At 72.2% G+C, this 230,686-nt stretch carries 187 protein-coding genes, 6 pseudogenes and 1 riboswitch (2 of these 194 running past the window's edge); of the genes and pseudogenes, 80 read left to right on the top strand and 113 right to left on the bottom strand.

Annotation, left to right across the window (positions count from 1 at the left end; genetic code table 11):
* Positions 1–551, bottom strand: partial view of a phosphate ABC transporter permease subunit PstC gene (gene pstC, locus RV983_RS09600; RefSeq protein ID WP_475985371.1) — the 5' portion only. It extends 475 nt beyond the left edge of the window; the window shows 551 of its 1,026 coding nt (coding positions 1–551); its start codon is at positions 549–551; its stop codon lies beyond the left edge, outside the window.
* 354 nt (positions 552–905) lie between these two features.
* On the opposite strand from pstC, the gene RV983_RS09605 reads away from it, so the two are divergent.
* The 8 genes and pseudogenes from RV983_RS09605 (at position 906) to RV983_RS09640 (ending at position 11,700) form a co-directional block, all read left to right on the top strand.
* On the top strand, positions 906–2,171 hold the full coding sequence (locus RV983_RS09605; RefSeq protein ID WP_475985372.1) for a cytochrome P450: 1,266 nt from the start codon (positions 906–908) through the stop codon (positions 2,169–2,171).
* Positions 2,168–3,409: an aminotransferase class I/II-fold pyridoxal phosphate-dependent enzyme gene (locus RV983_RS09610; RefSeq protein WP_475985373.1), complete on the top strand. Its 1,242-nt coding sequence runs from the start codon at positions 2,168–2,170 to the stop codon at positions 3,407–3,409. Before RV983_RS09605 ends, RV983_RS09610 begins: the two co-directional genes overlap by 4 nt.
* Complete coding sequence (locus RV983_RS09615; protein ID WP_475985374.1) at positions 3,406–4,593, top strand: GNAT family N-acetyltransferase; 1,188 nt, start codon at positions 3,406–3,408, stop codon at positions 4,591–4,593. Before RV983_RS09610 ends, RV983_RS09615 begins: the two co-directional genes overlap by 4 nt.
* Positions 4,590–4,931 (top strand): annotated as a pseudogene (locus RV983_RS09620) (NAD-dependent epimerase/dehydratase family protein); the annotation flags it as partial. The gene RV983_RS09615 and the pseudogene RV983_RS09620, both read left to right, overlap by 4 nt.
* Positions 4,816–5,499, top strand: a complete 684-nt coding sequence (locus tag RV983_RS09625) for an NAD-dependent epimerase/dehydratase family protein (protein WP_475990269.1) — start codon at positions 4,816–4,818, stop codon at positions 5,497–5,499. The pseudogene RV983_RS09620 and the gene RV983_RS09625, both read left to right, overlap by 116 nt.
* A 41-nt stretch (positions 5,500–5,540) precedes the next feature.
* The gene (locus RV983_RS09630; RefSeq protein ID WP_475990270.1) at positions 5,541–6,776 is read left to right on the top strand and encodes a condensation domain-containing protein; all 1,236 of its coding nucleotides are present in this window, start codon (positions 5,541–5,543) and stop codon (positions 6,774–6,776) included.
* 46 nt (positions 6,777–6,822) lie between these two features.
* Positions 6,823–7,899: a glutamate--cysteine ligase 2 gene (locus RV983_RS09635; protein WP_475985375.1), complete on the top strand. Its 1,077-nt coding sequence runs from the start codon at positions 6,823–6,825 to the stop codon at positions 7,897–7,899.
* A gap of 114 nt (positions 7,900–8,013) precedes the next feature.
* Positions 8,014–11,700, top strand: a complete 3,687-nt coding sequence (locus tag RV983_RS09640) for a CHAT domain-containing protein (protein WP_475985376.1) — start codon at positions 8,014–8,016, stop codon at positions 11,698–11,700.
* Between the two features lie 374 nt (positions 11,701–12,074).
* On the opposite strand, the gene RV983_RS09645 is transcribed toward RV983_RS09640, so the two are convergent.
* Together RV983_RS09645 and RV983_RS09650 are read right to left on the bottom strand one after the other, a co-directional pair.
* Positions 12,075–12,965: a hypothetical protein gene (locus RV983_RS09645; protein ID WP_475985377.1), complete on the bottom strand. Its 891-nt coding sequence runs from the start codon at positions 12,963–12,965 to the stop codon at positions 12,075–12,077.
* A gap of 11 nt (positions 12,966–12,976) precedes the next feature.
* Positions 12,977–13,333 carry a hypothetical protein gene (locus tag RV983_RS09650; RefSeq protein ID WP_475985378.1) on the bottom strand — a complete coding sequence of 119 codons (357 nt, stop codon included), beginning with the start codon at positions 13,331–13,333 and terminating at the stop codon, positions 12,977–12,979.
* A gap of 33 nt (positions 13,334–13,366) precedes the next feature.
* Between RV983_RS09650 and RV983_RS09655 the strand changes: the two genes are divergently transcribed.
* Complete coding sequence (locus RV983_RS09655; RefSeq protein WP_475985379.1) at positions 13,367–14,227, top strand: phosphotransferase enzyme family protein; 861 nt, start codon at positions 13,367–13,369, stop codon at positions 14,225–14,227.
* Between the two features lie 206 nt (positions 14,228–14,433).
* Here RV983_RS09655 and RV983_RS09660 read toward each other — a convergent pair whose 3' ends face one another.
* The 4 genes from RV983_RS09660 to RV983_RS09675 form a co-directional block, all read right to left on the bottom strand.
* Positions 14,434–15,141, bottom strand: coding sequence for an exonuclease domain-containing protein (locus RV983_RS09660; RefSeq protein ID WP_475990271.1), 708 nt, complete (start codon positions 15,139–15,141; stop codon positions 14,434–14,436).
* A 108-nt stretch (positions 15,142–15,249) separates the two neighbouring features.
* Positions 15,250–16,497: an SAV2148 family HEPN domain-containing protein gene (locus tag RV983_RS09665; RefSeq protein ID WP_475985380.1), complete on the bottom strand. Its 1,248-nt coding sequence runs from the start codon at positions 16,495–16,497 to the stop codon at positions 15,250–15,252.
* Positions 16,498–16,620: 123 nt separating this feature from the next.
* A complete protein-coding gene (locus RV983_RS09670; RefSeq protein WP_475985381.1) occupies positions 16,621–17,919 on the bottom strand; it encodes a copper amine oxidase in 1,299 nt (432 codons plus the stop codon).
* 19 nt (positions 17,920–17,938) lie between these two features.
* Positions 17,939–18,700 (bottom strand): Tat pathway signal sequence domain protein, encoded by a 762-nt coding sequence (locus tag RV983_RS09675; protein ID WP_475985382.1) that lies wholly within the window; start codon positions 18,698–18,700, stop codon positions 17,939–17,941.
* A gap of 351 nt (positions 18,701–19,051) precedes the next feature.
* Between RV983_RS09675 and glgX the strand changes: the two genes are divergently transcribed.
* From glgX to RV983_RS09690, 3 genes are read left to right on the top strand one after another with little or no spacing between them, the layout of a single operon-like run.
* Positions 19,052–21,172, top strand: coding sequence for a glycogen debranching protein GlgX (gene glgX, locus RV983_RS09680; RefSeq protein WP_475985383.1), 2,121 nt, complete (start codon positions 19,052–19,054; stop codon positions 21,170–21,172).
* Positions 21,173–21,223: 51 nt separating this feature from the next.
* Positions 21,224–23,662 carry a malto-oligosyltrehalose synthase gene (treY, locus tag RV983_RS09685; protein ID WP_475985384.1) on the top strand — a complete coding sequence of 813 codons (2,439 nt, stop codon included), beginning with the start codon at positions 21,224–21,226 and terminating at the stop codon, positions 23,660–23,662.
* A 57-nt stretch (positions 23,663–23,719) separates the two neighbouring features.
* Complete coding sequence (locus tag RV983_RS09690; RefSeq protein ID WP_475985385.1) at positions 23,720–24,280, top strand: hypothetical protein; 561 nt, start codon at positions 23,720–23,722, stop codon at positions 24,278–24,280.
* Positions 24,281–24,316: 36 nt separating this feature from the next.
* On the opposite strand, the gene RV983_RS09695 is transcribed toward RV983_RS09690, so the two are convergent.
* Entirely contained in the window at positions 24,317–24,895 is a 579-nt protein-coding gene (locus RV983_RS09695) for an FHA domain-containing protein (protein WP_475985386.1), read from the bottom strand.
* Positions 24,896–25,169: 274 nt separating this feature from the next.
* Here RV983_RS09695 and RV983_RS09700 point away from each other — a divergent pair, with 274 nt between their 5' ends.
* Both RV983_RS09700 and treZ read left to right on the top strand, forming a co-directional pair.
* Positions 25,170–26,078 carry a GNAT family N-acetyltransferase gene (locus RV983_RS09700; protein ID WP_475985387.1) on the top strand — a complete coding sequence of 303 codons (909 nt, stop codon included), beginning with the start codon at positions 25,170–25,172 and terminating at the stop codon, positions 26,076–26,078.
* A gap of 29 nt (positions 26,079–26,107) precedes the next feature.
* Complete coding sequence (gene treZ / locus RV983_RS09705; RefSeq protein WP_475985388.1) at positions 26,108–27,886, top strand: malto-oligosyltrehalose trehalohydrolase; 1,779 nt, start codon at positions 26,108–26,110, stop codon at positions 27,884–27,886.
* A 23-nt stretch (positions 27,887–27,909) separates the two neighbouring features.
* Here treZ and RV983_RS09710 read toward each other — a convergent pair whose 3' ends face one another.
* Together RV983_RS09710 and zapE are read right to left on the bottom strand one after the other, a co-directional pair.
* A complete protein-coding gene (locus RV983_RS09710) occupies positions 27,910–28,773 on the bottom strand; it encodes a PPK2 family polyphosphate kinase (RefSeq protein ID WP_475985389.1) in 864 nt (287 codons plus the stop codon).
* A gap of 386 nt (positions 28,774–29,159) precedes the next feature.
* Entirely contained in the window at positions 29,160–30,191 is a 1,032-nt protein-coding gene (gene zapE / locus RV983_RS09715; RefSeq protein WP_475985390.1) for a cell division protein ZapE, read from the bottom strand.
* Between the two features lie 146 nt (positions 30,192–30,337).
* Here zapE and RV983_RS09720 point away from each other — a divergent pair, with 146 nt between their 5' ends.
* The 6 genes from RV983_RS09720 to RV983_RS09745 all read left to right on the top strand — a co-directional run bounded on the left by RV983_RS09720 (position 30,338) and on the right by RV983_RS09745 (position 34,416).
* Entirely contained in the window at positions 30,338–31,120 is a 783-nt protein-coding gene (locus RV983_RS09720; protein WP_475985391.1) for a pyrimidine reductase family protein, read from the top strand.
* 169 nt (positions 31,121–31,289) lie between these two features.
* The gene (locus RV983_RS09725) at positions 31,290–31,763 is read left to right on the top strand and encodes an indole-3-glycerol phosphate synthase (RefSeq protein ID WP_475985392.1); all 474 of its coding nucleotides are present in this window, start codon (positions 31,290–31,292) and stop codon (positions 31,761–31,763) included.
* A gap of 104 nt (positions 31,764–31,867) precedes the next feature.
* Complete coding sequence (murC, locus tag RV983_RS09730; protein WP_475985393.1) at positions 31,868–33,259, top strand: UDP-N-acetylmuramate--L-alanine ligase; 1,392 nt, start codon at positions 31,868–31,870, stop codon at positions 33,257–33,259.
* A gap of 28 nt (positions 33,260–33,287) precedes the next feature.
* On the top strand, positions 33,288–33,695 hold the full coding sequence (gene msrB, locus RV983_RS09735) for a peptide-methionine (R)-S-oxide reductase MsrB (RefSeq protein ID WP_475985394.1): 408 nt from the start codon (positions 33,288–33,290) through the stop codon (positions 33,693–33,695).
* 92 nt (positions 33,696–33,787) lie between these two features.
* The gene (locus RV983_RS09740; RefSeq protein ID WP_475985395.1) at positions 33,788–34,153 is read left to right on the top strand and encodes a LysE family translocator; all 366 of its coding nucleotides are present in this window, start codon (positions 33,788–33,790) and stop codon (positions 34,151–34,153) included.
* Positions 34,154–34,257: 104 nt separating this feature from the next.
* Positions 34,258–34,416 (top strand): hypothetical protein, encoded by a 159-nt coding sequence (locus tag RV983_RS09745; protein ID WP_475985396.1) that lies wholly within the window; start codon positions 34,258–34,260, stop codon positions 34,414–34,416.
* A gap of 15 nt (positions 34,417–34,431) precedes the next feature.
* On the opposite strand, the gene RV983_RS09750 is transcribed toward RV983_RS09745, so the two are convergent.
* The 3 genes from RV983_RS09750 to RV983_RS09760 are packed head-to-tail and all read right to left on the bottom strand — an operon-like array spanning position 34,432 to position 36,609.
* Complete coding sequence (locus RV983_RS09750) at positions 34,432–35,103, bottom strand: ABC transporter (protein WP_475985397.1); 672 nt, start codon at positions 35,101–35,103, stop codon at positions 34,432–34,434.
* Positions 35,100–35,930: an ABC transporter ATP-binding protein gene (locus tag RV983_RS09755; RefSeq protein WP_475985398.1), complete on the bottom strand. Its 831-nt coding sequence runs from the start codon at positions 35,928–35,930 to the stop codon at positions 35,100–35,102. Before RV983_RS09755 ends, RV983_RS09750 begins: the two co-directional genes overlap by 4 nt.
* Before the next feature lies 1 nt (position 35,931).
* Complete coding sequence (locus RV983_RS09760; protein WP_475985399.1) at positions 35,932–36,609, bottom strand: AIM24 family protein; 678 nt, start codon at positions 36,607–36,609, stop codon at positions 35,932–35,934.
* Between the two features lie 68 nt (positions 36,610–36,677).
* Between RV983_RS09760 and RV983_RS09765 the strand changes: the two genes are divergently transcribed.
* The 5 genes from RV983_RS09765 (at position 36,678) to RV983_RS09785 (ending at position 41,772) form a co-directional block, all read left to right on the top strand.
* Positions 36,678–37,355 carry a peptidyl-tRNA hydrolase gene (locus RV983_RS09765; protein ID WP_475985400.1) on the top strand — a complete coding sequence of 226 codons (678 nt, stop codon included), beginning with the start codon at positions 36,678–36,680 and terminating at the stop codon, positions 37,353–37,355.
* A 121-nt stretch (positions 37,356–37,476) separates the two neighbouring features.
* Positions 37,477–38,859, top strand: coding sequence for an MbnB/TglH/ChrH family RiPP precursor modification enzyme (locus RV983_RS09770; RefSeq protein ID WP_475985401.1), 1,383 nt, complete (start codon positions 37,477–37,479; stop codon positions 38,857–38,859).
* 160 nt (positions 38,860–39,019) lie between these two features.
* The gene (locus RV983_RS09775; protein WP_475985402.1) at positions 39,020–39,757 is read left to right on the top strand and encodes a DUF4142 domain-containing protein; all 738 of its coding nucleotides are present in this window, start codon (positions 39,020–39,022) and stop codon (positions 39,755–39,757) included.
* A 13-nt stretch (positions 39,758–39,770) separates the two neighbouring features.
* Complete coding sequence (locus tag RV983_RS09780; protein ID WP_475985403.1) at positions 39,771–40,955, top strand: DUF1996 domain-containing protein; 1,185 nt, start codon at positions 39,771–39,773, stop codon at positions 40,953–40,955.
* Between the two features lie 70 nt (positions 40,956–41,025).
* On the top strand, positions 41,026–41,772 hold the full coding sequence (locus RV983_RS09785) for a TIGR04222 domain-containing membrane protein (RefSeq protein ID WP_475985404.1): 747 nt from the start codon (positions 41,026–41,028) through the stop codon (positions 41,770–41,772).
* 56 nt (positions 41,773–41,828) lie between these two features.
* Here the strand turns inward: RV983_RS09785 and hemQ are convergent, their stop codons facing one another.
* Complete coding sequence (gene hemQ / locus RV983_RS09790; protein ID WP_475985405.1) at positions 41,829–42,560, bottom strand: hydrogen peroxide-dependent heme synthase; 732 nt, start codon at positions 42,558–42,560, stop codon at positions 41,829–41,831.
* A gap of 4 nt (positions 42,561–42,564) precedes the next feature.
* Positions 42,565–44,034 (bottom strand): protoporphyrinogen oxidase, encoded by a 1,470-nt coding sequence (hemG, locus tag RV983_RS09795; RefSeq protein ID WP_475985406.1) that lies wholly within the window; start codon positions 44,032–44,034, stop codon positions 42,565–42,567.
* Positions 44,035–44,159: 125 nt separating this feature from the next.
* Here hemG and RV983_RS09800 point away from each other — a divergent pair, with 125 nt between their 5' ends.
* On the top strand, positions 44,160–45,113 hold the full coding sequence (locus RV983_RS09800; protein ID WP_475985407.1) for a DUF4349 domain-containing protein: 954 nt from the start codon (positions 44,160–44,162) through the stop codon (positions 45,111–45,113).
* A 96-nt stretch (positions 45,114–45,209) separates the two neighbouring features.
* On the opposite strand, the gene hemE is transcribed toward RV983_RS09800, so the two are convergent.
* Positions 45,210–46,253 (bottom strand): uroporphyrinogen decarboxylase, encoded by a 1,044-nt coding sequence (gene hemE / locus RV983_RS09805; protein WP_475985408.1) that lies wholly within the window; start codon positions 46,251–46,253, stop codon positions 45,210–45,212.
* A gap of 89 nt (positions 46,254–46,342) precedes the next feature.
* Between hemE and RV983_RS09810 the strand changes: the two genes are divergently transcribed.
* From RV983_RS09810 to RV983_RS09830, 5 genes are all read left to right on the top strand, one after another.
* On the top strand, positions 46,343–46,990 hold the full coding sequence (locus RV983_RS09810) for a DUF3000 domain-containing protein (RefSeq protein WP_475985409.1): 648 nt from the start codon (positions 46,343–46,345) through the stop codon (positions 46,988–46,990).
* A 208-nt stretch (positions 46,991–47,198) separates the two neighbouring features.
* The gene (locus RV983_RS09815; RefSeq protein ID WP_475985410.1) at positions 47,199–47,861 is read left to right on the top strand and encodes a LuxR C-terminal-related transcriptional regulator; all 663 of its coding nucleotides are present in this window, start codon (positions 47,199–47,201) and stop codon (positions 47,859–47,861) included.
* Positions 47,862–47,940: 79 nt separating this feature from the next.
* The gene (locus RV983_RS09820) at positions 47,941–49,176 is read left to right on the top strand and encodes an HRDC domain-containing protein (protein ID WP_475985411.1); all 1,236 of its coding nucleotides are present in this window, start codon (positions 47,941–47,943) and stop codon (positions 49,174–49,176) included.
* A 629-nt stretch (positions 49,177–49,805) separates the two neighbouring features.
* Positions 49,806–51,026, top strand: a complete 1,221-nt coding sequence (locus RV983_RS09825) for a thiolase family protein (RefSeq protein ID WP_475985412.1) — start codon at positions 49,806–49,808, stop codon at positions 51,024–51,026.
* Positions 51,023–53,161, top strand: a complete 2,139-nt coding sequence (locus RV983_RS09830; RefSeq protein ID WP_475985413.1) for a 3-hydroxyacyl-CoA dehydrogenase NAD-binding domain-containing protein — start codon at positions 51,023–51,025, stop codon at positions 53,159–53,161. The genes RV983_RS09825 and RV983_RS09830 overlap by 4 nt, the downstream gene beginning before the upstream one ends.
* Positions 53,162–53,238: 77 nt before the next feature.
* Here RV983_RS09830 and RV983_RS09835 read toward each other — a convergent pair whose 3' ends face one another.
* The 3 genes from RV983_RS09835 to RV983_RS09845 form a co-directional block, all read right to left on the bottom strand.
* Positions 53,239–54,180, bottom strand: a complete 942-nt coding sequence (locus RV983_RS09835) for an SPFH domain-containing protein (protein WP_475985414.1) — start codon at positions 54,178–54,180, stop codon at positions 53,239–53,241.
* Positions 54,177–55,448, bottom strand: coding sequence for a peptidoglycan-binding protein (locus RV983_RS09840; RefSeq protein ID WP_475985415.1), 1,272 nt, complete (start codon positions 55,446–55,448; stop codon positions 54,177–54,179). Before RV983_RS09840 ends, RV983_RS09835 begins: the two co-directional genes overlap by 4 nt.
* An 88-nt stretch (positions 55,449–55,536) precedes the next feature.
* Positions 55,537–56,409 (bottom strand): DsbA family protein, encoded by an 873-nt coding sequence (locus tag RV983_RS09845; RefSeq protein ID WP_475985416.1) that lies wholly within the window; start codon positions 56,407–56,409, stop codon positions 55,537–55,539.
* A gap of 100 nt (positions 56,410–56,509) precedes the next feature.
* Here RV983_RS09845 and RV983_RS09850 point away from each other — a divergent pair, with 100 nt between their 5' ends.
* Positions 56,510–56,920: an NTP pyrophosphohydrolase gene (locus RV983_RS09850; RefSeq protein WP_475985417.1), complete on the top strand. Its 411-nt coding sequence runs from the start codon at positions 56,510–56,512 to the stop codon at positions 56,918–56,920.
* 82 nt (positions 56,921–57,002) lie between these two features.
* On the opposite strand, the gene RV983_RS09855 is transcribed toward RV983_RS09850, so the two are convergent.
* The 13 genes from RV983_RS09855 to RV983_RS09915 all read right to left on the bottom strand — a co-directional run bounded on the left by RV983_RS09855 (position 57,003) and on the right by RV983_RS09915 (position 81,314).
* Positions 57,003–58,640, bottom strand: coding sequence for a glycosyltransferase family 39 protein (locus tag RV983_RS09855; RefSeq protein ID WP_475985418.1), 1,638 nt, complete (start codon positions 58,638–58,640; stop codon positions 57,003–57,005).
* A gap of 43 nt (positions 58,641–58,683) precedes the next feature.
* Positions 58,684–60,219, bottom strand: coding sequence for an amino acid permease (locus RV983_RS09860; RefSeq protein WP_475985419.1), 1,536 nt, complete (start codon positions 60,217–60,219; stop codon positions 58,684–58,686).
* Between the two features lie 137 nt (positions 60,220–60,356).
* Entirely contained in the window at positions 60,357–62,306 is a 1,950-nt protein-coding gene (gene dxs / locus RV983_RS09865) for a 1-deoxy-D-xylulose-5-phosphate synthase (RefSeq protein ID WP_475985420.1), read from the bottom strand.
* 137 nt (positions 62,307–62,443) lie between these two features.
* Positions 62,444–63,748 (bottom strand): sugar ABC transporter permease, encoded by a 1,305-nt coding sequence (locus RV983_RS09870; RefSeq protein WP_475985421.1) that lies wholly within the window; start codon positions 63,746–63,748, stop codon positions 62,444–62,446.
* On the bottom strand, positions 63,745–64,533 hold the full coding sequence (locus RV983_RS09875; protein WP_319659029.1) for an ATP-binding cassette domain-containing protein: 789 nt from the start codon (positions 64,531–64,533) through the stop codon (positions 63,745–63,747). Before RV983_RS09875 ends, RV983_RS09870 begins: the two co-directional genes overlap by 4 nt.
* 184 nt (positions 64,534–64,717) lie before the next feature.
* Positions 64,718–65,827: a sugar ABC transporter substrate-binding protein gene (locus RV983_RS09880; protein ID WP_475985422.1), complete on the bottom strand. Its 1,110-nt coding sequence runs from the start codon at positions 65,825–65,827 to the stop codon at positions 64,718–64,720.
* 144 nt (positions 65,828–65,971) lie between these two features.
* Positions 65,972–67,168 carry an ROK family transcriptional regulator gene (locus RV983_RS09885; protein ID WP_475985423.1) on the bottom strand — a complete coding sequence of 399 codons (1,197 nt, stop codon included), beginning with the start codon at positions 67,166–67,168 and terminating at the stop codon, positions 65,972–65,974.
* 213 nt (positions 67,169–67,381) lie between these two features.
* Positions 67,382–68,314 carry a carbohydrate ABC transporter permease gene (locus tag RV983_RS09890; RefSeq protein ID WP_475985424.1) on the bottom strand — a complete coding sequence of 311 codons (933 nt, stop codon included), beginning with the start codon at positions 68,312–68,314 and terminating at the stop codon, positions 67,382–67,384.
* A gap of 15 nt (positions 68,315–68,329) precedes the next feature.
* Positions 68,330–69,262: a carbohydrate ABC transporter permease gene (locus tag RV983_RS09895; RefSeq protein ID WP_475985425.1), complete on the bottom strand. Its 933-nt coding sequence runs from the start codon at positions 69,260–69,262 to the stop codon at positions 68,330–68,332.
* Between the two features lie 102 nt (positions 69,263–69,364).
* Entirely contained in the window at positions 69,365–70,753 is a 1,389-nt protein-coding gene (gene ngcE / locus RV983_RS09900; protein WP_475990272.1) for an N-acetylglucosamine/diacetylchitobiose ABC transporter substrate-binding protein, read from the bottom strand.
* A gap of 265 nt (positions 70,754–71,018) precedes the next feature.
* Positions 71,019–73,733: an aconitate hydratase AcnA gene (gene acnA / locus RV983_RS09905; RefSeq protein ID WP_475985426.1), complete on the bottom strand. Its 2,715-nt coding sequence runs from the start codon at positions 73,731–73,733 to the stop codon at positions 71,019–71,021.
* A 431-nt stretch (positions 73,734–74,164) separates the two neighbouring features.
* On the bottom strand, positions 74,165–79,771 hold the full coding sequence (locus RV983_RS09910) for a GH92 family glycosyl hydrolase (RefSeq protein ID WP_475985427.1): 5,607 nt from the start codon (positions 79,769–79,771) through the stop codon (positions 74,165–74,167).
* 685 nt (positions 79,772–80,456) lie between these two features.
* Positions 80,457–81,314, bottom strand: coding sequence for an isocitrate lyase/PEP mutase family protein (locus RV983_RS09915; RefSeq protein WP_475990273.1), 858 nt, complete (start codon positions 81,312–81,314; stop codon positions 80,457–80,459).
* A 91-nt stretch (positions 81,315–81,405) separates the two neighbouring features.
* Here RV983_RS09915 and RV983_RS09920 point away from each other — a divergent pair, with 91 nt between their 5' ends.
* The 9 genes from RV983_RS09920 to RV983_RS09960 all read left to right on the top strand — a co-directional run bounded on the left by RV983_RS09920 (position 81,406) and on the right by RV983_RS09960 (position 93,472).
* Positions 81,406–82,905, top strand: coding sequence for an AlkA N-terminal domain-containing protein (locus RV983_RS09920; protein WP_475985428.1), 1,500 nt, complete (start codon positions 81,406–81,408; stop codon positions 82,903–82,905).
* A gap of 9 nt (positions 82,906–82,914) precedes the next feature.
* The gene (locus tag RV983_RS09925) at positions 82,915–83,415 is read left to right on the top strand and encodes a methylated-DNA--[protein]-cysteine S-methyltransferase (RefSeq protein ID WP_475985429.1); all 501 of its coding nucleotides are present in this window, start codon (positions 82,915–82,917) and stop codon (positions 83,413–83,415) included.
* Between the two features lie 14 nt (positions 83,416–83,429).
* Complete coding sequence (locus RV983_RS09930; RefSeq protein ID WP_475985430.1) at positions 83,430–84,959, top strand: helix-turn-helix domain-containing protein; 1,530 nt, start codon at positions 83,430–83,432, stop codon at positions 84,957–84,959.
* Between the two features lie 131 nt (positions 84,960–85,090).
* Positions 85,091–86,140 (top strand): hypothetical protein, encoded by a 1,050-nt coding sequence (locus tag RV983_RS09935; RefSeq protein WP_475985431.1) that lies wholly within the window; start codon positions 85,091–85,093, stop codon positions 86,138–86,140.
* An 80-nt stretch (positions 86,141–86,220) separates the two neighbouring features.
* Positions 86,221–88,095 carry an HSP90 family protein gene (locus RV983_RS09940; protein ID WP_475985432.1) on the top strand — a complete coding sequence of 625 codons (1,875 nt, stop codon included), beginning with the start codon at positions 86,221–86,223 and terminating at the stop codon, positions 88,093–88,095.
* Positions 88,095–91,019: a tetratricopeptide repeat protein gene (locus RV983_RS09945; RefSeq protein ID WP_475985433.1), complete on the top strand. Its 2,925-nt coding sequence runs from the start codon at positions 88,095–88,097 to the stop codon at positions 91,017–91,019. The genes RV983_RS09940 and RV983_RS09945 overlap by 1 nt, the downstream gene beginning before the upstream one ends.
* 227 nt (positions 91,020–91,246) lie before the next feature.
* Complete coding sequence (locus RV983_RS09950; RefSeq protein WP_475985434.1) at positions 91,247–91,600, top strand: YciI family protein; 354 nt, start codon at positions 91,247–91,249, stop codon at positions 91,598–91,600.
* Between the two features lie 8 nt (positions 91,601–91,608).
* Complete coding sequence (locus tag RV983_RS09955) at positions 91,609–92,829, top strand: RNA polymerase sigma factor (RefSeq protein ID WP_475985435.1); 1,221 nt, start codon at positions 91,609–91,611, stop codon at positions 92,827–92,829.
* A gap of 4 nt (positions 92,830–92,833) precedes the next feature.
* A complete protein-coding gene (locus RV983_RS09960; RefSeq protein ID WP_475985436.1) occupies positions 92,834–93,472 on the top strand; it encodes a TMEM175 family protein in 639 nt (212 codons plus the stop codon).
* Positions 93,473–93,493: 21 nt separating this feature from the next.
* Here RV983_RS09960 and RV983_RS09965 read toward each other — a convergent pair whose 3' ends face one another.
* Together RV983_RS09965 and RV983_RS09970 are read right to left on the bottom strand one after the other, a co-directional pair.
* On the bottom strand, positions 93,494–93,892 hold the full coding sequence (locus tag RV983_RS09965; protein ID WP_475985437.1) for a RidA family protein: 399 nt from the start codon (positions 93,890–93,892) through the stop codon (positions 93,494–93,496).
* Positions 93,889–94,998 (bottom strand): acyl-CoA dehydrogenase family protein, encoded by a 1,110-nt coding sequence (locus tag RV983_RS09970; RefSeq protein ID WP_475985438.1) that lies wholly within the window; start codon positions 94,996–94,998, stop codon positions 93,889–93,891. Before RV983_RS09970 ends, RV983_RS09965 begins: the two co-directional genes overlap by 4 nt.
* Before the next feature lie 95 nt (positions 94,999–95,093).
* On the opposite strand from RV983_RS09970, the gene RV983_RS09975 reads away from it, so the two are divergent.
* Genes RV983_RS09975 through RV983_RS09985 form a run of 3 tightly spaced genes read left to right on the top strand, consistent with a single transcriptional unit; the run spans position 95,094 to position 98,150 of the window.
* A complete protein-coding gene (locus tag RV983_RS09975) occupies positions 95,094–96,704 on the top strand; it encodes an AMP-binding protein (RefSeq protein WP_475985439.1) in 1,611 nt (536 codons plus the stop codon).
* 4 nt (positions 96,705–96,708) lie between these two features.
* Positions 96,709–97,545: a PaaX family transcriptional regulator gene (locus RV983_RS09980; RefSeq protein ID WP_475985440.1), complete on the top strand. Its 837-nt coding sequence runs from the start codon at positions 96,709–96,711 to the stop codon at positions 97,543–97,545.
* Between the two features lie 23 nt (positions 97,546–97,568).
* A complete protein-coding gene (locus tag RV983_RS09985; RefSeq protein WP_475985441.1) occupies positions 97,569–98,150 on the top strand; it encodes a Uma2 family endonuclease in 582 nt (193 codons plus the stop codon).
* A 6-nt stretch (positions 98,151–98,156) separates the two neighbouring features.
* Here RV983_RS09985 and RV983_RS09990 read toward each other — a convergent pair whose 3' ends face one another.
* The 12 genes from RV983_RS09990 to RV983_RS10045 all read right to left on the bottom strand — a co-directional run bounded on the left by RV983_RS09990 (position 98,157) and on the right by RV983_RS10045 (position 113,802).
* The gene (locus tag RV983_RS09990) at positions 98,157–100,424 is read right to left on the bottom strand and encodes a bifunctional salicylyl-CoA 5-hydroxylase/oxidoreductase (protein WP_475985442.1); all 2,268 of its coding nucleotides are present in this window, start codon (positions 100,422–100,424) and stop codon (positions 98,157–98,159) included.
* A 2-nt stretch (positions 100,425–100,426) separates the two neighbouring features.
* The gene (locus tag RV983_RS09995) at positions 100,427–101,254 is read right to left on the bottom strand and encodes an enoyl-CoA hydratase family protein (RefSeq protein WP_475985443.1); all 828 of its coding nucleotides are present in this window, start codon (positions 101,252–101,254) and stop codon (positions 100,427–100,429) included.
* A gap of 76 nt (positions 101,255–101,330) precedes the next feature.
* Positions 101,331–102,356 (bottom strand): ornithine carbamoyltransferase, encoded by a 1,026-nt coding sequence (gene argF, locus RV983_RS10000; RefSeq protein ID WP_475985444.1) that lies wholly within the window; start codon positions 102,354–102,356, stop codon positions 101,331–101,333.
* Positions 102,357–102,608: 252 nt separating this feature from the next.
* Positions 102,609–103,775: an alanine--tRNA ligase-related protein gene (locus RV983_RS10005; RefSeq protein ID WP_475990274.1), complete on the bottom strand. Its 1,167-nt coding sequence runs from the start codon at positions 103,773–103,775 to the stop codon at positions 102,609–102,611.
* A 344-nt stretch (positions 103,776–104,119) separates the two neighbouring features.
* Complete coding sequence (locus RV983_RS10010) at positions 104,120–105,343, bottom strand: arginine deiminase (protein WP_475985445.1); 1,224 nt, start codon at positions 105,341–105,343, stop codon at positions 104,120–104,122.
* Positions 105,344–105,418: 75 nt separating this feature from the next.
* Positions 105,419–107,965 carry a polynucleotide kinase-phosphatase gene (locus RV983_RS10015; protein ID WP_475985446.1) on the bottom strand — a complete coding sequence of 849 codons (2,547 nt, stop codon included), beginning with the start codon at positions 107,963–107,965 and terminating at the stop codon, positions 105,419–105,421.
* Positions 107,962–109,416, bottom strand: coding sequence for a 3' terminal RNA ribose 2'-O-methyltransferase Hen1 (locus tag RV983_RS10020; protein WP_475985447.1), 1,455 nt, complete (start codon positions 109,414–109,416; stop codon positions 107,962–107,964). Before RV983_RS10020 ends, RV983_RS10015 begins: the two co-directional genes overlap by 4 nt.
* Before the next feature lie 52 nt (positions 109,417–109,468).
* Positions 109,469–110,371 carry a homocysteine S-methyltransferase gene (gene mmuM / locus RV983_RS10025; protein WP_475985448.1) on the bottom strand — a complete coding sequence of 301 codons (903 nt, stop codon included), beginning with the start codon at positions 110,369–110,371 and terminating at the stop codon, positions 109,469–109,471.
* A gap of 50 nt (positions 110,372–110,421) precedes the next feature.
* A complete protein-coding gene (locus tag RV983_RS10030) occupies positions 110,422–111,345 on the bottom strand; it encodes an LLM class F420-dependent oxidoreductase (RefSeq protein WP_475985449.1) in 924 nt (307 codons plus the stop codon).
* Positions 111,346–111,508: 163 nt separating this feature from the next.
* Positions 111,509–111,964, bottom strand: coding sequence for a DUF6099 family protein (locus RV983_RS10035; RefSeq protein ID WP_475985450.1), 456 nt, complete (start codon positions 111,962–111,964; stop codon positions 111,509–111,511).
* A 201-nt stretch (positions 111,965–112,165) separates the two neighbouring features.
* Entirely contained in the window at positions 112,166–112,564 is a 399-nt protein-coding gene (locus RV983_RS10040) for a nucleotide pyrophosphohydrolase (RefSeq protein ID WP_475985451.1), read from the bottom strand.
* A gap of 11 nt (positions 112,565–112,575) precedes the next feature.
* On the bottom strand, positions 112,576–113,802 hold the full coding sequence (locus RV983_RS10045) for an AAA family ATPase (protein WP_475985452.1): 1,227 nt from the start codon (positions 113,800–113,802) through the stop codon (positions 112,576–112,578).
* A gap of 102 nt (positions 113,803–113,904) precedes the next feature.
* On the opposite strand from RV983_RS10045, the gene RV983_RS10050 reads away from it, so the two are divergent.
* Complete coding sequence (locus tag RV983_RS10050; RefSeq protein WP_475985453.1) at positions 113,905–114,444, top strand: DUF1697 domain-containing protein; 540 nt, start codon at positions 113,905–113,907, stop codon at positions 114,442–114,444.
* 15 nt (positions 114,445–114,459) lie between these two features.
* Here RV983_RS10050 and RV983_RS10055 read toward each other — a convergent pair whose 3' ends face one another.
* Positions 114,460–115,455: an extracellular catalytic domain type 1 short-chain-length polyhydroxyalkanoate depolymerase gene (locus tag RV983_RS10055; protein ID WP_475985454.1), complete on the bottom strand. Its 996-nt coding sequence runs from the start codon at positions 115,453–115,455 to the stop codon at positions 114,460–114,462.
* Between the two features lie 89 nt (positions 115,456–115,544).
* The gene (locus tag RV983_RS10060; protein WP_475985455.1) at positions 115,545–115,733 is read right to left on the bottom strand and encodes a hypothetical protein; all 189 of its coding nucleotides are present in this window, start codon (positions 115,731–115,733) and stop codon (positions 115,545–115,547) included.
* A 221-nt stretch (positions 115,734–115,954) separates the two neighbouring features.
* Between RV983_RS10060 and RV983_RS10065 the strand changes: the two genes are divergently transcribed.
* From RV983_RS10065 to RV983_RS10080, 4 genes are all read left to right on the top strand, one after another.
* Positions 115,955–116,530, top strand: coding sequence for a TetR/AcrR family transcriptional regulator (locus RV983_RS10065; RefSeq protein ID WP_475985456.1), 576 nt, complete (start codon positions 115,955–115,957; stop codon positions 116,528–116,530).
* Positions 116,531–116,636: 106 nt separating this feature from the next.
* Positions 116,637–117,431, top strand: coding sequence for an SDR family NAD(P)-dependent oxidoreductase (locus RV983_RS10070; RefSeq protein WP_475985457.1), 795 nt, complete (start codon positions 116,637–116,639; stop codon positions 117,429–117,431).
* Positions 117,432–117,568: 137 nt separating this feature from the next.
* Positions 117,569–117,961: a PPOX class F420-dependent oxidoreductase gene (locus RV983_RS10075; protein ID WP_475985458.1), complete on the top strand. Its 393-nt coding sequence runs from the start codon at positions 117,569–117,571 to the stop codon at positions 117,959–117,961.
* 144 nt (positions 117,962–118,105) lie between these two features.
* Positions 118,106–118,630 carry an SRPBCC family protein gene (locus RV983_RS10080; protein WP_475985459.1) on the top strand — a complete coding sequence of 175 codons (525 nt, stop codon included), beginning with the start codon at positions 118,106–118,108 and terminating at the stop codon, positions 118,628–118,630.
* Here the strand turns inward: RV983_RS10080 and RV983_RS10085 are convergent.
* Positions 118,615–119,280 carry a hypothetical protein gene (locus RV983_RS10085; RefSeq protein WP_475985460.1) on the bottom strand — a complete coding sequence of 222 codons (666 nt, stop codon included), beginning with the start codon at positions 119,278–119,280 and terminating at the stop codon, positions 118,615–118,617. The genes RV983_RS10080 and RV983_RS10085 overlap by 16 nt on opposite strands.
* Before the next feature lie 239 nt (positions 119,281–119,519).
* On the opposite strand from RV983_RS10085, the gene RV983_RS10090 reads away from it, so the two are divergent.
* Together RV983_RS10090 and RV983_RS10095 are read left to right on the top strand one after the other, a co-directional pair.
* On the top strand, positions 119,520–119,996 hold the full coding sequence (locus RV983_RS10090; protein ID WP_475985461.1) for an ATP-binding protein: 477 nt from the start codon (positions 119,520–119,522) through the stop codon (positions 119,994–119,996).
* Positions 119,993–120,433 (top strand): Fur family transcriptional regulator, encoded by a 441-nt coding sequence (locus tag RV983_RS10095; protein WP_475985462.1) that lies wholly within the window; start codon positions 119,993–119,995, stop codon positions 120,431–120,433. Before RV983_RS10090 ends, RV983_RS10095 begins: the two co-directional genes overlap by 4 nt.
* A gap of 78 nt (positions 120,434–120,511) precedes the next feature.
* Here RV983_RS10095 and RV983_RS10100 read toward each other — a convergent pair whose 3' ends face one another.
* The 5 genes from RV983_RS10100 to RV983_RS10120 all read right to left on the bottom strand — a co-directional run bounded on the left by RV983_RS10100 (position 120,512) and on the right by RV983_RS10120 (position 126,773).
* Positions 120,512–122,356, bottom strand: a complete 1,845-nt coding sequence (locus tag RV983_RS10100; RefSeq protein WP_475985463.1) for a phospholipase C — start codon at positions 122,354–122,356, stop codon at positions 120,512–120,514.
* Positions 122,357–122,540: 184 nt separating this feature from the next.
* Positions 122,541–123,797: an iron uptake transporter deferrochelatase/peroxidase subunit gene (gene efeB / locus RV983_RS10105; protein ID WP_475985464.1), complete on the bottom strand. Its 1,257-nt coding sequence runs from the start codon at positions 123,795–123,797 to the stop codon at positions 122,541–122,543.
* Complete coding sequence (locus RV983_RS10110) at positions 123,794–124,993, bottom strand: EfeM/EfeO family lipoprotein (RefSeq protein ID WP_475985465.1); 1,200 nt, start codon at positions 124,991–124,993, stop codon at positions 123,794–123,796. The genes efeB and RV983_RS10110 overlap by 4 nt, the downstream gene beginning before the upstream one ends.
* Before the next feature lie 182 nt (positions 124,994–125,175).
* A complete protein-coding gene (gene wrbA / locus RV983_RS10115) occupies positions 125,176–125,787 on the bottom strand; it encodes an NAD(P)H:quinone oxidoreductase (RefSeq protein WP_475985466.1) in 612 nt (203 codons plus the stop codon).
* 236 nt (positions 125,788–126,023) lie between these two features.
* Positions 126,024–126,773, bottom strand: a complete 750-nt coding sequence (locus RV983_RS10120) for an MFS transporter (protein WP_475990275.1) — start codon at positions 126,771–126,773, stop codon at positions 126,024–126,026.
* Between the two features lie 107 nt (positions 126,774–126,880).
* Here RV983_RS10120 and RV983_RS10125 point away from each other — a divergent pair, with 107 nt between their 5' ends.
* The 3 genes from RV983_RS10125 to RV983_RS10135 are packed head-to-tail and all read left to right on the top strand — an operon-like array spanning position 126,881 to position 128,221.
* Positions 126,881–127,252, top strand: a complete 372-nt coding sequence (locus tag RV983_RS10125) for a nuclear transport factor 2 family protein (protein WP_475985467.1) — start codon at positions 126,881–126,883, stop codon at positions 127,250–127,252.
* Positions 127,253–127,292: 40 nt separating this feature from the next.
* Positions 127,293–127,862, top strand: a complete 570-nt coding sequence (locus RV983_RS10130) for a carboxymuconolactone decarboxylase family protein (RefSeq protein WP_475985468.1) — start codon at positions 127,293–127,295, stop codon at positions 127,860–127,862.
* Positions 127,772–128,221, top strand: coding sequence for a DUF6924 domain-containing protein (locus tag RV983_RS10135; protein WP_475985469.1), 450 nt, complete (start codon positions 127,772–127,774; stop codon positions 128,219–128,221). Before RV983_RS10130 ends, RV983_RS10135 begins: the two co-directional genes overlap by 91 nt.
* A gap of 11 nt (positions 128,222–128,232) precedes the next feature.
* Here RV983_RS10135 and RV983_RS10140 read toward each other — a convergent pair whose 3' ends face one another.
* The 3 genes from RV983_RS10140 to RV983_RS10150 form a co-directional block, all read right to left on the bottom strand.
* Positions 128,233–128,811: a TetR/AcrR family transcriptional regulator gene (locus RV983_RS10140; protein WP_475985470.1), complete on the bottom strand. Its 579-nt coding sequence runs from the start codon at positions 128,809–128,811 to the stop codon at positions 128,233–128,235.
* 59 nt (positions 128,812–128,870) lie between these two features.
* Positions 128,871–130,205 (bottom strand): class I SAM-dependent RNA methyltransferase, encoded by a 1,335-nt coding sequence (locus tag RV983_RS10145; protein ID WP_475985471.1) that lies wholly within the window; start codon positions 130,203–130,205, stop codon positions 128,871–128,873.
* A 77-nt stretch (positions 130,206–130,282) separates the two neighbouring features.
* A complete protein-coding gene (locus tag RV983_RS10150) occupies positions 130,283–132,334 on the bottom strand; it encodes an APC family permease (protein ID WP_475985472.1) in 2,052 nt (683 codons plus the stop codon).
* A gap of 137 nt (positions 132,335–132,471) precedes the next feature.
* Here RV983_RS10150 and RV983_RS10155 point away from each other — a divergent pair, with 137 nt between their 5' ends.
* Positions 132,472–133,140, top strand: a complete 669-nt coding sequence (locus tag RV983_RS10155; protein ID WP_360905811.1) for a potassium channel family protein — start codon at positions 132,472–132,474, stop codon at positions 133,138–133,140.
* Positions 133,137–133,805 carry a potassium channel family protein gene (locus RV983_RS10160; RefSeq protein WP_360905812.1) on the top strand — a complete coding sequence of 223 codons (669 nt, stop codon included), beginning with the start codon at positions 133,137–133,139 and terminating at the stop codon, positions 133,803–133,805. Before RV983_RS10155 ends, RV983_RS10160 begins: the two co-directional genes overlap by 4 nt.
* A gap of 74 nt (positions 133,806–133,879) precedes the next feature.
* Here the strand turns inward: RV983_RS10160 and RV983_RS10165 are convergent, their stop codons facing one another.
* The 13 genes and pseudogenes from RV983_RS10165 to RV983_RS10225 form a co-directional block, all read right to left on the bottom strand.
* Positions 133,880–134,632 carry a DUF3159 domain-containing protein gene (locus RV983_RS10165; RefSeq protein ID WP_475985473.1) on the bottom strand — a complete coding sequence of 251 codons (753 nt, stop codon included), beginning with the start codon at positions 134,630–134,632 and terminating at the stop codon, positions 133,880–133,882.
* A gap of 3 nt (positions 134,633–134,635) precedes the next feature.
* Positions 134,636–135,034, bottom strand: coding sequence for an OB-fold nucleic acid binding domain-containing protein (locus RV983_RS10170; protein ID WP_475985474.1), 399 nt, complete (start codon positions 135,032–135,034; stop codon positions 134,636–134,638).
* A gap of 31 nt (positions 135,035–135,065) precedes the next feature.
* Positions 135,066–135,749, bottom strand: coding sequence for a response regulator (locus RV983_RS10175; RefSeq protein WP_475985475.1), 684 nt, complete (start codon positions 135,747–135,749; stop codon positions 135,066–135,068).
* A gap of 64 nt (positions 135,750–135,813) precedes the next feature.
* Positions 135,814–138,357: a DUF4118 domain-containing protein gene (locus RV983_RS10180; protein ID WP_475985476.1), complete on the bottom strand. Its 2,544-nt coding sequence runs from the start codon at positions 138,355–138,357 to the stop codon at positions 135,814–135,816.
* A 145-nt stretch (positions 138,358–138,502) separates the two neighbouring features.
* Positions 138,503–141,059 (bottom strand): annotated as a pseudogene (locus tag RV983_RS10185) (ATP-binding protein).
* A gap of 289 nt (positions 141,060–141,348) precedes the next feature.
* Complete coding sequence (locus RV983_RS10190) at positions 141,349–141,759, bottom strand: hypothetical protein (protein ID WP_475985477.1); 411 nt, start codon at positions 141,757–141,759, stop codon at positions 141,349–141,351.
* A gap of 614 nt (positions 141,760–142,373) precedes the next feature.
* Positions 142,374–143,003: a potassium-transporting ATPase subunit KdpC gene (gene kdpC / locus RV983_RS10195; protein ID WP_475985478.1), complete on the bottom strand. Its 630-nt coding sequence runs from the start codon at positions 143,001–143,003 to the stop codon at positions 142,374–142,376.
* A gap of 5 nt (positions 143,004–143,008) precedes the next feature.
* Positions 143,009–145,114: a potassium-transporting ATPase subunit KdpB gene (gene kdpB / locus RV983_RS10200; RefSeq protein ID WP_475985479.1), complete on the bottom strand. Its 2,106-nt coding sequence runs from the start codon at positions 145,112–145,114 to the stop codon at positions 143,009–143,011.
* Positions 145,115–145,149: 35 nt separating this feature from the next.
* Positions 145,150–146,811 (bottom strand): potassium-transporting ATPase subunit KdpA, encoded by a 1,662-nt coding sequence (gene kdpA, locus RV983_RS10205; protein ID WP_475985480.1) that lies wholly within the window; start codon positions 146,809–146,811, stop codon positions 145,150–145,152.
* Between the two features lie 9 nt (positions 146,812–146,820).
* On the bottom strand, positions 146,821–146,910 hold the full coding sequence (kdpF, locus tag RV983_RS10210) for a K(+)-transporting ATPase subunit F (protein WP_475985481.1): 90 nt from the start codon (positions 146,908–146,910) through the stop codon (positions 146,821–146,823).
* A 287-nt stretch (positions 146,911–147,197) separates the two neighbouring features.
* Positions 147,198–147,965 (bottom strand): DUF3710 domain-containing protein, encoded by a 768-nt coding sequence (locus RV983_RS10215; protein WP_475985482.1) that lies wholly within the window; start codon positions 147,963–147,965, stop codon positions 147,198–147,200.
* A gap of 1 nt (position 147,966) precedes the next feature.
* The gene (dut, locus tag RV983_RS10220) at positions 147,967–148,491 is read right to left on the bottom strand and encodes a dUTP diphosphatase (RefSeq protein ID WP_475985483.1); all 525 of its coding nucleotides are present in this window, start codon (positions 148,489–148,491) and stop codon (positions 147,967–147,969) included.
* A complete protein-coding gene (locus RV983_RS10225; protein WP_475985484.1) occupies positions 148,488–149,090 on the bottom strand; it encodes a PaaI family thioesterase in 603 nt (200 codons plus the stop codon). The genes dut and RV983_RS10225 overlap by 4 nt, the downstream gene beginning before the upstream one ends.
* A gap of 96 nt (positions 149,091–149,186) precedes the next feature.
* Between RV983_RS10225 and RV983_RS10230 the strand changes: the two genes are divergently transcribed.
* Positions 149,187–150,071, top strand: a complete 885-nt coding sequence (locus RV983_RS10230) for an SDR family oxidoreductase (RefSeq protein WP_475985485.1) — start codon at positions 149,187–149,189, stop codon at positions 150,069–150,071.
* Positions 150,072–150,097: 26 nt separating this feature from the next.
* Positions 150,098–150,550 (top strand): DUF3093 domain-containing protein, encoded by a 453-nt coding sequence (locus tag RV983_RS10235; RefSeq protein ID WP_475985486.1) that lies wholly within the window; start codon positions 150,098–150,100, stop codon positions 150,548–150,550.
* Positions 150,551–150,572: 22 nt separating this feature from the next.
* Here the strand turns inward: RV983_RS10235 and RV983_RS10240 are convergent, their stop codons facing one another.
* The 4 genes from RV983_RS10240 to RV983_RS10255 form a co-directional block, all read right to left on the bottom strand.
* On the bottom strand, positions 150,573–151,346 hold the full coding sequence (locus RV983_RS10240; protein ID WP_475985487.1) for a hypothetical protein: 774 nt from the start codon (positions 151,344–151,346) through the stop codon (positions 150,573–150,575).
* Positions 151,347–151,360: 14 nt separating this feature from the next.
* Positions 151,361–151,660, bottom strand: coding sequence for a DUF4193 domain-containing protein (locus RV983_RS10245; protein ID WP_475985488.1), 300 nt, complete (start codon positions 151,658–151,660; stop codon positions 151,361–151,363).
* A gap of 417 nt (positions 151,661–152,077) precedes the next feature.
* Positions 152,078–153,331 (bottom strand): sensor histidine kinase, encoded by a 1,254-nt coding sequence (locus tag RV983_RS10250; protein WP_475985489.1) that lies wholly within the window; start codon positions 153,329–153,331, stop codon positions 152,078–152,080.
* 6 nt (positions 153,332–153,337) lie between these two features.
* Positions 153,338–153,991, bottom strand: coding sequence for a response regulator transcription factor (locus RV983_RS10255; RefSeq protein ID WP_384287224.1), 654 nt, complete (start codon positions 153,989–153,991; stop codon positions 153,338–153,340).
* 434 nt (positions 153,992–154,425) lie between these two features.
* Here RV983_RS10255 and RV983_RS10260 point away from each other — a divergent pair, with 434 nt between their 5' ends.
* Positions 154,426–154,599 carry a hypothetical protein gene (locus tag RV983_RS10260; RefSeq protein WP_319659104.1) on the top strand — a complete coding sequence of 58 codons (174 nt, stop codon included), beginning with the start codon at positions 154,426–154,428 and terminating at the stop codon, positions 154,597–154,599.
* 77 nt (positions 154,600–154,676) lie between these two features.
* Here the strand turns inward: RV983_RS10260 and RV983_RS10265 are convergent, their stop codons facing one another.
* Complete coding sequence (locus RV983_RS10265; RefSeq protein WP_475985490.1) at positions 154,677–155,477, bottom strand: inositol monophosphatase family protein; 801 nt, start codon at positions 155,475–155,477, stop codon at positions 154,677–154,679.
* Between the two features lie 29 nt (positions 155,478–155,506).
* A complete protein-coding gene (locus tag RV983_RS10270; RefSeq protein ID WP_475985491.1) occupies positions 155,507–156,640 on the bottom strand; it encodes a ferrochelatase in 1,134 nt (377 codons plus the stop codon).
* A 206-nt stretch (positions 156,641–156,846) separates the two neighbouring features.
* On the opposite strand from RV983_RS10270, the gene RV983_RS10275 reads away from it, so the two are divergent.
* From RV983_RS10275 to sepH, 3 genes are all read left to right on the top strand, one after another.
* Complete coding sequence (locus tag RV983_RS10275; protein ID WP_475985492.1) at positions 156,847–158,094, top strand: MFS transporter; 1,248 nt, start codon at positions 156,847–156,849, stop codon at positions 158,092–158,094.
* A complete protein-coding gene (locus RV983_RS10280) occupies positions 158,051–159,373 on the top strand; it encodes a D-arabinono-1,4-lactone oxidase (protein WP_475985493.1) in 1,323 nt (440 codons plus the stop codon). The genes RV983_RS10275 and RV983_RS10280 overlap by 44 nt, the downstream gene beginning before the upstream one ends.
* A 341-nt stretch (positions 159,374–159,714) precedes the next feature.
* Positions 159,715–160,779, top strand: coding sequence for a septation protein SepH (gene sepH, locus RV983_RS10285; RefSeq protein WP_475985494.1), 1,065 nt, complete (start codon positions 159,715–159,717; stop codon positions 160,777–160,779).
* A gap of 155 nt (positions 160,780–160,934) precedes the next feature.
* Here the strand turns inward: sepH and RV983_RS10290 are convergent, their stop codons facing one another.
* A complete protein-coding gene (locus tag RV983_RS10290) occupies positions 160,935–161,777 on the bottom strand; it encodes a sulfurtransferase (protein WP_475985495.1) in 843 nt (280 codons plus the stop codon).
* Positions 161,778–161,905: 128 nt separating this feature from the next.
* On the opposite strand from RV983_RS10290, the gene RV983_RS10295 reads away from it, so the two are divergent.
* Entirely contained in the window at positions 161,906–162,688 is a 783-nt protein-coding gene (locus RV983_RS10295) for a VOC family protein (RefSeq protein ID WP_475985496.1), read from the top strand.
* A gap of 69 nt (positions 162,689–162,757) precedes the next feature.
* Here RV983_RS10295 and RV983_RS10300 read toward each other — a convergent pair whose 3' ends face one another.
* On the bottom strand, positions 162,758–164,245 hold the full coding sequence (locus tag RV983_RS10300) for a hypothetical protein (protein ID WP_475985497.1): 1,488 nt from the start codon (positions 164,243–164,245) through the stop codon (positions 162,758–162,760).
* A gap of 193 nt (positions 164,246–164,438) precedes the next feature.
* On the opposite strand from RV983_RS10300, the gene RV983_RS10305 reads away from it, so the two are divergent.
* The 3 genes from RV983_RS10305 to RV983_RS10315 all read left to right on the top strand — a co-directional run bounded on the left by RV983_RS10305 (position 164,439) and on the right by RV983_RS10315 (position 174,775).
* Positions 164,439–169,601 carry a hypothetical protein gene (locus tag RV983_RS10305; protein ID WP_475985498.1) on the top strand — a complete coding sequence of 1,721 codons (5,163 nt, stop codon included), beginning with the start codon at positions 164,439–164,441 and terminating at the stop codon, positions 169,599–169,601.
* A gap of 59 nt (positions 169,602–169,660) precedes the next feature.
* Complete coding sequence (locus RV983_RS10310) at positions 169,661–169,957, top strand: WXG100 family type VII secretion target (RefSeq protein WP_360905839.1); 297 nt, start codon at positions 169,661–169,663, stop codon at positions 169,955–169,957.
* Positions 169,958–170,305: 348 nt separating this feature from the next.
* Positions 170,306–174,775 (top strand): FtsK/SpoIIIE domain-containing protein, encoded by a 4,470-nt coding sequence (locus RV983_RS10315; protein WP_475985499.1) that lies wholly within the window; start codon positions 170,306–170,308, stop codon positions 174,773–174,775.
* Positions 174,776–174,835: 60 nt separating this feature from the next.
* Here the strand turns inward: RV983_RS10315 and RV983_RS10320 are convergent, their stop codons facing one another.
* The 6 genes from RV983_RS10320 to RV983_RS10345 form a co-directional block, all read right to left on the bottom strand.
* Complete coding sequence (locus RV983_RS10320) at positions 174,836–175,447, bottom strand: hypothetical protein (protein ID WP_475985500.1); 612 nt, start codon at positions 175,445–175,447, stop codon at positions 174,836–174,838.
* Between the two features lie 49 nt (positions 175,448–175,496).
* Positions 175,497–175,772 (bottom strand): hypothetical protein, encoded by a 276-nt coding sequence (locus RV983_RS10325; protein ID WP_475985501.1) that lies wholly within the window; start codon positions 175,770–175,772, stop codon positions 175,497–175,499.
* Positions 175,773–175,931: 159 nt separating this feature from the next.
* On the bottom strand, positions 175,932–176,582 hold the full coding sequence (locus tag RV983_RS10330) for a thymidine kinase (RefSeq protein WP_475985502.1): 651 nt from the start codon (positions 176,580–176,582) through the stop codon (positions 175,932–175,934).
* A 42-nt stretch (positions 176,583–176,624) separates the two neighbouring features.
* The gene (locus RV983_RS10335) at positions 176,625–177,815 is read right to left on the bottom strand and encodes an alkaline phosphatase family protein (protein ID WP_475985503.1); all 1,191 of its coding nucleotides are present in this window, start codon (positions 177,813–177,815) and stop codon (positions 176,625–176,627) included.
* Positions 177,815–178,402 (bottom strand): DUF5998 family protein, encoded by a 588-nt coding sequence (locus tag RV983_RS10340; protein WP_319659120.1) that lies wholly within the window; start codon positions 178,400–178,402, stop codon positions 177,815–177,817. Before RV983_RS10340 ends, RV983_RS10335 begins: the two co-directional genes overlap by 1 nt.
* A gap of 28 nt (positions 178,403–178,430) precedes the next feature.
* Positions 178,431–181,160: a bifunctional acetate--CoA ligase family protein/GNAT family N-acetyltransferase gene (locus RV983_RS10345; protein ID WP_475985504.1), complete on the bottom strand. Its 2,730-nt coding sequence runs from the start codon at positions 181,158–181,160 to the stop codon at positions 178,431–178,433.
* Positions 181,161–181,289: 129 nt separating this feature from the next.
* Here RV983_RS10345 and RV983_RS10350 point away from each other — a divergent pair, with 129 nt between their 5' ends.
* Positions 181,290–181,571, top strand: a complete 282-nt coding sequence (locus tag RV983_RS10350; protein WP_475985505.1) for an HPr family phosphocarrier protein — start codon at positions 181,290–181,292, stop codon at positions 181,569–181,571.
* Between the two features lie 202 nt (positions 181,572–181,773).
* Here the strand turns inward: RV983_RS10350 and RV983_RS10355 are convergent, their stop codons facing one another.
* The gene (locus RV983_RS10355) at positions 181,774–182,466 is read right to left on the bottom strand and encodes a GntR family transcriptional regulator (RefSeq protein ID WP_475985506.1); all 693 of its coding nucleotides are present in this window, start codon (positions 182,464–182,466) and stop codon (positions 181,774–181,776) included.
* Positions 182,467–182,686: 220 nt separating this feature from the next.
* On the bottom strand, positions 182,687–183,496 hold the full coding sequence (locus RV983_RS10360; RefSeq protein WP_475985507.1) for a M23 family metallopeptidase: 810 nt from the start codon (positions 183,494–183,496) through the stop codon (positions 182,687–182,689).
* A 15-nt stretch (positions 183,497–183,511) separates the two neighbouring features.
* Positions 183,512–183,674: riboswitch (cyclic di-AMP (ydaO/yuaA leader) on the bottom strand.
* A 405-nt stretch (positions 183,675–184,079) separates the two neighbouring features.
* Here RV983_RS10360 and RV983_RS10365 point away from each other — a divergent pair.
* Together RV983_RS10365 and RV983_RS10370 are read left to right on the top strand one after the other, a co-directional pair.
* Positions 184,080–184,367, top strand: a pseudogene (locus RV983_RS10365) (class I SAM-dependent methyltransferase); the annotation flags it as partial.
* A gap of 230 nt (positions 184,368–184,597) precedes the next feature.
* Entirely contained in the window at positions 184,598–184,816 is a 219-nt protein-coding gene (locus RV983_RS10370; RefSeq protein ID WP_475985508.1) for a hypothetical protein, read from the top strand.
* Positions 184,817–184,880: 64 nt separating this feature from the next.
* On the opposite strand, the gene RV983_RS10375 is transcribed toward RV983_RS10370, so the two are convergent.
* Together RV983_RS10375 and RV983_RS10380 are read right to left on the bottom strand one after the other, a co-directional pair.
* On the bottom strand, positions 184,881–186,251 hold the full coding sequence (locus tag RV983_RS10375; protein ID WP_475990276.1) for a M16 family metallopeptidase: 1,371 nt from the start codon (positions 186,249–186,251) through the stop codon (positions 184,881–184,883).
* Between the two features lie 17 nt (positions 186,252–186,268).
* Positions 186,269–187,621: a M16 family metallopeptidase gene (locus tag RV983_RS10380; RefSeq protein WP_475985509.1), complete on the bottom strand. Its 1,353-nt coding sequence runs from the start codon at positions 187,619–187,621 to the stop codon at positions 186,269–186,271.
* 205 nt (positions 187,622–187,826) lie between these two features.
* Here RV983_RS10380 and RV983_RS10385 point away from each other — a divergent pair, with 205 nt between their 5' ends.
* Entirely contained in the window at positions 187,827–190,280 is a 2,454-nt protein-coding gene (locus tag RV983_RS10385; RefSeq protein WP_475985510.1) for a DNA gyrase/topoisomerase IV subunit A, read from the top strand.
* A 569-nt stretch (positions 190,281–190,849) separates the two neighbouring features.
* Here the strand turns inward: RV983_RS10385 and RV983_RS10390 are convergent.
* From RV983_RS10390 to RV983_RS10410, 5 genes are all read right to left on the bottom strand, one after another.
* Positions 190,850–192,463 (bottom strand): glycoside hydrolase family 13 protein, encoded by a 1,614-nt coding sequence (locus RV983_RS10390; protein WP_475985511.1) that lies wholly within the window; start codon positions 192,461–192,463, stop codon positions 190,850–190,852.
* Positions 192,464–192,563: 100 nt separating this feature from the next.
* Positions 192,564–193,442, bottom strand: a complete 879-nt coding sequence (locus tag RV983_RS10395; protein ID WP_475985512.1) for a carbohydrate ABC transporter permease — start codon at positions 193,440–193,442, stop codon at positions 192,564–192,566.
* Between the two features lie 15 nt (positions 193,443–193,457).
* Positions 193,458–194,432 (bottom strand): carbohydrate ABC transporter permease, encoded by a 975-nt coding sequence (locus RV983_RS10400; RefSeq protein ID WP_475985513.1) that lies wholly within the window; start codon positions 194,430–194,432, stop codon positions 193,458–193,460.
* A 36-nt stretch (positions 194,433–194,468) separates the two neighbouring features.
* On the bottom strand, positions 194,469–195,884 hold the full coding sequence (locus tag RV983_RS10405; protein ID WP_475985514.1) for an ABC transporter substrate-binding protein: 1,416 nt from the start codon (positions 195,882–195,884) through the stop codon (positions 194,469–194,471).
* Between the two features lie 285 nt (positions 195,885–196,169).
* Complete coding sequence (locus tag RV983_RS10410) at positions 196,170–197,177, bottom strand: LacI family DNA-binding transcriptional regulator (RefSeq protein WP_475985515.1); 1,008 nt, start codon at positions 197,175–197,177, stop codon at positions 196,170–196,172.
* 262 nt (positions 197,178–197,439) lie between these two features.
* Here RV983_RS10410 and RV983_RS10415 point away from each other — a divergent pair, with 262 nt between their 5' ends.
* Positions 197,440–198,339: a sucrase ferredoxin gene (locus RV983_RS10415; protein ID WP_475985516.1), complete on the top strand. Its 900-nt coding sequence runs from the start codon at positions 197,440–197,442 to the stop codon at positions 198,337–198,339.
* Here RV983_RS10415 and RV983_RS10420 read toward each other — a convergent pair.
* Both RV983_RS10420 and RV983_RS10425 read right to left on the bottom strand, forming a co-directional pair.
* Positions 198,306–198,890, bottom strand: a pseudogene (locus RV983_RS10420) (type 2 periplasmic-binding domain-containing protein); the annotation flags it as partial. The gene RV983_RS10415 and the pseudogene RV983_RS10420 overlap by 34 nt on opposite strands.
* Positions 198,886–199,107: pseudogene (locus RV983_RS10425) on the bottom strand (ABC transporter permease); the annotation flags it as partial. The pseudogenes RV983_RS10425 and RV983_RS10420, both read right to left, overlap by 5 nt.
* A gap of 2 nt (positions 199,108–199,109) precedes the next feature.
* Between RV983_RS10425 and RV983_RS10430 the strand changes: the two are divergent.
* Positions 199,110–199,307 (top strand): annotated as a pseudogene (locus RV983_RS10430) (helix-turn-helix domain-containing protein); the annotation flags it as partial.
* 122 nt (positions 199,308–199,429) lie between these two features.
* Here the strand turns inward: RV983_RS10430 and RV983_RS10435 are convergent.
* The 3 genes from RV983_RS10435 to RV983_RS10445 form a co-directional block, all read right to left on the bottom strand.
* A complete protein-coding gene (locus RV983_RS10435; RefSeq protein WP_475985517.1) occupies positions 199,430–201,031 on the bottom strand; it encodes a solute symporter family protein in 1,602 nt (533 codons plus the stop codon).
* On the bottom strand, positions 201,028–201,519 hold the full coding sequence (locus tag RV983_RS10440; protein WP_475990277.1) for a DUF485 domain-containing protein: 492 nt from the start codon (positions 201,517–201,519) through the stop codon (positions 201,028–201,030). The genes RV983_RS10435 and RV983_RS10440 overlap by 4 nt, the downstream gene beginning before the upstream one ends.
* 134 nt (positions 201,520–201,653) lie before the next feature.
* Positions 201,654–203,783 carry a DNA gyrase/topoisomerase IV subunit B gene (locus tag RV983_RS10445; protein WP_475985518.1) on the bottom strand — a complete coding sequence of 710 codons (2,130 nt, stop codon included), beginning with the start codon at positions 203,781–203,783 and terminating at the stop codon, positions 201,654–201,656.
* Between the two features lie 426 nt (positions 203,784–204,209).
* Between RV983_RS10445 and RV983_RS10450 the strand changes: the two genes are divergently transcribed.
* Positions 204,210–204,440 carry a DUF7455 domain-containing protein gene (locus tag RV983_RS10450; protein ID WP_475985519.1) on the top strand — a complete coding sequence of 77 codons (231 nt, stop codon included), beginning with the start codon at positions 204,210–204,212 and terminating at the stop codon, positions 204,438–204,440.
* Between the two features lie 163 nt (positions 204,441–204,603).
* Here the strand turns inward: RV983_RS10450 and RV983_RS10455 are convergent, their stop codons facing one another.
* The 6 genes from RV983_RS10455 to RV983_RS10480 all read right to left on the bottom strand — a co-directional run bounded on the left by RV983_RS10455 (position 204,604) and on the right by RV983_RS10480 (position 213,237).
* On the bottom strand, positions 204,604–205,407 hold the full coding sequence (locus RV983_RS10455) for a serine protease (protein ID WP_475990278.1): 804 nt from the start codon (positions 205,405–205,407) through the stop codon (positions 204,604–204,606).
* A gap of 406 nt (positions 205,408–205,813) precedes the next feature.
* The gene (locus RV983_RS10460) at positions 205,814–207,370 is read right to left on the bottom strand and encodes an RNA polymerase sigma factor (RefSeq protein WP_475985520.1); all 1,557 of its coding nucleotides are present in this window, start codon (positions 207,368–207,370) and stop codon (positions 205,814–205,816) included.
* Positions 207,371–207,680: 310 nt separating this feature from the next.
* Complete coding sequence (locus tag RV983_RS10465; RefSeq protein ID WP_475985521.1) at positions 207,681–208,598, bottom strand: FadR/GntR family transcriptional regulator; 918 nt, start codon at positions 208,596–208,598, stop codon at positions 207,681–207,683.
* Positions 208,599–208,690: 92 nt separating this feature from the next.
* Positions 208,691–210,319: an ATP-binding cassette domain-containing protein gene (locus tag RV983_RS10470; protein WP_475985522.1), complete on the bottom strand. Its 1,629-nt coding sequence runs from the start codon at positions 210,317–210,319 to the stop codon at positions 208,691–208,693.
* A 32-nt stretch (positions 210,320–210,351) separates the two neighbouring features.
* Entirely contained in the window at positions 210,352–211,068 is a 717-nt protein-coding gene (locus tag RV983_RS10475; RefSeq protein ID WP_475985523.1) for an NUDIX hydrolase, read from the bottom strand.
* 186 nt (positions 211,069–211,254) lie between these two features.
* Complete coding sequence (locus RV983_RS10480; protein ID WP_475985524.1) at positions 211,255–213,237, bottom strand: glycogen debranching N-terminal domain-containing protein; 1,983 nt, start codon at positions 213,235–213,237, stop codon at positions 211,255–211,257.
* A 128-nt stretch (positions 213,238–213,365) separates the two neighbouring features.
* Between RV983_RS10480 and RV983_RS10485 the strand changes: the two genes are divergently transcribed.
* Complete coding sequence (locus RV983_RS10485) at positions 213,366–214,676, top strand: alpha/beta fold hydrolase (protein ID WP_475985525.1); 1,311 nt, start codon at positions 213,366–213,368, stop codon at positions 214,674–214,676.
* Here the strand turns inward: RV983_RS10485 and RV983_RS10490 are convergent.
* The gene (locus RV983_RS10490) at positions 214,588–215,829 is read right to left on the bottom strand and encodes a DUF4192 domain-containing protein (RefSeq protein ID WP_475985526.1); all 1,242 of its coding nucleotides are present in this window, start codon (positions 215,827–215,829) and stop codon (positions 214,588–214,590) included. The genes RV983_RS10485 and RV983_RS10490 overlap by 89 nt on opposite strands.
* A 154-nt stretch (positions 215,830–215,983) precedes the next feature.
* Between RV983_RS10490 and RV983_RS10495 the strand changes: the two genes are divergently transcribed.
* The gene (locus RV983_RS10495; RefSeq protein ID WP_475985527.1) at positions 215,984–218,143 is read left to right on the top strand and encodes a RecQ family ATP-dependent DNA helicase; all 2,160 of its coding nucleotides are present in this window, start codon (positions 215,984–215,986) and stop codon (positions 218,141–218,143) included.
* 195 nt (positions 218,144–218,338) lie between these two features.
* Positions 218,339–218,935, top strand: coding sequence for a hypothetical protein (locus RV983_RS10500; RefSeq protein ID WP_475985528.1), 597 nt, complete (start codon positions 218,339–218,341; stop codon positions 218,933–218,935).
* Here RV983_RS10500 and RV983_RS10505 read toward each other — a convergent pair whose 3' ends face one another.
* The 3 genes from RV983_RS10505 to RV983_RS10515 all read right to left on the bottom strand — a co-directional run bounded on the left by RV983_RS10505 (position 218,936) and on the right by RV983_RS10515 (position 221,032).
* Complete coding sequence (locus tag RV983_RS10505) at positions 218,936–219,592, bottom strand: hypothetical protein (RefSeq protein WP_475985529.1); 657 nt, start codon at positions 219,590–219,592, stop codon at positions 218,936–218,938. It abuts the gene before it with no gap.
* A 59-nt stretch (positions 219,593–219,651) separates the two neighbouring features.
* Positions 219,652–220,347, bottom strand: coding sequence for a ribonuclease HII (locus RV983_RS10510; RefSeq protein WP_475985530.1), 696 nt, complete (start codon positions 220,345–220,347; stop codon positions 219,652–219,654).
* 67 nt (positions 220,348–220,414) lie between these two features.
* Entirely contained in the window at positions 220,415–221,032 is a 618-nt protein-coding gene (locus tag RV983_RS10515) for a TetR/AcrR family transcriptional regulator (protein ID WP_475985531.1), read from the bottom strand.
* Between the two features lie 112 nt (positions 221,033–221,144).
* Here RV983_RS10515 and RV983_RS10520 point away from each other — a divergent pair, with 112 nt between their 5' ends.
* A complete protein-coding gene (locus RV983_RS10520; protein ID WP_475985532.1) occupies positions 221,145–222,692 on the top strand; it encodes an MFS transporter in 1,548 nt (515 codons plus the stop codon).
* A gap of 52 nt (positions 222,693–222,744) precedes the next feature.
* Here the strand turns inward: RV983_RS10520 and RV983_RS10525 are convergent, their stop codons facing one another.
* From RV983_RS10525 to RV983_RS10535, 3 genes are all read right to left on the bottom strand, one after another.
* A complete protein-coding gene (locus RV983_RS10525; protein WP_475985533.1) occupies positions 222,745–224,376 on the bottom strand; it encodes a DUF4153 domain-containing protein in 1,632 nt (543 codons plus the stop codon).
* A gap of 191 nt (positions 224,377–224,567) precedes the next feature.
* Positions 224,568–225,470, bottom strand: coding sequence for an ADP-ribosylglycohydrolase family protein (locus RV983_RS10530; RefSeq protein ID WP_475985534.1), 903 nt, complete (start codon positions 225,468–225,470; stop codon positions 224,568–224,570).
* Positions 225,471–225,526: 56 nt separating this feature from the next.
* A complete protein-coding gene (locus tag RV983_RS10535) occupies positions 225,527–226,192 on the bottom strand; it encodes a histidine phosphatase family protein (protein ID WP_475985535.1) in 666 nt (221 codons plus the stop codon).
* A 239-nt stretch (positions 226,193–226,431) separates the two neighbouring features.
* On the opposite strand from RV983_RS10535, the gene RV983_RS10540 reads away from it, so the two are divergent.
* Positions 226,432–227,214 (top strand): VOC family protein, encoded by a 783-nt coding sequence (locus RV983_RS10540; protein ID WP_475985536.1) that lies wholly within the window; start codon positions 226,432–226,434, stop codon positions 227,212–227,214.
* Positions 227,215–227,280: 66 nt separating this feature from the next.
* On the opposite strand, the gene RV983_RS10545 is transcribed toward RV983_RS10540, so the two are convergent.
* Positions 227,281–227,889 carry a YdbC family protein gene (locus RV983_RS10545; protein WP_475985537.1) on the bottom strand — a complete coding sequence of 203 codons (609 nt, stop codon included), beginning with the start codon at positions 227,887–227,889 and terminating at the stop codon, positions 227,281–227,283.
* Between the two features lie 365 nt (positions 227,890–228,254).
* On the opposite strand from RV983_RS10545, the gene RV983_RS10550 reads away from it, so the two are divergent.
* Both RV983_RS10550 and RV983_RS10555 read left to right on the top strand, forming a co-directional pair.
* A complete protein-coding gene (locus RV983_RS10550) occupies positions 228,255–228,503 on the top strand; it encodes a hypothetical protein (protein WP_475985538.1) in 249 nt (82 codons plus the stop codon).
* Positions 228,504–228,550: 47 nt separating this feature from the next.
* On the top strand, positions 228,551–228,694 hold the full coding sequence (locus RV983_RS10555; RefSeq protein ID WP_475985539.1) for a hypothetical protein: 144 nt from the start codon (positions 228,551–228,553) through the stop codon (positions 228,692–228,694).
* A gap of 87 nt (positions 228,695–228,781) precedes the next feature.
* Here the strand turns inward: RV983_RS10555 and RV983_RS10560 are convergent, their stop codons facing one another.
* Positions 228,782–230,686, bottom strand: partial view of a vitamin B12-dependent ribonucleotide reductase gene (locus RV983_RS10560; protein WP_475985540.1) — the 3' portion only. 1,023 nt of this gene lie beyond the right edge of the window; the window shows 1,905 of its 2,928 coding nt (coding positions 1,024–2,928); its start codon lies beyond the right edge, outside the window — the gene reads right to left on this strand; it ends in the stop codon at positions 228,782–228,784.

The raw sequence follows: 230,686 nt of genomic DNA on the forward strand, positions 1-230,686 counted from the left end.
GAGGCGAGCGGCTCGCCCGGCTGCGTGCCGTCCACGTGGAGGAAGGGGATCCAGCCGAACCAGTCCGACAGCCAGCGCGACACCCCGATGACGTGGCCCTGCAGGAAGAACAGGCCCCACAGGCCGTACACCACGGACGGGACGGCGGCCATCAGGTCGACCATCGCGATCAGCGTGCGGCGCAGCCGGCGCGGCGCGACATCGGAGATGAACAGCGCGGTGCCGAGTGCCAGCGGCAGCGAGAAGACCACGGCCACGGCGGCGATCAGCAGGGTTCCGGTGAGGACCGCCGCGATGCCGAAGTTGTGGACGTCGGGCTGCCAGGCGGCCGTCGTCAGGAACGACAGGCCGGTGGCCTTGAGAGCCGACCCGGCCCTCAGGAGCAGGAAGATGCCGACCGCGGCCATGATCGCCAGGACGGTCGTGCCGGCTGCCGTCAGCTGCCAGCGGAAGATGCGGTCGCCTGTCCCGCGGGCCGAGTCCCTCGGGCGCGAGGGCGCGCTCTCCGGCTCCGGTCTGCCCGGCCCCACCCCCGCCGATGCGGTTGACATTGCTGCGCCCCTCCCTCGATTACGCCATCTACGGGCGTAGTTCCCGGCAGATTCAATGGGGGGTGCATGTCCTCAGGGCCGTTCACAAGTGAGGGAAATGTGAACACTGCGTGTGCTACAGACGTGGGCCGCGTGGAAGTCCATAGAAGCGGTTGCAAGTGAACGGGCGACCGTAGCGGACCGGCTTGCGTAAGCGCCAATTACGTTCACGGTTGGGTGAAATGTGCCGACCCGGCTGGATCCGGACGCGTCCGGCGGAGCACTCTGCTGGGCACGTGCCAATCGCCCCGCCTTCGGTCGCACCCTCCCCGGCGCGCCCCGTCCGCCCCCGATGCCGGAGTCCGTATCCCCTCCATGATCCATCTGCCCTCGCCCCCATCCTCCCCCACCCTCGACGCGCGCTCCGCGGCGGGTCTCGTACGGCGGTGGCGCAAGGCGGTGGACCCGGACGAACTCGCCCATGCGTACGACGCGTTGGCCGATGCCGGCCCGCTCGTGCCGACCCCATGGGGCGCGCTGCTGGTCACCGGCCACGAGGACTGCCGGCAGGTGCTCGCCGACCGGAACTGGCTCACCCTCGGCGCCCGCTGGCGCGACGCCCACCGCCCGGGCTGGCGCGACAGCCCGAGCACGGTGGGGCTGTGCGAGACCCCGTTGCAGCAGGACCCGCCCGAACACACCGCGCGCCGCCGCCCGCTGAACTCCGCGCTGGCACCCCGCGCGATGCGCGAGGCCGCGGAGCACCTCGTTGAGCCCCTGGTCGCCGCGTACGTCGACCGGTTCGCCGCGGCCGTGCGGCGCAGCGGCAGCGCCGACGTGGTCGCCGAGGTGTGCCGGCCGCTGCCCACGGCCGTGCTGGCCGGCCTGACCGGGCTGCCGCCCGAGGTCGACCGGGCCTGGCTGGCCGCCGAGAGCGCCGCCATGGTGCGCGTGGAGGAACTGGCCGCGCCCCCCAGCGTGGTGCGGCGCGCGGACGCCGCCGCCGTCGCGCTGCTGGCCTGCTACGACCGCGTCCTGGCCGAACGCCTCCGGCGCCCCGCGGACGACCTGCTGTCGCAATGGGCGGCCGAGGACCCGCACGGGGCCCGCTATCTGCTGCTCACGCTGTTCTCCGCGGGAGTGCCGACCACGGCGGCCCTGCTGGCCGCCGTGGCCCTGGCGCTGACCACCCGGCCGCTGCTTGCCGAAAGGATCCGCCAGGACCCCGGATTCGCCGAGCCGCTCACGGACGAGGTACTGCGCTGGGACCCGCCCGGGCGCGTCGTGACCCGCGTCGCCGCGGCCGGCACCGAACTCGCGGGCCGCGACCTGCCCGCCGGGCAGGTCGTCCACGCCCTCGTCGGCGCCGCCCACCGCGATCCCCTGCACTTCCCCGACCCGCACGCCTTCGACCCCGACCGGCCGCCGCGCCGGCTGCTCGCCTTCGGCGCCGGCCTGCACTACTGCCTCGGGTCCCACCTGGCCCGTACTCAGGCGGTCGCCTTCGCGCGGGATTTCGCGCACGCGCTGCCCGGGGCCCGCGCCGCGGCACCGCCGGAGCGCCATGCCGGACCCAGCATGGCCGACATCGCCCGCCTTCCCATCCACTCGCCCCTCAGTCAAGGGAGACCGAGCCAGTGACCGACATCCAGGACGCCACCGACGTGTTCGACAAGGACCTGTCCTCGTCGACGTTCGTCCGGGCCATGGAGACGACCGGCATCCGGCCCTTCTACCGGCCGATGCACGCCTCGGCCGACGGCGAGGCCCTGGTCGAGGGCCGCCCGGTGGTGATGGCCGGCTGCAACGACTACCTGGGCCTGTCCACGGACCCGCGGGTCACCGGGGCAGCCGCGCAGGCGCTGACCCGCTACGGCGCCTCCTGCTCCGGGGCCCGCACCCTCAACGGCACCCTGCCGCTGCACGGCGAACTCGAGCGCCGCGTCGCCGACTTCCTCGGCACCGAGGCGGCCGCCGTGGTCACCACCGGTTTCCAGGCCAACCTCGCCATCGCCGCCCTTTTCGGCAAGCGCGACATCGTCTTCAGCGACATGGCCAACCACGCCTCGCTCGTCGACGGCATCCGGCTGGGCGCCGCCCGCCGCGCCCTGTACCCGCACTCCGACACCGGACACCTGGACACCCTGCTGGAGCAGGCCGCGTCCGCCGACCCCGCGGCGGGCAAGGTCATCGTCACGGACGGCATGTTCTCCATGGACGGCGACCTGTGCCGGCTGCCCGACCTCACCGCGCTCGCCACCCGGCACCGCGCGCGGCTGATCGTCGACGGTGCCCATGACATCGGGCTGCTCGGCGCCGGCGGCCGCGGTGTCGCCGAGCACTTCGGGCTGCTGGACCGGGTGGACCTGTTCACCGGAACGCTGTCGAAGTGCTTCGGCTCCACGGGCGGCTTCCTCGCCGGACCCGCCCGCGTCATCGACTACCTGCGCTACACCGCCCGTTCCGTGCTGTTCTCCGCCTCCATGCCGCCGTCCGCGCTGGCCGCGGGGCTGGCCGCGTTCGACATCGCCGAGGCCGAACCCTGGCGCCGCATGCGCGTCCTCTCGCTCGCCGACCGGCTCCGCGCGGGGCTCCGCGACCTGGGCTACGACACGGGGAACTCCGTCACGCCCGTCGTGCCCGTCCTGATCGGCGACGCCGCCGACTGCGCCCGGATGTGGCAGGCCCTGCTCGACGAGGGCGTGTTCACCAACGCCGTCGGCGCCCCCGCCGTACCAGAAGGGCGCTGCGTCATCCGGGTGACCGTGCAGGCCACACACTCCGACAGCCACCTCGGGCGGATCCTCGACGCCTTCGAAGCGGCCGGCCGCCGCGTCGGCCTGCTGCCCGCGCTCCCCCGTCAGGCGGCCACCCGGTGAGCGCCGCCACCTCCGCCACCGCCTCGCACGTCGCGCCGGGCGCGCCCGTCAGCGTCTGCCCCGTGGACGGCCGGGCCGACACCACCGCGTTCATCCGCCTGCCGTACACGCTCTACCGCGACGACCCGCACTGGGTCGCGCCCCTGGAGCGGGAGATGCGCGCCTTCCTCGACCCGCGCCGCAACCCCACCTTCGACACCGCCGAGATCCGCTTGCTGCTCGCCCGGCGCGGCCGGACCGTCGTCGGCAGGATCGCGGTGATCTCGGAACCGCGCTACCAGGAGCGGCACGACTTCACCTGCGGCCACTTCGGCCTCTTCGAGTGCGCCGACGACACCGAGGCCGCCGCCGCGCTGTTCGACGCGGCCGCCGCCTGGCTGGGCGAACGCGGGCTGACCCGGATGCTCGGCCCGCTCAGCTTCTCCGTCAACGACGAGTGCGGGGTGCTCGTGGACGGCTTCGACGGACCGCCCAGCGTGGGCATCCCGTACAACCCGCCCCACTACGCGCGGTTGCTGGCCGACTGCGGCTTCGAGAAGGCCAAGGACCTGCTGTCCTGGCTGGTGCCGATGCCGCCCGACGGCGAGCCGCCGGCGGGCATCCGCCGGGTCGCCGAGCGCACGCTGGCCGATCCGGCGGTCCGGGTGCGGCCGCTCGACCCGGGCCGCTGGGACGAGGAGATGGCCCTCATCAAGGACATCTACAACGACGCCTGGGCCGAGAACTACGCGTCCGTGCCACTGACGGACGACGAGTTCCGGCACATGGCGGACCAGCTGAAGTCCGTGCTCAAGCCCGAACTCGTGCGGATCGCCGAGGTGGACGGCGAGCCCGCCGCCTTCACGATGTGGCTGCCCGACGTCAACCAGGCGCTGCGCGGCGCACGCGGCCGGCTCACCACCTGGGGCCTGCCGGTGGGGCTGCTGCGCATCACCCGCGGCATGGGCCGCATCACCCGGGTGCGCGGCGGCACTTCGGGCGTGCGCAAGGAGCACCGCAGCCGCGGGCTGGTGGCGGTGCTGCTCGCGGACGCGCAGCGCGCGGCGCACCGGCTCGGCTACACCGAGACCGACCTGTCCTGGATCCTGGAGGACAACCGCGGCTCCAACCGGCACGCCCAGGCCATGGGCGGCGTCCATTTCCGCACCCACCGGCTGTACGTGCGCGACGGCGGCCCCCGATGAGGTACCTGGTCACCGGCGCGACCGGCTTCGTCGGCGGGCACCTCGTCCGTCATCTCGCCGAACGCGGCGAGCAGATCACCGCCCTGGTGCGCGACGGCCGCCGGGTGCCCGGCGCCCGGCTCGCCCCCGGCGACCTGCGCACCGGCGAGGGGCTCGACGACGCGCTGCGCGACGTCGACCGGGTCATCCACCTCGCGGGGGTCACCAAGGCGGCCGACCCGCGTGCCTACACCGCCGTCAACACCGACGGCACGCGGCGGCTGCGCGACGCCGTCGCCGGGCTCCCCGTACCGCCGCGGCTGGTCTACTGCTCCTCACTGGCGGCCTCCGGACCCGGCCGGGCGGCGCCGGGCCGAGGAGACCCCCGCGCCTGTCTCCCTGTACGGGCGCAGCAAGCTCGGCGGCGAGCTGGCACTCCGCGAGGCGGCCGGCCAGGTGGCCGCCGTCACGGTCCGGCCGCCCATCGTCTACGGCCCGGGCGACCGGGAGTTCCTGCCCCGGCTGGTGGGCGCGGTGCGCACCGGCCTGCTCCCGGCCGTCGGACGCCCCGGGCCGCGGCACTACTGCCTCATCCACGTCGACGACCTGTGCCGCGCGCTGATCGCCGCGGCGGACCCGGCGACGGCCCCGGGCACCCACCACGTCTGCGACGGCACCGAGCACCGCTGGGACGACATCGGCGCCGCCGTCGCCGCCGTCCTGCGCCGCCGCGCCCCCCGCGTCGTCCACATCCCCGCGCCGCTGGCCGCGGCCGCCGCGCGCCTCGCCGGCCGCTCCTCCATGCTCAACCCCGACAAGGTGGCCGAGGCCCGCCATCCCGCCTGGACCTGCGCCCCCAGCGACACGCTGCCCTTCGGCCCCGCCACGCCGCTCGCCGACGGTCTCCGCGCCTCCCTCACGGGCTGACCCGGACCCGGCATGCACACCCCGAGGAAGGTGAGAACGTCATGCGCCGTCGACTGTCGCCGTACGAACGCGTGATCTGGGCGGCGGGCGAACGCCTCCCGGTCAACATCGCCGCAGTGGCCCGGGTGACGGGCCGGACGACCGCCGGGCGGGTGCGGGAGGCCGTGGCCTTCGCGCGGGAGCGGCATCCGCTGCTCGGGGTGCGGGTGGCGGACCCCGGGTGGTGGCAGGCGCGGCTGACGACGGCGGGCGCCGGGGACCCGCCGGTACGCGTGGTGCGATCCACGGAAGCCGATGGGGCCGCCGGGCAGGACGTCTGGTCCCGGGTGGTGGAGGAGGAGATCCAGCGTCCGTTCGACACGGTCACGGGGCCGCTGGCACGCTTCGTGCTGGTGGACGCGGGTGAGGCGTTCGACCTGGTCGCCGTCTTCCACCACCTCGTCGCGGACGCGGTGTCGGCGGGCGTGGTCGTGCGCGACCTTCTCACGCATCTGGCCGCCGCCCCTGTGGCCGGAACCGCGCCCGTCCTGGCACCGCCCGCCGACCACCTCGTCCCCGGACCGCGGGCCAGGCCCGCCGACCTGCTGAGGACCGCCCGCGCGCTGGGCGGGCCCGTGCCAGTGCCGCGCCCGCGCCGCGGGCCGCTCGCGTTCCACCCGTGGGCGCTGGACCGGGAGGAGACCGCGCTGCTGCTCAAGCGGTGCCGGGCCGAGGGGACAACGCTGCAGTCCGCGCTGTGCGCGGCGTTCGCACGGGCGGCGACGCCGGGCCGCCCCGCCCGCATCGCGGTGGCGGCGGACCTGCGCCGGGTGCTGGACCCGCCGCCCGGCGAGGCGGTCGGCCTGTACGCGGCCAGCTTCGTGATCTCCGCGGACGGCGGGGACGACCTGTGGAGCGCGGCCCGGGAGGCACGGACCGACATCCACGCCCGGCTGACCCCGGACGCGCTGTGGCCGCTCGTCCGGGTGTTCCGGCTGACCTCCGCGGTCCCGCACCGCGCGATCGGCGCGCTGCTGCGCCGCGGCGAGGAGCGCGGGCCCCGCTTCGACGTCTCCGTCAGCAACGCCAAATTGCCGATCCCCGAGGAGTACGGGCCGCTACGGCTGTACGCGGTGCACGGCGCGGCGCACACCAGCCTGTCCGGTGCCCCGCTCGTCATCGTCATCGGCTTCGGCGGCCGGCTGTTCTGCAGCGTGACGTCGACCGACGGGGAGGCGTCGGCGGACCTGTGCCGGCGCGCCATGGGGCATCTGCTGGACGGGGGGGACGCGGTCTGAGCCGATCCCCACGGGTACCGCCGCTCTCAGCGGGTATCCGACTGTCGTGGCACGTACCGTCGGGGTCGAGGAAGAACTCCTCCTGGTGGACGCGCGGACCGCAGAGCCGCGGGCCGTCGCCGACGCCGTGCTGGACGGCGGCCAGTGGGCCGGCGAACTCGTGGCGGAGCTCCAGCAACAGCAGCTCGAACTCAACACGTCACCGTGCGTCACACTGGACCAGTTGCGCGGGGAACTGCGCACCTGGCGCCGGCGGGCGGCGCGGCTCGCCGCGGGCCAGGGCGTGGACATCGCGGCGCTCGGCACCTCGCCGCTGCCGGTCTCCCCGAGCCTGACGCCGCAGGGCCGCTACCGCAGGATGGCGCAGAGCTTCGGCCTCACCCTCCAGGAGACGCTGACCTGCGGCTGCCATGTGCACGTGGGTGTCGCCTCCGACGAGGAGGGCGTCGCGGTCGTCGACCGCATCCGGCCCTGGCTGCCCGCGCTGCTGGCGCTCAGCTCGAACTCGCCGATGTGGCAGGGCACCGACACCGGCTACGCCAGCTACCGCTACCAGGTCTTCGGCCGCTGGCCGACGGCCGGGCCGACCCTGGGCTTCGGCTCCGCCGCGGCGTACCACCGGGCGGTCTCACGACTGCTGTCCACCGGCATCCTGCAGGACCAGGGCATGGTCTACTTCGACGTCCGGCTGTCGGCGAAGTTCCCGACGGTGGAGGTGCGGATCTGCGACGTGTGCGTGGACTACCAGGACTCCGTGGTGCTGGCCGCACTGGTGCGCGGCCTGGTCGAGACCGCGGCCCGCGACTGGGCGGACGGCCGCCCGGCCCCCGGCCCCGGCGTCGACGTGCTCCGCCTGGCGTCCTGGCGGGCCAGCCGCTCGGGACTCGACGGCGCCCTGCTGCACCCGCTCACGCACCGCCCGGCCGGCGCGCACGACGTGGTCGAGGCGCTGGTCTCCCACGTCGAGGGCGCGCTGAAGGACTCCGGCGACCTGTACGCCGTCCGCGCCGGCGTCGACCGGCTCACGTCCCGGGGCACCGGCGCCCAGCGGCAACGCGAGGCGTACGCGCGCGGCGGCCCGGTCGCGGTCGTCCGTGAGGCCGTCGCCCGCACCCGGGCGTGACCGCCCGCTCACAGCCCGCACGCGGCACGGTATCGTCCGGGGACGCGTGCGCCGCCCGGGCACAAGCGGTGGACGCGGCACGCGGCACACGACGGGGCGACCGGGGGACGGTGCATGAGCGACGCACGCGCGGCGGTGGACCGGATGCTGACACGCTTCGGGCTGTCCGCCCCGCCCCGGACCGACTCCATCGTCGCCGGTGCCGGCACGACCCCGGGCAGCCTGCTGCGGGCGGCCGCCGCGCTGCTGCGTGCCGCCTGGGGCGGTGAGCGCCGGGCCGCGGCCGCCGCCGCGCTCGCGCTGATCGTCCTGGCGCTGGACACGGCGCCCCGGGATCACCCGCTGCGTGCGCGGCTGGTGCTCCATCTGCAGCTGGCGCAGCGCACTTTGGCCATGTACGGGGACTTTCGGGTGTCCGCCGAGGTGCGCCATCAGCTGGCCGCGCAGACCCAGCACCGCTCTCCCGACGACCTCGTGTCGGTGGCCGCCCGCTACCCGGGCGGGCCCGCGCAGCGGCCGTTCGCGCCGGCGGACGCGATCGAGGCACGGGTGGACGCGCTGCTCGCCACTCTGCCGCCGGACGACCTGAGCCGCCCGGGGCTGCTGGCCGGGCTCGTGCACGCGGCGCTGATCCGGTACGAGTGCGGGGCCACCGGCGAACTGCCGGCCCTGTGGCCGCGAGCCCGCACCGCGTTGGAGGGGGTGTCCCCGGAACACGTCGACGCCCCCGACGCGGGCCGGGTCGCGGTGCTCGCGGGCGTCGCCTGGGTGCGGGCGCATCCCCAGGACCGGGACGCCGTGGACGTCGCCGTGCGGGGCGGCCGGCTGGCACTGGCCGCGACGTGGGGTCAGACGGCCTCGGGCGGTGTGCGCGACCGGCATGAGGTCCGCACCGTGCACTTCGCCCTGGCCGTCGCCCTGATGTGCACCCTGCCGTGGGCGCCGGAACGGGAAATCGTCGACGAGGCCATGGAGCACCTGGAGGCCTACCGCGCCGAAGGCCTGCCGGACGACAACGCCGCGTACGAGATCAACATGGCCTCGCTGCTGGCCGCCCGCGCTGTCGTGGCGTGGGACGCGGCCGACGCCGACGAGGCCGGGCGGATGCTCGGGGAGGTCCTGCGGCGGCTGCCGCCGGGGCACCCGCTGCTGCCGCACATCGCGGACAAGGCGGCCCACGTGGGCCGACTTCACTCCGCGATCAGGCGGTTCCCCCGCACGCTGGGCTCGATGGCGGCGAAGTTCCTGCCGATGATGATGCGTGTCGCGCCCGCGCTGCCGCCGATGCAGGTGCGGACGGTACTGCCACCGCCCGGCGCGCGCACCGACGGGCCGCAGGCCGGGCCGCGGCCCGCGCCGCCGGAACCGCCGGAGCCCCGGCACGAGCCCGGACCGGAGCCCCCGGCGGCCCAGGACCCGCCCATCGCGGTCGCCGTACCGCCCGAACTCGCGCCCCTCGTGCAGGCGCTGACGAAGGGCCCCGGAGCCGGGACGGCCTTCGACCCGGCCTTCGTGGCCGACGCCGAGCGGAAGCTGCGGGCACTCGTGGACGACGCGGCGCCCGGCAGCCCCGAACGCGCCCAGGCCGCGGGCGTGCTGATGGCCGTCATCGCCATGCGCTACACCCAGGACCAGGACGCCGCCGTCATCGACGAGGCCGCCGCCCTCGGGGACCGCCTCCTTGCCGAGTTGCCGTACGGGTCCCGCGGCCACACCGACCTCGTTCTCGCCGCCGCGCCGTGGCAGCACATGCGCGCCCTGATCGCCATGGACGCCGCCGCCCTGCGCGTCTGCTGCGAGGACCTGCGCGCCGCCCTCGACCGGCTGCCCGAGGACAGCCCGCCCCGCCTCGCCGGCGAGATCGAGTACGCCAACGCGCTGACCAACCTCGCCGGTCTGACGCAGAATCCCGTCCAGGCCGCCGAGGCACGCCGGCTGATCGCACGGGCGGCCCGGCGTGTCCGGGAGACCCCGGGCCTGGCGGACCTGCTGGGCGGCATGGTGAGCTCCTACGGCCACTGGGCGGACTTCACCGACGCGACCGTGCGCGGTGACGCCGAGGAGGCGCGGGCGGCGGAGGTCGCGCTCGCGGGCGTGTTCGACGGTGAAGTGCCGGCGGTGCGCTTCGAGTCGGCGCGGATCGCGATGGGCGACGCCCTGGAGCGCCACGCCTGGGGCGACGCCGCCGACGCGGCGGAACGCGCCCTGGAGGCCCTGCCCCTGATGACCTCGCGCGCGCTGGGCCGGGACGACCGCCGGACCCTGCTGGACCGGGCGCTCCTGGGCGGCCGGTACCCGGTCGCCCACCTCGGCACGGACCGGGCCGGCGATCCGGACGCCGCCGGGCACCCGGACCCGCTGACCGGCACCAGCCTCAGCCGCACGGGGTGCGCGGCGGCCATCGCCGCCGGACGCCCCGCGCAGGGCCTCGCCCTGCTGGAAGAGGGCCGCGCGGTCCTGATGAACCAGGATCTGGAGGGCCGCGCCGATCTCGGCGGTCTCGCCGCCGCGCACCCGGCGCTGGCAGCGGAGTTCCGGACGCTCGCGGCGCGTCTGCGGCGGGCCGAGACGCCCGACGAGGCGGGCACGGCGGACACCGGGACCCAGGGGTACCTGGAACGGCACATCGCGGCGGCCGAATGGGAGGCGCTGCTGATGCGGGTGCGCGCCCGCCCGGGCTTCGAGCGCTTCCTGCTGCCGCCGACCGAGGAGGAGATGCGGGCGGTCGCCGCCGAGGGCCCCGTCGTCGTGGTCAATGTCGACCGGTTGCGCTGCGACGCGCTCGTCGTCACCGAGCGGCGCATCATCGTCGTACCGCTACGCGATCTGACAGAAGGTCAGATTGCCCTGCGCGCCCAGAAGTTCCTCGCGGCGGTGAACCTGCGCCTGGAAGCACCCCGCGAGGAGCACGAACGCGCGCGGGAGACCGTCCTGGACACCCTCGAGTGGCTCTGGCACACGACCGCCGAGCCGGTACTGTGCGCGCTCGGCCTCACGCGGCCGCTGCCGCCGGACGCGCCCGCGGCGGACGTGCCCAGGCTGTGGTGGTCGGCCTCCGGTCCGCTCGCGTATCTGCCCCTGCACGCGGCCGGGTTGCAGCGCAGGGACCAGCTCGCGGAGCGCCGTTCGGTCCTCGACCGCGTCGCGTCCTCCTACACCCCCACCCTGCGTGGTCTGCGGCACGCCCGCCGGGCTCCCTCGGGCCGCACCGGGGGCCGGCTGCTCGCGGTCGGCCGGCCGACCGGGCGCGGAGGCTCGGCGGGCGCCTCCGGCTACGAGATCGCCGCGATCTCCGAAGCCCTGGGCGGCGTACGGGCCCTGGAGGGCGAGGCGGCGACGCCCGGACGGGTGCTGAAGGCGCTGCGCACCGCACGCTGGGTGCACTTCGCCTGCCACGGCGTCAGCGACGCGGCCGATCCCTCCGCCAGCCACCTCGCGCTGCACGGCGGGACGCTCAGCGTCGGCGACGTCTCCCGGCAGGAGCTGCGCTACGCCGAACTCGCGGTGCTCTTGGCCTGCCACACCGCGCACTCCGGCCCGCTGCCCGACGAGGCGGTCCATCTGGCCTCCGCCTTCCAGGTCGCGGGATACCCCCAGGTCGTCGGCGCCCTCTGGGAGGCCGACGACACCACCTCCGCCGCCCTGGCCGGGCACCTCTACACGGCGCTGCGGGCGCCCGCCCCGGGTGCCGTCTCCTCCCTCGACGCCGGCCGTGCCCTCAGCCGCATCACCCGCACTCTGCGCACTCGTTACGCGCGCTCCCCCGAGGCCTGGGCGGCCTTCGTCCATATCGGTCGCTGAAGCCCGGGCAAGCCGCTCGCCGTGCTCCGTCACGCGCCGTCCCCCGGGAACCGAACTGATGGGAAAGGGCCTCGGCCTCGCGCGCGGAGGGATCCGGAAGTCCCGCTCCCGGACATGGACCGCGCACTCGCGCCGCCGCGCGGCGTCACCGCCGGCGACGCAGCAGCAGATCCAGCTCCAGCCAGGTCGCCGGCGCCACCGGCCCCAGAGGTACGCGCAGGCCGGCCGCGCGGGCGACGGACCGCATGCGCAGGTCGACGAGAGCGTCGGCCAGATCGGCGAGGACGAACAGGCGCTCGCGCCCGGTTTCACGCGCGGAGGGATCCGGAAGCCCCGCCCGGACATGGACCGCGCACTCGCGCCGCCGCGCGGCGTCACCGCCGGCGACGCAGCAGCAGATCCAGCTCCAGCCACGTCGCCGGCGCCACCGGCCCCAGAGGTACGCGCAGGCCGGCCGCGCGGGCGACGGACCGCATGCGCAGGTCGACGAGAGCGTCGGCCAGATCGGCGAGGACGAACAGGCGCTCGCGCCCGGTCCGCCACGCCGCGGCCATCACGACGGCTCCGGCGATCAGGGCGGGCCACCAGAAAGTGGCCGCCGCGAGCAGGACGTAGAGCTGGCCCCAGGCGGACAGCCGGGCCGCCGCGTCGAAGGAGGCGGCGGCGGCGCGGATCTCCGCGCGGTCCGATGCGGGCGCGGCGAGCCACAGCCGCGGCCACAGCATCACGAAGGGCAGGGCGTAGTACTCCCCGACGCGGTGCTCCAGGGCGTGGATGCGGTCCCCCATGCGTGTCGGCCGGGCGGGCGGCAGCAAGGAGACGCGGTCACGGCGGGCCTCCGCCGCGTGGGCCGCGGCGAGTTCGGCGGGATCGCCGCCGGCCTCGTAGCGCCGGAGGTGCTCCGCGACCCGCTCGTCGGCACGGGCCCGCCGCGCACGCCGCCGGCGGACGAAGCGTTCACCGGTGCCACCCGGCCACGGCCCGAGCCACAGCAGCTGGACGCCGCGCGCGAGCAGCTGCACCACGAGCCCGGGGACGACCGCGAGCAGCAGCAGGGCGACCAGCACCAGGACCACCCCGGCCGCGCCGTGGCCGTCGGTCCAGCCGGCCACGCGCTCCACCTCCCGCAGCAGCCGCGCGACGTCGAACGGCCGCCGTGCGCCCAGCACATGCGCGGCCCAGGCGGTGCCGAGGAAGAGGGTGCCCGGCAGGGCCAGCAGGGCGACCCAGCGTTCGGCGAGCTTGCCGCCGATCGTGTCCAGCACGCCGGACACCGCTAGTACCGCACGTGTCGCAGTTCGGCGCCCCAGACCTCGCAGCGCGGCGCGGAGACGGACGCCGTGGGGTCCGCGCTCCGCGGGCACGTACCGCGCGGGCAGAGGTAGCGGAGGATGCCGCCGCCCCCACCGGCGAGCCCAGGCACGGTGACGTACGACCCGCCGTCGGTGCGCCGGCCGGCCAGACGGACGCCGAGCCGCTGCGCCAGGTCGCCCACGACGCGCAGGTCCCCCCGGCCCTCGCGGACGGCCTGCGCGACCGCCTCGACCTCGGCCGCCTCGTCGGGGTCGGCGAGCGCGGTGCGCCGCAGCTCGGGCAGCGCCTCACAGAACGTCATCACTGCGACCTCGTCCACCGGCCCAGCGTACTGATCTGCGATCATCGCCGTATGGCGTTCACCGAAGAGCTCGCGCGGGCCGTGCTCGCGGCGGACGGGCACCACCAGGCGAAGCTGATCGCGCTCGGTGAGAACGCGGTCTTCGAACTCGCCGGCGGCGCCGCCGTCGCGAAGGTCGGTCGCGGTCCCGAGCTGTTGGAGCGGGCCGCCCGCGAACTGCGCACGGCGACATGGCTCGCCGCGCACGGGGTGCCCGCCGTGCGCGCGGCGGACCCGGAGGCCCGGCTCGTGGACGGCCACCCGGTGACGTACTGGGAGCGCCTGCCGGACACCGTGCGCCCCGCGGAACCCGCCGACCTGGCCGCGCTGCTGCGGCTTGTGCACGCCCTGCCGGAACCGGACTTCGCCCTGCCCCGCCGCGATCTGCTGGACGGGGTGGAGCGCTGGCTGCGGCTCGCGGGCACGGCGGTCGACCCGGCCGACGCCGCGTATCTGCGCGAGCGGCGCGACGGGTTCGCCGCCGCGGCCGCCGCCCTGACACCGCACATCATGCCGGGCCCGATCCACGGCGACGCGCTGCCGCGCAATGTCCACGTCGGCCCGCAAGGACCCGTGCTGGTCGACCTGGAGACCGTCTCCAGCGATCTGCGCGAGCACGATCTCGTCGTCATGGCGCTCAGCCGGGACCGCTACGGGCTCGGCACGGCGGCCTACGACGCCTTCACCGCCGCCTACGGCTGGGACGTCCGCGACTGGGAGGGCTGCGCCGTGCTGCGCGGCGCCCGCGAGACCGCCAGCTGCGCCTGGGTCGCCCAGCACGCGCCCGGCAACCCGGCGGCCCTGGCCGAGTTCCGGCGCCGTGTCGCGTCCCTGCGCGACGGCGACCCGGCGGTGCGCTGGCACGCGTTCTAGGGGCCTTCGTGCGGGTCCCGCGGCTGTGCGGGCTGCCGCTGGGGGCGCCCCAGGCGCGGTGCATCGCACGGCGGAGAGCCGGCCCCGCGGTCGGCGTGGCCGGGCTGCCCGGACGTTTCGGCAATACAGCGTGGGGACTCCCCCGGCCGAAGGCTGGGAGGACTTCCGAAGCACGCCCACGCCGTGCCCCGGCACCGGACGTGCCCTCAGACGGGCTCGCGCAGTGGCCAGCGCGTGTCGATCTCGACCTCGGGAGCGCCGCCCTGGCGGACCAGCCAGCGCTGGTAGCCCTCGGCCCAGTCGGCGTACCAGCCGATCTGGGACCGGTGCAGTTCACGCAGGCCGCCGACGGCCCGCGGGTAGCGCTCGGCGATGGCGCAGGCGACCCGGACGGCGGCCAGCGCGTCCGCGCTCGCCTCGTGCGCGTCGTCGAGGGTGACGCCGTACTCGCGGCAGGCGGCCTCCAGATTCCGCTTGCCCTTGCGGTAGCGGTCGAGGTTGCGGTCCATGACGAGCGGGTCGACGACGGGGCCGACCTCGCCGCCCAGCCGCTCCTCCAGGGAGGGCAGCTGATGCCTGCGCAGCTCCGCCGCCAGCAGACTGAGGTCGAAGGGCGCGTTGTAGACGACGACCGGGACACCGGCCGCCCAGTGGGCGACGAGGGCGCCGGCGATCTCGTCGACCGCCTCGGCCGCCGGCCGGCCGTGTGCGGCCGCGTGCTCGCTGCTGATGCCGTGCACGGCGGCGGCCTCGGCGGGGATGGGGACTGCGGGATCGACGAGCCACCCCAGGTGACGTATCGGCTCCCCGTCCCTCACCTCGGTGACGGCCGCCGTGACGATCCTCGCTCGGAGCGGATCCGTGCCCGTCGTCTCCAGGTCGAAGCCGACCAGCAGTTCCCGGTGCCATCCCATGGCCATTGGCGTACGTCCTTCCCGCGGTTCCCCCGTGTGCTCTGCCATCATCCCGTGCGGCACTGACAGTCCCGCCGCCGGGCGGCCGCGGGCGTCGGGACACCGGCGTCAGGACACCGGCCGGGAGTCCCCCCACACGCCCTCGAACTCCTCGCGGTAGATGCCGAAGAGCCCCTGCTCCGCCTCGGCCGCCTCGCCGTCCTTGGTCTGCACCAGGTCGCGCGGCCCGCCGCGCAGGATGATCACCGGGGACTCCATGCCCCGGGCCTTGCGCAGGTAGGACTGGACGACGGCGACACCGTTCGCGGTGTCGCCGTCCACCACGTAGGCGGTGAAGCGGGGGGTCTCGTCGAAGACCCGGATCTCGAAGGCGCCGGGGTCGCGCAGCCGTGCCCGTACCCGGCGCATGTGCATGATGTTCATCTCGACGGCGCGGCTCAGCTCGCCCCGGCCGAGGCCGAGTTCGCGCTCGCGCCGCCGGACCGCGCTGCTGGCGGGGTTCAGGAACAGCAGCCGCATACGGCAGCCCGACTCCGCGAGCCGCACCAGCCGCTTGCCGGAGTAGTTCTGCACGAGCAGGTTGAGCCCGATACCGACGGCGTCCAGCCGCCGGGCGGCACCGAACAGGTCCTCGGCCGGCAGCTGCCGCTGGAGCCGCACCCGGTCCGGGTAGACCCCGACGACGTCGGCGTAGCGGTCGGCGACCAGTTCCTCGACGGCGTCGACGGGCAGGCGGTCTGCGGACGGATAGCCCGGGCCGGAGCCGAGCACGTCGAGCAGCCGGGCGGCGGCCCGCTCGGCCTGGTCCAGGACGGTCCGGGACAGCGCGCGGTTGCGGGAGACGACATGCCGGGCCACCTCCAACTCGTCCAGGGCGAGTTCGAGGTCCCGGCGGTCGTCGAGATAGGGCTCGAAGCACGGCCAGTGCTGCACGACCAGCTCACGCAGCTGCGGCAGCGTCAGGAAGCTGAGGATGTTGTCGTCCGCGGGATCGAGCAGGAAGCCCTTGCGGCGGCTGACCTCGCGCACGGCGGCGGCGCGCTGGACCCATTCGTGCCCGGCGGGACCCGCGGCGGCGACCACCCACTCCTCGCCGTGCACGGGCTCGTAGATGGGGCGCAGGATGGCGTTCACCACGGCCCGGAGCCGCTGCTCGACCAGATTGAGCCACACATAGGCCCGCCCGGCGCGGCGGGCGCGGGTGCGCACCTCGGCCCACTCGTCGGCGCCCCAGTCCAGTTCCGCTCCGATCTCCAGCGGCAGTGCCAGGGACGCGGTTCCGGTGCCGTTCCCCTCGCCGATGCCGCCCTGGTCCCCCTGATCACCACCACCAGGGAGCACCAGACCTCCCGACATCACGACTGCACCCGCCTTCCCGCCCCCGTACACGATCAAGGAAGGGTACTGCGGGGCGGGAGGCAGTGCAGCCGTAACGACGCTACTTCACCACATGCTTACTCGCTTCACCGGCCAAATCCCTCAGTGCGCACGGCCGTTGTGGCCCGAGAGGTCGTCCGGGGTGAGCGGGCTCATGGCGGTGACGTCCCGGGGCACGAGCTGGAAGCCCTGCCAGTGGATCGGCATGGGCGTCTGGTCCTCGTCACGCGGAATGTGGTGGAAGCCGACATTGACCCAGACCACAGGGTGCGTCAGGGCCTCGCCGTTCGCCCACTTGTCCACCGAGGCGCCCCGGCCGTTGCAGGCCGGGTCGCTGTTGCCGCCGGCCAGTTGCTCACACGCGCGGTACTGGGTGACGTACACGTCCTTGGAGGTGTAGGCGTGCGCGTCGTAGTGGTCGGAGTGCTGCTGGACCACCTCCCAGGAGCGCGGGTGCAGGTCGGCGTTCTTGCCGGCCGTGGAGACCACGCGCCACCAGCGGCGCAGCGCGGACGTGGCGGCCAGCTCCTTGGCGACGGGGGTCCTGGTGGTCTTGAGCACGGCGGAACCGCTCCCCCGGCCGGCCTTCTTGGTGTCGAACTGCTCGACCTTGGAGCGGGTCGAGCCGTCGGGGGCGAAGTCCAGCCGCCAGAAGACCGAGTGGTAGTGGCTGGTGGCGTGGTCGTGGCCGCCCTTGCCGATGGGCCACCCGGTGCCCTCGCCGCTGTAGTCCGAGGGCGACAGGTCGCCGGTGGCGCCGACCTTGGCGGTGACGGTGCCGTCGTCGGAGAAGTTCCACTGGGTGACGTACTCGTACCAGCCGAGCTGCGAGACGGAGAAGACCACCAGGTCACTGCCCTGCTTGGTGTACTTCCTTGCGTTGCCCCGCTCGTCGTTGACATCGCTGCGGTAGGCGTATCCGTGCGGCGCGGTGGTGGTGCACAGCGCCTTGACGGTGCGTTCCTGCTGCGGGACGTAGGCGGAGCCGATGGTGCCGCCGGGGCACTCCTCGGGGCCGATGTCGACGGCCGTGTTCCCGAAGCCGATGTCCGACAGGTCGTTGTACTCGGTCAGGCCGGAGTCGTAGGGCACATTGACCTGGGCGAGCGCCGCGGAGTTCAGCACCCTGATGGGATGCGGTTCCTTGCGCGGCTGGTAGGCGATCCTCTCCAGGACCAGGCCCTTGGTGCCGCTGATGCGCCAGCACATGGTCCAGGTGGTTCCGTTGGGCAGCTTCTTGGTGATGACGGTCGCCGTGCCGCAGCCGGCGGCCGCCTGGGCGGCGCGTGGGGCCGCGGTCGCCCCGGTGGCCGTGCCGGGCGTCGTCCCCGCGACGAGTGCGGGCAGGAGCAGGAGCGCCGAGGCCGTACCGAGGGCCCGGCGCACGTTCGCTGTGTGCATGGTTGCTGGGTCTCCGCTCTTAGTGGATCCGGCCGACGGTGCGGTCGCTGAGGTCGACGACGAACCGGGTCGTGTCGATCCACGGCCCGTCCTTCACCTGTGTGAACAGGCGTACGCACCGGTGCTTGCCGCACTTGCGCAACGCGGCCGGTCCGGACTGCTCCGCGGTGTTGAAGGAGATGCCGCGCAGCCGCAGCTGACCGGGCGAGGTGAGCCTGATCCCCCTGGCGGCCGCCGCGAAGTCGGTCCGCAGTCCCTCGCCGAGCGGGTCCTTGATGAGCAGCGCGGCCGCTTCGGTGGTCTCGTCGGCCGAGGGAGGCGGCTGCATGCCGGATGCGGTGTCGGTGTGCTCCACGGTGCCGGCCGTGAGGTTGACGGTCTTCTTCACGAGCCGGTCGTGCCCGTAGTCGTAGAACAGCACCTCGACGCGGCGGTCCTGGCCGGTCCGGGCGGCGCCGGCGTCCGCATCCGGGTCCGCCGGGTCCGCGAGGTCGGTGTCGAGGTACTCGGGCCCGCGCCCGCCGTCCACGTCCTGCGCACTGCGCAGGCTGTCGCGCTGCAGGGCTATGGACTTCGCCCGGTCGACCTCGGCCTTGGTCAGGGGCCCTCGTCCGGTCTGCTGTCCGCCCTGGGGCGCCTGAATCTCCGTCACGGTGTCATGGCCGCCGTCGGTGCCGCTGCCGCTGCCGTCGTCCTGCCGGCCCGGCCCGCCCGACGGGGCGGCGGAGCCGGCCGTCGTGGCGCGGTCGTCACCCGCGGATGCGGAACGTGGCAGGGTCATGCCCACCATGACCGCGGTGGCGGCGACGGCGATGCCGGCGCCCCATAAGACGCGCCTGACGCCGCGTCCGGCCGCTCCCGATTTCCCCGTGGGGCGGCTTTCCCCCTGATCTGTCACGTAGGTCCCTCCTGTACCGTACTGTCACCTGTTCAGATGACGTCACGACGACCCAGGTTGCCTGCGGCAAGCGGATTCTTGCGGCAGGCAGGGGAATTGGAACACTCGTACCGGGGAAGATCTCGGCAATAGCGTGCCATCGCGGGTGCGGGTGCGTGACGATGCCCTTTCGGCACGTTGTGACCGGGGGTGCGGCCTACCGGCGCCCGGCAGTGAAGTGGAAGAGTCGACGACATGCAGGTCTGGCCGGGTCAGGCATATCCCCTCGGCGCCACGTACGACGGCGCCGGCACCAATTTCGCGGTCTTCTCGGAGGCGGCGGAGCGGATCGAGCTGTGTCTGCTCCACGACGACGGGTCGGAGACCGCCGTCGAGCTGCGTGAAGCCGACGCCTTCGTCCGCCACGCCTATGTGCCGGGCATCATGCCCGGGCAGCGGTACGGCTTCCGGGTCCACGGGCCCCACGAGCCCACCCAGGGTCACCGCTGCAACTCGGCGAAGCTGCTCCTGGACCCGTACGCGAAGGCGATAAGCGGCTCGATCGACTGGGACGAGGCGGTGTACGGCTACCGGTTCGGGCAGCCGGAGTCCCGCAACGACCTGGACTCCGCACCGCACACGATGTCCTCCGTGGTGGTGAACCCCTACTTCGACTGGACCGACGACCGCAGCCCGCGCATCGACTACCACCGCACCGTCATCTACGAGGCCCATGTGCGCGGCCTGACGATGCTGCACCCGGAGCTGCCGGAGGAGATCCGCGGCACCTATGCGGCGCTCGCCCATCCGGCGGTCATCTCGCACCTGGTGGAGCTCGGCGTCACCACCCTGGAACTGATGCCGGTGCACCAGTTCGTCCACGACCACCGTCTGGTGGACGAGGGGCTGCACAATTACTGGGGCTACAACACGCTCGGCTTCTTCGCCCCGCACAATGCGTATTCCTCGATGGGCGACCGCGGGCAGCAGGTGCTGGAGTTCAAGACCGCGGTGCGGGCGCTGCACAAGGCCGGCATCGAGGTGATCCTGGACGTGGTCTACAACCACACCGCCGAGGGCAGCCACCTGGGACCGACGCTGTGCTTCCGGGGCATCGACAACGCCTCGTACTACCGGCTGGCCGACGACCCGCGCTACTACACGGACACCACCGGCACCGGGAACTCGCTGCTGATGCGCAGCCCCCATGTGCTCCAGCTGATCATGGACTCGCTGCGCTACTGGGTCACCGAGATGCACGTCGACGGCTTCCGCTTCGACCTCGCCGCGACGCTCGCCCGGCAGTTCCACGAGGTGGACCGGCTGTCGTCGTTCTTCGACCTGGTGCAGCAGGACCCGGTGGTCAGCCAGGTGAAACTGATCGCCGAGCCGTGGGACGTCGGCGAGGGCGGCTACCAGGTGGGCAATTTCCCCCCGCTGTGGACCGAGTGGAACGGCAAGTTCCGCGACACGGTCCGCGACCTGTGGCGCGGCGAGCCCGCCACGCTCGCCGAGTTCGGCTCCCGGCTGACCGGCTCCTCCGACCTCTACCAGGACGACGGCCGCCGCCCGCTCGCCTCCATCAACTTCGTGACCTGCCACGACGGCTTCACCCTCCACGACCTGGTGTCGTACAACGAGAAGCACAACGAGGCCAACGGCGAGAGCAACCGGGACGGCGAGAGCCACAACCGCTCCTGGAACTGCGGCGCCGAGGGAGACACCGAGGACGAGGAGGTGCTCGCCCTGCGCGAGCGCCAGATGCGCAACTTCATCGCCACCCTGATGCTCTCCCAGGGCGTGCCGATGATCTCCCACGGCGACGAGTTCGGCCGCAGCCAGCAGGGCAACAACAACGCCTACTGCCAGGACAACGAACTCGCCTGGGTGCCCTGGCCCAAGGAGGGCGACGCGCGGACCGAGCAGCTGCACGAGTTCACCCGGCAGATGGTGTGGCTCCGCCGCGACCACCCGGTCTTCCGGCGCCGCCGCTTCTTCCACGGACGGCCGATGGAGGGCACGCACGACGAGCTCTCGGACATCGCGTGGTTCACCCCCGAGGGTGAGGAGATGACCCAGGACGACTGGCAGGAGGCCCAGGCCAACGCCCTGGTGGTCTTCCTCAACGGCAGCGCGATCTCCGAGCCGGGCGACCGCGGGGAGCGCATCGCCGACGACTCCTTCCTGCTGTTGTGCAACGCCTGGCACGAGCCCCTGGACTTCGTGGTGCCGGTCAACCACGGCAAGGAGTGGCAGGTCGTCGTGGACACCCAGCGTCCCGAGGGCGTACCGGCGGGCACCGGGCGCAAGGTGACCCAGGGCGACCGGCTGCGGCTGGCCGACCGCAGCATGGTGGTGCTGCAACGCCCGGCGTAACCGGCGTCCCGGTGTGATGGCCACACCGGTCGGCGGGGTAGGCAGAAGGCTATGACAGAAAGCGCCGCGACCCCGCCGACCGCTGTCGCCCCCGCCGTGCCGACGGCCACCTACCGGCTGCAGCTCCAGCCGGACTTCCCCTTCGCCGCCGCCGAGGCCGTCGTCCCCCATCTGGCCGCGCTCGGCGTCTCCCACCTCCACCTCTCCCCCGTGCTGCAGGCCGTCCCCGGCTCCACCCACGGCTACGACGTCGTGGACCACACCCAGGTGCGCGAGGAACTGGGCGGCGAGAAGGGTCTGCGGTCGCTGGCCCGCACCGCCCGGTCGCACGGCCTCGGCCTGGTGCTGGACGTCGTGCCCAACCACATGGCGGTGCCCGCGCCCGAGTACCTCGCCCGTCCGCTGTGGGAGGTGCTCCGGGAGGGCCCGCAGTCCCCGTACGCGCGCTGGTTCGACATCGACTGGGCCGCCCAGGGTGACCGGCTGCTGCTGCCGGTGCTCGGCGCGCCCCTGGAGGACGTGCTCGACGACCTGCGCGTGGAACGGGACCGGGACGCGGGCGAGCGCGTCCTGCGCTACCACGACCACGCCTTCCCGCTGCGGGCCGGCAGCGAGGAACTGCCGCTGCGCCGCCTGCTGGACGCCCAGTGGTACCGGCTGGCGTGGTGGCGGCAGGCCCGCTCCGAGCTGAACTACCGGCGCTTCTTCACCATCTCCGAGCTCATCGCCGTCCGCGTCGAGGATCCCGAGGTCTTCGCCGCCACCCACGCCACGCTGCTGCGGCTGCTGGACGAGGGCGTGGCCGACGGCCTGCGCGTCGACCACCCCGACGGACTCGCCGACCCGGCCGGCTACCTGCGGCGGCTCGCCGAGGCCTCCGCCGGCCGCTGGACGGTCGTGGAGAAGATCCTCACCGGCGACGAACACCTCCCGGCCGGCTGGGCCTGCGCGGGCACCACCGGCTACGACGCCCTCGACCGCCTGGACGGCCTGTTCACCGACCCGGCCGGGGCCGAGGAGATCACCGGCTTCTACCGCGAGTTCACCGGCGCCGCCGCCGACCGGGGCGGCCTCTGGGAGCCGACCGTGCGGGCCGCCGCGCGCCGGATCGTCGTCCACGACCTGGCCGCCGAGGTGGACCGGCTGACCCGGGCCGCCGTCCGGGCCACCGGCGGGGACGAGCGGGTGCTGCGCGAGGCGCTCCGGGAGACCCTGGTGCGGCTGCCGCGCTACCGCCCGTACGTCGTGCCCGGCGAGCCCGCGACCGAGGAGGACGTCGCGCTGCTGGCGGCCGTGGCCGAGGCCACCGGGCTGCCGGCCGCCGAGACGATCCGCGACCTGGCGCTCGGACGGTTCGGGGCCGAAGGCGAGGACGGCGACGAGGACGGCGGCGGGAGCGCGAGCGGTGACGAGGACACCGCCGACTTCGCCGTGCGCTTCGCGCAGGTCTCCTCCGCGCTGCGCGCCAAATCCGCCGAGGACACCGCCTTCTACCGCTACTACCCGCTGCTGTGCCTCAACGAAGTGGGCCGCGACCCCGCCCGCCCCGCCACCTCGCCCGAGGAGTTCCACGCCTTCTGCGAGCGGCTGCGCTCGGACTGGCCGCTGACCGGTACCGTGCGCTCCACCCACGACACCAAGCGCAGCGCCGACGTCCGCGCGCGCCTCGCCGCCCTCACGGAGCTGCCCGGCCCCTGGGCGCGGTGGCTGACGGAGACCTCGGAGCAGCTGCGCGCGTACCTGACCGGCCGTGGGGTGCCGCTGCCCGAGCGGCACGTGGAGTACCAGGCGTGGCAGTACGCCGCGGTCTTCTGCGACCCGGCCGCGGCGGACCTGGTCGCCGCCACCATGCTCAAGTCCGAGCGGGAGGCGGGTCTGCGCACCGCGTGGACCGACCAGCGTCCGGAGTACGAGCAGGAGCTGACGGACTTCGTACGGGAGCTGGTCGGCGGCCCGTCCGCCTTCGCCACCGGGCGCATCGCGGACGAGCTGGCGGCCCCCGAGCGCGTCAACACCCTCGGCGCGCACCTCACGCACCTGACCATGCCCGGCGTGCCGGACGTCTACCAGGGCGACGAGGAGCGGCAGCTGCTGCTCGTCGACCCCGCCAACCGCGCGCCCTACGACCCGGGCGCGGCCGGCGGCCCGCCGAGCGAGAAGCGCCTCGTGACCGTCGCCGCGCTGCGCCTGCGCCGGGCCCGGCCCCAGTGGTTCACCGGCCCCCAGGCCGGCTACGAGCCGCTCTACGCCCGCGGCGCGGCCGGCGCGCACTGCGTCGCCTTCGTCCGGGGCGGCCGGGCGCTGACCGTGGTCACCCGGCTCTCCCGGCGCCTGGCCGGGGCCGGTGGCTGGCGCGGCACCGAACTGGTGCTGCCCGAGGGGGTATGGACGGAGGTGCTGACGGACCGCCGGTTCGAGGGCGTGCTGCCGCTGGAGTCGCTGCTGGACCGGCTGCCCGTGGCACTGCTGGTGCGCGACATCGACCTCTGAGGCGCGACCCCCGCTGCGGGGGCCGGACTGTCGGACCCCGCGGCTAGCGTTTCACCCATGGACGCATCGAACGCATCGCACGCCTCCGCCGCGTCGGAGGCTCTGCTCGCCCGCATCGGGAACGATCCGGCCGTGGTCGCGTACCTCGCGTGGCCGGGCGACTTCGACCTCGCCCGGCGGTCGCCGGTGGAGGAACTGACCCTGCCCTCGGGCGATCCGCTGCACCCGATAGCGGGGGACGGCGCGGGAGGCACGTACTTCCTGGTGGGGAAGGAGGGCGACCCCGCCCGGCCGGTGCTCTACGCGGACTCCGAGGGCCAGGCGGCGCTGATCGCGGCGAGCCTGGCGGAGGCGGTCGAGCTGGTTGTCGTGTGCCCCCTGTGGCACGACGCCGCCGCCGGTTTCCCGCTGCCCGAACTGGAGGCGCAGATCCGCGCCGACATGCCGGAATTCGACCGCGCCCGGGACGCGGTGGCCGCCGCGCTCGGGCTGACGCCGCCCCCCGCGGACGAGGTGCTGGCCCGGCTGCTGGCGACCGCCGCGCGCACGGTGCCGGACTTCCTGCCGTACGTGGACGACGACGACCACGGGCCCTACGCGCCGTTGATCGGGGGGTAGGACCGCGGAGCGTGCCGTGCCTGCCGTGCCGTGCCGTCAGGCCGTCGTCAGACGGAAGTGCATGGCGCCGAAGGTGACCCGGTCGCCGGGGCGGACCACGGCGGCGCCCATCACCCGGCGCCCGTTGACCCAGGTGCCGTTCATGGAGCCGAGGTCGCGCAGCACCCAGATCCCGTGCTCGTGGCGCAGTTCGGCGTGGATGCGGGAAGTGGAGGAGTGGCTGAGGCGGAAACCGCAGGACAGGTCGCGGCCTATGCGCAACGGGACCGGCCCGGCGGCGGGGAAGAGCAGCGGGGGCAGCTTCTCGGCCTGCCAGGCGTCGCGGATGCGGACCTGCAGGGCGGAGATCCTGGCGACGCCGTGCTCCAGCCACCGGCCCAGCCGTGCCATCCGCCCTTCGGCGGGCGGGAGATCGGCGATGAGGGCGTCCAGCTCGTCGGAACGGCCGGCGGTGAGCGCGAGCTCCACCCGGTGCAGGAAGGTGTCGTGCGAGAGCCGTCCGTCCACGGCACCCCCGCGCAGCACCTCGATGGCGCGCTCGCGCTCGGCCTCGGTGGGCCGTGGTGCGGACGGCGCGGACGGCGGCGCGGAATGGGTCGGGAACTCGTGGCTCACGTGCGTGATTGTCGGGCCGAACGCCCCGGAGTGTCCAGAAGCCGCGCGCCGACGCGCCGTTGACCGGCCCGGCGGCGCCCGCCCCCCGGGCGCGATCACAAAAAGCAGTGGACGCCCCGGAGTCGGCATGAGTACGGTGGGCGCACGCCCTTGACCGAGGAAGGAGGCGGAAGCCATGCACCTGTTCACCGCTCCGCGCTCCCGCCCCGATGTCCGCAGGGCGATCTCCGTCTGACCGGGAGCGCTCCACTTTCCCGTAAGGACTTCTCCCTTCATGTCTGACCTGGTCATCCGCCCGCTTGTCGCGGGCGAGACACATCTCTTCCACTCCCTGGCTTCCGAGGACGGCGGCCTGGTCGGCCGGTCCCTGATGGGCCACACGTACGCCTTGACCGACGAGGGCGGCGAGTACCGCCCCGACTGGACCTGGGTCGCCCTGCGCGGCGGCACGGTCGTCGCCCGCGCGGCCTGGTGGGGCGCCCCCACCGACGACAAGCCCGTGGCACTGGACTGGTTCGACTTCACCGACGCCGACGCCGCCGTGCGGTTGCTGCGGACGGCGCCGCTCAAGGCCGAGTTCGAACTGCTGCTGCCGCCCGGCTGGCGGGAGCGACGGGAGGTCCGCGAGGCCGCCCAGACCCGCATCGACGCGGCGATCGTCTCCGGTATGGAGCTGCTCGTCGAGCGCTACCGCTACACCTGGACACCCGAGTGCGGGATTCCCGAACGCACCGGACGGCTGGAGTACCGGCCGGAGCCGGACGACGCCGTGATCCTGGACGTGCTGAGGCGCATCGGGGCCGGCAGCCTCGACGCGCACACCCGCCGTGCCGTGGAACTGCACGGCGCGGACGCCGCCGCCCGCGAGGAGCTGGACGTACTCAACTGGTTCCAGTCGCCGCGCGAGTGGTGGCGGCTGGCGTACACCCCCGAGGGCGAGCTCGCGGGCATCCAGGTGCCCGCGCGCAATCCGACCGCGTACTGCGTCGGTTTCATAGGCGTCCTGCCCGCGCAGCGCGGCCACGGCTACGCGTACGACCTGCTGGTGGAGTGCACGCACGACCTGGTCGCACACGGTGCGGAGCAGATCGCCGCCGCCACCGACCGGACCAATCTGCCGATGGCTGCGCATTTCGCCAAGGCGGGTTATCCCGTCACCCAGGAGCGCGTCAACCTGGTGTGATCCCCCGGCCGGCGGGCAGCATGGTGCCCATGCGCTTCGACGTGTGGGCACCGGACGCCGGTGAGGTGGAGGTACGGGTCGACGGCCGTGCTCACGACATGGAGCGCGACCCCGGACGCGAGGGCTGGTGGTGCGCCGAGGCGCCCGCCGGCCATGGTTCGCGGTACGCGTTCGCGCTCGACGAGGGCCCGCCGTTGCCCGACCCCCGCTCCCGCCGCCAGCCGGACGGACCGGACGGGCCCAGCGCGGTCGTCGAACACGGCGCCTTCGACTGGGCCCACGACTGGGCGGGCCGCCCGCTGCCGGGCGCGGTCCTGTACGAACTGCACGTCGGCACCTTCACCACCGCCGGCACCTTCGACGCGGCCGTCGAGCACCTCCCGTACCTGGCCGGCTTGGGGATCACGCACATCGAACTGATGCCGGTGTGCCCGTTCCCCGGCACGCACGGCTGGGGCTACGAGGGCGTGTCGCTGTGGGCGGTCCACGAGCCCTACGGCGGCCCGGACGGCCTCAAGCGGTTCGTGGACGCCGCGCACGGCCACGGGCTCGGGGTGGTGCTGGACGTCGTCCACAACCACCTGGGCCCCTCGGGCAATTACCTCCCGCGGTTCGGTCCGTACTTCACCGACCGGCACCACACCCCCTGGGGCGACGCCGTCAACCTGGACGCCCCCGGCTCGGACGAGGTCCGCGACTTCCTCGTCGGCAGCGCCCTGGCCTGGCTGCGCGACTACCGCCTCGACGGGCTGCGGCTCGACGCCGTGCACGCCCTGGTCGACACCCGCGCCGTCCACCTGCTGGAGGAGCTGTCCACGGCCGTCGACGCGCTGTCGGCCTCGCTGGGCCGGCCGCTGTTCCTGGTCGCCGAGTCCGACCGCAACGACCCGCTCACCACCACCCCCCGCGACGCGGGCGGCCTCGGTGTGCACGCCCAGTGGAACGACGACTTCCACCACAGCCTGCACGCGGCCGTCACCGGGGAATCCGCCGGTTACTACGCGGACTTCGCCGTCTCGCCGGCCGGGGCCCTCGCCAAGGTGCTGGAGGGCGTCTTCTTCCACGACGGCACCTACTCCGGCTTCCGCGGCCGCCGCCACGGCCGCCCGGTCGACCGCGCGGCGGTGCCCGGGCACCGCTTCCTGGCGTACACCCAGACCCATGACCAGATCGGCAACCGTGCCACCGGCGACCGGCTCGGCGCCACCGTGCCCCCGGGCCTGCTGGCGGCGGCCGCGGTGCTCGTGTTCACCTCGCCGTTCACCCCGATGGTCTTCATGGGCGAGGAGTGGGGGGCCCGTACACCCTGGCAGTTCTTCACCGACCACGGTGACCCCGAACTCGCCGCCGCCATCACCCGCGGCCGGCGCCGCGAGTTCGCCTCGCACGGCTGGAACGCCGAGGACATCCCGGACCCCCAGGACCCCGCGACCCGGCTGCGCTCCTGCCTGGACTGGTCCGAGCCCGACAGGCCCACGCACGCCCGCCTGCTGTCCTGGTACCGCCGTCTCATCGCCCTGCGGCACGCCGAGCCGTCGCTGACCGACCCGGCCCTGGACGCGGTGCGGGTCGTCACCGGCGAGCACACCCTGTGCCTGGAACGCGGCCCGTTCCGTGTCGCGGTGAACCTCTCCCCCGAGGAGGCCGAGGTCCCCCTGCACGACGCCGTACGGCCCGGGGCTCCCGGTCACGAGGGCTACGAGGTGCTCGCCTCCTGGCACCCCTGCGCCTCCCCCGAGGGCTCCCGCTTCCTGATGCTGCCGGGGCACTCGGCCGCGGTCCTGCGCGCACGGCGGCCCGCGGCCTGAACCGGGCCGCGGCCGGGCCCCGTTCAGTCCCCGAGCAGCCGCTTGCGGGCGTACTCCACGTCGAAGGACGCGGGCGGGCACTCGGGGCCGATGAGTTCCAGGTGCTCCGTCAGCAGCCGGCCCACCGCCCAGTCGCGGTACCACTTGCGGTCCGCGGGCACGACGTACCAGGGGGCCGTCTCGGTGGAACAGCGGTGCAGCACCGCCTCGTACGCCTTCTGGTAGGCGGGCCACAGGGCACGGTCGTCGAGGTCGGCGAGGGTGAACTTCCAGTGCTTGCACGGGCTGTCGAGGCGGGCGAGCAGGCGGGCGCGCTGTTCGGCGTAGCCGATGTGGAGGAAGATCTTGACGACGCTGACGCCGTCGTCGGCCAGGGATGCCTCGAAGGAGTTGATGGTCTCGAAGCGCTCCTCCCAGACCTCCCGTGGGACCACGCCGCGGACACGCGCGGCGAGCACGTCCTCGTAGTGGGAGCGGTCGAAGATGCCGATCTGCCCCGCGTGCGGGAGGGCCCGCTTGATGCGCCAGAGGAAGGGGTGCGACTTCTCCTCGGCCGTCGGCGCCTTGAAGGCGGTGATACGGCACCCGGCCGGGTTGAGCAGGCCCGCGAGGTGGCGGACGGCGCCGCCCTTGCCGGAGGTGTCGGTGCCCTGGAGGACGACGAGGACGGACCGTGGATCGCCCGCGGTGGCCTGCGCGAAGAGACGTTCCTGTAGCGCGGTCAGACGGTCCTGCGCATAGGGCACGGCATCCCGCGCCTCACGCTTGCCGGCCGGACCGCCCGGGGTGGCGCGGGTGTCGTAGGCGCGGAGCCGGACGGTCCCGCCGCCCGGGGGGACCCGGAGCAGCGAGCGCAGTCCCTTCGCTTCGGCCCGTCGGTTCGGCACGGCGCCCTCTCTGGCATCGGATGATTCCTCCGATGGTCCGACGGATCCGCGGCGCCCGCCAACGGACACGGCCCGGGGCCGAAGAACGCTCCGCCGGAATGTCCGGTGGGCAGCGGGGCCGGTCCCGCGGCGGCCGCCGCGGACATCGGAGGCGGTGGCGGTGGCCCTGGCCTCCGGCCGCCGCGTGGACAGCCCGGACCGGACCGGGCCCGGCTCCGAGCGGCTGCGCGCTGGACGCGGGCGTCCGCTCCCTGGTCCGGGAACCTTCCGCCGCACCGCACGCGGGCGCCGGGCCCGATGCCTTCGTGCCGTGCCGTGGCGTGCCCGTCCGTACCGGCCGGACACGCCTTCGGGCACGTTGCCGTACCGGAGTTCGCCCGATCCGGTCAGCCCGCCAGGCGCGCCGCGTCGCGGGCCAGGGCGGTGAGCCGGGAGATCGCCCGGAAGTACTTCTTGCGGTAGCCGCCGGCGAGCATCTCCTCGCTGAAGACGCGGTCGAAGGGCAGGCCGGAGGCCATGACCGGGACCTCGCGGTCGTAGAGGCGGTCGGCCAGGACGACCAGGCGCAGCGCGGTGGCCTGGTCCTGCACGGGTGCGACGCCGCGCAGGAACACCGCCTCCACGCCGTCGCACAGGGCCCCGTAGCGGCTGGGGTGCACGCGGGCGAGGTGCGCCAGCAGGGTGGCGAAGTCGTCGAGGGAGGCGCCGGCGGTACGCCCGGCGGCGGCGGTGACCTCGTCGTCGGAGAACGGGGCCGGCGCCTCGGGCAGACCGCGGTGGCGGTAGTCCTGTCCGTCGATGCGCAGCGAGAGGAACCGGGCGGACAGGCCCTGGATCTCGCGCAGGAAGTCCGCGGCGGCGAAACGGCCCTCGCCGAGCTTGCCGGGCAGGGTGTTGGAGGTGGCGGCGAGCCGCACGCCGGCGTCGGCGAGCTTGCCGAGCAGTGTCGAGACCAGCACGGTGTCACCGGGGTCGTCGAGCTCGAACTCGTCGATGCAGACCAGCCGGTGCCCGCTGAGCGCCTGGACGGCCTGCTGGAAACCGAGGGCGCCGACGAGATTGGTCAGCTCCACGAAGGTCCCGAAGGCCTTCTGCTCGCGCGGCGCGTCGGTGGCGTGCCAGAGCGAGGCGAGCAGGTGGGTCTTGCCGACGCCGTAGCCGCCGTCGAGGTAGACCCCGCTGGGACCGGCGGGCACCGGGGCCGTCGCGCGACGGAACCAGCGCCTGGGTCCGGGGCCGGCGGGCGCGCCCGTCGTCGCGGCGAAGGTCGCGAGCGTGCGCACGGCTTCCGCCTGGCTGGGCCGGTCGGGGTCCGGGATGTAGTTCTCGAACCGTACGGAGTCGAACCTGGGGGGCGGCACCATCTCCGCCACCAGCCGGTCGGCCGGCACCTGCGGCTCGCGGCCGCTCAGCGACACGGGGGGTTCACCACCGGGTATCGGGGTGGTTTCGGGCGCTGCGGCGGAGGACGAGGACACAGCTCTCCAGCGTAGTGCCTCGCGACCGGTCCCCCGGCCCCGTGTGGCCCACCCCACGCCGTCGGGGCACATGGAAGACTGCAGCCATGCGCCGCCTGTTCCCCCCGCCCGAGGACCCTCGCACCGCCGCCGCCCCACCCGGCGCGGCCCTGGACACACCCGAGTCGCTGGCGGACGCGTACGCGTACCCGGCCGGGGCAGACGCGCTTCCGTGGCTGAGGGCGAACATGGTGGCGTCGCTGGACGGCGCGGCGCGGCACGACGGGCGGTCGCAGGCGCTGTCGTCGGAGGCCGACATGCGGGTCTTCGGGGTACTGCGGGCACTGGCCGACGTGGTGGTCGTCGGGGCGGAAACGGTTCGCCAGGAGGGCTACCGACCGGCCCGGGCCCGCGAGGCGTTCGCGGCGCGGCGAGCGGCGGCAGGACAGCCGCCGGCCGCGGTGATCGCCGTGGTGAGCGCCCGGCTGGACCTGGACTTCTCGTTGCCGCTGTTCACTTCGCCGCTGGTGCCGACGCTGGTGCTGACCGGTGCCGGCGCCCCCGCCGACCGGGTGGCGGAGGCGGAGAGGGCCGGTGCGCGGGTGGTCGTCGCGGGCGACGGGGCCGGCGTGGAGCCGGCCCGCGCCAAGCGGGAGCTCGCCGCGCTCGGACTGCGGCGGATGCTCACCGAGGGCGGCCCGCGGCTGCTGGCGCAGTTCGCGGCGGCCGGCGCGATCGACGAACTCTGCCTGACCCTCGCCCCCTTGCTGACCGCCGGGGACGCCATGCGCATCATGAACGGCCCCGGTGTCGCGGAGCCCGTCCGCCTCTCCCCCGTGTCGATTCTCGAGGAGGACGGGTTCCTGTTCACGCGCTACACGCGCGGATGACCGGTCGGCGGCGGGCCGGGCACCGGCAGACGCCGCCCGCCGATCCGCCGCCGTGCACCCTCCGCTTGTTGCCAGGCGGGAAAGACCTCCACCGCGTGCTCCACGGCCGGACGGGGCAGGATGGTTCCCGTCACCGGCCCGTGGGGCCGCGAGAAAGAAGGACGCGTCCGTGTTCACGACCGTACTCATGATCGAGCAGCCGCTCGTCCCCGCCGACGTGGAGCTGGTCACCACCCTCCACGGCGACGAGCCCGTCTCCTTCGTCGTGCTGATGCAACCCCGTGGAGACCAGGACCGGCTGCTGCGGTCCATCGACGATGTCGCCCTCGGTGAACTCGACAAGGCCGTCCACGAGCACGACCGGCCGGAGGGGGAGGACGCCCTCCTGCCCGCCGAACGAGCGCTGAACCACAGCCTCAAGGCGCTGCGGGACCAGGGCAAGGAGGCGGTCGGAGAGGTCGTCGAGCGTCACCCGATCGAGCTGCTGAGGTCCGTCGTCGAGCAGACCCACGCCGACGAGGTGATCGTCCTGACCGCCCCGCACCTGGTCGAGGAGTTCTTCCACCGCGACTGGACCTCGCGCGCCCGCCACAAGGTCGGCGTCCCGGTCCTGAAGCTGTTCGCCCACAACGCCGAGGACTGAGCGGCGGGGGCGGGGGACGGGCGTCCCCCGCCCCCCGCGGATGGAAGAATCGGAGGTGGCCCGACCATCACGGCACCCGCCCGAGCACGCAGGGAGCAGCGCGCATGAGCCCCACTCTTCCCCCCGCCATGGACCGACCGCACTTCATCGGGATCGGCGGCGCCGGGATGTCGGGCATCGCGAAGATCCTGGCCCAGCGCGGCGCGAGCGTCGCGGGCAGCGACGCCAGGGACTCGGAGACCGCGCAGGCGCTGCGGGCACTCGGCGCGACCGTGCACATCGGGCACGCCGAGGAGCACCTGGCGCCGGACGCGACCTGCGTGGTCGTCTCCAGCGCGATCCGTGACGACAACCCCGAGCTGGCAGCCGCACGCGGGCGCGGCGTCCCGGTGGTGCACCGGTCCGACGCGCTCGCCGCGCTCATGACGGGCCTGCGCCCGATCGCGGTCGCCGGCACGCACGGCAAGACCACCACCACGTCCATGCTCGCGGTGAGCCTGTCGGCACTGGGGCTCGACCCCTCGTACGCCATCGGCGGCGACCTGGACGCCCCGGGTTCCAACGCGCACCACGGCACGGGCGAGATCTTCGTGGCCGAGGCGGACGAGAGCGACCGCAGCTTCCAGAAGTACGACCCCGAGGTGGCGATCGTGCTCAATGTGGAGCTGGACCACCACGCGAACTACGCCTCGATGGACGAGATCTACGAGTCCTTCGAGACCTTCGTCGGCAAGATCGTCCCCGGCGGCACCCTGGTCGTCGGCGAGCACGCGGGGGCGCGCGAGCTCGCCGCCCGTGTCGCGGGCCGGGAGGGCCTGACCGTGGTCAAGGTCGGCGAGGACGCCAAGGCGGACCTCAGGATCGCCCGGATCATCCCGCAGGGCATGGCAAGCGAGGTCACCGTGTGCCTGGGCGGCCGCGAGCACACCTTCACCGTCTCCGTCCCCGGCCGCCACTACGCGCACAACGCGGTCGCCGCGCTGGCCGCCGGCATGGCGCTGGACGTCCCGGCGGAGGACCTGGCCAAGGCGCTGGGCACGTACACCGGTGTCAAGCGCCGCCTCCAGCTGAAGGGCACCGCCGGCGGCGTCCAGGTGATCGACTCCTACGCGCACCACCCCACCGAGATGATCGCCGACCTGGAGGCGCTGCGCGAGGCCGCGGGCGACCGGCGCATCCTGGTGGTGTTCCAGCCGCACCTGTTCAGCCGCACCCAGGAGCTCGGCCGCGAGATGGGCGAGGCCCTGGGGCTGGCCGACGCCTCCGTGGTGCTGGACATCTACCCGGCCCGCGAGGACCCGATCCCCGGCATCACCAGCGCCCTGATCATCGACGCGGCGGCCGCCCACGGCGCGGACGTCACCGCGGAGCACGACAAGGACGCCGTCCCCGCCCTGGTCGCAGGAATGGCGGGACCCGGTGACCTTGTTCTCACCATGGGCGCGGGAGACGTGACGGACCTCGGTCCGCGGATCCTGGCCCGACTGGAGAGCTGAGCACAAGGGACACGAGGGAGAGGACACCATGGCGTACGAAGTCGACAAGTCCGAGGAGCAGTGGCGCGAAGAGCTGACGCCGCAGGAGTACGCCGTCCTCCGCAAGGCCGGGACGGAGGCACCGTTCACCGGTGAGTACACCGACACCAAGGCCAAGGGCGTCTACTCCTGCCGCGCCTGCGACGCGGAGCTCTTCACCTCCGACACCAAGTTCGAGTCGCACTGCGGCTGGCCGTCCTTCTACGACCCGAGGGACAGCAAGGCCGTCGAGCTGATCGAGGACCGTTCGATGGGCATGGCCCGCGTCGAGGTGCGCTGCGCCCGCTGTGGCTCCCACCTGGGGCATGTCTTCGAGGGCGAGGGCTACGCGACCCCCACCGACCAGCGCTACTGCATCAACTCGATCTCCCTGCGGCTGGAGCCCGCGGAGGGCTGATCCGAAAAGGCGCCGCCCGGCCCCGGGCGGCGCCGGCCCGTGCATACGGCTGGTGCGGGGGCGCGCGGCTGCCCCTGCCCCACACTCTGCGGATGCCCGGCTTCCTGCTGCCCTTCCCCGCGGCCTGCCTGCTGACCGCAGCCGCCCCGGGGCCGAGCGCCGTGCTGATCATCCGGCACTCGCCGCGCAGCCGGCGCGCGGGTTTCATGACCGTGCTAGGCAACGAGACCGGCGTCTTCGTGTGGGGCGTCTCGGCGGCCTTCGGCCTCACCGCGCTGCTCGCGGCCTCGCGGGCCGCGTACGACGCCGTGCGGACCGTGGGCGCGGCGGTCCTCCTCCGGTTCGGCGTCCAGGCGCTGCGATCGGCTCGCCGCGGCCGCTGGGGCGACGGGGAGGAGCCCGAGCCGCAGGCGGGCGTCGTGACACCCTGGGGGCCTACCGGGCCGGGCTCGGCATGAACCTGGCCGACCCCCAGGGCGGCCGTCTTCGCGATGTCCTTGCTCCCCCGGTCCGTGCCCGCGGGAGCGCCCCGACTACCCACGATGGTGGGGCCGACGGCGCTGTGGGGGCGGTCTTCGATGTCGGGTACTACGGCGCGTACGTCCGGCTCGTGGACCGGCTGAGGTCCGTGTTCAGCCGCGCCGCCGTCCGCCGCCGGCTCGCATTCCTCCTCGGCGGCGTGCTGGTGGCGCTGGGCGTGCGCACGGCCCTGGAGAGCTGAGGTGCTGACGTACCGTCATCCGCGGCGGGCGCTCAGGAGACCCGCGATCGCCGCAGCACCGGCGGCGAGGACCGCGGCGGCCAGGAGTGACAGCACAGGGTAGGGAACGCGGCCGGTGTGCGAGGCCCCGACCAGACCGCGGACCGCGGCGTTCGCGGGCGAACCGCCGGCGACGAGCACCGCGACCGCGGCGCCCGTGGTGACGGGCACCGCCCAGCCGGGACGGAGCAGCACCGGCGGATTGGTGAGCGCGCCCACCGCCGTGCCGAGGAGCGCCGACACCAGGACCGCCAGCACACCCGACACCTCGGCCGGCCCCACCGGGACGGCCTTGAGGTGGTCGGTGGTGTGCGGATCGGCGACCCACAGGACCACGCAGGTGCCCGCGACGCCCGCCGGCGCCGAGCACACCAGCGCGGCCAGCAGCCCCGCCATGTGCGCCCGCACCGGTCCCGTGGCCGCCGCCACGCACGCGCGGGCGGCGGGGGGCTCGCCGGTGACGCAGACCCGGACCAGCCACGCGGAGGCCGGTAGCAGCGCTGCCGCGTTCCAGCCGAGGGAGTCCAGCAGCGGCTGCGGCCCGGCGGTGAGGCCGATCGCCAGGAAGGCGGCGTAGAGCAGGAGCGGCGGCAGCCAGCGGTAGGAGCGCAGCAGCAGGGCGGTCCGGTAGCGCAGCAGCGCGGTCATGTGTCCTCCGGTGGCCGGGCCGCCGGGCGGACCGCCCGGATGTGCCAGGGCGGTTTCGCGTCGAGCAACCGCCGCAGGACGGCGTCGGATGCATGGGCCGGGACGGTCAGCCGGAGCGTGCCGGCCGCGGTCGTCCCGTGGCCGAGGCCCGCGGGCGGTTCCCCGCGCCCGACGGCCTCGACGACCACGAGCGGCCCGGCGTCCCCGTCCCGGGGCACGGGCACGGGCAGCAGCCGGGCGTCCTCGACGCGGTGGGCGCCCGTCGTGTCGCCGGCCAGCCGCCGAAGGTCGTGGTCGACGAACACGGCGGTTCCGCCCGCCGCGACAGTGGCGCGCACGGCGTCGTCCAGCACGGCGCGCGCCGGCTGGTCCAGGCCCGTCCACGCCTCGTCCAGGACGAGCAGTTCCGGCTCGGCCAGCAGCGCCTGGACGACGGCGACCTTCTGGCACGTGCCCTTCGACAGTTCCCGCAGGGGCGTACGGGCGTACTGGGCGATCCCGAAACGCTCCAGCCACCGCGCGGCGCGATCGGCGGCCGTACGGCTGCCGAGGCCGTGCACGCGCCCGAGGTGGAGGAGATAGCCCAGCGCGTCGAAGGGCAGCTCGGGCGCAAAGCGCTCGGGCACGTACGCGGTGCGCGGGCGCCCGGTGACGCGCCCGGCGGTGGGGCGGTCGATGCCGGCCAGCACGCGCAGGAAGGTGGACTTCCCGCTGCCGTTGGCGCCCTCGACGCGCAGCAGCTCCCGCCCGGGCAGATCGAGGTCCACGTCCCGCAGCACCCACGGCCCGCGCGCCCCGTAGCGCCGGCCGACCGCTTCCAGCCGCACGTCAGTGGGCGCTGGGCTGGTGCGGCTGCGACTCGCTGGGACGCACGATGACAAAGCCCTCGCCCTCGAGCATCAGCTGGACCGCCTCGCCCGAACCGCCGCGCAGCATCGAGCCGAAGCTCTGCGAGCGGTGCAGCGAGGTCTTGAGCTGCGCGCTCCAGCCGACGACGGCGTCGGTGTCGACGTAGACCGGCGCATTCGGGGTGACCGGGATGACGATCGGGTTGCCCTCGCACATCACGCCCAGCCGGCCGTGGCCGGTGAACACGCTGTTGAACAGGCCGCCGCCGACCATGCCGGCGCCCTTGACGACCTTTATCTCGTAGGCGAGCGTCGCGTCGAAGACCAGCACGTTGCGGCCGTTGATGGTGAGGCTGTCGCCCGGGTCCATGTCGATGACGAAGCAGTTGGCCGCCTCGTGCGCGAACCAGGCCTCGCCTTGGCCGCGCACCGTCATCAACGGCAGGCCCTCACCGGTGAGGGCGCGCTTGAGGAACTTGCCGACGCCCTGTCCCTTCACCTCGAACTGCAGGTTCCCGCGGAAGGCGATCATCGAGCCCTGTCGCGCGAGGCACTCGCCGTTGACGGCGTACTTGATCGATTTGGAGTTCTGCAGGGTCATGCCGGGCTCGGTGGCCGGCTGCGCCGTGTTCTCGGTCGCAAAGAGGTCGCTGCGCACGGGGCACATCCTGGCCCGAAGGGATCGCCTCCGCCAAGCCCGTCCGGGCCGGGTGGCAGACTGTTGCGGTGAGCACCGATCCTCGTGACAGCCGTCCCCAGTTCGTTCTTCCGCTGGTCGTCCGCATCGAGCGGGACGTGCCGCCCGCCCGCACCGACGCCCTGGAGACCACCGCCCGGGCGGTCCTGGCCCTGCGTTCCGACGAGCGCGCCACGGCGGACGACGGCGAGTGGGCCGAGGCGGTGCACGACTGGGAGGACGCCCGCATCCGCAAGGTGGTGCGGCGGGCCCGCGGCGCCGAGTGGCGCCGCGCCGAGGCGCTGCCGGGGATCACGGTGACGGGCAAGTCGGCCGAGGTACGCGTCTTCCCGCCCGTGCCGCTGGACGGCTGGCCGAAGGATCTGGCCCGGTTGCAGGTCTCCGGAACCGAACTGGAGGACCCCGAGGTGCCCGCGGAGCCCGAGCCGGGCACCCCTGTGCTCTGGCTCAACCCCGACGTGGAGATGTCCGCGGGCAAGGCCATGGCGCAGGCCGGGCACGGCGCGCAGCTCGCCTGGCTCGCGCTGTCCGCGGCCGACCGGGAGCTGTGGCGGGAGGCCGGATTCGCGCTCGCCGTGCGCACCGCCCGGCCGGAGCAGTGGCAGGCGCTCGCCTCCGGCGGTCTGCCCGTCGTGCGGGACGCCGGCTTCACCGAGATCGCCCCGGGGTCGTGCACCGTCGTGGCGGACCACCCGGCACTGCGGTGACGGCGGCCCCGGCGGCGCGCGAAGCTCAAATCGACCTCTGAACCACCGGCGGGCACGGTTCGTGCGACTTCTGCGGGGCGACAACCCGAGCAGGAGAAAGGGGGGCCCGGTGGAGCACTCGATGTTGGGCACGGGAATCGGCTGGCGTCCGGAGATCGCGGACACCGTCGAGGCGCTGGCGGAGGCCGGCCGCGTCGACTGGGTCGAGGCGGTCGCCGAGAACGTGTGTCCCGGCCATGTCCCGGACTCCTTGGTCCGGTTGCGCGAGCGCGGGGTCACCGTCGTCCCGCACGGGGTGTCGCTCGGCATCGGGGGCGCCGAGCGGCCCGACCCGGAACGGCTGGCCGCGCTCGCGCAGCGCGCGGCGGCGCTGGGCGCTCCGCTCGTGACCGAGCACATCGCCTTCGTCCGGGGCGGCGGCGAAACGACCGGCTCCGCCCCGCTGGAGGCCGGGCACCTGCTGCCGGTGCCGCGCACCCGCGACGCGCTGGACGTGCTCTGCGAGAACGTGCGCATCGCCCAGGACGCGCTGCCCGTGCCCCTGGCGCTGGAGAACATCGCCGCGCTGGTCGCCTGGCCCGACGAGGAGATGAGCGAGGGCGCCTTCCTCGCCGAGCTCGTGGAGCGCACCGGCGTACGCCTGTTGATGGACGTGGCCAACCTGCACACGAACCACGTCAACCGCGGGGAGGACCCGATCGCCGCCCTCGACGCGCTGCCGTCCGGGGCCATCGCCTACGTCCATGTCGCGGGCGGCTACGAGAAGGACGGCGTGTGGCACGACAGTCACGCCCATCCCGTGCCCGCGGCCGTACTGGACGTGCTGGCGGCGCTGTACGAGCGAGCCTGCCCGCCCGGCGTGCTGCTGGAACGCGACGACGACTTCCCCGCGGGGGACGAGCTGGCGGCCGAACTGGCCTCCGTCCGGGCAGTGGTGGAGGCCGCGGCACGGCCCCGGGCCGGCGGGCCGCCCGCCCTGCCCGGGGCTGTCGCACCGGCGGCGCGGGCCGCGCGGCAGCGGCTCGCCCTGCGCCAGACGGCTCTGCTGTCCGCGCTGGTGGCCGGCACCCCGGTGCCGGAGGGTTTCGACCGGGTCCGGGTCGGCGTGCAGAGCCGCGCCCTGGCGGCCAAGCGCGCCGGCATCGTGGCGAAGGTCGCGCCCGAACTGCCGGAGATCCTGGGCCCGGTCTACCGGCCCGCGTTCCTGCGCTACGCCGCCGCCCGCCCGCTCGGCGGGGGCTACCGGCGCGACGCCCTCGACTTCGCCGCCCACCTGCTCGACGGGGCGGACGAACCAGCCGGCGCATCCGCAACAGTTTCCGCGGCCGGTGTGCCCGACGCCGCGGCCTTGCGCCGACTTCACATCTGGTGGCGGGAACGCTCTGGTCCTGCGCCCCTGAACGGATGGCAACGACGGCTGCTGCGGCACCCGTTCACGATCACGCGACAGCCCTCACGCGTATTCATACGTATGCGGGGAACGCTCCGTTCAAAGCTGCCATAATCTTTTTCAACAGGCCTCCGACCTGCGATGCAAATACCAGCGGAGGCAGTTCACCGGGAAACGCAACAACGTACCAAGAACAGCGCGGCGATTACCTGGAATCACGAATACGTGATGTTAACTCGCCCGGACCGCGTCAAACGCACTAACGTGCGGTCCCATGCGATCCACCCGTTACGCCACCGGACTGAGCCTCGTGGTCGGGGCTTTCGTGGTCACCCTGGCCGCGCTGGCCTACCCGGTCATGTCAGGGCTGAACAGCCCCGCCGTCACCACGGCCGCCGCCCAGACGGTCTCCACGCAGTACGGCCCGCTCACCCAGCTGGACCGCACCTTCGTCACCAAGGTGCGACTGGCCGGCCTGTGGGAGTTCCCGGCCGGACAAATGGCCCTGCAGAAGGGGACGACCTCCGCCGTCAAGCGTGCGGGGCAACACCTGATCGACGGCCACACGGGCCTGGACTCGTCATGCCGGACGATCGCCCCCCAATTGGGCATCCCCCTGCCCAATCAGCCCACTCAGCAGCAAATGGGCTTTCTGGCCACTTTGTCCGCGGCCAATGGCAAGGATTTCGACCAGAAGTTCGCGAACATCCTGAGGCTCGCCCACGGCCAGGTGTTCTCGGTCGTGGCGCAGGTTCGTGCCACCACCCGCAACTCGCTGGTCCGCGAGCTCGCGGACCAGGCGAACACGACGGTGCTCGACCACATCACCGTCCTGGAGAAGACCGGGCTGGTGAACTTCGACCAGGTCGCCGTCGACACCACCGCGAGCCCGACCAACCCCGCGGCCGCGGTACCGGTCTCCCCGGCCCCCGGAGAACCGACCTTCATCGTCACCCCGTCCCCCACGTACTCCCTCCCTCCCGCGGCGTCCTCACCCCAGCCGTCGCAGTAGAAATGAGCTATCCATGCCCACACGACAACAGATGAATCACCGGCGCAGGTTGAGCACCAAGCAACTCGTGCTGATAGCCGTGCTGGCACTGCTCGGCTCCGGCGGCACCTTCGCCCTGGTCACCGGCACGGCTTCGGCCCACTGGCGGCCCTCCTCCGGCCACTCCAACGGGTGGCAGAAGCCCACCCCGTGGAACAGCACGAAGGCCGACACCGGGAACAACGGAGGGAACCAGAACAACGGCGGCCAGAACGGCGGGACCGCCGCCCCGTCCGCCCCGTCCGCCTCGGCCTCCGCCTCGGCCTCCGCCTCGGCCCCCGCCGGCGGCACGCAGACCAACGGGCCGGTCGCGGCGGACTTCGCGGACATCCGCTCCGTCCAGCCGAACGCCCAGCGGGCGGCCAACCAGCGGGGCGCCTCGCGCGGCGCCTTCACCGCGCGCTGCGGACGCAACGAGAACAAGCACAACAACCCCGACAACTTCATCGTGGCCCCCGGTGTCTCCAACGGCGCGCACCATGTGCACGACTACGTGGGCAACCTGAGCACCGACGGATTCTCGACCAACGAGACGCTGGCCGCGGCCGGCACGACCTGTGCCCGCGGCGACAAGTCGACCTACTTCTGGCCGGTGCTGCGCGCCCGCACCGCGGGCGACGCGCCCGACGCGGACGGCAACACCGGCACGATCCTGCAGGCCCGCTCGGTCAGCCTGACCTTCCGCGGCAACCCGACCGCCAAGGTGGCCGCCATGCCGTCCACCATGAGGGTCATCACCGGGGACGCCAAGTCCTTCACCAACGGCGTCGCCAACGCCAAGGCGTCGTGGAGCTGCACGGGCTTCGAGAACCGCCAGCTCACCGACAAGTACCCGCTGTGCCCGCGGGGCAGCCAGGTCGTCCGCACCCTCGTCTTCCCCAGCTGCTGGGACGGCGCGAACACCGACAGCGCCAACCACCGCACCCATGTCGTCTTCCCCGACGGCGCGGGCCAGTGCCCGGCCGGCACCAAGCCGGTCCCCCAGCTCCAGATGCGCCTGACCTACCAGGTGCCGCAGGGACCGAACTACGCGGTCGACAGCTTCCCCGAGCAGCAGCACAAGCCGGTGACCGACCACGGGGACTTCGCCAACTTCATGCCGGCGAACCTGATGAACCAGGTCGTGAGCTGCATCAACCGCAACCGCGCCTGCGGCTGACGCCCCGGTCCGGCCGCCCGATCCGCGAAATCCCGGGCGGACCCCCCGGGGGTTGGGCTAGAACTCCCCCATGTGGATGCTGTTCCTCTGCGTGGCCTGGGCCGCGGCGATCGCCTCCTGCACACACCTGTGCAAGGCGGCGGTCGCCGCGGCCCAACTTCCTTTGGGGGCGCCCGCCGAGGGCGAGCGCCGGCTCGGGCTGTACGAGATGGCCTACCTCTCCGGCGGCCCGCGCCGGGTGACGGACCTGGCGATGGTCACGATGGGCCGCCAGCGGCGTCTGCACCTGGCGGGGACCGGCTGGGCGACCGTCGTCGACCCCGAGGGGCAGAACGCCATCGAGCGCGCCCTGATCGCCGCGATCGGTCCCGGGGGTCAGCGGCAGATCCCCGCGGCCCGCGCCGCGCACGCCGCCTCCGATGTGCTCGGCGCCCTGGCGGACCGCCTCACCGCGGCGGGTCTGGCGGTCCCGGCGGCCGCCCGTGAGTCCGTCGCCTCGGGCATGCGCGAGGTGCGCGCGGCTCTTGTCGTCATCGTCGTCATGCTGGTCGCCGCGACCGCGGGCAATCCGGGGGGCGCGGCCCCCATCGCGCCCTGGTTCGCGCTTCCGCTGCTGCTGACGGCCGGCTGCCTGGGCATCGCCCGCGTCGAGATCCACCCCTACAGCCGCTGGGCCTCCGCCGCCGGCCAGGACCTCCTGCGGTCCGTCCCCGTCCCGCGCACCCCGGCACCCGACGATCCCCGGCTGCTCACCGCCCTCGCGGTCCGCGGCCCGTCCGCGCTCTCCGACCCCGAGCTCCGCGCCGCCCTGGCCTGACAACGCCGGAGGGGCGGCCGGTCACCGGCCGCCCCTCCGCTCGGACTGCGGCGCCGTCAGGCCAGACCCGCCACGAGCTCCGCCACCGACCGGCGACGGCCGGTGTAGAACGGAACCTCCTCGCGGACGTGCATCCGCGCCTCGGAGGCCCGCAGGTGGCGCATCAGGTCCACGATCCGGTGCAGTTCGTCCGCCTCGAAGGCCAGGATCCACTCGTAGTCGCCCAGCGAGAACGACGCCACCGTGTTCGCCCGCACGTCGGGGTAGCCCCGCGCCATCTTGCCGTGGTCGGCGAGCATGCGGCGGCGGTCCTCGTCGGGCAGCAGGTACCAGTCGTAGGACCGGACGAAGGGGTAGACGGAGACGTAGTCGCGGGCCGTCTCGTCTGCCAGGAAGGCCGGGATGTGGCTCTTGTTGAACTCCGCCGGGCGGTGCAGGGCCATATTGGACCAGACCGGGTCCAGACGGCGGCCGATGCGCGTGCGCCGGAAACGGTTGTAGGCGTCCTGGAGGGCGTCCGCGGTCTCCGCGTGCCACCAGATCATGACGTCGGCGTCGGCGCGCAGACCGGAGAGGTCGTAGGTGCCCCGGACCGTCACGTCCTTGGCGGCGAGCTGTTCGAAGAGCTCCTCGACCTCCTCCGCCCAGCCGGCCCGGTCCTCGGGCAGGACGTCGCGCAGCCGGAACACCGACCAGAGGGTGTAGCGGATGACCTCGTTGAGGTCCTTGGCCTTCTTGCCCGCGTTGGGGGCCTTGGCCGGTGCGTCGGAAGCAGTCGAGTCGGTCATGGGGCTATTGTCCCGCGCCGGGTTCCGCGGACGGCCGCAGGGTGCCCAGGACCTGGTCCGCGGCGCCGCGTGCGCTCGCCACACAGGCGGGCACGCCCACGCCCTCGTACACCGCCCCGCACACCGCGAGGCCCGGCAGCTTGGCTACCTGCTCACGCACGCGGGCGACCCGGGCGAGGTGGCCGACCGGGTACTGCGGGAGGCCGCCGTCCCACCGGGTGACACGGGCCGCGACCGGCGCCGCGGTGAGCCCGACGGCCTCGCCGAGGTCCTCCCGCGAGAGCCGGACGAGGTCGGTGTCGTCCCAGGCGAGATCGGCCTCCTGGCCGTGGCGCCCGACCGAGGTACGCAGCACGTAGACGTCGGAGTCGGCGGCCCCGCTCCAGTGCCACTTCTGGCTGGAGAAGGTGGACGCCTTGATGGTGCGCCCGTCGACCGGCGGCACGAGGAAGCCGCTGCCGGGCAGCGCGTGTGTGATCTCGCGGCGCCGGAAGGCCATCGTCACCAGGGCGACGCTCGCGTACTCCACCGCCGCCAGATCGGCCGCGGCACCCGGCGACTCCGAGCCCAGCAGCTTGGCCGCGGCGGGCGCCGGCACCGCCAGCACGACCGCGTCGGCTTCCAGCATCTCGCGGACGCCTTTGTGGTCCCAGGAGACCTGCCAGCCGCCCGGGGTGCGCCGCAACTGCCGTACGGGGGCGTCGGTGACGATGCGGGCGCCGGCGGCGCGGCACGCCTCGGCGACCGCGACCGGCAGCCGTCCGACGCCGCCGCGGATGCCCGCGAAGACCGGCGCGGCCGCCCTCTTGACGTCCGCGGCGGCGGCCGCGGACGCGGACGCACGGCGCTGGGTCTCGCGGACCGCCTCGATGAGGGACCGTCCGGAACGGGCGCTCTCGTACAGCTGCGGAATGGCGGCGCGCAGCGAGATCTCGTACGCGTTGCCCGCGTACACCCCGCCCAGCAGCGGGTCGACGAGGCGGTCGACGACCTCGTGGCCGAGCCGGGCCGCGACATAGGTGCCGACGGCGACGTCGTCGCCCACCTTCGTGCGGGGCAGCACGTGGTCCAGCGGCAGCCGCGCCAGCCCGGCCGCGGAGAGCACACCGGAGGCGGCGAGCGAGCCGATGTCACCGGGGACGCCCATCACCCCGCCCTTGGGCATGGGGCGCATCCTGCCGCGCGTCCAGAGGCCGGCGGTGGTCGTCGCGGGCGACTCCAGGTCGTCGCCGAGGCCGACGGCGCGGGCCAGGTCCACCGCTTCGGGGCGGCGGGCCAGCAGCGACTCCGCGCCGAGGTCGACGGGGACGCCGGCGATCTCGTCCGCGTACAGCTTGCCGCCGAGCCGCCCGGAGGACTCCAGCACCGTCACGTGTGCCGCACCGCCCTCCAGCAGGAAGTGCGCCGCGGAGAGTCCGGAGACCCCGCCGCCGACGACCACCACATGTCCGGCCCGGGGCTGCGTTTCGCTCATGCCTCCACTGTCTCAGACGCCGGAACGAGCCCTAACCGTGACCTCTTCGGGATCACGGATCCGAAACCCCCGTCCCGTCGGCGGCGTCGAACCTGCGACACCCGCGCCGGACCCAGGGGGACCCCATGAACGCACCAACGACCGCCGTCCGCAGAGCACTTGCCGCCCTGGCACTGGCGGGCGCGCTCGCCCTGACCGGTTGCAGCGCGTCCGACGACGGCAGCCTGCAGAGCAGTGCGGACGACAAGGCCGTGACGGAACCGGCACAGCTCCCGGCGGACGGCAAGGCCGAGCAGGACTCCGGCGCCTCGGGAACCTCGGCCGGCAAGGGCAAGGGGACGCCCGTCCTCGACCGCTCCCTCATCGTCCGCACCGCGACGCTCACCGTCGAGGCCAAGGACGTCCCCGACGCGCTCGCCGAGTCCCGCACCCTCGTCGAGGCCGCGGGCGGCTACATCGGCGACGAGAGCACGTCCCTGGACGACGAGGGACGCGAGCACTCCCGCGTCACCGTGCGGGTGCCACCGGCGGACTACGAGCGGGTGCTCGGGGACCTCGCCGGCCTCGGCAGGCTCCTGGGGCGCAAGGTCAGCGCGGAGGACGTGACGAGCCAGGTCGTCGACGTGGAGAGCCGCATCAAGTCGCAGCGCGCGAGCGTCACGCGGGTGCGTGAACTCATGGACCGGGCGACCAGGCTGAGCGACGTCGTCACGCTGGAGGGCGAACTCAGCACCCGCCAGGCCGATCTGGAGGCACTGGAGGCGCAGCAGGCCTCGCTCAAGGAGCGGACCGGCATGGCGACGGTGACCCTCGTCCTCACCGAGCCGGACCCGGCCGCGGCGCCGAAGAAGGCCGACGGATTCTGGGCCTCCGTGGGCGACGCGCTCGGCTCGGGCTGGCACGCCTTCTACGTGACGCTGCGCGCCCTGCTGATCGCCCTCGCCGCGGTGCTGCCGTTCGCCGTGCTCGCCCTGCTCGGTCTGCTGGTCCACCGGCTCCTGCGCCGCCGCCGCGGCCCCGTGGCGCCCGCACCGGTCACCGCACCCGTGGTCACCGCACCCGAGCAGCCGCGCTCCTGACGCGACGCGCGCACGGTCCGTGCGGTGCCGCACGGACCGTGCGCGGAAGCGGCGAGGAACAGAACGGAACAGAAGGGGACGGCGTGGCCCGAAGCCTCAGCGCGCCGTCTCCTGGTGGACGAACTCCACCAGGCGCGTGAGCGCGTCCGGGTCCATGGACGGCAGGACGCCGTGCCCGAGGTTGAAGATGTGCCCGGGCGCGGCCTGCGCCGAGTACAGCACCTCGCGCGTCTTCTTCTCCACGGCCGCGGTCGGCGCGAAGAGCACCGCCGGGTCCAGGTTTCCCTGGAGCGCCTTGTCGGGGCCGACGCGCCGCGCCGCCTCCTCCAGGGGCACCCGCCAGTCGACGCCGACGACGTCCGCGCCGGCCTCGCCCATCAGCCCGAGCAGCTCGCCGGTGCCGACGCCGAAGTGGATGCGTGGCACGCCGTACCCGGCGACGGCGTCGAAGACCTTCACCGAGGCCGGCATGACGTAGCGCCGGTAGTCCTCGGGGGCCAGTGCGCCGACCCAGGAGTCGAAGAGCTGCACCGCGCTCGCGCCGGCCTCGATCTGCACCTTGAGGAAGGCGGCGGTGATGTCCGCGAGCCGGTCCAGCAGCCGGGCCCACAGCTCGGGCTCGCCGTACATCAGCGCCTTGGTGCGCTCGTGGTTGCGTGAAGGGCCGCCTTCGACCAGGTAGCTGGCCAGCGTGAAGGGCGCGCCGGCGAAGCCGATCAGCGGTGTGGCGCCGAGTTCGCCGGTGAGCATGCCGATCGCCTCGGTGACGTACTTGACGTCGTCGGGCTCCAGGGGGCGCAGCCGGTCGAGGTCGGCGGCGGTGCGGATGGGATCGGCGACGACGGGGCCGACACCGGGCTTGATGTCGAGGTCGAGGCCGATGGCCTTGAGGGGCACCACGATGTCGCTGTAGTAGATGGCCGCGTCGACCTTGTGGCGGCGCACCGGCTGCAGCGTGATCTCGGTGACGAGGTCGGGCCGCGTGCAGGACTCGAGCATCGGAATGCCCTCGCGCAGCTTGAGGTATTCGGGCAGGGAGCGGCCTGCCTGGCGCATGAACCACACGGGGGTGTGCGGCACGTGCCGGCGCCGGCACGCCAGGATGAAGGGGGAAGCAGCGGTCTGCTGGTGCGCACTCACCTCCAAATCTTCGCATGCGCCAAGTGGGCGACCCGCCCAACCGGGTGTCGTCCCTCATTGAAGCCGCCCTTCGGCCTACGCTTCCGGGCATGGCAGCGGCTCATGGGCACCTCTCGGACGGGAACGACGCCCCTCTCCCGTTCCAGCACGCGGTCGACGCGCTGCGGCGCGCTCGCGTTCGGAGCGAGGTCGAGCTCGAACCCGTACCGCCGCCCAAACGCCTGGCCCCGCACGCGTACGCCCTGGAAGCGGCCGTCGTGGTGGAGGGCGAGGAACTGGCGGACGGCCGGCTGGTGCTGCTGTACGACGCGGACGGCCAGGAGGGATGGCAGGGCGCCTTCCGTCTGGTGACCCTGGTCCGGGCGGAGCTGGAACCGGAGATGGCCGGCGATCCGCTGCTGCCCGAGGTGAGTTGGTCGTGGCTGACCGGCGCCCTGGAGACGCACGGCGCGGCCTTCGACGCGGCGGGCGGCACGGTGTCGCGCAGTTCCTCGCACCACTTCGGCGCGCTCGCCGAGCGCGAGGACTCCACCCGCATCGAGATCCGCGCCTCGTGGACGCCGGTGGCGCCCGCCGGTGGCGTGCCGGACGTCGCCGCGCACCTGGCGGGCTGGTGCGACCTGATGTGCACGAGCGCCGGGCTGCCCCCGGTACCGGCCGACCCGCGCCCGCCGCTCGGCGGGGCGCAGTCCGTCGTTCCGCTGCCGAAGCGGCGCGGTCCGCAGCAGACCCGCTGACCCCGGCTGCCCGACCTCACGCTTTACCGCCGTCAACACGGGCCCACACGCGATGAACGCGATCTTCACACCTACGATCGACAACGATCGACAGGGCGTCCGAATTGCCGGAATTGTTACTAAACAAACCGTGATCTTTCTCTAAAGCCGGGCGAAGTTGCTGCCGAAGGAACCTGTGACCCTTCCAGCAACAGTCCCAGGAGGCCCGGTGTCGGTTCTTCTCGAGCACCCCACAAGCCTGGTCGCCTACCGCCCGAACAAGCCGACCGCAATGGTGGTTGTCGCCGACCCCCGCGTTCGCTCCACCGTGACCCGCCATTTGTGGGCGCTCGGGGTGCGCGACGTGATCGAGGCGTCCTCCGTCGCTGAGGCCAGGCCGCGGGTCGGCACCCCCCGAGACATCTGCGTCGCCGACGTTCACCTCCCCGACGGATCCGGGCTGACCCTGCTCGCAGAGACCCGCGCCGCGGGCTGGCCCAACGGCCTGGCTCTGTCGGCCGCCGACGACATCGGCGCGGTGCGCAACGCCCTCGCCGGTGGCGTCAAGGGCTACGTCGTCACCGGAACGCGTACCAACCTCGGCATTCCCGGGCGCCCCGGCGGCTCCCCCATCGGCGCGGCAGGACAGCGCATCCAGCGCCGGCCTCCCGGCGCCCCCGGCCACGGCGGCGGCTACCGGGAGCTGTCGGGCCGCGAGGTCGAAGTGCTCCGGCTGGTCGCGGAGGGCCAGTCGAACAAGGCGATCGGCGTCTCGATGGGCTTGTCCGCGCTCACCGTCAAGAGCCACCTGGCGCGCATCGCCCGCAAACTCGGCACGGGCGACCGCGCGGGCATGGTCGCGGTAGCGCTGCGTACCGGCATCATCCACTGATCGCAGTCACAGCCCCAAGGCGCCCGTCGACGGAACGTTCCGTCGGCGGGCGCCCGCCGTACACGGATACTCTTGACTGGTGACCGACGCCCGAGAGACCGCAACAGAAGCACCACCGGCGCCGGTCCCGCTACTGGACCCGCGCGAGGGAATCCCGCCGGTGACCGCCAGCCCGGAAGCCTTCGCCGACGTCGTGGCGGCCTTCGCCACGGGCTCCGGACCTGTCGCCGTCGACGCCGAGCGCGCATCCGGTTACCGCTACGGACAGCGGGCCTATCTGGTCCAGCTGCGCCGCACCGGAGCAGGGACCGCGCTGATCGACCCCGTCGCCTGCCCCGACCTGTCGTCGCTGAGCGAGGCGCTGGACGGCACGGAATGGGTGCTCCACGCCGCGACGCAGGACCTGCCCTGCCTCGACGAGGCGGGTATGCGGCCCACGCGGCTGTTCGACACCGAGCTCGCGGGACGCCTCGCCGGATTCGCGCGGGTCGGACTCGGCGCGATGGTCGAGAACGTCCTCGGCTACGCCTTGGAGAAGGGGCATTCCGCGGTCGACTGGTCCACCCGGCCGCTGCCCGAGCCGTGGCTGCGCTACGCCGCCCTCGACGTCGAGCTCCTCGTCGACCTCCGCGACGCGCTGGAGGAGGAACTGCGCGACCAGGGCAAGCTGGACTGGGCGATGCAGGAGTTCGACGCCATCGCCGCCGCCCCGCCGCCCCCGCCGCGGGTCGACCCCTGGCGCCGGACCTCCGGCATGCACAAGGTGCGGCGCCGCCGCCAGATGGCCGTCGTCCGCGAACTGTGGAATCTCCGCGACCGGCTCGCCCGCGAGCGCGACGTCTCCCCCGGCCGCGTCCTCACCGACGCGGCGATCGTCACCGCGGCCCTGGAGGCGTCCCCGAACGCGCACGCACTGGCCGCGCTGCCCGGTTTCGGACACCGCATGGGACGGCGTCAGCTCGAGCAGTGGCAGGCCGCGATCGACCAGGCCCGCCTCATCCCCGAACGCGAGCTCCCCCAGCCGGGCCCCGCCTTCACCGGGCCCCCGCCGCCGCGCGCCTGGGCCGACAAGGACCCGGTCGCCGCGGCCCGCCTCACGGCGGCCCGTGCGTCCGTCTCCGAACTCGCGGAGCAGCTCAACCTCCCGCAGGAGAACCTCATCACCCCGGACACGGTCCGGCGCCTGTGCTGGGCGCCCCCGAGGGACCGCACACCCGAGGCCGTCTCCGCGTTCCTCGCGGACGCGGGCGCGCGGCCCTGGCAGGTCGAGCTCACCACGCCGATCCTCACGGGGGCGCTCGCCGCGCACCCCTGACGCCGCGCTGCGCTTCGCTGTACCGGGTTTTTTCCCCGCCCTCCCTCCCGATGACCCGGCGCGGTAAGTCACCGCCTTGCGTTGCGTGCGTACGGGGGTCGGTGCCGCGCCGTGGTAGGTCCTCAGCGCTCGCGGTTTACGCCTACATCGTTCGGCATCGACCCCGCGGTCGCCGCTCGTCGCTTCCGGGCGCACCCCGCCACACCCTCCCGGGCCGGTTGGGGCGACTGACGGCCGGTGGGGTGTCTGTTGGCGGCGACGGCTGCGCCCTTGGGTGGCGCGGCGTCAACGGCTGCCCGAGCACGGTGCCGCTCACACTCCCCACCGGGGATCAGGCGCATGACGAAACCTGAGGGCCGGTGCGCAGATTCAAGGACCTGAGGCACCGAAATGTGCTGTCCGGAATGGCCGGCCCCGAAGGCCCCGGACCCGCCCACCCCACACGCGCGTCGGGGCGCCCGGACTTCCTGGGGCACACGGGCGGGAGGGCCGGGGGGGAACCGGGGAAGACACGAGGTGTGACCCCACACACCCGCACTGGGCACATCGGTTACCGATGAGTAGCATGGAGCCCGGAGCCGCCGTCTTCTGCCCGCGGCAAGCGAACCCGCATCCTGAGGAGAGCCAACGTGCCTCGTACCGCTAGGGACGTCGTCTTCGTCGACGGCGTCCGCACCCCGTTCGGCAAGGCGGGCCCGAAGGGCATCTACCACGAGACCCGTGCCGACGACCTGGTGATCAAGTCCATCCGGGAGCTGCTGCGGCGCAATCCCGCACTCGCCCCGGAGCGGATCGACGAGGTCGCGATCGCCGCGACCACCCAGATCGGCGACCAGGGCCTGACCCTGGGCCGTACGGCCGCGATCCTGGCCGGCCTGCCCAAGTCGGTGCCCGGCTTCTCGATCGACCGCATGTGCGCGGGCGCGATGACCGCGGTGACCAGCGTCGCCGGCGGTGTCGCCTTCGGCGCGTACGACGTGGCGGTCGCAGGCGGCGTGGAGCACATGGGCCGGCACCCGATGGGCGAGGGCGTGGACCCCAACCCGCGCTTCGTGTCGGAGAAGCTGGTCGACGACTCCGCCCTCTTCATGGGGATGACGGCGGAGAACCTGCACGACCGCTTCCCGCACCTGACCAGGCAGCGCGCCGACGAGTACGCGGTCCGCAGCCAGGAGAAGGCCGCGAAGGCGTACGCGAACGGCAGGATCCAGCAGGACCTGGTGCCGGTGTCGGTGCGCCGCACCAGCCCCGCGGCCGGCGAGACCGGCTGGGGCCTGGCCACGACCGACGAGCCGATGCGCCCGGGCACCACGCTGGAGAACCTGGCGGGCCTGAAGACCCCGTTCCGCGCCCACGGCAACGTGACCGCGGGCAACTCGGCCGGCCTCAACGACGGTGCCACCGCCTCCCTGATCGCCGCCGAGGACGTCGCCCAGGAGCTGGGCCTCCCGGTGAAGATGCGCCTGGTCTCGTACGCCTTCGTGGGCGTCGAGCCCGAGGTCATGGGCATCGGTCCGGTCCCGGCGACGGAGAAGGCGCTCGCCAAGGCGGGCCTGTCGATCGCCGACATCGGCCTGTTCGAGGTCAACGAGGCGTTCGCCGTGCAGGTGCTGTCGTTCCTCGACCACTACGGCATCGCCGACGACGACACGCGCGTCAACCAGTACGGCGGCGCCATCGCGTTCGGCCACCCGCTCGCCTCCTCCGGCGTCCGTCTGATGACGCAGCTGGCCCGCCAGTTCGAGGAGCAGCCGCACGTCCGCTACGGCCTGACCACCATGTGCGTCGGTTTCGGCATGGGCGGCACCGTGATCTGGGAGAACCCGCACTTCGACGGAGGCAGCAAGTGACCACCACCGCCGAGCTTCTCAAGGGAGCGGCCGAGCTGTTCCCCGACGAGGTCGTGACGCAGGCGCACGTGCGCCACCTCGACCTCCCCCAGGACGCCGGGCGTTTCGCGCTCATCACCCTGGACAACGGCCTGGACCACACCAAGCCGACCACCTTCGGCCCGCAGTCGCTGGCGAACCTGAGCGCCGCTCTCGACCAGGTCGAGAAGGAGGCCGCGGACGGCGGGATCATCGGCGTCGGTGTCACCGGCAAGCCGTTCATCTTCGCGGTGGGCGCCGACCTCAAGGGCGTCGAGCTCCTGGGGCGCCACGAGGACGCGCTGGCCATCGGCAAGGGCGGCCACGACGTCTTCCGCCGCCTTCAGGGCCTCGCGGTGCCGACGTTCGCGTACTACAACGGCGCGGCCATGGGCGGCGGTGTCGAGATCGGCCTGCACTGCTCGTACCGCACGGTCTCCGCTTCCGTCCCGGCGTTCTCCCTCCCCGAGGTCTTCCTGGGCCTGGTCCCGGGATGGGGCGGCTGCGCGCTGCTGCCGAACCTCATCGGCGCCGAGCGCGCGGTGAGCGTCATCATCGAGAACTCGCTCAACCAGAACAAGCAGCTCAAGGGCGGACAGGTCTACGACCTCGGCATCGCCGACGCGCTGTTCGAGGGCGCGGACTTCCTGGAGCAGTCGCTCGCCTGGACCTCCGCCGTCCTCAAGGGCGAGATCCAGGTCATCCGCCCCGAGGTGGACCGCGGAGCGGCGTGGGACGAGGCCGTCGCCAAGGGCCGTGCCTTCGCCGACTCCAAGGTGCACGGCGCCGCTCCGGCCGCGTACCGCGCGCTGGACATCATCGCCGCCGCCAAGAACGGCGATCTGGCCGCCGGCTTCGACGCCGAGGACGAGGCCCTTGCGGACCTCATCATGGGCGGCGAACTGCGCTCCGGTATCTACGCCTTCAACCTGGTGCAGAAGCGCGCCAAGCGCCCGGCCGGCGCCCCGGACAAGAACCTGGCGCGCCCGGTCACCAAGGTGGGCGTCGTCGGCGCCGGCCTGATGGCCTCTCAGCTGGCGCTGCTCTTCGCGCGCCGCCTGGAGGTGCCGGTGGTCCTCACCGACATCGACCAGGAGCGCGTGGACAAGGGTGTCGGCTACGTCCACGGCGAGATCGACAAGCTGCTGCTCAAGGGCCGCGTCAACCAGGACAAGGCCAACCGTCTCAAGGGCCTGGTCTCCGGTTCGCTCGACAAGGCCGCCGCCTTCGGCGACGCGGACTTCGTCATCGAGGCGGTCTTCGAGGAGATCGGCGTCAAGCAGCAGGTGTTCGCCGAGGTCGAGGCGGTGGTGAAGCCGGAGACCATCCTGGCCACCAACACCTCCTCGCTGTCGGTGAGCGAGATGGCCTCCAAGCTGGAGCACCCGGAGCGGGTCGTCGGCTTCCACTTCTTCAACCCGGTCGCGGTGCTGCCGCTGCTGGAGATCGTGCGCGGCGAGCAGACCGACGACGCGTCGCTGGCCACCGCGTTCGCCGTGGCGAAGAAGCTGAAGAAGACCGCGGTCCTGGCCAAGGACGCCCCGGCGTTCGTCGTCAACCGCATCCTGACCCGCTTCATGGGCGAGATCCAGAACGTCATCGACGAGGGCACCCCGGTCGCGACCGCGGAGAAGGCCATCGAGCCGCTCGGTCTGCCGATGTCCCCGCTGGTGCTGCTCGAACTGGTCGGCCCGGCGATCGGTCTGCACGTCTCGCAGACGCTCCACCGCGCCTTCCCTGACCGCTTCACCGTCTCCTCGAACCTCGCCGCCGTCGTCGAGGCGGGCAAGCGCGGCTTCTACGTCTACTCCGCCGAGAACGGCTTCAAGCCGGAGCTGGACCCCGAGGTCGCCGCGCTCCTGGTGCAGGGCGACACCGTGCTGACGGAGGGCCAGGTGCGCGCCCGCGTCCTGGACGCCGTCGCGCAGGAGATCGGCATCATGCTGGACGAGGGCGTCGTCGCCGAGGCGCAGGACATCGACCTGTGCCTGATCACCGGTGCCGGCTGGCCCTTCCACCTGGGCGGGATCACCCCGTACCTGGACCGTGAGGGCGTCTCCGAGCGGGTGAACGGCAAGCCGTTCCTCGCCCCGGGCGTCGCCGGCGTCCCGGCGTAACACCGCAGTACGACGAAGGGCCGCCCGGGCTTCGTGCCCGGGCGGCCCTTCGTCGTTCCGGCTGTCGGCCGATCTCGCTACTTCGCGAAGGCGACCGTCAGATCCCTGACGAGCGCCCTGCGTTCGTAGTCGTCGAGCTCGACCAGGCCACGCTCGCTGAGGCCGCGCACCGTGTCGTCGACGGCCGTGAGCACGTCGTCCAGGACGGCGCGGCGGTGCCGGGCGTCCAGGGCCGCCAGCCGGGCCCGCTCCATGGCGGGCGCGACGGAGGGCGCGTACACGACGCGCACGGGCTGGGCGGAGAAGACCTCGACGCCCGCCGGACGCAGGTCGCGCGCGAGCACGCGGGTGAGTTCCTCGGCGAGGATGTCGACGTCGCGGAGGGTGGGGCCGGAGCCGCGGAAGTCGTCGGCCGGGAGCCGGGACGCGCAGCGGGTGACGGCGGCCTCGGTCTGCTCGCGCAGGAAGCGCACATGCTCCTCGACGGCGAAGCAGGCGCGGGCGGTGTCACGGACCCGCCACACCAGCAGGACGGTGACGAGCACCGGCGTGCCGGCCGCGTCGGTGGCCTCGACGGGGCTGCCGCGCCAGTGCCGGACCGTGATGTGCACCCGTCGCCGCGGCAGCAGCGGGTTGATCCACAGCAGCCCGGTGCGCCGTACGGTGCCGCGATAGGCGCCGTGCCGGGTGAGCACCCAGACGGAGCCGGGGCGGCCCCGCGCCAGTCCCAGCGCGGCGAAGGCGGCGAGGGCCGCCAGGAGGACGGTGGTCAGGTACCCCAGCGAGTGCGGGTCGCCGCCGTAGCGCAGCGGGACGACCACCGCCGCAAGCGCCGCGGCGATGGCGACGGCCAGCGCCGGAGTGCCCGGCAGGCAGCGTCCCGGGCGCTCCGTGATGTCGGAGTCCGCGCTGGGCGGCGGGAATCCCGCCGGGGAGAGCTGGGGAGTGGGGGACGGCGCGGGGATCAGCGGCCCCGCAGGCTTCGCGGCGGGGAACGGCGTCGTGTCGGTGGTGGTCACGAGAACAGTCGCCTCCAGGTCTCGGGTCCGGGGTGACCGTCGGCCTCGCGGCCGGACCAGCCCTGTGCGTGCTGGAACGCCTCGACGGCGCGCCGGTCGGCCTCGCCCCAGGTGGGGCCGGGACCGGACCGGTAGTACGTCCCGAAGCCCTTGGCCACCAGTTGCCGGCCCAGCAGGAGGACATGGGGACCGGACTGGCCGGGGCGGAAGCTCCCGGGTCCTGGATAGGCGGTGGGAGCGGGGCCTGCCGCCGTGCCGGCGGGGCCCTGCGACGGCACGGCGGCCGCGTCAGGTACCGGAGCCGTGCTGCCGGGGGCCGTGGGGTCCGGTGCTCCCCGCCCGATGTCGGCCCCCCGGCCGTCGACGAGGTAGCGCCATGTCGCCGGTCCGGGGATGCCGTTGGCGGCTCCCCCCTTCCAGCCCTGTGCCCGCTGGAAGGCACGGGTGGCGCGCTGGTCCGCCGCGCCCCAGCGGGGCCCGGGCCCGGAGCGGTAGTACGGGCCGCCGCCGCGCGTCCGCAGCATCCGGCCGAGCCGGGTGACGTTGGCATTCGAGGTCCCGGCGCCGAACGACAAGCTCCCGGGGAAGCCGTCGAACAGGTCGTCACCGGAGTCGCCGTCCTCGCTCAGGTACTTGTAGCGGTAGGGACGGTAGCCGGAGTCCGGCGGCAGCGGGATCTCGGACATCTGGGTGTGCGGCGGGGCCTGCTCGTAGGCGTTGTAGGCGGTGTGCTCCTCGTCCGCCCAGCCGGCGAAGATCCTGACGTGCGAGCCTCCGTGGGGACTCCTGCGGCTCTGGTAGAGCAGGATGTCGCCCGGCTCGAGGTCGTCGACGCCGATGCGGTAGGCGAAGCGGGGCAGACTGCCGGTCCACTCACTGCGGTTCAGGCCCCAGGCCATGGAGACGAAACCGGAGCAGTCCTGCCGGTAGCCGTCGCTCCAGTACTCGTTCATCCGGTACGGGACCTCGGCGTCCACCCAGGTCCGTGCCCGGTCCAGGATCTCACTGGCCGACAGGCGCATGGGTGCCGCGGCGAGTTCGGGGCCGGCCTGGGCACGGTTCCCGGGCGCCGGGGCCGCGACGGTGACGCCGGGGATCGCGGCGACCGCGCCCGCGGCGGCCACCACGGCCACCGCCGCGGGTGCCGCACGCCACCCCGGAGACGTTCCTGACCTGCGCGCCGTCGCCCGGATCAACCGTGTGCGGGCGCAGTCCTCGCACCCGCAGCCGGGCCGCGGCTCGACGTCGACGAACACCGGCGGGGACATGCGCACCACTCCTCTGAATCGGATGCCACATGCCCCCCTTACCCCATTTCATAGGAAAAGCTGCGAAATAGGGCGAGAGTGCGCGCGATCAGCCGACCGGAGTGACGCTCTCGCTGGTGGTAGCGGACGGATCGGTCCCGCCGTCCGCGGTGCCCGCGGTGCTCGTGGCGGTGTCCGACGGGGTGCCGGCAGTGGCGCCGTCCGTGGGGCTCGCCGACGAACTCGGGCTGGGGCTCACGGCCTGACGGACCGCCAGAGCCACGGCCTTCTTCACCATGCCGCGCAGACGGGACGGCGTCAGCCCGTCCACGCCTCCCGTCGGGGCGGTGACGGTCTCACCGTTGACCTGCACGACCGGCGCCATGGTGAACCCGGCCTCGGTGAACTGCTGCTGGGACTTCTTCACCCAGCCGTCGTGGTCGCGTTCCTCGACGCAGGGCACGAACTTGCCCTCGTCGATCTTGCCGACCTTCCTCGAGACCTCCTTGATCAGCTTCTCGCTGTCAAGGGCGTCGTCCTGGACGTCGGCGGGCTGCACGGCCCACAGCGCGTCCACGAACTGCGTGAAATGGCCCTGGTCCTGGGCGCAGGCGGCCGCGTTGGCAGCGACCAGCGAGCCCTCGCCGCCGTTCGCGGCGTCGGAGGGCGTCACCAGGCGGTAGTCGATCTGGACCTGTCCCGCGGCCAGCAGCTGCCTGAACGTGTCCGCGTACTCGGCTGCGAACGCCTTGGACTCCGGGGCACGCAGGTCCTCGTACACCGTCAGCGTCACCGGCAGCACGTTCGGCCGCACCGGCACGTTCAGGCTGTCCTGACCACCGGCACCGGTCGGCGCCTTCGCCGAGTGCTCCTTCTCGGAACGCACATGCGCGCCGATGACGGCCGACCCGCCGAACACCACGGCCAGGACGACCACGGTCCCGGCGTACGACCGCAAGCGCTTGGACTTCGTCTGCTTCACCGGGTCTTTCTACCACCGGTCCCGGTGCCCGGATGAGGGCGGGGGGCCGTCCCGGCGGAAGGAGGGGCCGCCCCCGGGCCGCTGTGCCAGGCTGGTGGGTGTGAACGCCATTGCCGTCCCCTTGGTCGTCGTCGACGCCGCCAACGTCGTGGGCTCGGTGCCCGACGGCTGGTGGCGCGACCGGCGGGGGGCGACCGAGCGGCTGCGGGACGCACTCGCCCCCCTCGCCGCGACAGGACTCCCGGAGCGGCCGGACGTGCCGGAGTGGGCCCGCAGGCCGCCGCTGGAGCTGCTGCTCGTGGTGGAGGGCGCGGCTCGCGACGTGGCCACGGTGCCGGGGGTCCGGGTCGAGGCCGCCCCTGGCGTCGGCGACGACCGGATCGTCGAGCTCGTCACGGACCGCCGGCCGCCGGACCGGCCCTGCCTCGTCGTGACCGCCGACCGCGACCTGCGCGAGCGCGTCACCCCGCACGACGCCGCCGTGGCGGGACCGCGAGCGGTGCGCCCATAGGGCGTGCTTCGGCAGCCCCTCCCCCTGCCACGCGCCCCGCGGCCCAGGACGGCGTCAGCCGGGGCGCCTTCCGGTCACGGCCCTAGCCGCGGCCGCGGGGCGCGTAGAGCACCGCACCGTCCACCGTCCCCACCCGGGCGTAGCCGCCCCGCGCGAGGAGGTCGCGGAACGCGGGGACGGCGGCCGCCCCGTACGGGGCACCGCGCGAGTCGTCGACGACCAGGGCGGGGGGTGCCGAGCCGAATTCCTCGCGCAGCACGTCCCACGCGCCGGGGACGGCGTAGCGGGCGCCGACCCGGGCGCCGCCGCGGCCGCCGCTGAAGTTGGTGAGGAAGCCCGCGGTGAGATAGCGGCCGGCGGGGGCGCGGTCGGCGAGCCAGTACTGCTCCGGGTGCATGCCCCACAGCAGGACGGTGTCCTGCGGGCCGCTGCGGGCCCGGACCGCCGCGGCGACCGCTTGGGCGTGATCCAGTTCGGCGCGCGGCGCGACAAGTCCCCAGGCGGTGAAGACGGCCGCCGCCAGCAGCGTCCAGGCCGCGGCGAGACGACGGGCCGGGCCCCGCGAGGGCAGCCGCCGCACCGCGGCGATGCCGACGAGCACCAGCGGGGGCAGCAGCTGCAGGTAGTAGTGGCCGTAGAACTGGAAGCCCGCGACGACCGCGCAGACCGCGCCGGCCAGCCAGACCCACAGGTCCGCGTCGGCGAAGGGCCGCCGCCGCAGTGCCCACCACAGCGCGGGCACCAGCAGACCGGCGCCGGCGGCCAGCAGGATCGCGGCGTTGCCGAGCCCGCGCCCCGCGCCCAGGAGCCACGCGCCCTGCGGTGACATGTAGGTGCTCGAGCCGGTGAGCGTCCAGAAGACGAAGTGCCGCATGCCGGTCGCCGCCGCGACCACCGCGACGGGCAGCACGCATCCCGCCAGCAGGCGCCCCCAGGCGCCGCCCGCACCGGCGGCGTACGTGCCGGGGGTGCCGCCCGCGGCGGCCCCGCGGCCCTGGCGCGGCAGGACGCCGGAGCCGCCCGCCGCGCGCAGCATCATGCCGTCGCCGCGCCCCGCGGCCCAGGACGGCGTCAGCGTGCGCAGCCTCCGGCCCGAGGACGCGTCGGCCCCCCGCCCGGCCCGCCAGAGCGACCATGCGACCGGCAGCAGCACCACGGCCCCGGTCTGCTTGGTGAGGGCCGCCCCGGCGACCGCGAGCCCCGCGAGGCCCCACCGCCGCCGGTCGGCCAGCAGCACGGCCGCGGCGGTCCACGGCAGCGTGAAGACCTCGAAGCTGGCCGCCTGGGTGTCCTCGGGCGCGAGACCGACGGAGAGCAGCACATAAGCCGCGCCGGCCGCCGCGGCCCACCGGTCGCCCCAGCGGCGACGGGCCAGTGCGGCGAGCAGCCCGGCCGTCACGACGTGAGCGGCGACGGCGGCGCAGCGCAGGGGCCACAGCGAGTCGTCGCCGAAGACCGCGAAGGCGCCCTGGTAGAGCCACGGCAGCAAGGGGGGCTTGCGGTCGACGACGGTGTCGTACAGGACGCCGCCGGCGGCCAGCATCCGGGCCTGCGTGGCGAGGAAGCCCTCGTCGGGGTTCCAGACCGGGCGCAGGAAGGACGGCAGGTGCACCAGGGCGGCCAGGACCGTCAGCAGCGGGAGGAGCGGCAGCCAGAACCTGTCGCCCGGGAAGGCCCGTGCCGGCGCGGTGGGTCGGGCGTTCCGGGGACGGCTGGGCACGCGCCCCAAGCTACCCCAACCCGGCCGGCGCCCCCGGCCCGCCTCAGCTCGCCCCTCGGCGGTCCGGCTGCGGCACGCGCAGCCGGCTGTGCCGGTGTCCGTAGGCGAAGTACACGACGAAGCCCACCGCCATCCAGATCGCGAACCGCAGCCAGGTCTCGGCGGGCAGGTTGAGCATCAGCCAGAAGGTCGCCAGCACCGACACCGCCGGCAGCCACGGCACCAGCGGGGTGCGGAAGGACCGCGGCAGGTCGGGGCGTGTGCGGCGCAGCACGACCACACCGATGGCGACGACGATGAACGCGAAGAGCGTGCCGATGTTCACCAGCTCGGCCAGCTCCGAGATGCTCGTGAACCCGGCGACGACCGCGACGACGGCGCCGAGCAGCAGGATCGAGCGGTACGGCGTGCCGGCTTTGGGGTGCACGCGGGAGAAGAAGCGCGGCAGCAGGCCGTCGCGGCTCATCGCGAAGAACACCCGGCTCTGGCCGAGCAGCAGGATCATGCACACGGTCGTCAGGCCGACCGCGGCGCCGAAGCTGATCAGCCCGGCCCAGAAGGGGTGGCCGACCGCCTTGAACGCGTCGGCGAGCGGGGCGTCCAGGGACAGTTCGGTGTACTTCTGCATGCCCGTGACAACGATGGAGACCGCGACGTACAGGACCGTGCAGATGAGCAGCGACCCGAGGATGCCGCGCGGCACGTCCCGCTGGGGGTTGCGGGTCTCCTCGGCTGCCGTGGCGACGATGTCGAAGCCGATGTAGGCGAAGAAGACCACCGCGGCGGCGGTGAAGATGCCCATGACGCCGAACTGCGCCGGCTGGTACCCGGTCATCAACTGGATGAGGGGCGCCCCGAGACCGGCCTCCGTGCCGGTCACCACCTTGGCGGGCGGGACGAACGGCTTGTAGTTGTCGGCGTTGATGAAGAACGCGCCCACGATGATCACGACGAGCACCACGGCGACCTTGACGGCCACGATCACGGAGGTCACGCGGGCCGACAGCTTCATGCCGGCCACCAGGATGCCGGTCAGCACGAGGACCAGCGCGAAGGCCAGCAGGTCGAAATGGAACGCGGTTTCCGTACTGCCGGACAGGGCGGTCGGCAGCTGCCAGCCCCAGTTGTCCATCAACGAGCGGATGTAGCCGGACCAGCCGACCGCCACCACCGCGCATCCCAGCGCGAGTTCCAGCACGAGGTCCCACCCGATGATCCAGGCGGGCAGTTCACCGAGGGTGGCGAAGGAGAAGGTGTACGCGGATCCGGCGACCGGCACGGTGGAGGCGAACTCCGCGTAGCACAGGGCCGCGAGGGCGCACACGATGCCCGAGACGACGAAGGCGAGCGCCACCGAGGGGCCCGCGTTGTCCCGGGCCACCTTGCCGGTGAGCACGAAGATGCCGGTGCCGATGACGACACCCACGCCGAAGACCGTGAGGTCGAGGGCGGAAAGCGACTTCTTGAGGGTGTGCTCGGGTTCCTTCGTGTCCTTGAGGGACTGTTCGACCGATTTCGTCCGGAAGAAACTGTTCTGCCGCTTTCCGGCCGTCTTGTCATCGTTATCGCCCAGAGCCACCGGCGCACCTCCACGGTTGTTCCTGCATCACAACACCCGGGGATGCTTGTGACCGGAACAGGCGCGCCTACACCCGCGCAGATGGGCCGGGCGATCACCCGTAAGGATGGTCGCCCGGCCCATCGGCCGGCGGTCCGTCAGTCGCCGGCAGGCTGCGGAGTGGGCTCGTCGGCGTAACGGCCCTGCAGCCGGGAGACCAGGCCGGTCACCTGGCGGGCGATGTCCGGGGCGGTCAGGCCGATCTCGGCCATGACCTCCTTGCGGCTGGCGTGGTCCAGGAACTGCTGGGGGATGCCGAAGTCCCGCAGCGGAACGTCCACGTTGGCGTCGCGCAGCGCCTGGGCGACCGCGGAGCCGACGCCGCCGGCACGGCCGTTGTCCTCGACGGTCACGACGACGCGGTGGCGGGCGGCCAGGCCCGGCAGCGCCTCGTCGACCGGCTTGACCCAGCGGGGGTCGACGACGGTGGTGGTGATGCCCTGGGCGTCGAGGAGGTCCGCGATCTCCAGGCACATCGGGGCGAGCGCGCCGACCGAGACCAGCAGCACGTCGTGCGCTGGCGCGTCCGCCTCCCCCGCCGGCTCGTCGGTCCTGGGGGTCGCCTCGCGCAGCACGTCCATGCCGCCGACGCGGCCCACGGCCTTGACCGCCGGTCCGACCGCGCCCTTGGAGTAGCGCACCACGGTCGGGGCGTCGTCGACCTCGACGGCCTCGCGCAGCTGGGCGCGGACCTGGTCGGCGTCGCGCGGGGCGGCGATCCGCAGGCCGGGCACGACCTGGAGGAGCGACAGGTCCCACATGCCGTTGTGCGAGGCGCCGTCGGTGCCGGTGATGCCCGCGCGGTCCAGGACGAAGGTGACCCCGCACTTGTGCAGCGCGACGTCCATCAGCACCTGGTCGAAGGCCCGGTTGAGGAACGTCGCGTAGACCGCGACGACCGGGTGCAGGCCACCGGTGGCCAGGCCCGCGGCCGAGACCGCGGCGTGCTGCTCGGCGATGCCCACGTCGTACACGCGGTCCGGGAAGGCCTTGGCGAACTTCTCCAGGCCGACCGGCTGGAGCATCGCGGCCGTGATGGCGACGATGTCCTTGCGCTCCTTGCCGAGCTTGACCATCTCCTCGCCGAACACGGAGGTCCAGTCGGCGCCCGAGGCGGCGATCGGCAGGCCGGTGTCGGGGTGGATCTTGCCGACGGCGTGGAAGCGGTCGGCCTCGTCCTCCAGGGCCGGGGTGTAACCGCGGCCCTTCTCCGTGAGGCAGTGCACGATGACCGGCCCGCCGAAGCGCTTGGCCCGCTGAAGAGCGGACTCCAGGGCGGCGATGTCGTGGCCGTCGATGGGGCCGACGTACTTCAGGCCCAGGTCCTCGAACATGCCCTGGGGGGCGATGAAGTCCTTGAAGCCCTTCTTGGCGCCGTGCAGCGTCTCGTAGAGGGGCTGGCCGATGACCGGCGTGCGCTCGAGCAGTTCCTTGGTGCGGCTCAGGAAGCGCTCGTAGCCGTCGGTGGTGCGCAGCGTGGCCAGGTGGTTGGCCATGCCGCCGATGGTCGGCGCGTAGGAGCGCTCGTTGTCGTTGACGACGATGACCAGCGGGCGGTCCTTGGCGGCGGCGATGTTGTTCAGCGCCTCCCAGGCCATGCCACCGGTCAGCGCGCCGTCACCGATCACGGCGACCGTGTGGTCGCGCTTGCCGAGAAGCTCGTTCGCCTTGGCGAGGCCGTCGGCCCAGCCGAGCACCGTGGAGGCGTGGCTGTTCTCGATGACGTCGTGCTCGGACTCGGCGCGCGACGGGTAGCCGGACAGGCCGCCCTTGCTCTTGAGCTTGGTGAAGTCCTGACGGCCCGTGAGCAGCTTGTGGACATAGCTCTGGTGACCGGTGTCCCAGAGCACCTTGTCCTTGGGCGAGTCGAAGACCCGGTGCAGGGCGAGGGTCAGTTCGACCACGCCCAGGTTCGGGCCCAGATGCCCACCGGTCTTGGAGACCTCGTCGACCAGGAAGGTACGGATCTCGCCTGCCAGCTCCACCAGCTGCTCTGGAGCGAGCCGGTCGAGGTCGCGCGGTCCCTTGATACGGGTCAGCAGCGCCACCCGTGCCTCCTTGATGTCGCTTGCCGGGTTTCCCGAGTGTATGTGGTCGGGTTCCGGGCCTCGCACACACCTGTGCCCGGCGCTGGGAATGATCTTCCCTGCGCCGGGCACGTCACGCCACTGGTGCGTGGTGCGGACTAGCCGCGGCCGGCCGCCTTCTGGCTCCGGCGGGACACCGAGTCGATGACGACAGCCGCGAGCAGGACCGCCGCGGTGATCATGTACTGCAGTGCGGTGTTCATGTTGAGCAGGTCCAGACCGGTCTGGATGGACTGGATGACCAGCATGCCGAGCAGCGCGGACCAGACGGTGCCGCGGCCGCCGAAGAGGCTGGTGCCACCGATGACCGCGGCCGCGATGGCCAGCATCAGGACGTTGCCGCCACCGGCGCCCAGCGTCGCCGTGAAGGTCTGGGCGGCGAAGAACATGCCGCCGAGCGCCGCGAAACCGCCGGCGATCGCGAAGACCGAGATACGGACCAGGGCGACGTTGATACCCGCACGACGCGCCGCCTCGATGCCGCCGCCGACCGCGAAGACCTTGCGGCCGTAGGAGGTGCGGCGGAGCACGAAGTCGGTGATGACCAGGGCCGCCAGGAAGACCACCAGGGCGTTGGGCACACCGCTCGCCTGGTTCAGCACGTACGCGGCGACGAAGGTCACCACGGCGAGGGCGCCGACGCGCAGCGCGATCTCACTGGAGGGCCGGTACGGGACCTCGGCCGCGCGACGGCGGCGCTGGTCGATCAGCGAACCCGCGAGCATGGCCACAGTACCGAGGCCCGCGAGCAGGTAGGCGCCGGCGACGTCCTGGTCCATGAAGAAGGAACGCTGGCCCAGGATGTGCAGCGGGCCGTTGTCCGGGATGGAGAGGCTGCCGCTGTCGCCGAGCAGCTGCAGCATCAGGCCGTTCCAGCCGAGGAAGCCGGCGAGGGTGACGACGAAGGCGGGAACGCCGATCTTCGCGAAGAACCAGCCGTGCAGCGAACCGATGAGGACGCCGGTCAGGATGGTCAGGACCAGGGCGAGCCAGGGGTTCATCCCGTGCTTGGTCACGAAGATGGCGAACAGCGCCGACGCCAGACCGCTGACCGAGCCCACCGACAGGTCGATCTCGCCGAGCAGCAGCACGAAGACCAGGCCGATGGCCAGCATGCCGGTCGCGGCCAGGAAGAAGCCGATGTTGGCCAGGTTGCCCGCGGTGAGGAACTGGCTGGACTGCGTCTGGAAGATGGTCCAGATGATGATCAGGCCGATGATGACCGGGAGCGAGCCCAGTTCACCGCCGCGCACCTTGCGCTTGAACTCCGTGAGGTAGCCCTTGAAGCCTTCCTCACGGACCAGAAGCCGCGGGTCGACGACGGGCACGGCCGCCGAGGACGGGTCCTCGACCGACGCCACCGTCTCGTTCTCCGGCTTGACGGTCTTCGACGTGTCGCTCACTTCGCAACCTCCGTGCGCCGCGCCTGACGGCGGGTCACGGCGTTGTCCGTGGCACCCGTGATGGCGGAGATGATTTCTTCCTGGGACGTGCTCTTGACGTCGAAGACGCCGTTGTTGCGGCCGAGACGCAGCACGGCGACGCGGTCGGCGACGGCCTTGACGTCGACCATGTTGTGGCTGATCAGGATGACGGCGAGGCCGCGCTGGCGCAGCCGCTCGACCAGGTCGAGGACCTGGGCCGTCTGCTCCACGCCGAGGGCGGCGGTGGGCTCGTCGAGGATCACCAGCTTGGGGTCACCGATCAGCGCGCGGGCGATGGCGACGACCTGCCGCTGACCACCCGACAGGGCCGCGATCGGGATGCGGACGCTGGGGATGCGGATCGACAGGGTGCTGAGCAGCTCCCGCGAACGCTTCTCCATCGTGACCTCGTCGATCACACCGGCGCGCCTGAGCTCGCGGCCGAGGTAGAGGTTGGCGACGACGTCCAGGTTGTCGCAGAGCGCGAGATCCTGGTAGACCGTCGCGATGCCCAGACCCTGGGCGTCGTGCGGCCGGTTGATGCTGACCGGCTTGCCTTCCCACTCGATGACGCCCTCATCGATGGGGTGCACACCGGCGATCGTCTTCACCAGGGTTGACTTCCCTGCGCCGTTGTCGCCGACGAGCGCGACGACCTCTCCGGCGTGAACCTCCAGGTCGACATCGGTGAGTGCTTGGACCGCACCGAATCGCTTGGAGGCTCCGCGCAACGCCAGCACGGGCGTAGCGGACACGTGAACCATCTCCTTCGCCGCCTGACCGGCGGGGATGCCGCGCTTCAACAGCGCGGAGTTTTGTGCGAGTTGCACTGCCTTACATGATGACAACAGAGTGTCTGTCCGGTGCCCGCCCCGTCAGCGGGGTCTGTGGACGGGGCGGGCACCGGACAGGTCTGTGCGGCGGCCTCCGTTGGGAGGGCCTGCCGTTTTACTGGATGCCGGCAGCCTTGCAGGCCTTGGCGAACTCGGCGGTGCAGATGTCGGAGGCGCTCCAGAGGCCGTCCTTGATGACCGTGTCCTTCACGTTCGCCTTGGTCACGGAGACCGAAGGCACGAGCTGCGAGGGGACCTTGTCGCCGGAGCCGCTGGTCAGCGTGGTCGTGGCGAGCGAGGCGATGTCCTTGCCCTCGAGCAGGTTGACCGCGAGCTGGGCGGCGGCGTCGGCCTCCGGCTTGAACGGCTTGTAGACCGTGCTGGACTGCGTGCCCGCGACGATGCGCTGGATGCCCGCGAGCTCGGCGTCCTGACCGGTCAGCGGGATGCCGCTGATGCCGGCGCCCTTGAGGGCGGTGGCGATACCGCCGGCCATGCCGTCGTTCGCGGCGTAGACGCCGGCGATCTTCTTGGCACCGAGCTGCGTGATGGCCGCCGTCACCTTCTGGTTGGCGACGGTGTCCTTCCACAGACCGCTCTGCTCGTAGGCAATCTTGACCTTGCCGTCGAGGATCTTGTGGGCGCCCTGCTTGAACAGCGCGGCGTTCGGGTCGGCGTCGTCACCGTTGATCATGACAACGTTGGCCGACGGCGTGGCCTTGGAGCCCAGCGCGTCGAGCAGCGCCTGGCCCTGCTGCTCGCCGACCTTCTCGTTGTCGAACGAGACGTAGGCGGAGACCGGACCCTGGGCGAGACGGTCGTAGGCGACGACCTTGATGCCCTTGTCCACGGCAGCCTGCACGGAGGACTTGATGGCCGCAGCGTCCTGCGAGCTGATCACGATGACCTTGACGCCCTTGGTGATCATGGTGCTCACCTGCTGCGCCTGCTTGGCGGCGTCGCCCGCGGCGTTCGCGTACTGCACGTCGCAGTCCGCGCAAAGCTCCTTGACCTTCGCCTCGAACAGCGGGTGGTCGAACTTGTCGTACCGCGCCGTGACGCTGTCGGGGAGCAGCAGACCGATGGTCTTGGAGCCGCCGCCGGCGCTGCTGCTGCCGCTCGCGTCGCCCTTCTTGTCGTCGCCGGCCTTGCCGCAGGCGGCCACGGAAAGGGCCATCGAAACAGCCGCGGTGCCGATCACGACGCGCCGCATCATTGCGTTCATGTGGGGTTGCCTCCCTGACTGGGCCGCAACACTGCGGCCGAGGTGGACGTGAGTCAACTCGGCCGCAGACTTGGCGTCAAGAAGTTAATACTTAACGAGATGGCAACGGTGCGTTTCGTTATGTAGATGAACGCAGCGTGATCCTCAGGACACGCCCACAATGAGGGGTGCAGAAGCGTCCAAAAGGGACGAGTCGCCAACCTCGCTGAGGGCCAGCGCCAGCGCCCCGAGCACCTCGGCGCGGCCCCCAAGGGCCCCTGAGACGACGGAGAGGCGACGGGCGGCACTGGGGATCGCGTACCGCGCCACAGACTCCCTTATGGGCCCCAGGACCAGCTCACCGGCCTCGGCCAGGTCGCCGCCCAGCACGACGCGGCTGGGGTTGAGGAGGTTGGCCAGACTCGCGACACCCATGCCCACGTGCCGGCCCACGTCGCAGATGACCCGGCGGCAGCCCGGGTCACCCTCGCGGGCCAGTTGCACCATCCGCGCCAGGGTGAGGTCCGGTCCGTGGCTGCCGCGCAGCAACTCCAGCACGTAGCGGGCGGCGGTGAAGGTCTCCAGGCAGCCGCGGTTGCCGCAGCGGCAGACCGGGCCGGACTCGTCCAGTGTGATGTGACCTATCTCGCCCGCGGTGCCCCCCGGGCCCCGGTAGATCCGGCCGTCCATCACCAGGCCGGCGCCGACACCGCTGGCGACCTTGATGTAGGCCAGGTCCTTGACGCCGCGCCCGCTGCCCCAGACCAGTTCGCCCAGCGCGCCGAGATTGGCGTCGTTGTCCACCTGGACGGGCATGCGCAGCCGCTCGGCCAGTTCCTGGCGGGGGTTGAGGCCGCCCCAGCCCGGCAGGATCGCGGTGGAGCCCAGGGTCCCGGTCTCCACGTCGATCGGGCCGGGGACGCCGAGGCCGACCCCGATCACCTTGTCCGCGCCCACGCCGGTCGACGCGATCAGCCGGGTCACCAACTGTTCCGCCCGGTCGAAGCCCTCGGACGCCGAGGTGTCCACGTCGAAGGGCTCGGACTGCTCCGCCAGCACCTGGTGGGCGAGGTTGCCGACGGCGACGCGCAGATGCGAGTGCCCGAAGTCGACACCGACGACGATGCCCGCATCGCCGGACAGGGTGACCGCGCGGGCCCGCCTGCCGCTTGAGGAGGTGGGCGTGACCTGGACCGTCCCGCTCTCCTTCAGTTCACGGACGATGTTGGAGACCGTTGCCGCGGACAGACCTGTCGACCGGGCGATCTCCGCCTGCGTCAGCGACCCCGCCAGGCGGACGGCCCGGACCACTCGCTCCAGGTTGGCCCGGTGCAGCGACGACTGCGACCCCGGAGTCTCCACGACCATCCCACTCCCGACGACCGGACGGGACCGCACCGATGAGACCCCGTCGTCTACAACATGTGAACTCTAACTTGAGCCTTTGGGCCTACTTCCCGTCAAGGGGGAGAACAACACAGCGATCGGAATGCCCCAAAACTCCGGAAGCGGCCCCGTAATGTGACGGGACCGCTTCCGGTTCGGGCGGGTCGGCTGCGTAGCGTGCCGGTCCGGTTACTTCAGGGTGCCGGCGGTCAGACCGGCCTGGACCTGGCGCTGGAAGCTGAGGTAGACCACCAGCACGGGCAGCATGGCGACCGTCATGCCGGCGAACAGCGCCGGGTAGTCGCCGGAGTAGCCCTGCTGCTGGGCGAGGTTCACCAGGCCCTGGGCGAGCATGGAGCGGTCCGGGTCGCTGCTGCTCTGCTGCTGCATGAGGGTCATCGGCAGGATGTACTGGTTCCACTGGCCGAGGACGTTGAAGATCCCGACGCTGATCAGGCCCGGCTTGGCCATGGGCAGCATGACCTGGAAGAACGCCCGGCTGTGCGAGCAGCCGTCGATCATCGCCGCCTCGTGCACCGCCGTCGGCAGGGTCCGGAAGAACGAGTGCATGAAGAAGACCGTGAACGGCAGCGAGTACGCGATGTAGACCAGGATCAGGCCCTGGTAGGTGTTGAGCATGCCCAGGTTGTTGACCATGAAGAACAACGGCACCAGGGCGAGGTACACGGGGAACATCGCGCCCCCGACGAACAGGTAGTAGACGGCCCGGTTGCCCGGGAACTCGTAGCGCGCCAGCACGTAGGCCGTCATCGCGCCGAGCAGCATCGTCAGCGGCACCGAGAAGATCAGCACGATCACGGTGTTGACGAAGAACTCTCCGATGCCCTTCTCCCAGGCCCGGGAGAAGGCGTCGAAGGACCAGTGCGAGGGCCAGGACCAGGCACTCGCGCCGATCTCCGCGTTGTTCTTGAACGAACCGAGGACGATCCAGCCCAGCGGCAGCAGGATCATCACGCCCCACAGCACGAGGAAGCCGTGCGAGAAGACGTTGAGCGTCGCACCGCCCTCGGCGGAGCGCGAGCTGTCCGGCCTCCTGCCGTCGATCACCGGCAGCGGGTTCATGAGGGGGACGGGCGTGGGCTGCTTGATGGGAGTGGCCATCGGGATGCCTCCCGCTCAGAATTCGACGCGTTCGCGGCGGGTGGCCCGCAGCGCGATAGCGGAAAGGATCAAGGTGAGGAAGAGGATGACGACGCCCATGGCACAGGCGTAGCCGCTCTTTCCGAAGGTGAGGAAGTTGCGCATCAGATAGGTCGACATGACCTCACCGTGGTAGTCCGGGCCGCCGCCGAAATTCGATCCCGGGGTGAGGGTGGAGGCCAGCGCGAAGAAGTCCATCGCGGCGATCGCGAGATAGACCCAGGCGGTCTGCACGCTGTCCCACAGCAGCGGGAGCGTCACCTTGAAGAAGGTCTGCACACGTCCCGCGCCGTCCAGCAGGGCGGCCTCGTAGATGTCCTTCGGAATGGACTGCATCGCCGCGGAGAAGAGCACCAGATAGAAGCCCACACCCGCCCAGATCTGCACGCCCAGCAGGCACCACATCACCAGGTTCGGGCTGTTCAGCCACTCGATCGGATTCTGGGCGTCCTCCAGGTGCAGCTTGAGCAGCACGCCGTTCAGCAGGCCCGATCCGTCACTGCGGTAGATCGCCTGGAAGAGCACGATGAGAATGGCGACCGAGAGTACCTGGGGGAAGAAAAAGACCACCTTGTAGAAGGCGGAGCCGCGGACTCCCTGGACGCCGGTCGTGCCGCCGCGGCCGCCGACATTGAGCATGAAGGCGAAGAACAGCGCCAGCAGGATCGTGATCACCGGCAGGAACACCAGGAGCAGCACATTATGCTGCAGCGCCTGCAGGAACACGTGGTCCCTGAAAAGCGTGCTGTAATTCTTCAGACCGACGAAGTTCATCGTCTGGGACTGACCCGACCAGTCCGTCAGCGAATAGCCGAAGGTCTGGAGGTACGGCCAGATCACGAAGACGATGTACAGGACGAGCGGAAAGAAGAGAAACCCCACGATGAAGGGGTACTTGCGGTATCGCATGGCACTGCTCCTGCCATCGGATAGACCATCGCACCGGGGCCCCGGTCCCCCCTCGTCCATGAGGGGGGACCGGGCCCCCGGTGCGCAAGGGCTGGTGGACGGTTAGCCCTTCTTGGCCTTCTCGGCCGCGGCCTTGACCCGCTTGAGCCAGTCGGCCGGCTTGATGCGCTTGGCCATCAGCTCGGCGCTGGCGTTCTGCACGTCCGTGTCGAAGGCGCTCTGCGTGTTGGGGTAGTTGTAGTTGAAGACATTGGTGCCGGCCGCGGTGAGCACCGTCACGGTGGACTTGGTGCCCGGGCGGAGCTCGACGTCGGAGCCGACGCCGTCCTTGAGTACGGTCAGCGAGTTCGCGGTCTGGGCGAACTTGCTGGAACCCTCCTTGGTGAGCATCAGCCGCAGGAACTCCAGGCCGCCGGCCTGGTTCTTGGCCTTCTTCGGGACGATGAAGGGCTCACCGGCACCGGCCCGGATCGCCTCGAAGGGCAGCTTGTCGCCGTCGAGCGAGGGGATCGGCATAAAGGTCATCTCGAAGTCCGAGGGAGTGGCCTTCAGCTGCTCGTTCTCCAGCCACGAACCGCACGGGATGAAGGCGGCCTTGCCCTCGTTCCAGGCGGTCTGCGACTCGATGTGGGTCATGCCGTTGGTGCCCGGCAGCAGGTAGCCCTTGTCCGGGATCTGGTAGACGGCCTCGACGGCCGCCTTGGCGGCCGGCTCGTCCCAGACGGTCGGGTCGAGGCTGTCGATCCGCTTCACCAGGTCGGGACCGCCCTGCTTGGCGATCAGGTCCATGACCACGATGTTGATGTAGTACGGGTACTTGCCCTGGTGGCAGAAGGGGGCGATCCCGGCCTTCTTGATCTCCGCGCACAGCGACATGAAGTCGGCCCAGGTCTTCGGCGCGGTCCAGCCCTTCTCCTTGAAGAGCTTGCCGGAGTACCACAGGCCCCACACGGTGTAGATGTAGGACAGCTGGTACATCTTGCCGTCGTCAAAGGTGCCGGTCTCGATGGTGCCCGGCTGCAGGACGTCGCGGATCTTCTTGCTCGGGTCGTCGATGTACGCGGCGTCGAGAAGCGGGGTGAGGTCGGTGAGCTGGCCGCTCTTGTAGAGGACGTCCAGCTTGATCTGCGCGGCGCCGGAGTCGTCCACGACGTCCGGCGGGGTGCCGGCGTTGAAGCGGGGCTGGAGCTTGCCGGTGATCTCCTGGGTGCCCAGGTGGCTGACCTTCGCCCCGGAGAACTTCTTCTGGTAGAGCTTCTCGAACTGCTTGGCGTAGTCGTCGCCGTAGCCGCCCTTGAAGATCACGACATCGAGTGCGGCGTCGTTGGCCACGCCGAACGGGTTGTCCTTGGACTTCTCCCCCTTCTCGGGGGCATTGCTGCCGCCACCGCTGGACGCGCACGCGCTCAGCAGTCCCGCGGACGGGGCGGCCAGCAGGCTCACAGCCGCTGCCCGCTTGATCAGATCACGCCGGTTGACGTCGGATCCCATGCTCAAGTCCTCACCTTCTCCAGGACCCAGGCAGTGCGGAGTTGTTTCCATGCACGGGCCACACACCCGCCGTTCCCCCCGCGCGAGCCCGTGTTGGCGGGCCCCCTGGACGGGCACAGGTATAGTCCACTTCCCGCGACGTGGGCAAGGTCATACGCGCGTTTGGCAGACAGCTTTCCCTAGTTGAGACCTCGCGGTAACGCGAGTGGGCCCGCATCCCGTGCCGGGATGCGGGCCCACTGTGGCCTTGCGCGCGCCTTGATCCTTACTTACGGATCAGCGAACGCAGGACGTACTGCATGATGCCGCCGTTGCGGTAGTAGTCCGCCTCGCCGGGGGTGTCGATCCGGACCACGGCGTCGAACTCCACGCCGGTGTCGGTGCTGACCTTCACGGTGCGCGGCGTGGTGCCCTCGTTGAGCTCGGTGACACCGGTGAAGGAGAAGGTCTCCTCACCGGTCAGGCCCAGCGAGGCCGCCGTGGCGCCCTCGGGGAACTGCAACGGCAGAACGCCCATGCCGATCAGGTTCGAGCGGTGGATGCGCTCGTAGGACTCGGCGATGACGGCCTTGACGCCGAGCAGCGCGGTGCCCTTGGCCGCCCAGTCGCGGGAGGAGCCGGAGCCGTACTCCTTGCCCGCCAGGATGACCAGCGGGGTGCCGGCCGCCTGGTAGTTCTGCGACGCGTCGTAGATGAAGGCGACCGGTCCGCCGTCCTGGGTGAAGTCGCGGGTGTAGCCGCCCTCGGTGCCCGGCGCGATCTGGTTGCGCAGGCGGATGTTGGCGAAGGTGCCGCGGATCATGACCTCGTGGTTGCCGCGGCGGGAGCCGTAGGAGTTGAAGTCACGGCGCTCCACACCGTGCCCGGTGAGGTACTTGCCCGCCGGGGTGTCGGCCTTGATCGCGCCGGCCGGGGAGATGTGGTCGGTGGTGACCGAGTCGCCCAGCTTGGCCAGCACACGGGCACCGGCGATGTCGGTGACCGGGTCCGGCTCGTGCTTCATGCCCTCGAAGTACGGGGGCTTGCGGACGTAGGTCGACTGCGGGTCCCACTCGAAGGTGTTGCCGGTCGGGATCGGCAGCGACTGCCACTGGGCGTCGCCGGCGAACACGTCCTGGTAGGAGGCGCTGAACATGTCCTGGCCGATCGCGGAGGCGACGACCTCGTTGACCTCCTGCTCGGACGGCCAGATGTCCTGCAGGTACACCGGCTTGCCCTCGGTGTCCGTGCCGATCGCGTCCTTGGTGATGTCCACCTTCATGGAGCCGGCGATGGCGTACGCGACGACCAGCGGCGGGGACGCGAGGTAGTTCATCTTGACGTCCGGGTTGATCCGGCCCTCGAAGTTGCGGTTGCCGGAGAGCACCGAAGTGACCGCCAGGTCGTGCTCGTTGACGGCCTTGGAGACCTCGTCCGGCAGCGGGCCGGAGTTGCCGATGCAGGTGGTGCAGCCGTAACCGACGAGGTTGAAGCCCATCTTGTCGAGGTACGGGGTGAGGCCTGCGCGGTCGTAGTAGTCCATGACGACCTTGGAGCCCGGGGCCAGCGTGGTCTTGACCCACGGCTTGCGGCTCAGGCCCTTCTCGACCGCCTTCTTGGCCACCAGGGCGGCGGCGACCATGACGTACGGGTTCGAGGTGTTGGTGCAGGACGTGATCGCGGCGACGGTGACGGCGCCGTGGTCGATCTCGTACGTGGACCCGTCAGGGGCCGTGACCAGGGTCGGACGGGACGGCACGCCGTTGACGGCGGCCGGGGCGTCCGAGGCCGGGAAGGACTCCTTGCCCGCCTCGTCCGCGGTGTCCACGTAGTTGCGGACGTCGCTCTTGAACTGCTCGGCGGCGCTCGCCAGGACGATGCGGTCCTGCGGGCGCTTCGGGCCGGCGATGGAGGGTACGACCGTGGAGAGGTCGAGTTCCAGCTTCTCGGAGAAGTCGGGCTCGGCGGCCGGGTCCAGCCACAGACCCTGCTCCTTGGCGTACGCCTCGACGAGGGCGAGCTGCTGCTCCGAACGGCCGGTCAGCTTCAGGTAGTTAATGGTTTCCACATCGATCGGGAAGATCGCCGCCGTGGAGCCGAACTCCGGCGACATGTTGCCGATCGTGGCGCGGTTGGCGAGCGAGGTGGCGGAGACGCCCTCGCCGTAGAACTCGACGAACTTGCCGACGACACCGTGCTTGCGCAGCATCTCGGTGATGGTCAGCACCAGGTCGGTGGCGGTGGTGCCGGTGGGCAGCTCGCCGGTCAGCTTGAAGCCCACGACACGCGGGATCAGCATGGAGACCGGCTGGCCGAGCATCGCGGCCTCGGCCTCGATGCCGCCGACGCCCCAGCCCAGCACGCCGAGGCCGTTGACCATGGTGGTGTGCGAGTCGGTGCCGACCAGGGTGTCCGGGTAGGCCTGGCCGCCCCGGACCATGATCGTGCGGGCCAGGTGCTCGATGTTCACCTGGTGGACGATGCCGGTGCCCGGCGGGACGACCTTGAACTCGTCGAACGCGGTCTGGCCCCAGCGCAGGAACTGGTAGCGCTCCTTGTTCCGGCCGTACTCCAGCTCCACGTTCTGCGCGAACGCGTCCTGGGTGCCGAACTTGTCGGCGATCACGGAGTGGTCGATGACCAGCTCGGCGGGCGCCAGCGGGTTGATGCGGGACGGGTCGCCGCCCAGTTCCTTGACGGCCTCACGCATGGTGGCGAGGTCGACCACGCACGGCACACCCGTGAAGTCCTGCATGATCACACGGGCCGGCGTGAACTGGATCTCCTGGCTCGGCTGCGCCTGGGAGTCCCAGCCGCCGAGCGCGCGGATGTGGGCGGCGGTGATGTTCGCGCCGTCCTCTGTGCGGAGCAGGTTCTCCAGCAGCACCTTCAGGCTGTAAGGGAGGCGCGCGGAGCCCTCGACCTTGTCCAGCCGGAAGATCTCGTACGACTCGTCGCCCACTTGCAGGGTGCTGCGGGCGTCGAAGCTGTTCGCCGACACGACAGTCTCCTTCGTAACTTTGCGCGTACCACCGCATGCTGCCGCTTCGGCCCCTGGCCGATCCGCTAAGGCAAGACTTAGTTAGGATTGCCTTACCTGTGGCGGCAGCGGTGCGCCTCGGCAGATATCTCGATGTCGAGATAACTCTAGTACATCGCCGCTGCGCGGTCATGCGCTGGGCCGACCCGGAACCGTCGCGGACGGGGCCGCCGTGCCGCCTGCCGGGCCCGTCCCCGGTCGCCGCGGCCCCTGGAGGACCGCAGCCCGCCGCGGACGGCGCCCCGGGCCCGCCCCGGCCTCCCGGGCCCGGGAGGGGCCCGCAGGCGCCTGGGGCGCCCGTCAGGCCGCGCCGCGGGGGCACTGCGCAAAAGCGCCGGTGGGCGGGGCCGTGGTGACGGCCCCGCCCACCGGCGGTCTCACTGCTGTTCGGCTCAGCTCGGGTCGGTGACCTCGAAGCGCAGCCGGACATGGGTCGCCGACTCGGCGCCGGCGAGCGTGACGCCGGTCGTCCCCGGCTTGGCCGTCCCCGGAACGCTGATCGTCGCGCCGAAGATCACGCCGTCACCGTTCGCGTGCACGGTGATCGAGGACAGGCCGTCACCGAAGCCGATGCTGACGGCCTCGTTGGGTGCGAACCCGGAGGCGTTGACGGTGATCGCCGTGGCCCGCGGTCCCGAGGCGGTCGACAGCAGCACCTCGGGCCGGTACACCCGCGCCACCGCCTCGTCCGTCACCTTGACGGTGGCCGTCGCCGGCGTCCGCGAGGACGTACCGGCGGCGGTGAGGGAGTAGCGCCCGGGCTCGGCGTCGTCGGACGCCTCGATCGACGCGTGCACCGCACCCGTCTTGGAGGCCGCGACCGTCACCGTGCGCGCCGGGCTGGTGCCCAGCTTGACGGTCACGCGCTCACCGGCGGCGAACCCGCTGCCGTCGACGGTGATCGGGTCACCGGCCAGGACGCCGGAGGACGCGGAGATCGACGGCTGGAGATCCGTCTTCCCCACGGTCACGGTGAAGGTGCTGGTGGCACTGGACCGCGAGTCCCACGCCGTCACGTGCACCGTGTAGGTGCCCGCCTGCACATAGGTGTGCTCCCCGCTGATCGCGCCGGAGGCGTCGACCGCGGCGTCGACGGGAACCGTGCCGTCACCCCACTGGACGCGGGCCTGGTAGCCCGTCCCACCCGGGACACCGCCGGTCACCGAACCGAGGTCCGCCGAGAAGGCGTCGCCCGCGGTGGCCGTCTGGTCCTTGGGGGCCGTGGTCACCACCTCCGTGCCGTCGTGGGCGATGGCGAACACGTGGATCCGGCCCGCGGAACCGGCGTCGCCGGTCTGCTTCGGCAGGGTCACCGAGACGAGCGTCTTGCCCGCCGGGATCTGGTACGGCGTGGTGGCGAACAGGAACGGCTGGCCGCCGTCCCGGCCCGTGCCGAGCAGCCGGTACCCGGCCTTGGCGACGACGATGTTGCCGAAGGCCGGCGTACCGTCGGGCTTGCCGCCCAGTGTCCAGTCGCTCAGCTGGACAGGGACGGCGGCGGTGCTGCCGTCGCTGAACGTCGCCGTGGCGGTGGTGTCCTGGTTTGCCTGCGTGCCGACGCCGATGAAGGAGATGCTCTTCGCGTCGTCCGGCAGACCCAGCTCGATGGTGCTGCCGTTGCCGGTCGCGTTGTCAGGCCGGCCCGCCGGCGTCACGGGCAGCGTGAAGCGCAGCCCGGTGCCGGGTACGCCGTGCTCCTGGCCCTGGGTCACACCGGCCGTCTGGAGGGCCGAGCGCGAGTACGCCCAGGACTTGCTGTCGCAGTTCGCGGCGAGGACGCCCTCGTCGCCGATGCACACGCTGTCGAACGCCGCGGTCAGACCGGTACTCGGCGCGTACGCCACGTCCACCGCGACCGTTCCGGCGCCCTGGACGCTGCCGTCGGTCACCGTCACGCCGACCTGGTAGTAACCGGGCTTGGCGTAGGTGTGCGAGCCGCTGACGCTGTACACGCCCCGCGAGCTCAGGGCCACGGTGCCGGTGGTGACGGGCGAGCCGTCACCCCAGTCGACCGTCGCCTGGTACCCGCTCGCGGTGCCGCCGGTGACGGTGGCCAGCGTCGCCGAGACCGGAAGGCCGGAGGCCGCGCGCACGCCGCTGGTCGCGGCCGTGACCTCGAGGTCGCCGCCGCCGATCTGGACGTCGCCGCCCGCGAGCAGCTCGACCTCGGCGAGGTTGGTCTGCGCCGCGCCGGCGGTCTCCTTCACGACCAGGCGGAACCGGGTGAACTTCCCCGGGTTGCCGATCTTGAACGCCCGGGTCTGGTTGCGCGAGGGGAACACCTCGCGGTGGCGGGAGTCCAAAGTGGTCCAGGTGATCCCGTCGTTGGAGGCCTGGAACTTCCAGTCCGCCGGGTCGCCCTGGCTCGCCCCCGAGGTGAGCGTGTAGTACGACGGCGTCTGCCCGCCGCCGCGGAAGACCCAGTCGATCTGGGGCTCGTCGGTGGCGAAGGTCATCTGCGTGGTCGACGAGTCGTCGAACAGCTTCGACGCGTCCTGGCCGTCACTCGTGGTCGCGGTGCCGAGGCCCGGACCCGTGGTGTCCTGGAACGGCTTGGGCACGTCCGTGCCCTGCGTCAGCGACGGCGGGGCGTCGTTCTTGCCGGTGCCCCAGGACGACGGGCTCGACCCCATCTGGAAGTCGATCGTGCCGCCGTTCGCGAGCACGGAGGAGTCGATGGACACCCCGCGCTGCGACTTCCCGTTGACCTTCACGCTCTGCACGTAGACGTTCTTCGTGCTGTTGCCCGCCGCGTTGACAACGATGTCGCCACTCTCGCGGTGGACCGTCATCCCGGTGAACTGCGGCGAGCCGATGGCCCAGTTGGAGGAGCCGGCCTGGAGCGGGTAGAGGCCCAGCGAGCTGAGGACGTACCACGACGACATCTCGCCGTTGTCCTCGTCGCCCGGGTAGCCCTGGCCGATCTCGTCACCGACGTACACGCGCTGGAGGATCTCGCGCACGATCGCCTGCGTCTTGGACGGCGCACCGGTGTAGTCGTACATGTACGGGATGTGGTGCGACGGCTGGTTGCTCATGCCGAGCTGGCCCAGACGGACCGCCTGCGCCTCCCGCATCTCGTGGATGATGCCGCCGTAGCCGCCCGGGTGGTCGGCGTTCTCCGGGGTGGCGAAGAACTGGTCGAGCTTCTGCTCCAGTTGCTTCGGGCCCCCGTACAGGTTCGCCAGTCCCTGGCCGTCCTGCTGCGCGGTGAACGCGAAGTTCCAGCCGTTGGTCTCGGTGTAGGCGTTGCCCCAGTCCAGCGGGTCGGCGGTGAGGAAGTTGCCCTTGGCGTCACGGCCCTCGAAGAGCCCGGACTTGCTGTCGAAGAGGTTCACGTAGTTGCGGGCGCGCTCCAGGAAGTAGTCCGACTCCTCCTTGATGCGCTTGCGGTCGTCCTTGGGCACGGAGGTGTCCTTGGCCAGGGCCGCACCCATGTTGCCGATGCCGTAGTCGTTGATGAAGCCTTCCAGCGCCCACGACACCGACTCGGGGGTGGAGGTTGTTGTCCAGCCGAGGAACAGGCCGTTCTCGATGCCCTTGCGGCCGACCTCGCCACGTCCCGACGCGACGGTCGCGTCCTTGACCGCGGCGTTGTAGGCGGCCAGCGGGTCGGGCACCTTGACGCCGTTGAGGTAGGCCTCGGCCAGCGCGACGTTCGAGCTGGTGCCGGTCATCAGGTCGGCGTAGCCGGGCGACGACCAGCGGGCTATCCATCCGCCGTCGCGGTACTGCTGGACGAAGCCGTCGGAGATCTTGGCCGCGACGTCCGGGTACAGCAGCGAGTACGCGGGCCACACCGTGCGGTAGGTGTCCCAGAACCCGTTGTTGACGTAGATCTGGCCGTCGACGAGCTTCGCGCCGGTCTGCGTGGCGGTGGAGGTGCCGGTCGGCGCCGACACCGGGCTCGCGTACTGCCAGTGCGGCGCGGCGGCGGTGCCGGTGTTCTCCGACTGCGAGTTCGGGTACAGGTTCAGCCGGTAGAGGTTCGAGTACAGCGTGACCATCTGCGTCTCGGTCGCGCCCTTGACGTCGATCCGGCCGAGCCGGTCGTTCCACGCAGCGGTGGCGGCGTCGTGGATCTCGTCGAAGCTCTTGCCGGTGACCTCGAGGCCGAGGTTCTTGCGCGCCTGGTCGACCGAGATGAACGAGGTCGCGATCCGCAGCGTCACCTGCCGGCTCGCGGAGGTGTCGAAGGTCGCGGACGTCGCGGAGGTCGCCGTCGGCGCCCGGTCGAAGGCACCCGACACGAACATCCGGCTCCGGCCGGCCGACAGCCCGCTGCCGTTGTCCACCCAGCCGGTGAAGGTGCCGTCCGTGCCGATGCTGAACGTGCCGTTGTAGAAGACGAGGCTTCCGGTGTTCCCGCCGGACGGGAAGCCGAACTGCATGATGCCACCGTGGTCGGTGGGCGACATCTGCGCGGTCAGCCCGCTCTGCGTGGTGACCCGGTACAGGTCCGGCCGCGCGGTCTCGTCGCTGTGGCTGAAGGCGAGCGCACGGGAGCCGGGCGCTCCGGTGAGCGAACCGCCGGCCGCCACCGGCATGACCGACATCTGGTTGCGGTCACCCATCCACGGGCTGGGCTCGTGCGAGATCGCCAGTCCCTGCAGCGTCGGCAGGTTCGCCGCGTTGTTGCCCTGCTGGTAGTCGTACTCCCAGGAGTTGGACGTGGCGTTGGTGACCGGTGTGAAGAAGTTGAAGCCGTTCGGCACCGCCGAGATCGGCAGGTTGTTGCCGCGCGAGAACGCACTCGACGCGTTGGTCCCGCGGCGGGTGTCGACGTAGTTCGTCCGGCTGGAGCCGTCGATCGCCGCCGGCGTGCCCGTCACGGCGACGTCGTCGAGCCAGCCCTGGAAGCGGGTCGCGGCGGTCGCCTTGGGGTCGTCGTAGGCGAGCAGGACGCGGTCGATCGTCTTGCCGTTCGCGACCGCGCCGATGTCGGACTGCACCGCGTTCCACTGGTCCGCGTACAGCACCTTCGACTCGCCCTGACCGGCGGCCGTGAGCGCGTAGCCGTGCTGGTCCACGGGGGACAGCCCGCTCAGGTACGTGCCGTCGGTGAAGTGCAGGTCGACGGCGGCGTAGGTGGACGGGTACTGGGTGTCCTTGGCGGTGTACTCGGGGAAGATCTTGTACGACAGCCGAGTCTGCGGCCCGACCGGGATGTTGACGTCGAACAGCTTGTCCGTCGCGTAGGAGCGGCCGTCGGTCCGGGCGCCGCCCGAGTACCGCAGCGAGGCCGCACCGGTGAATCCGGCGCCCGACTTGATGTTGAAGCCGCTGACCGGGCCGGGGCCGGCGACGCCGACCATCGGGGTGGCCGGGGGCAGGGTGTTCGAGGCCTCGGCGATGTTCCAGTCGGCGAGCTGGACGATCGTGTCACCGGAGTTCGCGGTGACGTTCAGCCGGTAGTACCCGTAGGCGGTCGTGTTGGTGAAGCTGTACGTGTTGGTGGCGAACCGCCCGCTGAAGGTCACGCCGGTCCTGGTGTCCAGGTCCGTCCACGAGTTGCCGTCGTTGGACCCCTGCACGGTGAAGTTCTTGGGGTCGCGGGTCGGTGCGTCGTTCGCGGAGGTCAGCGAGTACTTCGCCACCGCCGCGGGCTTGGCCAGCCGGTAGGTCACCCAGCCGGTCTTGTCGAACGCCAGCCACTTGGTCGACGGATTGGCGTCCTTGACGTTCGAGGCGACCTCGCCCGGCGCGTTCTCCTTACTGGCGGTCACCTCGCTGACCTGGTCCAGCAGGCTGTCGGGCAACCCGGTGGAGTTGGCGCCGCTCAGGTTCCCCTGGACCGGCTTGCCGCTGCCGTCGATCTCGACGGTGCTCGCGGCGGGCTGCGGGTCGGCCGACTCGAACGAGGAGCTGAAGTTGCCGGCAGGGGCCGCGGCGCTCGCGACGGGAGCGACGGCGAACACCCCCACGGGCAGCGACAGCGCCGCGGCCGCGCTGACCCATCTTCGCAGGGACAGATGGCGTGCGGAGGAGGAAGGTGACACGGGGAGACCTTTCGTCATTGGAGGCCGTGTGCATCACGTCGGGGCGAGGAACCTGGCCGTCGCGGCCGATCGGCCGCAACGGGTCGCGAGCACCCCTGACGGGCACTCGGCGGGCAGGCCGCAGGCGGTTCCTCAGCGAGGGGAGGTGCCGGGAGAAGTGCCGTCGGGCGGCGGCGGGCGCAGCGCGGATTCGGGCAAGTCTGGGCGTATGCCTTGGACCATGCGAAAGCTCCATACGGGGATGGTGGACTCGTGGAAGGGCACACCCGGCGGTAGATCGCGGTTAGCCTCCGCCTTAACAGACAACGTTGTCAAGAGTGATGGCGTAACCCTCTCGAAATAGCGCGTTCTCATTCCCGCTTCACCCGGCGTCACCAGGCGGACGACGCGGCGCCCACCCGCTGCGCACACGCACCCGTGGTCGCTGATCAGGTACTTCGCGACCACATGCGACACACGGAGAGCTGCCCTCCCGCCAGGAGGCCGCCGTCGGCGCGGAGTTGCCCGCCGTGCCGCCCGAACGCCGGGACCCCGGCCCCCGCGCCCTTCATTCCGTCCCCCCCCGTCCCCCCTTGCCCCCTTCCCTCCCGTGACCGCCCCGCCCCGGCGGCCGCGGGCGAACCCCGCCCCTACGGCCCGGGATTCCCCGCGGCCCGGGACGGCACCGCCGCGGCCGCCCGTCCGCTCACCCCTCCGCGAGCATCAGCGTGTTGAGCTCGCCCCAGGGGATGCCGCCCGCGAGTCCCGCATAGGTGCCGCTCGACAGCAGCTCGCGGGTCGCGCGGCCGACCAGGGCGTAGGCGGCCTCCGCGACGGCGCTGCCCAGGCTCACGCGGGCGGCGCCGGCGGCGGCGAGGTCGGCGACGGCAGGCGCGCCCGGACCGGCGAGGACACCGAGGGGCGCGTCGATGCCCGCGGCGAGCTCGGCGACGAGCGCCGGATCGGTGACCCCGGGGACGAAGATCCCGTCGGCACCGGCGGCCAGATAGGCGGCGGCCCGCTCCAGGGTCTCGGCGAGGTCGCCGGGGCCTCGCAGATATGTGTCGGTGCGCGCGTGCACGAAGAGCGGCACCCCTGCCTCGTCGGCGGCGCCGCGCGCCGCGGCGATGCGGGCGGACTGCCCGGCCGGGTCGCGCAGCGGCTCGCGGCCGCCGTCGTAGGAGTCCTCGATGTTGACGCCGACGGCGCCCGCCGCGAGGACCGCCCGGACCGTGTCGGCGACGCCTTCGGGGGTCGCCGCGTAGCCGTCCTCGATGTCCGCGCTCACGGGGACCGCGACGGCCGCCGCGACCCGGGCGGTGAGGGCCAGCGCGAGGGACGGCTCGACATGGCCGCCGTCGGCCGTGCCGAGCGTCCAGGAGACGCCGGAACTGGTGGTGGCGACGGCGGCGGCGCCCGCGTGCTCGGCGACGCGCGCGCTCGCGGCGTCCCACGCATTCGCCAGCAGGAGGGGGCGGCCGGGGACGTGGAGGGAGCGGAACAGTTCGGCCTTGGCCTTGAGTTCGGGATTCACACAGGGCAGTCCATCAGGAGCGCGGGCCATCGTCCGGCGGATTTTCGACATGGACGTCCGCCCCCCTCGATGTCGGAATCTCGCTAGCCTTCGGCCCCCGGGTCCACGGATGCTGGGTGATGTGCATGAGGACTTCGAACGCTGTGTGCGCGCCGTGCAGTCGAAGGACTCCCGTTTCGACGGGTGGTTCTTCACCGCGGTGCTGACCACCCGCATCTACTGCCGCCCCGGCTGCCCCGTACACCCGCCGAAGCCGGAGAACATGACGTTCTACCCGAGCGCGGCCGCCGCGCAGCAGGCCGGATTCCGGGCCTGCAAGCGGTGCCGCCCGGACGCCAGTCCCGGCTCGCCGCAGTGGAACGAGCGGGCCGACCTGGTCGCCCGCGCGATGCGGCTGATCGCCGACGGGGTCGTGGACCGCGAGGGCGTGCCGGGCCTGGCGGGGCGGCTGGGCTACAGCACCCGACAGGTGGAGCGGCAACTGCTCGCCGAGCTCGGCGCGGGGCCGCTGGCACTCGCCCGGGCCCAGCGGGCGCAGACCGCCCGCCTGCTCATCGAGACCTCGGCGCTGCCGATGGGCGACGTCGCCTTCGCCGCGGGCTTCTCCAGTATCCGCACCTTCAACGACACCGTACGGGAGGTCTTCGCCCTCACGCCGAGCGAGCTGCGCGGGCGGGCGGCCCGGCAGGGCCGGGCCCGGCGGGCCGACGCGGTCCCCGACGTCGCCGGGACGCTGTCCCTGCGGCTGCCCTACCGGACGCCGCTCTGCCCCGGCAATCTCTTCGGGCACCTGGCCGCGACCGCGGTGCCCGGCGTGGAGGAGTGGCGCGACGGCGCGTACCGCCGCACGCTGCGGCTGCCGTACGGGCACGGGATCGTGGCCCTGCGGCCGGAGGCCGGGCACATCGGGTGCCGGCTGTCGCTCACGGACTGGCGCGACCTGTCCCACGCCATCAGCCGCTGCCGGTGGCTGCTGGACCTGGACGCCGACCCGGTCGCGGTCGACGGGCTGCTCCGCGAGGACCCGCTGCTCGCCCCCCACGTCGACAAGAGCCCTGGCCGCCGGGTGCCGCGCACGGTGGACGGCGCCGAGTTCGCGGTGCGTGCGGTGCTGGGGCAGCAGGTGTCCACGGCGGCCGCGCGCACCCTGGCCGGGCGCCTGGTGACGGCGCACGGCGAGCCGGTCGCGGACCCCGGGGGCGGGCTGACCCACCTCTTCCCGTCGCCCTGGGCGCTGACCTCGCTGGACCCGGAACGGCTGGCCATGCCGCGTACACGGCGGGCCACGCTGACGGGCCTCGTGGAGGCGCTCACCGAGGGCGGACTCGACCTGGACGTCGGCAGTGACTGGGACAAGGCGCGCGAGCAGCTGGCCGTTCTGCCGGGCTTTGGCCCCTGGTCGGTCGAAGCGGTCGCGATGCGCGCGCTCGGCGACCCCGACGCCTTCCTCCCCACCGATTTGGGTGTACGGCTCGCCGCGGATTCGCTGGGCCTTCCGACGACCCCCGCCGCCCTCGTCCGGCGCTCCGCCGCCTGGCGCCCCTGGCGGTCCTACGCCGTGCAGCACCTGTGGGCCACCGGCGACCACGCGATCAACTCCCTCCCCGATGAAATGAACTGAGTGCCCGTCATGCCTCTTTGCACACACGTCCTGACCGACAGCCCGGTCGGACCGCTGACCATGGTGGCGACCGACGGCGTCCTGTCCGGTCTCTACATGACCGAGCACCGGCACCAGCCCCCGGTGGAGACCTTCGGCGAGCGCCGCGACCCGGCCGACTCCCCCTTCGCGGCGGTCGCCGAGCAACTGCAGTCCTACTTCGCGGGCGAGTTGACCGGCTTCGACCTGCCGCTGGCGATGCGGGGCACGCCCTTCCAGCAGCGCGTCTGGGACGCCCTGCGGGAGATCCCGTACGGAGCCGTCGTGACGTACGGCCAGCTGGCCGGCACGCTGGGCAGCCCCGGTTCCTCACGCGCCGTGGGGCTCGCCAACGGGCGGAACCCGATCAGCATCGTCGTGCCCTGCCACCGGGTGATCGGCGCCTCGGGGAGCCTGACCGGCTACGGGGGCGGCCTGGGCCGCAAGAGGTACCTGCTCGACCTGGAGCGCGGGTTGCCATCTCATATGTGAGATACCCTCGGCCCATGGGAGACGACTACCTCGCACGTATCGGCAAACTCATCCGTGACGCCCGCCAGCACCGGGGCTGGACACAATCGCAGCTGGCGGAGGCTCTCGGCACCAGCCAGAGCGCGGTGAACCGTATTGAACGCGGAAACCAGAACATCAGCCTTGAGATGATCGCCCGAATCGGTGAAGCGCTCGACAGTGAGATCGTCTCCCTCGGGTACGCGGGCCCGATGCACCTGCGGGTCGTCGGCGGACGACGGCTGTCCGGCGCCATCGACGTCAAGACGAGCAAGAACGCGTGCGTGGCGCTGCTGTGCGCCACGCTGCTGAACTCCGGGCGGACCACCCTGCGCCGCGTCGCGCGGATCGAGGAGGTGTACCGCATCCTGGAGGTGCTGAACAGCATCGGGGTGCGCACCCGCTGGATCAACGACGGCAACGACCTGGAGATCGTGCCGCCGGCCACGCTGGAACTGGACTCCATGGACATGGAGGCCGCGCGGCGCACCCGCAGCGTCATCATGTTCCTCGGCCCGCTGATGCACCGCACCGACCGCTTCCGCATCCCGTACGCGGGCGGCTGCGACCTGGGCACCCGCACGGTGCAGCCGCACATGACGGCCCTGCGCCACTTCGGCCTGGACGTCACCGCCACCAGCGGCATGTACCACGCACGGGTCACCCCCGCGATGTCCCCCGGACGGCCCATCGTGCTGACCGAGCGCGGCGACACCGTGACCGAGAACGCGCTGCTGGCAGCCGCGCGGCACAACGGCGTCACCGTCATCCGCAACGCCAGCTCCAACTACATGGTCCAGGACCTGTGCTTCTACCTGGAGGAGCTGGGGGTGCGGGTCGACGGCATCGGCACCACCACGCTGACCGTGCACGGCGTCACCCACATCGACCGGGACGTGGACTACGCGCCGTCGGAGGACCCGGTGGAGGCGATGAGCCTGCTCGCCGCGGCCGTGGTCACCGAGTCCGAGCTCACGATCCGCCGCGTGCCGGTGGAGTTCCTGGAGATCGAACTCGCCGTCCTGGAGGAGATGGGCCTGGACCACGAGCGCACGGCCGAGTACAAGGCCGACAACGGCCGTACCCGGCTGATCGACCTCACGGTGCGCCCCTCCAAGCTGCGCTCCCCCATCGACAAGATCCACCCGATGCCCTTCCCGGGCCTCAACATCGACAACGTGCCCTTCTTCGCGGCGATCGCCGCGACCGCGCAGGGCTCGACCCTCATCCACGACTGGGTCTACGACAACCGCGCCATCTACCTCACCGAGCTGACCCGCCTCGGCGCCAACGTCAAGCTGCTGGACCCGCACCGCGTCCTCGTCGAGGGCCCCACCCGCTGGCGCAGCGCCGAGATGATGTGCCCGCCCGCGCTGCGGCCCGCCGTGGTCACGCTGCTGGCGATGCTCGCGGCCGAGGGCACGTCGGTCCTGCGGAACGTGTACGTCATCAACCGCGGCTACGAGGAGCTGGCGGAGCGGCTGAACTCGATCGGGGCGCAGATCGAGACGTTCCGCGACATCTGAGCCCCTCCGATCCGGACCCCCTCCGGCCGACCCGGAACCCCTTGGCCCTCGCCGAAGCCGCCGTGATAGTCATGCTGCGGTCACCGGATCATGGCCCGGGGGGAAAGGGCCAGGCCAGGAGGGGGTTCTGCATGACATCGGTCCGTCAGGTCCGTCAGGTCCGTCAGGTCCGTCAACGCACCGGCGGCACGGCGCCGGAGGGGATTCGGGAACGCGCATCGGCGTTCTCACTGAAGCGATGGGCACCGCGCCCATCGGCACGGCTGGACCCGGCATACGGGAACCCGGGCCTCAAGCGGTTGCTCGCGTCCGCCGCCGCGGCCGACTGGCCCGCGATGCGCGAGCAGTTGTCCGCCGTCACGGACGACGGGGAGCGCAGCTGGCTGCTGCGGGCGGCCAGCGACGTCGCCGGGTACGAGCAGTGGATGCCGAAGGTCGTCGAGGCCGAGGGGGATTCGGGACTCGCGCTACTGGTGGCGGGGGCCCGCGCCGTGCAGTGGGCCTGGGACGCCCGCACGGGGGCGCGCGCCTCGCACGTCTCCCGTGAACAGTTCCAGATCTTCCACGAACGCCTGGAGCTCGCGGAGGATCTGCTGTACCGGGCGGCCGAGCGCGAGCCCGAATGGGCCTCCCCCTGGTACTTCCTCCAGATGTGCGGGCGGGGACTGCAGGTCGGCCCGGACATCGAGCGGCTGCGCTTCGAGGCCGCCGAGCGCCGCGTGCCCGGCCATCTCGGAGCGCACCAGCAGCATCTGCAGCAGGTGTGCGCCAAGTGGGGCGGCTCGCACGAGGAGATGCACGCCTTCGCCCGGGAGTCCATGGAGAACGGGCCGGAGGGCGGCCCGCTGGGCATACTCGTGGCCATCGCGCACCTGGAGCACTGGGCGGAGCTCGACAGCGGTTCCGACAGCGCCTACATCATGCAGGACCGCGTGCGCCGGGAGCTCCACGAAGCCGCCGGCCGGTCGATCCGCCACCCCGGCTTCGCCGGCCGGATCGAGGCCCCGGAGTGCTACAACGCCTTCGCCATGGCCTTCGCCCTGGCCGGGGACAAGCCGGCGGCCGCCGCGGCCTTCGCCGCGACCGGCGGCATCGTCACCCGCTCCCCGTGGCAGTACATCAACGGAGCCGACCCGCGGGTGCCCTACCGCGCTCTGCGCTCCGGCGCCGGACGCCACTGATTCCCGCCACCGCACTCCGCCCACCGCGCCGTGCCGGGCGGCAGACGTCGTCCGCGCGCCGATCCAGAAGGCCATCCCAGGTGTCCCAGTCCCAGTCCCACTCCTCGTCCCCGTCCCCGTCCCCGACAGCCCACACCTTCCAGGTCGACCTGCGCGGCCTGGTCGATCTGTTGTCCCACCACCTCTACTCCAGCCCCCGCGTCTATCTGCGCGAACTGCTGCAGAACGCCGTCGACGCGATCACCGCGCGGCAGGCGCTCCAGCCGGGTGCCCCGGCCCGGATCACCGTGCGCACCGGTGACTCGCTGACCGTCACCGACACCGGTGTCGGCCTGAGCGAGGCCGACGTGCACACCTTCCTCGCCACCATCGGGCGCAGCTCCAAGCGCGCCGCGGACGGGGAACTGGAGGCCGCCCGCGGCGACTTCATCGGGCAGTTCGGCATCGGCCTGCTCGCCTGCTTCGTCGTGGCCGACGAGATCACCGTCCTCAGCCGCCACGCCGCGGTCCCCGGCGCCCCGGCCGTCGAGTGGCGCGGCCGCTCCGACGGCAGCTACACCATCCGCACACTGCCCGCAGGCGCGATGCCCGAGCCGGGCACGCGCGTGACGCTGACGCCGCGCGCGGACGGCACCGAGTGGACGCGGCCGGACCGGGTGGCCTCGCTCGCCCGGCACTACGGCAGCCTCCTCCGGCACGAGGTCACCGTGATCGACCCGCGCGGGGAGACCACCCGGGTCAACGACACCCCGCCCTGGGACCGCCGCCACGGATCGCCGCTGGCCCGCCGTGAGGCGCTGGCCGAGCACTGCCGCACCACCTTCGGCTTCACGCCGCTGGACACCATCGACCTCGACCTGCCCGTCGCCGGGCTGCGCGGTGTGGCGTACGTCCTGCCCACCGCCGTCAACCCTTCGGAGCGTGCCGGGCACCGTGTGCACCTGAAGGGCATGCTCCTGTCGGACCAGGCGTCCGAACTCCTCCCGGAGTGGGCCTTCTTCGTCCGCTGCGTCGTGGACGTCACCAGCCTGCGCCCGACGGCGTCCCGCGAGGCGCTGTACGAGGACGAGACGCTGGCAGCCGTCCGCGACGCGCTGGGCGCGCGCATCCGCGACTGGCTGACCGGACTCGCCGCCAGCGACCCGGCGCTGCTCCAGCGCTTCATCGACAGCCACCACCTCGCGGTCAAGGCGCTCGCGCGCTACGACGACGACCTGCTGCGGATGCTGCTGCCCTGGCTGCCCTTCGAGACGACGGACGGCAACGTCACCCTGGAGGAGTTCGCGCGCGCCCATCCGACGGTGCTGGTCACCCGCAGCGTGGACGAGTTCCGGCAGGTCGCGCCCATCGCGGCGGCGGCCGGCCTCGGCGTGATCAACGGCGGGTACACCTACGACCGCGACCTGGTGCACCGGCTGCCGGAGATCCGTCCCGGCACCACCGTCACCGACCTGGACCCCGCGACGGTGACCGCCCACCTCGACCCCGTCGACTCCGCCGCCGAGCTCGCCGCCTCGGCCTTTCTCGCGGTCGCCCGCGAGGTCGTCGGGACGTACGACTGCGACGTGGTGCTGCGGGCCTTCCAGCCCGTCACCGCGCCCGCGCTGCTCCTGGACAACCGCGAGGCGCGCCACGAACGCACCCGCGCCGGTCTCGCCGAGGGCACCGACGGGCTGTGGGCGGACATCCTGGGCTCGCTCAGGGCCGAGGCGCCGCGGGCCCAGCTCGTGCTCAACCACCTCAACCCGCTGGTGCGCCGCGCCGCCACCGTCACCGAACGCGGGCTGGCCGTCACCACCGCCGAGGCGCTGTACGGGCAGGCGCTGCTGCTCACCCGCCGGCCGCTGAAGGCGTCCGAGAGCGCCCTGCTCAACCGGGCCTTCATCGGCCTGCTCGCCCACGCCATGCACGACCAGGACGCCCCCGCGCCCGGCCCGGACGTCAAGGAGCAGTGATGCTGGAAACCCCCGAGGCCGTGTTCGAGGCCCTGCGCGAGAACAACGGGCGGCCCTACGGACTCGCCCGCACCGTGACGGCCGAGGAACTGGTCGAGGCCGCCGAGCAGTTCGACGAGAAGGACGCCCTGGTCACGGCGCTGCTGGAGCTGATGTCGGCGTACGAGTACGCGGCCGACCACCGCAAGTCGCCGGTCGTCTTCGCCCGCGTGCTGAAGCTGTGGGACGAGGTGCCCGGCTCCTTCAGTGAGGGGGAGGCGCGTCAGGTCCTGTGGCGCCACAAGTGGGTGGCGACCTCCCTGCTCCAGGTGCCCGAGGTGCCGTTGGCCGCGGTCACCGGCTGGATCGACCGGATGCGCGACCGGTACCGCGACGCGGAGGAGGGGATGCAGCCCGTCGCCGCCATGCGCCACCGGGTCGCCGCCCACACCGGCGTGGACCGTGAGCACGTCTTCGACCTGTGGGCCTCCCGGCGGCGCGAGCCCCTGAGCGACTGCGAGGCGTGCGAGACCCGGCACCGGGCCCTGCACCACCTCGACACGGGCGACGACGGCCGGGCACTGGGGACGTGGCAGCCGGTGCTCGACGGCGGCCAGAGCTGTCAGGAGGAGCCCTGGGTCAGCCAGGCGCACGCCCTGCTGCCGCTGCTGCGCCTCGGACGCGCCGACGACGCCCGCTCGTACCACCTGTCGGGCTACCGGCAGGCCCGGGGCCGGCTCGGCATGGCGGAGGAGGTCGGACTGCACCTGGAGTTCTGTGCGCTGTCGGGCAACGAGGGCCGTGCCCTGGAGATCCTCGCGGAGAACCGTCCGCTCTTCGAGACCACCGGGGCGCCCCTGTCGCTGCTCGGCTTCCTCACCGGGGTGCAGGTCCTGCTCCGGCGGCTGACCGGGGACGGCCACGCCGCCGTCCCCGTCTCCGGGCCGCTCGGCCGGAACTGGACGGCGCAGACGCTGCTCGCCCACGTCGAACGCGAGGCGGACGAGCTGACCGCGGCCTTCGACGACCGCAACGGCACCACCGCGGTGGGCGACCGTCGGCGGGCCCGGCTCGCCCGGCCGCCGCTGCTCGCCGAGCCGCTGGAACTGGGCCTGCGCACGGCCGCGGTACCATCCGCGACGGCCGGCCCCGCCACCGCGCCGCGGCCGGCGGCACCCGTCGAGGAGATCCCCGAGGACTTCGCGGAACTGGTCGAGCGGGCCCGCGCGCACGCCGCGCAGGCGCGTCCCGGCGACGAGCGGCTCTGGCGGCGGATCGCCGAGCGTGTCGGGGCCGCGGACCACGCGCACGACCCGCGGCTCGGGCCGGAGGAGGTGCTGCGGGCGGAGCTGGCCGAGCAGCGCGCGTTCACGGCCTCGGACCTCCCCGACGGGCCGGACCGCCCGGTGATCCGGGAGGCGCTGACCGAGGCGGTCGAGTTGTTCGGCCGCGCGGGCGCCGAGTGGCGGGCCCTGGCGGCCAGGGCGCGACGCGCTTCTGTCGGGGTCACGCCCGGCGAGGAGAGCGCCGAGGGCTGGGCTGAACTGGACGCCGTCCTGGCGCGGGCGCGCGAACTGCCGCAGGACGGTTCGGAGGACGACCGGCGGTCGTACTGCGTCGTGCTGCAGTGCCGCGCCTTCCTGGCGCACACCGAGGCCACCGCGGCACTGCCGGACGTCCCCGCGGAGGTGGAGTCGCGCTTCCGGGCCGCCGCACAGGAGGCCGTCACGGAGGCGGAACGGCTCGGGGTGCCGCAGCGCGCCATCAACGTCCGCCTGTACGTGGGCGATTTCACGGCGCGCTCCGGGGATTTCGAGGGCGCGGAGCGGGAGTTGCGCGCCGCGTTGGAGGCCATCGAGAACACCGGGGCGCCCTGGCGCGCGCAGCGCCCGCACGGGCTGCTCGGCCAGATCCTGATGCAGCAGCACCGCCCCGACGAGGCCGTGGAGCACCTGCGCACGGCGCTCGCGACGGCGGCCGCGCACGGCGACACCGCGTTCCCGGTGGCGCGCACCCACGCGATGCTCGGTCATGCCCTTTCGCACGCCGGAGATCCGGCAGGGGCCGTACGCCATCTGTCCGAGGGCGCCTCCCGGCTGGACCGGGAGGACGACGCCGCCGGTGCCGTCGAGGTGCGGCTGGAGTTGGCCGAGGTCCTCGCCCGCGCCGACCGGCAGGCGGACGCGGTGGCCGTGCTGGAGTCCCTGGTCACCGGCGACGTCCCGGCCGGTACGGACGAGCGCGTGCTCGCCCAGGCCCGGCTGAGCCTGGCCCGGGGACTGCGGGAGCTGGAGGAACACCGGTCCGCCGCCGAGCAGTTCCTGCTCCTGGCCGATCTGGTCGCCCCGTGGGAGGAGCAGTTCACGCACACCCTCGCCGCCTCCGAGGCCGCGGTCGCGCTGCTGGAGGCGAACCGTCCGGACGCGGCCCGGTCCGCCTACGACCGGGCCGTCGCCTCGCACGGCAAGGCCCCCAACCTGCCCATGGTCGCGGAGATGATGCGGCGGTTCGCCGCGCACACCATGGCGGCCGAGGGCCCCGAAGGCATCGACACCGCGCTCGGCCATCTCCGCGAGGCGGAGGAGCTGCTGGCGGCCGTTGACGGGGACGCCGAGGGCGCCGACGACGTCGCGCTGTGGTACGAGAACGGCGCCACGCACTACCAGCGGGGCCGTGCCCTCGCCGCGGCCGAGCGCTTCCCCGAGGCCCTCACCGAGATGGAGCGGGCCATCACCGCCCACGAGGGGGGCGGGCCGGCCGGCGAGTCGCCGCGGGCCGAGGCAGTCCGGGTCGCGGCGCTCATCGAGGCCAACGGCCTGGAGTCGCCCGCCGCGGCCCGTGCCCGGCTCGGCACCGCCATCGCCCGCTGCAAGGCCGCCGGACTCGACCAGGCGGCGCAGATCCTGTCCAGGCTCCGGGACGAGATGTCCGCCCCGCGGCGCTGACGCCGCACCCCCTGATGCCCCGCCGGTCCCCCGTTCGGCCGACCGGCGGGGCATCGGCACGTCCGCGACCGGGGAGGAGGGGAGCGCGGGCCGCGGAGGTGCCCGCGCGGAAACCGGACGGCGGCGGGTGTCGATCCGGGCCGCGCCCGTTCGTACAGAAGGTGGGACGCCGGTACCGAAGCCGGCGGCCGACTGCGCCGACCTCGCCGACCGAAGGAAAGACCGCCATGAAGCAGTACCTGCTCAGCGTGTACCAGCCGGAGGGCGCCCCTCCCCCGCCGGAGGTCCTGGAAGGGATCATGCGCGACCTCGACACCCTGAACGCGCGCATGAGGGCCGCGGGCGCCTGGGTCTTCTCCGGAGGCCTGAACTCACCCGGCACGGCGACCGTCGTGCAGCTGAAGGAGGGCGAGGTGCTGACCACCGACGGGCCCTTCCTCGAGGGCAAGGAGTACCTCGGCGGCTTCACCATCGTCAACGCGCCCGATCTGGACGCCGCGCTGGCCTGGGGACGCGATCTCGCCCGGGCGACCACGCTGCCCATCGAGGTGCGGCCGTTCGCGGGCGGGGCGGGGGACTGACCAGCGGCATGCCGGCCCCCGCCGCCGACGTCGAACGCGTCTTCCGCGCGGAGTACGGACGCGCGGTGGCCGTCCTGGTCCGCCGCTTCGGCGACATCGACATCGCCGAGGAGGCGGTCCAGGACGCGTTCGCGACGGCCCTGCGGACCTGGCCGTCCGCGGGGGTGCCGCCGAGCCCGGCGGGATGGATCATCACCACCGCGCGCAACCGCGCCATCGACCGGCTGCGCCGCGAGGCGACCCGGGAGGACCGGCACGCCGAGGCCGCTCTGCTGCACGATCGCGACGAACCGGCCGAGGAGGGCCCCGTGCGCGACGACCGGCTCCGCCTGATCTTCACCTGCTGCCACCCCGCCCTGGCCCCCGCCGCGCAGGTCGCCCTGACCCTGCGGCTGCTGGGCGGGCTCACCACCGCCGAGATCGCCCGTGCCTTCCTCGTCCCCGAACCCACCATGGCGCAGCGCCTGGTGCGGGCCAAGGGCAAGATCCGTGACGCGCGCATCCCGTACCGGGTCCCGGCCGAGGCCGACCTCCCCGACCGGCTCCGGCCGGTGCTCGCCGTGCTCTACCTGATCTTCAACGAGGGCTACCGGGCGAGCTCCGGCGACGCCCTGACCCGCGCGGACCTGTGCGCGGAGGCGGTCCGGCTGGGGCGGCTGCTCGCCGGGCTCATGCCCGACGAGCCGGAGGTGCAGGGACTGCTCGCGCTGATGCTGCTCACCGAGGCGCGCCGACCCGCCCGCACCACCGCGGACGGGCGCCTGGTCCCCCTCGACGAGCAGGACCGCGGCCGCTGGGACCGCGAACTGGTCGACGAGGGGCAGGCCCTCGTCCGCCGCTGCCTGCGCCGCGGCCGGCCGGGCCCCTACCAGATCCAGGCCGCGATCAACGCCGTGCACAGTGACGCGCCGACGGCCGCGGCAACCGACTGGGCACAGGTCCTGGCCCTGTACGACCAGCTCATGGCCGTCGCCCCCGGTCCGGTCGTCGCGCTCAACCGGGCCGTCGCCGTCGCCGAGGTCGACGGCCCGGCGGTGGCGCTCGCCCTCGTCGACGACCTGGCGCTCGACGGCTACTCCGTCCTCCACGCCGTCCGCGCGGACCTGCTCCGGCGCCTGGGCCGCGACACCGAGGCCGCGCTCGCGTACGAGGCGGCGATCGCGCGCACCGAGAACGCCGCCGAGCAGGACTTCCTGCGGCGCAGACGCGCGGAGATCCACTTATGGTGAGGCCGTGGACAGCCCTCAGCCCGTACGGGACGACGACCGGGGACCGGCGGAGCGGCTCCTGGCGTTGTCGGACGGGGTCTTCGCCATCGCCATGACCCTGCTGGCGCTGGACGTCACGCTCCCTCACGGGCTCGGCGAGGACGGCTACCACAAGGCGCTGGGCGACCTGGTGCCCAATCTCTGGGCCTATGTGCTGAGTTTCGCCGTCATCGCTGCCATCTGGCGTGGGCAGCGCCGGATCTTCCTCGGCGTACGGGAGATCGACGGCACGGTGCTGCACGTCAGCCTGCTCGGACTGGCACTGGTCGCGCTGATGCCGTTCCCCACCACGCTCCTGGCCGAGTACGCCGGCCGGCCGGAGTCGGTCGCGATCTACTCCGGCGCGGTCGCGGCGGCCACGGCGGCGCAACTGGCCCTGATGGCGGTGGTGCGAAGGAGGCGGTGGCTCGGCGGGCCGCCGCCACCGCGCACGGTGGCCCGCAACGACCTGGTGGACCTGGCATCCACGGTGCTGGTCTTCGGCCTCGCCGTGCCGCTGGCATTCCTCTCGCCGCTCGGGGCGATGTGGTGGTGGGCGGTCCTGGTGCCGGTGAAGGCCGTCCTCGCCCGCCGGGGCAGGCAACTGCGGGCCTCCGCTCCCTGAGCGGGGCCGAAACCCGCCTTTCTAGGACAGCATCGCGAGCCCGTCGAGCTCGACCATGGCCTCCTCGTCCCACAGCCGGGTGATGCCGATGACGGCCATGGCGGGGTAGTCCCGTCCTGCCAGGGTCCGCCACAGCCGGCCCAGTTCGGGGGCGTGCGTGCGGTAGGCGGCGACGTCGGTGGTGTGGACGGTGAGGCGGGCGAGGTCCGCGGGCGTGCCCCCGGCGGCACGCAGGGCGGTGAGGAGATTGGCCAGGGCCCGCTCGAACTGTTCCGGGAGGGTGTCGCCGACGATCTTCCCGGAGGCGTCGAGCGCGGTCTGGCCCGCGAGCAGCACCAGGGTGCGGCCTGTGGCGGTCACGGCGTGGCTGAAGCCGGTGGGCGGGGAGAGTTCGGGCGGGTTGACACGGTGCAGGGTCATGCGAAGAGCTCCTTGGCGATGATCGACCGCTGGACTTCGGTGGCGCCTTCGTAGATACGCGGTGCGCGGACCTCGCGGTAGAGGTGTTCGAGCAGATGGCCGCGCTCCAGCGCCCGGGCGCCGTGGATCTGGACGGCGGTGTCCACGGCGAACTGGGCGGTCTCGGTGGCGAACAGCTTGGCCATGGCGGAGCTGCGCGCCGTGCCGGGCGAGCCCGCGTCGTACGCCTCGGCGGCCGCGTACACCAGCAGACGGGCCGCCTCGGTGCGGGTGGCCATCTCGGCGAGGCCGTGGGAGACGGACTGGAGGTCCTTCAAAGGGGCGCCGAAGGCGGTGCGGGACGCGGCGTGGGCGGTGGCCGCGTCCAGGGCGGCCTGCGCCATGCCCACGGCGAAGGCCCCGACGCTCGGCCGGAAGCGGTTGAGGGTGGTCATCGCGACGCGGAAGCCTCGGTCCACCTCGCCGATCACGTCCCCTTCACCGACCGGGACGGCGTCGAAGGACAACCGGCCGATCGGGTGCGGGGAGAGCATGTCGAGCCGTTCCCCGCCGAGTCCGGGACGGTCGGCGGGAACGGCGAACGCGGTGACCCCGCGGGCGCCCGCCCCGGGCGTCGTCCGGGCGAAGACGGTGTAGAGGTCGGCGTCGGGGGCGTTGGAGATCCAGCACTTCTCGCCGGTGAGCCGCCAGCCGTGGCCGGACGGGCCGGGCTCTGCGGCCAGTTCCAGGGCGGCGGCGTCCGATCCGGCGCCGGGTTCGGTGAGGGCGAACGCGGCGACCGCCTCGCCCGAGACGACGCGCGGGATCCAGCGGCCGGCCAGTTCCGGGGACCCCAGCAGTGCGTGCGCACCGAGGCCCTGCAGCGCGAGCGCAGTCTCGGCCTCGGTGCACTCGCGGGCCAGGGACTCCCGCAGCAGGCACAGGTCGAGTGCGGTGCCGGTGAAGAGGCGGTCGAGCAGGCCGAGTTCGCCGAGCGCGGTGAGCAGCGGCCGGTTGACGCGGCCGGGTTCACCCGCCCCGGCGAGCGGCCGCAGCCGTTCGGCGGCCCATTCGCGCACCTGCGCACACCACTTGAGTTGTTCCGGGTCGAGCGCGAACGATGCCACGGGGCACCTCCCGTATCGCGTACCGTTGACTGCCGTCACAAACACGTTACGCTGAATCCGTCCGCAACCAGGTGCCAACGAGGGGCGAACCCGCCATGGACCTGCTGCCATCCGCACACGTGGACACTTTCTCGCGGGAGCACCTCCCGCCCCGTGACCAGTGGCCCGTCCTCTCCTGCGACCTCCCCGCCCTGGCCTGTCCGGACCGGCTCAACTGCGGCGCCGAACTGCTCGCCGGAGGCTCGCCCGACGCTCCCTGCCTGCGCATGCCGGACGGCGAGGTGTGGTCGTACGACGACCTGCGCGCCGCCGCCGACCGCATCGCGCACGTGCTCGTCGCCGACCTCGGCATGGTGCCCGGCAACCGCGTGCTGCTGCGCGGGCCGACCACGCCGTGGCTGGTGGCGTGCTGGTTCGCGGTGATGAAGGCCGGGGGCGTCGCGGTCACCGTGCTGGCCGCGCACCGCGCCCAGGAACTGGCGACGGTCTGCGGCATCGCCGGCGTGAGGCACGCGCTGTGCGACATCCGGTCGGTGGACGATCTCGCCAAGGCCGAGGTGCCGGGGCTGCGGATCGCGACGTACGGCGGGGAGGCGTCCGACGACCTGCTGCGACTGGCGGCGGCCAAGCCGGACCGCTTCGAGGCCGTGGCCACCTCCGCGGACGACGTCGCGCTCATCGCGTTCACCTCGGGGACCACGGGGCGACCCAAGGGCTGCATGCACTTCCACCGTGACGTGCTCGCCATCGCCGACACCTTCTCCGCGCACGTCCTGCGACCCCGCGCGGACGACGTGTTCGCGGGCAGCCCACCACTCGGCTTCACCTTCGGGCTCGGCGGGCTCGTGGTCTTCCCGCTGCGGGCCGGGGCGTCGACCCTGCTGCTGGAGCAGGCCGGGCCGGAGCAACTGGCGCGGGCCGTCGGCGAACACCGGGTCAGCGTGCTGTTCACGGCGCCCACCGCGTACCGGTCGATGCTGCAACTCCCGGGCGAACACGACCTGTCCTCGCTGCGGCGCTGTGTGTCCGCGGGCGAGAACCTGCCGGCGGCGACCTGGCGCGCCTGGCACGAGGCGACCGGGCTGCGCATCATCAACGGCATCGGCGCCACCGAGATGCTGCACATCTTCATCTCCGCCGCCGACGAGGCGATCCGCCCCGGCACCACCGGAGTCCCCGTACCCGGCTACGAGGCCCGCGTGGTCGACCCGCTGACGATCACCCCGCTGCCGGACGGCGAGCCCGGCCTGCTCGCCGTGCGCGGCCCGACCGGCTGCCGCTACCTGGCGGACGAACGGCAGCGCGACTACGTACGCGACGGCTGGAACCTGACCGGCGACACCTATGTGCGCGAGCCGGACGGCTACTTCCGCTACGTGGCCCGCGCCGACGACATGATCATCTCGGCCGGGTACAACATCGCGGGCCCCGAGGTCGAGGAGGCCCTGCTGCGCCACCCCGACGTCCGCGAGGCGGCCGTCATCGGCGTGCCGGACGAGAGCCGCGGACAGGTCGTGCGGGCCTTCGTCGTCCTGCGCGACGGCCTGCCGCAGGACGGGCGCACGGGAACGGCCGAGGCGCTGCGCGCCTTCGTCAAGGAGGAGATCGCGGGCTACAAGTGCCCGCGAGAGATCCGGTTCGTCCAGGCCCTTCCGCGCACGCCGACGGGGAAGCTGCAACGCTTCCGGCTGCGCCACCTACAGTGATCGCGTGACCGAGCACACTCCCAGTTCGCTGATCGTGACCTACTTCGGCGCCTACGGGCGGACCGGGGAGTGGGACGGCCGCATCCCGGTCGCCGAGCTGATCCGGCTCATGGGTGCGTTGGACGTCGACCCGCAGTCGGTCCGCTCCGCGGTCTCCCGGCTCAAGCGGCGCGGCCTGCTCGCCCCCGACCGTATCGACGGCGCCGCCGGGTACGCCCTGTCCGACGACGCGCGGCAGCTGCTCGCCGACGGCGACCGGCGCATCTACGGCCGCCAGGACGACGATGCGCCCGGCGAGCAGTGGGTGCTCGCGGTCTTCTCGGTCCCCGAGAGCGAGCGCCACAAGCGGCACCTGCTGCGCTCCCGGCTGGCCCGCCTGGGATTCGGCACCGCCGCGCCCGGTGTGTGGATCGCCCCCGGGCGTCTGTACGACGAGGCCGGGCACACCCTGCGCCGCCTCGGCCTGGACACGTATGTGGACCTCTTCGCGGGCACCCACCTGGGTTTCGAGCCGACGGCCGCCGCGGTACGCCGCTGGTGGGACCTGGACGCCGTCGCGGGGCACCACCGCGCCTTCCTCGACGCCCACGAGCCCGTCCTGCGCCGCTGGACCGCCCGCCGCACCACCCCGGCCCAGGACGCCTTCGCCGACTACCTCCGCGCCCTCGACTCCTGGCGCCGGCTGCCCTACGCCGACCCCGGTCTGCCCCCTGCCCTGCTGCCGCCCGACTGGCCGGGCGGCAGAAGCGCCGCGGTCTTCCACGACCTGCACGACCGGCTCCGGGACGCGGGGGCGGCGTTCCTGCCGGTCCGCATGCCCCCGCCGGCCGGCGGGGCATAACCCGGCCGGACCGGAGCGGCACCATGCCGATCGAGGAGGTACGCGGGATGGCACTGCCCGCGACCGAACGCCCGGACTCCGGCGGCGATGCCGTTCTCACCGCCTTCCTCGACCTCACGGTGCCCGAGGGTTACCTCGCCGAGCTCATCGAGCGGGAGATCGTCGTGACCCCGCCGCCCGACGGAGACCACGAGGATGCCGTGGGAGAACTTTTCTGGCAGATCGCCAGAAACCCCTCAGCGGAACTTTACGGTGCGGGCACCAAGGGATTGATCAACCCGCTCGGCCGCTTCATCCCCGGCGCCACCATCGCTCCGCGGCGGTTCTTCCGCGGCCTCGAGGCGTGGGCGGTGCCCGAGGGCGTCGTCATGACCGTCGAGGTCACGTCGACCCGCCCGGACAAGGACCGCGACCCGAAGCGTCGCGGGTACGCGGCCGCCGGTGTCCCGTTCTACCTCCTGGTGGACCGCACCGAGGGCAGCGTCGCCCTCTGCAGCAAGCCGGACGACGGGGACTACCGCCGGGACATCCGCGTCCTGTTCGGGAAGGAACTCGATGTCCCCGAGCTGTTCGCGTTCGCCCTGGACACGTCCGTCTTCGCCTGACCCGTCTCACCCGTCCAGCGTCAGGCGCGGCCTCGGCGCGTCCGTACGTCCGGCGGGCGGCTTGCGGCTGCCCGCCCGGTACGGGAGCGGCCAGGGCGCGCCGGGGCCGGTGTAGCCCTGTTCCGCGGCGGCGTGCAGGGTCCAGTGCGGGTCGTACAGATGGGGGCGGGCCAGCGCGCACAGGTCGGCGCGGCCCGCGAGGAGCAGGGAGTTGACGTCGTCCCAGGAGGAGATGGCGCCGACGGCGACGACGGGGACGCCGAGTTCGTTGCGGATGCGGTCGGCGAACGGGGTCTGGTAGGAGCGGCCGAAGTCCGGCCGTTCGTCGGGGACGACCTGGCCGGTGGAGACGTCGATCGCGTCGGCGCCGTGGTCGGCGAAGGCCCGCGCGATCTCCACGGCGTCCTCGGCGGTGGTGCCGCCCTCCGCCCAGTCGGTGGCGGAGATGCGCACCGTCATGGGCCGGTCGGCCGGCCAGACCTCGCGGACGGCGTCGAAGACCTCCAGCGGGAAGCGGAGCCGCCCGTCCAGGCCGCGGCCGTAGGCGTCGGTGCGGCGGTTGGTGAGCGGGGACAGGAAGCCGGAGAGCAGATAGCCGTGGGCGCAGTGCAGTTCCAGCAGGTCGAAGCCGGCGCGGGCGCCGCGCCGTGCGGACTCGGTGAACTGCTCGCGGACGCGGGCGAGTCCGTCGGCGTCCAGGGTGTGCGGGATCTGGCTGGTGCCGGGTCGGTACGGGAGCGGCGAGGGCGCGGCCAGCGACCAGTTGCCGTACGGGAGGGGCTGGTCGATGCCCTCCCACATCAGTCGTGTGGAGCCCTTGCGGCCGCTGTGGCCGAGCTGGAGACCGACCGCGGCCCCGGGCTGGGTGTGCGCGAAGTCGGTGACGCGGCGCCAGGCCGCCTCCTGCTCGTCGTTCCACAGTCCCGCGCAGCCCGGGGTGATACGGCCCTCCGGGCTGACGCAGACCATCTCGGTCATGACCAGGCCCGCGCCGCCGAGGGCCCGGGCACCCAGGTGGACGAGATGGAAGTCGCCGGGGACTCCGTCGGTGGCCGAGTACATGTCCATCGGGGAGACCACGACGCGATTGCGCAGGGTCAGCCCGCGCAGGGTGAACGGGGTGAACATCGGCGGGGTGTCGGGGTCCGTGCCGAAGTCCCGTTCCACGGCGGCGGCGAAGTCCGCGTCGCGCAGCCGCAGATTGTCGTGGGTGACGCGGCGGCTGCGGGTGAGCAGGTTGAAGGCGAACTGCCGCGGCGGCTGTGCCGCGTACTGCTCCAGGTGCTCGAACCACTCCAGGCTCGCGCGGGCCGCCCGCTGGGTGCTGGCGACGACGGGCTTCCGCTCTGCCTCGTACGCGGCCAGGGCCCGGGGGATGTCCGGCTGCTCGCGCAGCGACGCGGCGAGCGCGAGGGCGTCCTCCATGGCGAGCTTGGTGCCCGAGCCGATGGAGAAGTGCGCGGTGTGCGCGGCATCGCCCAGCAGCACGATGTTCTCGTGCCGCCAGCGCTCGTTGACGACCGTGGTGAAGGCGCCCCAGCGGGAGCGGTTGCCGCGCAGGGAGTGGCCGCCGAGGGCGTCGGCGAAGATCTTCTCGCAGCGGGCGATGGACTCCCTCTCGTCCGCGTGGTCCAGGCCCGCGCTCCGCCAGACGTCCTCGCGCATCTCGACGATGAAGGTGGCGGCGTCCTGCCGGTACGGGTAGCCGTGGGCCTGCATGATGCCGTGCTCGGTCTCCACGATCTCGAAGCGGAAGGCGTCCAGGGCGAGGTCGGAGGCGAGCCAGATGTAACGGCAGCCGTGACCGGTCAGGGTGGCGCGGAAGGTCGCGGCATGAGCGCCCCGGGTGGCGCTGTTGGCGCCGTCGGCGGCGACGACGAGGTCGTGCGTGCCTGCCAGTTCCGCGGCAGCGGGGGCGAGTTCGCGGCTGCGTACCGTCACGCCCAGGGCGCGGCAGCGTTCGTGCAGGATCGTGAGCAGCCGGCGACGGTCCACGGCGGCGAAGCCATGGCCGCCGGAGGTCACGACCCGTCCGCGGTGGTGGACGTCGATGTTGTCCCAGCGGGTGAACTCGCCCTCCAGGGCACGGAAGACGACCGGGTCGGCGTGCTCGATGCCGCCGAGCGTCTCGTCGGACAGCACGACACCGAAGCCGAAGGTGTCCTGCGGCGCACCGCGTTCCCAGACGGTGATGTCCCGCTCGGGGTCGAGGCGCTTGAGCAGCGCGGCCGCGTACAGCCCGCCGGGGCCGCCGCCGATGATGGCGGCTCGCACGGCTAGCAGCCTTTCCAGTTGGGACTGCGCTTCTCGGTGAACGCCGCGTGGAACTCCGCGTAGTCGGCGCTGGTCATCAGCAGCGCCTGGGTGGCGGCGTCCATCTCCACGGCGGCGGCCAGCGGCATGTCGAGCTCGGCGGTGAGCAGCGCCTTGGTCTGCTGGTACGCGAGGGCGGGCCCGGCGGCCAGCCGCTTGGCCAGGGCGGCGGCGCTCGCGTCGGCCTGGCCGTCGTCGACGAGTTCGCTGACCAGGCCGATGCGGTCGGCCTCGGCGGCGCCGAGGGTGTCGCCGAGCATGAGCAGCCGGGTGGCGTGACCGAGGCCCACCATGCGGGGCAGCAGATAGGCGGCGCCCATGTCTGCGCCGGCAAGGCCCACCTTGGTGAAGAGGAAGGCGAAGCGGGCGGAGCGCTCGACCACCCGGAAGTCCGAGGCGAGGGCGATGACGGAACCCGCGCCCGCCGCGACGCCGTGCACCGCCGCGATCACCGGGAAGGGCGCCTCGCGGATGGCCCTGACCACCTGCCCCGTCATCCGGGTGAAGTCCAGCAGCTGGCCCGCGCCCATGGCGAGGGTCGCGCCGATGATCTCGTCCACGTCACCGCCGGAACAGAAGCCGCGCCCGGCGCCGGCGAGCACCATGACGCGGGTGTCACCACCGTGCGGAAGCTCGGTGAGCAGGTCGCGCAGATCGGCGTAGGCGCCGAAGGTGAGCGCGTTGAGCCTGTCGGGACGGTCGAGGGTGACGGTGACGACGCCGTCGGCCCGGTCCACCCGCAGGTGCCGCCATTCCTCGGTGCGGCCTGCGGAGCCTCGGTAGGGGCTCATGGGCACGTCCTCCTTCGCGGGGGAGGCAGACTGCCTTCACCGCGAAGTTATCACTCCTTCGTGACTGCCGTCACGACTACGCCATAGGTGTGCCGTCCGCGAGGGTGGCGACCAGGACCGCCTTGATGGTGTGCATCCGGTTCTCCGCCTGGTCGAAGACGACCGAGTGCGAGGACTCGAAGACCTCGTCGGTGACCTCGAGTGAGGTCAGCCCGTGCCGCTCGTGGATCTCCCGGCTCACCGTCGTGCCGAGGTCGTGGAAGGCCGGCAGGCAGTGCATGAACTTCACGTCCGCCCTGCCCGTCGCGCGCAGGACGTCCGCGGTCACCGCGTAGGGAGCGAGCAGCGCGATGCGCTCGTCCCAGACCTCCTTGGGCTCGCCCATCGAGACCCAGACATCGGTGTGGACGAACTCCGCGCCCGCCACGCCCTCGGCGACGTCCTCGGTGAGCGTGACGCCCGCGCCGGTGACGGCGGCCAGACGGTGCGCCTCGGCGACGACCGAATCCCGCGGCCACAGCCGCTTCGGGGCCACGATGCGCACGTCCATGCCCAGCAGCGCCCCGGTGACCAGCAGGGAGTTGCCCATGTTGGAGCGGGCGTCGCCGAGGTAGGCGTACGCGATGCCGGCCGCGTCGCCTGCCGGGCGGCCGGAGTGCTCGGTCATGGTGAGGACGTCGGCGAGCATCTGGGTCGGGTGCCACTGGTCGGTGAGCCCGTTCCACACCGGGACCCCGGCGTGTGCGGCGAGTTCCTCTACGACCTCCTGGCCGGTGCCGCGGTACTCGATGCCGTCGAACATCCGGCCCAGTACACGGGCGGTGTCCTTGACCGACTCCTTATGGCCGAGCTGGGATCCCGCGGGGTCCAGGTAGGTCGTGGCGGCGCCCTGGTCTGCCGCGGCGACCTCGAAGGCGCAACGGGTGCGGGTCGAGGTCTTCTCGAAGATCAGCGCGATGTTCCGGCCCGCCAGCCGCCGCACCTCGGCGCCCGCCTTCTTGGCCGCCTTCAGCTCGCCCGCCAGCTCCACCAGGCCGCGGAACTCCTCGGGGGCGAAGTCCAGCTCCTTGAGGAAGGGGCGACCGGCAAGGTCGATGGCCATGAGGGGCTCCTAGGTCGTCGTCGGCCGGGCGCCGAACACGCGTACACCAATGACGTGGAAGTGTATACGTTAATTCGCATGTTTATACAGAGCTTCCGGATGAAGAATGGGTGACGCCCTTGTGACGCGGCGTGCCGATGCTCATGTCGGCACGGCATCGGTCGCACCGTACTGCGTGCCGCGTCACACCCCTCCCGCACTCGGCTGGGTCACACCTACGGACCGCCTGGATGCGTCGCCGCGACCCGAGCCTCACTCCGGCCGGAGGCTCAGGACGAGGTCGCGCGGCAGGCCGTGGGTGTCGTGGAGGTAGCGGAAGTCCTCCTCGCCCAGCGGGCCACGGAACCGGGGGCGGGCCAGCAGCTGCCGGCCGCGCTCCAGAAGCCGGCCGAAACGGTGCTCCTCCTCGAGCAGCACCCGGCGCACGGTGTCCGGGTCCATGTCCTGACGGAAGTGGTCCAGGGTGTGCCGGACCAGCTCGTCCGGCAGGTCTCCCAGGCCGCACGACGGATCGTCCCGCCGCAGCACGGTGAGCACCCGCCGGATCAGCCGCCGCAGCACATAGCCACGGCCGGTGTTGCCGGGGAGCGTCCCGTCGCCGATCACCACGACGGCTGAGCGCAGGTGGTCGCAGACCAGCCGCAGCGACGGTTCGTCCAACGGCCACAGGGCCGGCACGTAACGGCGCCAGGGGTCGAAGACGTCGCACTCGAACACCGACGTCCGGCCCTGCAGCAGCGAGGCCAGTCGTTCCAGGCCGAGTCCGGTGTCGACATTGCGCTGTGGGAGCGGCACGAGTGAACCGTCGGCGAGCCGTCGATGGCGCATCATCACGTGGTTCCACACCTCCACCCAGCGGTCGTCCTCGGTCGGCGTGGACCGCGGCGGGGTGTCGCCGGTCCACAGGAAGATCTCCGAGTCGGGGCCGCACGGGCCGCTCGGTCCGTTGGACCACCAGTTGTCCTCGACAGTGAGCTCCACCGGTACCCCGTGCCCCTGCCACAGCTCCAGGGAGGCGGTGTCCGGGCCGGTCCGGTCGTCGCCACCGAAGACCGTGGCGTGGAGCAGGCCCGGATCGATGCCGAACCCCTCGGTGAGCAGTCCGTAGCCCCACTCGAGGCTCGACGGGCCCTCGTAGTCGCCGAGCGACCAGGTGCCGAGCATCTCGAAGACGGTCAGATGGGTGCTGTCGCCGACCTCGTCGAGGTCCGTGGTGCGCAGACAGCGCTGCAGGTTGACCAGCCGCCTGCCGAGCGGGTGCGGACGCCCCTCGAGGTACGGGGTGAGCGGGTGCATACCCGAGGTGGTGAACAGCACCGGGTCCCCGGGCGGCGGCAGCAGGGTCGAGCCGGTGATCCGCCGGTGGCCACGCTCCTCGTAGTACTCGACGAACGTGCGGACGATCTGATCGGTGCTCATGATCCGGTCGGTGTGCATGGGATGACTCCTTCGCGTGCGCAGCGGGGAGGCACCGGACAACAGTCCACACGATCATCGGAACCGGGGCGGGGAAGCCATGGAGCCATCGGCGGGCCGTTTCCGGTCGCCGGTGGAAGCAGGACGTACGTCAGGCGGCGGCAACCGGCGAGCTGGTCGCTCGCGCGGTCGCGGTGGTGCTTCGGCCCATGACGTTCACAGCGCCGAGGGTAGCCCCTCCGGTGTTCGCGGGGCACACGATTTACCGCCCCGCGAACACCGGCGCACCGGCGCACCGGCCGAACCCGTCGGCCGGAGCGCCTGGTCGCTGCGTCGGCACCGAGCCGTCACACGGCGTCGCGCTCGATCGGACAGCTCATGCAGCGCGGACCGCCGCGCCCCCGGCCCAGCTCGCTCCCGGGGATCTCGATCACCTCGATGCCGCGCTTGCGAAGGAAGGTGTTGGTGGTGCTGTTGCGCTCGTACGCCAGGACCACACCAGGCTCCACCGCCAGCACGTTGCACCCGTCGTCCCACTGTTCGCGCTCCGCGGAGTGCACGTCCTGGGTGGCGGTGAGGACCCGGATGTCGTCCAGGCCGAGGGCCGCGGCGATGGCGCGGTGCATGTGCTCCGGCGGATGGTCGGTGACCTTCAGGTCCCGCTCCCCCGCACCGGGCTCGATGGTGTACGACCGCAGCATGCCCAGTCCCGCGTACTTGGTGAAGGTGCCGCCGTCCACCATGGTCATCACGGTGTCCAAGTGCATGAAGGCCCGCCGCTTGGGCATGTCGAGCGCGACGATGGTGGTCGCCGAACCGGCGTTGAACAGGCGCTGCGCCAGCATCTCCACGGCCTGCGGAGTGGTGCGCTCGCTCATCCCGATCAGCGCGGCGCCGTTGCCGATCACCAGCACGTCGCCGCCCTCGATGGTGGAGGGGTAGGCGGCCTGGCCTTCCGACCACACGTTGAAGCCCGTGCCGGCGAAGAGCGGGTGGTGCCGGTAGACCGCCTCGTAGTGGACGGTCTCGTGCCAGCGGGCGGGCCAGCGCATCGCGTTGATGCTCACCCCGTCGTAGACCCAGGCGGAGGTGTCCCGGGTGAAGATGTGGTTCGGCAGCGGATTGAGCAGGAAGTCGTCCAGCTCCATGACGTGGAAGCGCACCGAGGTCGGCTCGGCGAACCGGGCCAGGAACTCCCGCTTGGTCATACCGCCGACCAGCGCCTCGGCCAGTTCGGCCGCGCTCAGCTCCTCGAAGGCGGCGCGCAAGTGGTCGGTGACGACCGGCCCGTACTCCTTCTCGTCGAAGACCCGGTCCAGGACCAGCCGCCGGGCCTCCGGAAGGGCCAGTGACTCGTACAGCAGATCACCGAAGAGGTGGACCGTCACCCCCCGGTCGCGCAGCACGTCGGCGAAGCCGTCGTGCTCGGCGCGCGCCCGGCGCACCCACAGGACGTCGTCGAAGAGCAAAGCGTCCTTGTTCGACGGCGTGAGCCTCTTCAGCTCCAGGCCGGGGCGGTGAAGGATGACGCTGCGCAGCCGCCCGGCCTCGGAGTCCACATGGAATGCCATGGGGCTAGACATTCCCACTTGGCCGGGGTTTACCGCCCGGGAGGGGCGGGCACCCGGGTGCCCGCCCCTCGCCCGTCACAACCGGGGGTCCACCGGCTCCGACTCCAGCGCCAGGACGGCGAAGACCGCCTCGTGGACCCGCCACAGGGGCTCGCCCGCGGCCATGCGGTCCAGCGCCTCCAGTCCGAGGGCGTACTCGCGCAGCGCGAGCGAGCGCTTGTGACCGAGCGTCCGGGAGCGCAGACGGGACAGCTGATCGGGCCGGGTGTACTCGGGACCGTAGATGATCCGCAGGTACTCCCTGCCGCGGCACTTGATGCCGGGCTGCACCAGCCGGTTGCCGTCCTCGGTCCGCAGCAGCGCCCGCAGCGGCTTGACGACCATGCCCTCGCCGCCGGCCTCGGTCATCTCCAGCCACCAGCGGGTGGCCGCCGCCACCGACTCCTCGTCCCCGGTGTCGACCGGCATCCGCCGGGTCTCCCGCAGCAGGCCCGTCGGATCGCCCGCGACCAGCCGGTCGATCAGTGCGAGCTGTTCGTCGTGCGGCAGCGCGGCGAGGCTGCGGCCCTGGACGGCCAGGATCTGGAACGGCGCCAGACGTACCCCGTCCAGCCCCTCGGTCGTCCAGCAGTAGCGCCGGTACGCCTCGGTGAAGGCCTCGGCGTCCTCGGCGCGCTCACGCTGCCGGCCCAGGAGCCCTGCCACGTCGGTGCCGCGCGCCGCCGCGGCCTCCAGGGCGGCCAGTGCCTCCGGGAAGACGGCGCCCGAGGCGGCACCCACGGCGGCGTACTGCTTGCGCAGCAGACCGGACGCCTTCAGCGACCAGGGCAGCAGCTCGGCGTCGAGCAGCATCCAGTCCGTGCCGAGCTCGTCCCACAGCCCGGCGGCGGTGACCGCGGCCCGCAGCCGGTCGAGTACCGCCTCCGTGACGGCCGGGTCGTCGAAGAACGGCCGGCCGGTACGGGTGTGCAGGGTGCCGGTGGTGCCGTCGGTCACCCCGAAGCGGACCCCGGCCGCCTCGGCGTCGCGGCAGACCAGGGCCACCGCGCGGGAGCCCATGTGCTTCTCCTCGCACAGCACCTCGCGCACACCGTCCTCGCGGTAGGCGGCGAACGCCTCGTGCGGGTGCTCCAGATACCCCTCGGCCTGCGAGGTCGCGCACGGCGACATCGTCGGCGGCAGGTAGGCCAGCAGGCGCGGGTCGACGGCGAAGCGGCTCATGATCTCCAGTGCGGCCGCCGCGTTCTCCTCGCGGACGGCGACCCGGCCGTGGTGCGCGGTCTCCACGATCCGGCGGCCGGTGACGTCGGCGAGGGCCAGCGGACGCCCCTCGTGACCGCCGGGGGCCTCGGCGGCCAGTGGCTTGGCCGGCTCGTACCAGACCCGCTCGGCGGGCACGTCGACGATCTCGCGCTCGGGCCAGCGCAACGCGGTCATCCGCCCGCCGAACACCGCACCGGTGTCCAGGCAGATGGTGTTGTTGATCCACGAGGTGTTCGGCACCGGCGTGTGGCCGTAGACGACAGTCGCGCGGCCGCGGTAGTCCTCGGCCCACGGGTAGCGCACGGGCAGGCCGAACTCGTCGGTCTCGCCGGTGGTGTCGCCGTAGAGGGCGTGCGAGCGCACCCGGCCGGAGGTGCGGCCGTGGTACTTCTCGGGCAGGCCCGCGTGGCAGACCACCAGCTTGCCGCCGTCCAGGACGTAGTGGCTGACCAGTCCGTCGATGAACTCCCGGACCTCCTCCCGGAAGGCGGGGTCCTTCGCGTCCTCCTTCTCCAACTGCTCGATCGTCTCGGCGAGTCCGTGGGTGTGCTGGACCTTCTTGCCCTTGAGGTAGCGGCCGAGCTTGTTCTCGTGGTTGCCCGGCACGCACAGGGCGTTCCCGGAGGCGACCATGCTCATGACGCGGCGCAGCACGCCGGGGCTGTCGGGGCCCCGGTCGACCAGGTCGCCGACGAAGACGGCGGTGCGGCCTTCGGGGTGCGCGCCGTCGGTGTAACCGAGCTTGCCGAGCAGCGTCTCCAGCTCGGAGCTGCAGCCGTGGACGTCACCGATGATGTCGAACGGTCCGGTGAGCTCGCGCTTGTCGTTGAAGCGGCGCTCCAGCACGACCTCGGCCGCCTCGACCTCCTCCGCACCTCGCAGAAGGTGCACCTTGCGGAAGCCCTCGCGCTCCAGCTGCCGCAGGGAACGGCGCAGTTCGCGGTGCTGGCGCTGCACGACGTGCCGGGGCAGGTGGGCACGGTCGGGTCGGGCGGCGTTGCGCTCGACGCAGACCCCCTCGGGCACGTCCAGGACGATCGCGATGGGCAGCACGTCGTACTCGCGGGCGAGCCGGACCAGCTGACGGCGGCTCTCCTGCTGGACGCTCGTGGCATCGACGACGGTGAGCCGGCCGGCGGCCAGGCGCTTGCCCGCGATGTAGTGCAGCACGTCGAAGGCGTCGCCGCTGGCGCTCTGGTCGTTCTCGTCGTCGCTGACCAGGCCCCGGCAGAAGTCGGAGGAGATCACCTCGGTGGGCTTGAAGTGCCGCCGGGCGAAGGTGGACTTGCCCGAACCGGTGGTGCCGATCAGGACCACGAGGGACAGGTCGGTCACGGGCAGGGTGCGCTTGCCGGTCATGCCACCGCCTCCTTCGCGGTCGTGGTGAAGACTGCCATCTGGGTGGGCGGGCCGACCTCGGGGTCGTCCGGCCCGACGGGCACGTGGCGGACGTCGTAGCCGTGCCGCTGCGCCACCGCCCCGGCCCAGGAGCGGAACTCCTCGCGGGTCCACTCGAAGCGGTGGTCGGCGTGCCGGACGTGTCCGGCCGGCAGCGTCTCCCAGCGCACGTTGTACTCGACGTTCGGCGTGGTCACGACCACGGTCGCGGGCCGGGCCGTAGCGAAGACCGCGTACTCCAGGGCAGGAAGCCGCGGCAGGTCGAGGTGCTCGACGACCTCGCTGAGCACCGCCGCGTCGTACCCCTTGAGCCGGGTGTCGGTGTACGCGAGCGAGCCCTGCATCAGGCGCACGCGCGCGGCCCGGTGGTCGCCCATGCGGTCCAGGCGCAGCCGCCGCGTCGCCTCGCCGAGCGCCCGCATCGACACATCGACACCGACGATCTCGGTGAAGCGGGCGTCCTTGAGCAGTTCGCCGACCAGCTGTCCCTGCCCGCATCCGAGGTCCAGGACGCGGGCGGCTCCGGCGGAACGCAGCACCGCCACGATCGCCTCGCGCCGCTGCACCGCCAGCGGTACCGGCTTCTCCTCGGTGTCCACCTCCTCGTCCACGGCGTTGTCCAGTGCCTCGGGCTCGCTGTCGTCGGCCTCGGCCAGCCGGGCCAGCTCCAGCCGGTCCATGGCCTGCCGGGTCAGCGACCAGCGCCGGGCGAGATAGCGGCTGGTGATCAGCCGCTGCTCGGGGTGGCCGGCGAGCCAGCCCTCCCCCATCCGCAGCAGCTTGTCGACCTCGTCGGGCGACACCCAGTAGTGCTTGGCGTCGTCCAGCACGGGCAGCAGGACGTACAGATGACGCAGCGCCTCGGCGAGCCGCAGCTCGCCCTCCAGCACCAGCCGCACGTACCGCGAGTCGCCCCAAGCGGGGAACTGCGCGTCCAGCGCGACCGGTTCGGCCTCGACGCTCCAGCCCAGCGGCTCGAACAGCCGCCGCACGAGAGCGGCGCCACCGCGCGCGGGAACGGCCGGGATGCCGATCCGCAGCGGCAGCGAGTTCGCCGCGCGCTCGGGACGCGCGGTGCACACGCCCTTGAGCGCGCTGGCGAAGACCGTCCGCAGGGCGACCGCGAGCAGCGACGACGCCGCGTACGGGCGGTCGTTGACGTACTGCGCGAGCGCGGAGTCGGGTGCGCCGCCACGGCCCTTGCCCTTGCCGCGCCGCACGAGCGCCACGGGATCGACCTCCAGGAGCAGCGCCGCCGTGCAGCGTTGCTCGGACGCCTCGGGGTAGAACACATGGGCGTCGCCGTAGGAGGTCGAGAAGATCTGGGTCTTCTCCGGGTGCTTGTGCAGCAGGAAGCCGAGGTCCGTGGCGGGCGCGTCACTGCTGCCGGTGGTCGATATCGTCAGGAACACCGCCCGAGTATCACCCCGCCACTCTTGCCTCGACCAGCGGTTTTCCGGGACGTCAGCGGGCGAGGGCAGCGGTCAGGCCGGATATCGCGCCGGGACCGACCCGGCAGCACCCGCCGATGAGACGGGCCCCTGCCTTGTCCCAGTCGCGTATCCGCTCCGGGTCGAAGGACGAACCGCCGCTCCAGGCGCGGGCCGTCGCGTCCCATGTCTCACCGCTGTTGGGGTACACCACGACGGGTTTCCCCGCCACGGCCGCCGTCTCCACCGCGCGGTCCGCGTCCGCCGGCGAGCAGCAGTTGACCCCCACCCCGATCACGATGTCGTTGCCGGCGGCGATCCCGAAGGCCTCCTCCAGCGGCTGGCCGGCGCGGGTGGCGTCCCCCTCGACGGTGTAGGTGAGCCACACGGGCACACCGAGCCCGTCCGCCGCGCGCAGCATCGCCTCGGCCTCGTCCGTGTCCGGCACGGTCTCCAGTGCCAGCACATCGGGCCCGGCCTCGGCCAGGGTCTCGATCCGCGGACGGTGGAAACGCTCCAGCTCCGCGATGCCCAGTCCGTAGCGCCCGCGGTATTCACTGCCGTCCGCCCGCATGGCGCCGTACGGGCCGACCGACGCCGCCACCCACACCTCCTCGTCCACGCGGTCCGCCGCGGTCCTGGCGAGTTCGACGCTGCGCCGCAGCAGCCCGGTCGTGGCGTCGCGGCCTGTGCCGCGCCGGCCGAAGCCCTCGTAGGTCGCCTGGTAGCTGGAGGTGATGAGCACCCGCGCGCCCGCCCGTACGTAGGCCGCGTGGGCCGCCTCGATCTGCTCCGGGTCGTCGGCGAGCAGCCGGGCGGACCACAGCTCGTCGGACAGGTCGCAGCCCTGCTCGGCGAGCTGATGGGACAGGCCGCCATCGAGGACCACGGCCCCCTCGGCGAGGGCCTGTGCCAAAGGCCTGGTCGGTACGGACATCGCGAGTGCTCCTCCCTTCGTTGTTGTGCGGTGCGCGGGACGGTGCCCGGTCAGTCCAGCTGCGGCTGCACGCCCGAGGCGATCAGTTCCAGGTGGTCGAGGTCGGACAGGTCGAGAATCTGGAGGTAGAAGCGGCTCGCGCCGAGTTCCGCGTAGCGGTGGATCTTGTCGACGACCTCGGAGGGTGAACCGGCCAGGCCGTTGGCCTTGAGCTCGTCGACCTCGCGGCCGATGACGGCGGCACGCCGGGCGACCTCGGCATCGTCCTTGCCGACGCACACCACCAGCGCGTTGGAGTAGACGATGTCGTCCTTGCAGCGGCCGTGCTCCTCGGCCGCCTTCCGCACCCGGGTGAACTGCCGGGCCGTGTCCTCCAGCGACCCGAAGGGCAGATTGAACTCGTCGGCGTAGCGGGCGGCGAGCTGCGGCGTCCGCTCGGCGCCGTGCCCGCCGATGAGGACGGGCACCTTGGCCTGCGCCGGCTTGGGCAAGGCGGGCGAGTCCTTGAGCGTGTAGTGCTTGCCGTCGAAGTCGAAGGTCTCTCCGACGGGCGTGGACCACAGGCCGGTGATGACGGCCAGCTGCTCCTCCAGCCGCGAGAACTTCGCCTTCGGGAACGGAATGCCGTACGCGGCGTGCTCCTCCGCGTACCACCCGGCCCCGATGCCCAGCTCGACGCGCCCACCGGACATCTGGTCCACCTGCGCGACCTCGATGGCGAGCACGCCCGGCAGCCGGAAGGTCGCCGCCGTCATCAGCGTGCCGAGCCGGATGCGGGAGGTCTCACGGGCGAGGCCGGCCAGAGTGATCCACGCGTCGGTGGGCCCGGGCAGACCGTCCGCGCCGCCCATCTTCAGATAGTGGTCGGAACGGAAGAACGCGTCGAAGCCGAGGTCCTCGGTGGCCTTGGCGACGGTGAGAACGGTGTCATACGTGGCCCCCTGCTGGGGCTCCGTGAATATTCGAAGATCCATGGTTCCATCCTGCACCCCGTGCCACGAAAGTGATCGCCGACCGATGGCTCCGGGAGCGCGCCAGGGTCCCCGATGAGGTGAATGCACACTAACTCCACAATCTCGGAGGGGAATTGACGATGTCCGTTCTGTGCGACCGGACACCCGGGCCCCCCGTCGCGCATCACACGCTGTGCCGCTGCGACGACTCGACCGCGCGCAGCAGGGCGCCGACCCGGTCCTTGGACTCGTCGGCGGCGTCGACCGCCTCGATGCACTGCCAGTACTCGGTCTCGGCCTCGGCCGTGCATGCGACCGACACCAGGGCCATGCAGAGTTCCGCGAGCAACTCGCGCAGTTCGCGCAACGCACCCGCCGGCTCCCGGACCTCGGTGAGTATCGCGGCACGCAGCGGGCCGGCACCCGCGCCGGGCGGCCCCGTCGAACCGCACGCCCGGCCGCTCGCCTCGCACACCCAGAAGCCCAGCGTCCGCAGCTCCGGGGCTCCGTGCAGGGCGAGATGGCTGCCGATCGCCTGCGTCAGCGCCTGGGCCTGCCAGGCCTCGGCCATCAGATCGCGCTCCGCGCCGCCGCCCCGCAGCGCTTCCCGCGTCGCCCGGATCAGCCGTACCGCGTCCATGTCGCACCTCCGCTTGAGACCCTGAGAACCCTTGTGCTCACTCAGCGTGACGGATCACGGATCTCGGCGAAAGGGCCCGGTGCGGAACTGTGGACAACATCGTGCCTGTGGAAAACTCACTCACCCGATCGAGGAACTCCAGCGGACAGCCCCGATCTCTCACTCGCCGCCGACGGCGGACCGGCGCGCGATCTGACGACCTCAGCCGCCGAGGCCTTCCTCGTCCTGCGTGCTCACCGACTGCTCGGCCGCCGCGGGCCGAGCCGGCACTGGCGATCCGGCCGGCAGCGGAAAGCGCGCTTCGTTCCTGTCGATCTTCGCCGAGAGTGCGGCCAGGAGGTCGACGCCCAGCACCTCGCAGAACTGCAGCAGATACGCGAGGACGTCCGCAGCCTCGTCCCGGACCCGGTGCGCGCTCTCCGGGTCCTCCATCACCCGGGCCGCCTCCTCGGGTGTGAGCCACTGGAAGATCTCCAGCAGTTCGGATGCCTCGACGCTCAGCGCCACGGCCAGGTTCTTCGGTGTGTGGTAACCCTCCCAGTGCCGGGCCGCCGCGAAGGCGGCAAGCCGGCGCTGCAGGGCGTGCAGATCCTCGGTCACACCGGCAAGGTCTACCGCATCGCGGCGCCGCTGCGCTCGGAGTCCGGTCCCGGTCCCTGGACGGGGACGCGTTCCCGGCCCTCCGCCGGGACCCCGAGGCGCAGCAGCGTCACGCCCTCGGCGCCCTCCGCCACGGTCTCGTCGTGGACCGTCCCCACCAGCCTGATGTGACCGCGCTCGGCCACCTGCCACGCCAGGTCGAGCAGCTTCCGGGACTGCGCCCGGTCCAGGCCCGCGTCCAGGCCGTCGGCGAGGACGGTCAGCACCTGGACCGCGTCCGGCACCTCGCCGCTGGTGTCGACCTCCAGCACTCCCGGTCCGGTGAGCAGGACCAGGGCCAGGGCAAGGAATCGCAGCTCCCCGTCACCGAGCCGGTCCACCGGCACCAGCCCGGCGGGCCCCCGGTCGATCGCCGCGAGCACGCTGTCCGGACCCTGCTCCGTCCGCTCCCCGCGGACCACCGTCAGCCCTTCCACGGGCGGCCTGCACACCTCCCGCAGGGCGCCCACCAGCGCGGCGTGCCGCGTGCGGCACTCGCCCTGCGTACGGCGCAGCACCGCCGAGAGGTTGTCGCAGCCGCCGCGCAGCATCCCGTCGGACACCGCGGCGGGCGCCCTCATGCCCTGGGGGCGCGGGTCGACGGGGAAGACCCCGCGCAGCCCCAGCACGACCTGCTCGGCCGCCGCCAGGACCAGGCGCTGGCCCTCCGTGGTCCCCGCGACGCGCAGCGGCAGCAGCGAGGTGGCCAGCCGGTCGTCCGGCAGGGGTGCCCGGGTGACGGGAACCAGGCCCGCCGTGTGCCACGCCGCCTGGACCTGGCGCCGGCCTGGATCCCGCAGTGCCGTGGACAGCAGCGTCTCCCCGGCCCCGACCAACCGCTCCCCCACGATGCGCAGTTCGGGCTCGGTCTGTACGGCGACATCGAGTTGTACCGGGCCGACGGGACCCTGCACCGTGCAGCCGATGCGGAAGCCGCGCCGCCCCTCGGCGTCCGGCTGGGCGCCGTCCGGCACGCAGGCCGCGACTCCCCCGCGTACCCCGTCGAAGACCGCTCCCAGCTCCTCCCCGGCGGCAAGCCGCCCGAGCACGCCCAGTGCCTCCAGGACGCTGGACTTGCCCGATCCGCTCGGCCCGGCGAGCAGGGTGAGCGGGCCGAGCGGGAAGCTCGCACCTCGGTGCGACTTGAAGGCGGACAGCCGCAGGTCGGTCACGGAAGGCCGGTGACTGTTCGTGCTCATGCACGCGAACGTATCGGTGCCACGGAGTGCCGAACCGTTACGCCAAGCCACCGGTCCTCCGAAAGTGGGTACCTCCCGCGAGCCCGTCGTTAATGTGGCGTCGTGACCAGATACGTAGCGCTCCTGCGCGGGATCAATGTCGGGCCGACCACCAGGCTCCCCATGCAGGAACTGCGCGTGCTGCTGGAGGAGATCGGCGGCACGGAGGTGCGCACCCATCTCCAGAGCGGCAACGCGCTGTTCGACCACGACCGCACCGATCCGGTGGCACTCGCCGACGGACTGGAGAAGGCGATCCGGGGCGCGTTCGGCCGCGACGTGCCCTGCGTCGTGCGCGAGGCGGCCGGGTTGCACACGGTGATCGAACGCAATCCGTTCGACATGACCGGCGTCAACCCGGCGCGCTTCCTCGTCACCTTCCTGTCCGGCCCGGTCGAACCGGACAGGATCGCGGGCCTCGACCCGGCGGACTTCGCCCCGGACGACTTCCGCCCGGGCGAGCGCGAGATCTACGTGCACTGCCCCGACGGTGTGCAGAAGACCCGCCTCTCGCACGCCTTCTGGGAGAAGCGGCTGGGCCTGACGGCCACGGCCCGCAACTGGAACACCGTCACCAAACTGGCGGCGCTGGCCGGGGAGTGATCGCGGCATCCGTGTTCAGCCCAGCCCCCAGCTCTGTCCGAGCCGCCCGGCTGCGCAGAGGTTGACGTCGAGTACGTAGGCGGCGGCCGTCCCGCACTGGGTCGCGCCGGTGCCGGGGTCGACGGGCTGGCCGTGACCCATGCCGGTGATGCTGTACGTCTCCGCGACCGGGACGCCGGACGGGTCCTTGTACGTGCGGTGCGGGAAGCCGGCGACGGTGTCGCTCGCGTCGGCGGTCTGGTCCGCGCCGTGGACGTCCGTCCACTGCCGCACCAGGTCGTCCATGTTGGCGGGCTTGACGGTGTAGTCGGCCGTTCCCTGGAAGACGGTCAGCGTCGGCCACGGCCCGGTGTACCCGGGGAAGGCGGCGCGCACCCGGTCACCCCACTGCCGGGGCGCCTGCGTCGCACCGACGTACATGCACACATACGGAGAACCAGCGGCCTGCGCACAGCCGTAGGGCAGTCCGGCGACGACGCCTCCGGCTGCGTACACGTCCGGGTACGCGGCCATCATGACCGCGGTCATGCCACCGCCCGCGGACAGCCCGGTCACGTAGACGCGCGCGGGATCGGCGGCCGTGTCGGTGATCTGGCGAGCGGTCATCTGCCGGATGGACGCGGCCTCGCCCTGGCCGCGGGCGATGTCCCCTGGCTGGAACCAGTCGAAGCACTGGCTGATGTTGTTGGCGGTGGTCTGGCCGGGGAGGACGACCGAGAAGCCCCACCGGTCGGCGAGGGCCGTCCACCCGCTCTGCGTCCCGTAGTCGCGGGCGTTCTGCGTACAGCCGTGCAGGGCGACGACGACGGGCCGCCCCTGGGGGAGCCCTGCGGGCACGTACCGGTACATCTTCAAGGCCCCGGGGTTGCTGCCGAAGCCGGTCACCTCCTCGATCGTGCCCGCGGCCCCGGCGGTGGTGGAGGGCAGGAAGGCGGCGGCGAGCACCGCGACCAGGACGAGCAGGACCGCGCGCAAGCGGCCCGTGCGATGTGCGGCTGCGTATGTGGTCATGCTGTCGGACGGTAAGTGCCCCGCTCCTCGCCGGACATGGGACGGGGCACCACAGCGCGCGGCCCCGGCGTGGTGTCCGGGGCCGAGGGTCAGGAACGGCGTTCGCCGTCGCCTCGCCGGGCAGTCGCAACCTCCTGGTAGTGGTCGAAGTCGTACTCCGGCTCCAGCCGGAAGTCCGCCCCCTTGCCGGCGGATGCGGGATCGACGCGCAGCCCCACGGTCGCCAGGAGCGGATGGGATTCGGCGTGCAGGATCTCGGCGGCAGAACCGGTGCTCAACGGCACGTTCGATGTGGATCGTCGTCGTCTCGCAGAAGGTGACATCGACACCGAAGTCCTCGGCCAGGTCGCCTGGACGACTCCTTCTGGACCTCACCGTAGAGCGACACGGACAGCTCCCGGCGGGTGTCAACCTGCCGCAGGTTGATGAGCGGGCCCCGTTCGGAGAGGCCGCACTCATATTTTATCGATCAATCCAGAACCGTGGTACGGTGAAGCACATGGGACGCAACCGGGAGTTCGACACCGACCAGGCCGTCGACCGCGCGATGGACCTGTTCTGGCGCCGCGGCTACGCCGAGACGTCCCTGCAGGACCTGCTCAAGGAGTTGTCGATCGGGAGCGGCAGTCTGTACTCGGCCTTCGGGTCGAAGGAGCAGCTCTACGCCCGAGCCCTGGAGCGCTACTGCTCACTGCAGGCCGGCGGCCTGGCGGAGATCCTTAAGAACGCGACCGAGATCCGGTCCGCGGTACACAAGGTCCTCATGGACATGGTCGAGGCCGACCTGACGGACCCCAGCCGGGGGTGCCTCGTGGTCAGCGCCGCCACCGAGCGCGGCGACGACCCCGATACGGTAGACCGCGTCGCGGCCGCCATGCGAGTGGTCGAGTCGGCCCTCGCGGGCGCCCTGGAGCGGGCTCAGTCACGCGGCGAGCTGTCCCGGGACAAGAATCCCGTGGAACTGGCGCGCTTCCTGACCACCTTCGTCCAGGGCCTCCGCGTCGTCGGCCAGGCACGCCTCGGCCGCACGTTCACGGAGGACGCGGTCGCGACGGCGCTTCGCAGCCTGGACTGACACACCCTCCCACACACCCTCACCACAGCGGCGGCGCTCCAATGGCGCCGGCGCACGCCTCACCGTACCGTCATTGTTTATCGAACAATCCAGAAAAGGACGCATCATGGAACTGCACCTCAAGGACAAGGTCGCCGTCGTCACCGGGGCCAGCAAGGGCATCGGCCTGGCCATCGTCGAGGCGATGGGCCGCGAAGGGGTGCACGTCGTCGCCGGCAGCCGCACCTCCACCCCGGAGCTCGACGCGCTGCGCGACACCTACGACGTCACGGTCGTCCCGGTCGACCTGTCCACCGCCGAGGGAGCCGAGACGCTGGTGCGCCGCACCGTGGAACAGCACGGCCGGATCGACATCCTCGTCAACAACCTGGGTGCCGCGGACGCGCGGACCGGCTTCCTGGACGTGGACGACGCCGGGTGGCAGCGGATCTTCGACCTGAGCTTCTTCAGCGCGGTGCGCGCGAGCCGCGCAGCGCTCCCGCACCTGCTCGCGGCCGAAGGCGCCTCGATCGTCAACATGAGTTCGATCAACGCCCGCCTGCCCTTCCCGATGGTCGTCGACTATTCCGCGGCGAAGGCCGCGCTCACCAGCTTGACCAAGGCCCTGTCGGAGGAGTTCGCACCGCGCGGCGTGCGCGTGAACGCGGTCTCCCCCGGGCCGGTCCGCACCCCGTTCTGGACGGCCCCCGGCGGCTTCGCCGACGCCACGGCCAGCGCCGCGGGCACCACGGCGCAGGAGGCCCTCGACGTGGTCGTGCCGCAGAGCATGGGCATCAGCACGGGCCGGATCACCGAGCCGCACGAGGTCGCCGACCTCGTACTCTTCCTGTCCTCGCCGCTGGCGGCCAACATCACCGGCACCGAAGTCCTCATCGACGGCGGCCAGAACAAGACGATCTGAGCAAGGCCGGACATCCCCCCGGCCGAGGGCACGGCCCGGGGGGCCCGCACACGGGATCAGGGGGGATCCGTCCGGAAACCGGTCGGGCGAACCTCGTAGGCTGCGCGCGCCAGCAACCACCGCATCAAGGGATCACCGTGAAGCTCTCCGCCGAACTGCTCGATCTACTGGACCGCCCCAGCACTTGCTACCTCGCGACGACGATGCCCGACGGCTCGCCGCAGCTGACCCAGACCTGGGTCGACACCGACGGCGAGCACGTGCTCGTCAACAGCGTCCAGACCCATGTGAAGACCCGGAACATCCAGCGGGATCCGCGCGTGGCGGTGACGATCTCGGACCCCGGCAACCCGTCCCGCTACTTCCAGGTCCGCGGGCGCGTGGTCGAGGTGACGACCGACGGCGCCGCGGAGCACATCGAGAAGCTGTCCCACAAGTACCTGGGCGGGCCCTACCCGTGGTTCGGTGGTCGCGACCAGGTACGCGTCCTGTTCGTCATCGCCCCGGAGAGCATCAGCGGCATGGGCTGACCTCACCCTTCCGCACCGCCGATCGTTGCCCGGCGAACCTCATCCCACTCGCGCGAGAGCACTGCTCTTGACTTCGAGCAATGCACCGCGAGAGCATTGCTCACAGTTCGAAGCATTCCTCACCGCTCACGAATGGGATTCGTCATGAAATTGCTCTACCGCGGCCCGAACCGGCAGGCCCTGCACGACCAGTTCGCCAAGCACCGGCGCATCGACGCCGACGCGCCGGTGGTGAGCGTTTCGGAAATGCGGATCGAGGCGCCGCCGGAGCGGGTCTGGCAGATCATCGCCGACCCCTCCGGCTGGTCGTCGGTACTGCCCGGCCGCCGGATCGTGCGGCTCGACAACGGTGTGAGCCAGGACGCCGAGTTCGTCTGGGCCATGGGCCGGACCACGATCCGGTCCCGCTTCGCCGTGGTCGACGAGGGACGTGAACTCACGTGGACCGGCGTCGCCATGGGCGTCAAGGCGGTGGACCGCCAAGTGCTCACTGCAACGCCGGACGGCGGGACCGTCCTGCGCATAGAGGAGTCGATGGCGGCCCCGCTGGTCCGCCTCCTGTTCAGCCCCGGCAAGCTCCGCGCCCAGCACGGGATATGGCTGGCCGCCGTCAAGGCGGCCGCGGAGCACGGAGTCCGCGCCGGAGCGGGTGATCAGCCGCGGGGATAGCCGATCTGCTCGATGTCCTTGGCGAGATCGGCCAGGTCCACGTCCGGATTGAGGGCCGCGATCACCTCCGGGGTCAGCGGGCGGAGCGCATGGACGTGGCGGACGGCCTCCAGGTCCACCGGGAGCTCGTAGTAGTCCTCGGCGAACCCCCGGTACGCCTCCGCCGAGCCGTCGGCCGGCAACGCGAACAAATAGCCCGCACCGTCCGGGTCGTCCGTCCCGTCCTCAGGGAAGTCGATCGCCCCAGCCCGCCAGGCGGCGTCCTGCGGCTGCCGCCACATACAGACGGTCACCACCGGTGTGCCGTCCCCGTCCGAGAACGCCGGCTCCTCGACGTACGGACGGAAGGCTTCGGGCACCTCGTCGAGGACGCCCGGCCAGGGGCCGCCGGCGGCATAGGGACTCATCAGCGACTCGTGGGCGAACCCGCAGGCATAGGCGCCCGCCGGCGAGAAGACGATCGCGTACTCGTTGCCGGCCCCGTCGCGCATCGAGGCCATCTCCTCGGCCCCGGACCACCGGGAATCGTAGGAGTAGTAGCGGTCGGCCCACTCGGGGCTGAGGATCGCATCCAGCATGGCCAACGCACGGCAGCGGTCGCGGAGTACGGGGATGCCGGGCAGGCGCCGGGCGATGTCGTGAACGGTCATGCCCACATCCAAGAGCATGCCGTCGGCACACCCGCACCCGCCCAGGGCAATAACGAGGCCGGCCGCGCACGACGACCGACCCCCCGCGATTCATGACACAGGGTGATCATCTGGTGCGCTCCAGCAACTGGAGGAATACCTTCCGGAGATGTGGTCACTTCACTTGACCGACTCCAGAATAGTAGTACTGTCTGATTTGAGGCTTTCTCGCCCATTCATCCCTCGGGCTGGTGTTGATCATGGACGCCGCACTTCTCCTCTCCGAGACCCCTTGTTCCGGCGGCAACGGACCACCATCCACGCCGTCCGCCGCCGTGGGCTCCTGGGTACTTCCCTGGTCCAGTCAGGCCTGTCACCACGCACGTGAGGCGGTTCGCGGAGCGCTGCGCCAATGGGGCCTGGACGATGTCGCGGACACCGCCGAACTGCTGGTCAGCGAGCTGGTCGGCAACGCTCTGCGGCACGCCCGCGCACCGCTGGCACTGAACTGCGTGCTCCTGGGCGACACCGTCTGCTGCGTCGTCATCGACGGCAGTCCGGACCTGCCCCGGGTCATGGGGGCCGATACCCAGGACGAGAGCGGCCGCGGGCTGGCACTGGTCGAACTGCTCGCCACACGCTGGGGCTCCGACACCAACCGCGAAGGCAAAGCCGTGTGGTTCGAGCTGCACTGCGGTCCCGGTCGGTGCTCGGCGCACCCGCAGGACGTTCCGTGACCGTCGCGGAGCCCATGGCAGCCGCCACCGCCCGGCTGCGCGCGGCCGGGCTGCGGGTGACGGCGCAGCGCATCGCGCTGCTCATGGCGGTGGACGAGTCACCGGGCCACGCCGACGCCGAGACGCTGCGCGACATGGCCCGCCGTGTCACGGGCGGCCTGTCCCTGCAGGCCACGTACAACGTGCTGCGCGCCCTCACGGACGCGGAGCTCGTTCGCTGCACTCTGATCCCCGGCCAACCGAGCCGCTACGAGACCGAACGCAGCGACAACCACCACCACTTCGTCTGCCGGTCCTGCGGCAGCATCCGCGACGTCGAGTGCGCCGTGGGCCAAGCACCGTGTCTGGACCCCGGGCTCCCGGACACCTACAGGGTCGACGAGGCCGCCGTCACCTTCTGGGGCCGGTGCCCCGACTGCGCCACGGCCATGGCCTGACGGCGAACGCGAACGGAGGGCCCGCCCCAGGGCAGGCCCTCCACCGCGGCGGCCGTCAGGCGGTCCGCCGCGTCCGCGTCAGGCGGCGGCGTGCCGGTTGCGCCGGACCCTGAACCAGGTCCCGGTGGCACCCGCGGCCAGCAGCGCGCCGACGGCCAGGCCGACCGGCAGCGCCGGGAACGCCGGGACGTCGGTGGTCGCCGCGGTGGTGCTCATGGCCGGACCCGGCGTGATGCTCGTGGCGACCGGAGCCACGCGCCGTATCGGGCCGTAGGACTTGACCGAGCCGTCCGTGTTCAGCACCAACTGCTTGTTGTTCGGGTGCCGGAAGTCGAACATGCCCGAAAGCGAGCCGGCCGTGGCGTCGAAGGAGTGGTCCCCGACCCGGCCGGTGTGCCAGTTGTCCTCGACGAAGCGGATGATCGAGGACTGGTCCGTCAGCGTGTGGTCCACCTTGTTGACCTTGCTGAACGGGGAGATCACCAGGAGCGGCTGACGGGTGCCCGGACCACAGCGGTCCGCGTAGCCACCCTCGGCCTTGGGGCCGGCCTGGCACGCGGGGCTGTCGGTGGTCTTGCCGTTGGAGCCGACCATGGTGTCCTTCGAGCCGTTGTGCGGCTTGACGAAGGTGTGGTCGTACCAGCCGTCGGAGTCGTCGTACGCGACGACGACAGCGGTGGAGCTCCACTGCGGCGACTGCTGCACGGCGTTGATCTGCTGGACGAGGAAGTGCTGCTCGTCGATCGGGTCGGAGTAGGCGCCGTGCCCGTCCTGGTACTCGGGCGCCTTGACGAAGCTCACGGCGGGCAGCTTGCCCGCCTTGAGGGCCGCGCCGAAGTCGGTCAGGTCGTAGTTGTGGTTGGCCTGGCCGCTGTGCCCGATCTCGTCGACGCTCTTGGGCGGCAGGTGGTGCGGGTTGGACGTCGACTTGTAGTACTCGAACGGCGAGTGGTGCGGACTGTAGTCCACGGCCGCGGCGCCGCCGATGTTGGCGTGCGTGGTGTCGCACTTGGCGTAGTCGCCCTGCTTGCCGTCCCACGCGGTGGAGGGCCGGAAGCCGCCCTGGAACCAGCCCCAGCTGACGTTCTTGGCGTTGAGCACGTCGCCGATGTTGCGGCCCTGCATCGCCGCGAGCGCGTTCGTGCTGGTGTGGTCCTTGTCGGCGCAGTCGTCGTACGCCGGGTCCGGGTCGTTGATGACCGTGCCGACGCCCTTGGCGTTCGGGGAGGCGACGGTGTAGGCGTCCGGCGTGGACGTCTGCTTCGGGTGCTCGGTGCCCGTGGCCGGGTCGACGGAGGTGGCTCCGTGCGTCTGACCCGCGACCAGGTTGAGGGCGCCGGGGGTGGACGGACCGTAGACCGAACTGAAGGAGCGGTCGCCCAGGGAGTAGTGCTGGGCGTAGTTCCACAGCGCGGTGACGGTGTTGCCGTCGTAGTAGTCCATCACCAGACCCGGCTCACCGAAGAGGCCGCCGCTGCAGGTGTCGACATTGGTGTTCTGCACGAACTGGTTTGCCTTGCCGCCGTTGTAGGCGTACTGCTCCGGCCCGTAGTTGTGGTTCTGGTCGCAGGTCAGGGCCTGCGAGGAAGCCAGCCGCTGGGGCGCGTACTCATTGGGGTTCTTCTTCAACAACCCTGCCGTCGCGAGGGTGTCGATGTGCCGGGGGGTGTTCTTGGCCGCCTTGAACTTGGTGCCGTCGGTGTTGGCGGCCTGGGGGTAGGTGCCGAAGTAGTGGTCGAACGAGACGTTCTCGTCGAAGAGGACGACCACGTGCTTGATGGGCGTGGCCGTCGAAGGGGCGGGGTGGTGCCGGGTGGGCGTAGCGGCCCAGGTGGCCGCGCTGCCGCCGAGAACGGTGAGCGCGGCGGCGCCCGCGAGCGCCCCCAGGCTCCGCATCGCCGCTCGTCTCTTCCTGCTGATCATGCTCTGTCACGCTCCGCGAGGATCGTTGCCTTGGCGTACGTTCCCGGATGCTCCGCCCGTGGAACGGCGTGTTGCCGGAGCATTGGTGGCGACGGGATGAACACGAGGTCAGGGAAGCCCGGCCAAAACTTGACCAGTGGTTGACCCGGCACGCGGACGGTGCCCGCGTGGTGTAATGCGGGCATCAGCCGAGCAGGGCGCGCCCGTACCAGTCGTCCGTGTCCCGCACACCGGGCAGTACGAAGAAGTAGCCACCGCCGAAGGGCTTGATGTAGTCGACGAGGGGTTCGCCCGCCAGACGGTGCTGGACCGTCTCGAACTGGCGGGCCATGTCCTGCTGGTAGCTGCAGAAGAGCAGGCCCATGTCGAGGTTGCCGTTGGCGTCCGCGCCCCGGTCGTAGTTGTAGGGGCGCCGCAGGATGCGCTGGTCCGCGGTGCCCGCGGTACGCGGGTTCGCGAGCCGGATGTGGCTGTCCAGGGGTATGACGTCGCCCTTGGGGTCGTCGGCGTAACGGGGCTTGTCCCGCTCGTGGTTGCCGTCCAGCGGCGCTCCGGACTCCCGGGCCCGGCCGAACATCCGCTCCTGCTCCGGGAGCGAGACCCGGTCCCAGAACTCCACGAGCAACCGGATCAGCCGGACCGCCTGGTAGGTTCCGCCGGCCGCCCAGTCCGGCTCGCCTGCCCCCTGGCCCACCCATACCAGGCGGTCCATCTCGCGGGCGTCGGAAGTGTCCGGGTTGGCGGTACCGTCTCTGAACCCCAGGAGGTTGCGCGGGGTGCCGGCAGGGCGCGGCGGGCTGCTGAATCCGTCCAGCCGCCAGCGGACCTGCATGCCGCCGCGGGTGTGCCGGGCGATGTCGCGCAGCGCGTGCAGCACGGTGTCCGTGTCGTCCGCGTGCAGTTGCAGGCTGAGGTCACCGTGGCACCACTCGGGCAGCAGGTCGTCGTCGGGGAAGGCGGGCATCGCCGTCAGCCGCCGGGGCCTGCGGTCGGCGAGGCCGAACCTGCCGTCGAAAAAGGAGCCGCCGACGCCCACGGTCATCGCGAGCGCGCCGCCGGGCACCCGCTCGCCGAGCAGCCCGGAGTCTGCGGGCGGCCCGGTGATGCCGACCGGTCGCGGTGTGCCGCCGGAGGTCAGGGCGCGGGCGCGGTCGGTGAGCGTGCGCAGCAGGTCGGTCAGTTCGGTGCGGGTGCCGGCGGTCACGTCGAGGGCGGTGAACGCGGTGACCCGGCGCGCGGTCGCGAGCACCGATTGCTGGTGCCGGCCGTGGAACGGGGCGACGGGTGAGGGAGCCACCGCGCCGTCACCGGTCGCGTCGGCGAGGGGCGGCGCCGCGCCGCCGGCGGCGAGCCCGGCACCTGCCAGGGCCGCGCCCCGCAGAAAACCTCGCCGTCCGACTCCCCCGGCTCCCCCGGTTTTCTGCGGCTCGGCGGAACTCACACGGTCCTCCGCGGCTCGCACAAGGTGGCCACCGACGCCAGCCGCTCCACCAGTTCGTCCAGGGCGGCGTCGACTTTCTCGCGCTGGGCGCGGGTCAGCCGGGACAACGCGATCCCCTCGCCGTCCGGGGCGAGCCCGTCCAGGGTGTCCTGCGCCTCGTCCAGTTCGCGGTCCAGCTCCGGCAGTTCCCGGTACCGCGTCGCCAGCAGGGGGCGCAGCCGGGACAGGACCTCGCGGGTGCCGTCGAGGTTGGCGCGGGCGGTGGCCAGATTGCTGCCGCTGCCGAAGTCGGTGCGTCTGGTCAGCTCGAACTCCACGGTGTTCTCCAGGATCTCGTGTGCCCGCAGGCCCAGTTGGGCCGGGTCCATGCGGGCCTGCGACCAGTTGTCGCGCAGCGCGGTGACGGCTGCCACCAGGGCACCGGCCGGGGCGCGCAGACTGTCCGCGGACCGCCCGTGCCACAACCCGTACTCGATGCGGTGGAAGCCGGTGAAGGCCGGGTCGTCCACGCCGCCGGCCAGCCCCGCGTCCGTCCCGTTGATCTGCCCGTCCGCGTCGCCGAAGGCGTCGTACGCGGCGCCGAGCCGCTCGTACTCCAGGTGCGCCGGCAGCCAGGCCTTCCGCGCGGCGGCCAGATCACCGCGGCCGACGGCGTCGCGCAGGCTTCCGGTGAGCCGCACCACGCGGTCCAGGCCTCCGGCGACCCATTTCTGATAGGCGATCGACGGCGGGATCAGGTCCTGCCGGCTGACGGGGGCAGCCGCGGGGCCGCCCTGTCCGGAAGTGATGCGGACCGTGGGCCCGGTGACCGCGTCGGCGTCGTCGGGCACGCACTGGAAGGCGTACGCGCCCTTGCCGAGGTCGACGGTCAGCGAACGGGTTGTGCCGGGGCCGATGTCCTCGACCTCGCCGTACACGGCCTTGCTCGCCGCGTCCTCCAGGTAGACCTCGGAGGCCGCGTCGGAGGTGTTGTGCAGGTCGAAGACCTGAAGACCGGGCCGGGCGTCGTCCCAGCCACGGCCGCAGACACCGCGTGACACCTCGACGGTGGTGTGCAGTGGTCCGGCCGCGGTCGCCCGTGTGGAGGGCGAGCCCTGCCACAGGAAGAGAGCAGCGGCGAGGACGGCCAGCACCACCAGGACGCCGGTGGCGCCCCACAGGCGGGGCGAGCGCAGCCCAGGGCCTGACAAGGGCATTCCGGGCCTCCCCCGGTGTCGTACGGTGCGTTGATCACCTCATGCTAGGCAGCGGAATCGGGCCAAAACGCTTCCCAGAGGAATCGATGACCAAGAGTTCCCTCCTGGTTCACCCGGCCCGCCGCGGACATGCGGAAGCCGCCGCCCCTGCGGGGACGGCGGCTTCGGCGGGACCGGAAAGGTCAGAGGGAGCCACCGGGCTTGAGGGCGGCGGCGATACGGGTCACGCGGGCACCCAGGTAGTGGGCGGCGTCCAGACGGGCGGTGTCGGGGAGGTCGGCACCGTTGTTGGAGGGGTGCGAGGGGCCGTAGGGGTTGCCACCGGCCGCGAAGAGCAGCGGGTCCGTGTAGCCGGGGGACGCGATGAGTCCACCCCAGTGGTAGAAGGTGTTGTTGATCGCGAGGATGGTGCTCTCCTGGCCGCCGTGGGCGTTGGCCGCGGAGGTGAAGGAGGCGTAGACCTTGTTCGCCAGCTTGCCCTGGGCCCACAGCGGGCCGGTCTGGTCGATGAACTGCTTGAGCTGCGCGGCCGGAAGGCCGAAGCGGGTCGGCGAGCCGAAGAGCACGGCGTCCGACCACTCGAGGTCGTCGTTCGTGGCCTCGGGGATCTCCTGCGAGGCGCGGTGGTTCTCCGCCCACACGGGGTTGCTGTTGATCGCGGCCTCGGGCGCGAGCTCCGCCACGCGGCGCAGCCGGACCTCCGCCCCTTCCTTCTGCGCGCCTTCGGCGATGGCCTGCGCCAGGCTCCGTACCGAGCCGGTGGCCGAGTAGAAAATGATCGAGACGCGTGTCACGTGCTTCGCTCCTTGCTGTGCCGGATCTTGCGGGCAGGGCACCGCCCTGCACATGGTTGAACGTTAAACGACATCGCCTTCATCCGCCAGTTCCGGCCGCAGAAGTGGCGCGCGTCTCATCACGGCCCTCGCCGCGCTGCCGTACACCGGCCCGGGTGGCCATCCCGGCGAATGGCATGGAGCCCCACCGGAGCGGGCGGTGAACAACGCGATGTATGAGGCGAGATGGCGTTTCGTCAGGCAGCGGCAGCGGCCTCGGCGATCTGCTCCGCGCTCGGCGCGATCCGGGGCGAGGCGACGGTCACCAGCACATTGACCACGGCAAAGGCGGTCGCGACGAGCAGTCCGCGGTGGAAGCCCTCGACCAGCGCCTGCTGCTGGGCCATGCCGTCAGCGAGCGCGGCATTGGCGCGCGAGACGGACAGGGTCGTCGCGAGTGCCAGTCCCAGTGCACCGCCGACCTGGTAGAAGGCGGTGACGACACCTGAGGCCGCACCGGCTTCATGGTGTTCGACATCCACAACGGCCGCGATCTGGGCGGGGACACCGACGGCGATGATCCCGGCGCCGAACAGGACCAGGCCCGGCAGGAGGTGCGATGCGTATCCGCTGTCCGCGCCCGTCCGGGCGAGGAGCAGCAGGCTCAGCGCACTCAGTACGGCGCCGGACAACTGGACGGTGCGCGTGCCGAACCGGTGCACCAACGGGGGCGTGACGACGGCGACGAGGATGGCGGCGGCACCCATCGGCAGGATCTCCATGCCGGTCCTCAGCGCCGAGGCACCGCGGACCTGCTGAAGGTAGATCGCGGTGAGGAAGGCGCGGCGTCCACACCGGGACGCACGACCCCGCCGTCTGACCTGGGGCGGATCCGCCGCCGCGGCAACCGCAAAGCACTCTCCACGGGCACACAACGCCCGCCGCACCTGCCACCTCGCATCGGCGTGGCCGCGAGCTCGCGGCCGCCTGCTCCCGCGCAGCCGCATGACGGCCCTCACATTGATACCGGACCCATGGGTCCGGTACCGTTCCGGTCATCCGGACCTCAGAGTCCGCTTCCCTCCGGACCGCCTCGCAGAAAGACGCACGAGCAATGACCCACGCACGGATCAGCGAAGCCCTCCGGGCCCTGGTGTTCGAGCCCCGGCTCCCCCTGGACGAGGCCCTGGACACGTACTACGCCCCCGACTACACCCACCGCAGCGACGGAACGACCATGGACCGCCCGGAGTTCGCCGCCATGGTCGCCCGCACCCGCGCCGGGATCACCCAGGGGACCGTGACCGTGCTCGACGAGCTGCGCGAGGGCTCCGTCTACGCCGAGCGGCACGTCTTCGAGATCACCCTGGCGGACGGCTCCACCCAGCACCGGGAGATCGCGATCTTCGGCACGCTGGCCGAGGACGGCCGCTTCCGGCACCTCAGCGAGACGGGGTTCAGCGTCGCCCCGGACCCGGCCCCCTGAACCTCCGGCGCCCCGCACACCGAAACGAACGGAGAACCCCATGCCCCGCCTGGCGAACCCCGACCCGCACGCCCTCCCTGCCGACGTACGCGAATTCCTGTCCTTCCTCCCGCCGGACCCCCTGATCAAGATGCTGTCCCACTCGGCCGGCACCGTGCGGCCTTTCATCGAGCTCGCCAAGGCGCAGTTCACCTCACTCGAACTGCCGGCCCGCTCGAGGGAACTGGTGATCCTCACGGTCGCCGAGTACGCCGACTGCGCCTTCGTCACCGCCCAGCACGAGCCGATGGCGGAGGCCGCCGGAGTCGACGAACCGACCCGCCGGCTCATCGCCGCCCGCGAGCTGGAGAGCCCCGGCCTCTCGCCGTACGACCGTGCCCTCGTCCGCCTCACCGCAGAGGTGGTGCGGCAACCGCGGGTGTCCGAAGAGCTCTTCGCCGAGGCGCGGCGGTTCCTCAGCGAGCGGGAGTTCGTCGAGGTACTGCAAGTGGCTGGGTACTACTGGTCGTTCAGCCGGGTGTGCACGGTGCTCGACGTCGAGATCACCAAGGTGTACGGCGACGAACCCGTCCTGGCCGACGCTCCCGGCCCCGACTCCGACGCGCCCTGATCCCGCCGGCACCCGCGAGTCGCCCCCACCGAGGAAGGCTTCATCGCCTGCCTGCACATCGTGGACGACCCCGCCTGCCGCGACCTGGCGCCCGCGCGGATCGCGGCACTCTCACAGCAGCGGGAGCGGCCGGGAGAGCAGCTCGTCATCGTGGCCGACAAGGCGCTGTCGCCTCCTCCGAGATGCCTCTGCTCGCTCTGCGGGTCGGCGGGCGGGGGCTGGCGCGGGGGCGGTTCGACGCGCTGCGCGGCGTCGCGGGTCAGCTGTACTCGATCGAGAACAACATCGCCCTGGCCACCATGGCCTGGGAGGACTTCACCGCGTTCGCGGACGACGACGGCGTCTTCCGCGGCTCCTGAAGCCCAGCGCCTCAGGGGCGCAGTGCCTGGAGCACCAGTTCCCCGTAACGCCGCCAGACCGCCGGATCGCGTTCCGCGACGGTCATGAGCTGCAGCGCCGCGCCGCACAGAATGACCCGCAGGTCCAGCAGCGTCGCGTCCTCGCGAACCGTCCCGGACGCCTTGGCCGCCTGCATCATCTCCGTCAGCACGGTCAGCACGGAACCGGCCGCGGGCGACGTCGCCTCCGCCAGCCGTCCGGCCAGCAGCCGGTCGCGGGCCAGGTTCCCGAAGAGGCGCAGCACATAGGCGTGGAACGCGCGTCCGGGGTCGGTCTCGCCGAGCGCGACCTCCGTGTCCCGTTCGAGCTCCTCCAGGCGCAGTCGCGCGATCGCCTCGACCAGGTCCTCCTTGGCCGGGAAGCTCCGGTACACCGTGGCCTTGCCGACTCCCGCCCGGGCCGCGATCTGCGGCACGGTGGCCTGCGGGCCGAGCTCGGCGAACAGCTCGATCGCGGCGGCGACGACCCGCTCGTGATTGCGGCGCGCGTCCGCCCGCCTCGGCGGTGCGGCCGGCGCCGCTTCCCCCTGCCCGGCCTCGGAAGTCTGCATGGCACCAGTCTGCACGCCCTGCCCCGCGGCCCCGGAACGCCCCCACCGGGAGCCCCGCGTCAGCTGTCCTTGGGGGCGGGCTCCAGGATCGCCACGCACTCCACGTGGTGCGTCATCGGGAAGAGGTCGAACGCCCGCATGCGCCGCGGGACATAGCCCGCTTCGCCGAACCAGCGCAGGTCGCGGGCGAGGGCGGCGGGGTCGCAGGCGACGTAGGCGATGCGGCGGGGGGTCAGGGAGGCGACGTGGGTGACCGTGGCGTGGCCGGCGCCGGTGCGGGGCGGGTCGAGGACCACGAGGTCGGCCTGAGTGATGCCGGTGCGGGGCAGAACCGTTTCGACCTTGCCCTGCTCGATGCGGACCCGGTCGAGGTCGCCGAGATTGTGCCGGGCGTCCTCCACCGCGCGCTTGCCGGACTCGATGCCGAGGACGGCACCGGTCTCACCGACCCGCTCGGCCAGGGCGCCGGCGAAGAGGCCCACGCCGCAGTAGAGGTCGAGGGCGGTCTCCCCCTTGCGGGGCGTGAGTCCCTGCATGACCGCCTCGACCAGGAGCTCGGCGGCCATCGGGTGGACCTGCCAGAAGCCGCCCGAGCCGACGCGCCAGGTGCGGTCGTCCGCCCGCTCGCGTACGAATCCGCGGCCGTGGACGCGGTGCACGCCGCCCTGCTCGTCGACCCGCATGACCGACACCGGCCGGTCGAGCTCCACGATGGGCAGCCGGCCGCCGGGACGCGGCGTGATGATGACCTGCCGGTCGGAGGAGCCGGTGGCGGAGATCGCCTCGACGGTGGCGATGCCGGGCCACTCGCGGGACTCCACGCCCAGCTCGGAGACGCCGGGGGCGGCGATCCGGCAGCGGTCGATCCGCTCGACCTCGTGGGAGCGGTGGCGGCGCAGACCGGCGTGCCCGTCGACGTCGACGGCGTACTGGACGCGGGTGCGCCAGGCCGGGACCTCGCCCTTGGCGACCTTGTCGCCGGGGGCGGGCTCCACGGTGCCGTCCCAGCCGGCCTCCTGGAGCGTGAGGCCGCCGAGCCGCTCCAGCTGCTCGGTGATGACCTGGACCTTCAGCCGCCGCTGCGCGCCGGGCGCCGCGTGCTGCCAGTCGCAGCCTCCGCACTTGCCCGGTCCGGAGAAGGGGCAGGGCGCCTCGACCCGGTCCGGGGAGGCCTCGAGGATCTCCACCGCGTCGGCGCGCAGGAAGCGGGAGTCCGGGCCGCCTTCGGTGACCTGGGCGATCACGCGCTCGCCGGGGAGGGCGTGCCGGACGAACAGCACCTGGCCCTCGTGGCGGGCGACGCAGTGACCGCCGTGCGCGACGGGGCCGACCTCGACCTCGTAGCGCTCGCCGACGAGGGCGTCGGCCTCAGGGGCCTTCGTACGGTGCTGCATCTCGGAACGGGCTCCTGACAACGGGGGCGGGATGAGGACGGCAGCTCACCAGTCTACGGTGCACCGCCGCCCTCCCCTCACGCCCGTCCGCTGGGCTCCCGCCGCCGGCGCGGGCGCCCGACCTCGCCGCGGCGCACGGAACCGGGTGCGTTCCACTCGGCGCCCTTGCGGGCCCGGACCTTGGCACGCTCGGAGGACTCCAGCTGCCAGGGCACCGAGGTGACCATCACACCGGGGGTGAACAGCAGCCGGCCCTTGAGCCGCAGGGCGCTCTGGTTGTGCAGCAGGTGCTCGTACCAGCGGCCGACCACGTACTCCGGGATGAAGATCGAGACGACGTCGCGCGGGCTGCTGCGGCGCAGGCTCTTGACGTAGTCGACGATCGGCCGGGTGATCTCGCGATAGGGCGAGTCCAGCACCTTCAGCGGCACGTCGATGCCGCGCCGCTGCCAGTCCGCCTGGAGCGCCTTGGTGTCGGCCGGGTCGACGTTGATGCTCAGCGCCTCCAGCGAGTCCGAGCGGAACAGCTTGGCGTAGGACAGGGCGCGCAGCGTGGGCTTGTGGACCTTGGAGACCAGCACGATCGAGTGCACCCGGGAGGGCTTGGCCTCCTCCTCGCCGGGCTCCTCCGAGGCCGCGAGCTCGCTGGAGACCCGGTCGTAGTGGCGGCGGATGGCGGTCATCGTCGCGTAGAACAGGCCCATCCCCAGGACCGCGACCCAGGCGCCGTGGGTGAACTTGGTCAGCAGGACGACGACCAGTACGAGGCCGGTGAAGAAGGCGCCGAAGGTGTTGATCGCGCGCGAGCGGATCATGTGGCGGCGCACCGCGGGGTCGGTCTCGTCGGCCAGGTGCCGGTTCCAGTGCCGGACCATGCCGATCTGGCTCAGGGTGAACGAGACGAAGACACCGACGATGTAGAGCTGGATCAGCCGGGTCGAGTCGGCGCCGTAGAGATAGACCAGCACAGCGGCGAACGCGGCCAGCAGGACGATGCCGTTGCTGAAGGCGAGCCGGTCGCCGCGGGTGTGCAGCTGCCGCGGGAGGTAGCGGTCCTGGGCGAGGATCGAGCCCAGCACCGGGAAGCCGTTGTAGGCCGTGTTGGCGGCCAGGAAGAGGACGAGGGCGGTGGCCCCCGCCAGGAAGATGAAGGGGATCGAGCCGTCGCCGAAGACCGCCGAGGCGACCTGGGCGATCACCGGGTCCTGGGTGTAACCCGCGCCGACCGGCTTTCCGTTCACGAGCAGGTCGGTGGCCGGGTTCTCGGCCATCCGCACCTTGGTGTAGAGCGCGAGCGCGATGATGCCGCAGAACATCGTCACCGCGAGCAGGCCCATGGCGGCCAGCGTCGTGGCGGCGTTCTTCGACTTGGGCTTGCGGAAGGCGGGCACGCCGTTGCTGATCGCCTCGACTCCGGTGAGCGCGGCGCACCCGGAGGAGAAGGCCCGCAGCAGCAGGAAGACCAGGGCGAAGCCGGCCAGTCCGGTGTGCTCGGCCTTGATCGTGTAGCCCGCGGTCGGGGCGTGCATCTCACTGCCGGTGGCGATCTTGAAGATGCCCCAGAGCAGCATGCAGAAGACACCGAAGACGAAGGCGTACGTGGGGATCGCGAAGATCGTCCCCGATTCGCGGACGCCGCGCAGGTTCATCAGCATGAGCAGCACGATCATGCCGATCGCACCGATCACCTTGTGCTCGACGAAGAACGGCACCGCCGAGCCCAGGTTCTCCACGCCCGAGGCGACCGACACCGCCACGGTGAGCACGTAGTCGACGAGCAGCGCGCTGGCCACGGTGAGCCCGGCGCGGGGCCCCAGGTTGGTGGTCGCCACCTCGTAGTCGCCGCCGCCGGAGGGGTAGGCGTGCACGTTCTGCCGGTACGAGGCGACGACCGTGAACATCAGCACCACGACCGCGACCGCGATCCAGGGGCTGAAGTGGTAGGCCGACACTCCCGCGATCGACAGGACGAGGAGCACCTCGCCCGGCGCGTAGGCAACGGAGGACAGCGGGTCCGAGGCGAAGACCGGGAGGGCCAGCCGCTTGGGCAGGAGGGTCTCCCCGAGCTTGTCGCTCCGCAGCGCCCGCCCGATCAGGATCCGTTTCGGAAGGTCGGTCAGTTTGGACACCCGAGGATGTTAGAGGATCGTCAAGGTTTTCGACCCACCGCCCACCTATCGAGCGGTTACGTGCGTGTGTAGCTTTGGCCGCGGTCTGAGACCCTGAGAGGGAATCGGCCACATTGTTGACAGCCGGAAGGACGGTCGTGCACGTCGTGATTATGGGTTGCGGGCGAGTGGGTTCCACTCTCGCGCACTCCCTTGAGCAGCAAGGTCATACCGTGGCCGTGGTGGACCAGGATCCGACGGCGTTCCGCCGCCTGGGCTCGGGTTTCAGCGGGCGCCGCGTGACCGGGGTCGGGTTCGACCAGGACACGCTGCGCGAGGCGGGCATCGAGGAAGCCGGCGCCTTCGCCGCCGTCAGCAGCGGCGACAACTCCAACATCATCGCGGCCCGGGTGGCCCGTGAGATGTTCGGCATCGAGAACGTGGCCGCCCGTATCTACGACCCCCGCCGTGCCGAGGTGTACCAGCGCCTGGGCATCCCGACCGTGGCCACGGTGCGCTGGACGGCCGACCAGATGCTGCGCCGTCTGCTGCCGTCGGGTGCCGAGCCGTTGTGGCGCGATCCGAGCGGTGGGGTGCAGCTCGCCGAGGTGCACACCGACACCGCGTGGGTGGGCCACAAGGTCAGCCGGCTTCAGGAGGAGACCGGAGTGCGCGTGGCGTTCCTCACCCGGCTCGGCGAGGCGATGCTGCCGACGTCCGAGACCGTTCTGCAGGAGGGCGACCTCGTGCACGTGATGATGCGCACCAATGAGGTCGAGCAGGTCGAGGCCGCGTTCGCCAAGGGTCCCGAGGAGACGAGCCGATGAGGGTCGCCATCGCAGGGGCGGGCGCCGTGGGCCGCTCGATCGCGGGTGAGTTGCTGGAGAACGGCCACGAGGTCCTCCTGATCGACAAGAACCCCACCTCGATCTCGGTCGAGCGGGTACCGCAGGCGGAGTGGCTGCTGGCCGACGCCTGCGAGATCACCTCGCTGGACGAGGCCGCGTTGCAGCGCTGCAACGTGGTGATCGCCGCCACGGGCGACGACAAGGTCAACCTCGTGGTGTCGTTGCTCGCCAAGACGGAGTACGGCGTGCCGCGCGTGGTCGCCCGGGTGAACAACCCCAAGAACGAGTGGCTGTTCAACGAGGCCTGGGGCGTGGACGTGGCGGTCTCCACACCGCGTCTGATGTCGGCCCTGGTCGAAGAGGCGGTGAGCGTCGGCGACTTGGTCCGGCTCATGCGCTTCAGCCAGGGTGACGCGAACCTGGTCGAGTTGACGCTGCCGGAGGAGGCCGCGCTGGTCGGCACACGCGTCGGCGATGTGCACTGGCCCGAGGACACCGCGCTGGTGACCATCATCCGCGGTCACCGGGTGCTCACCCCGTCCAAGGACGACGCTCTCGAGGCGGGTGACGAGCTGCTGTTCGTCGCGGCCCCGCACCGCGAGGAGCAACTGGAGGACCTGCTCTCGGTCCGCAGCGGCGCCTGACGCCAACGCGCCAAGGGGCGCCCGGAACCGAACGGTTCCGGGCGCCCCTTCGTCTGCTGAGGAGGGAGGCGCGGTCAGCGCTCCGCGGCCTCCTTGGCGGCGCGTTCCTTGGCCTCCTCGGCCTCCATCTCGGCGATCACGTCGATCGGCGGCGGTGCCTTGGCGAGGAAGATCCACGTCAGGTAGACGGCGAGCAGGAACGGCGGGATGCCCAGCGCGACCTTGACCCAGCCGAGCTGGGTGGCGTTGCCCCAGAAGTACAGCGGGAACAGGATCGCCGACTTCGCCAGCAGGATGACGCCCCAGGCCCAGGTGGACTTGGTGTATGCCACGAGCCGGCCCGGGTTCCTGGTCCTCCAGGACAGGTTCTCCTTCAGGATCGGGCCGAGGAGCAGCCCGATCAGGGGGTATCCCACCAGCGCCGAGACCACGTACGCGACCGCGAGCCCCAGGGTGTAGAGCATGCCCGGGAGATAGAAGTTCTTCGCGTCTCCGGAGAGCATGGCGAAGACCGCGCCGAAGGCGACGCCGAAGACACCGCTGAACGCGTGCTTGAGGGTCTGCTTGCGCACCACCCGGGCGAGGGCCAGCACCAGCGAGAGGCCGAGCGCGGCCACCGCCGCCGTCTTGATGTCGCGGTTGATCGTGTAGATCAGCACGAAGACCAGGCCGGGCACCGTGGTGTCCACCATGCCCCAGACGCCGCCGAAGGCCTCCAGGAGCGCGTGGTCAGCGGCTGCCCTGGAGGCCGCCGCGTCGTGCTCCGGGCCCTGTGGCCCGGCATCGGTGCCGGGCTCTGTCCCGGTCCGCTTGTCGATCGACACCACCGGCTACTCCTGTCCGACCGGACGCAACTCGTACTTGGGGTTGAACAGCACCGGACGGCCGCGGTTCATGGAGATCCGCCCCGACGCGATGATCCTGCGGCCCGGCTCGATGCCGACGATGCTCCGCCGGCCGAGCCACACCACGTCGAGCGGTGCCGAGCCGTCGAACAGCTCCGCCTCCAGCGCGGGGACGCCGGCACGGGGACGCAGCGTGACTGCGCGCAGTGTACCCGTCACCGTGACGATGTCACGGTCGTGGCAGTCGCAGATGCGCGTGCACCCGACGTCCGCGGTGTCCCGCCGCAGCTCGTCGGAGTGCAGCTCCTCCTGGGAGGTGGACAGGCGGTCGAGCATCCGGCGAAAACGGCCGGCAGGTCGGTCCGAACGGGTGGTACCACTCATACTCCGAAGGGTACCGGGCCGGGCGGCACGATCACTTCTCGAAGCGGTAGCCCATACCCGGCTCGGTGATGAAGTGCCGGGGATGCGCGGGATCCGCCTCCAGCTTGCGCCGCAGCTGCGCCATGTAGACCCGCAGATAGTTGCTCTCCGTGCCGTACGAGGGCCCCCAGACCTCCTGGAGCAGCTGCTTCTGGCTGACCAGGCGGCCGGTGTTGCGGACCAGGACCTCGAGCAGGTGCCACTCGGTCGGGGTCAGGCGCACGTCGGAGCCGTCGCGGTTGACCTTCTTGGCGGCCAGGTCGACGGTGAAGGACTCGGTCTCCACGCTGGCAGCGCCGTCCTCGGGGCCGCCGGGTGTGGCCCGCCTGACGGCGGCGCGCAGCCGGGCCAGCAGTTCGTCCATGCCGAAGGGCTTGGTGACGTAGTCGTCCGCGCCCGCGTCCAGCGCCTCGACCTTCTCGTCGGACGCCTGGCGGGCGGAGAGCACGATGATCGGCACCCGGGTCCAGCCGCGCAGGCCGCGGATCACCTCGACGCCGTCCATGTCGGGCAGACCGAGGTCGAGCACGATGACGTCGGGATGCCGGGCGGCCGCGAGCGCGAGCGCGGTGGCACCGTCATGGGCGGCGTCGACCTCGTATTTGCGGGCACGCAGGTTGATCACGAGAGCCCGCACGATCTGCGGCTCGTCGTCGACCACGAGCACCCGGTTCATGGGGCCTGCCTTTCGTTCACTGCGAGGGTCTTGGGGGCGGCGGTCACGGGACCGGGCGACGCGCTCATGTCGTCGCCTCGGCGGGGAGGTCCGGCGTCGCGGGGGGGCTGCCGGGCGCGGCCTTGAGGGTGAGCACCATGGTCAGCCCGCCGCCGGGGGTGTCCTCCGGGTGCAGCGTCGCGCCCATGGCGTCGGCGAAGCCGCGGGCGACGGCCAGGCCGAGGCCGACACCGTTGCCGCGGGGTGCGTCGCCGTAGCGCTGGAAGGGCTCGAAGATGCGGTCCTTGGCGGTGTCGGGAACGCCCGGTCCGCGGTCGACCACGCGCAGGTCGACGCTGTCGCCGAGGGCGCTGGCCGCCACCAGGACCCTGGTGCCCTCGGGGCTGTACTTCACGGCGTTCTCGACGATGTTGGCGACGCTGCGCTCCAGCAGTCCCGGGTCGACGGAGACCATGGGCAGGGTCTCGGGGACGTCCAGGGTCACGCTGTCGTCCGGGACGCCGCGCAGCGCCTTGGGCACGACCTCGTCCAGGTCGATCTCACGGATCAGCGGGTTGACGGTGCCGGTCTGCAGCCGGGACATGTCGAGCAGATTGCCGACGAGGTTGTCCAGCCGGTCGGCGCCGTCCTCGATGCCGGCCAGCAGCTCGGCCTCGTCCTCCTCGGACCAGGCGACGTCGTCCGAGCGCAGTGAGCTCACGGCCGCCTTGATGCCCGCGAGGGGCGTGCGCAGGTCGTGGGAGACGGCGGCGAGCAGGGCGGTGCGGATCCGGTTCCCCTCGGCGAGGCCGTGGGCCAGAGCGGCCTCGTCCTCCAGCCGCTGCCGGTCCAGGACCCCGGCGGCCTGGGCCGCGAAGGCGGACAGCACGCGGCGGTCCGAGGCCGGCAGCACGCGGCCGGTGAGGGCGAGCGAGAGGTGGTCGCTGACCGGCACCTCCACGTCGGCGTCCTCGGGGCGCAGGCACTGGCTGCCGCCGACACCGGCGGCGCAGGTCCACGCCTCGTGCTCGCCGGCCCGTTCCAGCAGGGCCACGGACTCCATGCCGAAGGTCTCCCGCACCCGGTCCAGCAGCGCTTCCAGCGAGTGCTCGCCGCGCAGCACGCTGCCCGCCAGGTAGGACAGGATCTCCGCCTCGGACTGGAGTCTGGCCGCCTGGTGCGTGCGGCGGGCCGCCAGGTCCACGACCGAGGCGACGGCCAGGGCGACCACCACGAAGATGACGATGGCGATCAGGTTCTCGGGCTTGGAGATCGTGAAGGTGTGCAGGGGTGGCGCGAAGAAGTAGTTCAGCAGCAGGGAGCCGCCGACGGCGGAGACGAGCGCCGGGTACAGGCCGCCGGTCAGCGCCGCCGCGACCGTCAGTGCCATGAACAGCAGCATGTCCGTGGCCAGGCCGAGGCCGCTGTGCAGATGGGTCAGCACGGCGACGAGCAGGACCGGGCCCAGCACGCCGGTCAGCCAGCCGGCGATCACCCGCGAGCCGCCGAGCCGGGCGCCGCGGGCGATGGGCAGGCCGCGGCCCTTGGCGGCCCGTTCGTGGGTGACGATGTGCACGTCGAGGTCGGGGCCGGACTCCCGGGCCACGGTCGCGCCGACGCCGGGGCCGAGCACGTACTGCCAGGCCGGGCGGCGGCTGGTGCCCAGCACGATCTGGGTGGCGTTCACGCCGCGCGCGAAGTCCAGCAGGGCGCCGGGCACGTCGTCACCGACGACGTGGTGGAAGGAGCCGCCGAGGTCCTCCACCAAGGTGCGCTGGACCGCGATCTCCTTGGGCGAACCGGCGGCCAGACCGTCGCTGCTGTCGATGTGGACGGCGAGGATCTCGCCGCCCGCGCCCTTGGCCGCCATCCGGGCCGCGCGCCGGATCAGGGTGCTGCCCTCGGGGCCGCCGGTGAGGCCGACGACGATGCGCTCGCGGGCCTGCCAGGTGGTGGAGATGTGGTGGTCGGCACGGTACTGCCGCAGATACTCGTCGACCCGGTCGGCGACCCACAGCAGCGCGAGTTCGCGCAGCGCGGTCAGGTTGCCCGGCCGGAAGTAGTTCGACAGGGCCGCGTCGACCTTGTCGGGGGCGTAGATGTTGCCGTGTGCCATGCGGCGGCGCAGGGCCTGGGGCGACATGTCGACCAGCTCGATCTGGTCGGCCCTGCGGACCACCTCGTCGGGGACGGTCTCGCGCTGCCGCACGCCGGTGATCGACTCGACGGCGTCGCCGAGCGACTCCAAGTGCTGGATGTTCACCGTCGATATGACGTTGATCCCGGCCTGCAGCAGTTCCTCGACGTCCTGCCAGCGCTTCTCGTTGCGGCTTCCGGGGACGTTGGTGTGGGCGAGTTCGTCGACGAGGGCCACCTCGGGGCGGCGGGCGAGCACCGCGTCGACGTCCATCTCGGTGAACGTCGTGTCCCGGTACTGGATCTCCTTGCGCCGGACGACCTCCAGGCCGTGCAGCATGACCTCGGTGCGGGGCCGCTTGTGGTGCTCGACGAAGGCCACCGCCAGGTCGGTGCCGCGCTCCAGCCGCCGGTGCGCCTCGGAGAGCATGGCGTAGGTCTTGCCCACTCCAGGGGCGGCCCCCAGGTAAATCCGCAAAATCCCGCGTGCCATGACTCCACGTTCCGCTTGGTTCAGCCGGGCGTCCGGCGCGCCGACGTAGCAAATCCTATGGTCCCAGCAAAGGACAAACAGGACACGATGCCCGGCACCCGGTCATGTTGACGTGGCCTTGACGCCTCGCGGCACCCGGTCGTTCTCAGGCGGCGCCCTGTTCGGGTGCCGGGGCGGCGGGCAGGGACAGCACCATGGTGAGCCCCCCACCCGGGGTGTCCTCGGGCACCAGGGTGCCGCCCATGGCCTCCGCGAGGCCGCGGGAAAGGGCAAGGCCCAGGCCCAGCCCGGTGCTGTTGTCGGTGTCGCCCATGCGCTGGAACGCCTCGAAGAACCGCTCGCGCGCGTCGGGAGGCAGCCCCGGCCCCCGGTCGGCCACCCGCAGCTCCACCCGGCCGGCCAGGGAGCTGGCGGTCACGAGTACGGGTTTGCCGACAGGCGCGTACCGGACCGCGTTCGCGACCAGATTGGCGAGCACCCGCTCCAGCAGCGGCGCGTCCGCCAGGACGTCGGGAGCGCGTTCCAGCTCCGGTGCGAGGACCGGCGCCCGGTCGTCGGGAAGGCTGTCGAGGGCGAGCGGCAGTACCTCGCACAGCGCCGTGGGCACCGGCCGGAGCGTGAGGGCGCCGGCCTGCAGGCGGCTCATGTCGAGCAGGTTGTCCACCAGCCGGCTGAGCCGCGCCATGGACTCGTCGGCCGTGGCGAGCAGTTCCTCGCGGTCCTCGGCGGAGAAGTCGACGTCGCTGCTGCGCAACGAGCTCACCGCCGCCCAGCCGCTGGCCAGGGGGGTGCGCAGGTCGTGGCTGACCGCGGCGAGCAGAGCGGTGCGCATGCGGTCGGCCGCCTTCACCGGCTCGATCTCGGCCGCGGCCTCGGCCAGCCGGGCATGGTCGACGGCGGCGGTCAGATGGGCGGCGAACGCGGTGAGCACCCGGCGTTCCGAGGCGGCGAGGCCCCGGCCGCGCAGCACCAGCCGGGCGTCGGCGCCGATCGCCACGGTGACCGGCGGCGGCCCCCTCCCCCTCCCCCTCCCCGGTCACGGGCCCGTCGGCTCCGGTCAGCTCTGCGCTGTCCATCCCGAAGACCTCGCGGGTGCGCTCCAGCAGCAGCGGCACGGCCTGGTCGCCGCGCAGGACGTCGCCCGCGAGCGAGGACAGCGTCTCCGCCTCTGCCGTCGCGCGGGCGGCCCGGCGCGACAGCCGCAGCGAGCGGTCGACGACGGCCGCCACGGTCACGGCGACCGCGGCGAACACCACAGTGGCCAGCGCGTTGTCGGTGTCGTTGATCGTGAACCGGCCGACGGGCGGGATGAACCAGTAGTTGAGCAGCAGGGACGCGGTGACCGACGCGAGCAGCGCGGAGGCCACCCCGCCGAAGCAGGCGACGCCGACGACGGTGAGCAGGAAGAGCAGGGCCTCGCTGGTGAGGTTGAGGTGCCCGCGGGTGTTGGCGAGCACGGCGGTCAGCAGCGCCGGCAGCACCAGGCCGGCCACCGGCCCCGCGACCTTGCGCGCGAAGGGCAGGTCGCTGCCGAGGGCGGGCAGGAGCCGCCCGCGGCCCGCCCGCTCGTGGGTCACCATGTGGACGTCGATGTCCCCGGAGTGCTCGACGGTGGTCTCGCCGACGCCCTGCCCCGTCACCAGCCGGGCCAGCCGGCCGCGCCGGCTCACCCCGACGACCAGCTGGGTGGCGTTCTCGGCGCGCGCGAAGTCCAGCAGCGCGGTGGGCACGTGGTCGCCGACGACGGTGTGGAGGCTGCCGCCCAGGCTCTCCATGAGCTGCCGCTGCCGGGCGAGGGTGCCGGGCGGGACTCCGGCGAGGCCGTTGCTGCGGACGACGTGCACCGCCAGGACGTCGCACACCGGGCCCGCGCCGGGGGTGCGGCCGCCCGCCGCGCGGTCGGCGATCCGCACCGCCCGGTGGATCAGCGTCTCGCCCTCCGGGCCGCCGGTCAGCGCCACCACGACGCGCTCGCGGGTCTCCCAGACCCGCCCGATGCCGTGTTCGGTCCGGTACCTCTGCAGAGCCTCGTCGACCCGCCCGGCCAGCCACAGCAGGGCCAGTTCGCGCAGCGCGGTGAGATTGCCGACCCGGAAGTGATGGGCGAGCGCGGCGTCGATGCCGCCCGGTTCGCACACGTTGCCGTGCGCCAGGCGCCGCCGCAGCCCTTCGGGCGGGATGTCCACGAGCTCGATCTGGTCGGCCCGGCGGACGATCGCGTCGGGCACGGTGTCGGGCTCCGGGACGCCGGTGATCTCCCGCACCACGTCGTTCAGCGACTCCAGGTGCTGGATGTTGACGGCGGTGACCACGTCGATGCCGGCCGCCAGCAGCTCGGCGACGTCCTGCCAGCGCCTGGCGTTCCGGCTGCCGGGCGCATTGGTGCGGGCGAGTTCGTCAACCAGTGCGACCGCGGGGCGGCGGGCGAGTACCGCGGCCACGTCGAGTTCGGCGGTCGCCCCGCCCTGGTGCGCGCGCCGCGTCGTGGGCACCGCTTCCAGACCGTGCAGCATCTCCAGCGTGCGCGGGCGGCCGTGGCACTCCGCGAGGGCGACGACCACGTCCGTGCCGCGTGCCGCACGCCGGCGGCCCTCGTCGAGCATCCGGTACGTTTTGCCGACCCCCGGAGCGGCGCCGAGGTACACCTTGAGCCGGCCGGGCGCCCGGCCCGGCGGATCGTCCGCGACGACGCTGTGCGCCATCTGCTGCGCCTCCTTGCGCGGAGTGTGCGGTACGAAGCACCGCCTCATTGGTAGCGAAGCGCCTCGCCGTCGCCGTCGCCCAGACCGTTGGCAAAGCCATGACGTCCCGCGGAGCGCCTTTGACGCTGCCTTGATGTGGGCGGCGCGGCCGGAGGCGGCACCCGTCAGCGGAACTCGGCGAGCCGAGGGCGCAGGCCCAGCAGGACCACGGCCGCAGCCCCGTGCGCCGTCGGCGGATGTGTATTCGTCGGCGGACATGTAGGTGGCGATGACGCCGCGCAACGCCGCGTCAGGGGCGGCGAAGTCGTGGTGGGAAGCACCGGGGGCGTTCCCGGCACAGTAGGCGGCGGCCCCGGTGTACCGGCCGGCCCGCACGAGTGAGGGCCAGGGCCCGGGCAGCTGGTTCCTCGTACTCCCCGAAGCCCGCGATGGCGCCGGCGGCGTCGCGCTCACCGGTATCACCCGCGGCCCCAGCGGCGAGGTCACGGAGGCAGCCGGCGGCCTCGACACGGCGCTGCCCGTGGACGCGGGCCGCCTCGGTGCGGGTCCGGGTCCGGGTCAGGGACGCGGTGTGACCGGCCGGCAGCTGGTTGGCGATCTGGGCGTCCATGTCGCTGAGGGCGAAGTACAGCCCGGTCGCACCGGTCACACGGGGTGCGGAAAGGTTCCTGGCCGCGTCCCACGAGGCGTCGGCGGCCACGCCGCCCGACACCAGGACGGCCGCAGGCGCGGCTCAGGCGGTCAGCACGACCGCGCGGAGGCCGCGCAATCGTGCCGGTTCGGTGACCGTACGACGGTTGCGCGGCCTCCGTGGCCGGCGCGCGGGGGCCTCCGGCGGGACGCGGTGGCGCCCTCCCGGGTCCGGTTCCGGCGCCCCCGCAGGCGCCTCCCGGCCTTGCGCAGCCCGATGACGGCGACCGGCATCGGGCTGCGCACCCCTTCGCACACCGCGGAGCGGCCTCCGCAGGCCCCCCTCGCGACCACCACTTTCCCCGCGATCCTGGCCTCCTCCCGCCGCCTTGGCAGGTTCCGTACGCCGCCCGCGACGCCCTTGACGCGTCCCTGACGCACGGCCCCGCGCCTTCCCGCGCCAGGTGCCCGCACGACGCCCGACGGTGTGCCTGTGGACCGGCACCAGGCAGCCCGGCCCCTTCCCACGCCGGCGGCCACCGTGCTGACCGAGCACGGCGTGATCCCCTTCGAGGTTCACAGCCTGGATCTGCAGTCGGTGCACGGCGAACCGGGGTCGCCGGCGTTGGACCCCGACGGCACGACGGCGTACGCCCGCACCCACCGGCGGCGGGCGGGCAGAGATCAGCCGGCCAGCTGCTTGAGGGCGATGTTGAGTTCCAGGACGTTGACGGTCGGCTCGCCGAGGAAGCCCAGTTGCCGGCCGTCGGTGTGCTCCTTGACGAGCCTCGCGACCTCGGCGGTGGGCAGGCCGTTGGCCTTGGCGACGCGCGCGGTCTGGAGGGCCGCGTAGGCCGGGGAGATGTCCGGGTCGAGGCCGGAGCCGGAAGCCTGTACCGCGTCGGCCGGGACCTCGGACTGCGGCACGTGGTTGAACGCCGCGACGTCCTTCTTGCGCTCCTTCACCAGGTCGGTCAGCGCTCTGCTGGTGACCGCCAGGTTGGAGGCGCTGGTGTAGGTCGGGTCGTAGGGGCCCGCGCCGCGGCCCGCGTCGGCGGCCGAGGGGCGCGGCTGGAACCATCGGGGGTCGGGCGCGAAGTCCTTGCCGGTCGTGAAGTTCTGGCCGATGAGGCGGGAGCCGACGACCGTGCCGTCGACCTTCACCTGCGAGCCGTCCGCCTGCCGGTGGAAGGCGGCCTGGCCCACGCCCCACACCGCGACGGGGTAGGCGACGCCGAGCACGACGGTCAGCACGAGAAGGGCGCGCAGCGCACTCCACAGCAGCCGGGCGGAGTTGCGTACGGAAGTGTTCATGGTCGTCAGCCGATCCCCGGGATCAGAGAGATGAGCAGGTCGATGATCTTGATGCCGATGAACGGTGCGATCAGGCCGCCGAGGCCGTAGATCCCGAGGTTGCGGCGGAGCATCCGGTCGGCGCTGGTCGGCCGGTACCGCACACCCCGCAGGGCGAGCGGCACGAGCGCGATGATGATCAGCGCGTTGAAGACGACCGCGGACAGGATCGCGGACTCCGGCGAGGACAACCGCATGATGTTGAGCTTGTCCAGGCCCGGATAGACGATCGCGAACATGGCGGGGATGATCGCGAAGTACTTCGCCACGTCGTTGGCGATGGAGAACGTCGTCAGCGCGCCGCGGGTGATCAGCAACTGCTTGCCGATCTCCACGATCTCGATCAGCTTGGTCGGGTTGGAGTCCAGGTCCACCATGTTCCCGGCCTCCTTGGCGGCCGAGGTACCGGTGTTCATGGCCACGCCGACATCGGCCTGGGCCAGTGCCGGGGCGTCGTTGGTGCCGTCACCGGTCATCGCGACGAGCTTCCCGCCCGCCTGCTCCCGCTTGATCAGCGCCATCTTGTCCTCGGGCGTCGCCTCCGCCAGGAAGTCGTCGACACCCGCCTCCTGCGCGATCGCCTGCGCGGTCAGCGGGTTGTCGCCCGTGATCATCACCGTGCGGATACCCATCCGCCGCAACTCGTCGAACCGCTCCCGCATCCCCTCCTTGACGACGTCCTTCAGGTGGACGACACCGAGGACCCGGGCCACACCGCGGTCCTTGACCGCGACCAGCAGCGGGGTACCGCCCGCGGCGGAGATGGAGTCAACGACCCGCTGGGCGTCCGCCGTGACGTTGCCGCCGTTCTCCGCGACCCACGCGGTGACCGCGGACGCGGCGCCCTTGCGGACCTGCCGGTCCTCCAGATCGACGCCGGACATACGGGTCTGCGCGGTGAAGGGCACGAACTCGGCGCGGCCGAGCTCGCCCTCGCTCCGGGCCCGCAGACCGTACTTCTCCTTCGCCAGGACGACCACGGAGCGGCCCTCGGGCGTCTCGTCGGCCAGCGACGACAGCTGCGCCGCGTCCGCCAGTTCGGCCTCGGCCGCCCCCGCCACGGGGACGAACTCCGCGGCCTGGCGGTTGCCGAGGGTGATGGTGCCGGTCTTGTCCAGCAGCAGGGTGGAGACGTCACCGGCCGCCTCGACGGCACGGCCGGACATGGCCAGCACATTGCGCTGCACCAGGCGGTCCATTCCCGCGATGCCGATCGCCGACAGCAGCGCGCCGATGGTCGTCGGGATGAGGCAGACCAGCAGCGCGACCAGGACGATCATCGACTGCTCGGCACCCGCGTAGATCGCGAACGGCTGCAGGGTGACGACCGCCAGCAGGAAGACGATGGTCAGCGAGGCCAGCAGGATGTTGAGCGCGATCTCGTTGGGCGTCTTCTGCCGGGCCGCACCCTCGACCAGGGCGATCATCCGGTCGATGAAGGTCTCACCCGGCTTGGTGGTGATCCGGACCTCGATGCGGTCCGACAGCACCTTGGTGCCGCCGGTCACGGCCGAGCGGTCGCCGCCGGACTCCCGGATGACCGGAGCCGACTCACCGGTGATCGCCGACTCGTCCACCGAGGCCACGCCCTCGACGACGTCACCGTCACCCGGGATGACGTCGCCGGCCTCGCACACCACCAGGTCGCCGATCCGCAGGGAGGCACCCGGGACGCGCTCCTCCTTGCCGCCGGTCAGCCGGCGGGCGACGGTGTCGGTCTTGGCCTTGCGCAGGGTGTCGGCCTGCGCCTTGCCGCGTCCCTCGGCGACGGCCTCCGCCAGGTTGGCGAAGATCACCGTCAGCCACAGCCAGACGGTGATCGCCCAGCCGAACCACTCGGCCGGGGACAGCGCCGCCAGCACGGTGGTGAACACCGAGCCGATCAGGACGACGAACATCACCGGGGACTTGATCATGACCCGGGGGTCGAGCTTGCGCAGCGCGTCCGGCAGGGACTTCAGCAACTGCGCCGGGTGGAACAGGCCGCCCGAGACGCGGCTGCCCTGGCCCGTGTCGGGGGCGTGCGGTGCCGTTCCGCCCTTGGACGCGCGCGCGGACGATTCGGTGGACATGGATTCCTCTGCGGGCTCGGGTCGGTCCGCGCGGCTCATGACAGTCCCTCCGCCAGCGGGCCGAGCGCCAGCGCCGGGAAGTAGGTCAGACCCGTGATGATCAAAATGGCGCCGATGAGCACGCCGGTGAAGAGCGGCTTCTCGGTGCGCAGGGTGCCGGCGGTGGCCGGGACCGGCTTCTGCCCGGCGAGCGAGCCGGCCAGGGCAAGGACGAAGATCATCGGCACGAACCGGCCGAGGACCATCGCGAGGCCGAGCGTGGTGTTGTACCACTGCGTGTTGGCGTTCAGGCCCGCAAAGGCGGAGCCGTTGTTGTTGCCGGCCGAGGTGTAGGCGTAGAGCACTTCGGAGAAGCCGTGCGGGCCGCTGTTCAGCATGGAGTGCGGCGGGGTCGGCAGCGCCATCGCCAGGGCCGTGAAGCACAGCACGATCGCCGGGGTGACGAGGATGTAGAGCGCGGCGAGCTTGATCTCGCGCGTGCCGATCTTCTTGCCCAGGTACTCCGGCGTACGGCCGACCATCAGGCCCGCGATGAACACCGCGATGAGCGCCATGATGAGGATGCCGTAGAGGCCGGACCCGGTGCCGCCGGGGGCGATCTCGCCGAGCATCATCGACAGGAGGGTGATGCCGCCGCCCAGGCCGGTGAAGGAGGAGTGGGCGGAGTCCACCGCGCCGGTCGAGGTCAGCGTCGTACTCACCGCGAAGAGCGACGAGGCCCCGACGCCGAAGCGCTGCTCCTTGCCCTCCATCGCGGCACCCGCGATGTGGTTCGCCGAGCCGGGGTGGGCGGACTCCGCCCAGCTCATCAGGGCGACGAAACCGATCCAGATGACGCCCATGGCCGCGAGGATCGCGTAGCCCTGCCCCACGCTGCCGACCAGCTTGCCGAAGGTCCGCGTGAGCGAGACCGGGATCACCAGCAGGAGGAAGATCTCGAAGAGGTTGGTGAACGCGTCCGGGTTCTCGAAGGGGTGGGCCGAGTTGACGTTGTAGAAGCCGCCGCCGTTGGTGCCCAGCTCCTTGATGGCCTCCTGGGACGCGACCGGCCCGCCGGTCAGGGTCTGGTGGCCGCCGGCGAGCGTCGGGACCTCGTGCCAGCCGGCGAAGTTCTGCACCACGCCGAAGGCGATCAGGACGATCGCGGCGACGAACGCGATCGGCAGCAGGACACGCAGGGTGCCGCGGACCATGTCGGTCCAGAAGTTGCCGAGCTCGCCGGTGCGGGACCGGGCGAACCCGCGGACCAGCGCCACGGCCACGGCCATGCCGACCGCCGCCGAGACGAAGTTCTGCACCGCCAGCCCCGCGGCCTGGGCGGCGTGGCCCATGGTGTTCTCACCCATGTACGACTGCCAGTTCGTGTTGGTCACGAACGAGGTCGCGGTGTTGAACGCCTGGTCAGGGGTGATCGCGGCGAACCCGAGGGAGAGCGGCAGATGGTTCTGGACCCGTAGGAACAGGTACAGGAACAGCACGCCGACGAAGGAGAAGGCCAGGACCGCCCGCAGATAGGACGGCCAGCGCATCTCCGCATCGGGGTCGGCGCCGAAGCAGCGGTAGATGACGCGCTCGACCCGCAGGTGCCGGTCGGAGCTGTAGACGGCGGCCATGTAGTCGCCGAAGGGGCGGTACACCAGGGCCAGCGCCGCCACGAGGGCGGTGACCTGGAGCACTTGCGCGAGTACGGGGCTCATGTCCGGGTCTCAGAACCTCTCGGGGAAGACGAGGGCGAGGACGAGATAGCCCAGCAGGGCGGCGGCCACGACGAGGCCGACGACGTTCTCGGCACTCACAGCCTGGTCACCGCCTTGGCGATGAGGGCCACCAGCGCGAAAACCGCGACCGTGACGGCCACGAAAGCCAGATCAGCCATCGCGTGCTCCTAGGTCAGGCAGAACGGACAATGACCAGGACAGCAAACATCCGACCCACGGGCCGCCCGAGCACGTTTGACGCCTTCCTGACGGGTCGTGACGCCGGCTTGGCGGCGCCAGGACGACAACCCGTCCGACCTGCGGAAACGCCGATGGGCCGACCCGCTGAAGCGGATCGGCCCATCGGTCGGGGCTGTGCGGTGGCGCTAGTGCACCTCGGTGATCTCCGGGCCACGGCGCATCGGGTCGATGCCGTCGGAGAAGCGTCCGCCGTCCTGGTCCTGGGCGATGCCCTCGGGGACCATCTGCGCGTCGTTCGGCAGCTTCAGCACGATCGGGTCGCGCGGCGCCATCGGGGTGTCGCCGCGCAGGACGACGGTGTCGCGGAAGATCTGCTCCAGCAGGCCCGCGGTCTCCGGCTGCACGGCGCCCTGGCCGGAGATGACGCCGCGCAGGAACCAGCGCGGTCCGTCACAGCCGACGAAGCGCACCACCTGCACGCCGTTGGTGCCGTTGGGCAGCTGGACCGGCACCTGGGCGCGCAGCTCCCAGCCGAGCGGACCCTCGACCTCATCGACGATGCCGCCCTGCTTGGTGATCCCGGACGCGATCTCGTCACGGATCTCGCCCCAGATGCCCTCGGACTTCGGCGCGGCGAAGCCCTGGAGCTGGATGGCGCTGTCCCGCAGCACCACAGTGGCGGCGACGATGGACTCACCGGCCACCTCGACCCGCAGCTCCATGCCCTGGACGCCGGGCACGAACAGACCACCGAGGTCCACCCGGCCCTCGCCGGGTGTGCCGACCTCGCTCACGTCCCACGGACCGTCCGGCCTCGGGGCGGGCGGAAGGTTGTACCGACGGGACTCCATGGAGTCGTCCGACTCCTCGGCGTCTTCGGCCAGCTCGTCAGGGCTCTCGGCCTCGAGCTCGTCGAGGGCGTCTTCGCGCTCCTTGCGACGACGACGGAACACGTCACTGTCCTTCCCGGTCAGCGATGACCGATGCGTATCCATGGCCGGACGGACCGACCGGAGGGCCGTCCACCGCGGCGTGACCCCCCGTGGAGCCGAAGCCCCCCGTCGCCCGCGCCGAACCGGGCAGTTCCGCCACCTCGTGGAAGCGGACCCGCTCGACCTGCTGGACGACCAATTGCGCGATCCGGTCCCCCGGGGCGAACCGTACGCTCTCGCGCGGGTCCAGGTTGACCACGATCACCTTGATCTCCCCACGGTACCCGGCATCAACCGTTCCTGGGGCATTCACAAGTGCCACTCCGCACCTCGCGGCGAGCCCGGAGCGCGGATGCACGAAGGCCGCGTACCCCTCCGGCAGAGCGATCGAAACGCCAGTCGGCAGCACCGCCCGCTCGCCGGGGGCCAGCTCCGCCGCCCGGGTGGTGACGAGGTCCGCGCCGGCGTCGCCCGGGTGTCCGTACGAGGGAATCGGGACGTCCGCGTCGAGCCGCCGGATCAACACGTCCACCGGGGGGCGGGTCACGGGTTCACCTCGAAGGCGCGGGCGGCCTTGACCTGGTCGGGGTCCTCGACGACGGCCTGGATCTCCTGCGCGCGGCCGTGGTCGGTGAAGTGCTCCAGTTCGACCTCGACGAACAGCGCGTCCGCGCGCACCGCGACCGGGCCGTCGGGGCCGCCGATCCGACCGGTGGCGGTGCAGTAGATCTTGCGCCCGGCGACCGCCGTGCAGCGCGCGTCCAGGTGGAGCGTGGAGCCGACCGGGACGGGCCGGACGTACTCGGTCTCCAGGCGGCCGGTGACCGCGATCGTGCGCAGAAGCCAGTTGAGCGAGCCGAGCGTCTCGTCCAGGGCGGTCGCCAGCACACCGCCGTGCGCGAGGCCGGGAGCACCCTGGTGCGCCGGCTGTACGGTGAACTCGGCGGTGACGCCGACGCCCTCGGCGGCCCTGGCCTCCAGGCGCAGTCCGTGGGGCTGGGCCCCACCGCAGCCGAAGCAGTGCTCGTAGTGCGCGCCGAGCGGTTCGCCGGGGGCGGGCGCGTCGGGGTGCCGCACCGGCGGCGACGCGTCCTGCGGCGGTGCCAGGCCCGGGCGGGCCGGGACGTCGGGTGTAGCTCCGTTCACGCGGGAGACCCTACCCTCCTGCGGGATCCTTTCCCGCCGCCCGCCCGTTCTCCCTGCGGCCACGCGGCATGTGTCCCCCATCCCTTGGAGCACCCCATGACCACCAGGTCCGTCGTCGTCACCGGAGCCGGATGCGGGATCGGTCTGGCGATCACCCTCGAACTGGCCCATGCCGGCTACGACGTCATCGGTACGGTGCGCACCGAGGAGAAGGCCGAGGCCCTGCGCGCGGCGGTGACCCGGACCGGCGCGTCGGTGCGCACGGTGCTGCTGGACGTCGCTGACGCCACCTCGTGCGTACGGGCGTTCACGGAGATCGCCACGGTGACCGACGGGGGTCCCTGGGCGGTGGTCAACAACGCCGGCATCGCGCAGCCCGGCGCGATCGAGGACGTCGACGACGAACAGGTGCGCCAGCAACTGGAGATCAACCTGGTGGCACCGGCGCGCATCGCCCGGCTCGTGCTGCCGACCATGCGCGCCCGGCGCGCGGGCCGCATCATCAACATCTCCTCGGTCTCCGGCCGGGTCTCGATGCCACTGCTCGGCTGGTACTGCGCGAGCAAGCAGGGCCTGGAGGCGATCACGGACGCGCTGCGCATGGAGGCCGCGCCGTTCGGGGTGAAGGTGGTGCTGGTCGAGCCCGGGTCCTTCGGGACGGATATCTGGCAGCGGGGTGCCTCCCGGCTGCCACAGGGCACCACATCGCCGTACCGCGACCAGTACGAGGCCGCCGAGGACCTGCTCAAGCGCGAGCTGCCGGGCCCGCGCCCGGTGGCCCGCACGGTCCTCAAGGCGCTGTCGGCGCCCCGGCCGCTCCCGAGGTACCTGGTGGGCAACGACGCCCGCTCCTCGGCCGTCCTGGACGCCGCGCTGCCCACCGCCGCCACCGACTGGGCCAAGCAGGTCGCCACCGGGCTGCGGACCGCGCCGCGCGCCGCGCAGGCCTTGTCGCGCCTGCGGTCCCGCGGCGGGCGCTGACCGGGCGGCATGACAAGCTGGGTGCCATGACCGGCATGACCTATGAGGAGCGGCTGACCGCGCCGCGTTCGTGGTGGCTGCTCGCCTTCGGCGCGGGTGTGTCACTGGCGCTGATCCTGCTGCCCTTCGGCGCGCTGCCGCTGCTGGGCGGCCTCGTCGGGGGCACGGCCGCCGGAGCGGTCGCGGTGAGCTCGTACGGCTCGGCGCGGCTGCGGGTGGTGGCCGGGTCACTGGTCGCCGGCGACGCGCGGATCCCGGTGGGGGCGCTCGGTGAGGCGACCGTGCTGAACCACGAGGAGGCGCTGGCCTGGCGCTCGTACAGGGCCGACCCCCGCGCGTTCATGCTGCTGCGGTCCTACGTGCCGACCGCCCTGAAGGTCGAGGTCACCGACCCCGCGGATCCGACGCCCTATCTGTACCTCTCCACCCGGGCCCCCGAGCGGCTGGCCGCCGCGCTGCGGGACGTGCGGACGGCCTGAGGCCGCACCGGCCTCAGCCGTCCTACTTCCCCGGCAGCTCCCGGGGCCCGCCGGACTCGCCGGGTTCCAGGGCGGACGGCGGCTCCTCGGCGGAGAGCAGCGCCCAGGGCACCTGCCGTTCCCGCAGGTCCTTGCGGATCTGCTCGGCGAGTTTCCTGGTGTCGCGCCGGTTCATCACGGCGCCGACGGCCGCGCCGACCATGAACGGGGTCAGCGTCGGCAGATTGCGCATGGTGCGCTTCATGAGCTGCTGGCGCAGCTCGCGCTTCATCCGGCCGCCGAGCGCCACGTTCAGCGTGGACGGCTTGGAGAAGTCGATGCCGCGCCGCTCGGTCCACTCGGCGATGTACATCACCGCGCGCTGGCGCACCGTGCCCGGGGCGCGCAGACCGTAGATCTCGTGCAGCTCGGCGATGAGCTTGTACTCGATCAGGGCGACCCCGATCGTCTCGGTCGCCAGTTCCGCGGGCATCGCCGGCGGGGTGGGCAGCATCGCGGCGGCGCCGATGCCGGCGCCGACCGTCGCGGTGCCCATCGTGGCGGCACTCACGAGCTTGTCCGCCAGCTCCTCGGGCCCCAGCCCGGGGAACTGCCGGCGGAGCGTCTCCAGGTCCCGTACGGGTATCCGTGGGGCCGTCTCGAGGAAACCCTCGGCGAGGGTCGACATTGCCGCCCTGGCGCGGGCACGCCCACGGGCGGCACGGCTCGGAGGCCCGGTCAGGGCGTCGTCGCCCGCCGGTTCCTCCGATGCGCCCGCGAGCGAGGCCGCGCGGCCTCGCTCGTCGTCGCTGTCCACGATCCCGGTGCCCGTCAGGCCGCGCAGTCGCGGCAGATCGGGTTGCCGTTCTTCTCCGAGGCCAGCTGGCTGCGGTGGTGCACAAGGAAGCAGTTCATGCAGGTGAACTCGTCGGCCTGCCGGGGCAGGACCCGGACCGAGAGCTCCTCGTTGGAAAGGTCGGCGCCGGGCAGTTCGAGGCCCTCGGCCTGGTCGAACTCGTCGACGTCCACCGTGGAGGTGGACTTGTCGTTCCTACGGGCCTTGAGTTCCTCGATGCTGTCTTCGTTGGCGTCATCGTCGGTCTTGCGTGGTGTGTCGTAATCAGTAGCCATGTATCGCTCTCCCCCTTTGGGTGTCTGCGGTGTCTGCGGTGTCTCCAGCGCACGTAACGCACGGGAGGCCGGTCTTGTGCCCGGCCCGAAGCGGAGATTTTGCCTTACATCAAGTGCCGTTACTCAATCGACACCCAACCGCACCTCCGAAGAGGTGATCGGATCCACTGTCGGTCATGACCGTAAAGGGCCGTGTTGTCGCACCTTGCTCACGCCTCCACGTGTACTTCCCGTGATCATGACCTGCGGAAACATGGATTTTTCCGCTCTTTTCCCGGACCGTCGACCACGGAGCGTACCCGCGGCCGGAATCGTATGTGTAATCGCTCACAGCATGCCGCCGCCGGGATCAGACCGCAAAATTCAGCGCAAAGCGAACACGGTCCCGGGGATGTCGCGGAGCAGTTCATGGGTGCCTCAGACAGGAATCGCGACCCGCATGACCAGGCCACCTCCCTCGCGGGGCACCGCGGAGATGGTGCCTCCGTGGGCCCGGACCACCGATCGCGCGATCGACAGACCGAGTCCCACGCCCTTGTCGCTCCCGGTGCGCTCGGTGCGCAGCCGCCGGAACGGCTCGAAGAGGTTGTCGATCTCGTAGGCCGGGACCACCGGGCCGGTGTTGGTGACCGTCAGGACCGCGAGGCCCGGTTCCAGGCCCGTGGTGGCCTCGACCCAGCCGTTTTCGGGGACGTTGTAGCGGACGGCGTTCTGCACGAGGTTGAGCGCGATCCGCTCCAGCAGCACGCCGTTGCCCTGGACCACCGCCTCGTGCAGCTCGCTGCGGAGCGCCACGCCCTTGGCGTCGGCCTCGCTGCGGGTCTGCTCCAGGGCCTGGGAGGCCGCCTCGGCGACGTCCACGGGCTTGCGGTCCACGATCTCGTTGTCGCTACGGGCGAGCAGCAGCAGGCCCTCCACGAGCTGCTCGCTGCGTGTGTTGGTGGCCAGCAGGGTTTTCCCGAGCTGCTGGACCTCCAGGCCGGCCGAGCTGTCGGACAGCTGGACCTCCAGCAGGGTCCGGTTGATCGCCAGCGGGGTCCGCAGCTCATGGGAGGCGTTGGACACGAAACGGCGCTGCGCGTCGAAGGACCGCTCCAGCCGCTCCAGCATCTCGTCGAAGGTGTCCGCGAGCTCCTTGAGCTCGTCGTCCGGACCGTCCAGGTGGATGCGGCGCTTGAGGTCGGAGGAGACCACGGCCTGCGCGGTGCGGGTGATCCTGCCCAGCGGGTACAGCACGCGGCCCGCCAGCAGGTATCCGAAGGCGAAGGCCAGGACGGCGAGACCCACCAGCGCGAACAGCGACCGCCGCAGCAGGGTGTCGAGAGCGGCCTCGCGGCGGTACTGCATGCAGGCGTTGATGGCGACGGTGAACTCGTCGCTCGACCCGGTTCCCGGCAGCTGGCAGCTGGCCGTCGTGGTGCGAACCTGGCCGCTCACCAGCCGGAAGGGCAGCATGTTGCCGTCGTGCAGGGCCTGTGCTGCCAGCAGGTAGATGATCCACAGCAGGACGACGCCGGCGATCAGGAACATGCCGCCGTAGAGCAGCGTGAGCCGTATCCGGATCGTGGGACGGAACAGCGGGCCGCGGCCGGCCGGCGATGTCGGCTCCCAGGTGGGCTTGGGCGGAATGCGCGGTGGGGTCGTCGGCGAGGACGACGGGGAAGTGGCCACGGCGCATCAGATCCGGTAGCCGGAGCCGGGGACCGTGACGATCACGGCGGGCTCTCCGAGCTTGCGGCGCAGCGTCATGACCGTGACCCGGACCACATTGGTAAAGGGGTCGGTGTTCTCGTCCCAGGCCTTCTCCAGCAGCTGCTCCGCGGACACCACGGACCCCTCGCTGCGCAGCAGCACCTCCAGCACCGCGAACTCCTTGGGTGCCAGATGCACCTGCCGCCCCTCGCGGACCACCTCGCGGCGGTTGGGGTCGAGCCGGATGCCCGCGCGCTCCAGTACCGGCGGCAAAGGCGCGGTCGTCCGCCGGCCGAGCGCGCGCACGCGGGCGATCAGCTCGGTGAAGGCGAACGGCTTGGGCAGGTAGTCGTCGGCGCCGAGCTCCAGGCCCTCGACGCGGTCGCTCACGTCGCCGGCGGCGGTGAGCATCAGGACCCGTGTGGGCAGGCCGAGCTCCACGACCTTGCGGCAGACGTCGTCCCCGTGGATCACGGGGAGGTCCCGGTCCAGGACGACGACGTCGTAGTCGTTCACCCCGATCCGCTCCAGAGCGGCCCCGCCGTCATAGACGACGTCCACGGCCATGGCCTCGCGGCGCAGCCCCGTGGCCACCGCATCGGCGAGCAGCTGTTCGTCCTCGACGACCAGTACGCGCAAGGCGCCCTTCCTTCCGTGAACACTTCTCAACGGCCTGTGCGCAGGCCGAATGCGTCTCCATCCTGCACCTGAAGGCCGTAAACCGGCGGTAAGAGCGCGTTCCCGGGCCGCGCGCGACGGCCCCGGCGGCCGGACGGTGCGTCACCTCACGTGAGGCGTGCCACACCGTGCGCCGCGAAGAGCGGCGTCCGTGCCGGTCGCGGCGCCACGGCGAATCCGGCGCGGAATTCCTCGGGTTGCGGAGGTTTCCGCTCCGGCAGGCCTGGGGAGGACGACTGCACACCCCGATCGCGCCCCTTGGGCGTTCGCAGTCGACTTGTGGCGGCAGCCGTCGCGCGATCCGCGGGGACTTCCGAACGACCTGCCCGCACCCGTATCGACCCGTACGTACCCACACCCTGTGTCACCTATCGACGACGAGGGGGCGCCACCTGATGGACGCATTCACCACTGGCATCCTGCAGCGCATACACAGCACTGAGTCGGACCTGCTCGCCGCCCGGGAGGCCGGGGACGAGTTCCTGGCCGAAGTCGAGGAGGCCGAACTGGCCGATCTGCGCCGCCTCGCCGCCGACCACGGCGTACAGGTGCTGCCCAAGATCGCCTGAGGGCACCGGACCCGATCGCCGACGCCCCGGACACCGCAAGGGTGCCGGGGCGTCGGCGTGCCCCGGCACCCGTCCGGTCAGTCGTGCCAGGCGCCGAGCTCCTCCAGGAGCGCCTGCAATAGCTCGAAGACCCCCGCCGGGGCCGCCACCGTCAGCTCCGGGGACGGCTGCTCCCCCGGGCGGCCGCCGGTGAGCGCCCCCGCCTCGCGGACGAAGAGGTCTCCCGCCGCGTAGTCCCAGATGTTCAGCCCGCGCTCGTAGTACGCGTCGAGCCGGCCGCAGCCGACGTCGCACAGGTCGATGGCGGCCGAACCGGCGCGGCGGATGTCCCGCACCCGCGGGATCAGCAGGCGGGCCACCTCGGCCTGTCCGGCACGCACCTTGGTGGCGTACCCGAAGCCCGTGCCGACCAGTGCCTGCTCGAACGGCGGCGCGGGGCGGGGCCGGGCCCTTACGTCGCCCACCCACGCGCCGCGGCCGAGGACGGCGCGGTAGCACTCGCGCCTCATGGGCGCCTCGACGACTCCGACGACGGTCTCGCCGTCGACCTGGGCGGCGATGCTCACCGCCCAGCCGGGCAGGCCGTAGAGGTAGTTCACGGTGCCGTCCAGGGGGTCGATCACCCAGCGGACGCCGGTGGTGCCCGGAACGCTGGCGCCCTCCTCGCCGAGCAGGCCGTCGTCCGGACGCCGTTCACCGATGAAGGAGGCGATCAGCTTCTCCGCGGCGAGGTCCATCTCGGTGACGACGTCGACCGGGCTGCTCTTGGTCGCGGCCACCCCGAGGTCGGCCGGGCGGCCGTCGCGCAGCAGCTCGCCGGCCCTGCGGGCGGCCTCCAGGGCCACGGCCAGGAGTTCGTCCTTCAGGTCGTCGGTCACGGTGCTCCTTGTGCTTCGGGATGTGTCGGTCACTCGGCGCCCGCCGCGGCGGGACGCGGGCTGCGGGCCGGGCAGCAGCCCACCGGGCAGACGTCGTGGCTCGCGCCGAGCCGGCCCAGCGCGCAGCGCTCGGGGGTGAGGCCGCGTCCGGCCGCGGCCCGCTCCTGGACCAGCTCGCGGACGGCGGCGGCGAACCGCGGGTCGGCGCCGACCGTGGCCGAGCGGGCCACGGGCAGTCCGAGCTCGGCGGCCTTGGCGGTGGCCTCGGTGTCGAGGTCGTAGCGGACCTCCATGTGGTCCGAGACGAAACCGATCGGCACCATGACGGCGGCCGGTGCCCCGGAGGCGTGCAGCTCCTCCAGGTGGTCGCAGATGTCGGGCTCCAGCCACGGGATGTGGGGGGCGCCGCTGCGGGACTGGTAGACGAGCTTCCAGGGGCGGTCGGTGCCGGTGGCCTCGCGGACGGCGTCGGCGATCACCTGGGCGACGTCCATGTGCTGGGCGACGTAGGCGCCGCCGGACCCGTCCTTGGTGTGCGCGCCGGCCGGGCCGGAGGTGTCGGCGGCGGCAAGGGGGATGGAGTGCGTGGTGAAGGCCAGGTGCGCACCTGGGCGCGCCTCTTCCGGCAGTTCTTCGAGCGCGGCCAGGACACCGTCGACCATGGGCCGTACGAAGCCCGGATGGTTGAAGTAGTGGCGCAGCTTGTCCACCCGCGGCACCGGAAGGCCCTCGGCCTCCAGCACGGCGAGGGAGTCGGCCAGATTCTCGCGGTACTGCCGGCAGCCGGAGTAGGAGGCGTACGCGCTCGTGGCCAGCACCAGGACGCGGCGGCGGCCGTCTTCGGCGATCTCGCGCAGAGTGTCGGTCAGGTAGGGCGCCCAGTTGCGGTTGCCCCAGTACACCGGCAGGTCGAGGCCGTGCTCGGCGAAGTCCTTGCGCAGCGCCTGGAGCAGCTCGCGGTTCTGGTCGTTGATGGGGCTGACCCCGCCGAACAGGAAGTAGTGCTGCCCCACCTCCTTCAGGCGTTCGCGCGGGATGCCGCGCCCCCGTGTGACGTTCTCCAGGAAGGGGACGACGTCGTCCGTCCCCTCGGGCCCCCCGAAGGACAGCAGGAGCAGTGCGTCATACGGATCGGCAGTGGCGGCCTCGGTGTCATCGGACATGTCTCCGATCCTCCCACCGCCCGATGACGGTCGCGGAACGGCACGGGCTTCGGGACGGGAGGGCCGCGGGGGCGGCGACAGCCGAGGGCGAACACCGGCGGGCGGCGGGAGAATAATCGCTTGCGCTCCGTTTGTAAGCTGTGATGAGCAGCCACATTCCTTACCCGCAACCCCCGTACATCGGCGACACAGCCGAGGAGCGCCCCTTGCCCAGTCCCTATCGCGCGATCTTCTCCGTCCCGGGGACCAGGGGTTTCGCCGCTGCCGGTCTGATCGGCCGGATGCCGCTGTCCATGCTCGGCATCGGGATCGTGACGATGATGTCCCAGGTCACCGGCCGCTACCGGATCGCGGGTGCGCTCGCCGCCGTACTGGCGCTGTCGGGGGCGGCGCTCGGGCCGCAGGTCTCGCGGCTGGTGGACCGGTACGGGCAGCGCAGGGTGCTGCGCCCGGCGGCCGGCACCACGGTGCTGGCCGTCGCCGCACTGCTGGTGTGTGTGCGGACCGGAGCGCCTGACTGGACGCTCTTCGCCTGCGTCACGGGCGCCGGGCTGACGCCGAGCCTGGGCGCCATGGTGCGGGCGCGGTGGGCGGCCATCCACGGGGACTCGCCGGCCCTGCTGCACACCGCCTACTCCTTCGAGTCCGTCGTGGACGAGATCTGCTTCATCGTGGGCCCGATCCTCTCCATCGGGCTGTGCACCGTCTGGTTCCCCGAGGCCGGTCCCCTGCTGGCCGCGGCCTTCCTCGCCACCGGCACCTTCCTGCTCACCGCGCAGCGCTCCACCGAACCGCCGCCGCACCCGCGGGAGCAGCACACGCGGGACTCGGCCCTGGGTTCGCCCGGCCTGCGGGTCCTGGTGCTCACCTTTGTGGCCACCGGGGCGATCTTCGGCGCGGTGGACGTCAGCACCGTCGCGTTCGCCCAGGAGCAGGGCCACAAGGCGGCGGCCAGCCTCGTCCTCGCCGTGTACGCGTCGGGATCTTGCCTCGCGGGAGTCCTTTTCGGCCTGATGAAACCGCGCGGCACGGCCTCCCGTCGCTTTTTGCTGGGCGTGGGGGCCATGGGCGTGAGTATGATCCCGCCACTACTGGTCGGGAACTTGCCGTTCCTGGCCGTGGCGCTGTTCGTCGCAGGCCTGTCCATCGCGCCGACGATGGTCACGACCATGGCGCTCGTCGAGCAGTTGGTACCGCGCGCGAAGCTGACCGAGGGCATGACGTGGACGAGCACGGGGCTCGCGGTCGGTGTGGCGCTCGGGGCCTCGCTCGCCGGGTGGGTGATCGACGCGGCGGGGGCCCGGGTGGCGTTCGTGGTACCCGCCTCCGCCGCGGCACTCGCCGTGGTGGCGGCCTTCCTGGGGTACCGCCGGCTGGAGCCGGCGCCGGAGCTGGAGGGATCGCGTACGCATGGCTACGACGAACAGAACCGCCGGGAAGGCCACATGGCATAACTGGGCGGGCAATGTGCGGGCCGTCCCGGCACGGGAGGTGTCGCCCGCCTCGGTGGAGGAACTGGCCGCCGCCGTGCGGAAGGCGGCCGCGGACGGGCTCCCCGCCAAAGCCGTCGGCACCGGGCACTCCTTCACCTCCACCGCGGCCACCGCAGGCGTCCTGATCCGCCCGGAGCGCATGAGCTCCATACGCTCCCTCGACCGCACGGCAGGGACCGTGACCGTCGAGGCGGGCGTCCAGCTGAAGCACCTGAACGCGTTCCTCGCCGCCGAGGGTCTGTCGCTCACCAATATGGGCGACATCATGGAGCAGACCGCTGCCGGGGCGACCAGCACCGGCACGCACGGCACCGGCCGCGACTCGGCCTCCATCGCCGCCCAGATCACGGCGCTGGAACTGGTGACGGCCGGCGGCTCGGTGCTCACGTGTTCCGCCGGGGAGAACGCCGACGTCTTCGCCGCGGCCCGGATCGGGCTCGGCGCCCTCGGCGTGCTCAGCGCGATCACCTTCGCGGTGGAGCCGCTCTTCCTGCTCGCCGCGCGCGAGGAGCCGATGCGCTTCGACCGGGTGCTCGGGGAGTTCGACCAACTCGTCGAGGAGAACGAGCACTTCGAGTTCTACTGGTTCCCGCACACCGACGGCTGCAACACCAAGCGCAACAACCGCAGCCAGGGTCCCGCCGCGCCGGTGTCCCCGGTGCGCGGCTGGCTCGACGACGAGTTCCTGTCCAACGGCGTCTTCCGGGCCGCCTGCGCGGTGGGACAGGCCGCGCCGTCGCTGATCCCGGGGATCGCTCAGGTCTCCAGCCGCGCCCTGTCGGCGCGCACGTACACCGACATCCCGTACAAGGTCTTCACCCACCCGCGCCGGGTGCGCTTCATGGAGATGGAGTACGCCGTTCCGCGGGCCGCGGCGGTGGAGGTGCTGCGGGAGCTGAAGTCGATGGTCGACTCCTCGGCCCTGCGGATCAGCTTTCCCGTGGAGGTCCGGGTCGCCCCGGCGGACGACATCGCGCTGTCGACGGCGTCGGGCCGGGACAGCGCCTACGTGGCGGTCCACATGTACCGGGGCAGCCGGTACCAGGAGTACTTCACGGCCGTCGAGGAGATCATGACGGCGCATCAGGGCCGGCCGCACTGGGGCAAGGTCCACACCCGGGACGCGGACTGGTTCGCCAAGGCATACCCCCGTTTCGGGGAGTTCACCGCGCTGCGGGACCGGCTCGACCCGGACCGGCTGTTCCGCAACGACTACCTGCGGCGGGTGCTGGGCGAGTAGACCGCCGCTCTCCAGTTGTGGAGATTTCGTAACGACCCTCGGTCAACTCCCTTGCCCCGCACAAAGTTCGACGGCGCGGCGCCCCACCGGCGTGGCCCAAATGGAGTACTGTGACAAATCCTGGCTCCGGGGGGAGACGGCGCACTTCATCCCGGGGTGCTGTCGAGCGACCCGGAGACATGTGACGCCGAGTGAAGCTGTTGGTCACTCAGCGTTGCAAAAAGGTAACCGTGCCATAACGGCGCGTCACGGCACATGCCCGACACGCCGGGAAACTCAGCAAGGTTGTGGCAGGCTGCACCCGGGCAGGTCACACTCGTCCATCGGGAGCAGCGACGCACGTGACGTCGGCAGGCACCACCCGGGAGGTAACCGTGCCCGAACTGCGTGTCGTGGCCGTCAGCAACGACGGCACACGACTGGTGCTGAAGGCTGCCGACAGCACGGAGTACACACTCCCGATCGACGAGCGCCTGCGTGCCGCGATTCGCAACGACCGGGCGCGGCTGGGCCAGATCGAGATCGAGGTCGAGAGCCATCTGCGCCCCCGCGACATCCAGGCGCGGATAAGAGCGGGCGCCACCGCCGAGGAGGTCGCGCAGCTCGGCGGCATTTCCGTCGAGCGGGTGCGGCGCTTCGAGGGCCCCGTGCTCGCGGAGCGGGCCTTCATGGCGGAGCGGGCGCGCAAGACCCCGGTTCGGCGTCAGGGCGAGAGCACCGGACCGCAGCTCGGCGAGGCCGTCGCCGAGCGGCTGCTGCTGCGGGGCGCCGAGAAGGACACCGTCGTCTGGGACTCCTGGCGGCGCGACGACGGCACCTGGGAGGTGCTGCTCGTCTACCGCGTCGCCGGTGAGCCGCACTCGGCCAGCTGGACCTACGACCCGCCGCGGCGGCTGGTCCAGGCGGTCGACGACGAGGCGCGCGCGCTGATCGGCGAGACCACGCAGGAGGCCGCGGAGCCGAGCTACCCCTTCGTGCCACGGATCGCGCGGCTGCCGCGGGACCGGCCACTGGAGCGGCCGGAGCGCGCGAGCGGCGCCGAGGAGCGGGCCGAGGAGGAACGCGACTCCCTGACCAGCCTCCTGGAGGCCGTGCCGAGTTTCCGCGGCGACATGGTCGTCCCCTCCCCGCCCGCGGCGCCGGAGGTTCCCCCCGCGGCCGCGGGCACCGACGGAGTGATCGACGACCCCGAGGCGGAGGAGGCCGTACCGTCGGCGCCCGCCGCGAGCGCGGGATCCGCGTACGCGGACATCCTCATGCCGCGGTCCGTGGGCGCCCACCGGGACCGGCTGGTCGGCACCACCGACCGGCAGGCCGAGGCGGACGGCGTGCGGCCGGGGCGGCGGGCGACGGTGCCGAGCTGGGACGAGATCGTCTTCGGGAGCCGGCGCAAGAAGCAGGACTGACCGGGCCGACCCGCCGTCCGCACGCGAGGGGTGAGGGCGCGTCACACGGCGCGCCCGGGCAAACCGCCCGGGTCTCCCACCCGCCCGCCGCCGGCACCGTCGCGGGGCCACGCGAGGGTGCCGCGCCGAGGACGGGCAGGTGGGAGACCCGGGCCTCAGCCCGGCTGGGGGCCCGTCGCGACGGGGCGCTCGGCGCGCGACCACTCGCTCCAGGAGCCGACGTAGAGGGCGGCGGGGACACCTGCCGCAGCGAGGGCGAGGACCTCGTGGGCACCGGAGACGCCCGAGCCGCAGTAGACGCCGACCTGGGTGCCGGCGGTGGCGCCGACGCCGGAGAAGCGGGCGGCGAGGTCGCCGGGCGGGAGGAAGAGTCCGGTTGCAGGGTCGACGTTCTCGGCCGTGGGGGCGCTGACCGCGCCCGGGATGTGGCCGGCGACGGGATCGATGGGCTCGACCTCACCGCGGTAACGCTCGGAGGCCCTCGCGTCGAGAAGGACACCGCTGCGCGCCAGTGCCGCTGCCGCGTCGGCGTCGAGCAGGGGCAGCCCGCCCGGGACGGCCGTGAAGTCCCCGTCCTCGTCGGCAGGGACGTCCGTCTCCAGGGGGAGGCCGGCCGCCGTCCAGGCCGAGAGGCCGCCGTCCAGGACCCGCACCCGCGCGTGCCCGGCCCAGCGCAGCAGCCACCAGGCGCGGGCGGCGCCCCAGCCCAGCCAGCTGTCGTAGACGACGACATCGCGGTCCGGGCCGACGCCCGCACGCCGCATGGCGGCGGTGAACACCTCCGTGCCGGGCAGCGGATGACGGCCGGCGGCGCCGGGCGCCCCGGCGAGCTCCGTCTCCAGGTCGACGTAGTGCGCGCCGGGGAGGTGACCCGCCTCGTACTCGGGGCGTCCGGGCGGCCCGCCCATCCGGTAGCGCACGTCGAGCAGGACGGGCCCGCGGTCTGACGCGCCCTTCGGCTGCGCGGCCAATTCGGTTACGGTAATGACAGGATGCATGAGCCCATTGTGGTCACCCGGCGCGGGGACCCTGCGGCGCGGCCCCCCTACGCGGCGCGCCCTGTGGTGCGAGCATTGCCCTGGTACCTCCTCAGCAACCCCGAGCGCCGTTCCGCAGGAGAGAATTGATGACCGAGGTAGGGAACCGCCACCCGCACGGGACACCGTGCTGGGTGAGCCTGCTGGCACGCGGCGTCGAGGCCACGCAGGAGTTCTACGGCCATCTGTTCGGCTGGGAGTTCCACCCGGGCCCGTCCTCGCTGGGCACCTCTGTGCGCGCCACGCTGGACGGGAAGAGTGTGGCCGGCATCGGCGAACTCCCCCGGGACCGGCACCTGCCGCACGCGTGGACCACGTACTTCGCTGCCGACGACGCGGACAAGACCGCCGAACTGGTCCGGGGCTGCGGCGGCACCGTCGGCGTGGGTCCGCTCGACGCGGACGACGCGGGGCGGCTGGCGATCGCCCTGGACCCGCTGGGCGCGGTGTTCGGGATCTGGCAGGCCGTGCGCCAACGGGGCATCGAGACCTCCGGCGAACCGGGCTCGCCCGTCTGGAACGAACTGGTCACCCGCGAGTCGTCGATGGTCTCCACGTTCTACTCGCTGGTCTTCGGCTTCGAGACCCAGCACGTCGTCTCGACCGACTTCGACTACCTCACCCTGCAGCTCGACGGCCGCCCGGTGGGCGGCATCCACGGCGTCGGCCGGGGTCTGCCCCGCGATCGCGGCGCGCACTGGATGGCGTACTTCGAGGTGGCGGACACCGACGTGGCCGCCCGCCAGGTCGTTCGGCTCGGCGGCAGTGTCCTGCGCGCGCCGCGCGACTCCGCGTACGGGCGGGTGGCGACGGTCACCGACCCCGAGGGCGCGGTGTTCACCGTGATCCGCACCGAGCCGCTGCCGGCCTGAGCCGGTCCACGGGCCGTCGGGCCTTTCACCGCAGGGGCGTTGTGGGCGGCGCGGACGCCGCCCCGCCTCTCACCCCGTGCCCGCGTGCGCCGGTGCCGTCTGGACCGGGACGAAGACCTCGTGGCCGAGGACCCCGGTGTCGACGGTGCCGTCCTCCTCGGCGTGCCACCGCCAGTGGGCGCCCGGGACGTCCCCGGTGGCCAGCACGATCCAGCCGCCCTCCCGGGAGGAGAGCCGGGCGAGTGCGGGAAGGTCGTCCTCGGCGGGCGGCCGGGCCAGCACGAGGATTCCGGTGACCGGGCCGGTACGGGTGGCGCTGCGAATGAGGCCCGCGCCGACCTCCGGAGCGGGTGCGGCCAGCGGCGACCGGGATCCGCCGCTGACGTCCTGGAGGCCGGGGACCCGCAGCAGCCCGTGCTGCGCGTGCAGGTCGGGCAGTACGGTGCGGGCCGGGTCGACGGCCACCACCGTCAGCGCGTCGTTGTCCCGGCGCGCGGTCTCCAGCAGGCTGCGCACGAGCGCCGCCAGGGTGTCGTGGGCGACCCGCACATCACCGAGGATGCTGAGCGTCCCGTTGAGCTGACCGAGGTCGACCAGGAACTGGGCGTGGCCGCGCCCGGTGACGCCCACTCGGGCCAGGAGCGGGAGGGGCAGGCCGCCGGTCAGGTCGCCGTCCTCGACAGAGGCGGGGATGCCGGTGCGCTCCCGGCGGGTGGTGTCGAGCGCCGTCCACCCCTGCGGGGCGGGCGCACCGGCGGAGACGGCGGCGAGCATCCTGGTGGGGAGGGCGAGCACGCTGTAGACCCGGGTGCTCGTGCCGGCCGGGCCGGTACCGGGCGCGGCCAGCAACTCGCGCAGGGTGTGCCGTACGACCGGGAGCGTGCGGGTGTCGGCGACCAGGGAACGGCCCAGCGCGGCACGGCGCCGGCGGCGCAGCGCGCGCTGCGCCGCACGGGGCAGGCGCGGGCGCAGCACGCGGGCGGCGCCGCGCAGGGCGGTGCCGGCGCGGCGGGCGAGCCGGGCCGGCGCGCGGCGGGCGGTGATCAGGACGGTCAGCAGGGCGAGGCCGGCGCCGCCGACGACGAGAGGGCCGACCGGAACCCGCTTACCGACGGAGACCGATCCGGCGACGGGCGGCCTCGGGGACCCCGCTCCGCCGGCCACCACCGAGGACTCGGGCAGCGGACCCACCTGTACGCCGTCACCGGTCGCGTCCTCGGGCAGGCGCAGCGCGAAACCGGGGACAAGATGCTCGGGCCTGGTGAATCCGGAGCCGCCCGGAAGCGCGCGACCGGTGTTGAGGGCGAGGATCTCGGAGAACCGGTCGCCGTCGCCGAGCGTGCGCTCGGCGACGCTGAGCAGGGTCTCCGCCTGCCCGCCGTTCTGCTCGGGGGACGTGACGACGTAGTACCTGACGTCGTCCGCGGCGCTCGCGGTGACCGCCACGGCGCCGGCCGCACGGACCGGAGCCGCCGACGCCGTCCGCGCCGGGGTCAGCGCGGTCACGGCGACGGCGATCCCGAAGGCCAGTACGAGCGCGGCCGGGCGCCTGACCATGGCCGCGGCGCACGTGGCCGAAACGTTTGCGGAGCGCAATCTCCATCCTCCTGAGCAGTGCCCGCCCGCAACGCTGCTGTCATGAACGGTTCACCCGGGCGCGGGAAAGTTGAGTTGTGAACAGAGCCTAGCCACACCGGAGTTACTACCGGCACGGCCGAGCGGTGAACGATCGGGGAAGGGCAGCAACGCTATGGCGAGACGGCACACCAGCGGATGGGAAGCGCTCGGTTTCGACAGCGACCCCACCCCGGGCGACCCGGAGGCCATCCGCACCCTCGCCCGGACGTACCAGGACCTGGGTGACCAGGCCGACCAGGCCTACCGGTTGCTCGGCACCGACGCGGCGATCCGGCACGGCAAGGGCCAGGCGATGACCGCCCTGCAGGACAAGATCAAGGACATGCCGCGCTTCCTGGACCAGACGCGGACGTCCTTCCACTCGGCGGCCGACGCGTACTCCGTCTACGCCGGCGTGCTCGCCGAGGCGCAGACCCTGCTGGACCGGGCGATCGACCAGGGCGGGCCCGTCGCGACGACCGCCGCCACGGTGGTCCCCGACCTGCCCCAGGACGCCACGCCGGAGCAGACGTCGAGCCATGACACGCAGGTGACGGAGGTCGGCAACGCCAAGTCGCAACTGTCGGCGGCGACGGCACTGGCCCAGCAGGCCCAGCAGATGCGCGCGGACGGGTCCGCCGGCGCGTCCAGGACCCTTGACGAGGCGGCGGATCAGGCCATTCCGGCCCGGAACATCTTCCAGATGATCGGCGACTGGCTCGCGGACCATCCGATCTTCGAGATCATCATCGGCATCTTCGCCGGTCTCGTCGCGATCTTCTTCCCGGTGGTGGGCATCCTGCTCGGTGCCCTGGCCTTCGGCTTGTCGGTGATCCGGATGGTCTCCCAGGGCCATCTGGAAATAGGCGAGTTGATCGTCGGCCTGCTGACCATCGTCCCCGGCGGGGTGCTGCTGGGGCAGTTGGGCAGGCTCGGCAACGTCCTCTCGAAGTTCGCGCCGCTGGGCAAGGCGCTGGCCACGGCGGGCCGCGGGGCGGGCACGATGTCGGGCGCGGTCAAGGGCTGGATGCAGGGGTCGACCTTCACCCGCAAGGTCCTCACCCCGCTGGGCCGGGGCATCAACTACGACGGGCTGAAGGTCAGACCGGCCTTCGTGGTGACCCAGAAGGCGGTCGCCGAGGGAAGCACCGAGTTCGCGCTCGGCGCGACCGCGACCGTCATCTCGGACGTCGCCGCGGGCAAGCAGCTCGACGCCGGGAGGATCCTCGCCGGCGCCGCGGTGGGCGCCGCCGTCGGCGGCGGCTTCGCCGTACTCGGAGGCACGAAGTTCGCCAACAACCTCAAGGACGCCTTCACCACGCAGGGCAAGTTCAAGAGCAACATCGGCGATGCGTTCTCCGCGTCCAGCTTCACTCCGGGCAGCCTGCTGCACGTCAACGGCCGGGAGATGCCGCAGAAGACGGGCTTCCACGGCATCACGGGCAAGACCGAGGGCGACCAGACCACCGGCGCGCTGAAGACCAAGGTCACCACGCCGGACGGTACGACGACCGAGACCAAGACCCAGCCGCCCACGCCCAAACCCGCCCCGGCAGCGGACGGCGGCCCGCAGCCGGGGCCGGAGACCACGACGAAGACCACCACGCCGGACGGCTTCACCTCCAAGACCTCCGGCGACACGAACACGATCCAGAGCCCGCAGGGCGACAAGGTCACGTACAACGGCGCCCAGACCAGCGTGGACACCCCGGTCGCCAAGGGCTCGCACCTCACCACCACGCTGACCGACAACGGGTTCACGACCTCGAACGGCCCGTTCGGAGGGGGCGTCACCCAGGGCGCCGACGGCACGGTCGCCTTCAGCGGCACCGTGGAGGCGGGAACCCATGGCCCGAACCCGCCCGCCTTCACGGTCGGGGCGGGCGGCGACATCCACACCGGAGGGCTCACGGTCCACGACGCGGGAGGCACCACCACGGTGTCCGGGGACGGGGTCTCCGTCCAGCATCAGGGCCATGTCACCTCGGTGTTCCACGGCGCCCCCGGGAACCCCCCGGTGGTCACGCACGACACCGGGGCCGGGGCGGGCGGGACCGTCGAGGTCAATCTCGCCGGGCATCACGTCACGGCTCCCGCGGACGGCCTCGGCGGCGGTGTGGACCTGCCGGGCCACCAGCACGTCGACCCGCCCCAGGCCGGCGGGGTCCCGGTCCGGGACAACGGGGTGACCGGCACCCTGCATCAGGACGGCACCGCGACGGTGAGCTCGATCGGCGGACCGACCACGCACCTGAGCGCCGACGGGTTCACCGTCGTCCCCGACCCCCATTCCCCCGGCACCACCGTGCAGTTCGACAGCAGCGCCGGGCACTACGGACTCGACTCCGCGGTCAACGTGACGACGCAGGGCGGCCCTTCGCTCAGCGCGGACAGCGACGGCATCGTGACCGTGCAGGGCGGCCCGGGCGCCCGCGGCGGCACGGCGTTCTTCGCGCCGGACGGCGTCACACTGACCGGCGACGACGGCACCCAGTTCACCGTCGGCCAAAACGGCGCCTTCGACGTCGGCGGCATCACCCGGAGCGGGAACGGCACGATCACCGCCGGTGGGACCACCGTCCACGCCGACGGCACCGCCGACTTCACCGAGGGCGGGTTCCGCTACCACGTCGGCGCAGACGGTGCGATCACCCCCGTCCCCGGCCAGAACGGCCCTCCGGGACCGGACGGCGTCCCCACCCAGCCCCCGCCGCCGGCGCAGGCGGCCCCTGGCCACCCGGTGACCCACGGCAACCTCACGGTCTCCGTGGACGGTCATGGGACGGCGACGGTCGGCGTGCAGGGAACGAGCACCGTGGACGGCGGCGGACACGTCGTCACCACGACGGCGTCGGTCTCCGGCGGCAGCACGACCCTCGACTCCGGCGGGTTCCACGTGACCACCGGCCCGAACGGCACGACCGCCAACGGGCCCGGTTTCACCGCTTACAGCGGTCCCGGCGGCATCACCGCGGGGGCTCCCGGCGGCCGGCCCGCCGTGTCGGTCACGCTCGGCCACAACGGCGGGGCCACGGTCGCCGTCGGCGGCAGCACGACGACACTCGGCCCGAACGGCGCCACGACGCACGTCAACGGGGGTCTGGCGGCCACCGGCAACGGCACGGTCTCCAGTGCGCCCGTCGGCCAGGGCACCACCGTCGACAGCGGCGCGGGCGGCGCCGGCGCCACCGTGAACGACGGCCAGGGCGGTGCGTTCACCGTCCGCCCCGGCACCGACGGCGCCCACCGACCGACCGCCGACATCACCCACCCGGACGCCCAGGGCAACCCGGTCCAGGCCCAGGTAGGGGCGAGCGGGATCAGCTCACAGGGCGTCACCGTCCAGAGCGGCCCGGACAACAACGGTGTCAGCTTCAGCCAGCAGGGCGACAGCGCGACCACGACCACGACCTCCGGCGCCGACGGCACCGTGCACGTCACCGGCCCCGACGGCAGCGTCGAGGTCGGCGGGCCGTCCGTCACCGTCACCAACACCTCCGGGCAGAGCGTCAGCAACACCCACGGCACGATCACGGCGGCCGGCAACGGCCACACCACCACGCTCACCCCGGACGGCAACGGCCACTTCACCACGCGGACGGTCGACGACAGGTCCGGCATCGGCCACACCGTCGACGGCGGCGGGCAGCTCAGCGTGGAGAACTCGCCCAGCGGGGCGACCATCACGGCGACACACGACGGCGGTACGGTCCAGACCCCGCCGGGCAAGGGCCCGGCGTACGTCGGCAGCCCCCCGCTCGTCGGCGGCGACAACACCCTGGCCAACGGGACGGGCGGCACCACCGTCACCACCCACGGCCTCCACCCGTACGCCGCCCCGGGCAGCACCGTCAGCCACAACGGCGACGGGCACGTGACCGTCGAACACGGCGCGGGTACGGCGAGTTACGGCCCTGGTGGCGTCACGCACCTGGGCCCCAACCCGAACGGACCGGTCGACGCCACGGGCCGGCCCGTCGACACCCTCGGCAACCCGATCGGCAACGGACCGGGCCAGACGCCCGTCTCCACCGTCACCGGCGACGGCCAGGGCGGCATCACCGTGCACACGCCGGGGGGCGGCCCCACCATCCACCACACCGGCGGCTTCGGCGGCCGGTCCACGGTGGACACCGGCAACGTCACGGTCACCAAGTCCGACAGCGGCTTCCCCAACGCGACCACCCCGGCGGAGAAGTCCGGCGTCCTGCCGGGCAAGGACAGCCCCTTCGCCCCGCAGGGCCCGCCCGCGACCTTCACCGTCGGCGCGAACCACCCGGGCGGCCCCAGCGTCCAGGTGCCGGTCTGGGGCGGCGGCTCCAGCGTCACCAGCGGTGGGCTCCACGTCGGCCACACCGGCAGCGGGACCTTCCAGGTCGGCGGCCCGGGCGGCGCGGGCGACTCCGTCACCGTACGGCCGGACAACAGCCTCACCGGCGGCCCCGGCGTCCACGTCACCGACCACCCCGCCGTCACCCCGCCGCCGGGCCAGCAGGGGCCGTCGGTCCCCGCCCACCAGACGGCCACGCTCAGCGACGGCACCACGGTCTCCAACCTGGGCGGCCCCGCCACGTTCACCCCGCCCGGCGGCGCCCCGGGCACCACCGTCGACCATGGCACCGCCACCACCACCGACCCCGGCAGCGGTGTGACCGTCACCCAGAACCCGAACGGCTCAGCCGACTTCCGGTACAGCGGCAACGGCGAGAACACCACGCTGCACGTCGGCCACAGCGGAGTCACCGGGTCGGTGGACAGCAACGGCACCACGCACACCTTCACCGCGGGCGACAGCAGCGCCGTCACCGTCCGGGACGCCGGCGGCAGCAAGGCCGCCGGCATCGACGGCGCCGGCGGCTTCACCGAACAGCACTCGGCCGTGGACGACTACGACTTCAACGTGGGCAGCACCCTCAAGCCCGACGACTACCGGGAAATCGCCTGGGAGGCCGCCCGCGGCGCTCTCAAGGGCGTCATCCAGAACTTCGGCGTCGCCGGCGTCCAGATAGCCCTGGGCGCGGATCCCACGACCGCGCTGGAGAACGCCGCCCTCGGGGTGGGCACCTCGGTCGCCAACGGTGTCACCGGCAAGCAGTTGGAGAACAGCCACATCTTCAACACCAAGGGACCGGAGGTCCTGTACACGGACATCCCGGTGAAGTTCATCAACACGGCCAACGACAACCAGAACCGGGAACTGCTCAATCCCCCGCAGCCGGAGGGCCCGGTGTCCCTCACCCCCGAGGAACTCGCCTACATCCAGGCCGAGCAGAGCGGACCGCCCCCGGGCCAGTGACCACAGCCCGACCGACCCACCGACCGACCGGACCGCACCACAGGAGAGGAACAGCCCTCATGCCCCAGTTCGACGTCAAGACCGAGATCACCGACTCCACGTCGGCGACGGTCACCAACGAGTACGACCAGGCGATCGCCCAGCTCCGCAAGATCAAGACGGATATCGACAACCTTCTCGCCGACGGCTACCGCACCCCCGCGGCCGAGACGAAGTTCCGCCCCTTCTTCGAGTCCTTCCACAAGGGCTACAACGACGTCATCGAGGGCCTGCCCGGCATCTCCCAGTACGTCAAGAGCGTCGGCGAGGGCTTCACCGAGACCGACAACCAGCTCGGCAACAGCCTCCCCCACTAGGGCATGTCCCGAAGGGAGCTCCCCCAGCTACCGCTGGGAGGTGCCCCCACTGCCCGCAGGGCGGGTCCCACGGTTCCCCCGGCCACCGCTGGGGGAACCCCCGGGCGCGGTGCATCGCGAGGCGGAGAGTCGTCCCCGCGGTCGGCGCAGCCGGGCTACTCGGGCGGTTCGACAACGCAGCGTGGGGCCGTGCCCGGGGGCACCTCCCAGCAAAGTTGGGGGAGCGTCGCGGGACAGGCGGGCCTTCGAGACACGCCCTGACACCCCGACGGGCGGACGGGCCGGACCGCAGACGTGTCCGGCCCGCGCCGCTTTGTCTCACTTCGGAAGGAACCGAGGATCAGCCCCATGCGCCTGACCGTCACCGTCGTCGACCCGGATCCCCGGTCGGGCCGGACGGCCGACATCGTGATCGACACCGACCCCGGTGTCCCGGTCGGCGAACTCGCCGGAGAGCTCAGTCAGGCCCTGCGCGGCACCGCTCCCGACGACGACCCGCCCGTCCTGTACGCGGGCGCCGATCAGGTTCCCGCGGAGCAGGCCGTGGCCGCCGCCGGACTGCGCTCGGGCGGCCTGCTCGCCCTCGGGACGCCGCTGGACCTGCCGCGGGCCGGTCAGGAGCCCGAAGGCGCGGTGGAGTTGCGCGCCATCGGCGGCACCGGCGCCGGGTCGGTGTTCCGGCTGCCGCCGGGCAACTTCGACATCGGCTCCGCCGCGACGGCCCGCGTCCGGCTGCCCTCCGGCGGCCTTCCGGCCACCGCCGCCCACCTCGTCGTCGCCGTGAACGGCAGCGTCTCGGTACGTGCCGCGCGCGGCGAGACCCTGCGCCTGGACGACACCGAGCTGACCGGCGGCGACGAGTGGCGGGACTGGCCCGTCGGCGGTGTGCTGACCTGCGGGCCCGTCCTGCTGGAACGGGCCGAGTCCACCGCGCCCGACGCCGCCGTGGTCCCCTCGGCCGACGGGACCGGGCTCGACTACAACCGGCCGCCCCGGCTGCTCCCCCCGGCCCCGAAGAGCAGCTTCCGGCTGCCGCGGCCGCCCGGCAAGCAGGCCCGCAGCAGACTCCAGCTGCCGATGATCTTCGCACCGCTCGTCATGTCCGGTGCCATGACAGCCGTCACCGGCAACTCCCGCATGCTCCTGTTCGGCCTGCTCTCGCCGGTGATGGCGCTGGTCAACCAGCTCACCGCCAAGCGGCGCGGCAAGGAGACGTACGCGGAGCAGCTCGCCACGTACAAGGAGACCAAGGCCGAACTCGACCAGGAGGTCGAGGAAGCGGTCCTGGCCGAACAGGCCGCCCGCCGCGCCGCCTGCCCCGACCCGGCCACCGCCCTGCTCATCGCCGCGGGCCCCCGGCGCCGGCTGTGGGAACGCCGCTGGCGGGACGACGACTTCCTGCTGCTCCGCCTCGGAGTGGCCGACCGGCCCGCCTGGGTCGAGCTGGAGGACCCCGCCGAGGCCGAGCACCGCCGCCGGGTCACCCGCACCACCCACGCCGTGCCCGTCGCGGTGTCGCTCCGCGAGGCGGGTGTCGTGGGCCTGGCCGCCGACGTACGCGCCTCCGACGCGGCGCTCCGGGTCGGAGGCGCCCCCGCCGACGGCGGCGGGGCCGACATCATGGCGTCCCTGGCGCGCTGGCTCGTCGCCCAGGCCGCGATCCTGCACAGCCCCTCCGACCTGCGCGTCTACGTACTGTCCGGCTCGTCCGGCGCGGACCGCTGGTCCTGGGTCCACTGGCTGCCGCACTGCGCCCCGCAGGGCGAGGACACCGTGAGCCTCGTCGGTTCCGGCGCCGAATCGCTGGGCCGCCGCGTCGCCGAGCTCAGCGCCCTGGTCGCCGCGCGCAAGGCCGCGGGCCGGAACGCCCCGCGCGGCGGCGCCGCCGGTGAGCCCGAGGTGCTCGTGGTCCTGGACGGCGCCCGCCGGCTGCGCGCCCTGCCCGGCGTCATCCAGATCCTCCGCGACGGCCCCGAGGTCGGCGTGTACGCGCTCTGCCTGGACGACGAGGAACGGCTGCTGCCCGAGGAGTGCCAGGCCGTCGCCGTCGCCGGGGTCGGCGGTCTGTGGATCCGCCAGGCCGGGATGGAACCGGTGACCGGGGTCCTCATGGACGCACCCGAGCCTGCCTGGTTCACCGGCGTGGCCCGCTCGCTGGCCCCGGTACGGGACGTCGGCGACGATGCCGAGGAGGGTCTGCTGCCCACATCGGCGCGGCTGCTGGACGTCCTCGGCCTGGAACCGCCCACCGCCGAGGCCGTCGGCGCCGCGTGGGCGGTATCCGGGCGCAGCACCAGGGCCGTCCTCGGGGAGGGCGTCGACGGGCCGTTCGCCATCGACCTCAGGGCCGACGGGCCGCACGGCCTGATCGCCGGCACCACCGGCTCCGGCAAGTCCGAGCTGCTGCAGTCCCTCGTGGCCTCGCTGGCCGTCGCCAACCGGCCGGACGAACTCAACTTCGTCCTCGTCGACTACAAGGGCGGCAGCGCCTTCGCCGAGTGCGAGGACCTCCCGCACACCGTCGGCATGGTCACCGACCTCGACACCCACCTCGTCGAACGCGCCCTGACCTCCCTCGGCGCGGAACTGCGCCGCCGCGAGCACATCCTGGCCGACGCCGGCGCCAAGGACATCGACGACTACACGGACAAGCGCGCCCGCCGCCGCGAACTCGGCCCGATGCCGCGGCTCGTCCTGGTCATCGACGAGTTCGCCTCCATGGTCCGCGAACTGCCCGACTTCGTCTCCGGACTGGTCAACATCGCCCAGCGCGGCCGGTCGCTCGGCATCCACCTGATCCTGGCCACCCAGCGTCCCTCCGGCGCCGTCACCGCCGACATCCGCGCCAACACCAACCTCCGGATCGCCCTGCGCACCACCGACCCGGCCGAGAGCCGCGACATCATCGACGCCCCCGACGCCGGCCAGCTCTCCCCCCGCACGCCCGGCCGCGCGTACGCCCGCCTCGGCCACGCCGTCCTGCTGCCGTTCCAGACCGGCAGGATCGGCGGCCGTCGCCCCGACCTCACCGCCGCCGCCGAGGGCGACCATCCGGCCCCCCTGCTCACCGAACTGCACTGGGAGGAACTCGGCGACCCGCCGCCCGCCCGCCGCAAGGACGGCGAGCAGCGCGCCGTACAGACCGTCACCGACCTGGCCGTCCTGGTCCAGGGCATCGCCGCCGCCGCCGAACTGCTCGACATCCCCGAGCCCCGCCGCCCCTGGCTGCCGCCCCTGCCCGACGCGTACGCGCTCCCCGAGAGCAGCGGTCCGGCCTACGACGCCGAAGGCCGTCTCACCCCGGTCGTGTTCGGGCAGGTCGACGTGCCCGCGGAACAGGCCCGCACCGACCTCGTCCTCGACTTCGACGAGATGGGCCACCTCCATCTCATCGGCGCCCCGCGCAGCGGCCGCTCCCAGGCACTGCGCACCCTCGCCGCCGCCGTCGCCCGCGACCACAGCACCGCCGACGTCCACATCTACGGCCTGGACTGCGGCAACGGCGCCCTCCAGGCGATGGCCGGGCTGCCGCACTGCGGCGCCGTCGTCGACCGCGGTCAGGTCGAGCGCGTCGTCCGGCTGCTCAACCGACTGGTCGCCGAACTGAACAGCCGCCGGGCCCAGCTCGGCCGCGGCGGCCTCGCCGACCTCACCGAACTGCGCCGTCGCCGCAGCCCTCTCCTGCGCCCGCCCCATCTGCTCGTCATGGTGGACCGCTTCGAGGCGTTCGAACGTGACTTCGGCGCCTACGACCAGGGCAGCGTCATGGAGAAGATGCTCCTGCTGCTCCGCGAGGGCGCCGCCGTCGGCATCCACCTCGTCCTCACCGGCGACCGGATCCTGACCTCGTCCCGGTTCGTCTCCACCACCGAGGACAAGCTCGTGCTGCGGCTCAACGACCGCAACGACTACTCCGCCGTCGGCGTGCCCTATCGGGAGATCCCCGCCGAACTGCCCGCCGGCCGCGCCATCCGGCTGAAGGACACCTGCAGCGTCCAGATCGCCCTCATCGATCCCGATCCCAGTGGCGCCGCCCAGGCCGCCGCCCTGAACCGGATCGCCAAGCTGACCGCCGAACGGGACCGCGCCGTTCCGGCCCAGCTCCGCCCGTTCCGGGTGGACGTGCTCCCCGACCGGTTCTCCTTCGAGGACGCCCTGGCCCGCGTCCCCGCGGACGCCTCCCCGCTGTGGGCGATGGTCGGTGTCGGCGGCGACGAACTGTCCGCCGTGGGGCCGGACCTGGCCGCCGTCCCGACCTTCGTCATCGCCGGCCCGCCCCGCTCCGGGCGCAGCACGGTCCTGCTCACCATGGCCCGGTCGCTGCTCGCCCGCGGCAACAAGCTGGTCGTCGTCGCCCCCCGGCCGTCCCCGCTCCGCTCCCTGGCCGGCCGGCCGGGTGTCGTCGACGTCCTCACCGATCCGGACGTGGCCCTCGCCGACTTCCGCAAGGCCCTGCACGGCGTCGACAGCCCGACCGGCGCCATCCTGCTGGACGACGCCGACATGCTCGCCCACTCCGAGATCGACTCCGACCTCACCACCTTCGCCCGCGGCGCCGCCGGCGACGGCTGGGGCCTGATCGCGGCCGGCAACAACGAGGCGTTCCTCAGCAGCATGAGCGGCTGGCAGGTCGCGCTTCGCCGCAACCGCTGCGGTGCCATCCTCGCCCCGCGCAACCTCAGTGACGGCGAGCCCGTCGGCGCCCGCCTCCCGCACGGCCTGCTGGGGGCCGACCCCGAACCCGGCAAGGCGTACCTGCACCTCGGGGACGGGAGGTACGTCACCGTCCGCGTGCCCGAACCGGGCAGCGCGCGCTGAGCGCCGCGACGGGCCGGGTCCTCCCCGCGGGGAGGACCCGGCCCGTCGCGGTACGGGCGCTCAGGACGGCGTGATCACGCCGAAACTGAAGGTCGAGGTGATCGCGTCGAACACGTCGTACAGCGGCTCCGCCAGCGGCAGGTTCGGGCTGGAGCAGGTGATCACCAGCACCTGCCCGGTCTCGTCGGGGAACGGCACCACCGTGTGCATGATCAGCAGCCTGGTCCTGATCCCGTTCGCGACCTCGGCTTCCTCGATTCCCTTCACCCGCCCCACCGGCCCGATCCCGGGCAGCTCCACGGTGCCGAACGTCCGGGCCGTGCCCTCGCCCTGACGGCCGCCCGCCGCCGAGAACTCCTTGCTCAGGTCGTGCAGCGAGAAGCTCCGCCCCGGTGGCGGCGTGACCTTGAAGATCATCACGTTGGCCATCAGCAGGCCGTCCTCGTACATCGTGAACGTGCCCGCCGCGTACACCGCCCCGCGCCGCCGCGCGCCCTGCGCGATCCGCCGCACATTGCGGAACGTCTCGTTGATCCGGTCACGCTCCGCCTTGTTCGGCGTCTCCTTCATCAGCGCGGCCCGGATTCCGGCCAGTGACTCGCCGGAGAGGTCGTACTCCACCCAGCCGTCCGGTATCCGAAGGCCGAAAGCCAGGGTTCCGTCAAGGGCCATCGCCGCGCGCTCCTCTGTCGTTCCCGTGTGAACCGTCGGTGGGGTCCGGCTACTTCGCGGTCAGCGAGTCCGCGCTCTGGTTGTCGTAGTCGGTGAACGCCTTGACGATCTGGTCGCAGGCGTCCTTCAACTGGTTCCCCTGGCGCTTGAGCTGGGTCCGGCCGTCGCTCCACGCGCTCTCGAAGTGGCCGCCGGAATGCGCCAGCGGAGCGCCCACGGCCGTCTCGTCGAAGCCGGTGGGCTTGGTGTCGATAAGCTCCATCACCCGGCCCAGCAGCCCGCTCAGATCCTCCAACTCGTCACCCGGAATCTGGATCTCTGCCATGCGGACCTCTCTCTCGGCCGACGGTGGTGAACTGGGTCGCGGTCAAGAACCTAGTCCGCACGGGTGTGTTCGGATCCCGGCGTGATTGAACCCCGCCTGAATCGTTGTCAACTTCTGTGCGCACGGCGGACGATGAACACGAGAGCAGGCGACGGCCCGTCAGTCGGCGGCGACCGGCAGGACGTCCGGCGAGAGAGCGGAGGCGCGGGCCGACGCGGCCGTCACACGGCGGCGGTGGTGGCGGCGGCACAGGACCTCGTAGCCGACCTCGCCCCCCGGGCCGTGCACATCGCCCACCACCACCTGTGCGCCCGCGACGACCATCTCACCGCCCACGGTCCGGGCGTTGTGCGTGGCCCGCGCCCCGCACCAGCACAGCGCCTCCACCTGCAACTGCTCCAGCCGGTCCGCCAGCTCGACGAGGCGCTGGGACCCCGGGAACAGCCTGGTGCGGAAGTCGGTGGTGATACCGAACGCGAAGACGTCCTTGCCCAGGTCGTCCACCACCCGGGCCAGCTGGTCGATCTGGTCCGGCGCCAGGAACTGCGCCTCGTCCACGATCACGTAGTCCACCCGGCCGCCCCTCGACAGGAGATCCACGACGTACCCGTACAGGTCCATCCCCTCGGCGGCCTCCACCGCCTCCGTGACCAGACCCAGCCGCGACGACAGCTTCCCCTCCCCCGCCCGGTCGTCCCGGGTGAAGATCACACCCTGAAGCCCCCGGGCCGAACGGTTGTGCCCGATCTGAAGTGCCAGTGTGCTCTTTCCGCAGTCCATCGTTCCGGAGAAGAACACGAGCTCAGGCATGAGGGGGCGACGGCCTTTCGGGGCGGGCGGGAAGTGCGGGACTCAGGAGCGTACTTCGAGCAGGGGCACCAACTGCTCGACGGGGACCATCGAACCGTGCAGACCCACCATCGAGGACTCCCCCGGCTCGCGGCGGGTGGCGACGACGGCGACATCGTCCCTGGCGACGGCGACGACGTCGCCGATGCGACCGCGCACCCGGTCCTCCACATGCGGGCCGAACCAGCCCGCCGCGACGGCCTCGTCGCGGGTGGCGACCCACATCTGCTCGCCGAGGACCTCGCTCCACACCGCGTACACGTCGGCGGCCGCGCCGGGGACGGCGTAGACGTGCCGGGCCCGGGCCTCCCCGCCGAGCACGGCGACGCCGGCGCCCAGCTCCCAGTCCTCGTCGAAGTCGATCCGCGACTCCGGGTCGAAGGGGATGTCGATCATGCCGTGGTCCGCGGTGATGTAGAGCGCGCTGCGCGGCGGCAGCTGCTCCGCCAGCCGCTGGGCCAGGCGGTCGGCGGTCATGAGCTGGCCGCGCCAGGCGTCGGAGTCGACGCCGTGCCGGTGGCCCATCGAGTCCAGCTCGCTGTAGTACGTGTAGACCAGCGCCCGGTCGCTCGCGGCCAGCCGCTCGGCGGTGAGGTCCATGCGCTCGTCGCCGGTGAGCCGCCCGTGGAAAGTGCCGCCGCTCAAAGCGATCTTCGTCAGCGGGGTCTGCTGGAAGGTGGGCGAGGTGACCTGGCAGGTCTCGATGCCGGCGTCCTGGACGAGCTGGAAGACGGTGGGGTGCGGCTGCCATGCCTGCGGGGACGTCCAGGGCTGCCAGCGCAGCTGGTTCATCAGCCCGCCGGTGTCCGGGTTGAGGACGGTGTACCCGGCCAGCCCGTGCGCGCCGGGCGGCAGACCCGTGCCGACCGAGGCGAGCGAGGTCGCCGTGGTCGAGGGGAAGCCGGCGGTGAGCGGCTGGCCGGTGCCGCCGGTCGAGGTGCCCAGCAGCGAGGTGAGGAAGGGGGCCTCGTCCGGGTGGCGCCGGATCAGCTCCCAGCCCATGCCGTCCACGAGGAAGACGCAGACCCGGTCGGCCGGCGCGAGCGGCAGTGCGGTCGGCGGGGCGGTGGTCACACCGAGGCCCGCGGCCACCGCGGGCAGCACGTCGCTGAGCGAGGCGGTGCCGTAGCGCGGGGCCGGCGCGTCGGCGGGGTCCAGCGGCGCGGACTCGTACGGGGGGACGGGCTGGGCCATCAGGCGGCCGTGCTCGCTGTCGCCTCGGAGAGGGCCTGCGCGAAGGCGAGGGTCTGCCGGACGGTCTCGGGGCCGTCGCCCGCCTCGCTGACCCGCAGGCTCAGGTCGTCGGCGGTGGAGGACCCGGTGTAGCCGTGGTCGGCCTCGCAGTTGGGGTCGCCGCAGGCGGCGGGCTCCAGGTCGATGCGGCTGACCGCGCCCCATCCGATGGTCAGCACGACCTCGCGGGGCAGGGTGCCCACGGTGTAGGACTCGGGATTGGCGACCACCCGGCTGAGCACGACCGAGGAGATCCGCTCCAGCTTCACCGATTCGGTGGAGGTGGTGGCGTACGGCGTCGGGGACGTGTCGTCCGCGCCCTGCTCGTCGGTGTGGCTGACGATGAAGCGCGTACTGGTCAGCACGAGCACGGTGACGTGCCGGCGGACCTCGTTGGCGTCGAAGGTGGTCTCCTGGTGGACCAGGTACGAGTGGACCGGCTCCCCGCCGACGGAGGCCTCCACGGCCTCGGCCACGAGGGTCGGGTAGTAGCCGCTGCGCTCGATCGCCGCGCGCAGCCCCTGAGTGGTCGTACCGGTCTTCGCCATGGGCACCATCCTAGTGCGGCGCATGTGTTCAGAAGGACGACAGTGCGCGTGGTCCGAGGTCCGTTCGAGCGGGGGGGCGCGCGAGGCGTACGGACGCGCCGAGGACCGTGAGCCCCTCGGCGGCCACGACGACCGGTTCGAGGTCGACGGAGACGACCTCGGGCAGGTCGTCGACCAGGAGCGAGACCCGCAGCAGCAGCTCCTCCAGGGCGGCGGTGTCCACCGGCTCGGCGCCGTGCCAGCCGAAGAGCAGCGGGGCGGCCTTGATGGAGCGCACCAGCTGGGCGGCGTCCCGGTCGGTCGCGGGGACGAGGCGGTGCGCGGTGTCGCCGAGCAGTTCCGAGGCGGCACCGGCGAGACCGAAGGACAGCACGGCGCCGGCCCCCGGGTCGACGGTGGCGCGGACGACGGTGTCCACCCCGCGCGGCGCCATGGCCTGTACGACCAGGTGCAGCTCCCCGGGCTTGCCGAGGCGCGCGGTCAGCTCCTCGTAGGCCCGGCGAAGGTCGTCGGGGTCGGCGAGGTCGAGACGGACGGCGCCGAGGTCGGCGCGGTGGCGCAGGTGCGGGGCGGTGGTCTTCAGGGCCACGGGGTAGCCGAGGCGGCGGGCGGCCTCCACCGCGGCGGCGACGTCGGGCGCGGGCAGGGCGGCGCGCACGGCGATGCCGTAGCGGGCCAGGAGCGCGGCCGCGGAGGCCTCGTCCAGGGTGACGCCGGGGGCGCCGTCCGCGGCCCGCTCTCCGGTGTCCTTGAGCAGCCGCGCCACGTCCAGGCGGGCCCGGGCCTCGTCCACGTCGTCGAACTCGGGCACCCTGCCGGGGGTCCCGGCGTCCCGGCGCCACTGGGCGTAGGCGGCCGCCTGGGCGAGGGCCTTCACGGCGCGCTCGGCGGCGGCGTAGGCGGGGATCCCGGGGGCGGCCAGGCGGGTGCCCATGGCCTCCAGCGCGGTGTGCACGATCGCCACGGGTTTGGCGCCGCCGGCCTCGGCGACGGCGCGCTCCAGGGCGGCAGCGAGCTCGGGGTCGTCACCGGTCTCGGGGTGGCCCCGCAGTTCGTCGCCGACGCGCGGAATGGCCGTGACGACGACGGCGTCATGGGCGGGGTCGCGCAGCGCGGCGGTGAGCGCGGCGGCGAAGTCCCCGGGGGTCGCGGAGGTCGTGAGGTCGGCGGGGCGGCCGGGTTCCAGTCCCGCGGTGAGGCACGCGTCGTAGGTGAGCAGGCCGAGCGACTCGGAGTTGCCGAGGACCGCGACGCGGGGTCCGGCCGGCAGCGGCTGGCAGGACAGCAGCAGTCCGGTGTCCAGGAGCTCGGTGACGGTGTCGGTGCGGATGACGCCGGCCTGGCGCAGCAGCGCGGAGACGGTGCTGTCGGGGATGCGGGTGACGGGCACGGTGTGGCCGGGCGGCCTGGCCGCACTGTGGCGCGCGCCCTTGACCACCAGGACCGGCTTGACGGCGGCGGTGCGGCGGGCGAGGCGGTAGAACTTCCGCGGGTTGCCGAGGGTTTCCAGGTAGAGCAGCGCGACGTCGGTGGCCGGGTCGTCGTGCCAGTACTGGAGGATGTCGTTGCCGGAGACGTCCGCGCGGTTTCCCGCGGAGACGAAGGACGACAGCCCGGCGCCGCGCCGGTGCAGCCCGGACAGCATGGCGATGCCGATGGCCCCGGACTGGGTGAACAGCCCGAGCCGCCCGGCCCGCGGTATCTCGGGGGCCAGCGAGGCGTTGAGCCGGATGTCGTCGGCGGAGTTGAGGACGCCGAAGGCATTGGGCCCGATGACGCGCATGCCGTACGAGCGGGCCTGGCGGACCAGGGCACGCTGCCGCCGGCTGCCCTCGGGGCCGGACTCGGCGTAGCCGGACGAGAGGACGAGCAGGCCGAGGACGCCGTGCCGGCCGCAGTCGGCGACGACCTCGGCGACGTTCTCCGCGGGGACGGCGATCACGGCGAGGTCGACCTGCCCGGGGATCTCCGTGACGGAGCGGTGGGCGGGGACGCCCTCGGGTTCCAGAACCGGCTGCCCGGCGTCGAAGGAACGGTTCACCGCGTGCACCTCGCCGGTGAAACCGCCCTCGGTGATGTGCCGCAGCACGCTGCGGCCGACGCCGCCGGGCCGCCGTCCGGTGCCGATGACGGCGATCGACGACGGGCTGAGCAGCCGCCGTACGGACCGGGCCTCGGCGCGCTGCTCACGGGCGCGCATGACGGCGACCGACTGCTCGGTGGGTTCCAGGTCGAACTCGAGCCGGACGACGCCGTCGGTGAAGCTGCGCTGCTGGGTGTACCCGGCGTCCGTGAAAACCTTGATCATCTTACGGTTGGCGGGCAGCACCTCGGCGATGAAGCGCCGGATGTCGCGCTCACGGGCCACGGCCGCGATGTGCTCCATCAGCGCCGAGGCGACACCGCGGCCCTGGTGCGCGTCCTGGACGAGGAAGGCGACCTCGGCCTCGTCGGTCTCCGTGCGGTCGTAGCGGACGGTCGCGATGAACTCGTCGCCGACGAGGGCCGCCAGCCCCACCCGGTCGCGGTAGTCGTGGTGGGTGAAGCGGTGCACGTCCCGGTCGGAGAGCCGCGGGTAGGGCGCGAAGAAGCGGTAGTACTTGGACTCGTCCGAGACCTGTTCGTAGAAGCTGACCAGCCGGCCCGCGTCGTCGGGCCGAATCGGCCGGACATGGGCGATCCCACCGTCACGCAGGACGACGTCCGCCTCCCAGTGGACCGGGTACTCACGCTCTTCCGTGGACGGCGGGGTCGTCATGGGCCCAGCGTACGGGCATCAGGGGGCGCGGGATCGGTGCGACGATGTCAGGGACGGAAGGGCCGGATCGGTGCGCCCGGCGTGGCAGACTGGTCTAGACCACCCTGGAACGACCCGAAGGACAACACCATGGCTGAGCGCCACGTCACCGTCGGCTGGGCCGAGGGCCTCCACGCACGTCCCGCAGCGATCTTCGTCCGCGCCGCGACCGCCGTCGGCGTGCCCGTCACCATCGCCAAGGCCGGCGGTGCCGCCGTCAACGCCGCCTCGATGCTGGCCGTTCTGAGCCTGGGCGCCGCGGGAGGCGAGGAGATCCTCCTGGCCTCCGACGCCGAGGGCGCCGACGCCGCGCTCGACAGCCTGGCGAAGCTCGTGTCCGAGGGCATGGAAGAACTTCCCGAGACCGTCTGACCCGGTCGCCCGACATGCCGGGCCGGGGCCGCGAAATACGACCGGATTTCGCGGCCCGGCTTTTTTCGGTCACCTGCCGAATTCGGCGCGGCTCACGATGGAACCGGGCGTGCGAAATGGGAGTGCGGCCTGTTCTCCCGTTGTATACGGCATCGCTGTTAAAAGTGATGGCTCGGTTTGTGTACGGCATGTTTCCGCTTCCTCACCGAAGGGGCGCACCGCGGCCCGCACGCTCCGGGCGGCGCAGCCGGTGCACCGCCGCGGCGCGCTCCACGTGGCCCGCCATCGCCGTGCGGGCGCGCTCGGCGTCCCCACGGGCGACGGCGTCCACGACGAATCCGTGCTCCTCCCAGGACTCCGCCGCGCGGCCCGGCGAGTCCACCGCGTACACCCAGGCGATCTTGTGCCGCAGCTGCGTCAGCAGCGCCACCAGCGTGGGGCTCCCCGAGGCCTGCGCCAGCGTCTCGTGGAACCACCCGTCCAGCGCCGGCAGATCGGACAACTGCCCCTGCGCCGAACGCTCCTGACCGAGGCGCACCAGGCCGTGCAACACCTTGACGTGTGCCTCCGTACGCCGCTGGGCCGCGCGCGCGGCGCCCAGCGGCTCCAGCAGGCCGCGGATCTCCAGGAGGTCTTCGGCCTCCTGGTGGGTGGGCTCGGCCACGGACGCGCCGGCGTGCCGGCGGGTGAGGACGAAGCCCTCGGACTCCAGGGTGCGCAGCGCCTCACGGACCGGGACCCGCGACACCCCGTAGCGCTTGGCGAGCTGCTCCTCGGTCAGCCGGCTGCCCGGTGCGAAGTGCCCACTGATGATGTCGTCGCGAATCGCCGCGCACACCGCCTGGGCGGAAATGCGGCGGCCCGCGCCGCCCGTCCCGTTCACATCCGGTCCCACATCGCCGGTTTCCTTCCCCTGCGTGCCGACGGCTGCCGCTGAATTCCCGCGCACCGCAGGTGCCGGCATTTCCGTGACGACTCTATTCCAGCACATGGCCGATTCCGGCGGCAGCCCGGAATTCATGGAGTCTTTTCGGACACACTTCCGCGCATACCGAAGGCCCCGGCCTTGGGGGAGCCGGGGCCTTCGGGTGGGGGGAGGGAGGTGGACCGGGAGGTCAGAAGAGGACGCCGTGGGAGCGCAGGTACGCCACCGGGTCGACGTCGGAGCCGTACGCCGGGGTGGTCCGGGCCTCGAAGTGCAGGTGCGGGCCGGTCACGTTGCCCGTGGCGCCCGACAGGCCGATCTGCGTGCCGGCGGCGACCGCCTGGCCGACCGAGACGCCGATCGAGGACAGGTGGCCGTACTGGGTGTACATGCCGTCCGCGTGACGGATCACGACGTTGTTGCCGTACGAACCGCCCCAGCCGGCCTCGACGACCGTACCGGCGCCGACGGCGTGCACCGACGTGCCGATGGCTGCCTGGAAGTCCACGCCCGTGTGGTAACCGGACGACCACAGGCTGCTGGTGGCGTGGTACGGGGTGCCGATGCCGCCGTGGACCGGCAGCCTCCAGGAGGTCAGGGACGTGCGGGCGCGGGAGCGCGAGGCGTGCGCCGCACCGTCGCGGGCGGTGGCCTTCGCCTCGGCGCGGGCCGTGGCGGCGGTCTTGGACTCCTTGACCCCCTTCGCCGCCTTGGCGGCCTCGGCCTTCTTGGCCGCCCGCTCCTTCATCACGTGCGCGACGTGTGCCGCGTGCTGCTTCGTGGCCTTCTTCGCCGCGGAGACCGCCGCCTTGTGCTGGGCGTCCGCCTGCTCGGCAAGGTGGGCCGCCAGGTCGCCGCTGACAGCGGCGCACTTGGCGAACGCGGAACGCTCGGCGTCCGCGGTGTGGGCGGAGGCGGAGGCGGAGGCGGTGAGCGTACCGGCGGTGACGGCGGTGAACGCGGCGGCGCAGGCGACGGTGGTGCGTATGGTGAACGCCATGGGCAGGCGGGGATCCTTTCCTTCCTTCTCGCCTACCGGGTTAGCTGACGGGTTCGGAGCAGGAAGGTCTCCTACGGGCGCCCCGGTGAGGGCGGGCCCGATTCACCCCAGGGGACGACTCATGTGGGTCCCCGGCTCCCCAGGCTCACGCCCGACGGGGACTCGGCGATCGTTGCTCCGGTGCCGCGGGGGGCGGCTGATTCCGCCGGACAACCCGAGGACGCTAACCGCGCCCCCGCGGCCGTTCCAAAAAAATCCGGCCTTTTGTGCGGGATGCCACACCGGGCACCAACCGGCCCCAACCGTGCCCCGCACGGCAAAGCCGCAGTTCCCGGCAGGATCCGGACGCCCCCGCCGCTGATGGACACCGACTCGATCAGCGCCCGCCCGGACCCGTGACCGGCGTCACCTCCCGGGCCCTCCAGAGGGGCACCGGGCGCTCGGCGCCCTGGGCAGGGTCCCCGCGTGACCACGGCACCAAGGGCAACGAAGCCCGCGGCCCGTGCCGCCGAAGATTTTTTGCGCGCCTTTCACGACCGGAGCCCCGGCCTTTAGTCGGCGGGGGTCCACAAGGCTCTCACCCGTGACGGGCGCACCAGCCACGCGGTGCCGGCCGAGCACGTCCCCGGCGCTCGCCGCGTCCTGGACCTGGGCTGCGCGGACGGCGCACTGCTGGAACTGTTCGCCGAGCGGGGGGGCCGAGGTCCTCGCCGGCATCGACCTGTCGGAGGGCGAGCCGGCCCTCGCCCCCCGGCGGCCCCCGCTGGCAGGCGCCGACCTTCCGCAGGGCCGAGCCCAAGAGCTGCCCTTCGCCGACGACTCCTTCGACGCCGTGGTGTCGCACATGGCGCTCATGCTGATGTCCGACCCCGACCAGGTCACCGCCGAGGCGGCGAGGGTGCTCGCCCCGGGCGGGACACTGGCCGTCGCCGTCGGCGGCGGGCCCGTCCCCGGCGAGGGAGTGGACCTCTTCCTGACGCTGGCCATGCCGTACTTCGAGGCGGCTCCGCCCGAGAGGCGCCTGCCCCGGCTCGGTGACCGCAGGACGCGCGGGGGCGAGCGGGGCTGGACGAGCTCCTGGGACCGCTCGGGTTCGCGCCGGTGTCCTGGCAGACCGTGGTCATCGGCATGGACGGCACGCCCTCGGAGGTCTGGTCCACCCTCACCTCGACGTACTACGACATGGAGGTCCTCGACGAGGAGCAGACCGCGGATCTCCGCGCCGGGTTCCTCGGCCGCGCGGCCGACCTGGCAGGGTCCGACGGGCGGCTCCCGTGCGGCATGCGGATCAACATGGCCGCCACGCGGCTGGAGCGCTGAGCCCGGACGCGACGCGGCCCCGGGCGCCGAGGGGCGTCCGGGGCCGCGGTGCGGGCGGGTGGCGTCAGGCGCCCGTGACGACCGTCACGGGTCCGATGCCGAGGTCGCGGACCGGGTCGGCGATCGCGGCGGCGTCACCGACCAGCACGACCACGAGCCGGTCCAGCGGGAACGCGGCGACGGCCGCGGCCGTGGCCTCGACCGTGCCGGTGGCCGCCAGGCGCTCGTACAGCCGCGCCTGGAAGTCGTCGGGCAGCGACTGCTCGACCTGGTCGGCGAAGGTGCCGGCGACGGCCGAGGCCGTCTCGTAGCGCAGTGGCGCGACACCCACGAGGTTCTGGACGGCGACGTCCCGCTCCTCGTCGGTGAGCCCCTCCGCCGCCAGGGTGCGCAGCACCTGCCAGGTGTCGGCCAGCGCCGGCGCGGTGACGTCGGTCGCCACGGAGCCGCTGATGCCGAGCAGGGAGATGCCGGTGCCCTCCGGAGTGGAGAGCAGGACCTGGCCGAAGGCGCGGACGCCGTAGGTGTAGCCCTTCTCCTCCCGCAGCACGCGGTCGAGGCGCGAGGTCAGCGTGCCGCCGAGGCAGTACGTGCCGAGCACCTGGGCCGGCCAGACCGGGTCGTGGCGGTCCGAGCCCGTGCGCCCGATGAGCACCTGGGTCTGGACGGAGCCGGGCCGGTCGACGACGATCACGCGGGCGGTGTCGTCCGCGGTGATCGCGGGCAGCGGGCGGCGCTCGGCGGGCTTGCCGCTCCACTCCCCCAGGGTGCTGCCGAGCAGCGCGTCCAGGTCGATCCCCGTGAGGTCGCCGACCACGACCGCGGTCGCGGTGGACGGCCGTACGTGCGTGTCGTAGAAGGCGCGGACGGCCGGCGCGTCGATCCGGGCGACGGTCTCCTCGGAACCCTGGCGCGGCCGGGAGCACCGCAGTTCGGCGGGGAAGAGCTCCTTGGACAGCGCCATGGCGGCGCGCCGCGCGGGGTTGGCGAGCTCGTGCGGGATCTCGTCGAGGCGGTTGCCCACCAGGCGCTCGATCTCGCTCTCCGGGAACGCCGGGGCGCGTAGCGCGTCGGCGATCAGGCCGAGGGCCTTGTCGAGGCGCGAGGCGGGGACCTCGAGCGAGACCCGGACGCCGGGGTGGTCGGCGTGCGCGTCGAGAGTGGCGCCGCAGCGCTCCATCTCGGCCGCGAACTCCTCGGCGGTGAGCTTGTCGGTGCCCTCGGACAGGGCGCGCGCCATGATCGTGGCAACGCCGTCCAGGCCCTCGGGCTCGGCGTCGAGCGGCGCTGCGAGCAGCACCTCGACGGCGACGACCTTCTGGCCGGGGCGGTGGCTGCGCAGCACGGTCAGCCCGTTGGGCAGCCGGGACCGGTCAGGGGCCGGGAAGTCCCAGGGCTTGGGCTCCCCGGGCTGGGGCTGCGGGTGGAACGTCATGGTGCTGTGGACGTCGGTCACTGGTCCGCGCCCTCCTCGTCCTCGTCGGTGTCCTCGCCGGAAGCCGCCGCGGAGCCCGTGGGCTCGTAGACGAGCACGGCGCGGTTGTCGGGCCGCAGTGTGGCCGCGGCGATGTCACGCACCTCGTCCGCGGTGACCTCCAGGACCCGCTTGACCGCGCTCAGCGCCAGCTGCGGGCTGCCGAACAGCACGCTGTAGCGGCACAGTTCGTCCGCACGGCCGCCGACCGTGGCCAGCCGGTCCAGCCATTCGCGCTCCAGCTGGGCCTGGGCCCGTTCCATCTCCTCGGGCGTCGGGCCCTCTTCGGCGAAGCGGGCCAGCTCCTCGTCGACGGCGGCCTCGATGTCGGGCACCTCGACACCGCTGGACGTCTTCACGTCCAGCCAGCCCAGCGACGGCGCGCCGGACAGCCGCAGCAGACCGAAGCCGGCCGCGACCGCGCTGCGGTCCCGGCGGACCAGCCGGTTGTGCAGCCGGGAGGACTCACCGCCGCCGAGGATCGTCAGCGCCAGGTCGGCGGCGTCGGACTCGCGGGTGCCGTCCTTCGGCAGCCGGTAGGCGGCCATGAGGGCACGGGAGGGAACGTCCTCCTCGACGACCTCGCGGAGTTGTCCGCCGATCACTCCAGGGAGTGAACCGTCACGCGGCGCCGGCTTGCCGTCGTGGGCCTCGATGGTGCCGAAGTACTTCTCGACCCAGGCGAGCGTCCGCTCCGGGTCAATGTCGCCGACCACCGCGAGGACGGCGTTGTTCGGGGCGTAGTACGTACGGAAGAAGGCGCGCGCGTCCTCCAGGGAGGCGGCGTCCAGGTCGGCCATCGAGCCGATGGGCGTGTGGTGGTACGGGTGCCCGTCCGGGTACGCCATGGCGGTCAGCCGCTCGAACGCTGTGCCGTAGGGCACATTGTCGTACCGCTGACGGCGCTCGTTCTTCACCACGTCGCGCTGGTTGTCCAGGCTCTCCTCGTCCAGCGCGGACAGCAGGCTGCCCATGCGGTCGGCCTCGAGCCACAGGGCCAGCTCCAACTGGTGGGCCGGCATGGTCTCGAAGTAGTTGGTCCGCTCGAAGCTCGTGGTGCCGTTGAGCGAGCCGCCGGCGGCCTGGACCAGTTCGAAGTGTCCGTTGCCCTTGACGTTCGCCGATCCCTGGAACATCAAGTGCTCGAAGAGGTGGGCGAGTCCGGTACGGCCCTTCACCTCGTGACGGGAACCGACGTCGTACCAGAGGCAGACCGCGGCGACCGGGGTGAGGTGGTCCTCGGAAAGCACCACACGCAGGCCGTTGGCCAGGCGGTGCTCGGTCGCGGTGAGGCCGCCGGATTCTGCCTCCGGCGTGGCCGTGTGACCCATGGGCAAGCTGTCCTTCCCGTCGCGTACTCGTTGTTTCGTGCCTAGACCTGCCACTCTAGGCAGCGGACAAACAGCCTGCGAAGTTCCCGTCACCGGCGCGCAGGGGCCGGGGGGTGGTCGGGGCTGTCGGTGGGGCGGTCCACAATGGTCCGCGTCAGTCACGTGTCCACACCCGATGAGGTCCAGCCGAAGGAGCAGCGCCCTGATGGCCCGCCGCACCACGAAGACCCCGCCGCCGCCGGACGATTTCGAGGAGCGGATCCTCGACATCGACGTCGTCGACGAGATGCAGGGGTCCTTCCTCGAGTACGCCTACTCGGTCATCTACTCGCGCGCGCTCCCCGACGCCCGCGACGGGCTCAAGCCGGTGCACCGACGGATCGTGTACCAGATGAACGAGATGGGGCTGCGTCCCGAACGCGGCTTCGTGAAGTGCGCCCGCGTCGTCGGCGAGGTCATGGGCAAGCTCCACCCGCACGGCGACGCCTCGATCTACGACGCGCTGGTGCGCATGGCGCAGCCGTTCTCGATGCGGGTGCCGCTGGTCGACGGCCACGGCAACTTCGGATCGCTCGGCAACGACGACCCGCCGGCCGCCATGCGGTACACCGAGTGCCGCACGACCCCGGCCGCGATGCTGATGGTCGAGTCGATCGACGAGGACACCGTCGACTTCGCGCCGAACTACGACGGCCAGGAGCAGGAGCCCGTCGCCCTGCCCGCCGCGTATCCGAACCTGCTGGTCAACGGCGCCTCGGGCATCGCGGTCGGCATGGCGACCAACATGCCTCCGCACAACCTGGGCGAGGTCATCTCCGCCGCCCGCCACCTGATCCGCTACCCGAACGCGGACCTCGAGACGCTGATGCGCCACGTGCCGGGCCCCGACCTGCCGACCGGCGGCCGCATCGTCGGCATGGACGGCATCCGGGACGCGTACGAGAGCGGGCGCGGCACCTTCAAGATCCGCGCGACGGTCACGGTCGAGGACGTCACCGCCCGCCGCAAGGGCCTGATCGTCACCGAGCTGCCGTTCACGGTCGGCCCCGAGAAGGTCATCTCCAAGATCAAGGACCTGGTCGGCGCCAAGCGGCTCCAGGGCGTCGCCGACGTCAAGGACCTCACGGACCGCGCGCACGGGCTGCGGCTGGTCATCGAGATCAAGAACGGCTTCCACCCCGAAGCCGTCCTGGAGCAGCTGTACAAGCTGACGCCGATGGAGGAGTCCTTCGGCATCAACAACGTGGCCCTGGTCGACGGCCAGCCGCTCACGCTGGGTCTGAAGGAACTGCTCGAGGTCTACCTCGACCACCGCTTCGAGGTGGTCCGCAGGCGCAGCGAGTTCCGCCGCGGCAAGCGCCGCGACCGCCTCCACCTGGTCGAGGGCCTTCTGGTCGCGCTCGTCGACATCGACGAGGTCATCTCGATCATCCGCTCCAGCGACAACGCCGCCCAGGCCAAGGAGCGGCTCATCGAGCGCTTCTCGCTGTCGGAGATCCAGACCCAGTACATCCTCGACACCCCTCTGCGCCGGCTGACCCGCTTCGACCGCATGGAACTGGAGTCCGAGCGGGACCGGCTCACCGCGGAGATCGAGGAGCTGACCCGGATCCTGGAGTCCGACGCCGAACTGCGCAAGCTGGTCAGCACCGAGCTGGCGGCGGTGGCCAAGAAGTACGCCACCGAGCGCCGCACGGTCCTGCTGGACGGGGCGGCGGCGCCGATCGCCGCCGTGCCGCTGGAGGTCGCCGACGACCCCTGCCGCGTGCTGCTGTCCTCCACGGGTCTGCTGGCGCGCACGGCGAACGGCGAGGCCCTGGCACCGGGCGACGGCAAGCGCGTCAAGCACGACGTGATCGTCTCCGCGGTGCCGACGACCGCGCGGGCCGACATCGGGGCGGTCACCTCGACCGGGCGGCTGCTGCGGCTGGCGGTGATCGACCTGCCGATCCTCCCGGAGATGACGGGCGCACCGAACCTGGCGGGCGGCGCGCCGCTCGTGGAGTTCCTGTCGCTGGAGCCGGACGAGCAGGTGGTCTGCCTGACCACGCTGGACGAGTCCTCGCCGGGACTGGCGATCGGCACCGAGCAGGGCGTCGTCAAGCGCGTCGTGCCGGACTACCCGGCGAACAAGGACGACTTGGAGGTCATCGCCCTCAAGGAGGGCGACCGGATCGTCGGCGCGGTCGAGCTGCGCACCGGCGAGGAGGACCTGGTCTTCATCACCGACGACGCCCAGCTGCTGCGCTACCCGGCGGGCCAGGTGCGTCCGCAGGGCCGCCCGGCGGGCGGCATGGCCGGCATCAAGCTCACCGAGGGCGCCAAGGTGATCTCCTTCACGGTGGTGGAACCCTCGGCCGACGCCGTGGTCTTCACCCTCGCCGGCGCCCGCGAGGTGCTGGACGGGGCGGAGGAGAGCACGGCCAAACTCACCCCGTTCGACCAGTACCCGCGCAAGGGCCGGGCGACCGGTGGCGTGCGCTGCCAGCGCTTCCTCAAGGGTGAGGACGTGCTGTTGCTGGCCTGGGCCGGGGTCGCCCCCGCCCGCGCCGCCACCTCCACCGGTGCTCCCGCCGACCTTCCGCCGAAGGACCCGCGCCGGGACGGCTCGGGTGTGGCGCTGACCAAGCGGGTCACGGTGGTGGCCGGCCCGGTGTGACGGGCCGCGTGACGACAGCGAGGGGCGCGGCACCGGTGCGGTGCCGCGCCCCTCGGCGTACGCGGTCAGGACGCGTACGTCTCCGGCCCGCCGCGTCGGACGGCGGGCCGCCGGTGTGGCCCGTGGACGTCGGGCGCGGGCGGCGGGTGACTGGTGGGTGGCCGTGCCGCAGGGCAGCGTGACGGCGGCCGTGGCCTCTCCGGGTTCCGCCGGCGGAGGCGAAGCCGTCGCCGCTGGCGCCCCCCCCATGGTGGGGGCCGGACCGCGGTCGACGGTGCGGCGACCGCGGGAAGGCGTCGCCGTCGGCCGTGCAACCGGCCGGGCGCACTGGGGCGCACGAGGTGCCGGTGCCTCCTCCCCTCCCCCGCCGCTGCCCTCGGGCCGGGCCCGGACCTCGACCGCGGCGATCCGCGGGTGACACGCGGGCAGCGGGCGCTGCGGGCGGCCGGGCCCACAGGATCGGGTACGCGGAGCCGTCCGTGCTGCCCTGGACGACGCTGTCCGGTGGCAGCACTCCTGAGGGGGACGGGGGGACGGGGGGACTGGGGATGCGGCGCGGTGGCCGGCGGCTACCCGTCCAGGCGCAGCCACACCGCCGTGTCCTGGGGCAGCCGGCCGTCCTCGGCGAGCGGCCCGCTGGCGAGCAGGATCTGCCGGTGGCCGGGAAGGTCCACCGGGGTCCCCGACAGGTTGACCACGCAGCCGAAATCGCCCTCGCGGCGGAAGGCGAGCACCTCGTCGGCGCTGTCGAGCCAGCTCATCGGCCCTTCCCCGAGGCCGGGTTCGGCACGGCGGAGTTCCAGCGCCGTGCGGTACAGGGTGAGCGCGGAACCCGGGTCGGCCTGCTCGGCCTCGGCGGTGTACCGCGCCCAGCCGGCCGGCTGGGGCAGCCACAGCCGTTCGCCGCCGAAGCCGTACGGCGGCGCGTCCCCGGACCAGGGCAGCGGCACCCGGCAGCCGTCGCGGCCCGGGTCGGTGCCGCCGGAGCGGAAGTACATGGGGTCCTGGAGCCGGTCGGCCGGGATGTCCTCGACCTCGGGCAGGCCCAGTTCCTCACCCTGGTACAGGTACACCGAGCCGGGCAGGGCGAGCGTGAGAAGGGCGGCGGCGCGGGCTCGGCGCGTGCCCAGCGCCAGGTCGGTGGGGATCCCGTGGGCCTTGGTCTTGAAGTCGAAGCCGGTGTCGGCGCGGCCGTAGCGGGTGGCCGTGCGGGTCACATCGTGGTTGGCCAGCACCCAGGTCGCCGGAGCACCGACGGGCGCGTGCACGGCCAGCGTCACGTCGATCGAGGCGCGCAGCCGGCCGGCGTCCCAGGGGCAGGACAGGAAGTCGAAGTTGAAGGCGGTGTGCAGCTCGTCGGGGCGCAGGTAGCGGACGAAGCGCTCGGCGTCCGGCAGCCAGACCTCACCGATCAGGACACCGCCGTAGGAGTCCGCGATGGTGCGCCAGGAACGGTAGATCTCGTGCAGTTCGTCGCGGTCGATGTAGGGGTGAGGGTCGCGCCCCTCCTCGAAGTCGGGCAGCTCCGGGTCCTTGGCGACCATGGCCGCCGAGTCGATCCGCACTCCGGCGACGCCGCGGTCGAACCAGAAGCGCAGCACGTCCTCGTGCTCCAGGCGGACCGCGGGGTGTTCCCAGTTGAGGTCGGGCTGTTCCGGCGCGAACAGGTGCAGGTACCAGTCGCCGTCCGGCAGCCGGGTCCAGGCGGGGCCGCCGAACTGGGACCGCCAGCCGTTCGGCGGCAGTTCGCCGTCGGCACCGCGGCCGGAGCGGAAGTGGAACAGCCGGCGCTCCACGCTGCCCGGCCCCGCGGCGAGCGCGGCCTGGAACCAGACGTGCCGGTCCGAGACGTGGTTGGGGACGATGTCGACGATGGTGCGGATGCCGGCGCCGCGGGCCTCCGCGATGAGCTTCTCCGCCTCGGCCAGGGTCCCGAACGCCGGGTCGATGGCCCGGTAGTCGGCGACGTCGTAGCCTCCGTCTGCCAGGGGCGAGGGGTACCAGGGGCTGAACCAGAGGGCGTCGACGCCCAGCGCCGCCAGGTACGGCAGTCTGGACCGCACCCCGGCGAGGTCGCCGGTGCCGTCCGCGTCGCCGTCGGCGAAGCTGCGTACGTACACCTGGTAGATGGCGGCGCCGCGCCACCACTCGTCGGTGGCCTCGGTCGGCTGGGTGTCTGCCACGTGACTGGTCCTTTCGGGCAGCTGGGACCACGCCGCCGGCCCTTACGGCGGGCGGCGTGGTGCTGGTGGGAAGCGGAGTGGCGGTGGGCGGGTGCGGGCCTCAGCCCTTCAGACCGCCGGCGGTCAGGCCGCTCATGATGTTGCGCTGGAAGACGAGGAAGATCAGCAGGGTGGGGACGGACGCCATGGCGATGGCCGCCAGCAGCCAGTTCTCCGGCACTCCGCTGGCGAGCGAGTAGATGCCGACGTTGAGCGTCTGCTTCGTCGGGTCCGGCAGCGCGAGCATCGGCCAGAGGAAGTCCTTCCAGACCCCGACGATCGCGAAGATGGAGACCACTCCGAGGATCGGGCGGGAGATCGGCAGGACCACCGACCACAGGGTGCGCACCTGGGAGGCGCCGTCGATCGCCGAGGCGTCCAGCAGTTCCTGGGGCACCGAGTCGAAGAACCGCTTCAGCAGGAAGATGTTGAAGGCGTTGGTGACCGACGGCAGCCAGATCACCCAGGGCGAGTTGAGCAGGTTGCGCTGGAAGATCGGCACGTCCAGCACCGTCAGGTACTGCGGCACCACCAGTACGGTCGCCGGGATCATCAGCGTCGCCAGCATCATGCCGAGGATCACGTTGCCCAGCACCGGGCGCAGCTTGGACAGCGAGTAGGCCGCGGCCACGTCGAGGACCAGCTGGAAGGCGAGCGCCCCGAAGGCGTACCAGAGGGTGTTGACCAGCAGATGGGACAGGTCCATCACGGACCAGGCGCTCTTGTAGTTCTCGGGGTGGAGGGCGTGCGGGAGGACGGTCGGCGGGATCTGCGCGAACTCCTGCGTGGACTTCAGGCCGTTGGCGGCCATCCAGTACAGGGGGCCGAGGAAGACGAGCGTGAAGGCCGCGACCACCAGGAACAGGACCGTCCGGTAGATGATCTTGCCGCGTCGGGTCGCCATCTGCGTCGGCGATATCAGCGATCTCGTGCTGCTCATCGGTGGGTCCCCGCCCTACTCGTCCGCGGCACGGCTGAGCCGCACGTAGCCGGCGGAGAAGGCCGCCAGCAGTACGAGCAGGACCAGGCCGAGCGCCGCGGCGCCGCCGAAGTTGTTGAAGTTGAAGGCATATTGGTAGATCAGATAGACGACGGTGGTCGTCGAGCCCTCCGGGCCGGAGCCTCCGGTCAGCAGGAAGGGCTCGGTGAAGACCTGCATCGTGGAGATGATCTGCATCAGCAGCATCAGCGAGAGGATGAGCCGGGTCTGCGGGATCGTCACGTGCCAGATCTTGCGCAGCAGTCCGGCCCCGTCGAGTTCGGCGGCCTCGTACAGCTCACCGGGGATGCCCTGCAGGGCGGCCAGGTAGATCAGGGTGGCGCCGCCCATGTTCATCCAGGTGGAGGCGATGACCACCGACAGCATGGCGGTGTCGGTGGACTGCAGCCATTGCTGCGCCGGCAGGTGCAGGGTCTCCAGGATGCGGTTGAACAGGCCGTACTCGGGGTTGTAGAAGTTCTTGAAGAGCAGCACCGAGGCGACCGGCGGCAGCATCACCGGCAGGTACACCAGCAGCCGCAGATAGCCCTGCGCGTGCTGCAGTTCGTTCAGCAGCAGCGCGACGAAGAACGGCACCGCGAAGCCGAGCAGCAGCGCCAGGCCGGTGTAGAGCAGGGTGTTCTGCCAGGCCTGCCAGAACGCGGGGTCGTGGAAGACGTAGTTCAGGTTGGACCAGCCGGCCCAGGTGGTGTGCCCGTCCTTGGTCTTCTGGAAGGCCAGTACGAACTCCCGGACCATCGGGTACCAGGAGAAGAACGCGAAGCACAGCACGGCGCCGATGAGGAAGCCGTACGCGGTGAGGTTGCGGCGCAGGGAGCGGCCGGCCCGCCCCGGACGGTGGGGATCCGGGGCAGGGCGGCGTGCCGAGCGGCGCGACCGGCTCTTCGCGGGAGTGCTGGCGGGCAGGGTGGGGGCGCTGGGGGCCGACATCGTTACTCCTGAGTGCCGGGGGGCCGGGGGCCGGAGCTACTGGTTGGCGAGGACCTGGTTGACCTGGGTCTCCGCGGTGGACAGCAGCTTGGCGGCGTCCGCGTTCTTGTTGGTGAGAACGCCGGACATCACGTTGTCCAGGACCTTGTAGATCTCCTGGGCCTTCACGGGCTCGGCCTTACCGGGGATCGGGTTGTCCATGAAGGCGCGGAAGTTCTCCACCGGCATGGTGGCGCTGGCCGCCTTGAGCTGGTCGTCCTTGGTCTTGCTGGCGCCGATGAAGAAGGCCGGCTGGGGCAGACCGACGGGCAGACCGTCCGTCTTGCTGCGGGAGTACTCGAACTGGCCCTTGCCCGGGGAGAGGGTCTTGAAGTTGAGCCAGGCGATGGCGGCCTTGATCTTGTCGGGCGAGCTGCCCTTCTTGATCATGTAGTCGTTGCCGCCGAAGAGGGTGGCCTTGCCGCCGGGGATCGGACCCATGCCGAAGTTGGCGTAGTCGGCGCCGAGCTGCTGGACCATGTACGTGATGTCGTCGGGCGCGGCCAGGAACATGCCGAGCTTGTCCGCCGCCATCTGCTTCTGCAGGTCACCCCACTTGAGCAGCTGGGTCTGGCCCATGCTGTTGTCGGTCCAGCGCATGTCGTGCAGGTTCTGCACGATCTGCTTGCCGAGGTCGGCGTTGAACGCCGCCTTGCCGCCGTCCTCGGAGACGACGTCACCGCCCAGGCCGTACATCGCGGCGGTGAAGTGCCAGCCGCCGGTGTTCTGCGCGCTGTAGTCGCCGTATCCGGCGACGCCCTTGCCGAGTCCCGCGATGGCCTTGGCCGAGGTGCGGACCTCTTCCCACGTGGTCGGCGGCTTGTTGGGGTCGAGGCCGGCCTGCGTGAAGAGCTTGCGGTTGATGAGCAGACCCATGGTGTAGTTGCTCGTGGGCACGCCGTAGAGCTTGCCGTCCTTCTTCAGGACGCCCATCACGTTGGGGTCGATGTCCTGGAGCGCGGGGACGGTCTTGTCCGTCACGTACGCGGAGATGTCCGCGGCCCCGTCGTTGTCCAGCACCTGCTGCAGGTCGGTGAAGTACGTGTAGAACACGTCCGGCTGGGACTTCGCCTTCAGAGCCGCGGTGAAGCGGGCCGGCTCCTCGCACTGACCGGGCGTCGACTTACCGTCGATCGTCACGTTCGGGTACTGCTTGTTGAAGGTGGCGACGTCCTCCTTCCACTCCTTGAGCTCCGCCTTCTTGGCGGCCGGCGGCATGCAGTCGATGGTGAGCGTGACCTTGGCCTTCGGGTCCAGCGGGGCGGTCGGGTCGGACGATGATCCGCCGCCGGCGTTGTCGTCGTTGTCCGCGCTGCTGCTGGTGCCGCAGGCGGTGAGGGCGACGAGGGCCAGCGCGGAGACGAGCGTGGCCGCGGAGGCACGACGGGCGGGGCGGAACCAGGAGCTTCTCATCGGTGGTCCCCTTCGGGCATGAGCGTGGAAGCCCCCGACTACGCACAGCGGGGGCGCCGCACACTCAAGCACTCCTGGTAGATGTCCGCAAGATGTCGCGCAGTTTTCGCAAAAGACTGACGAGCTTGCGCAGGTGGGCTGCGAACCGTTTCCACGGCCGCGGACCGGGCCGGCCGGCAGGGCCGGCCGCGCCCGGGCGGGATCCGGCGGGGCCAGGGCGCGCGAAAGCCCGCGGTGCCGGGCACCGCGGGCTCTGCGGGGTACGCCGTCGCGCGGCGTGCGGGCTCAGCCGCGCACCGGTCCCGTCGTACCGCGGACGACCAACTCGGGCTCGTACAGCAGCTCGTCGGAGGCGACCTGCTTACCCGCGATCTTCAAGGCGAGCAGTTCGACCGCGGTGCGTCCCATCGCCTCGATCGGCTGGCGCACGGTGGTCAGCGGCGGATCCGTGCAGGTCATGAACGCCGAGTCGTCGTACCCGACCACCGAGACGTCCCCCGGCACCGACAGCCCCATCCGGCGCGCCGCGCGTACCGCGCCCAGCGCCATCGGGTCGTTGGCGCAGATGATCCCGGTGACCCCGCGCTCCCACAGCTTCGCGGCCGCCGCCTGGCCGCCCTCGAGCGTGAACATCGCCCGCCCGACGTGCTCGTCGGGCAGCGGCGACCCGGTCGCCGCGGCCACGCCGCGGGCCGCCGCCAGCTTGCGCCGCGACGGCACGTGGTCGGAGGGCCCCAGCAGCAGGCCGATCCGCTCGTGGCCGAGCGAGGACAGGTGCCGCCACGCCTGCTCGACCGCCACCGAGTCGTCGCACGACACCCTCGGGAAACCCAGGTGCTCTATCGCCGCGTTGATCAGCACAACCGGCAGATTGCGTTCCGCGAGCAGCCGGTAGTGGTCGTGCGGCGCGTCCGCCTGGGCGTACAGACCACCGGCGAACACCACACCCGAGACGTGCTGTTGCAGCAGCAGCGACACATAGTCCGCCTCCGACACCCCGCCCGCGGTCTGGGTGCACAACACGGGCGTGAGCCCCTGCTGCGCCAGCGCCGCGCCGACGATGTCGGCGAACGCCGGGAAGATCGGGTTCTGCAGCTCGGGCAGCACCAGCCCCACGAGCCGCGCCCGGTTCCCCCGCAACTGTGTGGGCCGCTCGTACCCCAGCACGTCCAGTGCCGTCAGCACCGCCTGCCGGGTCCCCTCCGACACCCCCGGCTTCCCGTTCAGCACCCGGCTGACGGTGGCCTCACTGACCCCGACCTTCTTCGCTACTTCGGCAAGCCGTCGCGTCATGCGTGCAAGCATACGACACGCCATGCAAGTGGTTTGCGCTCTTGCGCAAGGCCGCTGGGGCCGGCGATGCACGAGCACGCCACCGGGGCGGGAGCGTCGGCCCGCACGCGACCTGAACCGTTGCAGCGGCCGCCGATCGCGCACCTCACCGAGCCCCCTCCCGGACGAAGTCAGGCATTCCAGAAACCCGACGAGGCGCCGCCCATGCCACACGGGAGGGGCTGGAGAGCTGCGGGGGATCCAGAAGGTTAGGCTTACCTTCATGAGCACCTGCACGACCGCGTCCAGTTCGCTGGCGGAGCCCGTTGCCGCGACCGCGGCCACCGCGCGCACATGGCTGCTGCTGGAGCAACCGGGGCCGTGGGGCCCCAAGGCGCTGACCGGGAGCCATCTGGACCCGCGCGTGGGGCGGGCGCTGGAACGGGCCGCCGCGGGAACCGGGGTGCGTGTGGGCCTGATCCGGCGGCCCGGGCCGCACGCGGACCGCCGGCGCGACATCCCCCGGCGCACGGCGTACATGGCGCACACGGTGCCGGGGCGCTCGTGGGTGCGGGAAGCCGTGCTCGAGGACCCGGAGACCCTGCTCGGGCTCGACTTCGCGGCACTGGGGCAGGGCGACCACCGCGGCTTCGGAGTGCCGTACGAGGGCGACCCGCTCGCCCTGGTGTGCACCAACGGCAGGCGCGACCGCTGCTGCGCGCTCAACGGACGCCCGCTGGCGGCCGGGCTCGCCACCGCACGGCTCGGTCACGTGTGGGAGGTGACCCACCTGGGTGGCCACCGCTTCTCGCCGACGATGCTGGTGCTGCCGTACGGCTACTCCTACGGGCGTGTGGACCTCCCGCTGGCGCGGCAGGTGCTGGAGGCCGCCCGCGAGGGCCGCGTCGTCCTGGAGGGCTGCCGTGGGCGCTCCGCCTGGGAGCGCCCGGGCCAGGCGGCCGAGCTCGCCGTCCGCCGGCTGACCGGCGAGGACCGGGCCGGGGCTCTGACCGTGGACGGCACACGCGTGCGGCACGTCGACGGCCGGGTCTGGGACGTCGAGGTGACCGCGGTCGCGGCGGAGCCGCCCCGGCCCGAGAGCTGCGGGGCGGCCCTGGGGGCACCGCTGCGCATGGAGGTCAGCGGCATTCAGCCGGCGCTCTTGACGAACTCCGTGGTGTAGGTCCTGCTCAGGTCGACCTTCGCGTTCTGCAGGTTCGGGTTGAACGCCTTGAGGACCCGCTCCACGGTCTCCGGGCCGCCCTCGGGCATGACCCCGTCCTTGGTGAACATCGGCAGCGTGCTCTCGATGGACCGCGTGCAGAGCTCCGGGGCGCCGCCCCGCGCGTAGTCGGCCGGCATCTTCGCGGCGATCTCGGCGGCGGTGCGCGTGGACATCCAAGTGAGCGTTTTCACGAAGGCGTTGGCGAGCTTCTGCGCGGTCTCCTTGCGGCCGTTCATCCACTCCGTCTGCATGTTGAGGCTGGCGGAGGGGTAGAGCCCCCCGCGGGCCTGCCGGGAGCCCTCGGGGGTGTGCAGGTCGATCAGCACCTTGCCGAGCTTCTTGTCCAGGATCGCGGCCACGGTCGGGTCGGTCGTTTTGCCGCCCTGGATCGAGCCCCGCTACAGCGCGGAGACGAAGGTCTGGCCCGCGCCGACGGCGACCGGGGTGAACTCGTTGCCCTTTACGCCGTCGCTGACGGCGAGGTCCATCGTCAGGAAGTCCGTGGAAGACCGGGAAGAAGACCAGCACCACCGCGGAGGCCACCTTCGACGCCGGGCCGAGGCCGAACCAGATGAGGAAGACCGGCGCGAGCACGATGCGCGGCAGCGCGTTGAGCACCTTGATGTACGGCCCCAGCACATCGGCCAGGAAGCGGATGCGCCCGAGCACGATCCCGAGCACCACACCGGCGACGACGCCGACCATCCAGCCGAGCAGAGACTCGTACCGAGGCGGCGCAGCCGCTGTCGGCTCACGAAGTCGCCGCACGCGCGGGGATCAGCCGCTCCACCGCCCAGCGCTACCTGAAGTTCCTGGAACGCGAGGGGCGGATCAGCCTCACCCTCAAGTACGGCGACACCGGCCGCCCCGAACACCGGTACACCTGGGGCGCGGGCCGGCTGACCCCGTTCACCGCCGGGCGGTGACGAGACCACGGCGACGCGGAACAGCCCGCCCTGGGAGGGCCGTTGAGGGCCCTCGGCGGGATTCCCCGGCCCGGAACCCGGCCAACGGTCCGAACGGGCCCACAGAGCCGGTGCGGGCCCTTCTAGGCCGCTCCGGCGCCCGTGAGGGCCCGGACCTCCACCTCCGCGTACGCGTCGGCGTCGGCAGGCTCACGCGTGAGCAGCGTGCCGGCCCAGCCGGCCAAAAAGCCCAGGGGGATCGACACCAGCCCCGGGTTCTGGAGCGGGAAGAAGGCGAAGTCCATCCTCGGGAAGAGCGAGTCCGGGCTGCCGGACACCACCGGCGACAGCACCACCAGCGCCACCGCCGGAACCAGGCCGCCGTACACCGACCACACCGCGCCCCGGGTGGTGAACCTGCGCCAGAACAGTGTGAAGAGCAGCACCGGCAGGTTCGCCGACGCCGCCACCGCGAACGCCAGTCCCACCAGGAACGCCACGTTCTGCCCCTGCGCGAACAGGCTCAGCCCGATCGCCACGCCGCCGATCCCGACGGCGGCAAGCCGGGCCACCCGTACCTCCTCGTGCTCGCGGCGGACCGCGCCGGGGCGGGGACGGCGGAGCGTCGCGTACAGGTCGTGCGCCACGGAAGCGGAGGAGGCCAGCGTGATGCCCGCGACGACGGCGAGGATCGTGGCGAAGGCGATGGCGCCGACGACGGCGAAGAGCACGGTCCCGCCGGTGGAGCCCGCTCCCCCGCCGAGGTCGAGGGCGAGCAGGGGCACCGCGGTGTTCCCGGCGGCGTTGGAGGTCCGTACGGCGTCCGAGCCGACGACGGCGGCCGCGGCCACGCCGAGCACGATGATCATCAGGTAGCAGCTGCCGATCAGGCCGATCGCCCAGACCACCGAGCGCCGGGCCGAACGGGCGGTCGGCACCGTGTAGAAGCGGGACAGGATGTGCGGCAGGCCGGCCGTCCCGAGCACCAGGGCGAGGCCGAGACTCATGAAGTCCAGCCGGGAGGTCCAGTTCTCGCCGTACTTCAGGCCCGGGGCGAGATAGGCGCGACCGTGTCCGCTGCCGTCGGCCGCCGCGCGCAGCAGGCCGCCGAGGTCGCCGTGGAAGCGGATCAGGACCAGCACCGTGAGGGCGAGCGTGCCGCCCATCAGCAGCACCGCCTTGACGATCTGGATCCATGTGGTGGCCCGCATACCGCCGAAAGTGACGTAGAAGACCATGAGCGCGCCCACCCCGACCACGGTCCAGGTGCGGGCGGCCGAGCCCTGGCCACCGAGCAGCAGCGCGACCAGGCTGCCCGCGCCCACCATCTGCGCGACCAGGTAGAGCACGGAGACGACGACCGAGGCGGTGCCCGCGGCGATCCGCACGGGCCGCTGTTTCATCCGGGCGCTGAGGACGTCCGCGAGGGTGTAGCGGCCGCAGTTGCGGACGAGTTCGGCGACGAGGAACAGCACGACCAGCCAGGCGACCAGGAAGCCGACCGAGTAGAGCATGCCGTCGTACCCGAAGAGCGCGATGAGGCCGGAGATGCCGAGGAAGGTCGCGGCGGACAGGTAGTCGCCCGCGATGGCGAATCCGTTCTCCAGAGGCGAGAAGAGCCGGCCGCCCGCGAAGAACTCGACCGAGGAGCTGCGCCGCCGCCCGGCCCAGGCGGTGATGGCGAGGGTGACGGAGACGAAGACGGTGAAGAGGACCAGCGCGAGTCCCTGGTGGTTGCCGGTCACCGCATCCGCTCCTGGGTGTCCCAGCGCAGTTCCAGGGCGGCCCGGTCCCGGCGCAGCCGGGCGTGCCGGGCGTAGGCCCAGGTCAGCAGGAAGGTCGAGGCGAACTGCGCGAGTCCCAGGGCCATGGCGACATTGAGCTCGCCGGCGACCGGCCGGGCCATCAGACGGGGTGCCGTGGTCGCGAGGACGACGTAGAGCAGGTACCAGGCGAGGAAGGCCAGGGTCGCCGGGAAGACGAACCGCCGGTAGCGGCCGCGGACTTCCTGGAACGGGCCGCTGCGCTGCACCTCCCGGTACACGGCGGCACGGCCGGACGCCGGGGCCTGTGGGGGTACGGGCGCCGGCGGCGGTTGCTGCCCCTCCCAGTCCCCGGCGGCCAGGGCGTCGTACCAGGGGTCGTCCACCCGCAGCCCGCTGGGCTCCGCCCCGTCGTGCTCTTTCACGGACTCTCCTCGCTTCACGGACCGTTCGGCCGTGCGCCCAAGCATGGACATTGCGGGAAGATCCGGGAGGCCCCAAGCAGAAACCTTCACCCCATCAGGTGACGATCCCCCACCCCGGGGGGTGGGGGACAGCACATTGACCTAAAGGGCCTGGCGGGGCGGCCCGGGCCGGGCGGCCGTCAGGCGTCGATGCGTGAGCGGTCCAGGGTGGCCGCGGAGTTGGTGATGAACTCCCGGCGCGGCGCCACGTCGTTGCCCATCAACAGGTCGAACGCCAGCTCGGCCCCGTCCAGGTCGCTGATGTTGATCCGGCGCAGCGTCCGGTGGCGCGGGTCCATCGTCGTCTCGGCCAGCTGATCGGCGTCCATCTCGCCCAGGCCCTTGTACCGCTGGATGCTGTCCTTGAAGCGGATGCCCTTGCGCTCGAACTCCAGCAGCGTCTCGCGCAGTTCCCGGTCGGAGTACGTGTACACGTACTTGTCCTGGCCCTTGCGGGGGTTGATGAGCTCCACGCGATGCAGCGGCGGGACCGCGGCGAAGACCCGTCCGGCCTCGACCATGGGGCGCATGTAGCGCTGGAAGAGCGTCAGCAGCAGGCACCGGATGTGGCTGCCGTCGACATCGGCGTCGGTCATCATGATGATCTTGCCGTAGCGCGCCTGGTCGATGTCGAAGGTACGGCCGGAGCCGGCTCCTATGACCTGGATGATCGCCCCGCACTCGGTGTTCTTGAGCATGTCAGAGACCGAGGACTTCTGGACGTTGAGGATCTTGCCGCGGATCGGCAGCAGCGCCTGGAACTCGGAGTTGCGCGCGAGCTTCGCGGTGCCCAGCGCCGAGTCGCCCTCGACGATGAAGAGTTCACTGCGGTCCACGTCGTCACTGCGGCAATCGGCGAGCTTGGCCGGCAGCGACGAGGACTCCAGCGCGGTCTTGCGGCGCTGCGCCTCCTTGTGCTGCCGGGCGGCGATCCGCGTACGGGCCGCGGCGACCGCCTTCTCCAGCACGGCGCGGGCCTGCTGTTTGTCGTCCCGCTTGGTGGAGATGAGGAAGGCCTTCAGCTCACGCGAGACGACGTTGGAGACGATGCGGTTGGCCGCCGAGGTGCCGAGCACCTCCTTGGTCTGGCCCTCGAACTGCGGCTCGGCGAGCCGGACGGTCACGACCGCGGTCATGCCCTCCAGGGCGTCGTCCTTGACGATGTCGTCCTCGGCGACGCGCAGCAGTTTGTTGGCGCGCAGCACCTCGTTGACCGTCCGGGTGATGGCCCCCTCGAAACCCCGGACGTGGGTGCCGCCCTTGGGCGTCGCGATGATGTTCACGAAGGAGCGCAGCGTGGTGTCGTACCCCGTGCCCCAGCGCAGCGCCACATCGACGGCGAGCTCGCGGGTGACCTCGGTGGGGCTCATGTGTCCGCGGTCGTCCAGGACCGGCACGGTCTCCTTGAAGGTGCCGCTGCCGGACAGGCGCAGCACGTCGCAGATCGGCTTGTCCGGGGTGAGGTAGTCGGCGAACTCGCTGATGCCGCCGTCGAAGTGGAAGGTGTCCTCGACCGGCTTGCCGTCCTCGGAGCCGCTGTCGGCGCGCTCGTCGCGGACCACGATCGTCAGGCCGGGCACCAGGAACGCGGTCTGCCGGGCCCGCTGGTGCAGCGTGTCCAGGGAGAGCTTGGCGTCCTTGAGGAAGATCTGGCGGTCGGCCCAGTAGCGCACACGGGTGCCCGTACGGGTCCGCGGCACCTTCTTGGACTTGTCGAGCCCGCTCTCCGGTTCGAAGTTCGCCTCCGGGCCGGGCTTGGCGAAGCGGCCGGGGACGCCGCGCCGGAAGCTGATGCCGTGGGTGTGGCCGCTGCGGTCGACCTCGACGTCGAGCCGGGCGGACAGGGCGTTGACGACCGAGGCGCCCACGCCGTGCAGACCGCCGGAGGCCGCGTACGACCCGCCGCCGAACTTGCCGCCCGCGTGCAGCTTGGTCATGACGACCTCGACACCGGACAGGCCGGTCTTGGGCTCGATGTCGACGGGGATGCCACGGCCGTTGTCGCGCACCTCCACCGAGTTGTCCTCGTGGAGGATGACGTCGATGTGGTCGCAGTGACCGCCGAGGGCCTCGTCGACGGAGTTGTCGATGATCTCCCAGAGACAGTGCATCAGGCCGCGGCTGTCGGTGGAGCCGATGTACATGCCCGGGCGTTTGCGCACCGCCTCCAGGCCCTCAAGTACCAGCAGATGCCGCGCGGTGTAATTGGAGCCGTCACGATCTGCACCGGTCAGCAACGCGGTGGACGGCACGGATGTTTCGGCGGTCACGCGGGACGTCTCCTCGATGAAGTTCTACAGCCGTATCGGTCAGAGGGTACCGAGGCCGCGCGCGGCCGTTTCGCCGCGACCCGGTATGCGGTCCATGCTAGCTCGCCTTCGAAGACATGTTCGATCCCTCGTTTGAGTGATACACATGTCACGTTCCCCTGGAGGCATGAACCATTTAGGCTGCGGGCACGTCCTCATCAACAACCGGCAAGCCAGCCGGCGGGACATAACTGAAGAATCTGACCAGTTCCGCCCGATTGCCCCGAATACGACAAATAACCGCACCAGAGGATCATTCGCCGCCAATCGGTAGCATCCAGCCGCTACAACAACGGTTTCCAGGAAAAAGGCACCAGCGGGAACAGTTACGGCCTGGTTGGATGTTGACCCTGGTACGACAGCTCGTCGAGCTAGAGAAGAGGCGACGTGACTACAGTTCTGACCCCCGCGAGCCCGCTGACGGCGGCGGACCGCTGCGACCGTTGCGGCGCCCAGGCCTACCTGCGCGTCGTTCTGATCAGCGGCGGTGAGCTGCTCTTCTGCGCGCACCATGGGCGTAAGTTCGAGCCCGAACTGAAGAAGATCGCTGTGGAAATACAGGACGAGACCGGCCGCCTCACGGCCACGCAGACCGTCGCGGTCGATGACGAACGCTGACGCGTAGCACTGCGACGAGCTTTCGACGGGCGGCCTCCAGCGTGGAAGGCCGCCCGTCGGCGTGTCCGCCGCCCGTCATCGCGGCCGGCGCCCGGAGCGCCCTCCGCACCGCGCATCCGCGGCGCCTGGGCGCCTCACGGCTGCACGATCATCCATCAACCGGTCACGAGTGCTGCCCGACCAGCCCGGAGACCGACGAAACCCTGGTGTAGACGCCCGGTTGACCGGCCTCGGCGCAGCCGGAGCCCCATGACACCAGGCCGATGAGCCGCTGCCCCGCCACCAGCGGGCCACCGCTGTCCCCCTGGCAGGAATCGCGGCCCCCGGTGAGTTCACCCGCGCACACCATGGAGCCGGACATGTACTTGCCGTCGACGCTCCCCGGGTAGGCCTTCTGGCACACCGCGTCGGAGAGCACCTTGACCGGGGCCGCCCGCAGGGTGTTGGAGTAGGTGCCGAGCCCTGTCGTGTCGCCCCAGCCCAGGACCTTGGCCGGGGTGCCGGAGCGGTAGACGGCACTGTCGCCGGGCTTGGCCATGGAAATCGCCGCCGAGGCCGGAAGCCGCCCGGCGAGCGTGACGACCGCCACATCACCGTTGTTGGTCGCCGGATCGTAGGCCGGGTTCACCCAGACGTTTGTGACCGGCACCTCCCTGCCCCCCGCGCCGCTCAGGTCCGTGCGCCCGCCGATGACGCGCAGATCGGGCACCTGCCTCCAGTCCCCGCCGAGTGCGGCCGGGGTGAAGCAGTGCGCGGCGCTCACCACGGTGGCCGGCCCGACCAGGGCACCGGCGCAGAACTGCCCTGAGCGAGTCGTCCCGTACCGCGAGCGGCTGGAGATGGCCACGGCCCAGGGGTACTGCTGGGTCGACACGGGCGCACCGCCTATGACGGCGCCGGTGGCACCTTGCGTCGGCGATTTCGGAGTCGCCACGTCCGCGACGGCGCGGCGCCCTTCGGGTGCCACGGGCGCCGCCGCCCGGCCGAGCTGCGCGGAGGACTCCGCGCCCCGGGCTATGGACTCCCGCCCCGGTGTGGCGTACGAGGCCCCCTCCTGCGACTCGGCCGCGGGCACGGCGGCGCTCCCCGCCTGCTGGGCCACGGATTCCACGCCCGGCGCGGCGGGCTCAACGGTGGCGGCATACGCGGTGTACGCGGGGGCCACCAGCGGCATCGCGAGCGCGGATGCCAGCGTCAGTCCGCCGATCATCGAGCGGATCGAGGAACGCATGCACTCTCCTCACCCTCCGGAAGAACAAGTGCACTCAGAGTGACCCGCATGATCCACCCCCGCATCCGGAGCGGCCTCCGAAAACGCCGACGGGCCCGCGCCCGCCAATGGCGGTCACGGGCCCGTCGCGAGCCGGTCCTGATCAGTCCAGGTAGTCGCGCAGCACCTGGGAGCGGGACGGGTGGCGCAGCTTGGACATGGTCTTCGACTCGATCTGGCGGATGCGCTCACGGGTGACCCCGTACACCTTGCCGATCTCGTCGAGCGTCTTGGGCTGGCCATCGGTCAGGCCGAAGCGCATCGAGACCACGCCGGCCTCACGCTCACTGAGCGTGTCCAGGACGGAGTGCAGCTGCTCCTGGAGGAGCGTGAAGCTGACCGCGTCGGCCGGGACGACAGCCTCGGAGTCCTCGATGAGGTCACCGAACTCGCTGTCGCCGTCCTCGCCCAGGGGGGTGTGCAGGGAGATCGGCTCGCGGCCGTACTTCTGGACCTCAATGACCTTCTCGGGGGTCATGTCGAGTTCCTTGGCCAGCTCCTCCGGGGTGGGCTCGCGGCCCAGGTCCTGGAGCATCTGGCGCTGGACGCGGGCCAGCTTGTTGATGACCTCGACCATGTGCACCGGGATACGGATGGTGCGGGCCTGGTCGGCCATCGCGCGGGTGATCGCCTGGCGGATCCACCACGTCGCGTAGGTGGAGAACTTGAAGCCCTTGGTGTAGTCGAACTTCTCGACCGCACGGATCAGGCCCAGGTTGCCCTCCTGGATCAGGTCCAGGAAGAGCATGCCGCGACCGGTGTAGCGCTTGGCCAGCGAGACCACCAGACGGAGGTTGGCCTCCAGCAGGTGGTTCTTGGCCCAGCGGCCGTCCTCGGCGATGATCTCCAGCTCACGCTTGAGCTTGGGGGCGAGCTTGTCCGCCTGGGCCAGCTTGTCCTCGGCGAACAGACCGGCCTCGATGCGCTTGGCGAGCTCCACCTCCTGCTCGGCGTTGAGGAGGGGGACCTTGCCGATCTGCTTCAGGTAGTCCTTGACCGGGTCGGCGGTGGCGCCGGCCGCGGCGACCTGCTGCGCGGGGGCGTCGTCCTCGTCGTCGTCGGAGAGCACAAAGCTCTCCGCCTCGGTCTCGCCGGCCGGAACGTCCTCGTCCTTGCCGGGCGTGGCCTCCTCGAGAGGTTCCTCGCCCTCGGCGAGTTCGTCGCCCTTCTTGGTCCTGGTCTCGGCGGCGGTCTTCTTCGCCGTCGTCTTCTTGGCCGCGGTGGTCTTCTTGGCCGCGGTCTTCTTGGCCACGGCCTTCTTGGGCGCCGCGCCCTCGTCGCTCCCGTCCGCCACCGCTTCCGACTCGACGGCGGACGCGGCGGCCTTGGCCGCCACGGTCTTCTTCACCGGCGCGACCTTGGTCTCGACGGTCTTGGTGGCAGTACGCTTCGCCGGGCTCTTGGCTGCGACGCTCTTACGGGTGCGCTTGGGCGCCTCAGCGGCACTCACCATCAGCGTCACACCCTCCTCGTCGAGGACCTGGTTGAGGCTGCGCAGAACGTTCTTCCACTGGGTTGCCGGGATCTGGTCCGCTTCGAAGGCTCGGCGCACGTCGTCGCCGGCGATCTGACCCTGAGCCTTACCCCGCTCGATGAGCGCCATCAGAGACTCGGACTCGGCGATCTCCGGCGGGAGCGTACGGGATGTGCTGGCCGACACGAACAACCTCTCGGAACGATGGAAAACGACTACGGTGGAACCGCTCAGCAACTCAGCGTCATGTACGTCGCGGATATTCCTCGCGCGGCCGCCACCTCTTACCTCATCGCGCTGCTCGCCAGAGCGTTACGCCCGGCCCCACGTGGTCCGAGTCACACCCCGGAACGGCATCAACCAGTCGATAGCCGGACACTCGGTGTGAACGAGACGGCCATGTCCGCCCCTGACGGGGCGGACGGCTCCGCCGCCGGGCCCGGAGGGTGTGGGCCGGCGGCGGAAGTCGGTGCCGTCTCCGGTTGGCTCCGGGCGATCAGTGCTCGCGCGGCGCGGGGACGACATGGTCGGGGGTCCCGGCGGGACCCGGCTCGGTGTGCACGGCCAGCAGCTGGCGCATGACGGCCTCCGCCTCGGCACCGTCGGAGGCGGCCAGCGCCTCGACCACCCGCACGTGGAGGGCCACGGAGTGATCGCCGGGGCGCTCGCAGCCGGTGACGGGGCCACCGGAGACCTGGAGGGCGGCGGAGACGATGCAGGACAGGTGCTCCAGCATGCGGTTGCCCGCGACCTGCAGGAGCAGGGCGTGGAACTCGGCGTCGGCGCGGGAGAAGGTCAGCCCGTCGCCCTGACCGACGGCGTGAGCCATGATCTCGGTCATGTCCACCAGGCGCTGCTGGATGTCCTCACGGCCGTGCCCGGCGGCGAGGCGGGCGGCGAGCGGCTCGATCGTCCAGCGCAGCTCGAACAGCTCGCGGCGCTGGTCGTCCCGCTGCGGGCCGAAGGCCCGCCACTCGATGATGTCGGGGTCGAGCAGATTCCAGTCGCTGACGGGGCGGACCCGGGTGCCGACGTTGGGCCGGGCACTGACCAGACCCTTGGCCTCCAGAACACGCAGCGATTCGCGGACGACGGTGCGGGAGACCTCGAAACGCTGGCCGATCTCCTCGGGGACGAGCGGGCGGTCGGCACCCAGATCGCCGGAGACGATCATCTGGCCGAGCTGCTGGACGAGTTGGCCGTGGAGCCCGCGGCCACGGCTGCCGCCCGCCCGGCGGCCCATCCGGCCCATGTCGGTGTCGCCGCCCTCCCAGGAGGGCGTGCCGCCGGGCCGGTCCAGCGAGGATCCGGCGGAGACGTCGGCGTACGGATAGCGGTCGAGCTCGCCACCGCCGACGAGGCTGGGGTCGACGGAGCGGGCGGCGGTCATCATGGTGTGCGCAAGGGTACTCACGCATCATTTGTCGGCGATGACGCCCGGCGCCTTGAGGGCTTTGCTGAAAAGCACACGAAAGGGTGAGCACTCATCACCTGATAATTGACGCTTTATCGGAAGGAAATGGGGTTTCTCCGGCGCAAGACCGTTGCCACATAGGCACACAACAGCGCGAAGAGCGACAAGACGAAGGAATACCGGACGGGTTGGGTCGCCAGCCGGACCGCGTCGATGGCGGGCGCGGTCGCCGCACGGCGCACGACGGGCGCCACCAGCAGAGGCACCGCCAACACCCCGGCCAGACCGAGCGCGGTGGTACGGAACACCCCTGCCGCCAGCACACCGGCCCAGCAGCAGACGAGCGCCAGCACCCCCCATGTCACGGCGATACGGGCCAGGACCAGGAGACGGGGCAGCCCGTGGTCGCCCAGGAAATGCGCCTCCACAGCCCCCGCCACGGCCGCGCCACCGGCGATCAGCAGCGCCGCACCGCCGTTCACGACGAGCTTGGCCAGCAGCAGGCGCAGTTGGCGCGGCACGGGCGCGTTGGCGGGGGCCAGCGCCGGGTACCGGAACTCCTGGCCGTACGAGAGCGCCCCGAGCAACCCGCCCCCGAGAGCGGCCGGAGGAAGCGGCAGGGAATGTGCCCAGCCGGTCAGCAGGCGCAGGGAGGCGGCATGGTGCCCAGTGCGCAGCAGCACGAAAGTGGAGAGTGCCGAGGCGAGCACGCCGGCGAGGGCGATGAGCCACGGGCCGCGGATGCCCGCGAGGCGGCGCAGTTCGTAGCGGACCGGCCGGGCGGGCCCGGCGGGCGGGCGCGCCTCGCGCACCGGCGCCAGGGAGATCGCGCCGGGGGCGCGATCTCCGTGCGGCGAATCCGGAACGCCGGTGTCACCCACCTCGTCCGCGAGGCGGTGCAGCAGGATGCCGTGCCGGAAGGCTGTCTCGCCGATCCGGGCGGTGGTCGCGCCGTAGACGCAGATGCGACTGCCGCTCTCGTGGGTGATCTCGGTCTCGTCGCCGGCGAGCAGCAGCGCCAGGCGTTCGGCCTGCGGCGACTGCACGGCGACGTAGGGCCGCAGCCGTCCGCGGCCGAATTCCCGGGCCGACTGGTCGGCGACGAGCCGCCCCGCGTCGAGCGTGACGATGCGGTCCGCGAGGCGACCGGCCGTTCGAGGATCACTCACGGTGACGACCACCGTGCCGCCGCGTGCGGCATAGGTCTTCAGCAATCCGTACAGCCAGGCGGTGTCGCGGGGTGACAAGTCCTGCGCGGGGTCGTCGAGCAGGAGGGCGGGCGGGTCGCCGAGGAGGGCGGCGGCCACCCCGAGGCGGCGGTCCATGCCGAGCGAGAACTCGCCGAGGCGCCGGTCGGCCGCGTCGCGCAGGCCCACGATCTCCAGGACCTGATCGGCACGTTCGACCGGCGCACCGGCGGCGGCGGCCAGCATCCGCAGGTGGCCGCGGGCCGAGCGGGAGGGATGTCCGGGGACGTCGCCGAGGAGTACGCCGACGATGTTCGCCGGGTGGGCGTGACGGTGCAGCGGCCGACCGCCGAAAAGGGTGATGCCGCGGCCGGGTTCGAGTTCGATCATCAGCCGCAGAGCGGTCGACTTGCCCGCACCGCTGTCGCCGAGCAGGGCGGTGATCTCCCCGGGGCGGGCGTCAAAGGTGAGGTCGTCCACGGCGGGTGCTTCTTCGCCGCGGGACGCGCTGGTCAGTCCGATGGCCTGGATCACCCTTGCACGATAACGTGCGAAAGGTCCGAAATTTACACCTCTGGCCGCAACATGGGCGGATTGAGGATGGTTGCACCACCCGCGCGGAACAACTGTGCGGGCCGACCGCCCTGACGGGTCGTCGTGCCGCCGGTGGGTACGAGGAATCCGGCCGTCCCCGTCACCTTGCGGTGGAAGTTGCGCGGATCGAGGACGACACCCCACACCACCTCGTAGACCCGGCGCAGTTCACCGACGGTGAACTCCGGCGGGCAGAAGGCGGTGGCCAGTGCGGAGTACTCGAGCTTGGACCGGGCGCGTTCGACGCCGTCGCCGAGGATGCGCGCATGGTCGAAGGCGAGGGCACCGTCCTCGCCATTGCGCAGCAACTCCCCCACCGGGGCCCAGCGGGCACTGCGCGCGTCACCTCCGGCGCGAGGAGCGGGCAGATCGGGGGCGAGCACCAGGTGGGCAACACTCACCACGCGCATGCGCGGGTCGCGCTGGGGATCGCCGTACGTGGCCAGCTGCTCCAGGTGCACCCCCTTACCGGCGCGGAGCCCCGTCTCCTCCTCCAGTTCACGGGCGGCGGCCTCGGCCAGGTCCTCGTCGCCCCGCACGAAGCCTCCGGGCAGCGCCCACCGGCCCTGGTACGGCGGCTCGCCGCGACGGACCGCGAGGGCGCTCAGGGCGTTGCTGCGCACCGTGAGCACGACGAGATCGACGGTGACGGCGAACGGCGGGAAAGCTGACGGGTCGTAGGGCGACATGTCCGCGATCATAGTCGTCTGCCTGACGATAAGCAGCAGGTTGGAAGGATGACGGGGCCCGCTCTCGGCCGGTTGTTCGACGTCGTGGTCAGGCGGGGCAGAGCCGGGGAGAAGTCGGCCAGAAGCCGTGAGGGAGCGCGGGCGGCGGGGACCGGGCGGGTTGGTGGAGCAGGGGTGCTCCCCGGTTCAGGCACCGAGCTGGAGTCCGGCCGCGACCTCCTCGACGACGGCCGTCCCGAGCCGCCCGACGCGTACCGCGAACGGCTCGCCGGCGACCGTCAGCCCCGTCAGCCGCAGCTCGCCCAGGGGCGCGCTGCCCATGGGACGGACGACGACGACGCGCTCGGGGACGTCCGGGCGGATCCCGGCGAGGGCGGTGAGCAGGTGCACCGCCCCGGCGGAAGCCACGGCGGCGGGACGGGACGCGGTCGGGTGCGGGGCGGGCACGCGGTCGGGAGCACGCTGCTCGCCCGCGTACATCTCGGGAAGCCGGTGGCCGAAGACGGCGGCAGCGTCGAGCACACCGCGCAGCAGAGCGGCGCCCTCCCTCTCGTAGCCGTGCGCGGCAAGCCCGGCGACCGCGACGGCGGTGTCGTGGACGCGTACGGCTCCTCCCCGGTGCCCGAAGGGGTTGTGGCCGGGCGCAGTGGCCGACAGCGTGCGCAGCCCCCACCCCGAGTCGAGCTCCGGCGCCACCAGCAGGCGCGCGAGCTGCTCGGTCTGCGCCTTGTCCAGCAGTCCGCAAGCGACCTCGCCGCCCGCGGCGAGCCCGGTGTCCAGCAGGTGGGCCGCCGCCGAGCCGGGATGCGGCACCGGTCTGCCGTCCGGGGTCAGGGCTGCGGCCGGGTGGCCCCCGGCACGGTCGTCCAGCCAGAAGTCCTCACGGAAGCGACGGCGCAGCGCCTCCGCCCGCTCGCGCCACTCCTCGGCACCGGGGCGTCCGTACGCGTCCAGCAGATCTGCGCCGTACAGCATGGCGCGGTGGGCGTGCGCCTGCACGTCGCAGCGCAAGGGACCGCCGGGCGCGGGGTCGGGCATGTACCCGGCGGAGGTCAGGGACGAGCGCAGCCACCGCAGCGAGCGCTCCGCCGCCGGCAACAGCTGCTCGGCGTCCCGTTCGTACATCCCCCAGCGGCGCGCCTCGGCGAGCACGGTGACGAAGAGCAGCCCGGCCTCCACACCCGAGGAGGTGGGGGGCAGGTGCGGCCCGGCATGCCGCAGCGGTCCGGGCAGATGACCGGTCTCCGGGTCCTGCCGGCGGGCGAGGGTGCGCAGCGTCCCGGCCGCCAGTCGCGTGCCGAGCGGCAGCAGCATGCGCGCCGCCCACACCGCGTCGGCCGGCGCCAGACCGAGCCGCCACGGCGCCCCGGCCGCCACGTGGGCGTCGAGCGGGTGCCCGGGATCCCGCAGCAGCAGCGCCCGCAGGTCGTCGAGCGCGGTGCGGAGCAGCGCCGCCGCCCCGCGGTCCTCACAGTCGATCTGCGCCGCCGACCACGGCGCGGCGGGCGGTCCGGACGCCGCGCCGTGCGGCTGCCCCCCGGCGGGCTCCAGGACCACCCGCAGCTCGATCGTGCGCGACGCCCCGGCCGGCAGCACCAGGTCCCAGCTCAGCAGGCCGGCCGAGGCCATGGCGTTGTCCGGCCCCGGCGCGGCGACGACCCGGACCCGTCCGCCCTCGCCTGCCCACAGCAGTCCCGCGTCGCAGACGCTGGCCGGCAGCTCCGGGCCGGACACCCCCGAGGCGATCGCCGGCAGCTCGGCGAGATCGCAGGCGAGGGACACCTCGCACGGGATGCGCACCTCGCGCGGGCCGGTGTTGTGCACCGTGATGCGCTCGGTGCCGTCCGCGGAGCGCAGCCGCTCCACGGTCAGGGCCGGGTCCGGGGCCGTGTCACCGGGCACCCGGGCGACCGCGGTGAACCGCGCCTGCCCGGCCGTCACCGGCAGGCCCTGCACGGGCACCGGCGCCGCCCCCGCGAGCCGGAGCTCGCAGCGGGCCAGCACGCGCCGCCCGGCCTGGTAGAAGCCGTCCAGGCCGTTGCCGCGCAACTGCCCGTCCCGCCCCGATACCGCGAGCGACGGGGCCGCGACGCAGATCACCGCGTCGTGCACCGCCTGCGGCGCCCGGTCGGCGCGGGAGGACGACCGATTGGCCGGATGCGGGCCCATGCCATCTCCTCGTCGGCTCGGGCGGGTGGTGCCGCCACTACCCCGGTGAACGCCCGTGTGGGCACTCGGGTCACGCGCCGTCTACCGTTCCTGATCGGGAAACCGTTCGTATCAGCGGAAAGAGAGCCATGGCCGTCTACCGCCAGCCAGGGACCGTGATCACCGACCGCACCTTCCAGGTACCGCTCGACCACGCGGATCCACGTGGTGAGCAGATCGAGGTGTACGCCCGCGAGGTCGTGGCGGTCGGCAAGGAACGGGAGCCACTGCCCTGGTTGTTGTTCCTTCAAGGCGGCCCGGGGGGCAGGTCACCGCGGCCGCTGGGCCGCGACGGCTGGCTCACCAGGGCACTGGACGACTACCGGGTGCTCCTCCTCGACCAGCGCGGCACCGGCCGTTCCACGCCTGCCAACCGCCAGACCCTGCCGCTGCGAGGCGACGCCGCCGCCCAGGCCCGGTATCTGGAGCACTTCCGGGCCGACTCAATCGTCCGCGACTGCGAGCTGATCCGCCGTGAACTGCTCGGCCAGGGTGTGCAGTGGAGTCTGCTGGGGCAGAGCTTCGGCGGTTTCTGCACGCTGACGTATCTGTCCGTCGCCCCCGAGGGAATTCGTGAGGCGTTCGTGACAGGCGGTCTCGCGGGTCTGCGCAGCAGCGCCGAAGACGTCTACCGGGCTGCCTATCCCCGGGTGGAGCGCAAGGTCGAGGGCCACTACGCGCGCTACCCGGAGGACGCGGAGACGGTCCGCGCAGTGGCGCGGCACCTCCGGGAGCACGAGGTGACGCTGCCGGACGGCGGGCTGCTGACCGCCGAGGCGCTCCAGTCCCTCGGCCTGATGCTGGGCACGAGTACCGGCTCGCACACGCTGCACTATCTGCTGGAGGACGCGTTCCTTCCGGGGACGGCACATCCGCAGCTGTCCGACTCCTTCCTGGCCGAGGCGCAGAGCCATCTGTCCTTCGCGGGCAATCCGCTCTACGCGGTGCTGCACGAGTCGATCTACGGTCAGCGGTCGGTGTCGCCACGGGGCACCGGATGGTCGGCCGAATCGGTGCGCGGCGAGTTCCCGCAGTTCGACGTGGACAAGCGGCTGGCGGACGACGCACCAGTGCTGCTGACCGGGGAGATGATCTACCCCTGGATGTTCTCCACCGACCCGGCACTCGCCCCGCTGCGCGACACCGCGGAACTGCTGGCCCGGCGCGAGGACTGGCCCGACCTGTACGACCCGCGCCAACTGGCGTTGAACGAGGTGCCGGTGGCCGCGGCGGTGTACCACGACGACATGTACGTCGACACGGCCGACTCCCTGGCGACCGCCCGGTCGGTGCGTGGCCTGCGGACGTGGGTCACCGACGAGTACGAGCACGACGGGCTCCGGGTGAGCGGCGGCCGGGTCCTCGACCGGCTGATCCGGCTGGCCCGCGGCGAGCTGTGAGGATGGCGGCGCGGCGGGCCTGCCCGCCGCGCCGCCGGCGCAGGTAGCGGCGCAGCGGCTCGGGGGAGATCCCGTTGTTGACCGCCGCGTTCAGCAGCCGGGCGAAGGTGTAGTCGGGGGCGAGGTGCAGCGCACGGCCGAAGGCCACGCGCGCGGTGGCCTCGTCCCCCGTGGACCAGGCGACCCAGCCGGCCAGTGTCAGGGGTGCCGCGGCGTGCTCGTGGTACGGCTCGACGCAGCGGCGGGCGAGCGCACGCCACAGGCGCAAGGCGGGGTCGGTGTGCGGCGGGTCCATCCACTCCGCAGCCCGGTCACGGGTGTCGCGGTCCTGCAGGCCGAGGATCATCGCTGCGGCCTCGTCGTCACCCAGCAGGGCGTCGTCATGGCGATCGCCGACCGGGCCGTCGTCCTCCGGGGAGGCGGCCCCGAACCGGTCCAGGGCCGCCTTGAGCAGCCGCAGCGTGGTACGCCTCACCTCGTCGGAGTCGTCTCGCTCCAGCATGCGCGGCACCAGCCCGGCGGCAGCCGTGTCCAGCGCCTCCTCCCGTGCGATGGTCGCCGTCGATCCCGCCGGGGGCGGGGTGAGGCGGTCCTCCAGCTCCTTGCGGGAGCCGCGCACCCGGATGCCCGCATAGGCGGCCGCGGCCGCCATCACCGAGCCACCGGAGGGCGCGACCGCCACACCTTCGGCGGGTCCGCACTCACTGGCCGCGCAGGAGTAGGACCACCAGCGCCCGGCGGAGACGCACAGCGCCTCCACCACGGGTACGTCGAGGCCGCCGCAGGCCACGCGCAGGTCCTGAGCCAGTGGCCGGAGCCGCTCCATGACCTGGCCCGGGGTATCCCCCGCGGCTGGGTCCTGGACGAGGAAGAGCACGATGGCGTCGGGGCGGGCGCCTCGCTGGGCGCTGCCGGCGACAAGACATTCGGCCAACTGCGCCGCCGCGTCGGGCCATTCGCCGGGGTTGCGGGGGATGCCCAGCCGGGCGCGGCCGCCGAAGCGGCCGCGTTCACCGTGGAGGGCGATCATCAGAATGCTGTCGTCCGGATGGAAGCCGCACAGGTACGGAAGGGCTGCGGCGAGTTCGGCCGGGCTGCGCAGGGTGACCTTCGGGTCGTCCGAGGGACGCGGGGATGCGGTGTGCTGAGTCATGATCCGAAGGTGGCGCACGGGGTGGATCTCCGCCAGACCCCTCCAAAACCTGTGGATAAACCAGCCATATCATCGCAATAACTCTGAGTGAGTTATCCACAGGTCCGACGAGGGCGGTTGGCACGGTGTCGGTGTCATCGGGTTGCATGGGGGCATGACCACCGCACTGCGCACCACCGCCGACACGATCCTCAGCCGGCTCGTCGGGGACCCGACGGGCAAAGCCCGCCTGCGCGAGGACCAGTGGCGCGCGGTCGAGGCACTGGTGGCCCAGGGCCGCCGGGCCCTGGTCGTCCAGCGCACGGGCTGGGGCAAATCCGCCGTCTACTTCGTGGCCACGGCCCTGCTCCGCGAACGCGGCAGCGGTCCGACCGTGATCGTCTCCCCACTGCTCGCCCTCATGCGCAACCAGATCGACGCCGCCGACCGCGCCGGTATCCGGGCCCGGACGATCAACTCGGCCAACCCCGAGGAGTGGGACACCGTCCAGGCCGAGGTCGCCGCCGGGGAGGTCGACGTCCTGCTGGTCAGCCCGGAGCGGCTCAACAATCCCGACTTCCGCGATCAGGTACTGCCCAAACTCGCCGCCACCACCGGCCTGCTCGTGGTCGACGAGGCGCACTGCATCTCGGACTGGGGCCACGACTTCCGGCCCGACTACCGCCGGCTGCGCACGATGCTCGCCGACCTGCCGCCGGGTGTCCCCGTCCTGGCCACCACGGCCACCGCCAACGCCCGCGTGACGGCCGACGTCGCCGAGCAACTGGGCACCGGCGATCACGAGGGCGCACTGATCCTGCGCGGGCCGCTGGACCGCGAGAGCCTCGCGCTCGGCGTCCTGCCGCTGCCGGACGCCGCGCACCGGCTCGCCTGGCTCGCCGACCACATCGGCGAGCTGCCGGGCTCCGGCATCATCTACACGCTCACCGTGGCGGCCGCCGAGGAGGTCGCGGCGTTCCTGCGGCAGCGCGGGCACGAGGTGGCGGCGTACACCGGCCGCACCGAGGACGCCGACCGGCGGGTCGCTGAGGCCGCGCTGCTGCGCAACGAGGTCAAGGCCCTGGTCGCGACCTCCGCCCTCGGCATGGGATTCGACAAGCCCGACCTGGGCTTCGTGCTCCACCTGGGCTCGCCCTCCTCCCCCATCGCCTACTACCAGCAGGTCGGCCGCGCCGGCCGCGGCGTCGACCACGCCGAGGTCCTGCTGCTCCCGGGCCCGGAGGACGAGGCGATCTGGCGCTACTTCGCCTCCCTCGCCTTCCCTCGCGAGGAGCAGGTCCGCCAGACCCTCGCGCTGCTGGCGGAGGCCGGGGCGCCGCTGTCCGTGCCCGCCCTGGAGGCCCGCGTCGACCTGCGCCGCACCCGGCTGGAGACCATGCTCAAGGTCCTCGACGTGGACGGCGCCGTCCGCCGGGTGCGCGGCGGCTGGACGTCCACGGGGGAGCCCTGGGCGTACGACACCGAGCGTTATGCCTGGGTCGACCGGCAGCGCAAAGCCGAGCAGCAGGCCATGCGCGAGTACGCCACGACCACCGCCTGCCGCATGGAGTACCTGCGGCGCCAACTCGACGACGAGGAAGCCGCCCCCTGTGGCCGTTGCGACAACTGCGCGACGCCGCGCTACTCCACCGAGGTGTCCCGCGAGGCGCTGGAGTCCGCCCGGGCGTCCCTCGGGCGCCCCGGGGTCGAGGTGGAACCGCGCCGGATGTGGCCCACTGGCCTCCCGGCCGTGGGCATCGACCTCAAGGGCCGGATTCCGGCCGGCGAACAGGCGGAGCCCGGTCGCGCCCTCGGACGGCTCTCGGACATCGGCTGGGGCAACCGGCTGCGACCGCTGTTCGCCGTGAACGCCCCGGACGCGCCCGTGGCGGACGACGTGGTCAACGCCGTGGTCACCGTTCTGGCGGACTGGGCCCGGGGACCGGGCGGCTGGGCCAGTGGCGGGCCCGACGCACCGCCCCGCCCGGTCGGTGTAGTGACCATCGCCTCCCACACCAGGCCACAGCTGATCGCCTCGCTCGGGCAGCGCATCGCCGACGCCGGGCGCATGCCGCTGCTGGGAGAGCTGGCCCACACAGGCGACGTCGAGCCCTCGCGCGTGCCGCGCAGCAACAGCGCGCAGCGACTGCGCGCACTGCACGGGGCGTTCGCCGTTCCGCCCGGTCTCGCCGACGCCATCGCGGCCATGCCCGGGCCGGTTCTGCTCGTCGACGATTTCACCGAAACCGGCTGGACCCTGGCAGTCGCCGCACGGCTGCTGCGCAGGTCAGGTGTTACGGCGGTGTTTCCGCTGGTCCTGGCTCTGCAAGGCTGATCCGTAGTCACATGCTGGACAGCGCGCGGGGATCTATGCGGCGGACAGCCAGATAACCGACAGACCGACTAATTGACCGTTGCCGCTCGCGTGTGCGACAGCGAGAATTGAGACGTTCCCCGTTCGGCTCCTCGAGCCCCCCGACCGGCATGCGCCCGCGCACCCGGTCTCGGACGCATACCCGAAGGGAGGATCGTGGCCATGGGCTTCGCTCCGGAAACCACTTCCGGCACGTCCTCCCGCGCCGCCGGCCGTGTGCGCACCCTGGAACCGGCCGAGTGGACCGCCGCGGGCTTCCCGCTGCTGATCAGCCCGCGCGACGTGGTCAAGGACCTGCACGCGCGCCACCTCCCCGCGCCGGGCACGGTGGTGCTCGCGGTCCTGTCACCCGACGGACGGCTGACGGCCAGCGCCTCGTTCGCGCAACGCGAGGGTGTCGTCGACGGCTGGGAGCGCCGCAACGCGATCCTGTCGCACCTGCGCCGGATCACCCCGGACGACCTGCGGCGGCGTACGCCCGTGCGCACCACCGTCCTTCTGGTGTGCCGGGAGGGCGGCGCCGCGTGGACCGAGGCGGACGGGGCGTGGGCGTGGGGCCTGCGGGACGCGTGCTCGTTGCACGGCCTGCGCCCCGGCTCCTACATCACACTGACCGAGGACGGCTGGCGGGTGTACGGCGAGGCCCGTGTCGGACGTACCCCCAACGCCTCGTCCTGGTCCGGCCAACAGCACGGCGCAGCGGCCCTGCCCCCCGGAGGGACACCGGCCCTGCGCCGCACGGCAGCCCGCTGATCAGGCGATCGCGCCGAGCATCCCGTTGATCCGCTGGGGGGCGCCGCACACGATCAGCAGCGCGCCGGCCCGTCGCATCGCCGAGGCCAGCAGCGCGGCCACGACCTCGTCGGAGCCACCGTTGACCGCGACGACCACGACCGGACGGCCCTGGGCGCGCTCCGCGTCGTGGGCCGCGTAGAAGACGTCGTCGCCGGCGTCGTGCTGCGCCCAGTAGGACGTCTCGCCGAAGCTCAGCTCGTGGGCGGCCCAGGGGTGCTGCTCGCCGGTGGTGAGCACCAGGACCTCGGAGGGCGCCCGACCGCTGTCCAGCAGCAGGTCGACGGCCTCGTCGGCGGCGTCGAGCGCGCCTTCCACCGGGGCGGGGATGATCTGGATCCGCGTCGTCGTCGCACCGGCGGAGCTGGTCTGTGCGACCTCGGCTTCCCGCGGCGACCGCGGCTGCGACGGAACGGCCGGACCACGGGCGGGGCCGGGGCGGCCGGGCCGGGCGTTGACCGCGGTGCCACCGCGCGGTGGCGCGGGACGCGGGGACGCGGGACGGGGGCCAGGGGTCGGTACAGGGCGGGGGGTCGACGCGGACCGGCCGGCGGCCGGAGCTACGCGAGAACCCGGGACACTCTCGTGAATCTGAGGCTCCTCGGGGATGGGAGGCATGTACTGATGTCTATCAAATGCACCGGAACAGCGCAGCGGCGGGTAGGTCACAACTCGGCTCAGAAATCGAACCCGAGCTGCTCACCTGACTCCACCGCCTCCGCGGTCTCCCGGACTTTCTTCAAGTGCTGCCAACGCGGCAGCCTATCGAGATATGCCCAGGACAGCCGGTGGTGGGGGGTGGGTCCCAGTTCCGCCAGCGCGGCGCGGTGCACCGGCGAAGGGTACCCGGCGTTGTCCCCGAAACCGAACGGAGCATAGCCGACGCCCAGTTCGGCCATCATGGCGTCCCGCCGCACCTTGGCGATCACCGAGGCGGCGGACACGGCGATGCAGGACTGGTCGCCCTTGATGACCGTCCGCACCCGCCACGGGCCGCCGAGGTAGTCGTGCTTGCCGTCGAGGATGACCGCGTCGGGCCGTACGGGCAGGGCCTCCAGGGCACGCGTCGCCGCGAGCCGCAGTGCGGCCGTCATCCCCAGGTCGTCGATCTCCTCGGGCGACGCGTGCCCGAGGGCATGGCAGTTCACCCAACCGACGAGCACGGCGGAGAGTTCGTTCCGTCGCTTGACGGTGAGCAGTTTGGAATCGGTGAGCCCGTCCGGTGCCCGCCGCAGTCCGGTGACGGCCGCGCACACGGTGACCGGTCCGGCCCAGGCGCCCCGGCCGACCTCGTCGACGCCCGCGACGATCTTGGCGCCGAGTGTCGCGCGCAACGAGCGTTCGACGCTGTGGGTGGGAGGTTCACGGACCATGGCAAGGCCCACCCTACGCTCCCGCGGTGAGCCGTCCGAGGCAGGGTCCCGTGCGGCCGCGCGCGACTCAGGGCCGCAGCAGGGGCAGCATCACCTGGTCGACGACCTCGACGAGGTCGCGTTCGGAGATCTCCCGTCCGCCCATCTTCGAGCGGTACATCATCAGGGCGGGCACGACGTCGGCGACGACGTCCCCCGTGGCGTCCGGGCGTACCTCTCCGCGTTCGACCCCGCGCCGTACGACGTCCAGGATGCGGTGCTTGGTGGGTTCGACCACCCCCTCGACGACCAGCCGCACGAAGCAGTGCGCCGTCTCGTGGTCGGACTCGTCGATCACGGCACGCAGGGCCAGGCCGCTCTGCGAGTACATCGCCTCGCGCATTCTCAGCACCAGGAAGAGCAGGTCCTCGCGCAGGCTGCCGAGATCCGGCACATCGGGAACGGCGGGGAGTGCGGCCTGCAGCGCGTCGGTGGCCAGCGCCTGCTTGGACGGCCAGCGGCGGTAGACCGCCGCCTTGCCGGTCTGCGCGGCGGACGCCACGCCCTCCATGGTCAGCCCCCGCCAGCCGACGGTACTCAGCTGCTCCAAGGCCGCCTTGAGGATGGCCCGTTCCAGCACAGGCCCGCGGCGGCGCGGCGCGACCTGCTTGGACGGATCCGCTGCCGCCTCATACGACATGCCCATGGCACCTTCTCGGTTTCTCGCTTTTAGTGAACGCTTGCGTTCACTAACAACCCCACTCTAGTGTCGTTCATAGTGAACGCTGCCGTTCACTAGTCACCGTCTGGGGGATCTCGTGACCGCTGAGCAACTCACCTCACCACGCGCACCAGGCACCGCGCGACGCGACGGCAGGCCGGGGATCGCACTCGCCGTGATCGCGGCCTGCCAGCTCATGGTCGTGCTGGACGCGACGATTGTGAATATCGCGCTCCCGCACATCCAGGGCGCCCTCTCCTTCTCCACCACCGATCTGTCCTGGGTGCTCAACGCCTACACCCTCACCTTCGGCGGCCTTCTGCTCCTCGGCGGGCGGGCCGGCGACATCCTCGGCCGCCGCAGGGTGTTCGTCTTCGGCATCCTGCTGTTCTCACTCGCCTCGCTTCTCGGGGGCTTCGCGCAGGAGCCGTGGCAGTTGCTCGCGGCGCGCTCCCTGCAGGGTGTCGGCGGCGCGATCGCCTCGCCCACCTCGCTGGCCCTCATCACCACCACCTTTCCCGAAGGCCCCGAGCGCAACCGCGCGTTCGGCGTCTTCGCCGCGGTCTCCGCGGGCGGCGGCGCGGTGGGCCTGCTGGCGGGCGGCATGCTCACCGACTGGCTCGACTGGCGCTGGGTGTTCTTCGTCAACGTGCCCATCGGCCTGCTGATCGCGTTCCTGGCGCCGCGCTACATCAGCGAGTCGAAGCGGCACCCCGGCCGCTTCGACATCGCCGGCGCGGTGACATCGACCCTCGGCATGGCCTCACTGGTCTACGGCTTCATCCGGGCCGCAAGCCAGGGCTGGCGGGACGGGCTCACGATCGGCGCGTTCTGCGCGGCGGTGGTCCTGCTGAGCTCGTTCGTCCTCGTCGAGCGTCGCGCGAAGGAACCCATCACCCCACTGCGGATGTTCGCGGACCGCAACCGCTCCGGCACCTACGTGATCATGCTGAGCCTCGCCGCGGGGATGTTCGGGATGTTCTTCTTCATCGTCATCTTCGTGCAGAACGTCCTCGGCTACAGCCCCATCGCCGCCGGTTTCGCCTTCCTCCCTGTCACCGTCGCGATCGTGACGGGCGCGGGGCTCTCCACCCGTTTCCTGCCGGTTCTCGGGCCGAAGCCCTTCCTGGTCGCGGGCTCGACGCTCGCCGGTATCGGCATGACGTGGCTGACCTTCATCGACCCGGGCAGCAGTTACGTGGGTGGGGTGCTGGGCCCGATGGTGATCTTCGGCTTCGGCATGGGCCTGAACTTCGTGACGCTGACACTGACCGCCCTCTCGGGGGTCGCGCAGCACGAGGCGGGCGCGGCCTCCGGGCTGCTCAACGCCATGCAGCAGGTGGGAGGTTCGCTGGGCCTGTCGATCCTGGTGACGGTCTTCGGCACCGCGAGCCGCGACAAGGCGACCGACACGGTGACGCAGTTCCTCGCCCGGGCGACGCCGGCGCAGAAGGCGGAGTTCATGCGGACGCGCGAACTGCCGGCGCCCTGGTCGCACGAGGTCCTGGCGCACGGCATCTCCACCGCTCTGTACGCCGCCGTGGCCCTGGTCCTGCTGGCCCTCGCCACCGCGCTGTTCGTCGTCCGGGTGCGCAAGACCGACCTGGAGGCGCTGAGCGGCACGGCGGGGACGCCCGCCGCCTGACGGGCCCCGCCGCCCGGCCCGAGGGGAGGCCGGGGCGGCGGGCCGGGGTCCCTCAGGGCACTTCGATGCGGTAGCCGTCGAGTCCCACCCGCGAGCAGGCGTCGTAGGAGTCCACCGGGCGCGCGGTCAGCATCGAACGGGCCCGGGCCTCACCGAGACTCCTGGCGTACCAGGGATCGCCGCCGCCCCGCAGATCGCGGGCCAGAAGGTGCAGCGCGCAGGAGCGCTGCGGTTCCGGCAGCCGGTCCAGCGCGGGGACCGCGTCGGCGGACAGGTCCTGCAGGTAGTCCAGATCGATGCGCCCGGTGTTCTCGTACCGGGTGACCTGCTGCTCGGCGATGAGGGCGTCCGGACCCGCGAGGCCGAAGACCAGCAGGCCGACGGCCGCGCTCGCCACCACGGCCCGCGGCAGCCAGCGGGCGCCGAACACCCCGGCCGCCATCATCAGGACGATCAGCAGCCCGAGCCACAGTTCGATGCCGGCCACGGAGATCCGCATCCGCGTCAGCCCGTAGGCGCCCACGTACAGCTCCATGCGGCGCAGCGCGGAGGCGACGACGACCAGCGTCAGCACGCAGATCGCGCCGAGCACCGATCGCACCAGCAGGCGGTCACGGTCCTTGCCCCGGGGCGCCCAGCGCAGGGCGAGGCCGATCACCCCGATGGTCAGCAGGGTCACGATCAGCAGTTGCCAGAAGCCCTGCCGGGCGTACTGCGCGTACGTCAGGCCGGTCTCCGCAAGCACCTTCTGGTACCCGCCGAAGAGCACGGCGAGCTGTACGGCGTTGAAGACGGCGAACAGCGCGGCGAGGACGATCAGCGGCAGCGCCCACTCGGCCCGGCCGCGGGCGCGTCCCGGCTTGACCTTGACGCGGTCGAAGCGGCGCGGTGCCCCGGCGGTGTACGCGGCGGCCAGCGCGCCCAGTACGCCGAGGGCGAACAGCACGACGCGTAGCGGGAAGTCGCCGAGCGTCATGTCGGGGACGAAACCGCTCAGCAGATCGGCGAAGGCGGCATCCGCCCCGGCGAAGAGCGCGCCGAAGACCAGGAGCAGGACGACCGCCACCACGACCGCCTTGACCATCGGCAGCCAGCGCTGCCGGTTGCCCGCGGTCCGCTCGCGCAGGCCGCGCAGCGCCCAGCCCACACCGGGCACCACGGACGCCCACACACCGAGGCCCCCCAGCAGCACTCCCGGCCAGCGGCGGCCTCCGTGCAGGGCGAGCGAACCCACGGCGAAGAAGGCGAGGACCGCGAGAAAGGCCGGCCAGCCCGCGTCGCGCAGCGCGGGGACGAGCAGCAGGCCGAGGGCCGTGACCGCCCACACCAGCGTCCACGGGCGCGGGCGGCGGGCGCGCACGACCGCCGCGACACCGGCGGCGAGCGCGGCGGGCAGGGCGGTCAGCAGGAGATTGACGCCGATGCCGTCGCGCAACAGCACGGCGGCCAGGAAGCCGGTGCAAAGGGCGATCCAGAGCACCGCCGCAGGGACGGCGGACGGCGGCTTGACGCGGCTGTCGATGATCCACCGAGGAGGGGGCGGCGGGGGCGGCGGCGTCCAGGGATGCGGCTGGACCGGGGCGTGGCCGCCCGGACGGGCCCCCGGATAGGCCGGTGGCCGGACCGGTGGCCGGGCGTAGTGCGGCGGCCGCTGCGGCGCGGCGCCCTTCGGCACATCGGACATGAGGACCCCTCCCCACCGGTCCATGCCCGATGACGCGGCGCGGGACCGGAGCTTGTCAGCGCCCCCCGGGAAGATCGCCGGGGCAGCGTGGCCGCCAGGCTATGCGCCGTGGTGCGGGGCGCACACGGGCCGAGGAGCTCCTGGCCCGGTCTGTGACAGGGCCGTGACAGAGAATGGGTTTCCGTCGGGTCTCAGGCGGCGGACAGCCACTCCGGCAGCGGTTCACAGCGTTCCCGCCACGCCCGCGGCGGCTCGCCGTCCGGCCGGGCGGCGACGATGCCACCGACGATGGCGCAGGTCGTGTCGACGTCACCACCGGCCCGGGCGGTGGTCCAGAACGCGCGCTCGTAGTCGCCGAGACCCCGGACGGCGGCCCAGAGGGCGAAGGGGACCGTGTCGTGCGCGCTGGTGCGCCGGCCGCAGCCGAGAACGGCGGCGACGGTGGCGACGTCGTCGTAGTCGAGCATGTCCACGGCGCGCCGCAGCCCCGCGTGGACGGCGCTGCGCGGCAGGAGTCCGACGACGGACGTGAGCAGCTCCGCCGGATCGGCCGGGGCACCGGGCCCGGCGACGAGGGCGGCGGTGGCCGCGACCGCCATGGCGCCGGCGATCGCCTCGCGGTGCTGGTGGGTGGTGAACGCCGACAGCTCCGCCTGCTCGGCCGCCTTCTCGGGCTCGCCCGCGAACCATGCGCCGAGGGGCGCGACGCGCATGGCCGCGCCGTTGCCCCAGGAGCCCTGACCGTTGAACATCGCGGCGGCCAGCGTGCGCCAGTCACCGTTCTCCTGCCGGATCAGCCGCAGCATGCGGTTGACGGCGGGGCCGTAGCCGCGGTCGAAGTCGTGGTGGGCGGCGAAGGACGCGGCCAGCGCGTCCTGGTGCACGGAGCCGTGTGCGGCAAGGACGGCGAAGACCGAGCAGGCCATCTCGGTGTCGTCGGTCCACTGCCACACCCCCGCCGGCAGGGTGCCGCTCTGCAGCGCGGGGTAGTGCGCGGGGACGAAGAACTGGGAGCCCAGGGCATCGCCGAGGGCGAGTCCGCGCAGGCTGGCGAGCGCGCGGGAGCGGGGGAGATCGGCAGGGTCAGCGGTCATGGCGCCCAGAACTCTGACATCCCGCGCCAACGGGGTCAATCGTCCTGTGCGCAATATCACTCGTGATATCTCGCCAGGTCGGAGTAGGTGGTGCGCCAGCACGCAAAGGGCCGGTCGAGCCGGTAGCGGCCGTCGGGCTCGGCGAGCAGCACGCGGATCTCGCCGTTGTCCGGGTTCGACAGGCACTCGAACTCGTCGACCGTCCAGTGGAACCATCGCATGCAGAACAACCGCATGGTCAGCCCGTGCGTCACCAGGAGCACGTTCGGCGGGAACTCAGGTTTGTCGAAGGCCCGGTAGAGCGTCTCCAGGAAGGCCCCGACCCGGTCGTACACATCCGCCCCCGACTCGCCCTGGGCGAACCGGTAGAAGAAGTGGCCGTACGCGTCCCGGGCCTTTCGCTGCCGCTGTACGTCCTCGGCCTCCTGGTAGTTGCCCCAGTCCTGCTCGCGCAGCCGGGGCTCCTCCTTGGCCCGGGTGCGGCGCGGGTCGAGTCCCAGCAGGTGGAAGGTCTGGTGCGTACGGCGGTACGGGGAGACGAACGCCTGGACCCGTTCGTCGCCGAAGAGCTCCCGCAGTTCCTCGCCCGCGGCACGGGCCTGTTCCTCGCCCTTGGGCGTGAGGTTGAGCGCGTGGTCGGGGATCCGCTCGTAGATCGCGTCGTCGGCGTTTCCCTGGGACTCCCCATGACGGATGAGCACAATGCGACGCGGTCGAGCCATGGCCTCACTGTAATTCGTGCATCCGTGCACGGGCGCGGCAGTCCGCCCACCGGGCACTTTCGGCGGGCCCGAAGCTCCTGACCAGGAGCTTCGTCGGAGAGCGCATCACGACCCCGAGCCCTCCCGGCGGTTCCGGCATCCGCCCCGGCATCGCCGGCCGCCCCCGATTGTCAGTGGTGGGTCCCAGACTGAGGATGGAACAGGGAGCCCTTTGCGGCACCCCCCGGTTGGAGGCCGCAATGAAGACCACCGCGTTCGTTCCCGGCACGCCGTGCTGGACCGATCTGAGCAGTCCCGACATCGAGGCCTCGCGCGCCTTTTACGGCGGCCTGTTCGGCTGGGAATCCCAGCCGGGACCCCCGGAAGCGGGGGGCTACACGTTCTTCACCCTGCGCGGCGCGCCCGTTGCCGCCGTCGGGCCGGTGATGGCCGAGGGCGACCAGCCGCGCTGGATCACCTACATGACCACCGAGGACGCCGAGGACACGGCCAAAGCGGTACAGGCCGCGGGAGGAGCGGTCTCCGTGCCGCCGATGGCGGTCTTCGACCAGGGCGGCTTCGCGCAGTTCACCGACCCGCACGGTGCGGAGTTCGCGGTATGGCAGCCGGGGAATTTCAAGGGCGCGGGACTGCTCGGCGAGCCGGGGGCGCTCAGCTGGATCGAGCTCAACACCCGCGATGTGGAAGGTGCCCGCGCGTTCTACCGGGACGTCTTCGGATGGACGGGCGAGACGCAGCCCTTCGCCGGCGACAGCTCGTACACGGAACTGGAAGTAGAGGGCGGCGGTGTCTTCGGCGGCATCCTGCTCATGAACGATGTCTGGCCCGCGGAGATACCGCAGCACTGGATGCACTACTTCGCCGTCTCCGACACCGATGCGGCGGCCGCGAAGGCCGCGGAGCTCGGTGGCAGCGTCTCCGTACCGCCCTTCGACCTGCCGCACGTGGGACGCATCGCGGTCCTCGGCGATCCGCACGGCGCCTACTTCTCCGTGATCACCAGGCCCGCGAAGGAGGGCTGACCCGGGCAGCCGGGCCGCCGGTCCGGTCCTACGGCTTGTCCACGGCGCAAGGCGCGCCGCCCGGCCTCAGACCGACCAGGACTGCTCCAGGTCGACGACGTCCCCGGCGACCGAAAGTACGTCCGCCTCGAGCTCGGCGCGCTGCGAGAGCCGGGCGACGGAGCCGTCCCGGTACTTGCCGCGCTCCGCGGCCGAGTCCCACATCGACAGCACCAGGAAATCGGACTCGGGCCCTTGCGCGAACACGCCCCGCAGCATGCCCGGCGAGCCGGCCATCGCCGGGTTCCAGACCTTCTGCTGCATGAGGACGAAGTGGTCGGCCCGGTCCGGCCGCACCTTGCAATGGGCCAGCCTGAGCAGATCGCTGTCCGCGAAGCGGGGGCGGAAGCCCACCTTGACGTCCAGCCGGTGCTCGAAGAGCTTCACCCCGAGGCTCTCGTACGTCTCCGCCTGGGGAACCGCGAAACGGTCATGGGGGCCCGCCATGAAGGCGTCGTAGTACTCGCGGTCCTCCCAGAAGGCGAAGAGATGCGCGACACCCGGCTGGCTGCGGCTCCAGCCCCCGCCCTGCCCCCGGAAGCCCGGCTCGCCGGGGAGTCCGTTGGCCCATTTCCGCTGCCCGCGCTCGAATGCCGCCCGATCGAGAACTCCACAGCGAATCCACTTCACCAGCACCGCGCCATCCTATGGCCCACCAGCGGCCATTCCGCCCCACGGGGAAATCAACTCCCCCACCGGACAAGCCCATACGACCACGGCATGGATGCCCTGTACCCGTGACTGCTTGTCGAGGACTTCGAGACCGCCGTCCGTTTCTGGACCGGCGCCCTGCGCGACCTGCCGGCAACAGAGCCGGTCAAGGTGCTCCCGGAAGCCGGCTGTGCCAACGGGGATCTCGGCGGCGTCCCGGGGCTCGCCGGGCCCACGGCCCGCCTGATCCGGCGGAACTCCTCCAAGGTCCACGAAGTGCTCACCGAGCCGCCCGTCCCGCTCGGCGTCGACCACTACGGCAACTACGTGCCCGAGCCCTGCGCACCGAGGTGGTCACCGAGTACCCGGCACCGCACGAACTGCCCGACGAACTCAGGCAGCGCCTCGCCTCCTGGGGGCGGCGCGCCGAATGGGCCGTGCCGCACGCGGCGGACGCCGGCCACCGCGGCAGCGCGTACTACCGGTACGAGCACAGCGCCGCCCCTGGCTGGAAGGTCGGCGGCCGGGATCCGTGGAGCTTCAGCGACCCGTGGCCCATGAGCTGCGACAACTGCGGCGCGGAATACCGGCCCTGCTGACCGTCGGATCGGGCGAATGGCACGGCGGAAGCGGCAGCCGGATCCCGATGGAGGACCGCGACCACATCGGCCCTGTGGGGATCCGGCTGCCGTCCCACCCCCCGATGATCCAGATAGGCCGCGGCTGCACCCCGCAGATCTTCATCTGCCCCACGTCCTTCGACCACCCTCACCTCGAGAACACGCAGTGAGCGCTGGGGCGCCGTGCCGCCTGCCGGAAACCACGTGTCCCCCCGCAGCCCTGAGGGCCGCGGGGGGACACGTGGGGGCGGTTACCCTCAGCTGCAGCCGCTGGTCGAGCCGCAGCCCTCGCAGAGGTAGCAGCTGCCCGCACGGCGCATCTTCGTACCGCAGGAGAAGCAGAGCGGGGCGTCGGCGTTGAGGCCGAGCTGGATCTCCAGCAGTTCCGTCGAGTTGTGCGCGGCCTTCGGCGCCGGGGCCGCCGCGATTTCGGCGACGGCGGCCTCGGGGGCTGCGGCCGGCTTGGCCGACGGGGCCTCCGTCTGACGCGGGGCGGACTGGGCCAGGCCCTCGACGTCGACCTCCTCGGCGGTCGGCTCGTACGAGCCCGTGTCGAGGTGGCGCCGGCGCTCCCCGGCGGAGTGGATGCCGAGCGCGGAGCGGGTCTCGAAGGGCAGGAAGTCCAGCGCCAGGCGGCGGAAGATGTAGTCGACGATCGACTGGGCCATCCGCACGTCCGGGTCGTCCGTCAGACCGGCGGGCTCGAAGCGCATGTTGGTGAACTTCGAGACGTAGGTCTCCAGCGGCACGCCGTACTGCAGGCCGACCGAGACGGCGATGGAGAAGGCGTCCATCATGCCCGCGAGGGTCGAGCCCTGCTTGGACATCTTGAGGAAGACCTCGCCGAGACCGTCGTCCGGGTAGGAGTTGGCGGTCATGTAGCCCTCGGCGCCACCCACCGTGAAGGAGGTGGTGATCCCCGGACGGCCCTTGGGGAGCCGGCGGCGGACCGGGCGGTACTCGACGACCTTCTCGACGGCGGCGGGGACGGCGGCCACCACGGCCTCGGTCTTCTTCTCGTCCGCCTTCTTCTTGGCGGAGAGCGGCTGGCCGACCTTGCAGTTGTCGCGGTAGATCGCGAGCGCCTTCAGGTCGAGCTTCCAGCCCTGGTAGTAGATCTCCTCGATCTCCTCGACGGTCGCCGACTCGGGCATGTTGACCGTCTTGGAGATGGCGCCGGACAGGAAGGGCTGGGTCGCGGCCATCATCCGGACGTGGCCCATGGGCGCGATGGAGCGCTCGCCCATGGCGCAGTCGAAGACCTCGTAGTGCTCGGGCTTCAGGCCGGGGGCGTCGATGACGCTGCCGTGCTCGGCGATGTAGGCGACGACGGCCTCGATCTGCTCCTGCTGGTAGCCCAGGCGGTGCAGGGCCTGCGGGACCGTGTTGTTCACGATCTGCATGGAGCCACCGCCGACCAGCTTCTTGAACTTGACCAGGGCGAGGTCGGGCTCGATGCCGGTGGTGTCGCAGTCCATCATCAGGCCGATGGTGCCGGTCGGGGCCAGCAGGGAGGCCTGCGCGTTGCGGAATCCGTTCTTCTCACCGAGACGCAGGACGTCCTGCCATGCCTCGGTGGCCGCGGCCCACACCGGGTTGTCCAGGTCGTCCATGCGGACGGCGACGGCGTTGGCGTCGGAGTGCTGCTTCATGACGCGGTTGTGGGCGGTGGCGTTGCGGGCGTACCCGTCGTACGCGCCGACAACCGCTGCCAGCTCGGCGGAGCGCCGGTACGACGTGCCGGTCATCAGCGAGGTGATGGCGCCGGCGAGCGCACGGCCGCCGTCGGAGTCGTAGGCGTGGCCGGTCGCCATGAGCAGGGCGCCGAGGTTGGCGTAGCCGATGCCCAGCTGACGGAAGGCGCGAGTGGTCTCGCCGATCTTCTGGGTCGGGAAGTCCGCGAAGGAGATCGAGATGTCCATCGCGGTGATGACGAGCTCGACGACCTTGGCGAAGCGCACGGCGTCGAAGCGCTGGGTGCCGTTGCCGTCGTCCTCGAGGAACTTCATCAGGTTGAGCGAGGCGAGGTTGCAGGACGAGTTGTCCAGGTGCATGTACTCGCTGCAGGGGTTGGACGCGGTGATGCGACCGGTCTCCGGCGTGGTGTGCCAGTGGTTGATGACGTCGTCGTACTGGATGCCGGGGTCGGCGCAGGCCCAGGC

The sequence above is a fragment of the Streptomyces sp. RLA123 genome, from assembly GCF_056270165.1.

Excerpts from the sequence above, each read along its gene's own strand:
- RV983_RS10235 (WP_475985486.1), top strand. The coding sequence starts at position 150,098 with ATGACCGGCATGACCTATGAGGAGCGGCTGACCGCGCCGCGTTCGTGG.
- RV983_RS10305 (WP_475985498.1), top strand. The coding sequence starts at position 164,439 with ATGGCGAGACGGCACACCAGCGGATGGGAAGCGCTCGGTTTCGACAGC.
- hemQ (WP_475985405.1), bottom strand. The coding sequence starts at position 42,560 with ATGACCGACTCGACTGCTTCCGACGCACCGGCCAAGGCCCCCAACGCG.
- RV983_RS10110 (WP_475985465.1), bottom strand. The coding sequence starts at position 124,993 with ATGCCCTTGTCAGGCCCTGGGCTGCGCTCGCCCCGCCTGTGGGGCGCC.
- RV983_RS09880 (WP_475985422.1), bottom strand. The coding sequence starts at position 65,827 with ATGAACGCAATGATGCGGCGCGTCGTGATCGGCACCGCGGCTGTTTCG.
- RV983_RS10120 (WP_475990275.1), bottom strand. The coding sequence starts at position 126,773 with ATGCGGCTGCGCGGGAGCAGGCGGCCGCGAGCTCGCGGCCACGCCGAT.
- RV983_RS10290 (WP_475985495.1), bottom strand. The coding sequence starts at position 161,777 with ATGCATCCTGTCATTACCGTAACCGAATTGGCCGCGCAGCCGAAGGGC.
- RV983_RS10035 (WP_475985450.1), bottom strand. The coding sequence starts at position 111,964 with ATGGACGCGGTACGGCTGATCCGGGCGACGCGGGAAGCGCTGCGGGGC.
- RV983_RS09700 (WP_475985387.1), top strand. The coding sequence starts at position 25,170 with ATGTCTGACCTGGTCATCCGCCCGCTTGTCGCGGGCGAGACACATCTC.
- RV983_RS10140 (WP_475985470.1), bottom strand. The coding sequence starts at position 128,811 with ATGCAGACTTCCGAGGCCGGGCAGGGGGAAGCGGCGCCGGCCGCACCG.
- RV983_RS10270 (WP_475985491.1), bottom strand. The coding sequence starts at position 156,640 with ATGTCCGATGACACCGAGGCCGCCACTGCCGATCCGTATGACGCACTG.
- RV983_RS10005 (WP_475990274.1), bottom strand. The coding sequence starts at position 103,775 with ATGAGCACCGATCAGATCGTCCGCACGTTCGTCGAGTACTACGAGGAG.
- ngcE (WP_475990272.1), bottom strand. The coding sequence starts at position 70,753 with ATGGGATCCGACGTCAACCGGCGTGATCTGATCAAGCGGGCAGCGGCT.
- glgX (WP_475985383.1), top strand. The coding sequence starts at position 19,052 with ATGCAGGTCTGGCCGGGTCAGGCATATCCCCTCGGCGCCACGTACGAC.
- kdpB (WP_475985479.1), bottom strand. The coding sequence starts at position 145,114 with ATGTCCACCGAATCGTCCGCGCGCGCGTCCAAGGGCGGAACGGCACCG.
- RV983_RS10530 (WP_475985534.1), bottom strand. The coding sequence starts at position 225,470 with ATGACCGCTGACCCTGCCGATCTCCCCCGCTCCCGCGCGCTCGCCAGC.
- RV983_RS09935 (WP_475985431.1), top strand. The coding sequence starts at position 85,091 with ATGACATCGGTCCGTCAGGTCCGTCAGGTCCGTCAGGTCCGTCAACGC.
- RV983_RS10400 (WP_475985513.1), bottom strand. The coding sequence starts at position 194,432 with ATGTCGGCCCCCAGCGCCCCCACCCTGCCCGCCAGCACTCCCGCGAAG.
- RV983_RS10475 (WP_475985523.1), bottom strand. The coding sequence starts at position 211,068 with ATGTCGCCCTACGACCCGTCAGCTTTCCCGCCGTTCGCCGTCACCGTC.
- RV983_RS10320 (WP_475985500.1), bottom strand. The coding sequence starts at position 175,447 with ATGGCCCTTGACGGAACCCTGGCTTTCGGCCTTCGGATACCGGACGGC.
- RV983_RS09840 (WP_475985415.1), bottom strand. The coding sequence starts at position 55,448 with ATGTCCCCGCCGGTGTTCGTCGACGTCGAGCCGCGGCCCGGCTGCGGG.
- RV983_RS10325 (WP_475985501.1), bottom strand. The coding sequence starts at position 175,772 with ATGGCAGAGATCCAGATTCCGGGTGACGAGTTGGAGGATCTGAGCGGG.
- RV983_RS10010 (WP_475985445.1), bottom strand. The coding sequence starts at position 105,343 with ATGGCATTCCATGTGGACTCCGAGGCCGGGCGGCTGCGCAGCGTCATC.
- RV983_RS10415 (WP_475985516.1), top strand. The coding sequence starts at position 197,440 with ATGAGCACCTGCACGACCGCGTCCAGTTCGCTGGCGGAGCCCGTTGCC.
- RV983_RS10535 (WP_475985535.1), bottom strand. The coding sequence starts at position 226,192 with ATGGCTCGACCGCGTCGCATTGTGCTCATCCGTCATGGGGAGTCCCAG.
- hemG (WP_475985406.1), bottom strand. The coding sequence starts at position 44,034 with ATGAGCGAAACGCAGCCCCGGGCCGGACATGTGGTGGTCGTCGGCGGC.
- RV983_RS10085 (WP_475985460.1), bottom strand. The coding sequence starts at position 119,280 with ATGACCGTTCACGACATCGCCCGGCGCCTGCCCGGCATCCCCGTACTC.
- RV983_RS09930 (WP_475985430.1), top strand. The coding sequence starts at position 83,430 with ATGGGAGACGACTACCTCGCACGTATCGGCAAACTCATCCGTGACGCC.
- RV983_RS09690 (WP_475985385.1), top strand. The coding sequence starts at position 23,720 with ATGGACGCATCGAACGCATCGCACGCCTCCGCCGCGTCGGAGGCTCTG.
- RV983_RS09965 (WP_475985437.1), bottom strand. The coding sequence starts at position 93,892 with ATGACCCTGCACCGTGTCAACCCGCCCGAACTCTCCCCGCCCACCGGC.
- RV983_RS09750 (WP_475985397.1), bottom strand. The coding sequence starts at position 35,103 with ATGACCGCGCTGCTGCGCTACCGGACCGCCCTGCTGCTGCGCTCCTAC.
- RV983_RS09975 (WP_475985439.1), top strand. The coding sequence starts at position 95,094 with ATGGACCTGCTGCCATCCGCACACGTGGACACTTTCTCGCGGGAGCAC.
- RV983_RS10350 (WP_475985505.1), top strand. The coding sequence starts at position 181,290 with ATGGCTGAGCGCCACGTCACCGTCGGCTGGGCCGAGGGCCTCCACGCA.
- RV983_RS10515 (WP_475985531.1), bottom strand. The coding sequence starts at position 221,032 with ATGGGCATGTCGTATGAGGCGGCAGCGGATCCGTCCAAGCAGGTCGCG.
- RV983_RS10330 (WP_475985502.1), bottom strand. The coding sequence starts at position 176,582 with ATGCCTGAGCTCGTGTTCTTCTCCGGAACGATGGACTGCGGAAAGAGC.
- RV983_RS10360 (WP_475985507.1), bottom strand. The coding sequence starts at position 183,496 with ATGGCGTTCACCATACGCACCACCGTCGCCTGCGCCGCCGCGTTCACC.
- RV983_RS09925 (WP_475985429.1), top strand. The coding sequence starts at position 82,915 with ATGCCTCTTTGCACACACGTCCTGACCGACAGCCCGGTCGGACCGCTG.
- RV983_RS09770 (WP_475985401.1), top strand. The coding sequence starts at position 37,477 with ATGTTGGGCACGGGAATCGGCTGGCGTCCGGAGATCGCGGACACCGTC.
- kdpC (WP_475985478.1), bottom strand. The coding sequence starts at position 143,003 with ATGAACACTTCCGTACGCAACTCCGCCCGGCTGCTGTGGAGTGCGCTG.
- RV983_RS09945 (WP_475985433.1), top strand. The coding sequence starts at position 88,095 with ATGCTGGAAACCCCCGAGGCCGTGTTCGAGGCCCTGCGCGAGAACAAC.
- RV983_RS10375 (WP_475990276.1), bottom strand. The coding sequence starts at position 186,251 with ATGACGTTCCACCCGCAGCCCCAGCCCGGGGAGCCCAAGCCCTGGGAC.
- RV983_RS09810 (WP_475985409.1), top strand. The coding sequence starts at position 46,343 with ATGGCAGCGGCTCATGGGCACCTCTCGGACGGGAACGACGCCCCTCTC.
- RV983_RS10315 (WP_475985499.1), top strand. The coding sequence starts at position 170,306 with ATGCGCCTGACCGTCACCGTCGTCGACCCGGATCCCCGGTCGGGCCGG.
- msrB (WP_475985394.1), top strand. The coding sequence starts at position 33,288 with ATGGCGTACGAAGTCGACAAGTCCGAGGAGCAGTGGCGCGAAGAGCTG.
- RV983_RS09780 (WP_475985403.1), top strand. The coding sequence starts at position 39,771 with ATGCCCACACGACAACAGATGAATCACCGGCGCAGGTTGAGCACCAAG.
- RV983_RS09640 (WP_475985376.1), top strand. The coding sequence starts at position 8,014 with ATGAGCGACGCACGCGCGGCGGTGGACCGGATGCTGACACGCTTCGGG.
- RV983_RS10230 (WP_475985485.1), top strand. The coding sequence starts at position 149,187 with ATGACCACCAGGTCCGTCGTCGTCACCGGAGCCGGATGCGGGATCGGT.
- RV983_RS09740 (WP_475985395.1), top strand. The coding sequence starts at position 33,788 with ATGCCCGGCTTCCTGCTGCCCTTCCCCGCGGCCTGCCTGCTGACCGCA.
- RV983_RS09775 (WP_475985402.1), top strand. The coding sequence starts at position 39,020 with ATGCGATCCACCCGTTACGCCACCGGACTGAGCCTCGTGGTCGGGGCT.
- RV983_RS09895 (WP_475985425.1), bottom strand. The coding sequence starts at position 69,262 with ATGCGATACCGCAAGTACCCCTTCATCGTGGGGTTTCTCTTCTTTCCG.
- RV983_RS10055 (WP_475985454.1), bottom strand. The coding sequence starts at position 115,455 with ATGACCACATACGCAGCCGCACATCGCACGGGCCGCTTGCGCGCGGTC.
- treY (WP_475985384.1), top strand. The coding sequence starts at position 21,224 with ATGACAGAAAGCGCCGCGACCCCGCCGACCGCTGTCGCCCCCGCCGTG.
- RV983_RS10340 (WP_319659120.1), bottom strand. The coding sequence starts at position 178,402 with ATGGCGAAGACCGGTACGACCACTCAGGGGCTGCGCGCGGCGATCGAG.
- RV983_RS09675 (WP_475985382.1), bottom strand. The coding sequence starts at position 18,700 with ATGACCCTGCCACGTTCCGCATCCGCGGGTGACGACCGCGCCACGACG.
- RV983_RS10440 (WP_475990277.1), bottom strand. The coding sequence starts at position 201,519 with ATGCTTGGGCGCACGGCCGAACGGTCCGTGAAGCGAGGAGAGTCCGTG.
- RV983_RS10070 (WP_475985457.1), top strand. The coding sequence starts at position 116,637 with ATGGAACTGCACCTCAAGGACAAGGTCGCCGTCGTCACCGGGGCCAGC.
- RV983_RS10310 (WP_360905839.1), top strand. The coding sequence starts at position 169,661 with ATGCCCCAGTTCGACGTCAAGACCGAGATCACCGACTCCACGTCGGCG.
- RV983_RS09890 (WP_475985424.1), bottom strand. The coding sequence starts at position 68,314 with ATGGCCACTCCCATCAAGCAGCCCACGCCCGTCCCCCTCATGAACCCG.
- RV983_RS10480 (WP_475985524.1), bottom strand. The coding sequence starts at position 213,237 with ATGGGCCCGCATCCGGCCAATCGGTCGTCCTCCCGCGCCGACCGGGCG.
- RV983_RS10555 (WP_475985539.1), top strand. The coding sequence starts at position 228,551 with ATGGAGGACCGCGACCACATCGGCCCTGTGGGGATCCGGCTGCCGTCC.
- RV983_RS10080 (WP_475985459.1), top strand. The coding sequence starts at position 118,106 with ATGAAATTGCTCTACCGCGGCCCGAACCGGCAGGCCCTGCACGACCAG.
- RV983_RS10180 (WP_475985476.1), bottom strand. The coding sequence starts at position 138,357 with ATGGCACGCGGGATTTTGCGGATTTACCTGGGGGCCGCCCCTGGAGTG.
- RV983_RS10100 (WP_475985463.1), bottom strand. The coding sequence starts at position 122,356 with ATGATCAGCAGGAAGAGACGAGCGGCGATGCGGAGCCTGGGGGCGCTC.
- RV983_RS09720 (WP_475985391.1), top strand. The coding sequence starts at position 30,338 with ATGCGCCGCCTGTTCCCCCCGCCCGAGGACCCTCGCACCGCCGCCGCC.
- RV983_RS09950 (WP_475985434.1), top strand. The coding sequence starts at position 91,247 with ATGAAGCAGTACCTGCTCAGCGTGTACCAGCCGGAGGGCGCCCCTCCC.
- RV983_RS09605 (WP_475985372.1), top strand. The coding sequence starts at position 906 with ATGATCCATCTGCCCTCGCCCCCATCCTCCCCCACCCTCGACGCGCGC.
- RV983_RS10300 (WP_475985497.1), bottom strand. The coding sequence starts at position 164,245 with ATGGTCAGGCGCCCGGCCGCGCTCGTACTGGCCTTCGGGATCGCCGTC.
- RV983_RS09785 (WP_475985404.1), top strand. The coding sequence starts at position 41,026 with ATGTGGATGCTGTTCCTCTGCGTGGCCTGGGCCGCGGCGATCGCCTCC.
- RV983_RS10245 (WP_475985488.1), bottom strand. The coding sequence starts at position 151,660 with ATGGCTACTGATTACGACACACCACGCAAGACCGACGATGACGCCAAC.
- RV983_RS09665 (WP_475985380.1), bottom strand. The coding sequence starts at position 16,497 with ATGTCGGGAGGTCTGGTGCTCCCTGGTGGTGGTGATCAGGGGGACCAG.
- mmuM (WP_475985448.1), bottom strand. The coding sequence starts at position 110,371 with ATGTCCGTACCGACCAGGCCTTTGGCACAGGCCCTCGCCGAGGGGGCC.
- RV983_RS09985 (WP_475985441.1), top strand. The coding sequence starts at position 97,569 with ATGCCGATCGAGGAGGTACGCGGGATGGCACTGCCCGCGACCGAACGC.
- RV983_RS10280 (WP_475985493.1), top strand. The coding sequence starts at position 158,051 with ATGGCTACGACGAACAGAACCGCCGGGAAGGCCACATGGCATAACTGG.
- RV983_RS10380 (WP_475985509.1), bottom strand. The coding sequence starts at position 187,621 with ATGGGTCACACGGCCACGCCGGAGGCAGAATCCGGCGGCCTCACCGCG.
- RV983_RS10405 (WP_475985514.1), bottom strand. The coding sequence starts at position 195,884 with ATGAGAAGCTCCTGGTTCCGCCCCGCCCGTCGTGCCTCCGCGGCCACG.
- RV983_RS10145 (WP_475985471.1), bottom strand. The coding sequence starts at position 130,205 with ATGCAGCACCGTACGAAGGCCCCTGAGGCCGACGCCCTCGTCGGCGAG.
- RV983_RS10175 (WP_475985475.1), bottom strand. The coding sequence starts at position 135,749 with ATGAACCGGGTGCTCGTGGTCGACGACGAGCCGCAGATCGTGCGGGCT.
- RV983_RS10540 (WP_475985536.1), top strand. The coding sequence starts at position 226,432 with ATGAAGACCACCGCGTTCGTTCCCGGCACGCCGTGCTGGACCGATCTG.
- RV983_RS09630 (WP_475990270.1), top strand. The coding sequence starts at position 5,541 with ATGCGCCGTCGACTGTCGCCGTACGAACGCGTGATCTGGGCGGCGGGC.
- RV983_RS10495 (WP_475985527.1), top strand. The coding sequence starts at position 215,984 with ATGACCACCGCACTGCGCACCACCGCCGACACGATCCTCAGCCGGCTC.
- RV983_RS10260 (WP_319659104.1), top strand. The coding sequence starts at position 154,426 with ATGGACGCATTCACCACTGGCATCCTGCAGCGCATACACAGCACTGAG.
- RV983_RS09655 (WP_475985379.1), top strand. The coding sequence starts at position 13,367 with ATGGCGTTCACCGAAGAGCTCGCGCGGGCCGTGCTCGCGGCGGACGGG.
- RV983_RS10335 (WP_475985503.1), bottom strand. The coding sequence starts at position 177,815 with ATGGCCCAGCCCGTCCCCCCGTACGAGTCCGCGCCGCTGGACCCCGCC.
- RV983_RS10130 (WP_475985468.1), top strand. The coding sequence starts at position 127,293 with ATGCCCCGCCTGGCGAACCCCGACCCGCACGCCCTCCCTGCCGACGTA.
- RV983_RS10030 (WP_475985449.1), bottom strand. The coding sequence starts at position 111,345 with ATGGATCTTCGAATATTCACGGAGCCCCAGCAGGGGGCCACGTATGAC.
- RV983_RS09955 (WP_475985435.1), top strand. The coding sequence starts at position 91,609 with ATGCCGGCCCCCGCCGCCGACGTCGAACGCGTCTTCCGCGCGGAGTAC.
- RV983_RS10015 (WP_475985446.1), bottom strand. The coding sequence starts at position 107,965 with ATGACCGGCAAGCGCACCCTGCCCGTGACCGACCTGTCCCTCGTGGTC.
- RV983_RS10125 (WP_475985467.1), top strand. The coding sequence starts at position 126,881 with ATGACCCACGCACGGATCAGCGAAGCCCTCCGGGCCCTGGTGTTCGAG.
- RV983_RS10090 (WP_475985461.1), top strand. The coding sequence starts at position 119,520 with ATGGACGCCGCACTTCTCCTCTCCGAGACCCCTTGTTCCGGCGGCAAC.
- kdpA (WP_475985480.1), bottom strand. The coding sequence starts at position 146,811 with ATGAGCCCCGTACTCGCGCAAGTGCTCCAGGTCACCGCCCTCGTGGCG.
- RV983_RS10525 (WP_475985533.1), bottom strand. The coding sequence starts at position 224,376 with ATGTCCGATGTGCCGAAGGGCGCCGCGCCGCAGCGGCCGCCGCACTAC.
- RV983_RS09800 (WP_475985407.1), top strand. The coding sequence starts at position 44,160 with ATGAACGCACCAACGACCGCCGTCCGCAGAGCACTTGCCGCCCTGGCA.
- RV983_RS09670 (WP_475985381.1), bottom strand. The coding sequence starts at position 17,919 with ATGCACACAGCGAACGTGCGCCGGGCCCTCGGTACGGCCTCGGCGCTC.
- RV983_RS10385 (WP_475985510.1), top strand. The coding sequence starts at position 187,827 with ATGGCCCGCCGCACCACGAAGACCCCGCCGCCGCCGGACGATTTCGAG.
- RV983_RS09660 (WP_475990271.1), bottom strand. The coding sequence starts at position 15,141 with ATGGGATGGCACCGGGAACTGCTGGTCGGCTTCGACCTGGAGACGACG.
- RV983_RS10045 (WP_475985452.1), bottom strand. The coding sequence starts at position 113,802 with ATGAGCACGAACAGTCACCGGCCTTCCGTGACCGACCTGCGGCTGTCC.
- RV983_RS10395 (WP_475985512.1), bottom strand. The coding sequence starts at position 193,442 with ATGAGCAGCACGAGATCGCTGATATCGCCGACGCAGATGGCGACCCGA.
- RV983_RS09915 (WP_475990273.1), bottom strand. The coding sequence starts at position 81,314 with ATGGCCCGCGCTCCTGATGGACTGCCCTGTGTGAATCCCGAACTCAAG.
- argF (WP_475985444.1), bottom strand. The coding sequence starts at position 102,356 with ATGGCCATCGACCTTGCCGGTCGCCCCTTCCTCAAGGAGCTGGACTTC.
- treZ (WP_475985388.1), top strand. The coding sequence starts at position 26,108 with ATGCGCTTCGACGTGTGGGCACCGGACGCCGGTGAGGTGGAGGTACGG.
- RV983_RS10485 (WP_475985525.1), top strand. The coding sequence starts at position 213,366 with ATGGCCGTCTACCGCCAGCCAGGGACCGTGATCACCGACCGCACCTTC.
- murC (WP_475985393.1), top strand. The coding sequence starts at position 31,868 with ATGAGCCCCACTCTTCCCCCCGCCATGGACCGACCGCACTTCATCGGG.
- RV983_RS09995 (WP_475985443.1), bottom strand. The coding sequence starts at position 101,254 with ATGAGCCCCTACCGAGGCTCCGCAGGCCGCACCGAGGAATGGCGGCAC.
- RV983_RS09875 (WP_319659029.1), bottom strand. The coding sequence starts at position 64,533 with ATGGTTCACGTGTCCGCTACGCCCGTGCTGGCGTTGCGCGGAGCCTCC.
- RV983_RS10170 (WP_475985474.1), bottom strand. The coding sequence starts at position 135,034 with ATGAGTGGTACCACCCGTTCGGACCGACCTGCCGGCCGTTTTCGCCGG.
- RV983_RS10065 (WP_475985456.1), top strand. The coding sequence starts at position 115,955 with ATGGGACGCAACCGGGAGTTCGACACCGACCAGGCCGTCGACCGCGCG.
- RV983_RS10295 (WP_475985496.1), top strand. The coding sequence starts at position 161,906 with ATGACCGAGGTAGGGAACCGCCACCCGCACGGGACACCGTGCTGGGTG.
- RV983_RS10160 (WP_360905812.1), top strand. The coding sequence starts at position 133,137 with ATGAGGGTCGCCATCGCAGGGGCGGGCGCCGTGGGCCGCTCGATCGCG.
- RV983_RS10510 (WP_475985530.1), bottom strand. The coding sequence starts at position 220,347 with ATGGTCCGTGAACCTCCCACCCACAGCGTCGAACGCTCGTTGCGCGCG.
- RV983_RS10345 (WP_475985504.1), bottom strand. The coding sequence starts at position 181,160 with ATGACGACCCCGCCGTCCACGGAAGAGCGTGAGTACCCGGTCCACTGG.
- RV983_RS10410 (WP_475985515.1), bottom strand. The coding sequence starts at position 197,177 with ATGACGCGACGGCTTGCCGAAGTAGCGAAGAAGGTCGGGGTCAGTGAG.
- RV983_RS10505 (WP_475985529.1), bottom strand. The coding sequence starts at position 219,592 with ATGCCTCCCATCCCCGAGGAGCCTCAGATTCACGAGAGTGTCCCGGGT.
- RV983_RS10490 (WP_475985526.1), bottom strand. The coding sequence starts at position 215,829 with ATGACTCAGCACACCGCATCCCCGCGTCCCTCGGACGACCCGAAGGTC.